At 43.7% G+C, this 230,686-nt stretch carries 189 protein-coding genes, 5 tRNA genes, 1 pseudogene and 1 riboswitch (1 of these 196 cut by a window edge); of the genes and pseudogenes, 80 read left to right on the top strand and 115 right to left on the bottom strand.

Annotated elements, in window-relative coordinates; translation table 11 throughout:
• The 34 genes from rplN to alr all read right to left on the bottom strand — a co-directional run.
• Positions 1–257, bottom strand: the 5' portion of a protein-coding gene (gene rplN / locus ACYUCY_RS16295; RefSeq protein WP_460227582.1) for a 50S ribosomal protein L14. The gene continues 112 nt to the left of window position 1, outside the view; only the first 257 of its 369 coding nucleotides appear in the window; the start codon lies at positions 255–257; its stop codon lies beyond the left edge, outside the window.
• A gap of 57 nt (positions 258–314) precedes the next feature.
• Positions 315–605 (bottom strand): 30S ribosomal protein S17, encoded by a 291-nt coding sequence (rpsQ, locus tag ACYUCY_RS16290; protein ID WP_460227581.1) that lies wholly within the window; start codon positions 603–605, stop codon positions 315–317.
• Positions 605–796 (bottom strand): 50S ribosomal protein L29, encoded by a 192-nt coding sequence (gene rpmC / locus ACYUCY_RS16285; protein WP_460227580.1) that lies wholly within the window; start codon positions 794–796, stop codon positions 605–607. The genes rpsQ and rpmC overlap by 1 nt, the downstream gene beginning before the upstream one ends.
• Positions 796–1,209 (bottom strand): 50S ribosomal protein L16, encoded by a 414-nt coding sequence (rplP, locus tag ACYUCY_RS16280; protein WP_460227579.1) that lies wholly within the window; start codon positions 1,207–1,209, stop codon positions 796–798. Before rplP ends, rpmC begins: the two co-directional genes overlap by 1 nt.
• A gap of 61 nt (positions 1,210–1,270) precedes the next feature.
• Entirely contained in the window at positions 1,271–1,954 is a 684-nt protein-coding gene (gene rpsC / locus ACYUCY_RS16275) for a 30S ribosomal protein S3 (RefSeq protein WP_460227578.1), read from the bottom strand.
• A gap of 13 nt (positions 1,955–1,967) precedes the next feature.
• On the bottom strand, positions 1,968–2,300 hold the full coding sequence (rplV, locus tag ACYUCY_RS16270; RefSeq protein ID WP_460227577.1) for a 50S ribosomal protein L22: 333 nt from the start codon (positions 2,298–2,300) through the stop codon (positions 1,968–1,970).
• 31 nt (positions 2,301–2,331) lie between these two features.
• The gene (rpsS, locus tag ACYUCY_RS16265) at positions 2,332–2,604 is read right to left on the bottom strand and encodes a 30S ribosomal protein S19 (RefSeq protein WP_460227576.1); all 273 of its coding nucleotides are present in this window, start codon (positions 2,602–2,604) and stop codon (positions 2,332–2,334) included.
• 65 nt (positions 2,605–2,669) lie between these two features.
• On the bottom strand, positions 2,670–3,497 hold the full coding sequence (rplB, locus tag ACYUCY_RS16260; RefSeq protein WP_460227575.1) for a 50S ribosomal protein L2: 828 nt from the start codon (positions 3,495–3,497) through the stop codon (positions 2,670–2,672).
• Between the two features lie 40 nt (positions 3,498–3,537).
• Positions 3,538–3,834 (bottom strand): 50S ribosomal protein L23, encoded by a 297-nt coding sequence (gene rplW / locus ACYUCY_RS16255; protein WP_460227574.1) that lies wholly within the window; start codon positions 3,832–3,834, stop codon positions 3,538–3,540.
• Positions 3,831–4,445, bottom strand: coding sequence for a 50S ribosomal protein L4 (rplD, locus tag ACYUCY_RS16250; RefSeq protein WP_460227573.1), 615 nt, complete (start codon positions 4,443–4,445; stop codon positions 3,831–3,833). Before rplD ends, rplW begins: the two co-directional genes overlap by 4 nt.
• A 19-nt stretch (positions 4,446–4,464) precedes the next feature.
• Complete coding sequence (gene rplC / locus ACYUCY_RS16245) at positions 4,465–5,112, bottom strand: 50S ribosomal protein L3 (RefSeq protein ID WP_460227572.1); 648 nt, start codon at positions 5,110–5,112, stop codon at positions 4,465–4,467.
• A gap of 127 nt (positions 5,113–5,239) precedes the next feature.
• Complete coding sequence (rpsJ, locus tag ACYUCY_RS16240) at positions 5,240–5,551, bottom strand: 30S ribosomal protein S10 (protein ID WP_460227571.1); 312 nt, start codon at positions 5,549–5,551, stop codon at positions 5,240–5,242.
• A 342-nt stretch (positions 5,552–5,893) separates the two neighbouring features.
• A complete protein-coding gene (gene tuf / locus ACYUCY_RS16235; RefSeq protein WP_460227559.1) occupies positions 5,894–7,087 on the bottom strand; it encodes an elongation factor Tu in 1,194 nt (397 codons plus the stop codon).
• Positions 7,088–7,144: 57 nt separating this feature from the next.
• Positions 7,145–9,253, bottom strand: a complete 2,109-nt coding sequence (gene fusA / locus ACYUCY_RS16230) for an elongation factor G (protein ID WP_460227570.1) — start codon at positions 9,251–9,253, stop codon at positions 7,145–7,147.
• A gap of 245 nt (positions 9,254–9,498) precedes the next feature.
• On the bottom strand, positions 9,499–9,969 hold the full coding sequence (gene rpsG / locus ACYUCY_RS16225) for a 30S ribosomal protein S7 (RefSeq protein WP_460227569.1): 471 nt from the start codon (positions 9,967–9,969) through the stop codon (positions 9,499–9,501).
• Between the two features lie 163 nt (positions 9,970–10,132).
• Complete coding sequence (rpsL, locus tag ACYUCY_RS16220; RefSeq protein WP_460227568.1) at positions 10,133–10,504, bottom strand: 30S ribosomal protein S12; 372 nt, start codon at positions 10,502–10,504, stop codon at positions 10,133–10,135.
• Between the two features lie 241 nt (positions 10,505–10,745).
• Positions 10,746–14,969 carry a DNA-directed RNA polymerase subunit beta' gene (rpoC, locus tag ACYUCY_RS16215; RefSeq protein ID WP_460227567.1) on the bottom strand — a complete coding sequence of 1,408 codons (4,224 nt, stop codon included), beginning with the start codon at positions 14,967–14,969 and terminating at the stop codon, positions 10,746–10,748.
• Between the two features lie 140 nt (positions 14,970–15,109).
• Positions 15,110–19,195 carry a DNA-directed RNA polymerase subunit beta gene (gene rpoB, locus ACYUCY_RS16210; RefSeq protein WP_460227566.1) on the bottom strand — a complete coding sequence of 1,362 codons (4,086 nt, stop codon included), beginning with the start codon at positions 19,193–19,195 and terminating at the stop codon, positions 15,110–15,112.
• 174 nt (positions 19,196–19,369) lie between these two features.
• On the bottom strand, positions 19,370–19,747 hold the full coding sequence (gene rplL / locus ACYUCY_RS16205; protein ID WP_460227565.1) for a 50S ribosomal protein L7/L12: 378 nt from the start codon (positions 19,745–19,747) through the stop codon (positions 19,370–19,372).
• A gap of 77 nt (positions 19,748–19,824) precedes the next feature.
• Complete coding sequence (rplJ, locus tag ACYUCY_RS16200; protein WP_460227564.1) at positions 19,825–20,358, bottom strand: 50S ribosomal protein L10; 534 nt, start codon at positions 20,356–20,358, stop codon at positions 19,825–19,827.
• Between the two features lie 417 nt (positions 20,359–20,775).
• Positions 20,776–21,471 (bottom strand): 50S ribosomal protein L1, encoded by a 696-nt coding sequence (gene rplA, locus ACYUCY_RS16195; protein WP_460227563.1) that lies wholly within the window; start codon positions 21,469–21,471, stop codon positions 20,776–20,778.
• A gap of 1 nt (position 21,472) precedes the next feature.
• A complete protein-coding gene (gene rplK / locus ACYUCY_RS16190; protein WP_460227562.1) occupies positions 21,473–21,904 on the bottom strand; it encodes a 50S ribosomal protein L11 in 432 nt (143 codons plus the stop codon).
• Positions 21,905–22,099: 195 nt separating this feature from the next.
• A complete protein-coding gene (nusG, locus tag ACYUCY_RS16185) occupies positions 22,100–22,633 on the bottom strand; it encodes a transcription termination/antitermination protein NusG (protein ID WP_460227561.1) in 534 nt (177 codons plus the stop codon).
• Between the two features lie 9 nt (positions 22,634–22,642).
• A complete protein-coding gene (gene secE, locus ACYUCY_RS16180; protein WP_460227560.1) occupies positions 22,643–23,011 on the bottom strand; it encodes a preprotein translocase subunit SecE in 369 nt (122 codons plus the stop codon).
• A gap of 68 nt (positions 23,012–23,079) precedes the next feature.
• Positions 23,080–23,155: transfer RNA gene (locus tag ACYUCY_RS16175), tRNA-Trp, on the bottom strand.
• 197 nt (positions 23,156–23,352) lie between these two features.
• Positions 23,353–24,546, bottom strand: coding sequence for an elongation factor Tu (gene tuf, locus ACYUCY_RS16170; protein ID WP_460227559.1), 1,194 nt, complete (start codon positions 24,544–24,546; stop codon positions 23,353–23,355).
• A gap of 118 nt (positions 24,547–24,664) precedes the next feature.
• Positions 24,665–24,740: transfer RNA gene (locus ACYUCY_RS16165), tRNA-Thr, on the bottom strand.
• Between the two features lie 80 nt (positions 24,741–24,820).
• Positions 24,821–24,894, bottom strand: a tRNA-Gly gene (locus ACYUCY_RS16160).
• A 323-nt stretch (positions 24,895–25,217) separates the two neighbouring features.
• Positions 25,218–25,301, bottom strand: a tRNA-Tyr gene (locus tag ACYUCY_RS16155).
• A 130-nt stretch (positions 25,302–25,431) separates the two neighbouring features.
• Positions 25,432–25,507 (bottom strand) — tRNA-Thr (locus tag ACYUCY_RS16150).
• A gap of 179 nt (positions 25,508–25,686) precedes the next feature.
• On the bottom strand, positions 25,687–26,388 hold the full coding sequence (locus ACYUCY_RS16145) for an SPOR domain-containing protein (RefSeq protein WP_460227558.1): 702 nt from the start codon (positions 26,386–26,388) through the stop codon (positions 25,687–25,689).
• Between the two features lie 65 nt (positions 26,389–26,453).
• Positions 26,454–27,221 carry a type III pantothenate kinase gene (locus ACYUCY_RS16140; protein ID WP_460227557.1) on the bottom strand — a complete coding sequence of 256 codons (768 nt, stop codon included), beginning with the start codon at positions 27,219–27,221 and terminating at the stop codon, positions 26,454–26,456.
• Complete coding sequence (birA, locus tag ACYUCY_RS16135; RefSeq protein WP_460227556.1) at positions 27,218–28,198, bottom strand: bifunctional biotin--[acetyl-CoA-carboxylase] ligase/biotin operon repressor BirA; 981 nt, start codon at positions 28,196–28,198, stop codon at positions 27,218–27,220. Before birA ends, ACYUCY_RS16140 begins: the two co-directional genes overlap by 4 nt.
• Positions 28,199–28,272: 74 nt before the next feature.
• Positions 28,273–29,562, bottom strand: coding sequence for an alanine racemase (gene alr, locus ACYUCY_RS16130; protein ID WP_460227555.1), 1,290 nt, complete (start codon positions 29,560–29,562; stop codon positions 28,273–28,275).
• A 466-nt stretch (positions 29,563–30,028) separates the two neighbouring features.
• Here alr and ACYUCY_RS16125 point away from each other — a divergent pair, with 466 nt between their 5' ends.
• The 4 genes from ACYUCY_RS16125 (at position 30,029) to ACYUCY_RS16110 (ending at position 33,814) form a co-directional block, all read left to right on the top strand.
• Positions 30,029–30,976: a dialkylrecorsinol condensing enzyme gene (locus ACYUCY_RS16125; RefSeq protein ID WP_460227554.1), complete on the top strand. Its 948-nt coding sequence runs from the start codon at positions 30,029–30,031 to the stop codon at positions 30,974–30,976.
• Positions 30,977–31,077: 101 nt separating this feature from the next.
• A complete protein-coding gene (locus tag ACYUCY_RS16120; RefSeq protein ID WP_460227553.1) occupies positions 31,078–32,229 on the top strand; it encodes a beta-ketoacyl-ACP synthase III in 1,152 nt (383 codons plus the stop codon).
• Between the two features lie 117 nt (positions 32,230–32,346).
• On the top strand, positions 32,347–32,760 hold the full coding sequence (locus ACYUCY_RS16115) for a hypothetical protein (protein WP_460227552.1): 414 nt from the start codon (positions 32,347–32,349) through the stop codon (positions 32,758–32,760).
• On the top strand, positions 32,753–33,814 hold the full coding sequence (locus ACYUCY_RS16110; RefSeq protein WP_460227551.1) for a BtrH N-terminal domain-containing protein: 1,062 nt from the start codon (positions 32,753–32,755) through the stop codon (positions 33,812–33,814). The genes ACYUCY_RS16115 and ACYUCY_RS16110 overlap by 8 nt, the downstream gene beginning before the upstream one ends.
• A gap of 25 nt (positions 33,815–33,839) precedes the next feature.
• Here ACYUCY_RS16110 and ACYUCY_RS16105 read toward each other — a convergent pair whose 3' ends face one another.
• The 6 genes from ACYUCY_RS16105 to ACYUCY_RS16080 all read right to left on the bottom strand — a co-directional run bounded on the left by ACYUCY_RS16105 (position 33,840) and on the right by ACYUCY_RS16080 (position 40,621).
• On the bottom strand, positions 33,840–34,748 hold the full coding sequence (locus ACYUCY_RS16105) for a beta-ketoacyl synthase chain length factor (RefSeq protein ID WP_460227550.1): 909 nt from the start codon (positions 34,746–34,748) through the stop codon (positions 33,840–33,842).
• Positions 34,749–34,782: 34 nt separating this feature from the next.
• Positions 34,783–35,967, bottom strand: a complete 1,185-nt coding sequence (locus tag ACYUCY_RS16100) for a beta-ketoacyl synthase N-terminal-like domain-containing protein (RefSeq protein ID WP_460227549.1) — start codon at positions 35,965–35,967, stop codon at positions 34,783–34,785.
• A gap of 2 nt (positions 35,968–35,969) precedes the next feature.
• Positions 35,970–36,290, bottom strand: coding sequence for an acyl carrier protein (locus tag ACYUCY_RS16095; RefSeq protein ID WP_460227548.1), 321 nt, complete (start codon positions 36,288–36,290; stop codon positions 35,970–35,972).
• A gap of 121 nt (positions 36,291–36,411) precedes the next feature.
• Positions 36,412–37,596 carry an ABC transporter permease gene (locus tag ACYUCY_RS16090; RefSeq protein ID WP_460227547.1) on the bottom strand — a complete coding sequence of 395 codons (1,185 nt, stop codon included), beginning with the start codon at positions 37,594–37,596 and terminating at the stop codon, positions 36,412–36,414.
• A 39-nt stretch (positions 37,597–37,635) separates the two neighbouring features.
• Positions 37,636–38,625 (bottom strand): ABC transporter ATP-binding protein, encoded by a 990-nt coding sequence (locus ACYUCY_RS16085; protein WP_460227546.1) that lies wholly within the window; start codon positions 38,623–38,625, stop codon positions 37,636–37,638.
• A gap of 124 nt (positions 38,626–38,749) precedes the next feature.
• The gene (locus tag ACYUCY_RS16080; protein WP_460227545.1) at positions 38,750–40,621 is read right to left on the bottom strand and encodes a DUF885 domain-containing protein; all 1,872 of its coding nucleotides are present in this window, start codon (positions 40,619–40,621) and stop codon (positions 38,750–38,752) included.
• A gap of 288 nt (positions 40,622–40,909) precedes the next feature.
• On the opposite strand from ACYUCY_RS16080, the gene ACYUCY_RS16075 reads away from it, so the two are divergent.
• On the top strand, positions 40,910–41,440 hold the full coding sequence (locus ACYUCY_RS16075) for a hypothetical protein (protein ID WP_460227544.1): 531 nt from the start codon (positions 40,910–40,912) through the stop codon (positions 41,438–41,440).
• A 27-nt stretch (positions 41,441–41,467) separates the two neighbouring features.
• Here ACYUCY_RS16075 and ACYUCY_RS16070 read toward each other — a convergent pair whose 3' ends face one another.
• The 14 genes from ACYUCY_RS16070 to ACYUCY_RS16005 all read right to left on the bottom strand — a co-directional run bounded on the left by ACYUCY_RS16070 (position 41,468) and on the right by ACYUCY_RS16005 (position 61,706).
• Positions 41,468–42,424, bottom strand: a complete 957-nt coding sequence (locus tag ACYUCY_RS16070) for a formylglycine-generating enzyme family protein (protein WP_460227543.1) — start codon at positions 42,422–42,424, stop codon at positions 41,468–41,470.
• A gap of 11 nt (positions 42,425–42,435) precedes the next feature.
• Positions 42,436–44,109 (bottom strand): hypothetical protein, encoded by a 1,674-nt coding sequence (locus tag ACYUCY_RS16065; protein ID WP_460227542.1) that lies wholly within the window; start codon positions 44,107–44,109, stop codon positions 42,436–42,438.
• Between the two features lie 362 nt (positions 44,110–44,471).
• On the bottom strand, positions 44,472–46,235 hold the full coding sequence (locus tag ACYUCY_RS16060) for a type VI secretion system Vgr family protein (protein ID WP_460227541.1): 1,764 nt from the start codon (positions 46,233–46,235) through the stop codon (positions 44,472–44,474).
• 384 nt (positions 46,236–46,619) lie between these two features.
• Positions 46,620–47,108, bottom strand: coding sequence for an Hcp family type VI secretion system effector (locus ACYUCY_RS16055; RefSeq protein WP_460227540.1), 489 nt, complete (start codon positions 47,106–47,108; stop codon positions 46,620–46,622).
• Between the two features lie 148 nt (positions 47,109–47,256).
• A complete protein-coding gene (gene tssH, locus ACYUCY_RS16050; RefSeq protein WP_460227539.1) occupies positions 47,257–49,992 on the bottom strand; it encodes a type VI secretion system ATPase TssH in 2,736 nt (911 codons plus the stop codon).
• A gap of 20 nt (positions 49,993–50,012) precedes the next feature.
• On the bottom strand, positions 50,013–51,182 hold the full coding sequence (gene tssG, locus ACYUCY_RS16045) for a type VI secretion system baseplate subunit TssG (protein WP_460227538.1): 1,170 nt from the start codon (positions 51,180–51,182) through the stop codon (positions 50,013–50,015).
• Positions 51,146–52,969 (bottom strand): type VI secretion system baseplate subunit TssF, encoded by a 1,824-nt coding sequence (gene tssF / locus ACYUCY_RS16040; RefSeq protein WP_460227537.1) that lies wholly within the window; start codon positions 52,967–52,969, stop codon positions 51,146–51,148. Before tssF ends, tssG begins: the two co-directional genes overlap by 37 nt.
• Positions 52,962–53,459, bottom strand: coding sequence for a type VI secretion system baseplate subunit TssE (gene tssE, locus ACYUCY_RS16035; RefSeq protein ID WP_460227536.1), 498 nt, complete (start codon positions 53,457–53,459; stop codon positions 52,962–52,964). Before tssE ends, tssF begins: the two co-directional genes overlap by 8 nt.
• Positions 53,460–53,464: 5 nt before the next feature.
• Positions 53,465–54,280: a type VI secretion system accessory protein TagJ gene (locus tag ACYUCY_RS16030; protein WP_460227535.1), complete on the bottom strand. Its 816-nt coding sequence runs from the start codon at positions 54,278–54,280 to the stop codon at positions 53,465–53,467.
• Positions 54,281–54,385: 105 nt separating this feature from the next.
• Complete coding sequence (tssC, locus tag ACYUCY_RS16025) at positions 54,386–55,990, bottom strand: type VI secretion system contractile sheath large subunit (RefSeq protein WP_460227636.1); 1,605 nt, start codon at positions 55,988–55,990, stop codon at positions 54,386–54,388.
• A gap of 364 nt (positions 55,991–56,354) precedes the next feature.
• The gene (gene tssC / locus ACYUCY_RS16020) at positions 56,355–57,827 is read right to left on the bottom strand and encodes a type VI secretion system contractile sheath large subunit (RefSeq protein ID WP_460227534.1); all 1,473 of its coding nucleotides are present in this window, start codon (positions 57,825–57,827) and stop codon (positions 56,355–56,357) included.
• Between the two features lie 2 nt (positions 57,828–57,829).
• Positions 57,830–58,333, bottom strand: a complete 504-nt coding sequence (gene tssB / locus ACYUCY_RS16015) for a type VI secretion system contractile sheath small subunit (RefSeq protein WP_460227533.1) — start codon at positions 58,331–58,333, stop codon at positions 57,830–57,832.
• A gap of 156 nt (positions 58,334–58,489) precedes the next feature.
• On the bottom strand, positions 58,490–59,608 hold the full coding sequence (tssA, locus tag ACYUCY_RS16010; RefSeq protein ID WP_460227532.1) for a type VI secretion system protein TssA: 1,119 nt from the start codon (positions 59,606–59,608) through the stop codon (positions 58,490–58,492).
• Between the two features lie 58 nt (positions 59,609–59,666).
• Positions 59,667–61,706 carry a serine/threonine-protein kinase gene (locus ACYUCY_RS16005; RefSeq protein ID WP_460227531.1) on the bottom strand — a complete coding sequence of 680 codons (2,040 nt, stop codon included), beginning with the start codon at positions 61,704–61,706 and terminating at the stop codon, positions 59,667–59,669.
• A 451-nt stretch (positions 61,707–62,157) separates the two neighbouring features.
• Between ACYUCY_RS16005 and tagH the strand changes: the two genes are divergently transcribed.
• From tagH to ACYUCY_RS15970, 7 genes are all read left to right on the top strand, one after another.
• Positions 62,158–63,435: a type VI secretion system-associated FHA domain protein TagH gene (gene tagH / locus ACYUCY_RS16000; protein ID WP_460227530.1), complete on the top strand. Its 1,278-nt coding sequence runs from the start codon at positions 62,158–62,160 to the stop codon at positions 63,433–63,435.
• The gene (tssJ, locus tag ACYUCY_RS15995) at positions 63,425–64,042 is read left to right on the top strand and encodes a type VI secretion system lipoprotein TssJ (protein ID WP_460227529.1); all 618 of its coding nucleotides are present in this window, start codon (positions 63,425–63,427) and stop codon (positions 64,040–64,042) included. Before tagH ends, tssJ begins: the two co-directional genes overlap by 11 nt.
• A 98-nt stretch (positions 64,043–64,140) precedes the next feature.
• Positions 64,141–65,478: a type VI secretion system baseplate subunit TssK gene (gene tssK, locus ACYUCY_RS15990; protein ID WP_460227528.1), complete on the top strand. Its 1,338-nt coding sequence runs from the start codon at positions 64,141–64,143 to the stop codon at positions 65,476–65,478.
• A gap of 143 nt (positions 65,479–65,621) precedes the next feature.
• Positions 65,622–67,034 (top strand): type VI secretion system protein TssL, long form, encoded by a 1,413-nt coding sequence (gene tssL / locus ACYUCY_RS15985; RefSeq protein ID WP_460227527.1) that lies wholly within the window; start codon positions 65,622–65,624, stop codon positions 67,032–67,034.
• A 50-nt stretch (positions 67,035–67,084) separates the two neighbouring features.
• Positions 67,085–70,645 (top strand): type VI secretion system membrane subunit TssM, encoded by a 3,561-nt coding sequence (gene tssM, locus ACYUCY_RS15980; protein WP_460227526.1) that lies wholly within the window; start codon positions 67,085–67,087, stop codon positions 70,643–70,645.
• Positions 70,646–70,653: 8 nt separating this feature from the next.
• Entirely contained in the window at positions 70,654–71,397 is a 744-nt protein-coding gene (gene tagF / locus ACYUCY_RS15975; RefSeq protein WP_460227525.1) for a type VI secretion system-associated protein TagF, read from the top strand.
• 68 nt (positions 71,398–71,465) lie between these two features.
• Entirely contained in the window at positions 71,466–72,194 is a 729-nt protein-coding gene (locus tag ACYUCY_RS15970) for a PP2C family protein-serine/threonine phosphatase (protein ID WP_460227524.1), read from the top strand.
• A gap of 53 nt (positions 72,195–72,247) precedes the next feature.
• Here the strand turns inward: ACYUCY_RS15970 and ACYUCY_RS15965 are convergent, their stop codons facing one another.
• The 3 genes from ACYUCY_RS15965 to ACYUCY_RS15955 all read right to left on the bottom strand — a co-directional run bounded on the left by ACYUCY_RS15965 (position 72,248) and on the right by ACYUCY_RS15955 (position 73,940).
• The gene (locus ACYUCY_RS15965; RefSeq protein WP_460227523.1) at positions 72,248–72,661 is read right to left on the bottom strand and encodes a group II truncated hemoglobin; all 414 of its coding nucleotides are present in this window, start codon (positions 72,659–72,661) and stop codon (positions 72,248–72,250) included.
• A gap of 115 nt (positions 72,662–72,776) precedes the next feature.
• A complete protein-coding gene (locus ACYUCY_RS15960) occupies positions 72,777–73,106 on the bottom strand; it encodes a hypothetical protein (protein WP_460227522.1) in 330 nt (109 codons plus the stop codon).
• A gap of 210 nt (positions 73,107–73,316) precedes the next feature.
• Complete coding sequence (locus ACYUCY_RS15955) at positions 73,317–73,940, bottom strand: DUF445 domain-containing protein (RefSeq protein ID WP_460227521.1); 624 nt, start codon at positions 73,938–73,940, stop codon at positions 73,317–73,319.
• Between the two features lie 175 nt (positions 73,941–74,115).
• A riboswitch (ZMP/ZTP riboswitch) is annotated at positions 74,116–74,249 on the top strand.
• 26 nt (positions 74,250–74,275) lie between these two features.
• On the opposite strand from ACYUCY_RS15955, the gene ACYUCY_RS15950 reads away from it, so the two are divergent.
• Entirely contained in the window at positions 74,276–75,550 is a 1,275-nt protein-coding gene (locus tag ACYUCY_RS15950) for a serine hydroxymethyltransferase (protein ID WP_460227520.1), read from the top strand.
• 248 nt (positions 75,551–75,798) lie between these two features.
• Here ACYUCY_RS15950 and ACYUCY_RS15945 read toward each other — a convergent pair whose 3' ends face one another.
• Together ACYUCY_RS15945 and ACYUCY_RS15940 are read right to left on the bottom strand one after the other, a co-directional pair.
• Positions 75,799–76,284: a hypothetical protein gene (locus ACYUCY_RS15945; RefSeq protein ID WP_460227519.1), complete on the bottom strand. Its 486-nt coding sequence runs from the start codon at positions 76,282–76,284 to the stop codon at positions 75,799–75,801.
• Between the two features lie 144 nt (positions 76,285–76,428).
• Positions 76,429–76,602 (bottom strand): hypothetical protein, encoded by a 174-nt coding sequence (locus tag ACYUCY_RS15940; protein WP_460227518.1) that lies wholly within the window; start codon positions 76,600–76,602, stop codon positions 76,429–76,431.
• Between the two features lie 127 nt (positions 76,603–76,729).
• Between ACYUCY_RS15940 and ACYUCY_RS15935 the strand changes: the two genes are divergently transcribed.
• Positions 76,730–80,614: a protein kinase domain-containing protein gene (locus ACYUCY_RS15935; RefSeq protein WP_460227517.1), complete on the top strand. Its 3,885-nt coding sequence runs from the start codon at positions 76,730–76,732 to the stop codon at positions 80,612–80,614.
• Between the two features lie 23 nt (positions 80,615–80,637).
• Positions 80,638–82,338, top strand: a complete 1,701-nt coding sequence (locus ACYUCY_RS15930) for a hypothetical protein (protein WP_460227516.1) — start codon at positions 80,638–80,640, stop codon at positions 82,336–82,338.
• Positions 82,339–82,387: 49 nt separating this feature from the next.
• On the opposite strand, the gene ACYUCY_RS15925 is transcribed toward ACYUCY_RS15930, so the two are convergent.
• Complete coding sequence (locus tag ACYUCY_RS15925; protein WP_460227515.1) at positions 82,388–82,957, bottom strand: ECF-type sigma factor; 570 nt, start codon at positions 82,955–82,957, stop codon at positions 82,388–82,390.
• 287 nt (positions 82,958–83,244) lie between these two features.
• Positions 83,245–84,123: a dienelactone hydrolase family protein gene (locus ACYUCY_RS15920; protein ID WP_460227514.1), complete on the bottom strand. Its 879-nt coding sequence runs from the start codon at positions 84,121–84,123 to the stop codon at positions 83,245–83,247.
• A 417-nt stretch (positions 84,124–84,540) separates the two neighbouring features.
• On the opposite strand from ACYUCY_RS15920, the gene ACYUCY_RS15915 reads away from it, so the two are divergent.
• Positions 84,541–84,939, top strand: a complete 399-nt coding sequence (locus tag ACYUCY_RS15915) for a hypothetical protein (RefSeq protein ID WP_460227513.1) — start codon at positions 84,541–84,543, stop codon at positions 84,937–84,939.
• A 16-nt stretch (positions 84,940–84,955) separates the two neighbouring features.
• On the opposite strand, the gene ACYUCY_RS15910 is transcribed toward ACYUCY_RS15915, so the two are convergent.
• Both ACYUCY_RS15910 and purL read right to left on the bottom strand, forming a co-directional pair.
• The gene (locus tag ACYUCY_RS15910) at positions 84,956–86,185 is read right to left on the bottom strand and encodes an AI-2E family transporter (protein WP_460227512.1); all 1,230 of its coding nucleotides are present in this window, start codon (positions 86,183–86,185) and stop codon (positions 84,956–84,958) included.
• Positions 86,186–86,272: 87 nt separating this feature from the next.
• On the bottom strand, positions 86,273–90,184 hold the full coding sequence (gene purL, locus ACYUCY_RS15905; RefSeq protein ID WP_460227511.1) for a phosphoribosylformylglycinamidine synthase: 3,912 nt from the start codon (positions 90,182–90,184) through the stop codon (positions 86,273–86,275).
• Between the two features lie 26 nt (positions 90,185–90,210).
• Between purL and ACYUCY_RS15900 the strand changes: the two genes are divergently transcribed.
• Both ACYUCY_RS15900 and mltF read left to right on the top strand, forming a co-directional pair.
• Positions 90,211–90,456: a hypothetical protein gene (locus tag ACYUCY_RS15900; RefSeq protein ID WP_460227510.1), complete on the top strand. Its 246-nt coding sequence runs from the start codon at positions 90,211–90,213 to the stop codon at positions 90,454–90,456.
• A 347-nt stretch (positions 90,457–90,803) separates the two neighbouring features.
• Positions 90,804–92,333: a membrane-bound lytic murein transglycosylase MltF gene (gene mltF, locus ACYUCY_RS15895; RefSeq protein ID WP_460227509.1), complete on the top strand. Its 1,530-nt coding sequence runs from the start codon at positions 90,804–90,806 to the stop codon at positions 92,331–92,333.
• A gap of 65 nt (positions 92,334–92,398) precedes the next feature.
• On the opposite strand, the gene tadA is transcribed toward mltF, so the two are convergent.
• Positions 92,399–92,920: a tRNA adenosine(34) deaminase TadA gene (gene tadA, locus ACYUCY_RS15890; protein ID WP_460227508.1), complete on the bottom strand. Its 522-nt coding sequence runs from the start codon at positions 92,918–92,920 to the stop codon at positions 92,399–92,401.
• 179 nt (positions 92,921–93,099) lie between these two features.
• Here tadA and ACYUCY_RS15885 point away from each other — a divergent pair, with 179 nt between their 5' ends.
• The 5 genes from ACYUCY_RS15885 to mobA all read left to right on the top strand — a co-directional run bounded on the left by ACYUCY_RS15885 (position 93,100) and on the right by mobA (position 97,994).
• Positions 93,100–93,420, top strand: coding sequence for a 2Fe-2S iron-sulfur cluster-binding protein (locus ACYUCY_RS15885; protein ID WP_460227507.1), 321 nt, complete (start codon positions 93,100–93,102; stop codon positions 93,418–93,420).
• Positions 93,421–93,624: 204 nt separating this feature from the next.
• Positions 93,625–94,065: a DUF3237 domain-containing protein gene (locus tag ACYUCY_RS15880; protein WP_460227506.1), complete on the top strand. Its 441-nt coding sequence runs from the start codon at positions 93,625–93,627 to the stop codon at positions 94,063–94,065.
• A gap of 482 nt (positions 94,066–94,547) precedes the next feature.
• Positions 94,548–95,984: an aldehyde dehydrogenase family protein gene (locus ACYUCY_RS15875; protein WP_460227505.1), complete on the top strand. Its 1,437-nt coding sequence runs from the start codon at positions 94,548–94,550 to the stop codon at positions 95,982–95,984.
• A 337-nt stretch (positions 95,985–96,321) separates the two neighbouring features.
• Positions 96,322–97,242, top strand: coding sequence for a hypothetical protein (locus ACYUCY_RS15870; RefSeq protein ID WP_460227504.1), 921 nt, complete (start codon positions 96,322–96,324; stop codon positions 97,240–97,242).
• A 113-nt stretch (positions 97,243–97,355) separates the two neighbouring features.
• A complete protein-coding gene (mobA, locus tag ACYUCY_RS15865; RefSeq protein WP_460227503.1) occupies positions 97,356–97,994 on the top strand; it encodes a molybdenum cofactor guanylyltransferase in 639 nt (212 codons plus the stop codon).
• Positions 97,995–98,012: 18 nt separating this feature from the next.
• Here the strand turns inward: mobA and ACYUCY_RS15860 are convergent, their stop codons facing one another.
• The 4 genes from ACYUCY_RS15860 to rsmI form a co-directional block, all read right to left on the bottom strand.
• On the bottom strand, positions 98,013–98,927 hold the full coding sequence (locus ACYUCY_RS15860; RefSeq protein ID WP_460227502.1) for a hypothetical protein: 915 nt from the start codon (positions 98,925–98,927) through the stop codon (positions 98,013–98,015).
• A gap of 36 nt (positions 98,928–98,963) precedes the next feature.
• Complete coding sequence (locus ACYUCY_RS15855) at positions 98,964–99,272, bottom strand: hypothetical protein (protein ID WP_460227501.1); 309 nt, start codon at positions 99,270–99,272, stop codon at positions 98,964–98,966.
• A 299-nt stretch (positions 99,273–99,571) separates the two neighbouring features.
• Positions 99,572–100,372 carry an SDR family NAD(P)-dependent oxidoreductase gene (locus ACYUCY_RS15850; RefSeq protein WP_460227500.1) on the bottom strand — a complete coding sequence of 267 codons (801 nt, stop codon included), beginning with the start codon at positions 100,370–100,372 and terminating at the stop codon, positions 99,572–99,574.
• 31 nt (positions 100,373–100,403) lie between these two features.
• On the bottom strand, positions 100,404–101,264 hold the full coding sequence (gene rsmI / locus ACYUCY_RS15845) for a 16S rRNA (cytidine(1402)-2'-O)-methyltransferase (protein ID WP_460227499.1): 861 nt from the start codon (positions 101,262–101,264) through the stop codon (positions 100,404–100,406).
• A 73-nt stretch (positions 101,265–101,337) separates the two neighbouring features.
• On the opposite strand from rsmI, the gene ACYUCY_RS15840 reads away from it, so the two are divergent.
• From ACYUCY_RS15840 to ACYUCY_RS15825, 4 genes are all read left to right on the top strand, one after another.
• Entirely contained in the window at positions 101,338–103,233 is a 1,896-nt protein-coding gene (locus ACYUCY_RS15840) for a penicillin-binding protein activator (RefSeq protein ID WP_460227498.1), read from the top strand.
• The gene (locus tag ACYUCY_RS15835) at positions 103,223–103,645 is read left to right on the top strand and encodes a YraN family protein (protein WP_460227497.1); all 423 of its coding nucleotides are present in this window, start codon (positions 103,223–103,225) and stop codon (positions 103,643–103,645) included. The genes ACYUCY_RS15840 and ACYUCY_RS15835 overlap by 11 nt, the downstream gene beginning before the upstream one ends.
• A 154-nt stretch (positions 103,646–103,799) precedes the next feature.
• Positions 103,800–104,393, top strand: coding sequence for an SIS domain-containing protein (locus ACYUCY_RS15830; protein ID WP_460227496.1), 594 nt, complete (start codon positions 103,800–103,802; stop codon positions 104,391–104,393).
• Complete coding sequence (locus ACYUCY_RS15825) at positions 104,390–104,965, top strand: BON domain-containing protein (protein WP_460227495.1); 576 nt, start codon at positions 104,390–104,392, stop codon at positions 104,963–104,965. Before ACYUCY_RS15830 ends, ACYUCY_RS15825 begins: the two co-directional genes overlap by 4 nt.
• A gap of 64 nt (positions 104,966–105,029) precedes the next feature.
• Here the strand turns inward: ACYUCY_RS15825 and eda are convergent, their stop codons facing one another.
• The 4 genes from eda to zwf all read right to left on the bottom strand — a co-directional run bounded on the left by eda (position 105,030) and on the right by zwf (position 109,776).
• On the bottom strand, positions 105,030–105,653 hold the full coding sequence (gene eda, locus ACYUCY_RS15820; protein ID WP_460227494.1) for a bifunctional 4-hydroxy-2-oxoglutarate aldolase/2-dehydro-3-deoxy-phosphogluconate aldolase: 624 nt from the start codon (positions 105,651–105,653) through the stop codon (positions 105,030–105,032).
• Between the two features lie 56 nt (positions 105,654–105,709).
• Positions 105,710–107,527: a phosphogluconate dehydratase gene (edd, locus tag ACYUCY_RS15815; protein ID WP_460227493.1), complete on the bottom strand. Its 1,818-nt coding sequence runs from the start codon at positions 107,525–107,527 to the stop codon at positions 105,710–105,712.
• Between the two features lie 77 nt (positions 107,528–107,604).
• Complete coding sequence (gene pgl / locus ACYUCY_RS15810) at positions 107,605–108,309, bottom strand: 6-phosphogluconolactonase (protein ID WP_460227492.1); 705 nt, start codon at positions 108,307–108,309, stop codon at positions 107,605–107,607.
• A 12-nt stretch (positions 108,310–108,321) separates the two neighbouring features.
• Positions 108,322–109,776, bottom strand: coding sequence for a glucose-6-phosphate dehydrogenase (gene zwf, locus ACYUCY_RS15805; RefSeq protein ID WP_460227491.1), 1,455 nt, complete (start codon positions 109,774–109,776; stop codon positions 108,322–108,324).
• A 292-nt stretch (positions 109,777–110,068) separates the two neighbouring features.
• On the opposite strand from zwf, the gene ppc reads away from it, so the two are divergent.
• The 3 genes from ppc to ACYUCY_RS15790 all read left to right on the top strand — a co-directional run bounded on the left by ppc (position 110,069) and on the right by ACYUCY_RS15790 (position 115,565).
• Positions 110,069–112,696, top strand: coding sequence for a phosphoenolpyruvate carboxylase (gene ppc, locus ACYUCY_RS15800; RefSeq protein WP_460227490.1), 2,628 nt, complete (start codon positions 110,069–110,071; stop codon positions 112,694–112,696).
• A gap of 199 nt (positions 112,697–112,895) precedes the next feature.
• Complete coding sequence (locus tag ACYUCY_RS15795) at positions 112,896–113,492, top strand: LemA family protein (RefSeq protein WP_460227489.1); 597 nt, start codon at positions 112,896–112,898, stop codon at positions 113,490–113,492.
• A gap of 93 nt (positions 113,493–113,585) precedes the next feature.
• Positions 113,586–115,565, top strand: a complete 1,980-nt coding sequence (locus ACYUCY_RS15790) for a M48 family metallopeptidase (RefSeq protein ID WP_460227488.1) — start codon at positions 113,586–113,588, stop codon at positions 115,563–115,565.
• A 341-nt stretch (positions 115,566–115,906) separates the two neighbouring features.
• Here the strand turns inward: ACYUCY_RS15790 and ACYUCY_RS15785 are convergent, their stop codons facing one another.
• The 7 genes from ACYUCY_RS15785 to zapE all read right to left on the bottom strand — a co-directional run bounded on the left by ACYUCY_RS15785 (position 115,907) and on the right by zapE (position 122,403).
• Complete coding sequence (locus ACYUCY_RS15785; protein ID WP_460227487.1) at positions 115,907–116,311, bottom strand: ClpXP protease specificity-enhancing factor; 405 nt, start codon at positions 116,309–116,311, stop codon at positions 115,907–115,909.
• A gap of 35 nt (positions 116,312–116,346) precedes the next feature.
• On the bottom strand, positions 116,347–116,982 hold the full coding sequence (locus ACYUCY_RS15780) for a glutathione S-transferase N-terminal domain-containing protein (RefSeq protein ID WP_460227486.1): 636 nt from the start codon (positions 116,980–116,982) through the stop codon (positions 116,347–116,349).
• A 264-nt stretch (positions 116,983–117,246) separates the two neighbouring features.
• On the bottom strand, positions 117,247–119,319 hold the full coding sequence (locus ACYUCY_RS15775; protein WP_460227485.1) for a ubiquinol-cytochrome c reductase: 2,073 nt from the start codon (positions 119,317–119,319) through the stop codon (positions 117,247–117,249).
• The gene (gene petA, locus ACYUCY_RS15770; RefSeq protein WP_460227484.1) at positions 119,316–119,918 is read right to left on the bottom strand and encodes a ubiquinol-cytochrome c reductase iron-sulfur subunit; all 603 of its coding nucleotides are present in this window, start codon (positions 119,916–119,918) and stop codon (positions 119,316–119,318) included. Before petA ends, ACYUCY_RS15775 begins: the two co-directional genes overlap by 4 nt.
• 341 nt (positions 119,919–120,259) lie before the next feature.
• A complete protein-coding gene (gene rpsI, locus ACYUCY_RS15765; RefSeq protein ID WP_460227483.1) occupies positions 120,260–120,649 on the bottom strand; it encodes a 30S ribosomal protein S9 in 390 nt (129 codons plus the stop codon).
• Between the two features lie 19 nt (positions 120,650–120,668).
• Positions 120,669–121,097 carry a 50S ribosomal protein L13 gene (rplM, locus tag ACYUCY_RS15760; protein WP_460227482.1) on the bottom strand — a complete coding sequence of 143 codons (429 nt, stop codon included), beginning with the start codon at positions 121,095–121,097 and terminating at the stop codon, positions 120,669–120,671.
• 175 nt (positions 121,098–121,272) lie between these two features.
• Positions 121,273–122,403 carry a cell division protein ZapE gene (gene zapE, locus ACYUCY_RS15755; protein WP_460227481.1) on the bottom strand — a complete coding sequence of 377 codons (1,131 nt, stop codon included), beginning with the start codon at positions 122,401–122,403 and terminating at the stop codon, positions 121,273–121,275.
• A gap of 301 nt (positions 122,404–122,704) precedes the next feature.
• Between zapE and ACYUCY_RS15750 the strand changes: the two genes are divergently transcribed.
• Both ACYUCY_RS15750 and ACYUCY_RS15745 read left to right on the top strand, forming a co-directional pair.
• The gene (locus tag ACYUCY_RS15750) at positions 122,705–123,193 is read left to right on the top strand and encodes a Z-ring associated ZapG family protein (RefSeq protein ID WP_460227480.1); all 489 of its coding nucleotides are present in this window, start codon (positions 122,705–122,707) and stop codon (positions 123,191–123,193) included.
• Positions 123,194–123,355: 162 nt separating this feature from the next.
• Positions 123,356–124,615 (top strand): S1C family serine protease, encoded by a 1,260-nt coding sequence (locus ACYUCY_RS15745; RefSeq protein ID WP_460227479.1) that lies wholly within the window; start codon positions 123,356–123,358, stop codon positions 124,613–124,615.
• Positions 124,616–124,920: 305 nt separating this feature from the next.
• On the opposite strand, the gene hisD is transcribed toward ACYUCY_RS15745, so the two are convergent.
• The 5 genes from hisD to ACYUCY_RS15720 form a co-directional block, all read right to left on the bottom strand.
• Entirely contained in the window at positions 124,921–126,231 is a 1,311-nt protein-coding gene (gene hisD, locus ACYUCY_RS15740; RefSeq protein ID WP_460227478.1) for a histidinol dehydrogenase, read from the bottom strand.
• Between the two features lie 46 nt (positions 126,232–126,277).
• Entirely contained in the window at positions 126,278–126,916 is a 639-nt protein-coding gene (hisG, locus tag ACYUCY_RS15735; RefSeq protein WP_460227477.1) for an ATP phosphoribosyltransferase, read from the bottom strand.
• Between the two features lie 6 nt (positions 126,917–126,922).
• Positions 126,923–128,185 carry a UDP-N-acetylglucosamine 1-carboxyvinyltransferase gene (murA, locus tag ACYUCY_RS15730; RefSeq protein ID WP_460227476.1) on the bottom strand — a complete coding sequence of 421 codons (1,263 nt, stop codon included), beginning with the start codon at positions 128,183–128,185 and terminating at the stop codon, positions 126,923–126,925.
• A 76-nt stretch (positions 128,186–128,261) separates the two neighbouring features.
• The gene (locus ACYUCY_RS15725; RefSeq protein ID WP_460227475.1) at positions 128,262–128,507 is read right to left on the bottom strand and encodes a BolA family protein; all 246 of its coding nucleotides are present in this window, start codon (positions 128,505–128,507) and stop codon (positions 128,262–128,264) included.
• Positions 128,508–128,701: 194 nt separating this feature from the next.
• Complete coding sequence (locus ACYUCY_RS15720) at positions 128,702–129,352, bottom strand: MlaC/ttg2D family ABC transporter substrate-binding protein (RefSeq protein ID WP_460227474.1); 651 nt, start codon at positions 129,350–129,352, stop codon at positions 128,702–128,704.
• A 606-nt stretch (positions 129,353–129,958) separates the two neighbouring features.
• Here ACYUCY_RS15720 and ACYUCY_RS15715 point away from each other — a divergent pair.
• From ACYUCY_RS15715 to yjgA, 12 genes are all read left to right on the top strand, one after another.
• Positions 129,959–130,927: a KpsF/GutQ family sugar-phosphate isomerase gene (locus ACYUCY_RS15715; RefSeq protein ID WP_460227473.1), complete on the top strand. Its 969-nt coding sequence runs from the start codon at positions 129,959–129,961 to the stop codon at positions 130,925–130,927.
• Between the two features lie 97 nt (positions 130,928–131,024).
• Positions 131,025–131,564, top strand: coding sequence for a KdsC family phosphatase (locus ACYUCY_RS15710; RefSeq protein WP_460227472.1), 540 nt, complete (start codon positions 131,025–131,027; stop codon positions 131,562–131,564).
• Positions 131,565–131,605: 41 nt separating this feature from the next.
• Entirely contained in the window at positions 131,606–132,196 is a 591-nt protein-coding gene (lptC, locus tag ACYUCY_RS15705; protein ID WP_460227471.1) for an LPS export ABC transporter periplasmic protein LptC, read from the top strand.
• Positions 132,180–132,743, top strand: coding sequence for a lipopolysaccharide transport periplasmic protein LptA (gene lptA / locus ACYUCY_RS15700; RefSeq protein WP_460227470.1), 564 nt, complete (start codon positions 132,180–132,182; stop codon positions 132,741–132,743). The genes lptC and lptA overlap by 17 nt, the downstream gene beginning before the upstream one ends.
• Positions 132,744–132,752: 9 nt before the next feature.
• Complete coding sequence (gene lptB / locus ACYUCY_RS15695; protein WP_460227469.1) at positions 132,753–133,478, top strand: LPS export ABC transporter ATP-binding protein; 726 nt, start codon at positions 132,753–132,755, stop codon at positions 133,476–133,478.
• Positions 133,479–133,917: 439 nt separating this feature from the next.
• Positions 133,918–135,435 (top strand): RNA polymerase factor sigma-54, encoded by a 1,518-nt coding sequence (locus tag ACYUCY_RS15690; RefSeq protein ID WP_460227468.1) that lies wholly within the window; start codon positions 133,918–133,920, stop codon positions 135,433–135,435.
• Positions 135,436–135,584: 149 nt separating this feature from the next.
• Entirely contained in the window at positions 135,585–135,875 is a 291-nt protein-coding gene (hpf, locus tag ACYUCY_RS15685) for a ribosome hibernation-promoting factor, HPF/YfiA family (RefSeq protein WP_460227467.1), read from the top strand.
• Positions 135,876–135,968: 93 nt separating this feature from the next.
• On the top strand, positions 135,969–136,427 hold the full coding sequence (locus ACYUCY_RS15680) for a PTS sugar transporter subunit IIA (protein ID WP_460227466.1): 459 nt from the start codon (positions 135,969–135,971) through the stop codon (positions 136,425–136,427).
• Positions 136,428–136,684: 257 nt separating this feature from the next.
• Positions 136,685–137,569 (top strand): RNase adapter RapZ, encoded by an 885-nt coding sequence (gene rapZ / locus ACYUCY_RS15675; protein ID WP_460227465.1) that lies wholly within the window; start codon positions 136,685–136,687, stop codon positions 137,567–137,569.
• Between the two features lie 68 nt (positions 137,570–137,637).
• Positions 137,638–137,907 (top strand): HPr family phosphocarrier protein, encoded by a 270-nt coding sequence (locus ACYUCY_RS15670; protein ID WP_460227464.1) that lies wholly within the window; start codon positions 137,638–137,640, stop codon positions 137,905–137,907.
• Between the two features lie 92 nt (positions 137,908–137,999).
• Complete coding sequence (gene mgtE, locus ACYUCY_RS15665; RefSeq protein ID WP_460227463.1) at positions 138,000–139,364, top strand: magnesium transporter; 1,365 nt, start codon at positions 138,000–138,002, stop codon at positions 139,362–139,364.
• 80 nt (positions 139,365–139,444) lie between these two features.
• Positions 139,445–139,996: a ribosome biogenesis factor YjgA gene (gene yjgA, locus ACYUCY_RS15660; RefSeq protein ID WP_460227462.1), complete on the top strand. Its 552-nt coding sequence runs from the start codon at positions 139,445–139,447 to the stop codon at positions 139,994–139,996.
• Between the two features lie 20 nt (positions 139,997–140,016).
• Here yjgA and ACYUCY_RS15655 read toward each other — a convergent pair whose 3' ends face one another.
• The 6 genes from ACYUCY_RS15655 to ACYUCY_RS15630 form a co-directional block, all read right to left on the bottom strand.
• On the bottom strand, positions 140,017–144,129 hold the full coding sequence (locus tag ACYUCY_RS15655) for a YhdP family protein (protein WP_460227461.1): 4,113 nt from the start codon (positions 144,127–144,129) through the stop codon (positions 140,017–140,019).
• A 113-nt stretch (positions 144,130–144,242) separates the two neighbouring features.
• Positions 144,243–145,766 (bottom strand): ribonuclease G, encoded by a 1,524-nt coding sequence (gene rng, locus ACYUCY_RS15650; protein ID WP_460227460.1) that lies wholly within the window; start codon positions 145,764–145,766, stop codon positions 144,243–144,245.
• A gap of 20 nt (positions 145,767–145,786) precedes the next feature.
• Positions 145,787–146,425 (bottom strand): Maf family protein, encoded by a 639-nt coding sequence (locus ACYUCY_RS15645; RefSeq protein WP_460227459.1) that lies wholly within the window; start codon positions 146,423–146,425, stop codon positions 145,787–145,789.
• 112 nt (positions 146,426–146,537) lie between these two features.
• Positions 146,538–147,032 carry a rod shape-determining protein MreD gene (gene mreD, locus ACYUCY_RS15640; protein WP_460227458.1) on the bottom strand — a complete coding sequence of 165 codons (495 nt, stop codon included), beginning with the start codon at positions 147,030–147,032 and terminating at the stop codon, positions 146,538–146,540.
• 92 nt (positions 147,033–147,124) lie between these two features.
• Positions 147,125–148,012: a rod shape-determining protein MreC gene (gene mreC / locus ACYUCY_RS15635; protein WP_460227635.1), complete on the bottom strand. Its 888-nt coding sequence runs from the start codon at positions 148,010–148,012 to the stop codon at positions 147,125–147,127.
• Positions 148,013–148,115: 103 nt separating this feature from the next.
• Positions 148,116–149,150, bottom strand: a complete 1,035-nt coding sequence (locus tag ACYUCY_RS15630) for a rod shape-determining protein (RefSeq protein WP_460227634.1) — start codon at positions 149,148–149,150, stop codon at positions 148,116–148,118.
• 365 nt (positions 149,151–149,515) lie between these two features.
• Here ACYUCY_RS15630 and gatC point away from each other — a divergent pair, with 365 nt between their 5' ends.
• From gatC to cysZ, 5 genes are all read left to right on the top strand, one after another.
• A complete protein-coding gene (gene gatC / locus ACYUCY_RS15625) occupies positions 149,516–149,797 on the top strand; it encodes an Asp-tRNA(Asn)/Glu-tRNA(Gln) amidotransferase subunit GatC (protein WP_460227457.1) in 282 nt (93 codons plus the stop codon).
• A 151-nt stretch (positions 149,798–149,948) separates the two neighbouring features.
• Positions 149,949–151,403, top strand: a complete 1,455-nt coding sequence (gene gatA / locus ACYUCY_RS15620; protein ID WP_460227456.1) for an Asp-tRNA(Asn)/Glu-tRNA(Gln) amidotransferase subunit GatA — start codon at positions 149,949–149,951, stop codon at positions 151,401–151,403.
• A gap of 9 nt (positions 151,404–151,412) precedes the next feature.
• Positions 151,413–152,861, top strand: coding sequence for an Asp-tRNA(Asn)/Glu-tRNA(Gln) amidotransferase subunit GatB (gatB, locus tag ACYUCY_RS15615; protein ID WP_460227455.1), 1,449 nt, complete (start codon positions 151,413–151,415; stop codon positions 152,859–152,861).
• Positions 152,862–152,931: 70 nt separating this feature from the next.
• Entirely contained in the window at positions 152,932–153,228 is a 297-nt protein-coding gene (locus ACYUCY_RS15610; protein WP_460227454.1) for a PA4642 family protein, read from the top strand.
• A 111-nt stretch (positions 153,229–153,339) separates the two neighbouring features.
• Positions 153,340–154,107 carry a sulfate transporter CysZ gene (gene cysZ / locus ACYUCY_RS15605; protein ID WP_460227453.1) on the top strand — a complete coding sequence of 256 codons (768 nt, stop codon included), beginning with the start codon at positions 153,340–153,342 and terminating at the stop codon, positions 154,105–154,107.
• A 31-nt stretch (positions 154,108–154,138) separates the two neighbouring features.
• Here cysZ and rhlB read toward each other — a convergent pair whose 3' ends face one another.
• Positions 154,139–155,836, bottom strand: a complete 1,698-nt coding sequence (rhlB, locus tag ACYUCY_RS15600) for an ATP-dependent RNA helicase RhlB (protein WP_460227452.1) — start codon at positions 155,834–155,836, stop codon at positions 154,139–154,141.
• Between the two features lie 608 nt (positions 155,837–156,444).
• On the opposite strand from rhlB, the gene ACYUCY_RS15595 reads away from it, so the two are divergent.
• The 3 genes from ACYUCY_RS15595 (at position 156,445) to ACYUCY_RS15585 (ending at position 161,628) form a co-directional block, all read left to right on the top strand.
• A complete protein-coding gene (locus ACYUCY_RS15595) occupies positions 156,445–158,334 on the top strand; it encodes an ATP-binding cassette domain-containing protein (protein WP_460227451.1) in 1,890 nt (629 codons plus the stop codon).
• A 215-nt stretch (positions 158,335–158,549) separates the two neighbouring features.
• Positions 158,550–159,593, top strand: coding sequence for a TAXI family TRAP transporter solute-binding subunit (locus ACYUCY_RS15590; protein WP_460227450.1), 1,044 nt, complete (start codon positions 158,550–158,552; stop codon positions 159,591–159,593).
• The gene (locus ACYUCY_RS15585) at positions 159,583–161,628 is read left to right on the top strand and encodes a TRAP transporter permease (protein WP_460227449.1); all 2,046 of its coding nucleotides are present in this window, start codon (positions 159,583–159,585) and stop codon (positions 161,626–161,628) included. The genes ACYUCY_RS15590 and ACYUCY_RS15585 overlap by 11 nt, the downstream gene beginning before the upstream one ends.
• Positions 161,629–161,639: 11 nt before the next feature.
• Here ACYUCY_RS15585 and ACYUCY_RS15580 read toward each other — a convergent pair whose 3' ends face one another.
• The 4 genes from ACYUCY_RS15580 to ACYUCY_RS15565 form a co-directional block, all read right to left on the bottom strand.
• Positions 161,640–163,232: a protein adenylyltransferase SelO gene (locus tag ACYUCY_RS15580; protein WP_460227448.1), complete on the bottom strand. Its 1,593-nt coding sequence runs from the start codon at positions 163,230–163,232 to the stop codon at positions 161,640–161,642.
• Between the two features lie 68 nt (positions 163,233–163,300).
• A complete protein-coding gene (locus tag ACYUCY_RS15575; RefSeq protein WP_460227447.1) occupies positions 163,301–165,163 on the bottom strand; it encodes an MDR family MFS transporter in 1,863 nt (620 codons plus the stop codon).
• 326 nt (positions 165,164–165,489) lie between these two features.
• Positions 165,490–166,185 carry an N-acetylmuramate alpha-1-phosphate uridylyltransferase MurU gene (gene murU, locus ACYUCY_RS15570; protein ID WP_460227446.1) on the bottom strand — a complete coding sequence of 232 codons (696 nt, stop codon included), beginning with the start codon at positions 166,183–166,185 and terminating at the stop codon, positions 165,490–165,492.
• Between the two features lie 36 nt (positions 166,186–166,221).
• A complete protein-coding gene (locus ACYUCY_RS15565; protein ID WP_460227445.1) occupies positions 166,222–167,280 on the bottom strand; it encodes an aminoglycoside phosphotransferase family protein in 1,059 nt (352 codons plus the stop codon).
• 280 nt (positions 167,281–167,560) lie between these two features.
• Here ACYUCY_RS15565 and ACYUCY_RS15560 point away from each other — a divergent pair, with 280 nt between their 5' ends.
• The 7 genes from ACYUCY_RS15560 (at position 167,561) to ACYUCY_RS15530 (ending at position 176,821) form a co-directional block, all read left to right on the top strand.
• On the top strand, positions 167,561–170,260 hold the full coding sequence (locus ACYUCY_RS15560) for an LPS-assembly protein LptD (RefSeq protein ID WP_460227444.1): 2,700 nt from the start codon (positions 167,561–167,563) through the stop codon (positions 170,258–170,260).
• Positions 170,261–170,300: 40 nt separating this feature from the next.
• Positions 170,301–171,623 (top strand): peptidylprolyl isomerase, encoded by a 1,323-nt coding sequence (locus tag ACYUCY_RS15555; protein WP_460227443.1) that lies wholly within the window; start codon positions 170,301–170,303, stop codon positions 171,621–171,623.
• Between the two features lie 87 nt (positions 171,624–171,710).
• On the top strand, positions 171,711–172,691 hold the full coding sequence (gene pdxA, locus ACYUCY_RS15550) for a 4-hydroxythreonine-4-phosphate dehydrogenase PdxA (protein ID WP_460227442.1): 981 nt from the start codon (positions 171,711–171,713) through the stop codon (positions 172,689–172,691).
• Positions 172,692–172,794: 103 nt separating this feature from the next.
• The gene (rsmA, locus tag ACYUCY_RS15545; protein ID WP_460227441.1) at positions 172,795–173,649 is read left to right on the top strand and encodes a 16S rRNA (adenine(1518)-N(6)/adenine(1519)-N(6))-dimethyltransferase RsmA; all 855 of its coding nucleotides are present in this window, start codon (positions 172,795–172,797) and stop codon (positions 173,647–173,649) included.
• Between the two features lie 111 nt (positions 173,650–173,760).
• The gene (gene apaG, locus ACYUCY_RS15540) at positions 173,761–174,135 is read left to right on the top strand and encodes a Co2+/Mg2+ efflux protein ApaG (RefSeq protein ID WP_460227440.1); all 375 of its coding nucleotides are present in this window, start codon (positions 173,761–173,763) and stop codon (positions 174,133–174,135) included.
• A 26-nt stretch (positions 174,136–174,161) separates the two neighbouring features.
• Positions 174,162–174,968 carry a symmetrical bis(5'-nucleosyl)-tetraphosphatase gene (locus tag ACYUCY_RS15535; RefSeq protein WP_460227439.1) on the top strand — a complete coding sequence of 269 codons (807 nt, stop codon included), beginning with the start codon at positions 174,162–174,164 and terminating at the stop codon, positions 174,966–174,968.
• Positions 174,969–175,414: 446 nt separating this feature from the next.
• A complete protein-coding gene (locus ACYUCY_RS15530) occupies positions 175,415–176,821 on the top strand; it encodes an MATE family efflux transporter (protein WP_460227438.1) in 1,407 nt (468 codons plus the stop codon).
• Positions 176,822–176,893: 72 nt separating this feature from the next.
• Here the strand turns inward: ACYUCY_RS15530 and galE are convergent, their stop codons facing one another.
• Complete coding sequence (gene galE / locus ACYUCY_RS15525) at positions 176,894–177,937, bottom strand: UDP-glucose 4-epimerase GalE (RefSeq protein WP_460227437.1); 1,044 nt, start codon at positions 177,935–177,937, stop codon at positions 176,894–176,896.
• Between the two features lie 477 nt (positions 177,938–178,414).
• On the opposite strand from galE, the gene ACYUCY_RS15520 reads away from it, so the two are divergent.
• The 8 genes from ACYUCY_RS15520 to ACYUCY_RS15485 all read left to right on the top strand — a co-directional run bounded on the left by ACYUCY_RS15520 (position 178,415) and on the right by ACYUCY_RS15485 (position 187,258).
• Positions 178,415–180,340: a PrkA family serine protein kinase gene (locus ACYUCY_RS15520; protein ID WP_460227436.1), complete on the top strand. Its 1,926-nt coding sequence runs from the start codon at positions 178,415–178,417 to the stop codon at positions 180,338–180,340.
• 73 nt (positions 180,341–180,413) lie between these two features.
• A complete protein-coding gene (locus ACYUCY_RS15515; protein ID WP_460227435.1) occupies positions 180,414–181,688 on the top strand; it encodes a YeaH/YhbH family protein in 1,275 nt (424 codons plus the stop codon).
• Entirely contained in the window at positions 181,685–183,205 is a 1,521-nt protein-coding gene (locus tag ACYUCY_RS15510) for a SpoVR family protein (RefSeq protein WP_460227434.1), read from the top strand. Before ACYUCY_RS15515 ends, ACYUCY_RS15510 begins: the two co-directional genes overlap by 4 nt.
• Before the next feature lie 182 nt (positions 183,206–183,387).
• Positions 183,388–184,635, top strand: coding sequence for a multifunctional CCA addition/repair protein (locus tag ACYUCY_RS15505; RefSeq protein ID WP_460227633.1), 1,248 nt, complete (start codon positions 183,388–183,390; stop codon positions 184,633–184,635).
• An 11-nt stretch (positions 184,636–184,646) separates the two neighbouring features.
• Entirely contained in the window at positions 184,647–185,426 is a 780-nt protein-coding gene (locus ACYUCY_RS15500; RefSeq protein WP_460227433.1) for a pteridine reductase, read from the top strand.
• Positions 185,427–185,479: 53 nt separating this feature from the next.
• Positions 185,480–186,295, top strand: a complete 816-nt coding sequence (locus ACYUCY_RS15495) for a class I SAM-dependent methyltransferase (RefSeq protein WP_460227432.1) — start codon at positions 185,480–185,482, stop codon at positions 186,293–186,295.
• Positions 186,296–186,463: 168 nt separating this feature from the next.
• On the top strand, positions 186,464–186,892 hold the full coding sequence (locus ACYUCY_RS15490; protein ID WP_460227431.1) for an Hsp20/alpha crystallin family protein: 429 nt from the start codon (positions 186,464–186,466) through the stop codon (positions 186,890–186,892).
• Between the two features lie 51 nt (positions 186,893–186,943).
• Positions 186,944–187,258 carry a TraR/DksA family transcriptional regulator gene (locus tag ACYUCY_RS15485; protein WP_460227430.1) on the top strand — a complete coding sequence of 105 codons (315 nt, stop codon included), beginning with the start codon at positions 186,944–186,946 and terminating at the stop codon, positions 187,256–187,258.
• A 33-nt stretch (positions 187,259–187,291) separates the two neighbouring features.
• Here ACYUCY_RS15485 and ACYUCY_RS15480 read toward each other — a convergent pair whose 3' ends face one another.
• The 11 genes from ACYUCY_RS15480 to ACYUCY_RS15430 form a co-directional block, all read right to left on the bottom strand.
• On the bottom strand, positions 187,292–188,065 hold the full coding sequence (locus ACYUCY_RS15480; protein WP_460227429.1) for a hypothetical protein: 774 nt from the start codon (positions 188,063–188,065) through the stop codon (positions 187,292–187,294).
• An 11-nt stretch (positions 188,066–188,076) separates the two neighbouring features.
• On the bottom strand, positions 188,077–188,844 hold the full coding sequence (locus tag ACYUCY_RS15475; protein WP_460227428.1) for a hypothetical protein: 768 nt from the start codon (positions 188,842–188,844) through the stop codon (positions 188,077–188,079).
• Positions 188,845–188,897: 53 nt separating this feature from the next.
• The gene (locus tag ACYUCY_RS15470) at positions 188,898–190,319 is read right to left on the bottom strand and encodes a DUF1302 family protein (protein WP_460227427.1); all 1,422 of its coding nucleotides are present in this window, start codon (positions 190,317–190,319) and stop codon (positions 188,898–188,900) included.
• An 18-nt stretch (positions 190,320–190,337) separates the two neighbouring features.
• Positions 190,338–191,261 (bottom strand): outer membrane lipoprotein-sorting protein, encoded by a 924-nt coding sequence (locus ACYUCY_RS15465; RefSeq protein ID WP_460227426.1) that lies wholly within the window; start codon positions 191,259–191,261, stop codon positions 190,338–190,340.
• Positions 191,258–193,987 (bottom strand): efflux RND transporter permease subunit, encoded by a 2,730-nt coding sequence (locus ACYUCY_RS15460; protein WP_460227425.1) that lies wholly within the window; start codon positions 193,985–193,987, stop codon positions 191,258–191,260. The genes ACYUCY_RS15465 and ACYUCY_RS15460 overlap by 4 nt, the downstream gene beginning before the upstream one ends.
• 166 nt (positions 193,988–194,153) lie before the next feature.
• Positions 194,154–195,308: a winged helix-turn-helix domain-containing protein gene (locus ACYUCY_RS15455; protein ID WP_460227424.1), complete on the bottom strand. Its 1,155-nt coding sequence runs from the start codon at positions 195,306–195,308 to the stop codon at positions 194,154–194,156.
• A gap of 88 nt (positions 195,309–195,396) precedes the next feature.
• A complete protein-coding gene (locus tag ACYUCY_RS15450; RefSeq protein ID WP_460227423.1) occupies positions 195,397–196,233 on the bottom strand; it encodes a 23S rRNA (adenine(2030)-N(6))-methyltransferase RlmJ in 837 nt (278 codons plus the stop codon).
• Positions 196,234–196,259: 26 nt separating this feature from the next.
• Complete coding sequence (locus ACYUCY_RS15445) at positions 196,260–201,833, bottom strand: AAA domain-containing protein (RefSeq protein ID WP_460227422.1); 5,574 nt, start codon at positions 201,831–201,833, stop codon at positions 196,260–196,262.
• A 5-nt stretch (positions 201,834–201,838) separates the two neighbouring features.
• Positions 201,839–203,089 (bottom strand): SprT-like domain-containing protein, encoded by a 1,251-nt coding sequence (locus ACYUCY_RS15440; protein WP_460227421.1) that lies wholly within the window; start codon positions 203,087–203,089, stop codon positions 201,839–201,841.
• 37 nt (positions 203,090–203,126) lie between these two features.
• Positions 203,127–204,962 carry a tetratricopeptide repeat protein gene (locus ACYUCY_RS15435; protein ID WP_460227420.1) on the bottom strand — a complete coding sequence of 612 codons (1,836 nt, stop codon included), beginning with the start codon at positions 204,960–204,962 and terminating at the stop codon, positions 203,127–203,129.
• 133 nt (positions 204,963–205,095) lie between these two features.
• Positions 205,096–205,563 (bottom strand): zinc ribbon-containing protein, encoded by a 468-nt coding sequence (locus tag ACYUCY_RS15430; protein WP_460227419.1) that lies wholly within the window; start codon positions 205,561–205,563, stop codon positions 205,096–205,098.
• Between the two features lie 191 nt (positions 205,564–205,754).
• Between ACYUCY_RS15430 and leuS the strand changes: the two genes are divergently transcribed.
• The 3 genes from leuS (at position 205,755) to holA (ending at position 210,082) form a co-directional block, all read left to right on the top strand.
• Complete coding sequence (leuS, locus tag ACYUCY_RS15425) at positions 205,755–208,358, top strand: leucine--tRNA ligase (RefSeq protein WP_460227418.1); 2,604 nt, start codon at positions 205,755–205,757, stop codon at positions 208,356–208,358.
• A gap of 81 nt (positions 208,359–208,439) precedes the next feature.
• Positions 208,440–208,967, top strand: a complete 528-nt coding sequence (locus tag ACYUCY_RS15420; protein WP_460227417.1) for an LPS-assembly lipoprotein LptE — start codon at positions 208,440–208,442, stop codon at positions 208,965–208,967.
• 68 nt (positions 208,968–209,035) lie between these two features.
• Positions 209,036–210,082, top strand: coding sequence for a DNA polymerase III subunit delta (gene holA, locus ACYUCY_RS15415; protein ID WP_460227416.1), 1,047 nt, complete (start codon positions 209,036–209,038; stop codon positions 210,080–210,082).
• 125 nt (positions 210,083–210,207) lie between these two features.
• On the opposite strand, the gene ACYUCY_RS15410 is transcribed toward holA, so the two are convergent.
• From ACYUCY_RS15410 to metF, 6 genes and pseudogenes are all read right to left on the bottom strand, one after another.
• Positions 210,208–212,487 carry a putative bifunctional diguanylate cyclase/phosphodiesterase gene (locus ACYUCY_RS15410; protein WP_460227415.1) on the bottom strand — a complete coding sequence of 760 codons (2,280 nt, stop codon included), beginning with the start codon at positions 212,485–212,487 and terminating at the stop codon, positions 210,208–210,210.
• Between the two features lie 767 nt (positions 212,488–213,254).
• Complete coding sequence (locus ACYUCY_RS15405; protein WP_460227414.1) at positions 213,255–214,028, bottom strand: ATP-binding protein; 774 nt, start codon at positions 214,026–214,028, stop codon at positions 213,255–213,257.
• A gap of 68 nt (positions 214,029–214,096) precedes the next feature.
• Positions 214,097–214,789 carry a fumarylacetoacetate hydrolase family protein gene (locus ACYUCY_RS15400; RefSeq protein ID WP_460227413.1) on the bottom strand — a complete coding sequence of 231 codons (693 nt, stop codon included), beginning with the start codon at positions 214,787–214,789 and terminating at the stop codon, positions 214,097–214,099.
• A 313-nt stretch (positions 214,790–215,102) separates the two neighbouring features.
• Entirely contained in the window at positions 215,103–215,636 is a 534-nt protein-coding gene (locus tag ACYUCY_RS15395) for a MarR family winged helix-turn-helix transcriptional regulator (RefSeq protein ID WP_460227412.1), read from the bottom strand.
• A 499-nt stretch (positions 215,637–216,135) separates the two neighbouring features.
• Positions 216,136–219,980: pseudogene (gene metH, locus ACYUCY_RS15390) on the bottom strand (methionine synthase).
• A 73-nt stretch (positions 219,981–220,053) separates the two neighbouring features.
• Entirely contained in the window at positions 220,054–220,947 is an 894-nt protein-coding gene (gene metF / locus ACYUCY_RS15385; protein ID WP_460227411.1) for a methylenetetrahydrofolate reductase [NAD(P)H], read from the bottom strand.
• A 252-nt stretch (positions 220,948–221,199) separates the two neighbouring features.
• Here metF and ACYUCY_RS15380 point away from each other — a divergent pair, with 252 nt between their 5' ends.
• Positions 221,200–221,661, top strand: coding sequence for a zinc ribbon domain-containing protein (locus ACYUCY_RS15380; protein ID WP_460227410.1), 462 nt, complete (start codon positions 221,200–221,202; stop codon positions 221,659–221,661).
• Here ACYUCY_RS15380 and ACYUCY_RS15375 read toward each other — a convergent pair.
• Together ACYUCY_RS15375 and ACYUCY_RS15370 are read right to left on the bottom strand one after the other, a co-directional pair.
• Entirely contained in the window at positions 221,658–222,242 is a 585-nt protein-coding gene (locus tag ACYUCY_RS15375) for a DUF2459 domain-containing protein (RefSeq protein WP_460227409.1), read from the bottom strand. The two genes, ACYUCY_RS15380 and ACYUCY_RS15375, sit on opposite strands and share 4 nt — an antisense overlap.
• A gap of 202 nt (positions 222,243–222,444) precedes the next feature.
• Positions 222,445–223,890 carry an exonuclease domain-containing protein gene (locus tag ACYUCY_RS15370; protein ID WP_460227408.1) on the bottom strand — a complete coding sequence of 482 codons (1,446 nt, stop codon included), beginning with the start codon at positions 223,888–223,890 and terminating at the stop codon, positions 222,445–222,447.
• A gap of 476 nt (positions 223,891–224,366) precedes the next feature.
• On the opposite strand from ACYUCY_RS15370, the gene ACYUCY_RS15365 reads away from it, so the two are divergent.
• From ACYUCY_RS15365 to ACYUCY_RS15325, 9 genes are all read left to right on the top strand, one after another.
• Positions 224,367–225,911, top strand: coding sequence for an acetolactate synthase large subunit (locus tag ACYUCY_RS15365; protein WP_460227407.1), 1,545 nt, complete (start codon positions 224,367–224,369; stop codon positions 225,909–225,911).
• A 459-nt stretch (positions 225,912–226,370) separates the two neighbouring features.
• The gene (locus tag ACYUCY_RS15360; RefSeq protein WP_460227406.1) at positions 226,371–226,733 is read left to right on the top strand and encodes a hypothetical protein; all 363 of its coding nucleotides are present in this window, start codon (positions 226,371–226,373) and stop codon (positions 226,731–226,733) included.
• A gap of 89 nt (positions 226,734–226,822) precedes the next feature.
• On the top strand, positions 226,823–227,131 hold the full coding sequence (locus ACYUCY_RS15355; protein ID WP_460227405.1) for a hypothetical protein: 309 nt from the start codon (positions 226,823–226,825) through the stop codon (positions 227,129–227,131).
• A 126-nt stretch (positions 227,132–227,257) separates the two neighbouring features.
• The gene (locus tag ACYUCY_RS15350) at positions 227,258–227,581 is read left to right on the top strand and encodes a hypothetical protein (protein WP_460227404.1); all 324 of its coding nucleotides are present in this window, start codon (positions 227,258–227,260) and stop codon (positions 227,579–227,581) included.
• 84 nt (positions 227,582–227,665) lie between these two features.
• Positions 227,666–228,232, top strand: a complete 567-nt coding sequence (locus ACYUCY_RS15345) for a hypothetical protein (protein ID WP_460227403.1) — start codon at positions 227,666–227,668, stop codon at positions 228,230–228,232.
• A 514-nt stretch (positions 228,233–228,746) separates the two neighbouring features.
• Positions 228,747–228,932: a hypothetical protein gene (locus ACYUCY_RS15340; RefSeq protein WP_460227402.1), complete on the top strand. Its 186-nt coding sequence runs from the start codon at positions 228,747–228,749 to the stop codon at positions 228,930–228,932.
• A gap of 588 nt (positions 228,933–229,520) precedes the next feature.
• Positions 229,521–229,718, top strand: coding sequence for a hypothetical protein (locus ACYUCY_RS15335; RefSeq protein WP_460227401.1), 198 nt, complete (start codon positions 229,521–229,523; stop codon positions 229,716–229,718).
• Positions 229,719–229,887: 169 nt separating this feature from the next.
• On the top strand, positions 229,888–230,076 hold the full coding sequence (locus tag ACYUCY_RS15330; RefSeq protein ID WP_460227400.1) for a hypothetical protein: 189 nt from the start codon (positions 229,888–229,890) through the stop codon (positions 230,074–230,076).
• A 122-nt stretch (positions 230,077–230,198) separates the two neighbouring features.
• Positions 230,199–230,609 (top strand): hypothetical protein, encoded by a 411-nt coding sequence (locus ACYUCY_RS15325; RefSeq protein ID WP_460227399.1) that lies wholly within the window; start codon positions 230,199–230,201, stop codon positions 230,607–230,609.
• The last annotated feature ends 77 nt before the right edge of the window (positions 230,610–230,686 follow it).

Raw genomic sequence — 230,686 nt, 5'->3', positions numbered from 1 at the left:
AGAACCGCCGCATTGTCATCAAACTTAATAAGTGAACCGTCCTGACGTCGAACACCTTTTTTGGTGCGAACAACTACGGCTTTCATGACTTGGCCTTTTTTAACTTTGCCGCGTGGAATCGCTTCCTTTACTGTCACTTTAATAACGTCACCAACTGATGCATACCGTCGATGTGAGCCACCTAAAACTTTGATACACATAACGCGACGCGCACCGCTATTATCTGCGACTTCTAAGTAACTTTCTGTTTGAATCATTGCCGCTCTCCAGTACTTCTATGCGCCGCTTTTAACTAAGTAAAAGCACGTAAACTTTTAAATTTCTGCCGCTTTCTCTTCGATCTTGACCATGCGCCAAGACTTTCTTTTAGAGATCGGTTTAGACTCTGCAATAGTGACCAAATCGCCACTCTTACAATCATTATTCTCATCGTGAGCTTGCAACTTTGAAGACTTACTCACGTATTTGCCATAAAGCGGGTGCTTAACACGTCGCTCAATTAAGACTGTAATCGTTTTATCCATTTTGTCACTAACAACTCTTCCAGTTAGCGTTCGCGCTTGCCCTTCTGTAGAGGACACTTCAGCAACAGGTGCATCAGTCATTAGTTACCTGCCTTCTCTCTTAATACAGTTTTGATTCGCGCAATATCTCGGCGAGTTTGTTTTACTAAATGCGGCTGATTCAGCTGACCTGTTTTACTTTGCAGGCGCAACTTGAATTGAGACTCTAACTGAGTAAGCAATTCCGCATCTAGCTCTTCAACCGTCTTTTCGCGCAGTTCAGTTGCTTTCATTACATCACCGACCGTTTTACGAATGTTGTGTTTAAAGGCAACTTAGCCGCTGCTAATGCAAAAGCTTCTCGTGCCAGCTCTTCGGAAACACCCTCTACCTCATAAAGGACTTTTCCGGGCTGAATCTGTGCAACCCAATATTCAACATTACCCTTACCTTTACCCTGACGAACTTCCAAGGGCTTGCTAGTAATCGGCTTATCAGGAAAAACACGAATCCAAATTTTACCGCCACGCTTTATATGACGAGTCATCGCTCGACGGGCAGCCTCAATTTGTCGCGCCGTCAATCTTCCTCGAGCGGTAGATTTTAAACCATACTCGCCGAAGCTAACTTTTGAACCGCGCAACGCCAGACCGCGATTGCGACCTTTCATTTGCTTGCGAAATTTTGTACGTTTTGGTTGTAGCATCTGCTATGCCTTTAACTAAACTGCTCTAACAATTGTTTAAATAATTCAAATCTACGAAAATTTATTCGGCAGATTTCTTTGTTTTCTTCTTGGGAGCTGCTTCAACTGGCTCAACACCGCCAATAACCTCTCCTTTGAAAATCCAAACTTTCACACCGATAATCCCGTAGGTTGTCGCTGCTTCCGCCGTTGAATAATCTATATCTGCTCGCAACGTATGTAGTGGAACACGTCCTTCGCGATACCATTCAGATCGAGCGATCTCTGCACCACCAAGACGGCCGCCTACCTGAATCTTGATACCTTCGGCGCCTTGTCTCATCGCATTTTGCACTGCGCGCTTCATGGCTCGTCGGAACATAATTCGACGTTCAAGCTGAGACGCAACACTTTGCGCAACCAAAGACGCATCCAAATCGGGCTTGCGAATTTCTTCGATGTTTACGTGTACTGGCACGCCCATCTGTTTGCTGACTTCGTTACGTAATTTCTCAACATCTTCGCCTTTCTTACCGATCACGATGCCGGGGCGGGCCGTGTGGATAGTCACGCGAGCTGTATTCGCTGGCCTCTCAATCTCAACACGACTAACAGACGCATGAGCCAATTTCTTCTGGATATATTCGCGTACTTTTAAATCGGTATAGAGTTTTTCAGCGTACTGATCGCCGTCTGCATACCATGTTGAGGTATGCTTTTTAACAATACCTAATCGAATACCCGTTGGATGAACTTTTTGACCCATAATGCCCGCTCTCTTAGTGGTCGGCTACTTTAACTGTAATGTGACAAGAACGTTTTAAGATTCGATCTGCACGCCCTTTTGCTCTTGGCCTAATACGCTTCATAGTGATGCCTTCATCAACAAAAATTGTTGATACTCTTAGCTCATCAACGTCAGCACCTTCATTGTGCTCTGCATTGGCAATGGCCGATTCCAACACTTTCTTAACTAATACCGCGCCTTTTTTAGGACTAAACGCCAGCACATCTAACGCTTCTTCAACGCTTTTTCCGCGAATTTGGTCTGCAACTAATCTGGCTTTTTGAGCCGAGAGTTGCGCCCCACGTAATTTTGCTGCCACTTCCATCTAATTCACCTCAAAGCTGCTGATTTAGCAACTACTTCGCTTTTTTATCTGCTACATGGCCGCGATAAGTTCTTGTCGCTGCGAACTCACCTAACTTATGGCCAACCATCTCTTCATTCACTAAAACTGGTACATGTTGACGGCCGTTATGGACAGCAATCGTCAAGCCAACCATTTCAGGCATAATCATCGAACGACGCGACCAAGTTTTAATCGGTCGACGATCGTTAGCCGCAGCTGCCGCCTCAACTTTTTTAAATAAGTGCTGGTCGATGAAAGGACCTTTCTTTAATGATCTTGGCACTATTCTTTCCTCTTAACGTAAACGCTCAACATATAAATCAAACGTTATGCATTTTCTTAACTGATTTATTTCTTACCGCGACGACGTACGATCATATTGCTTGTACGCTTATTCTTACGAGTCTTATAACCTTTAGTCGGCGTTCCCCATGGACTAACAGGGTGACGTCCACCAGATGTTTTACCTTCACCACCACCATGTGGATGGTCTACTGGGTTCATCGCAACACCACGCACTGTTGGTCGAACACCGCGCCAGCGAGTCGCGCCAGCCTTACCCAGTGAACGAAGACTATGCTCACTGTTAGACACTTCACCAATTGTCGCTCGACACTCGGCCAAAATTTTTCTCATTTCACCACTGCGTAATCGCAAGGTGACATAAATACTTTCTCTTGCTACTAACTGTGCTGAAGTGCCCGCTGACCGCGCTATTTGCGCGCCCTTTCCAGGCTTCATTTCCACACAATGAACAACACTACCTAAGGGTATATTGCGCATCGGCAAGGTGTTACCCACTTTAATCGGTGCATCTTCACCCGACTGAATTTGATCATCGGCTTTCAAGCTTTTTGGCGCAATGATGTAACGACGCTCGCCGTCCGCGTAACAAACCAACGCAATGTTTGCACTGCGATTGGGATCGTATTCTATGCGCTCGACTTTTGCCGGAATCCCATCCTTAAGTCTTTTAAAATCGATTACTCGGTAATGCTGCTTATGACCACCACCAATATGACGAGTAGTGATTCTTCCGGTGTTATTACGCCCACCAGACTTGGACTTCTTTTCCAACAATGGCGCATAGGGTGCACCCTTGTGCAAATCAGGCGATACGACACTTACAACAAACCGTCGTCCTGCTGATGTGGGTTTACGTTTTACAATTGCCATCGCAACAACACCTATAACTTAATTTACTTTTAGGAACCGATTACTCGATCGATTCAAAGTTTATATCGTGACCTTCAGCTAATCGCACATAGGCTTTTTTGGTATCGCTTTGCTTACCCAAACCATTTCGCGTTCGCTTGGTTTTACCTTTAGTGTTCAACACGCGAACACTTTCAACCGACACCTTAAATAGCTTTTCTATGGCTGCTTTAATCTCTTGCTTACAAGCCGTTTTTGTTACTTTAAAAACAACCTGGTTACCTTTCTCAGCTGCCATTGTTGCTTTTTCAGAAACTACCGGGCCGATAATAATTTTAAATAAGCGCTCTGCGTTCATGCCAAGGACTCCTCGATTTTTTTGAGGGCGGCAACAGTAACCATTACCTTATCAAAACGAACCAAACTTACCGGATCAATGCCTTGAACATCACGAACATCGACCTTATGCAAATTACGCGCAGCTAGATAAAGGTTTTCTGAAACCTCATCCATCAAAATCAGCACATCTGACAAATCAAACTGAGCCAACTTTTCTACCAAACCTTTGGTTTTTGGTGCGTCGATTTCGAAACCTTCAACAACCACTAAACGATCTAGACGGTTGAGCTCAGACAAAATGCAGCGCAATGCAGCGCGATACATTTTCTTATTAATTTTCTGAGAGTAATCGCGAGGCTTAGCAGCAAAAGTTACACCGCCGCTTCTCCATATAGGACTACGAATAGTTCCCGCTCTTGCTCTACCCGTGCCTTTTTGACGCCAAGGCTTTTTACCGCCACCTGACACCGCTGCACGATTTTTTTGAGCCTTAGTACCCTGCCTCTCACCCGCCATATACGCGGTGATAGCCTGATGAACTAAGTCTTCATTAAATTCTTTACCGAAAGCAACTTCTGAAACACTTACCGTGCCCTTTGGTCCTTTAGGTGTCGCTATATTTAATTCCATAGTCGATTCCCCTGGCTACCTAGGCTTTATTGCGCATTTTAACGGCTGGACGAACAATAACGTCACCACCAGGAGCACCTGGAACCGCGCCTTTAACCAGCAACAAATTTCTCTCAACATCAACACGTACAACTTCCAAACTCTGCGTTGTCACTTGTCGCGCGCCCATATGGCCCGCCATTTTCTTACCGCGAAACACTCGACCTGGAGTTTGGTTTTGTCCGATAGAACCCGGTGCGCGATGCGACAAAGAGTTACCGTGAGTCGCGTCTTGCATACTGAAGTTCCAACGTTTGATCACACCCGCAAAACCCTTACCTTTGGATTGGCCAGTGACATCAACAAGCTGACCAGCTTCAAAAGCTTCAACGGTTAGCTGATCACCTACTGCGAATGTTTCTTTTTGATCATCGTTGCGCAATTCCCAACTGCTAGCACCTGCCTCAGTATTTGCTTTCGCAAAATGTCCTGCTGCGGGCTTTACAACTCGAGATGCTCGGCGCGAACCGATAGTGACCTGAACAGCGTTATAACCGTCAGTTTCGGAATTTTTGACCTGGGTGACGCGATTGGGAGAAACCTCAATCACAGTAACAGGAGTGGAGACACCGTCGTCTGTAAATACGCGGGTCATGCCGCTTTTACGACCGACTATACCAATCGTCATTTTTATATAACCTCATAGTGTACGGGGCTGTCACCCGCTATGGCCGCCCATTTCAGAGCGTTACACAAATCCCAAATTTGATGTGCAAACTGGGAACTCAACTCGACTTACCGTTCGTGCAGTCGAACTACCCTAAACTAATCTGTACTTCCACACCGGCTGCAAGATCGAGCTTCATAAGCGCATCTACAGTCTTCTCAGTGGGCTCAACAATATCCATCATTCGCTTGTGAGTGCGAATCTCATACTGATCTCGTGCATCTTTATTTACATGCGGAGAAATCAATACAGTAAAACGTTCTTTACGAGTAGGTAACGGGATCGGTCCGCGAATCTGCGCACCTGTACGCTTTGCCGTTTCAACGATTTCCTCAGTAGACGCATCTATGAGTTTATGATCGAAGGCTTTTAGCCGAATCCGGATTCGTTGACTTGGCACTAGCTCAGTACTCCACTCTAATAACTGTTAATAATCACTAATTCTGCTCTTTCACCGGGAGGGCCGGTCGAAAGGAGGCGAGATTTTATAGAGGCACCCTATAGGTGTCAAGCGCCCTATGTACTTTATTTATCAGTATCTTGCCTGAATCTAGCGAGGGGAATCACCAGAACAAGGTACTTGCAGCTGCGAGGCTAAGCCATGAGCTCTCCGACTTAGCTTTATCTGGTCGACTTAGCTTTACTTAGCAAACCAGGTCGCCAGCTTAGTCATCAAACCTAACTACCAAATAAGGGAGCCTTAGCTCCCTTATTTGGTCGTTCTTTTATGAGTAAGTGGGTTTTACTCAATAATTTTAGATACCACGCCCGCACCAACAGTGCGTCCGCCTTCACGAATCGCGAAGCGTAAGCCTTCTTCCATCGCGATCGGAGCGATCAAGGTGACTGTCATTGGGACGTTATCACCTGGCATTACCATCTCGGTACCTTCAGGTAATTCACATGCGCCGGTTACATCCGTGGTTCGGAAGTAAAACTGTGGACGGTAGCCTTTAAAGAATGGTGTATGGCGACCACCTTCGTCTTTTGATAAGACGTAGATTTCCGCTTCAAACTTGGTATGTGGGCTGATTGAGCCAGGTGCACACAATACTTGGCCACGCTCAACGTCTTCTCGCTTAGTACCACGTAAAAGAACACCAACGTTCTCACCCGCACGACCTTCGTCGAGTAACTTGCGGAACATTTCAACACCGGTACAGGTGGTTTTGGTGCTGTCTTTAATACCGACGATTTCAATTTCATCACCGACATTCACAATACCGCGCTCGATACGACCGGTTACCACTGTTCCTCGCCCTGAGATTGAGAACACATCTTCAATCGGCATCAAGAACTGCTTGTCTGTTGCGCGCACTGGCTCAGGAATGTATTCGTCTAGCTTCTCAACCAAGGTCTTAACCGCAGTTGTACCCATGCCGTTGTCGTCTTTGCCTTCGAGAGCCATTAATGCAGAACCGGTAACGATGGGTGTGTCGTCACCTGGGAATTCGTATTTGTCGAGCAACTCTCGTACTTCCATCTCAACTAATTCTAATAATTCTGCGTCATCAACCATGTCTGCTTTGTTCAGGAACACAACGATGTAAGGAACACCAACCTGACGTGACAACAGGATGTGCTCACGGGTTTGAGGCATTGGGCCATCAGCCGCTGAACACACGAGGATTGCGCCATCCATCTGGGCCGCACCGGTAATCATGTTTTTCACATAATCAGCATGGCCTGGGCAGTCGACGTGCGCGTAGTGGCGAGTCGGTGAATCGTATTCAACGTGAGAGGTCGCAATGGTGATACCACGCTCTTTCTCTTCCGGTGCGTTATCGATACCGTCAAAGGCTACGGCTGAGCCGCCCCAGACTTCCGCACACACGCGCGTTAAGGCTGCTGTTAACGTTGTCTTACCATGGTCAACGTGTCCTATCGTGCCCACATTTACATGCGGCTTGTTACGTTCAAATTTCTCTTTTGCCACTGCCCTATTCCTCTATATGCCTTTAAATAAAAAAGATTCAAATAAAAATTATTACCACTAACCTCTACCGTTTTTGGCCATGATCTCTTCTGCAACATTACTTGGCGCTTCACCGTACTTACCAAACTCCATGGTAAAGGTTGCGCGACCTTGAGTTGCTGATCTTACATCAGTTGCGTAGCCAAACATTTCACCCAACGGCACTTCAGCAGTAACAATTTTCCCTGATGCACTGTCTTCCATACCCTGAATTAAACCGCGACGTCGATTCAAATCGCCAACCACATCGCCCATATTTTCTTCTGGAGTCACAACCTCAACAGACATTACGGGTTCCAATAAAACCGCACCACCTTCTTGAGCGAGTCTCTTAGTGGCCATGCTACCAGCGATTTTAAAAGCCATTTCCGATGAGTCAACATCATGGAATGAGCCGTCGTATAAGGTTGCCTTCAAACCTAACAATGGATAGCCAGCAAGAACACCATTTTGCATTTGCTCTTCAATGCCTTTTTGCACCGCTGGAATATATTCTTTTGGCACTACACCACCAACAATTTCATTGACGAACTCTAAACCTTCCGCCGATGCGTCTTCAGCAGGCTCGAACTTAATCCAAACATGGCCATACTGACCACGACCGCCGGACTGACGCACGAACTTACCTTCGATATTACAGGTGTTTCGGATCGCTTCACGATAAGCCACTTGGGGCTTACCGATATTGGCTTCAACGGCGAACTCTCGACGCATGCGATCAACGAGAACATCAAGGTGCAATTCACCCATACCGGAAATAATTGTTTGGCCAGTCTCTTCGTCAGTTTTAACTCTGAAAGAAGGATCTTCTTGGGCCAACTTACCCAAAGCGACACCCATTTTTTCTTGGTCCGCTTTAGTTTTTGGTTCAACTGCCACGGAAATAACTGGCTCAGGAAACTCCATTCTTTCCAAAGTGATAATTGCATCGTGAGAGCACAAGGTGTCGCCGGTCGTGACGTCTTTTAATCCGATTCCAGCGGCAATATCACCCGCCAATACTTCTTTAATTTCTTGGCGATCGTTCGAGTGCATCTGCACCATACGACCAACGCGCTCTTTCTTGCTTTTTACCGGGTTATAAACGGAATCACCCGATTGCAAAGTGCCGGAATAAACTCGGAAGAACGTTAGCGTTCCAACAAATGGATCTGTCGCAATCTTAAACGCAAGCGCAGAGAAAGGGGCCTTATCATCTGCAGGTCGAGCTTCAACCGTTTCACCATCTTCCAAGATACCTTCAATAGGCTTAACTTCAGTTGGAGAAGGTAAATACTCGACGACGGCGTCCAGCATTGCCTGGACACCTTTATTTTTAAATGCGGATCCACCCAAGACTGGAACAATCTCGTTCGCAATAGTACGTTTGCGAATCGCGGCTTTAATTTCCGCTTCAGAAAGCTCACTACCTTCGAGATATTTTTCCATGAGCTCGTCATTTGCTTCAGCAGCAGACTCAACTAAAAACTCACGCATCTCCGCACACTGAGCTTGCAAGTCATCCGGAATTTCACCGTACTCGAAGGTCATACCTTGGTCAGCTTCATTCCATAGAATTGCCTTCATTTTTATTAAATCGACAACGCCCTTAAACTCTTCCTCTGAACCAATTGCCATTTGCAAAGGAACAGCCGTTGCGCCCAATCGGGTTTTAAGCTGGCCAACAACTTTCATGAAATCGGCACCGGCACGATCCATCTTGTTGACGAAAACCATGCGCGGCACTTCGTATTTATTTGCCTGACGCCAAACTGTTTCGGTTTGCGGCTGAACACCAGAGGATCCACACAACACCACAACGGCGCCATCTAGAACACGTAAAGAGCGCTCAACTTCAATCGTGAAATCAACGTGGCCAGGAGTATCAATAATATTGACGCGATGCTCTTCAAACTGAGCATCCATTCCACGCCAAAAACAAGTTGTCGCCGCAGAAGTAATGGTGATACCACGCTCTTGTTCTTGCTCCATCCAGTCCATCGTCGCGGCACCATCGTGCACTTCACCGATCTTATGGGACAAACCAGTATAGAAAAGCACGCGCTCAGTAGTCGTGGTTTTACCCGCATCTACGTGTGCGCAAATACCAATGTTTCTATAGCGTGCGAGTGGAGTCTTGCGTGCCACTACTACGATCTCCGATGATTTGTAAAATTTGTTTGAACAATACTTTAAACGACTTCCAACGCTGATTGAAAACCTTAAGAATTCACGTTTTCAAAATCTGCCGCAAATATTTATTAGCGCAGACAGAACTAAGAGCGCGCTTTAATCTAAGAAGCTAATTCAGTCGATCGAAAAATTATTGTAAACAGCGCTATATGTTAAAAAGGCAGCGAAAACGCTGCCTTTAAAAAACGAACGAACTCGTTTTAGAATCGATAATGCGAGAACATCTTATTAGCTTCAGCCATGCGATGTACGTCTTCACGTTTTTTCACCGCACCACCTTTACCCTGAGCCGCATCAATCAACTCACCCGCCAATCGTGCAGGCATCGATTTCTCACCACGCCCTCGTGAATATTCAACTAACCAGCGCATACCGAGCGCTTGTCGACGTGCAGGTCGAACCTCAACTGGCACCTGATAGGTAGCACCACCAACACGGCGAGACTTAACCTCGACAATAGGTGCTACGTTTTCTAAGGCTTCATCAAATACTTCTAAGGGATCTTTATTGAGCTTGCTTTCAACTTGCTCAAGTGCTCCATAAACAATTTTCTCAGCGACAGATTTTTTACCGCTAACCATTACCATGTTCATGAATTTTGCGAGAGTGACATTACCAAATTTTGGATCAGGCAATATTTCTCGTTTGGCGACAACGCGTCTTCTTGGCATATCTCTTTCCTTTTCAGGGGGACCTAAGATTCAAATTAACTTCAAAACCACTGCACCCAACATCAGTGCAAAGTAGAAGCGCTTTGAACTTAGCCTTACTGTTAAAACTTACCCGCGGACGCGGGCAAGTGGGGCTATTAAAACTCTATTAAAAATTTTGTTCTTACTTAGGACGCTTAGTACCGTATTTAGAACGAGCTTGTTTACGATCACTCACTCCAGATGTATCTAAGCTACCGCGCACAGTGTGATACCGAACACCTGGCAAATCTTTAACACGACCGCCACGAATCAAAACAACACTATGCTCTTGCAGATTATGGCCTTCACCACCGATGTATGAAGTAACCTCATAACCATTGGTCAAACGAACACGACAGACTTTACGTAATGCTGAGTTTGGCTTCTTAGGCGTGGTTGTGTACACACGGGTACAAACACCACGTCTCTGGGGACAGGCCTGCAGCGCAGGAACGTCACTTTTTTGGACTTTGCGCTTACGCGGCTTACGCACCAATTGGTTAATTGTTGCCATTCACTCTTCTCCGAAGGCTGTATTAATATTCACTTTTCAGTAGCGCTTTGACTCACCTGTCACAAACTGTTGTCACAAACAAATACCATCGCGCATTTAACAATGCACCAAAAACAAGGACATTATTGAATTCACTAAGCCAGCTGGCAGATTTATCCAACTGACGAAAATAGGGACGCGCATTGTAATGAGGGCTCGAGCCCGCGTCAAGCAAAGCCCGAACCCTCATTTTGCGAAAAATCTAGCTTGCGCTAGATTTCAAAGCTTCCGTCAAGGCCGCTTCGACCTCTTCTGCACTCACACCTTCATTAACATTGATGTTCGCTTCGCGCTTGCGCTTGCGCTCGGCGTGATAAGTCAGACCGGTACCAGCAGGAATCAAACGTCCAACGACTACGTTCTCTTTCAATCCGCGCAGACCATCGACTTTTCCGGTCACTGCCGCTTCCGTTAGGACGCGAGTCGTTTCTTGGAAAGAAGCCGCCGAAATGAATGACTCCGTCGCGAGCGATGCCTTGGTAATGCCTAGCAAGAGACGCTCGAAACGCGCAGGCTGCTTATCTTCGGTTCGTAAATTTTCATTCTCTTCCAAAGCGCGAGAGAATTCGACTTGCTCACCTTTAACGAAGACAGATTCACCCATGCCAGTGATTTCAACTTTCCGCAACATTTGACGCAGAATGGTTTCAATGTGCTTATCATTGATCTTCACACCCTGCAGGCGGTAAACGTCTTGAATCTCGTTGCCGATATAGCGAGCCAAGGCTTCAACACCTTGTAAACGCAAGATATCGTGAGGATTACTCGGTCCATCAGAAACAACTTCACCTTTAACAACCTGCTCACCCTCAAACACGGTTAACTGGCGATGCTTAGGAATCAAGACTTCATAATGATCCGAACCATCCGGTAAAGGCTGACCATCATTCGGTGTAATCACCAAACGACGCTTACCTTTAGTTTCCTTACCGAAAGATACGGTACCAGTAATTTCTGCCAAGATTGAAGGCTCTTTAGGTTTACGCGCTTCAAACAGATCAGCAACCCGAGGCAAACCACCGGTAATATCACGAGTTTTTGAACTCTCTTGAGGAATACGTGCGATAACATCACCAATGCCAATTTCATCGCCATCGTTCAACATTAAAATTGCATTCGGTGGCATCAGGTAATGTGCGGGCACATTGGTATTTGCCAAATAAAGCTCGTTACCTTTCTCATCAACCAAGGTAATAGTTGGCTTCAAATCTTTACCCGCTGCAGGACGCTCAGCAGGATCAAGAACATCGATAGAGGAAAGACCCGTTAGCTCATCCGTTTGGCGGCGCACTGACAAACCTTCTTCAACACCAGAGAAAGCAACCTTACCTGCCACTTCAGTAACGATTGGGTGAGTATGTGGATCCCATTTCGCCACAACTGTACCGCCAGCAACTGTCGCCCCATCGTCTGCACTAATCACAGCACCGTATGGAATTTTATAGCGCTCGCGTTCACGACCCGATGCATCCGCAACGGCGATCTCACCAGAACGAGATACCGCCACTAGTTCGCCATCGGCGCGTCGAACCAATTTAACGTTATGGAAACGGATACTACCTTCTTGTTTAACCTGAACACTATCAACCGCAGAAGCTCTACTCGCAGCACCACCGATGTGGAAGGTACGCATGGTTAACTGAGTACCCGGCTCACCGATTGATTGTGCCGCGATAACACCGACAGCTTCACCAACATTTACTCGGTGACCACGAGCCAAGTCGCGACCATAACACTGTGAACAAATACCATAGCGGGTTTCACAGGAAATCGGCGAACGAACCATCACTTCGTCAATACTCATGCTTTCAATACGATCCACCCAAGCTTCATCGATCATAGTGCCAGCAGGCACTAGAATTTCATCAGTACCTGGGCGCAAAACATCGCGGGCAACAATTCGACCAAGAATACGATCACCCAAAGTTTCGATGATGTCACCACCTTCGATAACCGGCGCCATTGTTAGGCCTTCATCAGTGCCACAATCGTCCATGGTAACAACGAGATCTTGCGCAACGTCCACCAAACGACGAGTTAGGTAACCCGAGTTCGCTGTTTTCAATGCGGTATCCGCCAAACCTTTTCGAGCACCGTGAGTAGAAATAAAGTATTCGTTTACGTTCAAACCTTCACGGAAGTTTGCTGTAATGGGCGTTTCAATAATCGATCCATCTGGACGCGCCATCAAACCACGCATACCGGCAAGCTGACGAATCTGTGCTGGTGAACCACGAGCACCGGAATCAGCATACATAAATACCGAGTTGAACGATGCTTGCTTCTCTTCTTTGCCGTCGCGATTCACAACAGTTTCGCTACTAATGCCTTCCATCATCGACTTAGCAACAAGATCGTTAGCACGAGACCAAATATCAATTACCTTGTTATATTTTTCACCTTGAGTCACGAGACCGGAAGAGAACTGGCTTTCGATTTCTAATACTTCATCTTCAGCTTGTTCAATAATCGCGGCTTTTTCTTCAGGAATAATAAAATCATTAACGCCGATAGATGAACCGGATTTAGTAGAGAACTCATAACCGGTGTACATCAACTTATCAGCGAAAATAACAGTGTGCTTTAACCCAACAATTCGATAACAGGTATTAATAACTGTTGAAATTGCTTTTTTAACCATAGGGCGGTTAACAAGCTCAAAAGGCAAACCTCTAGGAACGATATCCCACAAAAGGATTCGTCCAACAGTCGAATCAACAAGACTTGTTGTCGCAACTTCTTCACCATCAGCACGCAAAGCATATTCAGTAACCCTTACTTTTACGCGCGCTTGGAGATGAACAATCTTGCCGTGATACGCGCGAGATACTTCAGCGACATCAGCAAACACCATGCCTTCGCCTTGAGCATTAACACGTTCACGAGTCATCCAATACAAGCCCAAGACCACGTCCTGGGATGGCACGATGATAGGCTCGCCACTCGCTGGCGATAAAATGTTGTTAGTCGACATCATCAGTGCACGTGCTTCTAACTGTGCTTCGATCGTTAATGGAACGTGAACCGCCATCTGATCACCATCGAAGTCGGCGTTGTAAGCCGCACACACGAGAGGATGTAGCTGAATCGCTTTACCTTCAATCAATACCGGCTCGAATGCCTGAATACCTAATCTATGCAGAGTTGGTGCGCGGTTTAATAACACCGGATGCTCGCGAATAACTTCGTCAAGAATATCCCAAACCACCGGCTCTTGGCGCTCAACCATTTTCTTGGCTGCTTTAATCGTCGTTGCTAAACCACGTAACTCGAGCTTACTAAAAATAAACGGCTTGAATAATTCCAACGCCATTTTTTTAGGTAAACCACATTGGTGCAAACGCAAAGTAGGACCAACAACAATTACCGAACGACCTGAATAATCAACGCGCTTACCTAACAAGTTCTGACGGAAACGACCTTGCTTACCTTTAATCATGTCAGCAAGTGATTTCAGTGGACGCTTGTTGGAACCGGTAATCGCGCGACCTCGTCGACCATTATCAAGTAAGGCATCGACAGATTCTTGCAGCATACGTTTTTCGTTGCGAACAATAATATCTGGCGCATTAAGGTCTAATAAACGCTTGAGACGATTGTTTCTGTTAATGACGCGACGATATAAATCATTCAAATCAGAGGTTGCAAACCGCCCTCCATCTAGAGGTACTAGCGGACGCAAATCTGGCGGCAATACCGGCAACACTTCCATCACCATCCACTCAGGCTTGTTTCCTGAATTATGGAAAGCTTCAAGTAACTTTAAACGCTTCGAAAGCTTTTTGATTTTTGTTTCAGAATTTGTCGCAGGGATTTCTTCACGCAGACGAGTAATTTCATTTTCAATATGAATGTCGCTCATCAAATCTTGAATTGCTTCTGCACCCATTTTCGCAGAAAACTCATCACCAAATTCTTCCATCGCTTGGAAGTATTGCTCATCGGTCAGCAACTGGCTTTTTTCTAGGGTCGTCATTCCCGGATCGGTAACAACATAAGATTCAAAATAAAGCACGCGCTCAATGCTACGCAAAGTCATATCAAGCAACAAACCAATTCGACTCGGCAGTGATTTTAAAAACCAGATATGAGCAACTGGGCTCGCAAGTTCGATATGCCCCATGCGATCGCGGCGAACTTTAGATAGCGTTACTTCAACGCCACATTTTTCACAAATAATACCGCGATGCTTCATGCGCTTATATTTACCGCACAAACATTCGTAATCCTTTACGGGACCAAAAATTTTCGCGCAGAACAAACCCTCGCGCTCAGGCTTAAAGGTTCGATAATTAATGGTCTCTGGTTTTTTAACTTCACCAAAGGACCAAGAGCGAACCATTTCTGGCGATGCCAAAGCGATTCGAATTGAATCAAACTCTTCAACTTGCCCTTGGGTTTTTAATAAATTCAGTAAGTCTTTCAAGGCCTTTCCTCCAGTGGATGCTTGCCGCCTTTTACAGCACAGCCCATTTGAGAACTTTCAATAAGGTGCTTCACTGCAACACAGTAAAGCACCCACATAACGATCATTTTAGTAATTACTTTTCGTGTAATTAGCCAAACTTATTTATCTTGTTCTAATTCCATATTGATACCGAGTGAGCGAATCTCTTTCACTAATACGTTGAAAGATTCCGGCATTCCCGGCTCCATACGGTGGTCGCCATCCACAATGTTTTTATACATTTTGGTTCGACCTGCAACGTCATCGGATTTGACGGTAAGCATTTCTTGTAAGGTATAAGCAGCACCATATGCTTCAAGTGCCCAGACCTCCATCTCTCCGAAACGCTGGCCACCAAACTGTGCTTTACCACCGAGAGGTTGTTGCGTAACAAGACTATAAGAACCCGTAGAACGCGCATGCATTTTGTCATCAACCAAGTGGTTGAGTTTAAGCATGTACATGTAGCCAACGGTAACGGGTCTTTCAAATTGATCACCGGTACGGCCATCAAAAAGGTAAGTCTGCCCGGTATCTGATAAATCAGCCAAGCGTAAAAGCGCTTTGATTTCAGTTTCTTTAGCGCCATCGAAAACAGGGGTAGCCATTGGCACGCCGCCACACAAATTTTTCGCTAACTCTAAAATTTCTTCATCATTTAAACCTTTTAAATCTTCCTTATCTTTGGTATCGCCGGTTTTGTTATAAATCTCTTCCAAGAAATCACGAATCTCTGCGATTTTTCTCTGCTCTTGAATCATCGCATTGATTTTAACGCCCAAACCTTTCGCCGCCATACCTAAGTGGGTTTCAAGGATTTGACCGACGTTCATTCGCGAAGGTACACCGAGTGGATTTAAAACGATATCAACAGGCTCGCCATTTTTATCATGAGGCATATCTTCAACCGGCATGATTACGGAGATTACACCTTTGTTTCCGTGTCGCCCCGCCATCTTATCGCCAGGCTGAATACGGCGCTTAATAGCGACGTAGACTTTTACGATCTTTAATACGCCAGGAGGAAGATCATCACCAGTAGTTAGCTTTTTCTTTTTGTCATCGAATTTCTCATCGAGAATTCTACGACGCTCAACTAACTGCTCAGACGCTCTATCCAATTGCTCATTCAGTGAATCGTCAGCCATACGTAATTTAAACCAGCTATCGCCGTCTAAACCTGCAAGGTCTTCTTCACTTAAAACTGCACCTTTCTTAAAGCCAGCACCACTATTAACTTTTTGGCCAACCAAAGTAGCGCGTAGACGTTCGAAGGTTGCCGTTTCAACAATACGATACTCTTCGTTAAGATCTTTGCGAACTTCATCCAGCTGAGCTTTTTCGATATCTAAAGAACGTTGATCTTTCTCTAAACCATCGCGAGTAAATACTTGAACGTCGATAACGGTACCTTTGGTAGCCGTTGGCACACGCAACGAAGTATCTTTTACATCAGATGCTTTTTCGCCAAAGATTGCACGTAGCAGTTTTTCTTCTGGTGTAAGCTGCGTTTCACCTTTAGGGGTTACCTTACCGACCAAAATATCACTTGGTCCCACTTCGGCGCCGATGTAAACCACGCCAGATTCATCTAGCTTAGATAAAGCACCCTCACCAACATTGGGAATATCAGCAGTAATTTCTTCGCTGCCTAATTTTGTATCACGTGCAATACAGGTTAATTCTTGAATGTGAATGGTAGTGAAACGATCTTCTTGAACCACACGCTCTGAAACTAAAATCGAATCTTCGAAGTTGTAACCATTCCAAGGCATAAATGCGATTCGCATATTCTGCCCAAGCGCCAATTCACCCATATCAACTGAAGGCCCGTCGGCAAGAATATCGCCGCGAGTAATGCGATCGCCTTTGCGAACAATTGATCGCTGATTAATACAGGTATTTTGGTTTGAACGTGTGTACTTGATGAGGTTATAAATATCAACGCCCGCATCACCGGTTGCAACTTCGTCATTGTTAACACGAACGACGATTCGACCCGCATCAACACTTTCAATCACACCGCCATTTTTAGCGACTACACAAACACCCGAATCCGCCGCAACAATACGCTCCATACCAGTTCCAACAACTGGCTTGTCAGCCTTTAACGTTGGCACAGCTTGACGTTGCATGTTCGATCCCATCAAAGCACGGTTAGCATCATCGTGCTCCAAGAATGGAATCAAGGAAGCAGCTACCGAAACCACCTGACGCGGAGAAACATCCATATATTGAACATCTTCCGGTGACTTCAAGGTAAATTCATTTTGATGACGCACTGAAACCAATTCTTCAGTTAACTTGCCATTTTTATCAAGTTCAGCTGAGGCCTGCGCAATTACGTAGTCCGCTTCGTTAATTGCGGAAAGGTAATCGATTTGATCGGTTACTTTACAATTTTCGATGCGTCGATAAGGGCTTTCTAGAAAACCGTAATCATTTGTTCGCGCATAAGTTGCCAAAGAATTGATCAAACCAATATTTGGCCCTTCAGGAGTTTCAATTGGGCAAACTCGGCCGTAATGGGTTGGATGCACATCGCGTACTTCAAAACCAGCACGCTCTCGTGTCAAACCACCAGGTCCTAAAGCAGAAACACGACGCTTGTGAGTAACTTCAGATAATGGATTATTTTGATCCATAAACTGAGACAACTGACTGGAGCCAAAAAACTCTTTAACAGCTGCAGCAACCGGTTTTGCGTTAATTAAATCTTGTGGCATCAAACCTTCAGATTCAGCCATCGACAAGCGCTCTTTTACAGCACGCTCAACTCGCACCAAACCAACACGGAAGGCGTTCTCAGCCATTTCTCCGACAGAGCGAACACGTCTATTACCAAGGTGATCGATATCATCAACAACACCGTTACCGTTGCGAATTTCTACTAAGGTCTTCAGAACCAGCACGATATCTTCACGGGACAAAGTACCTTCGCCTTCTTCCCCTTCAATGCCCAAGCGACGATTGAACTTCATGCGACCAACCGCTGACAAATCGTAGCGGACCGAAGAGAAGAATAAATTTTGGAAAAGCGCTTCTGCTGACTCTTTAGTTGGCGGCTCACCAGGTCGCATCATGCGGTAGATTTCCACCAAGGCTTCCAGCTCAGTTCTGGTTGGATCAGCACGCAAAGTATCGGAGATGAATGCACCGTGATCTAACTCATTGGTGTAGAGCGTTTCGAATTTTTCAATTTTGGCTTCAAGTAATTTCGCAATAACTTCTTCAGTAATTTCCGTATTACATTCAAACAATACTTCGCCTGAATCCGTATCAATAATATTCTTGGCCAATGCACGACCCAACAAATACTCATTAGATACTTCTAACTGAGTCATGTTGGCTTTTTCCATTTGAGAAACATGCCGTGCAGTGATGCGGCGTCCTTCTTCAACAATCACTTTGCCTTTTTTATCTTTAATATCAAAAGAAGCAACTTCACCGCGCAAACGCACTGGCTCTAAATCCAGAACGAAGGTGCCGTCTTTCTTAATGTGGCAAGCACTCGACTGGAAAAACATATCGAGAATTTCTTCAGCCTCGTATCCTAAAGCACGAAGCAAAATTGTTGCCGGCAATTTACGTCGTCGATCGATTCGTACAAATACAAGATCTTTTGGATCGAATTCGAAATCCAACCATGAACCACGGTAAGGAATTACACGTGCAGAATAAAGTAACTTACCTGATGAATGGGTCTTACCTTTATCGTGATCAAAGAATACACCGGGGGATCGATGCAACTGAGATACGATGACTCGCTCGGTTCCGTTAATAACGAAGGTTCCGTTGTCAGTCATCAATGGGATTTCGCCCATATAAACTTCTTGTTCTTTGATATCTTTAATCGCTTTATTTGACGATTCTTTATCGTAGATAATCAAACGAACTTTTACGCGTAAAGGCACCGCATAAGTGGCCCCGCGTAAGGTACATTCTTGGACATCAAATGCCGGCTTACCCATCACATAGCTAACGTATTCCAGCGCAGCGTTACCTGAGTAACTGACAATTGGAAAAACCGACTTAAAAGCGGCTTGCAAACCAATGTCGATCCGATTATCGGTCTCGAGTTTGGATTGCGTAAATTTTTGGTAGGAATCTAACTGAATCGCCAGCAGGTAAGGAACGTCCATGACGCCTTTCCACTTACCAAAATCCTTGCGGACACGTTTTTTCTCAGTATATGAGTAAGCCATTCGTATTCCCCAGCTTGTTCACGGAGTAGATAGAAACAAAAGTTGTTGTAGTGCAGTCATTGAACCCGCAACAACACCATACTTTTTCTTAGAAACAGAAAAAGGTCGACAGACAATTGCCCATCGACCTCGATATCTCAGCTAAAGGCGCAAGCGCCCTTCACGCGCAAGACCTTACTTCAACTCTACTGTAGCGCCAGCTTCTTCCAATTGTTTTTTGGCGTCTTCAGCTTCGTCTTTCGATGCACCTTCTTTAATTGGTGAAGGCGCGCCATCAACCAAGTCTTTCGCTTCTTTCAAGCCAAGACCAGTGATGCCACGAACAGCTTTAATGACATTTACTTTCTTGTCACCAACAGCAGTTAGCACAACATCGAACTCAGTTTGTTCTTCAGCGGCAGCGGCATCACCAGCGGCTGCTGGACCTGCTACAGCTACAGCAGCTGCTGCAGATACGCCAAACTTTTCTTCCATTGCTTCAACTAGTGCAACAACGTCCATCACTGACATTTCAGCGATGGCATTTAGGATGTCTTCTTTAGATAGAGCCATGACTCAGATCTCCAGATAATTAATTTAATTTACTTTAAAAAGAACAGTGTACTTTCCTAGATACCAATCTAAAAAATCTACGCTGCTTCTTCGCGTTTTTTGTCGCCGACTGCAGCAACCACTCGAGTAACTTTTGAAGGAACTTCGTTGAAAGTACGAACCAACTTAGTAACAGGTGCGATCATCACGCAAGCCAAACTCGCTAACGCTTGATCACGCGTTGGCAACTTAGCAAGGGCATCGATCTGTCCTGCATCTAATAACTTTCCTCCAACAGAAAGCGCTTTAACTTCAAATTTTTCGTTTTCTTTCGCGAAATCTTTGAATAATCTCGCCGCCGCACCTGGATCTTCCATTGAAAATCCAAAAATTGACGGTCCAACCAAGGCTTCCTTCACGCATTCAAACTCTGTACCCTCAACCGCACGTTTCGCAAGTGTGTTGCGAATTACGCGAAGAGCGACATTATTTTCACGCGCCAATTTTCTCAAAGCAGTCATCCCCGTAACACTAACACCGCGCGAATCTGCGATGACAAGTGAAAGGGCGCTACTGGCAGTCTCGTTAACTTGAGCAACAATTGCTTTTTTGTCTTCGAGTCTTAATGCCACGAGATTTCTCCTGGATTAAAAGAATACTTAAACCACTATTAACTAATTAAAAATTTGGTAACAAGTCAGCAGCATTCTTTAGTTTGAATTTTGTTATTCAGTGATGATTCACTTCAAACAAAACGTTTCCGGTGATCTAATTCAACAATGATGCTTAATAAATTTCGAAGTTGAAATCTACTATTAACAATATGCTGTATCGGGTTTCACCATCTGCGTAGGATGTTTCTATGCTGCTACGGTATTTCGTGGCGGCTTAGAATCGATTAAGGTACTCAATAACTAGCTAAAAACTTTTAGCTACCTAAAGAACTCCCTCCTACGGTCTTTGATAGCCCGCAAAGTTGCCTTTGCGAACCCCAAAGTTCTTTGTGCGAGAACTTAATTAAAAGTCTCGCGAATTACTTTTTAATACTATTAAATTTCGAGAGATGATTGATCGATCGTTACACCAGGACCCATCGTCGTACTTAACGCGATACGCTTTAAGTAAACGCCTTTAGCAGTCGCAGGTTTTGCTTTCTTCAAGTCACCTAATAGCGCTTCCAAATTTTGCTTGATGGCAGCCACTTCGAAAGAAATTTTTCCGATACCACCGTGAACAATGCCGCCTTTATCTGTGCGGTAACGCACCTGACCGGCTTTAGCGTTCGTCACTGCAGTTGCCACATCTGGCGTTACCGTACCCGTTTTAGGGTTAGGCATGAGACCGCGGGGACCAAGTACTTGTCCGAGTTGACCAACGACACGCATTGCTGCCGGCTCTGCGATTACGACGTCAAAGTCCATCGCGCCACCTTTAATGCTTTCCGCCAAGTCGTCCATACCTACCAACTCGGCACCAGCTTCTTTTGCTGCATCAGCATTTGCACCTTGCGCAAAAACAGCGACGCGAACATCTTTACCTGCACCACAGGGCAGTGTTGTTGCTCCACGAACACCTTGATCGGATTTTCGTGGATCGACACCTAAATTAATTGCAACTTCAACAGTTTCAGAAAACTTAGCCGTGGATAATTCTTTCAGTAAGGCTACCGCGTCGTCAAAAGCATATAATTTTGTACTATCAACTTTTTCCGCAAAGGCTTTTTTACGTTTGCTTAATTTAGCCATCTTACAAGCCCTCCACTTCGATGCCGGCACTTCTCGCACTACCTGCGATAGTACGTACAGCAGCATCCATATCAGCAGCTGTTAAGTCAGCTTGCTTAGTGGTAGCGATTTCTTCGAGCTGTGCGCGTGTCACTTTGCCTACTTTTTTAGTGTTCGGTGTTCCGCTTCCGCTTTTAATGCCTGCAGCTTTCTTTAGCAAGAAAGAAGCGGGAGGGGTTTTCATGGTGAATGTAAAACTACGGTCACTGTAAACGCTGATAACCACAGGAACTGGAGCACCGTCTTCCATGCTCTGGGTCTGTGCGTTAAACGCTTTACAGAATTCCATAATGTTCACACCGTGTTGACCCAATGCCGGACCAACGGGGGGACTTGGATTTGCTTTACCCGCTGCAACTTGCAGCTTGATATAAGCTTCAACTTTTTTGGCCATTAGATAGCTCCTGTAATGGGTGATAACGCCTCAAAGTGAACGTTGAACTCACTTGTCTCAGGCTCCCCTGTTGTGACATCAGCAAGACTTATAAAATCTCGCCTCTGTTGTTATCCCGCCAACCAATGAATCGTGGCGAGGTGATATAAATTTGTATCCGGTAATCTCTAATCAACGATTTTTAAAAGTCGGCGATTAAGATTTTTCTACCTGACCGAAATCAAGCTCTACCGGCGTGGAACGACCAAAAATAAGCACCGCAACACGCAACTTGTTCTTATCGTAGTTCACTTCTTCAACTACGCCATTAAAATCATTAAAGGGTCCATCGGTAACTCTAACCATTTCGCCTGGCTCGAAAATCGTTTTCGGCTTTGGCTTTTCAACAGAATCATCTACGCGCTGTAATATGGCTTGCGCCTCTTTTTCGGTAATTGGTGCTGGCTGATCCGCTGTACCACCAATAAAACCCATGACTCTAGGCGTATCTTTTACAAGATGCCAAGTATCTTCACCGAGCTCCATTTGTACGAGCACGTACCCTGGAAAAAACTTGCGCTCACTTTTGCGTTTTTGGCCACCGCGCATCTCAACAACTTCTTCAGTTGGCACCATAATATCGCCGAAGCTTTCTTGCATATTATGCATTTCAATGCGCTCTTTAAGAGCTGCAGCGACTTTCTTTTCGTAACCCGAATAAGCGTGTACAACGTACCAACGTTTAGCCATGGTTGAGCTTTACCCTAAAATTAGCGAGGCTATCCACCCCAAAAATGAATCTAAACCCCAAAGGATTACCGCCATAATCAAAACCACAATGGCGACGATGAGCGTAGTTTGATTTGTCTCTTGCGTGGTAGGCCATACAACTTTGCGAATTTCCACAAGAGACTCCTGAAGAAGATTCCAAAAAGCTGCACCTTTTGCTGTTTTAACAGCGACAAAACCTGCAACCAGCACTATGACCAATAATGCGGGAACTCTATAAGCTAAAGAAAAATCTGCGTAGACAGAATTGCCAACAATACCGCCCGCAACAAGCAATACCACAACTATCCATTTAACAAGATCGAACTGGGACTCTGCTGTTTCTATTTTTGCATTCATCGATTGAAGCCAACAATTAAAACTGATTTTAAAATGCAGAGAAGATAACTCTCTACCAACACTAAAAATGGCAGGCCAGGAGGGACTCGAACCCACAACAGCCGGTTTTGGAGACCGGTGCTCTACCAATTGAACTACTGGCCTACAAGCTTGCTTTTGGTCACCACCCACTTCGGCAGTTATTAACCTAAAAACCATTTACCCTGAAAACTGCTTACTCAAGAAGACTAACAATCCGAATAAGCTTTGCCACTTAAGCGCTGAACGCACAAACGCTCCCGATTAGGAGCGTTTATTTTTTACCCAAATTCTTGCCTTTTTAAACTCTTAAAAGGTAGAACTTACTCAATAATTTTAGATACCACGCCCGCACCAACAGTGCGTCCGCCTTCACGAATCGCGAAGCGTAAACCTTCTTCCATCGCGATCGGAGCGATCAAGGTGACTGTCATTGGAACGTTATCACCTGGCATTACCATTTCGGTACCTTCAGGTAATTCACATGCGCCGGTTACATCTGTGGTTCGGAAGTAAAACTGTGGACGATAGCCTTTAAAGAATGGCGTATGACGACCACCTTCGTCTTTTGATAAAACGTAGATTTCCGCTTCAAACTTGGTATGTGGGCTGATTGAGCCAGGTGCACACAATACTTGGCCACGCTCAACATCTTCTCGCTTAGTACCACGTAAAAGAACACCAACGTTCTCACCCGCACGACCTTCGTCGAGTAACTTGCGGAACATTTCAACACCGGTACAGGTGGTTTTGGTGCTGTCTTTAATACCGACGATTTCAATTTCATCACCGACATTCACAATACCGCGCTCGATACGACCGGTTACCACTGTTCCTCGCCCTGAGATTGAGAACACATCTTCAATCGGCATCAAGAACTGCTTGTCTGTTGCACGCACTGGCTCAGGAATGTATTCGTCTAGCTTCTCAACCAAGGTCTTAACCGCGGTCGTACCCATGCCGTTGTCGTCTTTGCCTTCGAGAGCCATTAATGCAGAACCGGTAACGATGGGTGTGTCGTCACCTGGGAATTCGTATTTGTCGAGTAACTCTCGTACTTCCATCTCAACTAATTCTAATAATTCTGCGTCATCAACCATGTCTGCTTTGTTCAGGAACACAACGATGTAAGGAACACCAACCTGACGTGACAACAGGATGTGCTCACGGGTTTGAGGCATTGGACCATCAGCCGCTGAACACACGAGGATTGCGCCATCCATCTGGGCCGCACCGGTAATCATGTTTTTCACATAATCAGCATGGCCTGGGCAGTCGACGTGCGCGTAGTGGCGAGTCGGTGAATCGTATTCAACGTGAGAGGTCGCAATGGTGATACCACGCTCTTTCTCTTCCGGTGCGTTATCGATACCGTCAAAGGCTACGGCTGAGCCGCCCCAGACTTCCGCACACACTCGCGTTAAGGCTGCTGTTAACGTTGTCTTACCATGGTCAACGTGTCCTATCGTGCCCACATTTACATGCGGCTTGTTACGTTCAAATTTCTCTTTTGCCATTGTGGATGTCTCCTCAACTAGGACTAGTTCAACCGAACCAGAATGTTATTAATTAAATAAAAAGTTAAAACTACAAATACAACACAACCGCGAGGGTCTCCCCTTGCGGTTTAAAAACTGGAGCTCATAACCGGATTTGAACCGGTGACCTCTTCCTTACCAAGGAAGTGCTCTACCGACTGAGCTATATGAGCAGATCAGACGACAAACGATCTTGAAGAGTGAGTTAGATGAATCCACCTAGACCTTAATCTTCGCCCTCTGCCCACTGTACTGGAGCGGGCAGCGGGAATCGAACCCGCATCATCAGCTTGGAAGGCTGAGGTTCTACCATTGAACCATGCCCGCGGAATCATTTTGCGCCATCTACTCAGCGCCATACCGCTTCTAAACTAAACCTGGTCTTTTGACCCTGAAAAATAGCTACGCTACCAAACAGATAAAAAAAACAGCAAATATTTCATCTAGGCGATCTTATCTTGGCCGCAAGTTTCTAGATGGTGCAGGGGTGGATTTATTCGCAGCAAAGCTGCTCACCCTCCGGGTCGTCGCGCTGTTGCGCTCCGATCTCCCCGCTGTGCGGGTAGTCGAACCTGGTTCTCATCCACCGGATAGAGATAGTCGCTCTTCTCTAACACTGCAGGCCGACTTACCTTTACCCTTTATGTTCTTGGTGCAGGGGGGTGGATTCGAACCACCGAAGCTTGCGCGTCAGATTTACAGTCTGATCCCTTTGGCCACTCGGGAACCCCTGCGAAAATAGCCGGACATTGTCCGCTTCGCCCCTTATGTTGTCAACCACCATCCCACAGGAAATAGTCTTTAAAATTCAACAGTTACGGCACAAAGATCACTTACAGAACACTCACAACGAATTAATTAAATTGGAGCTGGTGAGAGGAGTCGAACCCCCGACCGGCTGATTACAAGTCAGCTGCTCTACCAACTGAGCTACACCAGCTTTAATTCGTTCTATTTGAAGCGACTTACCACCTGATGGCATGGCTGCAACCAGTGATTTGAGCAAGAACCATTGTTTTAAAACAAACTTATTTGGCTGCTCACCGCATTCAATGTCAATTCCAATGGCGATAAAGACTTAGCGCACATTGCAACGGAGGGCGGATTCTAGAGAAAGTTTTACTGCGAAGCAACAGGCGGACAAAAATTTTGCCTTCGTTCAAGCCCCTCATCTGAAGAGAGCATCTGCGACCATGCTTCGGCGCCGATAATTTTGGCTTGTCCGGGCGGCAATACAACCCAATTTTCTTTATAGGAGCGGGTTATTTCTTGCAACTCAGCAGCGTATCCATTGGCCTTCATATCCTTTAGTCGTTGCTCCGCCAGCTTCTGCTGACTAAACATGCCAAAAGATATTCCATTCTCGAGCTCCCCCTTGAGAATGACATAACTATCAATTCCTTTGGCTTGTAATTCTCGCCACATATCATTGGCGGCTTTTCGCGCAGCCAACGGAGGCAAATACACCCAATAACCATTTTCCCCTGGGATTTCCAACTCTTGGATTGTAGGCTCTAACTCCAAAGCATCCAGCCTTTCGACGAAATAATCAGCACGCAGCATTTTTGGAAAAGGGCCAATGAAGGTGCACAATGCCTGCTCTTCTTCAGATACCTGTGGAGAAGCCTCCGCTGTAAGCGGAATTGGGCTTTGCCTGTCCGTACGATCCAGCTCTCTAAGCAATTTTATTGTTGGCGCATTACCGAGATCAGTAGCACGGTTCACCGGAGAAGATTCAGAGACACCCTTATTTGGCATAACTAGCTGCAAAGCCAAAACAAGGACATTTATCCCGACAAGACTCATTACAATCCAACGCATTCACATTTCCCAGCTATTATAAAATTTTGTCGAAACCCAGAGTTCCCACCCTGAGTAAATAGATTTTACGGCAAAGCTACTCTGAGACCATCTAAAACTAAAAAGGGATTATATTCACATTGCGCCTGAAATAACGGCGACAGTGCCTCACCATCGCCGCCAGTAAGCAGTAAAACCTTTTCTCCTCCGGCATCTTCGAGCTGCTTTAAAGCTTGCTCGACCACTCCCTTGATCATCAGAGGAAGGCCAACGTTCACCGCATCAATTGTATCGCGGCCAGGTTCGAGCTTTGACGGGATAGCAATGGCTTCTAACTTAACAGCATTCGTCCCGGAAAATAGTGCTTTTCTCATTAGCTCTATACCAGGCAAAATATAGCCCCCTAAGTGATGCCCGTTAGCGGCGAGAAGATCAACGGTAACTGCACTACCACAACTAACCACTACACAGCCTTTTTTGTGGCTTTGATAGGCAGCCAACAACGCCAACCACCGATCCACACCAAGACGTGTCTTGTCGCGATAGCCCTGTCTAACGCCCCCCCACTCTTCTCGAACCATCGCAATTTCGGGTGTGATTTGCCAACGACTCTCGCACAAGTTTAGTAGGGAATTGAGTCGATCGTCGCCGACAACACTGCCAATGCGAATACGATCAACATTTTCAAGCTCTTGAAAATCAGAATCGAAGTCGTAAGAATTTGCACCAAAACGAAGTGTCTCAAACTGTTGCACCGAATCCGTAGAATCTTTTTCATCAACAGCTATGCGAGACAAACGCCATTTTGCTCTCGAATTGCCTAAATCGAAATCGAGAATCAAGCGATCCCTCAACTGGGCCTCCTTAAACTCGCCTCACCGCCAAAGATCAATTGCTCACCCGATCGATTTTGTAAGCGCAGCGCACCAGAGTCAGTAACACCGCAAACTTTACCCACGGTGATTTGCTCGCCGGAGCGAATTTCGACTTCATTCTCCCGAAAATAATCGAGAGATTCCCAGGCTTCCCTTAGCGGCGCGAAACCCTTTTCATCGTAATCATCCAGCAATGGCAGTAAATTATTCAGCAAGCTAGATACCAGTTTATTTCTCGATACCCCGTCATTTATCGAAGACAGGCCCACCCATGCCTGATCAACTTCACTTGCCTCCTGCGACAACATGCCGACATTCAAACCAATACCGACGATAACTTTACAACGGCCTGCAGCATCGCCAGTCATTTCTAACAATACGCCTGCAAGTTTTTTCCCCTTCCAAAGCAAATCGTTTGGCCACTTAAGCTGCACTCCTTCAATACCGTTTTCTGAGAGCGCCTGAACAATCGCGACGCCAACAGCGAGACTCAGGCCTTCTAGTACCGCAGCACCGCCATCGTATTCCCAGACTATCGACAAGTAGATATTGCGCGCAAAAGGACTAATCCAACGTCGTCCATGGCGCCCTCGTCCTTCGGACTGATGCTCAGCTAAGCAAATATAGCCGTGAGAATCTCCTGAATTTGCGCGACTAATTGCGTGTGAATTAGTAGAGCCGATACTGCGATGTAAATCCAACTCCAGAACTAAGCTCGCGACTTCGTCCGACAGGTTACTTCGAATTTCATCGGCATCAAGTAGCTCTATGCCACACTCCAACTGGTAGCCTTTTCCTTTGACGATATTTAGAGACAAACCAATGTTCTCTAATTTTTTTAGCTGCTTCCATACTGCCGTGCGACTCACCCCCAAAATCTCCCCCAACTCTTCTCCGGAATGCACTTTGCCATCTGCCAATAAACGAATAATTGTCAAAACTGAATCTGCAACCATGCTAACTCCACCCAATATTTTTCTGCTCTGCTTATCACAGTAATTTTAATTGTTAAAATTGGCCTTTAAAGATCTCAATCACACCGAGAGAGATAACGCCGACTAAAGCGCCCGCCCAAACTGGTTAGAATTTCGTAAGGTATGGTCTGAGCATTTGCTGCTACTTCATCGATGGTAATCGCCGAATTCAACACGTCGATAAACAACGGTTCATTTGTTTCAGCAAGTCTATTCACAACCGAGCTGATATCAAAAACCGTCAAATCCATCGAGACGCGCCCCACCATAGGTACGCGCCGACCAAACATTTCTCCCTCACTAATATTCGACTGCGCTCTCAACAAGCCATCCGCATAGCCGCCATGGACAACCGCCAGAGTCGCGCCAGACTTGACTTTCGCTGTTGCTCCGTAGCCAACAAAACCATCTTCCTCAAGACATTTAATTTGGGCTACCGGCAATCGCAAGTGCACGACGGGTTTAAATTTGTTCGCTAATTTTATTTGTGGATTGCCGCCATAAATCGCTATGCCTGGTCTTACAAAATCAAAATGGTAGTCACTCCCCAATAAGATTCCTGCGGAATTTGCCAAGCATGCGGATAATTTTGGAGACCATTGTTTCGCAGATACCAAGAATTCTTTAAAACAAAGTAATTGTTGTGAATTCAAGGGATGCTCGACATCATCAGCACAGGCAAGATGACTGAACAACATTTGTGGATTTAGTGTTGCAGCAGAAACCTCGGAAAAAAGCCATTGTGTTTCAATCTTCGACAAGCCGAGTCGATTCATGCCGGTTTCAACTTGCACAACGCTAGGTAAATTCACATTGTCAGTGCGATTGGCAGTCACCCAAGCGAGCACGGAATCTTTAGTTGAAAGCACTGGAATATATTTTCTTTGCCGGCACTCACTGATTTCCAAATCGCCTAGACCGCCGAGAATATATAATGAAATCTCCTCAAAGAATGAAGCACTAAGACGAATTGCCTCATCTACATTAGCCACAAAGAAATGACGGCAACCTTCCTGATACAAGCGTTTAACGACTTGAAAATCACCTAGGCCATAAGCATTTGCTTTAACAACCGCACTGCAAACGGAGGGCGAAGCCAAATCTGCAAGCGTCCGCCAATTTGCAGCGAGCGCGTCTAAATCAATCTGAAGCTCTGCTTTGCTATTGAGGGTTAAAGTCACATCAACTCGCTTACAAATAAGTGAATAATTTATTATTGCGCCTGTAAAAGATTTATTTTTAACAGCAGCCTTCATCGTAATATTTAACGCATCGACTGTCCGGACAACTTCCAAACCTAATGCCAACAAGGGCGGATTATGCCCGATAAAACCACCAACTAACACCAATCAATTGCGAGCAGTTGAATCCTAGAAAACTCAGCGACCAAACTACTTTAAGACTAAATAAAATAATAAAACTGTTTATGCTCGGGCTCGTGATAAATCGCCTAAAAACCTCGCGGCCCAATTAGCCTGATATGATGGCTTAATCCACCAACATAATAAGTTTGGCAATACCAAATAAACCTTGCGACCAATTTGAGATCAGCGGTACCAGTCACAAGTAGGCCCAACAAGAGCTGGTGCCAACCTTACCACCTCGGACGACAGCATCGGCGTGCTCGCTATCTAGGCCGCGGAGCCACGAAACGAAGAGGAAGAAACCTCAAAAACACGACTGACCACCTCCAATGGCATTTAGTCTAGTCAAGCTGGAACCCCTCATGCTGGCTGTGGCATAATCGGCGGCCAACTTTGGGCGCTTGGCATCAATCACACTCGCAATGGATCTCGGGATTAGGCAAACACTTTGACGACCAATAAGAAACGCATACTCGTTATCGGCTACACGCAGTCTGGGCAGCTCGACCGGGTTATCAAATCGGTGAGCCAACCCCTTCTTGATAGCGATGCAATAGAATTGAGCTATTTAACATTGGAGCCGGCTAAGCCGTTTCCTTTTCCTTGGCCTTTTTTGTATTTCTTTAACACCTTCCCCGATTGCGTTTATGAAGAACCTATAGAATTAAAACCCCTTAATCTAGAAAGCTACGATTACGACCTCATCATTCTTGCTTACCAAGTCTGGTTCCTATCACCCTCTCTGCCAATCAGCACTTTCTTGAACTCGCCCGAAGCAGAAAAGATTTTCTCAGGTAAGCCCGTCATTACCTTAATTGGCTGCCGCAACATGTGGCTCATGGCACAGGAAAAAGTGAAAGAAAAATTAGCCAAGCTAAATGCAAGGCTAATAGACAATGTCGTACTGACAGATGAAGCTCACAATGCAGCCACCTTTATCGCCACACCTCTTTGGGTACTAACAGGCAACAAAGGGCCTTGGTTGGGCGGTTTGATTCCGAGGGCGGGAATTTCGGATAATGATATTTTGGCAGCCAAACGATTTGGCGACGCCATTGCCGCGAAACTCCCAAATACAGATTCTCCTTCTGAACCCATGCTAACGGGACTTGGCGCCGTCACTATTAATGAGCGAATGATCGCTTCAGAACGAGTCGCCCATCGAAGTTTCCGAATCTGGGGGAAATTACTCAGAGCAACAGGGGATAAAGAATCATTTTTAAGAAAGTGTGTACTCGTGATTTATATCATTTTCTTAGTGACATTGATTTTGACGGTTATGCCCGTGCTCGCCATACTAAAAAGAATTTTTACTCCGCTAACAAGAAAACACACAGCCAGCCAGAAAGCCTATTACGCCGGACCTTCCGGGGAGGCAAATTGTAATAATAGCTGACTCAATCCGTCCAATTGGCATTAGCCTTTGCGACAATTACTCGGCGTAAATAAAATAGTTTTAGTATCGATCAAAAATAAATTAAAGCGAAACAATAGATAATGGCAGATTCAAGCGTTTATATAACAAATATTAGTTCGTTCTTACCCAACGATCCTGTTGGCAACGACGAGATGGAAAGAATACTTGGGCAAGTGGGTAACCGACCTTCACGAGCACGCCGCTTAGTCTTACGCAGTAATGGTATTAAACAGCGCCATTATGCAATTGATCCGAAAACGCTAAAGCACAATTATACCAACGCGCAAATTACTGCCGAAGCAGTCAAGAAGATTGCTGATGACAATTTTTCATTAAACGAATTAGGCTGCCTAAGTTGCGGAACATCGATTGCAGATCAGCTAATGCCGAATCATGCAGCGATGGTACAAGGCGAATTAAACCTACCCACTTGTGAAGTCGTCGCCACAAGCGGCGTGTGTTTAGCCGGGATGTCTTCGTTGAAATATGCCTATATGTCCGTACTTAGCGGTGAACATAACAACGCGATTGCTACTGGATCCGAATTATCATCCGCGATGATGAAAGCCGATATGTTTAGTGCTGAATCTGAAGCACAAATTGAAACACTAGAAAAACAACCCGAAATCGCTTTTGAAAAAGATTTTTTACGTTGGATGTTATCCGATGGTGCCGGCGCCGTTTTATTGGAAAATAAACCAGCAAAAGATCGTTTATCGCTTCGGATTGACTGGTTACATTTGTACTCCTACGCAGGCGAAATGGAAACCTGCATGTATGCCGGTGCTGTAAAAAATGACGACGGCACGACAACCGGGTGGCAAATGTTCAGCAGCCAGGAAAGAGAAAATCAATCTGTGTTAGCGGTGAAGCAAGATGTCAAATTACTCAACCCAAACATCATGCATTATACCGTCGAGAAACCCGCTACCGACTTAGTTGAACGTTACCAACTAGTACCTGATCATTTTGATTATTTTATTCCTCACTACTCTTCAAAATATTTTGAATCAGAAGTGCAAGAATGTTTACAGCGCGCGGGCCTCGACATTCCGAAAGAACGTTGGTTTACAAATTTAAGTCAAAAAGGAAATACCGGTTCGGCATCAATTTATATTATGCTAGATGAACTCTACCATTCAAGGAAATTAAAAAGCGGCGAAACATTACTCTGCTATGTACCTGAAAGCGGTCGCTTTTCATCTGCCATGATGAAATTAACGGTGGTCTAAAAAAAGCAGTTTTTTAAATCTACACTGCTGAATATAAAACTGCTAAATATAAAAAAGAAAATAACTCGGAAATCCTTACTCAACAAAACTGCAAACTTCACTTGAAAGCAAAATACCATGAAAGAAGATGAAGTACCGCAAGACAATATTTCCACCTACGCCGGCCATCAAAAATTATTGTACGCTGTCGATAAAAACGGCTCCTACACTGGCGTGCAATCTACTGGCTGGCAAGTTGAAGGCGAAGCCACGCTCGATGCTATCGAACAAATTAATAAAGACCGCTTAGACGCTTGGCAGCGAGTCCAAGATGGCCAAAGCTCTTGCCTTGAATTCCACATGTATAATTGTCGAATGGACGTCGCTTTACTTGCGCAAACCAGTGGTTTTTTTCAGTGGCGTATTCGTCGACATTTCAAACCAAAAGTATTTCATGCACTTTCCGATAGCATTCTAAATCGTTATTGCGAAGCGCTTAATTTATCGAGAAAGCAATTACTCAGCACTCCGGACACACCTGACTTTGATTAACTCCGCAAATACTGCAACGAACCCAAGCGCTTCTTCTGCACCCGAATCCAATCCGCCCAACGCCCAGAGTTTTGCTCACATGCAATCTGCGCATTGTGAAAGCGGAGTGATGTCTTCGATGTTGACTCACTACGGTCTGCCGATGACTGAGCCGATGGCTTTTGGTCTTGCTAACGCATTAACTTTTGCCTATTTACCGATTATTAAATTATCGGGAATGCCTTTAATCGCCTACCGGATGCCACCAAAGTCAATCATCAAAGGCCTACAAAAACGCACGGGCTTAAAGATGAACTTTCAAACCTTCCGAAATCCGAAGGAAGGCATGGATAAATTGGATTCTATGCTAGATGCTGGAAAGCTTGTTGGTTTGCAAACATCAGTTTATTGGTTACCCTACTTTCCGCCGGAAATGCGCTTTCATTTTAATGCTCATAATATGTTGGTATTCGGTAAGCAAGGTGATGAATATGAAATCAGCGATCCGGTTTTTGAAACCACTGTACGCTGCGCCAAACAAGATTTAGAAAAAGCGCGCTTTGCAAAAGGCGCGATGGCCGCAAAAGGTCTCATGTACTACCCCGACCACGTCCCCGATGCTATCGATTATCAAACCGCAATTCCAAAAGCCATAAAATCAAATTATAAAATCATGGCCAAGGCGCCCATTCCCGTAATTGGCATTCGCGGCATTCGCAGACTTGGTAAAAATTTAATAAAACTCGAAGCGAATCCAAAAAAGCGAGAAAAATATTTGCCCCTGTATCTAGGTCATATCGTGCGAATGCAAGAGGAAATCGGCACCGGCGGTGCAGGTTTTCGCTTTATTTACGCGGCGTTTCTAAATCAAGCAGCGCAACATGTGCAGAAAGATTTATTACAGGAAGCATCAATTAAAATGACAGAGGCTGGCGATGAATGGAGACGTTTCGCATTATTCGCCAGCAAGATGTGCCGCGGCAGGATCCCAATGAACAGTAAAGAACTGAATGAGATTATTAATACTTGCGCAGATATGGAATTAGACGTCTGGAACCTACTGAAACGGATATAAAAAAGCGACGAATAATTCAGCGAACTTATTTTACTTCAATTTCAATTAGACTAAACCGCCCGGCAGGATCGCTATTTATATGAAAAAGCGTTCCGCATTCCTTCAACTCCAAGAACTGCATAATACCTGAAGCCGTTTGGCTATCGTAGTGAGGCAAAGTTTCGCGATAGTTTAGTACCTTGGCATCGTTCACTGTTTCAACGATAGTTTTTTTGTCCATCTCAAGGACATGCTGTCCGAACTCTACAAAAACAGACGTTTTTGAGCTAATTTCTGCTTCGAGAAAGATGAGTAAAGACCCCAGATCTGAAAAATTCTTCAGCCTTGTAATATCACCAAGGGAGCCTCCCAAAGGCTCTTTTTCTGCGGCCTTAGTTAACAATAACCAGTGACTCGCTTCACCGACCACCGTTTTAGAATCAATCTCGAGACGACGCCTGTGATCTGACAATGGTAAGGAGCAGCAATCTACGCTACCAACCAGTGCTGCCTGAATCTCTCCCGACTCCAAATCCAATTGCGCGGTTTTTAAGGCGGCTGCGATAGGATCAAATCGGTTTGTAATGAAATGACTTCGATCGTGCAAATCAAAGATTTTCGCCACATAAAAACTCGCGGCATTACTCACGGAATTAACAAAAGTTAAAGGGCTGGGTGGCTCTCTTCTTTTTACCAACTCATCTAACAAATCTACAGTGACGCCGGTATCACCTCGACAAGAACAAAAATAAACACCGGTATTTTTCGGTAATTTAATTTCACCCTTACAGCGACTGGAACCCAGTAATGCAAGTTGCGTCATTCTAGTTATTCGACGCATAACGATACCGCATTCTTCCTTCAGAACGCTTTTCAGGTCAGGAAGTTTTTGATCCTCTTCGACATCTACCGCTTGGCAATAATTGCCAAGCGCGATAATACTAAGTTTTGACATAGTTGCTTTCGTTTATTACAGATATCTTTAGAGGTTATTTGTTGCTAATTATCAGTGAAGTATTGTTTCCGCCAAAGCCAAAATAGTTAAGCACAAAATTACCTTCGTTAATTTCTTGCGGACTTTGAGAAAGAGAAAAATCAACACTACTAGACGTATCACCAGCCACTTGAGGCGTTCCGGGTATAAAACCTGCCATGACAGCACGGAAAAACAATATTAACTCAGATAAACCACAAGCGCCGAGTGTGTGACCAATATAGGGTTTTAATGCAGTACAAAGGGGTAGAGAATCAAACACCGTCAACATCCCTCGCGCTTCTGCCGCATCACCCGACAAGGTGGCGGTTCCATGACATTTTATCGCATCAATTTCTTCGACTGACAAATTCGCATTTGATAAAGCACGCTGAATCACTTCTGCGACAGCGTTACCGTCATCATTGGTAACCGACATACTGAAGGTGTCGCACAAGTTGGCTGCGCCAATCAAGTAAAACGGTTTTTTCTTCAATACAGTACTCGCAGTGTTATCTACTTGCGGTTGTGATGCTGGCTTACCAAGAACAAGAGCGGCGCAGCTTTCACCTAAGACCAATCCGTCACGCCTTTCATCGAAAGGTAGCATCTGCTTACTGCTTAATAACTGTAAGCCCTGAAAGCCGTATGTAGTCGATCTATTCGAAAACTCAACAGCAACAACAAGCGCATGGGTAATATCGCCCCGCTCAACCATTTTGTTTGCATACCACACAGCGTTGGCACTCGATGTACAGGCCGTGTTAAAGGTAAAATCAGGGCCGCGTATACCGAGTTCATCACGAATTCGCTCGGCTAGGTTTCCCATACCACACTCAGCCAAAGGAATACTGTCTTCGCTTTCTGCTAAATCTTTTTCGTAGCGCTCTTCTTCCAGCGCAACTTCAAAAGACGAAGAACCGACAAATAGACCTAACTCTTTTTGTTCTCGCTCATTTAATCCTGATTCATCCAGCGCTTGAGCGATTACAGAGGATAAAATTTCAAAAAATTTCTTTTGTTTATTTTCCGGCTCGCATTCTGCCATTAAAAAATAAGGGACAGGCTGTTTAATCACGCCTAAATCACATTTCACTAGGCTTGCGGTAGGCATAGGGGAACGCAGTTTTTCAACGCATTGTTCAACGTTGACTCCCAAACAGGTATGCAACCCAGAGCCTAAAAAAACTGGACGCGTCATGATTAAGGTTTCATATCGGAATTATCAGACAGGGTTTGGGAATCACCCAAATGTGTTTGATCTGCGGATGTCGCTGCGAGGATTGTTTCCGCTAGGCTGGTAACATTTCTCAACGCTTTGCGCGCTGCGGGTCCATTTTCAATACGAACCCCATATTGCTTTTGCACACACATAGAAATTTGCAGTGCATCTAATGAATCGAGATCTAAATCTCCACCACCAATGAGTTGCTCATCATCTGAAATATCGTTTACTTCGATGTCTTTATCGCATTCTTCAATAATCATTTTTTTTAAAGCGATTTTTAATTCTTCAATATCCATTTACCAATCCAGATTTCTCTCTAGTAATTTATTCTCAACGACATTTTAAAAAATAACATCCTACATTCTAAGTGGGAAAATCCAACAATTAGAGTAATGTCGGCGTTTTATTTAGATTTTATTATTTCTCCCGAGCCATTAGGATCGACGCTATAACCAATAAAACCGCACCGAATAAACTCAAGCCCAAGACCTTTGGCCAGACGAAATTCAAATCGCCGTTACGTAGAAAAACATCGAGAAAACCTTCCAAGCCCCAAGACATAGGAGAAAATGCTCCGATCTTCTGCATTACGGCTGGCATCATAAAACTGGGCACCATAATACCACCGATAGCGGCCAAGATAATATTTCCTGCGCCACCCAAAGTAGTCGCCTGCTCTGTCGTTCTCGCGGCAACCGCTATCAAAGCCCCGTAGCCCAAGGCCGCAATACTAACGGCAAAAGAAATAGCCACCAATGCAGAATAGGAGCGACCAAGAGCAAAGCTCTCCCCTCCAAGTAAAGGTACTATGTAAATACCCACCAAAATCATACAAACCACTTGTAGCTGCATAATAAAAAAATAAGGAACTAACTTCCCTACCACTAAAAATACAGAACTCACATTTATTGTCCGCAAACGCTTTAGGGTTCCAAACTCTCTTTCTTTAATTAATGTGTTTGAAAGTGGGACAACAACGAAAAACATCGCAAACACAAGCCAGGCAGGAACACTTTGCTGGACTGCACTCGGGGCAACATTGGAACCGCCCTCGTAGGCATAAGCGACATCCATTTTTACGGCAGCAATAGACTCAACGGATTCTTCCGCAGCAAAATCGCTATCTTCCATGTCGTCTAACATTTGTTGAACTTTTAAACCACGTAATGTTTCCTGTAGACCACTGACGAAAATACCTTCCAGTTGTTTATTTGTCGCTGGTGCGACGAGCAAACGAACGCCGACTGTATTTACATCTTCGCCATCATCCTCTAGCGCATCGATTGAGATAAGAAAAACTCCCTCATCGCGCTTAATTTTTTCCTCTAAGTCATCAAAACTGAGGTTTTGATCTTGTACCAAAAAGTCAAAGGCTTCCATTCTCGAAAGGTTTTCGATTAATAATGCCGAATCACTATTATTCGCCAAATCTTCGACAAGCACTTTTAGTTTTGCACCACTGTGCGCATCATAATTTCCTTGCATCGCCAAGGACATGATAATAATAAACACGACCGGCATTGCAAACATCAAGGCCAGACCGTGAATGTCGCGAATTAACAATTGGAATTCTTTACGTAGAACAGCGAGAAAACTAGTCAATTGGCTTTCCTTCGAGCAACACTATTTTAACGTGCATTATTATTCTCTTAATTCAGGTTTCGTGATCGACAAATAAATATCTTCCAATGGACTAAGTCCATATTGAATTTGACGAATCGACAAATCTGTTTGCTTTAGTGTATCAAGAAGATTTTTTATACTCGTATCAGTCGAGTTCAAATCAATTCGCAGGGTCAAGCCTTCGAGTTTGTATTTTCCCAGACTGTTCAAACTGGCTAGAGATTGTTGATCTGGATATTGAGCGAGCTGAACACTAACCAAGGTCTCGTTAAAATCTCCTAGCATCCCGGCTAAAGAGTTTTGCGCGACAACACGCCCTTGATCAATGATTGCTATATCGTCGCAAATTGCCTGAATCTCCTCCATGTAATGGGAGGTATAAATAATTGTCATGCCATTACTTTTCAAATCTTTAATCGCATCCAAAATAAATTTTCGCGATTGAGCATCGATTCCCACCGTGGGCTCATCCAAATAAAGGATTTCTGGCTCCCCGAGTAAACCGATCGCAAGATTTAAGCGTCGTTTTAAGCCACCCGAATAAGTATCTGCGTTTTTATGTAATACATTTTCCAAACTACATATGGCCACGGCGTTTCCTATACGCTGTTTTTTAACATCGCCTTTTAAACCGATCAGGCCCGCGAAAAAATTTAAATTATCTTGTCCAGACAAAGAGGGATAAAACGCGAAATCCTGCGGAACAATGGCGGAGATTTTTTTAATTTGTTTACCGTGATTGAGGGCAGTGCCGGCGATAACTACATCTCCACCTTGTGGAGGCAATATACCGGTTAAAATAGATAATAGTGTTGTTTTGCCAGCCCCATTGGGGCCCAACAAACCAAAACAACGGCCCTTGCCTATTTCGAGATCAATACTTTCCAGCGCTTTAGTTGCGTTGTTTTTATATTGGTAACTCAAACCACGAATCGCAATCATAGAATCTAAAATTCCATGATCACTAGGACTCGACGAGGGGCTTAATTCGTTGGTGACGTCAGGCATTAATTTATTAACTTGAACTAATTATTATGTTATTTCAGAACTTTCACGACTCTTCGTGCACTGCTTTCTTCGTGCCCTTCTTAAAGTAGCGCGACGAAAAATGACACATTATACATGCAATCGCTCATTGATTAGGCTTTTTCTTAAGCTCGAGCCAGCGTAGTACGCGAGCCTCCAATACTGGCAAAGGCAAAGCGCCACCGCCGAGGACAATATCGTGAAACTCGCCGATATCGAAGTCACCTGCCAATTCCACCTTGGCTCGTTGTCTTAATTCCTGAATTTTCAACATCCCAATTTTGTATGCCGTCGCCTGTCCCGGCCAGCTTAGATACCGTTGTATCTCTGATCTAATTGCTGATTCTGGTTGCGGAGAATTCTCCATGAAGTATTGAACCGCTTGCTCTTCAGTCCATTGCTTAGAATGAAGACCCGTATCAACGACCAAGCGAATGGCTCGCCATATTTCAGTTGAAAGGCGTCCGAAATCTGAATACGGATCTTCAAAAAAACCCATCTCCTTACCCAAGGCTTCCGAATACAGAGCCCAGCCTTCAACGAAGGCCGTATAGCCATACTGCGTGCGAAAACGAGGGATAGTCGTTAACTCCTGAGCGATGGAAATTTGCATGTGATGACCAGGATTCCCTTCATGATAGGCAATAACTTCCAATTGATATTTTGGCATCGCTCTCATATCCGAAAGATGAGCGTAAAAAACGCCCGGACGCGAGCCGTCCGGCGCACCGGAATTATAATGTTGCGCGGCACCATCTTGCTCTCGAAACGATTCAACCCGCTTTACCACCAAATCTGCTTTCGGTAACAAGCCAAAGAAATCCGGTAAGCGCTCATCCATATCATCAAGATATCGTGTTGCCAAACTCAAGTAAGCTTCCCGTCCTTGGTCCGTATTCGGCAGATAAAATTGTTCGTCTGTACGGAGATGCACAAAAAATTCTTGCAACGTTCCTTCGAATCCAACTCGGCTTTTTATTTCCTCCATTTCCTCTCGAATTCGCTTTACTTCCCGCAGACCGGTTTGATGAATTTCTTCCGCAGTGATTTCAAGAGTGGTCATTAAATTAAGCTGAGAACTATAATAATTTTCACCATCTGGCAAGGCCCAAACACCCTGCGCGAGCTCTCCTGCATTCTTACTATCTTCGACCAGCCAATTTTTAACATTCAAATAAGCTGGCTGTATATTCGTTAACAATTCATTCTTTGCGGCATTCAGCAAAGCAACAGATTCCTTTTCTGTAATGATTTCTTGTTCAACTAAAGCATTAACCTTTGCATCAAAATCAGACCACAATGGCGACATTGCATCAGTATTATCCTGATCGTTTCGGCTCGATTTAAAAGGAAAGCCCAGTAAAACACGGTCAATTTCGGCAATTGCAAAGTCATAATCGAAACGCGGCTGCCGAATATTTTCCTTCGCTGCTACCTGACTACGTGCCAAATATTGCGTTATCACCTTAGCCAATTGATTTAAACGAGAAATATAATCTTCCGCGTCTTGAAGGTTTTCGATTTTGTGAAAATTGATAAGGAAATTAGGAAGGCTCGACTGCGGGCCACCGCGACCTAGCAAATAAGCATGCCGGCGATAGATATAGCTTTTTTCAGCACGGTCTAAGGAGTATTTCCAAATATCGTAAGAGGTTTTGGCGTCTTCCGACAATAGCTCATAATCAAATTCTTGCTGCATCTTTGCAACGCTATTTCGGCGCCATTGCAATGATTTCTCTAAGGCCAATTCCGACTGATCATCCAATAGATCGTAGTCTTTTTTATCGCCCAAACGGGTTCGCCACTGCGGACTCTGATCCAATTCTTGCTCAAATTGTTGATTGAGCCACTGCGTTAAACGCTGACTTTCACTCTGCGAATCAACACCAAAATCTTCTGCAACTCTGGATTCTCTCTCGCAAGCGAGCAAAGAAAAAATTAAAAGTGATGCGATGAAATATTTTAGTTTCACACTCATTTTTTGTATCCCTGTTAACTCGATTCTCGATTTTATTGTAAATAATCTACTAATTAACCCATGGTATAAAATGGATATAAAAATCCCAACAGTCAAAGATCAAGCTGGGAATTTCTCATACTAGCAGATCACCTGGGCATCAGTTACACTGTTGAACTCGATTTTACTGACAAATCAATTATGGTTATACCTACATTGCTGTTAGCCAATAGTTGATGATCAGCTAACTTAAAGATCGTCTAGCTCAGACGAAAAACTATATTATTTAATAAAAATATTGGAGATTCCATGCTAGCTAGTCACTCGCATCCTGTTAACAATAATTACATTTTATATTCCGGTGCCCTACTAATTATTCTAGGTTTTATGATTGCAACTCCTACGTGGAGCCATAATAACCCACAGGGTCCGTGTAATGAGATTAAGGATGATGCTGAACGTTTAGCGTGTTTTGACCTTGGTCATCACAAGCAAGAAGCGGAAACCAAAACTGAAGCCATTGTATACAGACCGACCTTAGAAGGGCCTCCAACGCATGAAACACTTGTTGCAGCTTTCGGGCTAAAAGAAAAAGACTTAGCTATTCGCATTCCGACGGAATATCAACTCAAAAGAATAGAAAGCGTCATTGTAAAAACAGAAATCGCCGATGATGGAACACACGTGATTGAGCTTGAAAACGGACAAGTTTGGAAGGAAAACCAACCTGGCCGTGGCCGAATTAAAGCCAACCAAGGCGTCAAAATAAGCAAAAATGTAATGTCTTACCGATTGAACCCCGATACGGGACGTAGTGTCACCGTCAATCGAATTAAATAAGTCGTTTACATCCGAAACTAATTACAACTATTTATTTTTAAAATCGTTTAGTACTATTCGAAAGCCAATGTTGGGGCGTCGTTCTCCCGGCGCCACTCCGCCTCTCACTGCCGCCCTGATATTGTTTTGTCTATCGCTATACGAACCGCCTCGCATAACCCACAAGGCCGGGTTATTTAAATCTGTCTTATCAATGTCTGCACTGAAGGGGTAATCTAAAAATGGACTGCGGGTAAACTCCCATACGTTGCCACTCATATCCGAAAGCCCAAATGAACATTCAGAACAGTGACGACTCCCAACGACTTCTTTTCCACTACCGTTAAAATTTGCCTTAAGCTGGTCAAGCTCGTTACCCCAAGGATAAATATTTCCGGTAAGACCTCTCGCAGCTTTTTCCCATTGCGCTTCATTGGGTAAACTAAAATGCCAATCAGCATTAAGCATCTCTCGAATGTCCGCTGGGTACTCAACGTTATTGGGTAAAGTTTTTTCTAACCAGCGACAGTATGCCAAGGCGTCCGCCCAAGAAACATTACTCACCGGATAATCCCCCGGCTGGTCTAAAACTCCTTCAACTACTGGGTATCCGGTAGCGGCTACAAACTGAGCGTACTGCGCGACGGTTACTTCATACTGACTGATGTAATATTCGTTGAGATAAACGTCAGCCTGATTCTTATCCCTAGACCAACGTTCATTCGAATAGGCCATAAAATCGATACGCGGATCGCTCCCCATCACAAATCGACCTGAAGGTATTTTTACAAAGCCGAGCATGTAGTCCTTAGGAAGGTACAGGGCTTCTTTTCTAAACTTTGTTAAATCGACATCTGCGTATAATTTTTTTACTTGCGAGCCTCTTGTCTCTTGCTCTGCTAACTTCTGTTTTTGATAGCTCATCCAAAATGCCACCATCGTGGTAATCAATATCACCACTAACATCCCGCCAATATTTTTCTTCAGCGATTCTACAGAACTCATATCTTTGCTCATCAGCGTGAACTCACTTCTTGACCGCAAGCAAAACTCCAACCATGTTCGCATGCCTTTTGATAAAGTTCGTGTATAGATAAATCAAAGCGATTCCTCCCTCCCTCTCTCAACATCAACCTTAAATCCAATTCTCCAGGTTGTCCTCGCAGCGGATTAGAACTGTCGAGTAAATTTAAACACGCTGCTTGAAATCGCATTCCACATGACTTCGAAAAATAATCGTTCGCCAAACTCAAATCTTTTTCTACAACCTCTCCAACAGCAAAGTGATGCCCCAATTCATTACAAGCCCATGGCGAATTGTCGCCACAATAAGTCCTTTCGATCTGAATCATTTTTTTACAGGCTTGGGTATTCCCAGAGTTACAAGCCTGCTGCCAAAACGGAACACTATCACCACGATGTTTGCCGTCCGCGCCACCCACAAAAAACATCCAAGCAAAAAATATTATCCAAATACTCATAAATACGACATTTGTAGGCGACGAAGGCCCACGCCACGACTCGATATTTTTAATCAAACCCATTTTCACTAATAAAGGATTAAGATCAAAATTAGCACCTACTCCACTACGACGAACCCAGCGATCAATTAAGATGACGCTTACATTTAACAAAGGAACACATAGCAACTTATCGTAAAAAGTAGGGGCACCAAACAAACTTAACATACTGTATAACGCAAAAACCCCCAGGCCATAAAGCCCGCCAAATAACATTTTTCCCAAGACTGTTCTAGGCGATGTTGAGGGGTCAGTTATAAGAAGATGCAAACCAAGAAACACGGCGGCAGGTATTTCTGAATCAACAAAGTACGGGATGCCATTGAACCAAGAGTACAGTGCGCTTAAAGAAAACAGCATAATTGCCGCAGTCATCGCGATGAGTGTGATTGAGAAAAAATACATCACAACAAGACCGGTTAAAAATAAAACCGTATAGATATAAGGAGCGAGTGTTAGAGTCGAGGCAATCTGTTGTCCCCAAGTTAGATCCGTTGTACCCGTAATGATTAAAATCAGTGAAAACAAACCCAGCGCAAATGCGGAAGGATTAAATATGTGAACCCAATGCTTATCCCTTTGCCAACGGAAATATTCTTTACCCAGAAAGCCAATGGCAATCATCAAAAACTGAAGATAAAACCAGTCGTCTCTAAACCATAAAAACAAATTAATACTAAAAATAATTGGGAAAGGACCAAAACCCAAAACATAGCTTTCTCTACGTAACCAACAAAGCAACATATCAAAGCCATACGCAAAAATAAGCTGAGCTAGAATCAATAACCCATGATCATAAATGGGTTCCCAGTAGTAGCCCCAGTAGATAAATATTGTTAACTGTACCGATGCCTGAACGTAATGTTGCGGACGCAAAACTCGTTGAAATGTATAGCGACTTCCCGCAGTCAAGTTCTTTGCGAATAACGCAAGACTAAACAACCCTAATAACGAAGCAGCCCCCCAAAATGACCATATCAGTATGGAGTTGCTCTGAACACGCTGACTAAAAGATAAAGAAACAAGAATCAGTGACAACACCAGAGGCAATAACAGTGCTTCAAGGGCTGAATAAGACCTAGTAGGATCGAGCGTTTGACCTGACCCGACACCAGAAATGCCGGCTTTCCCGTCTAGTCGATTAACTGGGGTTTTAGTTTTTTTAATCACGGGGCTTTAATCTATAGTTTGTTTTTTTATTTATAAATCTGAAAGGAAGGTAGCAGAACGGATAATGGAGCCACAACGATTACCCTTGGACACATTTTGCGACGATCCCAATCCGAGGGATCATATACGATTTTTACAGTGAATTGGAATGGGGTAAGGATTTAAAGGAAGAGGCTGCACGAAGGAACAGACGCAAATAGAAACCAGACAGTGCATTTCAGAGAAACAAGCAGTTTAGCTCTTAGATAACTATGCAATTCGGGCTAGAAACAGAACCAAAGCTACAAGTAAGTAAAACGATGATATATATCGAAATTTGATGTTTTAGATTGAGTCACGTTACCTTCTAACAGAACCGGTTGCTAGTTTAATTCTATCTTGCCGCCATCAATATCGACTTTGCCAGATTTAATTACGATTTTACTGCCAGTCAGTTCAATCTCGCTGCCGCCGACTTTTATCGTAATCTTTTTACCTGCCTCGATTAACAATTCGTTTTTTACACTGTGTTTTTCGTTATTACCTATATTTTCTACTTTATTGTTCTTTACAGATAATGTTTGATCGTTGTTAACATCACGTTTTTCATCGTTTTTTATCAGGCTTTTTAGGTTTTTTTCCGCTTGCAAATATACTTCTTCGTTGCCTTTGCGGTCTTCAAAATAGAGTTCGTTATAATTATCCTTGCCGCCGTTTTTTGTCGACCGACTTCTTATCCCGGATCTTGTGCCCTTAAAATCAGCGTAAGGGGGCGTTTGCTCGGGATGGTATAAAGCACCTATCACAAAGGGCCGATCAGGATTTCCATTTTCAAAAGCAACTACGACTTCTTGACCAATACGTGGCGTAAAATGTACACCAAAAGAGGATCCCGTTAAATTTTGCATCACACGTAACCAACAGGTGGTATTTTCATCGAACTTACCCAGGCGATCCCAATGAAACTGCACCTTAATTCGACCATACTTATCGGTAAATATTTCTTCGCCCTTAGGCCCGGTAACTATCGCAGTTTGTAGATTACTGATTGTTGGTGTAACGCTATTTGGGTAAATTAGGTCGCCTTTTGGCAGCGCCTCAATCGTGCAATTTGTAATACCAGTTGTATCATTAACGATTAGATTAACTTGAGAAAATGTAAATGATTTTCCTTTATCTGCAAATTCGCCCCCCGTTGACAGCTCCACCTCGAAATGTGTGGCGACAGATAAATTTCTACAGTTTCCCGTTCCTACCGCTAACTTGCTACGCTCAACACCTTGCGTAGACCGTTTCGAAACTTCGGCACTTCCTTCGCCTTCGTCGTGATAACCCTCGGTAAAGAGATAAGATTCCACATCCATAACGCGAGGAACGGAAGCGACCTCTGAGGTTGCCTCACCGGTAACTTTTTGGTTTTTGCTCGGCGACATGTAGTTGTATGATCGTCGCTCGTATTTACCAGTCGCAAATTTCGCCGCACTCTGCCACTTGCTTAAGTGATCATGAGAAGCAGTTCCTGCTTGAAGCTTTACTTTTTTAGGTTTTAACGCTTTAAGCGATTTTGCTTCATCAACAATATGTAAACAGTGGCTGCCGTTTTCGTGAGAAAAATAAAACGCAAGGCCCTCGCGATGACAAATACGCCGAAAAAAGTCCAAGTCAGTTTCATTGTATTGCACCCAAAAACGTCGATCAGGATGGGAAGCGGTAAGTTCAAATTTGAAATTTGCTAGTTCTTTATAAGCGGAAAAAACATTTTTTATGACGTCTTTAACAGGCATGTCCTGAAAAATTCGGCAATCGCTACGTTTCGACAATAATAGCTCTAGCCAAGAAACCACCTTCATATGGTAAGTTGAGCGCTGCCCTGCTCTAGAACTTCCCTCAGCGACGAATTCTCTGACATAGCCGTTGAAATAACGAATACTTTCGTCTTCTTGCACAAGCCCGATCGTAACGTTCGTACCAACTAAATCGCTAGCGGTGAGTTCATGATGGGTTTCAGAAAATACGTTGACGACAATCGAAAAACCCTTCGACAAAGATTCAGTGCAATTGAAGCCGATGGGAATTAGGGCATCCTTGCCTAGTGTAGTATTGAGACGCAATAACCTGTGTTCTTGGGTGGCCTTTCCTTCCGACATGAAAACTCCTTAGTCTCATACTGTCGATGCTTGATATCAGTGCATCAAACTCCGTTCGCCAACTCTTGTTTCTATTTATATCCCATTACACTTGTATCCCATTCCACGGAAGATACAACGTTAATTAAATAACCATGCTTAATATCGATTAGATATCGCCAAAAAATAAGCTCTTCTAAGGTTAAAGAGGATAATGAATACAAAAAGCAGTTGAGAATACGAAAATTCTGAATTGACAATCTTTTTAACTTTGTCGATTTTATAAATTCGATTATTTGGAAATAAAATCGACCGTGTCGAGATAATCAGAATTATTCCGACATAAAAAAACGAGCAAAAATTAACCGACACCACCTTAAGCGGTACCGGTTAACCTAGCACTGATTAGCGTTTGTTATTGGTCGCTGTATCATAACCAACAGCAATAGCCGCTTCAGCGTTGCCATCTTCGTCGTAAGGAGTGTATTTCACTTCAACATCAACGAAACTAATTGTTAATGTTTCAGTTGGACGTGCCGTGTCTTGCCCAATCGCATTTACAGTGTAACTGCTGATTAAAGCATTCTTTAAAGTATATTCCATATAAACATCAGCACCGGTGCCTTTGCCGGTTTTTGTTAAATGGATCTTAACTTCTTTACCAGTACCGCAACATGATTCCAAAAATAGTTTTGGAGTTGCGCTATCCATTGCTCTAGTGATTTGTAAATCGCTAATAACAGCATTGGAAGATTCACGATCGCCCTGTGTTGAAGTAGAAGAGTTAATGTGGCGTCCTACTCCCCATGCTACTGCTTCAACGTCCATCCAAGCTTTGTGTCCGCTGTCCGACGATTCACCCTTGATTCCTTCATATTGCACAAAAATAGACATACTTTTTTCCTTTTCCTTTTTAGTTACAAATCAACTGGTTTTTAAAGACGTCTTAAAATTTTAAATCAAAGACTTCTGCATTGTATCTTAAAGAACTTGTAAAACTGTGTCACATTTCTTATTTTTTTGGCCTTATTTTTATTTTTTATTAACTAATTTCTGCAGTTTTTAATTTTTTTATTTTACGTTTTTTTTGTTTAGTATTTAGTTGGATATCAATCGTGCCATTGACATTTATGTCGACGTTTATTTGATCGAATTCTAGACCCTTAGCCAGCGCTGCTAACATTTTTTCGGCTAAATCTGGCAATAAAGTGTTATTAAGAAGCGCGGCAATTTGTCTCGCGCCAGTATCCGATTGCTGACACTGCTCAACAATATATGAAACTAACTTTTCAGAAAAACTAATCGGAATCTGGTAGTTATTTTGTATACGGCTTTGAATGGATTTCAGTTGCAACTCCGCGATTTTACCCAAGCACTCCTCGTTCAGAGGATAGTAAGGCACAATATTTATACGACCAAGAAAAGCTGGTTTGTATGTCTCTCGCAAAGTTGGCCCTATCGCGTCTAACAAGCCCTTGGGTGAAGGGCAAGTTTCTGGATCGACGCATAGTTGTTCAATTTGTTCACTCGCAGTATTACTCGTCATGATAATGACCGTGTTTTTAAAGTCGATGTCGCGACCTTCACCATCCCTAAGAATACCTTTATCAAAAACCTGGTAAAAAATATCTTGCACACCGGGATGAGCCTTTTCGATTTCATCTAGCAAAACCACACTATAAGGTTTTCTTCTCACTGCTTCGGTTAGAATTCCTCCTTCGCCATAACCCACATATCCAGGTGGAGAACCCATTAACAAAGAAACTTTATGTTCCTCTTTGAACTCCGACATATTAATAACCGTCATATTTTGTTCAGAGCCATAAAGCTGCTCAGCCAATGCTAACGCGGTTTCCGTCTTGCCCACCCCGCTTGGCCCCGCCAGCATAAACACACCTAAAGGTCGTTTCGGATCACTGAGCTTAGCTCGCGCGGTTTGCATCGCCTTCGCAATCACTTCCAATCCGTGCGACTGGCCAATTACACGCTCCTCCATAAAGTTTTTTAGCGAGAGCACACTATTAATTTCATCGCTTTGCATCCGACCAACAGGTATTCCTGTCCAGTCTGCTACGACCTCAGCAACAACTTGCGCGTCAACGCATTCATACATCAGCGGGGAATCCCCTTGCAACTCACCCATACTAGAGCGCGCTTTTTGAAGCTCTCGAATTAGAGATTTTTGTTTTTTGATCGCTTCCGACTGAGAAAGTAGTTTTTTGTCATCAGTACTTTTATTTTCGTCATTACTTCCAGCTGTTTTCTGTAAACCTTCTATTTCTTGGCGAATTTTTACGATTTGATCAATATATTCTCGTTCTGAATTCCATCGTAGTTGCAGATCCTGCCGCTTTGCTTCTATTGATGCTTTTTTCACTTCAAGCTGAACGATAGCATCATCATGATTGCGACCATTTTGTTTTTCAACATTTAAACGTTCTAACTCGAAACCTATGTTGTCCAATTGCCGCTCACAATTTTCTAGCGCCGCTGGTGTTGTACCCAAACTCAGATTAACGCGCGCACAAGCGGTGTCTAGCAAGCTAACGCATTTATCCGGCAGCTGACGTCCAGCAATATATCGATGCGACAGTGCGACGGCGCTGGAGATCGCCTCATCCAACACAACGATCCCGTGATGAGTCTCCAAGTTTGGTGTGACGCTTCTTAGCATAACAATCGCTTGTTCTTCACTGGGCTCCTCAACCTTGACGACCTGAAATCGTCGAGTTAACGCCGCATCGGTTTCAAAATACTTTTTGTATTCTGCCCAAGTTGTAGCCGCTATTGTTCGCAACTCTCCGCGTGCCAGGGCAGGCTTCAATAAATTTGCCGCATCGCCACTGCCACTTTGATTACCCGCGCCAATTAAAGTATGTGCTTCATCAATAAAAATTATGATAGGTTTTGCCGACTGCTGAACTTCTTTTATTACGTTCTTAAGTCGATTTTCAAATTCACCTTTTACACCGGCACCGGCCTGTAACAAGCCTAGATCAAGAGTATGTAACTCAACATTTTTAAGTATTTCTGGGACATCACCGCAAGCTAATCTTACCGCTAATCCTTCAACAACGGCCGTTTTACCTACGCCTGCTTCACCCGTTAAAATTGGATTGTTTTGTTTTCGCCGGCACAAGATATCGATCATTTGTCGAATTTCGTTGTCACGCCCAAGTACCTTGTCTATTGTTCCGCTGCGTGCTTGATCGGTAAGATTTATTGTAAATTGATCTAATGCTGGTGTTTTGGATGGGCTCTTGCCGGGTGCGCTTTCGGATTCGTGTTGATTGTCGTTCACACCGCTAGTACTCAATGGATTTGTCAGAAGTGATTCACACTGTTCCCGAATGTCGCCGGACTTCAATTTGTCAAACTGTTTTGAGACATTTAAGGTACGCAAGCGTAAGGAGTTATTATCAGCTAGAGCGAGAAGGATATGTATTGGACGAATTTTCAAACAAGCGTACTGCGTAGAAGCAATCATCCACGCTTCAAACAATAATCGAACGATATCTGGCGATATTTTTGGGAAGCCATCATTTCCCGTTTTTAGATTTTCTAGAGCTTGAAGAAGGTCATCAAGTAAAATTTCTTTCTTCACGTCGAAATGATTCAAAACAACTTGAACTTCTTGATGTTGATAATTCAGGGCTTCGAAGAGCCAATGTTCTAAATCGATTGAATAATGTGAGCGAGACGATGCCGTGGCAACTGATTTTTCAAACAATTCCCTACAATCACCAGACATATTTTTTATTAGTTGATCAAATTCCATATTACTTCCCTTAAATATTACTACTGTATGTTTCTAACTAGAGCAATTTTCCCAAGCAGATTTTTTGATGCTTTGCCACCCAGCCATAAATTCTGATTCAACTTTAAACCTCGCCCCAATTGTCTATCGTTCTCTCGACGATCGAAAACTGAGAAAATCAAATCTACACTCAGGTGAATTGGCACATAGCTACTGATTAATTTTTTTAGCTGCAAGAATTTTCCGCTTTTTGAGATAAGTTCCTGATACTCTGAATAACTCATCGCATCAATATGAACACTTATCTTAGATTGCATACTCCAGCTACGTCGTCCCAACAACACACCGTGTCCTAAACGATTATTTCGGCCAAAACCTTCGCTACCGATAACCGCTCTATCCGCATCCTGAATAAGCAGCCACTGTCCAACAAACGTTTTAACTTTTACCGACTTTTCTAGAAAATCGCTTAACATACTTTCGAGATTAGTCGCGGATTTATTCTTTCGAGAAAAGTGCCCCGAGTAATACAGCTGTGCTTCATGGCCTTGGTTCTGATGTTGCCCCGACAAACTTTGCACAACACCTGTAAATGGATCGTTTTCGCGTTTTCCTAGATACGCTTCGTATTGATAGCTGAAACGATACTTCGTCCAGCTTCGGTAAAACAATGAAATCAGACGGTGATTAAACAGATCAAGAAAATCGGCAAGATTCGTATCCCGTTTTCTATTTCTCTCCATTATCAGGCGCGTGTAGTGTTGTGGTAGAACGCCACTTGCCCCTGCAAGTCCCATAAAATTAACAATCACATCGTACCGATCAAGTTCAAGACGTTTGTTCGATCCCTGATATTTTTTCTTTCCCGACTCCTCTGTATGTACCCGAACTAAACGAGTCGAATCTTGTTCTTTAGAATGTCTAATCTGCGTCGTGGAATAACTTTCCTCTAGATCTTCGAAATATGCTCGCAAGGATTCAACAGGACTGCCGGGGAAGGATAAGCTGTTATTCCCTTTAAATCGCAATGATTCCTTTTTTGGCACTCCGTCATCGCCAAGTTCATTAAATTTTTCATCCCTTTCCAGAGCTTGATATTTAGCGATTCGTTCGATACGTCGAACAAGCTCAAAAAAATCGTCTAACTCTGTTGTGTTTTTGGCTTTAACCGTTCTCAAACGAGAATCTGTTTGCCGCTGCGTGGAGGCCATTCAATTGGTCTTCCTGATCGTTGTTTTATATGTACGCTTAATTGGGTAAAACTATTCATGGTGCAATACTGAGAAAAAAATTCGCTCAATAAAGCGCTAAAAAGATACAAACCACTACCACTGTAATAGTGTTCGTCAAACTCCAAAGTAATGTGTGTGCCTTGGCACATGGCGGAACGACCTTCGTGAATCAATTTGGCAGTAGTGATTTTTGTACTAAGTCCTACAATGCCCTCAATAATTGATTGCGACTCACGATTCTTTTGGAAATCATACAGCTGCAGTGTTTCTTTCAGCACCATCAAACCATCGTCCCCAGCAAAGTTTTGCAGCGACAATTGAGTCACTAACTGCCAACGTGTAAGGTCATCAAGCTGGGGCTGAATAGTGGAAGTCGGTGGTGTTAAACACTTAGCTCTCAGCCCAGCACCGCCAGAATAAAAATCTATATGGGGTTGGTCCGGGCCAAAAGGTAACTTATTTGGCATATCGCGGTTTGTACATACGACATCGGCGTTAATTACCCAATCGCTTTCTGGCGTCACTACTTGAAAGTTTTCGTCGACGAAAGAAATGTAGGTGTCCGTTCCGTGACTAACCATGCCGTTATACCACTGGCTGTTTTCCCTGCGTATGTGCCAGTAGATAACTTCTTCATCGGCACTTCGTTTATGCGAACCGTAGAAAGGCAGCAAGTTCATACGCTTTCCCTCGCCGTTACTCGCGTAAACTTTCTTGACGCTGTGAATATCCGCAAAAGGAATGACGACGCCGGAAATCCGCAATTTCTCTTCGACTCCGATCTCGGAAGCATCCATACCCTCACTGCGTTCCTCGAATAAGTTGACCATAGGACTACATCCTAAAGCCAGGGTGTCATCACCGACACCGTGAACAAGTTCTGCGTGAGTTTGGTCGAAATAGAAATAAATATTAAAACCCTCAGTAAACTCTTGCCAAATATCCTCTAGGCCATTTAGAGATATAAACAAAAACTTTTCGGGGAAAGCGAAGTACTCTGCAAGCAAACGGTGTGCCGTTGAAGTTCGCCCATCAAAGATCAATGCTGACTCATCATCTAAGCCACATGCCTGCAAGGCAGACGGCGGTAAAAATTTTGCATCCGGATCACCCGGATGCCTTGCAATAGAAATACCGCTGACGTTATGCAAAAGAAATTCATACAGCTTGAAAGAAATTTGAGGTTGGGCGTTAATGTAAAAACGCAAACTGGATCGGGAAACCTCATCCAAGGTAATCCCGTCGAAAGGATTTATTGAACATTTTAGTACCGCCTGATTAAGGTTCTTGCGATGTGTTGTGCTCGGTAAAGCAGGCGCCTTAACAGGATAATTTGCGAATTCAATATCGCTAAGTGTTATAGGGGTAACTTCCGTCTCATAGCTACTTCGGTAATAGCAACGGCCTAGATTCGGGACTTCCGTACTCAAACGGCGATTCCGTTCTACAACATTTGATTTCGGTACGCTCGGAATTGCGCGAAACTGCACTATACTCATCGAGGGCATTGGCGCGTGATAGTCAGGATAAATTAAACCCATCAACGCTTCTGTTAATTCGGGAAAGCTATCGTCAATCGTGTGGCGAATACGCGCAGTTAGAAATGCGAAAGATTCAATTAAGCGTGAGACATGAGGATCTTCGACTACCTCCTTATCTAATCTTAAACGTCCAGCAATTTTTGGATGCTGTTCTGCAAATTCCGCTCCTAGCTTTCTAACATAGGCTAACTCGCGGTTGTAATAAGATAAAAGTGCATCATCCATGTTGGAGCTCTCTTAATTTAACCGCGCGATCCAAGGTGTGCACCCTTGAATCAAATATCAGAGGTACAGGATTAGGCTCTACCATAAGCACCGCGGAGATTTTCAGATAAAGCGTTCGCTCATATTCTTCGCCTGCTGGGCTAATATCCACCCTTACTCGTTGTAATCGCGGCTCAAATTTTTTTATCGCTTGTTGCACCAAAGCTCTAAATCTTTCTCTGTGTTCTTCTGAACTATATTGAACTCGACTAAAATCCGGCAAGCCATAGTTCACCAAAGACTGTTCTAACTCATTAAGCTCATCAATATCGTTTTGTCTATAAATACGGGTATTAAGCAAATTTTCGAGATCACGGCGGATGTTCGCTTTGATTTCTTTTAATAGAATGCTAAACCCTTTTACTGAACTCAAACTTTGCTGAGGCTCGTCGTCAATCAGACGATCCAATAGAGACGGTAAAACAGGCTGATCAGTACGAATGCGCGCCATGGTTATTAAGCCGTTGCCCTTTCAACCAAAGCTTCGTTGGCAATCGAATCAATTTCCATAATAGTTTTCGCGTCGTCACCTACTAACCAAGTACGTAAGCCACGGCCACGGAATACGCCGTGCTCGTCTTGCCATTCGGTTTTTCTACCCAATTTTGTTGCATCATCATCGTCCGCGGAACCAGGATACAAGGCAGGGATAAAAACTTCGCCTTCCGTTCCGTTCGTCAACATGATGTTTGCTTTGCGCCATAATAAATCTATTGGCCGCTCTGGCTTGTAAAATTCCAACTCAATCACTTGGGAGAAATCAACCCAAAAATATTTACCATTGCTAGCTAACACTTCTAATATATTTGCATTTAAATCATCTAAATCACGCCAATCGGTTACCACTTGCCGATTAATTAACAAAGTATTGTGTGCGTTGTCGTTACTGGGAGTTTCTTCCACACCCAGATATTTACTAATGTCTTTTGGGGATTTTTCATGTACGGCCACCAACAAAGCTAAAGATTTTTCTATTGCAGACGTTGGGGTTTCAATCACTTCCGGAATACAAGCGCTTTCAAAAACATCTTTACGAATTTGTGCCGCAAGAATTATTTGCCTCCAGGTACTTGCAGTAAGTGCCGCTTTCGCGTCTAGGGTTACCATGGTATTTAATTGCTTGTCTGCGCGTTCGAAATCTCCTGCAAAACATAATAGCTCAACTAAAAATGCACGCTTAGCAGCATTATTCGGCTCATCACGAATCTCTTCTGCTATGGCTTCGATTGCGGCACTCAAGTTTCCTTCCAGATAATGGTCTGCTGCGTTCATCTTTCCTACCCTCTCATTTTCACAATTTTATTTTTAGTCTTTCAAATTAAACATATAGATGTTCAATTCACATTATTTTATCTCGCTATTCTTACTCGAAAATTACTATGCACTCGACGCACTAATAGTTCCCACCGCTAACTCTGTTACTAATTTAATACTGGAAACCAGTTGATCGAGTTGGAAATGCGGCTTCAAATGAATGACGCAAGTAAAATAACCTGGCTTGCCAGGTTGCTCGTGAACTTCAACTTTACTTTCCGCTAAAGGATATCGGGCTTTTAATACTGCCGAGGAGGAGTCGCTCGCCGTTGTGAATTGATTGAGCCAGTTTTGAAATACTCTCTGGCAATCTTCTTGCGTGATAAAACGACCGATTTTGTCGCGCCCTATAACCTTGATGTAATGGCCAAATCGAGATACACACATCATGTATTGAATCATTGCCGAAAGGCGTGCGTTGGTATTCGCAATATCAGAACTGTAATTCGGCGGCTCATGCATCGAACTATTACTGTAAAAGGTGCTCGTATCCGTACTGTTATAACTACAGAGTGGAATAAATCCAAGCTCACTCAATTCTCTTTCTAAAAAATCATCTATTTGAATATTTGTCGCCGGGCGAGTCGCGACAGTGTTAGCGCCCATATTGAAATTGGCGTACTCCAAATCTCTCACCACACCACCTTCGCCAAACTCGTGCACGCCACCGCGAATATCAGCAAACCATCCGGTGTTAGCAAATGCTCTCACCAAAACACTACCGAATGCATAACAGGAATTACCCCATAAATAATCTCGATCTGAATCGCTCGTTTTTTCTCGATAAACAAACTGCTCTAGACGTGTACCGTCCGGACAATAAGGTTGTCGCATTAGCATGTCTGGCAAAGTTAGACCTATAAATCGAGTGCTTTCATTTTTGCGAAGCGAACGCCACTTTAGATATTCTTGCTGGCTAAAAATGGCGTCTAGGTCCATTGGATAACCGAATTCACGTAAACTATCCAAACCAAATAACGAGCTATCAACTCCGGTGATAAAAGGACAGAGAGCGGCAGTAGCAACTTGTGATATTTCTTTCAATATATCGATGTCAGAAAGTGTCGCCCCTGGGCGGGCACGATGAGATATTTGATAATCGCCTAGTACAACCCCGAACGGTTCACCGCCGGGCATATCGAATTCATCGCTATAAATACGTTGGAAAATTTGGCTCTGATCAAATTCAATCGCACGTCCAACGTCTTTTCCTAACTCCTTCCAATTAGCATTCAGCATTTTTATCTTTATTGTTAATTCTTCGTCGTAATCGGCTTCCGTATCAACCAGATATTGCAAACCACGCCAAGACGCTTCCAATTGCTGCAAGCGAGGATGGTGAAGTATTTCGTCAATTTGGTTATTGATAATTTTATCAATATGAATAATAGCGAGTTGAACAATATAGAGAATGCGATCGTAAGAGCGATCATTGTCACGAAGAATAGAATTTTGCAGCCAACTTTCGACCTGATTGTTAAAATCAGATTTACCGGTATTGGCTGAGTTACCGTCTTGAGAAAAACAGTAGGAAAGCAAAGAACTAATATCGACATCCGCATTAAAGCGCAGCGTTTTTTGATGCGATAAAGAACCATCTTTCGTTGTCAGTCCTTGATCAAGATGTCGTGAAGCTAAACTACTCACCATACTGTCGACGTCAGTCATCCTCACGGTAAAAACTTAAAAACATCATGTTTCATCCATTTCCAACACTATTTCCGCTACTTCTGAACAGCACTTCGTTCGTGTTGGCTATTTTCGATATCTTGTCTCGAAATCGAATCCCACCTAATGGTTCCGTTATAGATGCGCTAGAGCGTGTGATTGCTGCAACCAAAACCTATATTTACAACGGGGTACAACTTAAGTTTTCAGTTCAAATATAAATTATTTTCTAAGCAGGATTAGATCATTGACAACACAAAATAATTTATTTTGAAAAAACTATTAATAAATAGATAAATAAAAATGCAGCACCAAATAGGTAAGTTGGTGCTGTCATTTTTAATTTGCAACTTTTGGCTTTAGATTAACCGCCAATTTCAGGAATACGAGCAACCATTCGCAATGATGTTGAAAGCTCTTCCATTTGCAACCATGGACGCAACCAAGCAACCGCATTGTATGAGCCAGGCTTTCCTGGCACAGGTTTAACTTCAACTTTAGCCTCACGCAATGGATACTGCGCACGCATGTCTTGGCCGCCTTCTTCGCTGGCATTAACATAGTTTGCGATCCAACGATTCAACCAATGTTGCATATCTTCGGCTTCCATAAAGCTGCCGATCTTGTCGCGGGCCATAACTTTTAGGTAATGAGCGATTCGAGAAGTTGCCATGATGTAAGGTAAGCGAGCAGAAATTGCAGCATTCGCCGTTGCTTCGGGACGATCATAAACTTGAGCTTTCTGGGCGGTTTGACCGCCAAAAAATACAGCATAGTCAGTGTGCTTATAATGCGACAAAGGCATAAAACCTAAACCACTCAACTCCGCTTCACGGCGATCGGTAATGGCGATTTCAGTAGGACACTGCATATCAATGTCGCCATCATCTGTCGTTGATAAATGCACGGGCAAGTCATCAACACGACCTCCACCTTCGGCTCCGCGAATTGCAGTACACCAGCCGTACTCGGCAAAAGCATGTGTTAATCTCGAACCCAAAACGTAGGCTGCGTTTGACCAACAATATTGATTATCAAGAGGCTTTTCGCCGCCAGATAATTCTTCGTAAGCAAATTCTTCAATCGGTTTGGTATCTTGCCCATAAGGTAAACGAGATAAAACACGTGGCATTGCCATCGCAACAAAACGAGAGTCTTCAGAATCACGGAAAGAACGCCATTTCACATATTCAGCCGAATCAAATATTTTGGCCAAGTCACGGGGTTTCGATAATTCAGACCAATCATCAAAACCAAATAAGCTGGGATCAGATGCCGTTAGAAATGGGCAAAAAGCAGCAGCAGCTACATTCGACATGTTGCTCAAAAACTCCATGTCATCAGGGTGATTGGTAAATTGGTAATCGCCGATCAATGCGCCGTAAGGCTCGCCGCCGGGAGTTCCAAACTCATTTTCGTATAGTTTCTTAAAGGTCTGGCTTTGATCGAACTCAACGGCTTTCGCCAAATCTTTCGCCACTTCTTTTTTGGAAGCATTCATCACTTTTAACTTTAATGAATTACTTGTTTCGGTATTCATTACCAAGTAATGCGCACCACGCCAAGTACCTTCCAAGCTTTGAAAGCTCTCTTGATGCATAACTTCACGTAACTGCTCACTAATTGCAGCATCTATCGCCTCAATTGCTTTGCGGAAAGTTACTGTTAAGTTTTTATTCCAAGTAACTGTGCCCTTCATGGCTTCTTCAGTTAAGGTTTTCAACAAAGCTTGCGCTTCTTCTGCGTCAGTTTGCTTAGTCGCTTGAACAGCTTGCTCTAACAAGCTTAGGGTTTGTACTTCGGCTTCTGGAGCCTGTTTTTCTGCAGCTTCACTCATGACTATTCCTCCTTCTCAGCGCCAACCGCGGTGGCCAGCTCGCTTAAATCTGCTTCATTATTTAAAACTCGTTCAAGAATACTTTCTAATTCATCAGAACGGTCTGCTTTGGTCGACAAGTCACGCAGTTTATTGCGTGTTTCTAACAAGGTTTTCAGTGGTGCGACTTGATTTACAATCGCTGCGGGTTCGAAATCTTCCATTGATTCAAATTTCAAGTTGACGGCGAACTCGCTGTCGTCATTCTTAAGCGTATTTTTTACTTTCAGATTTAAACCAGGCGTCATACTTTTCAAAACGTCATCAAAGTTATCACGATCTATCTGAACAAATCGTCGGTCTTTCAGAGGTTTTAACGCAACACTTGGGTCACCGGAGAAATCGCCCATAACGCCAACCACAAATGGAAGTTCTTTCTGCACCGAAGATCCTTCTGTTTCGACGTCGTAGCTAATGTGGACTCGAGGCTTTCGCACCCGATTAAGTTTCTTATGTATACTTTCCATACTGGTTTCCTTTCTGGCTATTTAGTTTGATAGTTAATTTTTAATTATTTATGAGCTTACTTCTATTTCTTATTTACATTTCACGATTTCATTTACGGTACTTCATCAAAAACAGATGTGGCATATATTTCACTCATAGCCCTCCTTTCTGCCAGCCTAACTTTCTGCACTTTCAGCAGAAATACCTGACAAATTTTGATATTTTTTTCTCGCTGACTCATCCGGGATTAACTCCTTAATAAGATCAGTCAAGGGTAAATTACTCCACCGAATTGCCTGCTCAACAGAATAAGAGATGGGAGAGTGTGGCTCTGTACGGCGAAAAAACGACGCGACGTCACGCAATAACTTCAAAGCATCTTCCCGATCTTCAATAATAAAACCCGCTGGAGAAATTTTATTGCCCGAAACATTTCCATTTTCTGATCCCTCCACTGTAGCCTCCTCGCCCTCAGGAATTATGGTTTTCAATCGATCGCCTGCTATGTATGTCAGCACTTGATTGCAACTCTGCAAGGCTTCCATGATTTTTCCGGTGGGCTGGGGATCTGATTCGCTATAAGAGTCCAGCGCTTTTTGGAACTTTTCGTACTCAGTAATAGCTAAAGCTATGCCTTCTTGCAGTGCGTGCAAAAACGGCGTGCTAGTTTCTTTCATCAGTTGATCGAGCTGGTCTCTCGACACATTGCCGCGCTTTATTCGCGCCTCACGCTTTTCAAGATCACCGATCCGCTCTAATTCAAATACCTGTTCACATTGCCAAGCTGCCAAGGGTCCAGGAAGACCACCTTCAGTTAGCGGTATTGATTTAATGGGTGCGATCAAAGCGCCTTCACCACCAAAACCATTTAACCCAACCAGTGGTGCTAGCTGAGTCGCTTTTCCATCTTCGTCCGGTAAGGGGTGAAGTTTTTCTGCGAATGTTTCAATAAGCTGTCTCGCTAAAGTAAATCCAACGGCCAAGCCGCGAAAACCAAAACAACGCGTTAATCCTTCTATGTACCAAGCGACAACTTCGATATCTTTACTTTCAGTTCTTAGAACTTCAGGTACTTTATCGAGGATTAATTTCCAGTCGGATTGGTTTATGTAAATCGTTTCGCCATTTGCTAGCGCAGAGCGTTCGTTATTTCTAGCGTGGCTACGAGCATCTCTCAACACCTGATAACTTGATTTTGGTGAAATATTTAGCCGTAAATCTTCACCAACACCTTCGCCGCTTTCCAGCGCTTGGGTTAAGCCAGATATATCCGCCAGCAAAGGACATTCACTCACTGTAATTTCTCACCTGAAATCGCTTTCTAAAACTAGCTTTCATTCTGGTATCCACTCCCTAACCAATATCGCCTAATAATCTTCGCAACCGACGAAGTGAACGATCATTTTTTTCGGCTTCATGAAATTTAATTTTTGCGTTAATTTTGCTTACCAATCTCTGCTTAGCTTGTTGAAGCAAAGATAATTCTTCGGGCAACGCAAAATTCTCTACTGCTTCAACCAATTTTTCTTTGGTTGCGACAATATCGTTATCCGACCAAACATCTTCGATTTGTTTTTCCAAGGATTTAAAAACCGGCGCAACAATATGCTCAAGGGCTTGTTGTGGATATTGGTCGGAAGTTGGTTGCTCTAGACCAATGTATTCAACTAAAGAATTTGCAGCGACGGGTATGGAGGGATCAATCGTTCGCCATTGACGAATAAATTGTCTATCGATGTCCTTCGAAAGCGCATTGGCAAATAAAAATAGTTTGTCTATTTGCTGAAAGTCCATAGCCACCATCGAGGCATTCAAACTTTGTTCATAGCGATCAACGACTTGCTCTTCTGGCTCGACAGACGCCGAAGCATTCAAGCGCGACAGCTTCACTGTCAACTCATTCAAAATTGCTGCGTGACCAAGGGAGAAATCCGTTTCGGCCCAAGTCTGGCGATACTCAACCGTAAGTGAGGTTCGCAATTGCTCTTGTTCTGTCTGGACGAACACTCTTGTGCCAGAAAGACTCGCTGAGTCTGGGTAATAAACCCTTGCAGCGTCGAGCAACGCTAACAATTCAGTAAAATCGGGATATTTGCCAAAATCATAATTCAAGGCCGATTGCACATGCGCGACTATGGGATCTACCACTTCTGCCCTTAATTCGCCTAGAGCACCAGCACGGAGCAAACTCGGTGAGCCATCTAAAAGTGACAAAGCTTTCACGCGCTCCAAGCCTGGCAAATTACGAATTTGTAAAATTTGTTCAGCCATTTCATGCTGCTGAATATTCGGGCTGTGAAAAAAACCAGACAAAAATCGCTGCTTGTTGAGACTTTCACCCACTAGCTGATAGGCGAACACCGCGCCTAAACTAAGCAAACCGAAAAATAATATATACGACCAAGAAAACCGCGCTCGACCAAAAGCCTTCATGAAGCGTTGAACCGATTGATAACGCTTCTCCTCATCGAGAGACAGCGCTTTTTTCAATGCACGCCATTGCCAAATATTGATTGCTTGAGGTTTTTTTAAGCGAATCACTTCCGCTTCGGAACTATTTGACGCTTGTCGCCGATAAGGGTGACGACCGCTGATTGTTTCGTAAACGATGCAAGCGAGAGAAAAAACATCATCACTAGGCTTCGCAGGCATATCGGCAATGGTTTGAGGGCTCGCGTATGCCAAAGTGTAACCATAAAATTTTGCATCATGATGAATAGTCGCAGAAGACTGAAGAGCGTCTAAAGTAGGTCGCGCCGTTGCAAAATCAATCACCTTCACATCGCCATGATCAGTCATCAAAATGTTACTGGGTTTTATATCGGAATGAATTACGCCTTGATCGTGAGCCGCCTGTAATGCTTCGGCAACCGAACGAATAATCGCCATCGCGTGGCGGAAGTTTAATTTTTTATCGGGAGACCGAGTGAGTAGCTCGGCCAAGGATTCACCACTGATTAACTCCATGGTGACGAAATTTATATCGCCATCTCGATGATAGTCATAAACTTTTATGATGTTTGGGTGGGCAAGATGGCGAGTCGTTAACGCTTCATAAAGCATCAATTGACTTCCGGCAACCTCACCATCAAGTTGTTTAACAACTTTTATTGCAATATGACTTTGCTCTTGATCTTCACCCAAGACTGCAACCATATCTCGTGCGCGGTAAATGAAACTCGTGCCACCTTGCGCAATAAGTCGCATCAACATGTAGCGACCCAATAGAACTGTACCGACTTCAAGCGGCGGTTCATTAGGGGCAAGTTGTTTGGTAACGGTTTGAGTTTCTGAAAACTGTGGGGAAGAAAATGACTTAGACGCGCCTAGCACTTTAACGTGAGAACTAGTTTGCGAATCATCTATGTTGGTGATTTTTTTAACAGCTTCCATATCTTCTGTTTAACGATTTCCATATCTACAGCATTGTTCGAACGCGGATTCTACGGAGATTAGTATCAACAAGAAAGCAAAAATACTAATTCCGTATGCAGTGGTCTAAATGTGTGCAATGCCAGCTCGCACAATAAACTCACGTACAGTTTTTAAACTTTTCTTACAAAATATTTTTCCAAATTTATTACTTTTTTCATTCAAGGTGTAAATTTTTGAGAAAAAATTATTCTTTTGCACCAAATTTGAAAATGTTCGGCATGCTAGCACGCGAAGTAATTTCGATTCTTTGAACCAAATCCCAAAAAAACAGTAACTATTTTTTCTCTAACAAGCTTCTTGCTAAGGCCGAAGTTGATGAGTTAAATTATCCTCCTTATTACCAATGCAGGCGAAAGAGTTGGCCAATGATTGGCCTAAGCGCTGTAAAGTAATAGCATGGAACATGGATATGAAGCTTGAATTAGTGTTTATAAATCTTCAGGAAGCCACTTCGGCTGAACCTCGGCGAAAATTTTTTGATCAGCAAGGCGGGAGTATAGGTCGCGATTCTAAATGCGACTTAGTCCTTGATTGTAATGAAAAAATTGTTTCTCGAGTGCACGCGAAAATCTTTTTTCAAGGTGAACAGTTTTCAATACAAGACTTGAGTTCTAATGGCGTTTTTATCAACACAAGTGAAGATCCTGTTGGTCAAAACCTGAGCTGCACCCTCAATCACGGTGATCTAATTCGTATTGGTAATTACACTTTACAAGCACTCACTGAAGAAGAACTTTTCTTTTCTAGCAAAAATAAAATTGCACTCGCCAAAAAAACCAGTGAAAAAGATATCTTAATGCCTCCGATTGACTCCGCAAGCAACGTGAGCGGTCACCTTCCTAAGATGCAAGTTGTTGATTCTTCTGAGAACGTTCGAGAAATAAACAAAAAACAAATTATTCCAGAAAAAACAAAAATAGGTTTCGGTACACCAGGAGATAGCTTTATTCCTCCCGTAGCCGCCATCCCAGAAAATTGGGATACGGACTTCAATCTCGGTACACCTTCGAAAACCCCTAGTGATATCAGCGAACGCGGCAACACACTGCGCTTCACCAATCATCAAACAAAATTAATTACACAGCTGCTAAAGGGCATGGGCGCCAATAAAGAAACGAGTGCCGAGCAGATCACGCCAGAAACCATGGAATTGATAGGTCGATCTTTGCGTATTGCTGTTAACGGCTTAATGATGACGCGGAAAGTTCTTCAGGCGGCAAAAAATGATTTATGTCTCGATGCTATGCCCGTCGACAGACAAAAAGATGCAGACCCACTAGGTCATATCGAAACAATAGACTCATTTATTAGCACACTGTTGGATCCGCATAATCGTGCGCAGAACAACATCGTAAACAACTTAGCAGAGAGCTATAAAGATATTATTGATGATCAAAAAGACATTAACTCTGGAATCCAATTCGCCATTGAAAACGTAATGAAAAGACTATCACCAAATGCAATAGAAGAGGCCCAGTTACGACAACAAACTATTGACAGCCGTGGGCAGCTATCGATCAAACAAATTAGCAACAAATTGTCACAAAACTCTAAGACCTGGAGCTATTACAAAGACAGCTGGGAACTACTTTGCAAAAAGATTTCTCTCGAAATCGGCAAGCAGTTTGAAGGAAAAATGTTAATGGCTCACGCAAAAAGAATGAAGAAAAAACGCAATGTTTCCTAGTTTGAAAAAAAATACTTATTTATCGATAACTTCTAGGTATTTTAAAGTATTTTCCACTTATTTTTCAGTCGGATTATTTCTCTTTTCTCTTTCATCTTGCGCTACTACCAGCAAAGTTTGGAAACCTTATGACCGATTAACCTTTCACGCCAGCGCACGACTAAATCCGGATGGTAATGACAAGCCTTCACCTATCCAGTTAAAAGTCTATGAATTGTCTTCAAGAACGACTTTTGACAATCAAGATTTCGACGGCCTTTTTAATAATGGCGAAACCTTACTGAGTGATGAATTACTCTCGAGCAAAATCCTGATTCTTCAACCCAAGGAAACATTAGAACATCAGATAGATTTGAAAAATAAGACTTCGTTCGTCGCAGTTTTAGCCGCTTATAGGAACATCGATACGGCACGTTGGAAACATATTTATGCCGTAAAACCTTATGGCCATTACAAACATGATATTAGTCTTGGCCCTAACGCCATTATTGACGGCAAAGTAATTGAAAAACAAGAGGATCAAAACTCAGCTTTGACCCCAGAAAAGATTCCAGATGAAGTACCAAATCACACCGGTAACCCTCGAAAAAGAGGGTTAATACAATAAAGGTTTCACGAACATTAATTGATTCATAAACATTCGACATGTTTTTGTCGAACTATTATTAAAAACAAAAGATAAAGAAGAAATAACGGAAAATAATCATGGTTAAGAACAACAAAGTTGCATGGATGGAAAGCCAATATCTTTATCCTCATCACTTTCAGCAACAAGAACGTTACATTGAATCAAGAATAGAACAGCGAGCCAGTGCGATTCGGCCTTATGTTTGGGGATTTTCAGATATTAAAATTGACGGTTCATTGTTAAGCGATGGCAGGGTTGCACTTAGCTCTGCAAAAGGAATCATGCCCGACGGCTGCCCTTTCGACTTACCAAACAGCGCGCCTTTACCAATTCCGGTTAAACTGTCTTCGCAAGTCAAAAACCAATTGGTTTTTTTGGTGCTACCGCTCTATCAACCTGGATCACGTTATATTGAAACTCAAACCCAAAATGACAGCATAGCTTGTTATCGCTTACAACAGATCGAAGTATTTGATTATTGCAGTGATAACAATAATGTCGAACAAGTTGAAAGTGCGACATTACAATTTCGATTAGCGCTGGAAAGCGAAGACTTGGGCGGTTTTTTTTGCTTACCGATTGCGAGAATTTTGGAAGTCACCCAGGAAGGCGCCATTATATTCGATAAAAAATATATCCCACCAAGTTTAAACGTCGACGCAAATCTACAATTAAGTAACTATTTGGCAGATACAATTGGCCTACTGCAACAACGAGGTGATGCTTTATCCCATCGCTTTATCGCATCAAATCAAGAGGGCGGCTCCTCAGCTATTGCCGATTTTATGTTGTTGCAATTAATTAATCGCTATGAACCGCGATTACAGCATTTGAAATCAGCACAATCTGTTCATCCCGAATTCTTATATTTTGAGTTACTCGGCTTAATGGGCGAACTCGCGACCTTTACCACAACCGGTAAAAGGCCGCTGGAAACAGAGAATTACGATCACGACGATTTATACAGATGTTTTCAGCCGCTAATGGATCATCTCGGTAGACACCTCAGTGCAGTGCTCGAACAAACTGCCGTGTCTCTTCCCGTTGAAGAACGTCAATACGGAATTCACGTATCACGAATTAACGATCGCAGCTTGATGACTCAAGCGCGCTTTGTGATTGCTATTAATGCGGACTTACCTACAGATCAATTGCGCAACCATTTACCCAGCCATATCAAAATTGGTTCAGTGGAAACCATCCGCGATTTGGTTAACAACCAATTGAGCGGCGTAACCCTGACCGCGCTTCCAGTTGCACCGAGAGAAATCCCTTATCACGCAGGTTATGTTTACTTCGAGCTAGATAGCCATAGCGAACAATGGCAGCAATTAAAAACGTCAGGTGGTTTTGCGTTTCACATCGCTGGTGAACTACCGCAACTCGCAATCGAGTTTTGGGCGATTCGTTCATAGTTTATTTTTAATTTTCGATTGATATTATTTTCCATCGATATTTACCAACTATTACTAGCTTTTTTTTAACAAAAACATATACGTAAGCATAAGAAAATATTTTCCCAAAAAGATTCGAAATTTGATTCTAGGATGAACTCGACATGGAATACGAAGACAACACCGTTATCAAGCCCCGTCCGGGCGGTCGAACATCCTCTCCTCGCGGAAATCCCGATAGCAACTCTGATCTGAGCGATCAAACTGTAATAAAACCAAGGCCTCGCCCAGGTGGCAACAAGACTTCCCCTCAAACGTTTAGCGATGGCGCTGACAACACCGTTATTAAACCTAGGAAAGCGCGTACGCTGAATATAATGCTTAATTTAAAAGCGCCAAATTCTGCCGAGGTACTTAAACAATCTCCGCTAATTGATGCCGCAAGTTCCTTGTTGTCATTAACACCTCAACTGCGTCAGCTTGACGGCAAAGTCGATATCTACTCTTTGCGTCAACACGTCACGCAGCTTATTAGCCGATTTCAACTGCAATTAAAAACCGTTATTGAAGACCTTGAGGTTCGCAGTAACGCTTCATATGTTGTGTGCTCGCTCATAGATGAAACCGTACTCAATACCCCATGGGGAGAAAATAGCGCATGGAGCCAAAAGCCTATGCTCAGTCAATTTCATCAAGAGACCTACGGTGGCGAAAAGGTCTATGCCATCCTCGACAATGCGATGTTGTCGCCAACACTTTACTACGAGCTAATAGAACTTATTTATCTGAGTTTGTCTTTGGGCTTTCTGGGTAAGCTACGCATCGACCCGCAAGGAGCGGTAAAAGCAGAACAGATTCGCAGCCGAATCTACGATGTACTCAATCAAAGTCGTGAACGTTATCAACGTGAGCTCTCTATTCACACAAAACCCGCAAATAGTTTAAAAAATCGCTTACACAGTTTCTTACCCTTGTGGCTCTTTGTCGCCACGCTGACTTTGGCGGCTTTTGGAATTTTTAATTATCTGTTAATTGATTTGAATAAGCGCTCCGATTTAAGCCGTGATCAATTAGTTAATTTAATTCCAGTCCAAGAAGAAACGAAATTACCTGAAAATCGCTCACGACAAGAAGCGATTACTTTACGACGCCTACTCAGCGATGAAATTGACCGCGGGATACTCAGCGTTGACGACTATCGGACCCACACCTCAATCGTTTTGCATTCCAATGAACTTTTTGATTCCGGCAGTACTGACATCGATCAAGCGTTTTTCCCAGTATTGGACAAAATCGCCAAAGCACTCGAAGCTATTCCCGGACGGATAATCGTTTCCGGCCATACCGACAACTTAGCCATTCGAACACCACGCTTCCCCTCTAACTGGCATCTTTCACTCGCCCGAGCGAGCGCCGTGGTTCGTTACATTGATGAGGCCGCCGCTTTGCAAGCAAGATTATTACCTGAAGGCAAAGGCGAGAGTTTACCCCTAGCAGATAACAGCACGGTGGAAGGTCGCGCTAAAAATCGCCGCGTAGTCATAGATATTTTTCACGAAAATAATAGTTTGCTGTAAGTACTTGAGCCACATCTGGCTGCAAGATAATTTGATAATTGGAGGAAGCGGTGAGAAGGTTTTTCACATTCATAAGCCAGGGATGGTTACTAGCATTGCTGGGGATAATTTTATTGTCTCTAATAATTTGGTTTATCGGGCCATTAATCGCCATAGCCGAATACAAACCTCTTGCTTCCGAGAATATTCGCCTTGCGACTATCTTCACCATATTTATTATCTGGGGATTAAATAATTTGAGGGTGAGAAACAAAAGTCAAAAAACGGAACAAGCCTTCGCAAAAAATCTGATGACGGAAGAAACGCAAGAAACGAAAGATTCGAAGAAGAATAAAAATGATCAGGCAAAAACTCAAGATGAAGAAGTGCTAGCAAAGCGACTAAACGATGCAATTAGGATGTTGCAAAGCTCCAAAGTCGGCAAAAAGGGAAAACTCTATACACTTCCTTGGTACATGATCATCGGTGTACCAGGATCAGGAAAAACCACAGCACTAAAAAACTCCGGCTTACATTTTCCATTACGCAGTAAGCTCGGTGACGAGCCTGTTCAGGGAGCTGGCGGCACTCGTTACTGTGATTGGTGGTTTACCGACGAGGCAATACTAATTGATACCGCCGGGCGCTATACCAGCCAAGATAATCCAAAAAAAGTTGAAACCCGTGCTTGGTTAGGGTTTTTAAGTTCACTGAAAAAAATGCGGACTAAACGACCGCTTAACGGCATTATTCTGACCATTAGCATGCAGGACGTGCTACAAAAAACTGCCACGCAAAAAGGGATTCAAACCACAGCTATTAAACAGCGCATTCAAGAGCTAAATAATCACCTTGGGATGGAACTACCGGTCTATGTAGTATTCACCAAAACCGACATGGTAGCGGGATTCAACAGCTTCTTCGCAGATTTAGAACAAGATGAACTGAAACAAGCTTGGGGTTTCACTTTTCCCGATACCCGCGCAGAAAAAACTAGCGATTTACTGGGCCGGTTCAATGAAGAATACGATATTCTTATGCAACGTATTAATAGCCGCGTTCTCAATCGACTTAACCATGAAAAAAACCAACAGCGTCGTACTCTAGCCTACGAATTTCCTCGACAAATGCATTCGCTGCGCAAACAACTGCATGAGTTTCTAACTAATATTTTTATACCCAATCAATTTGAAACCCCTTTTTTACTGCGCGGCGTGTATTTTGTTAGCAGCACACAAACCAATATGGCCTCACAATGGGTATCAGGGATTTTACCAACAGATCAATGCGCGCCTCCCGTCGACATTGTTAGCAAAGAACCAAAAACATTTTTTGTTAACAAGCTATTGAATGAAATTATTTTTCCAGAAGCGAATATGGCAACTGTCAACGCGAAAGCGAAACATCGTTACCAGTGGATTTATCGCGGTGCCTTGGCTATATCCACCTTCGCCTTCGCGGGTATGCTGGTAGCTTGGGAAAACAGCCGCCGTCTAAACAACAGCTATATTGAAAACTTAGATCAGCAAGTACAACAATATAGAAACGTTACCAACGATGGTTTAGAAAACGATCACGATTGGTTAACTCTTGCCGCCGGACTGAATGAGCTGAAAGGCTTAACCACCGGCTTTGACGAAGGCAGCAATCGTAAAACAATACAACAGGGTCTCGGTCTTTATCAAGGCGACAAACTCGGTTCACAGGCACAGCTTACTTATCTAAAATCACTCGAATCGTTTTTTATGAATGATTTAGGGGAGATGTTAAGCCGACAAATCAGTGCTGCCAAAAATGATGACGAACGTTTATATGAAGCACTAAAGTTTTATTTAATGCAGTATTATAGCGAAAAAATGGATCAGGAAACTTTCGTTACTTGGGTTAATGTTTTATGGGCGCGCCTTCTTCCCGGTGACAGTAATCAAGTTTTGCGTGAGCACTTAAACGTCCATCTAATCAATGCTCTCAATAATCAAGTGGCGCCCACTCCAATTGATCAACAACTTGTCGACAGAGCAAGAGAAATACTCATCCGCACTCCCCTCGAAGAGCGAGTATATCGGCATTTAAAGAATGATTATTTAAGTCAGAACAAGGATCAGTACAGCATTCAAGACGTATTAGGAAAAAAAGCCGAAGTCATTTTTTATCGTCCTAGCGGAAAACCCCTAAGCGAAGGCATTCCAACTTTATTTACTTACCAAGGATTCCACACCGGATTTAACGTTCAAAATAAAACCTTGGCCCAAGATCTTGCCAAAGAACAATGGATCTACGGCGATTCAGTTCTTGAGCCTCTGGGCGAAGAAGAAATAGAAAGAATTACCGAAAGTGTTAACGAGCAATACTTCAATGAGTACAATGCACGCTGGGAAACTCTAATTGAAGATCTACAAATAAAATCGTTTAGCACGGTGAATCGCGGCCAAGCCGTGTTGCGCTTGCTGGCAAGTTCCGATACGCCGCTAGTAAAAGTACTCGAGAGTATCCGTAAGAATACGGCATTAAGCGAAGCCCCTGCCGTCTCCGGCGCAACGACAGAACTCGCTAGCAATATTAATAGCCAGATAACCTCAAATAAAAAAGATCGCCTCGAACGCTTAGTACCTGAATCTCTCAGCATTAGCAGTATCCGTCTGCCTGGCCATGCGGTAACAGAAAACTTTGACGCTCTTAACACCTATATCAATCTCGATGACGGTTTACCGCTACAACAATTGCAACAATCACTCAAAGGCCTAAATGAATATTTTCAAACGCTAGCTTTTGCTGGCAACTTAAAGCAAGCAGCGTTCCAATCTAGTTTAGACTCCGAAGAAGGATCAAGCTCAACAACGACAGTACGCAGAGCGATAGCGGAATCTCCACGAGAAATTCAACAGTGGTTTAATTCTATTACCAGAGATACCAATCGCGTAACTGCAGCGGCCACACAAGGCCACATGAACAATGTTTGGCAAACCGATGTATTAAGTTTCTTTAACCAGGCTTTAAAAGACCGATACCCAATAAATCCAAAGTCAGACCGCGATATCAAACGCGCCGACTTCACAAAGTTTTTTGGCCCCGAAGGAATAATTCAAGAATACTTTCGCACCAATATCGAGCCCTTTGTCGACAGTAGCCAAACTCCATGGCGTTGGAAAAAAAATATTGGTTTAGCCGAAAGCTCATTACGATTCTTTGAACGAGCGCAACGAATTAATACGGCCTACTTTAGCGAATCCGCGACATCGCCAGAAGTTAATTTCTCACTCCGCCCTCACGCGCTCGATGGTGTAGTAATTGGTTTTCTGTTAGAAACCGGGGGTAATTCTCTCCGTTACAACAATGGCCCACCCACAACAACAAAACTTACATGGCCCGGTTCCGACGGGGAGCTTTCAAAAATCACCTTCACTCTAGCCAGTGGCGGCACACCGATTAGTGCAAGAGCAGAAGGTGAATGGAGCTGGTTTCGCCTTTTGGACAATCATGCCAAGCAAGAAAACCAAAATAATAGCGACGCAATAAAACTCACTTTTTACGTCAACAGCGTTAAAGCCGAATATGATTTGTTGCCGCAAAGCGCCTTCAACCCATTCGGCAATAAAGATCTTCAAAACCTTACGCTACCGGATCGCTTGTAAATATTCTTATGGACAAACAACCTGATTCAGAAAGCTGCGGCATGTTCGGAAAAATTCCACAGCAAGCAGATTTTATCAGTCACCATTTACCCACAGAATTTACCGAGTATTGGCACGGCTGGCTGCAGTCGTCACTGAGCGTCAGCAAAGAACAGCTCGGTGATACTTGGTTAGACTATTACCTTACCAGTCCCGTGTGGCGCTTCGCGATTATGCCTAACATAATTACTTCGCAAGCGATTAGCGGAGTACTCATGCCCAGCGTGGACGAAGTTGGACGCTATTTCCCTTTAAGTATCGCGCATATTGGTAACCACCAAGTATGGGCCGCAAACTTACATGGCGAAGAGTGGTACCAATCGCTAGAAAACGTTGCGCTGCATGCATTGAATGAAAACGTACCTTATTCAGATTTCGTTGGGCATTTTGAAGCCCTTGAACCAGCTCGATTCGAGGCCATGCCAAAATACCAAGCCTTGTCTTCTGTTCACAGCAATAATCGTAATCAAGCAATCATGAAACCCGAAAACTGCAGCGCAAATAATCTCGCTTTAAGTTTATTGGCAAACGCTTACAAACGGCTATTAGGAAATCATAGTTTGTGGTGGACCGAGGGTTCGGAACAGGTTGACCCCTGTCTTATTATCAGCGCAGATCTACCGGACGCGGGACAATTCGCAGCAATGTTAGACGGCGATTGGCAAAAATGGGGATGGTCCCAAGAATTGATTCTTAGCGACACAGAAAATTAAGAGCGATTTTGTAAGAATTATTTTCTACAGAATTTGAGTTGTAAAAATCAGGAAGATTACAAAACTGTATGCCAATAGTAACTGAAAATATTGAGACCAGTAGCCTAACTCATACCGGCACCATAAGAAAAAAAAATGAAGATGCCTTAGTCGCGATGCCCAAAGCCGGATTGTGGGCGGTAGCTGATGGTATGGGTGGACATGAGGCGGGGGATTATGCCAGCCAATGTATTATTGGCCACTTATACCAAGCCGGTTTAGCTTTCAACGGCATGAATCTAGTCAACAAAGTTCCCGATATTCTCAAAGCCGCTAATCTAGAAATATTCAATTACGCCAGACAACGAGATGAAGAAAGTATTGTTGGCAGCACCGTTACATTATTAATCATGGAAGGTGATAAATACCACTGCTTCTGGTCCGGCGACAGCCGCTGTTATTTGCTTCGTGAAAACATCATCAAACCCCTGACGCAAGACCACACTGAAGCCTACGAATTATTTGAACAAGGCCGAATAAGTGCCGATCAGATCGAAACCTGCCCAGAATCAAACGTGCTCACCCAAGCGATAGGTATCGATGAAATCCCTTACATCGACTATACCCAAGATTACATTTATGAAGATGACAGATTTTTATTGTGTACCGATGGAATAACAAAAGTGTTCTCTGATCAGAAAATACAGATGTTTTTACAAGAGAAGAATATCGACAAGATCAATCAAGGATTTTTAAATGAAGCCTTGGAAGCTGGAGCGCCAGATAACTTGAGCAGTATTATTATTGGCTTGCTGTAAGTGGCGAAGGCCTCTTACGAGACGCAGCGAATCTAAAAAATAAAGAGTATTCATTAGCTACTACATGCGACCCGAATACTTTCAGCGGGGACTCGCAACTGCTTGATCAAATAAATTTTGAATTCTTCTTCAAAAGGTTGTTCTTCTACCGCTTTTTGCATACATAAAATCCATGCCTCTGCTTCACTATGCCCAATAGGCAGATGTTTATGTGCGGCAGGAATATTGATGCCGCCAAAATTTTCCGAATATAGTTTTGGACCACCCAACCATCCAGACAAAAAATATGTAAGCTTTTTCCTTGATACATCGAGATCAGATTTATGCATAGCTCTAATCGTTCTAGCTTCGGGTAACGAATCCATATAATTATAGAATGAGTCAACAAGCTTAGTGAGACCAGCCAATCCACCAGCCGCATTATATGAACTATCCGCAACGCCATAAGAAGGGATCTTAGCAGGCATATATTTTTTCCAAGTTTATCGAAATACTATTTAGCTTCTGGCTTTACCAAAAAAGCAATAGGAATAGAAGATTAAGCCACCAAGTAAGCATATTCCAACGAAGATATAGCCGTCATTAATGTTTACTCCTATCTCTTCTTTGTCTAAATTTAAAAAATAATACAATAAAAACAGGCCAAAATAATGTGTTTATCATGTCATGTATGCTGTTTGACCAGCGCATATACCCTACTGATTTATAGTCATCGTATAGATCTACTGACTCCATACCCATAGCCAAAAGTAAGACTGGGATAAGACAAATAGGAGTGACCTTAGCTTTTTTCCACAAAATAATCGTTGCAACAAACACTGCAAGGCCAATATGAATGTGTATGGCGTCCTTAGACAAGCCAATAAAATCTACAATTTGTAATTTTAAACTTTGATACGTAGAAGTATTCATCACTTATTGTTTATAGGCCTACTGTTAAAAATAAATTAATGCGCAATATTTTTCGATCCAGATGAGCATTAGAAACAACTAAATAAATTTTTTGCTCGATCTTGCTGAGGAACATCTGCTTGAACCAGTAACCATGGCTACTTTATTCATAAGAATATTTCCAACCTTTAGAATTTACTAAGTTTATGGTCAATGCATACCTCTTAGCGGCTAACTAAACAAAAGTATAAAAGTTAACTGTAATGATCCAATTACAAATCCCAAAACTGCGCCGAGTATTTCTATAAATCGAAACTCTTTCGCTAAGATATCATAGAGAATTTTTTCTAAACGATCACTGGAGAAATTGCGGACTTTTTCTTCTACCAATTGTTGTACATCGAGTGATCCACTATCTGCTAAGGTTAATCTTTCGACGAGACTTGGCAACTGCTCCATCAACTCATCGGCGAAGGCAAGTTTTATTTTTGCTAAGGTTTGCGATCGCAGCAACAGCCTTGACACAACACCAACACGACGAAGTTTATCGCGAATAAACGTTTCGCTTTGTTGATTAATATACTCTTCGTATATTTCCCGACTGCGCTGATTGGTTAGTCGCAACACCAGGTCATCGGAAGACAATAAATCGTCGGCTACGATCTTACCTAGCTGAACCGCAATATCGGGTTGACGACGCGGCAAAATTCCCTGCACATCGAAAAACAAACATTTTATTGGTTTACGTGGATGGAATAACATTTTTATCGCAATGTAATTAGTTACCCAACCAATTAGAGCAGTAATCAAGGGGAGAGAATAAATAGCGACTGAAAACTGACTGAAATCGAGCAAAATCAATAACTTCCTAATGACTTAAAATTATTCTTATCTTATATCAAAATTTAAGCGAAGGTGTGACTCAAAGAAACTTTTAACAATTAACCACCGCAACTGAACATGCGCACGATACTGGTCATAAAATATTTAACGTCGTGCTTGCGAAAGTACAGCTACTCCGTTAACCTTTCCCGCGTTGTGTGACTGGCGAAAACTCTAGCATCAGAACCCTAGCGGTTTGAATATAGAGCGAGTGGTAAACCACTAGGGAGCACAACAATGTCAGTGATGACAGTTTTCTAGCCGATCGCCTGGGCATTTTCCTTTTAACTTAATTAAGGAGAGCGCCCATGAGCGATAACTCTTTTGTAGACTACTATTCCCTTTTAAAACAGAACGATCCCGCAATTTACTCCGCATTGATTGGCGAACAACAACGCCAACAAGATGGGATTGAATTGATCCCCGCTGAAAATTATACCTATCCCGAAGTGCTCGGTTTATTAGGGTCAGTTTTTACTAACAAGTACTCAGAAGGGTACCCCGGCCGACGCTATTACGGTGGTCAAGAATTTACCGATAACATTGAAGACATAGCGCGAGAGCGCGCCTGCAAGTTATTTCGCGCGGAGCATGCTAATGTCCAACCTTTGTCGGGATCACCGATGAATCAAGCGGTTTATCTCGCACTACTAGAACCCGGCGACACCATACTGGCGATGGAGCTATCCCACGGCGGACATTTAACCCACGGTGCGCCGGTATCTCATATGGGAAGATTGTTTGATTTTGTACGCTACAAAACTGATCCGAGTAGTGGTGAAATAGATTTCGATCATTTACGCAAACTGGCCTTAACGCGAAAACCAAAATTAATTCTTTGTGGTTATTCTTCTTACCCAAGAGATTTAGATTACCTAAAATTTAAAAATATCGCCGACGAATGTGGCGCTTTTACGATGGCAGACGTCAGCCACATTGGTGGCCTGGTCGCGGGCAATGTCATGAACAATCCCCTTGATGCCGGTTTCGATGTGATGACAACAACATCTCATAAATCCCTGCGCGGACCTCGTGGCGGGATTATTTTATCTAGTCAGGACTTGTCGAAAAAAATTGATGCTTCGGTATTTCCAGGATTACAAGGCGGCCCTCACATGAATCAAGTCGCCGCTACTGCATTTACTTTGTTGAAAGCCAGTGAACCTGCGTTTAAACGATATAGTCAGGACATACTCGACAATGCGCAGCAACTCGCTACGAGCTTAAGTGATGCGGGAGTAAGTTTAATTACCGGGGGGACTGAAAATCATCTATTGGTTGTAAATACTATCGATAGTTTCGGTATAGATGGCAATAAAGCCGAAGCGGTTCTGGATGCGGTGGGCATTACCACTAACAAACAAGTTATCCCTGACGATCCCCTTCCCCCCTTACGACCGAGTGGCATTCGAATCGGCACACCTGCCGCTACCACTCGCGGTATGAATAAAGCCGACATGAAAAAAATTGCCGCTTGGATGGTGGCAGCAATCAAAAATCGTGATAAGCCGGAACAATTGGAGACCATTGCGAGTCATGTTAAAAACCTCTGTCGCCAGTTCCCAATTCCGGGCTTGAAATAAATTAACATTCAAAAAAATGCCCACTCAATACTGAGTGGGCTAAAAGGGATTCTAAGGTGGAGTAAAACTTAACAATAAGAACATCCCTGTGCCCTTGTTGCTATCCATACATGCCGAAATTTTATCGCATCCATAATTCCTTGAACTTTATCGGCATTTAGTTAAATCAAATTTTTATTTTTACTCGGGAGTCTCTTAAACGAGGATCTCTTGAACGTAAGTCTCTTGAATAAGTAAAAATTTTTGCGCTAGCAATGTCCCATTGCTTCGCATAATCCAATCACCAACACACCCAAAGTCACGCCCGCGCCCGTCAGCATGGCGGTAATCGCGCCTGCCGATACACCCGTTAACGCAGCAATTACCGTCGCCAGACCCGCCATCGAATAACCGGACGCCGCTAGTACTGCTGGGATAGACATTCCACCCGACGCGATGACGGAAGCGCCTAAGGCAGCCACGAGTGCGCTGTATGTCAAAGTGGTACAAACCGAGCAACCAAAGCTACCGCCCAAAAGCTTCGATTTTTCATTGTGTTTTTCAACTTCTTCAGCGATATCACTTTTCAATTTCGATTCTTCCGCATCGCTTAAACGGTCTTGAAAACTTTTGGGTGCGAGCTCGAACACATCCTTACCTTTATTCTCTGGGCGCTTTAGCGCTTCAAACGCTTCGCGTATTTCTTGTCCGATTTGCTGTGCTTGACCTAATTGCTGATCCGATACGTCTGTCATAACATCCTCTCTTGTTACCGTTTATTTGTAAAAAGTACTCAGTTGTTAATTTATGCTGGTAACCTAGCGCTACCGCATCTCGCCGATAGATAAGTAAAATATCTAACTTCTAATCAACTAAGCGGCATCGAGAATGAAATCCCCTCAAAGAGTTTTAGAAAAACGAAAAAAATTACCTTTCCATATCTGAATGGCGTATTCACTACGGGAAATGCACGCGGGCAAAGCACGCTCCTTAGCTACCTTGGCTAGGCTCGAATCGGGTCGCCACGGTAAATCTTTGTCGGTTTCTTCGACACAATCTTCACTATGCGTCATTTAGGGATCAATCCCCTCATAGCGATCAAAAATAATTTTATTCCGCAATAAGGTATTCAAAACTATTGTAGTACGGCGCCAAATACGCATACTATCCAGCCAAACTACTAAATATAAATAGATCACCATGGAACAATTCAAACTCGTCGAGGAAATATTTTCCGAGGCCATAGAACAAAATCCAACTGCTCGATCGAGTTATGTCGAAAGTCGCTGTAATGGTGACAAACGACTACAACGGCAAGTGATGGCTCTATTGCACGCCGACGGGGACTCGGAAAATTTCTTGTCGCAGCTGTCTGAGCATTTATATCCACTGATTAATGAAGTTCCTCAGGAGCGCATTGAGCACTATCGTATGCTTGATCGACTGGGTGAAGGTGGTATGGGTGTTGTTTATAAAGCGTTTGACGAGAAGCTACAGCGTAATGTTGCGATTAAATTCTTATCGAGCTTACGCGCGAATAACGAGTCAGATAAACAACGTTTTATTAATGAGGCGATGGCGGCCGCACGTTTAAATCATGCCAATGTTTGCGAAGTATTTGAGATCGGGGAGACAGATGACGAACAATTATTTATCGTCACCGCATTCTGTGAAGGGAAAAATCTTGCCGAACTCATTCAAGACAAGTCCTTAACTATTGGCCAGCTTGTAACGATAATGCTTCAGCTCTGTGATGCCTTGTGCACCGCCCACAGCAAGGGGATTTATCATCGAGATTTAAAACCCGCTAATGTTATTGTCAGCGACAATATGCAAGCAAAACTCGTTGATTTTGGAATCGCCAAGATTTCTGGAAAGGATATTTCGCAAACGGGCCAAGTTATAGGTACCTTTTCTTATATGTCACCGGAGCAATTCAGTGGCTCAATGATTGATCAGCGCTCAGACATTTGGTCTTTAGGCGTTCTTTTGTTCGAATTGTTAAGCGGTCAACGTCCCTATGCTGGTGAAAATGCCGCTGAAATTATGTATCAAATTTTTAACGGTTCGGCCCGCCAGCTCGAAAGCAAAAACTTACCTCTGCACAATCGTTTTGACCAGATTATTGCTCGCTGCTTACAGTTGGATAAGCAGCGGCGTTTTCATAGCTGCGAATTATTGATGACTGAGTTGAACGCTATATTGCGCAGTCTTCATGATACAAATCAGTTTGACTACCGACCTAACTATCTAGAAAGTTCATCAAACGCCAAAGACATTACTAGCAAAACGTTTAGCGAATATCGCAAAATCATTGCAATGGGCATTCGACTAACGAAAGATCAGGAAGACATAATAGAAAAAATTAAGCGCGCAATTAAAAAATCTAATGGTGTTGTGAGTCATCAACGAGATAATTTACTCTTCGCTTATTTCGGTTATCCAAAATTGGGAGAAGGCGCCGCTGATAGCGCGATATCTTGCGCCCTAAAAATCGCCAGTATTAACGACAGTAATTACGAAGATATTATTGCTACCATCGCGGTACATAATGCTCCCGTCGTCATACATGATGATTTCAAAACCGGTAATCGTCAGTTGTCCGGCGACATACCCGGTAGCCTGGCGCCGCTACTTGACCTCCACCCCCCCTCTCCGATTGTTGTTAGCGCTTCAGCCAATAATCGTTTACGAAAATCCTTGAGTGAAGAAAATATTTGGCAAGAGAAAAAGTATCAAGACGAGTCTTTGTTTTTATTAGATAAACACTACAGTGAACATGAACTTGTCCAACGGCACATCCATTACCATTCTCGCTTGATGGGTAGATACCATGAATTGGGTTTACTCGAGTCGGCTTGGCGTGACACTTTGGAGGAAGAGCCCCGTGCGATTTTAATAACGGGTGATGCGGGGATTGGTAAAAGTCGGCTAGTGCATGAATTACAAAATTCTTTGAGCATGAAGTCGAAATATCAACTCTTAGAATGTGCCTGTGACCCCAATCATCAAGACACCGCTCTGTACCCAATTATCCAAGGATTTAAGTCCTTGGTCGTCAACCACGAAGAAAGCAGCGAGGGTATATCACACCAGAGTATTAAGGCATTTTTTAAAAAACTGGGCATCAACGATCAACAAACAACAAACACTTGGTCTTGGCTATTAGGGCTATCCGTAGAAAACCCTGATGACCTCGGACTTCAACAATCGCCTGAGTCTTTAAAAAATCAAAGTTACAAATCTGCTGAGCTACTGTTGAGAAAACTCTGTAGCACATCACCAATTTTATTTGTGTTCGAAGATTTACACTGGGCTGACGCTAGCACGCTTGAATGGCTCGACACACTTTTGTCATCGCCACTGCCTTCTGGGCTTATGTTAATACTCACCGGCAGACCTGAATTGTTTAATCGCTGGCGATCCTATAGCGTGCTCACTCAACTCTCATTGCGAAATTTAGGCAAGGTAGATTCAAAAGACCTTATTCACGATCTAAGCGGAACGACACAACTCGATGATGAAACAGAAGGTTTGATCTTAACCAAGACTGCTGGCAATCCCTTATTTATTGAAGAGTATGTGAAAATGCTACTCGGTAAGATGCGCGGTGGTAGTGCCGAATTAACGCACAGTGAAACGCCGGAGAGCCTTGAAGACATCTTGCATTCTCGACTCGATTATTTAGGCGGTTCCAAAATAGTCGCGCAAGCTGCCGCTGTTATAGGACGCACTTTCAAAGAAAACCTATTAATTGAATTGCTACCCGAATACAAAAACTCGGTATCGCAGGAATTAATCAAATTAACGGAATCCGACATTATCTTCCGATCCAACGATTCTGAATTCAGTTTTAAACACGCTTTAATCCGAGACGCCTTGTATAGCTCTCTCCCTCACGCTCAGCAAATCCCTCTACATCACACGCTAGCAACGGTGCTTAGCGATGCTACTACACAAGATAACGTGGAAAACGCTGAGCAAATCGCCACGAATTATTCTTTAGCGAAAGAATATTCTTCAGCGTGTACATGGTGGTTAAACGCCGCAAAAAATGCACAACGAAATTACGCCATCATCGAAACTATTCGTTTATGCAAGCGCGGTTTAGCCGACTTAGCATATATAGAGCACTCAGTTGATGTCGACCGACTTGAATTAGAATTTCACATGATACTCGGACCTGCTTATAGCGCGACAAATGGCTATGCCGACGAAGATGCGGGAAAATCTCACGCTCGCGCCTTGGAGTTAGGCAAAGAACTAGAGTGCGTCGAACTTACATTTCCGTCGATGGTAGGCTTGTGGGCGAATTATTGTGTGCGCGCGCGCCATCAACAGGCATTATCTCTGTGCAAAAAAATGTGTGATCTCGCTGAGCAAAGTAACTCGAATGATCTAAGAGTTGAGGCCCACATGACCTCGGGTACAACAGCAATGTTTATAGGTCAAATAGAACAAGCGAAAATAGATTTTGATACGGCGTTAAAACATTATTCGAGCTCAATGTCGCAAGCACATATTCGTATTTATGGCCAAGAACCAGCGGTTGTTATCTATAGCTTTTATGCCATCGTCGCAGAGGCGATGGGCAACCCAGATAAAGCACTGCAATTAAGTAACGACGCTGTAGAAATAGGGCGCAAAGCAAATCACCCCCTCTCTCTTTCGTTTGCTTTGGGATTTGCCGTACACATTCGTATTCGTCAGCAACAATTCGACATTGCAAAACAATTAATAGATGAAAACCGATTGCTCTGCGATGAACATGGTACTTTCGTATTTCAATTATTGGGTGCCGTTCAAGAAGGCATTCTGTTGCTCTCTCAAGGCTCAACTGGACAAGGAATCAACGCCTTGCATAAAAGTATTCTCGCTTACAAAGCGATGGGGACAGAAATATTTTTAGGTACCTGGTCTGGAATGCTCGCTTTGTCATATTTAAAGCTGGGGGAAATAGACAGCGCTAAACAACAACTTGAGGAAGGCTTACTTCAGGTTAAAAAAAGCGGTGAATACTCTAGCCAACCAATACTCGATGTTGCGGCGCAGCAGATAGAAAACCTTGCAAAGCAGAACAGATAATACTGAGAAAAAGGGCGAAAAAAATGAATACAAAATCGCAAATCGACGGCAACCTCGGCATTCACGGCCAAGAAAAGATGCGTGATGGCGGACCCAAGTGGTCTTACTTTCGTAAAGATGTCGTCGACTATGAAACAGAATTGTTATACGGCAGCAACGGGCCTTGGCCAACGCCATCTCCAGGGAGACCCTTATCTGAGTTTGCTGAAGTCTGCAACTTACCGCAAGCCGAACATAAAGATTGGAAAAAAAATGTTTCCCGTATGTATATGTGGATTATTGCAACGCGGTTTATCCCCGGTTTATGGTGGGCTTACGTAAAATCCAAAGGGCAATACGACAAATTCAATGATGAGCATTTCAATGCTCATATCACCAACGGCATGTACAGCAAATTTCTATGCGAACTAGATAAAGGTGATGCATCGTTATTTGAAGAAAGAATCCCTGAGATAAAAACCAAACCTGAGTTATATTTAAAAATGGATTTTAGCGGCATGGAATGGATTGTTCATAAAACTTATCCCGATACTTATGTTGCTCCCACGATCGCATTATTTAAAATTTTGCCCAATTCCAATGGCAACAATTACCCCGACTACCAAGCCGTTGCCATACACATTTATCAATGCGATGAGGAATTTAAAAAGATTGATGACACTGCCGACACGCTCGTTCCCGACTATGTTGATCCGCAGCTATCGAAGGAAGATAAAAATCGTTGGGAACTTGCGAAGTACTACGTGTTACAAGGCGCTGTACATCGCATCAATATGACGGAACATGGCTTGTTGCACTTTCCTCACGATGCGGTAAACGCTATTACCAAATCGATTTTGCCTACCCAGCACCCATTGTTTCGCTTGTTTCATCCGCACCTTCGCCTGTCCTTGGCAGTCAACAACGCCGTGTTAGAAGGAACCTATTCTTTATTGAGTCGAACCAACTGGGTTGTTTATTCGCCTTTTGCTGCAGAAGGAAAGTACACACGACGATTAATTCCAGACGGTTACGTGGGGCGGCCTGGAAAGCCCAATGCTTTTCCGGTTTACCGCTTTGATCCCGAACCAAAATATCCGAACACAAGTTACGGTGTTTATTTAGAAAAAAATTATAAGATTTTCTTAAAGTTCGTCACTTCAGTTATTAAAGAAACACTACCCGCGGAATATCTTAGCGATGACAACTCCGGGGTTCGTCGGAATTGGGAACTCATCGCTTTATGGGGGGAATCAATTGCTGAATGGGTTCCGGGGTTTCCTATGCGAGAAGACCTTCTCGAAGAAAACGCTGAAACTCAACGTGTTAGCTGCAATCGCGAGCTTTTAATCAAAACCGTTGCAAAAATGATTTGGACACTGTCCGTCGCCCACGCCGGTGACCATTTTGGTTTTGGACAAGCCGGACCCACTCGGAACGTATTTAGAATCCACGTTAAACCACCCTTAAAAGATGTCGTTGTTGAAGATAGTTTTTTTAAGAAATTGGTTAAACCCTGGGATTTATTTCAATCGTATTTAACTAATGAATTATTTTACAAACCGCACAATACCGTAGACCTGGTCGACGTCACTTACGATTTTAAAAATCACCCCAACGAATTAAAGATCCAAGGTTTTAGAGATTTATTGGTGAAAGAACTAAAAGAGTGCGATATTGAAGAGCATCAACGTGATGAGAAGTTACCGCCATTAGGAGATGTGTCGAGTAGTATTCAATACTAATGTTTTAAAAGCGCCCTGGCCTAAGGCATTACTATTTTTCTTCTGCACTTTATTTTTCTTCTGTAACGGGTTTCAACTCATTGTAGACCCAAGCTTTCGCAAAGCGTAGGTCGCGGTCAACAGTAGCCTCGGAGATGCCGAGGCTACTCGCAATCTCTGGATAGGTCATGCCGCCAAAGAAGTGCAATTCCAAAACGTCTGCTTTGCGCGAATCAATGCCTTTTAATTGAATCAAAGCGCCATCTAGGTCCAGTAGTTCTTGTTCCGTCTCTACTTGAGGAAGTTCGTTTAAATCGATTTGCGTTAACTGTAAATCGCCGCCGCGTTTTTTTCGCAAGCGGGAACGGGCTCGATCAATCAATAAGCGTCGCATTAAACGTGAGGCAACGGCAAAAAAATGGGCACGATCCTGCCAATCAACTTTTACATCAATTAAATCAATGAAAGCTTCGTGAACTAGTTCTGTTGCTTGAATGGTAGGGTTTCGCTCACCACCAATATGTTTCGCGCTTAGCCTACGCAAAGTTTGATAAATTATGGGGGTTAATTGTTGGAGGGCTTCATCATTCCCTGATCGCCACGACGACAATAACTGTGTAACAGGCGTTTGTGTATCCATCGATGATTCAGCTGAGAGCTCGTTGCTTGGCTATCCTTTCCTATTAATTTAATGGGCCCCAATTCCTTTCATTGCGACCAAGACTCCGCATATTACTGGTCTTAATCGATTGAAACAAGGCGACTTGCGACAGATTGAAATGTACTCAGAGTAAAATAATTTTTAAAACCCTAATATTTTATTTGGATTACAGACAGTTAGGGTAAACAGAGAGAGGAAGAACAAGAGGAAAAACTGCCCGCTGTGAATACTATCAGCGGACAGTTGAACGTACATTAAATGTGGATCTAAGCTAGGGAATTTTCAAACAATACTAACAAGCGACTCCAAGCTCGTTCAGCTTGTTCTTGATTGTAGACCCTAGAATCCGGCGGACACCACCCATGCATAGCACCTTCATACACTTCGATTTCAGCTTTCAAGCCAGCATCAGCAAATGATTTCTTGAGGGTGTTTTTTGCTTCGGGATCATTTTCGTCATCATTGACGGCTATGGCAATTAAGAACTGTGCTTTCATTTTCGGAATTAGAAGATGCGGACTACTGTCAGCATCCGTTGCTAAACCTCCGCCATGAAAGGTCGCACCTGCACCGATCCTATCAGGCACTGCGGCAGCCGTTCTCATTACGATAGGCCCGCCCATGCAATATCCTGTTGTACCAATTTTTTTGCTGGTATCTACGGAAGCTTGCGCATCTAGATAAGCAACAAATGCCTTAGCGTCAACTGCCTGAGTAGTTGGCGTCAAACTGCGGGCCATGGGCAGGACCTTGTTACGAATCTCTGGGTCTTGAAAGCTCGCGCCTTCAGGAACCACCGGTGCCTTTGCACCACGATAAAACGGGTTGACGACGAGTACAGAATACCCAGATTCCGCCAAACGTTTGCCCATCATTTTAAATGCCGGTCGTAAACCGATGATGTCTGGCCAGACAATAACAGCCGGATGCTTACCGCTAGCAGGGTGCACAAAATAGCAATCTGCCACGCCATCCGGCGTCGTTACATTGACCTCAGATTCTGTAACGGTCTGTGCATTCGCCACCTGCGGTAACAGTGCCGCCAAACTCGCTGCCGTTGCCAAACCGCCGAATTCACGTCGCGTAAATTTTCCTTGTTGAGCAAAATATTTTTCATTATCTTTTTCGGTTATTTCATCACACATAGAAGTCTCCAGGGTTAGTATTCAATGTTTATTGTTATCAATAGTATCGAGTGAATCAGATGTTCTAATAATTATTTTATAATGCGTATTCTTCGCTATCAGCCACCGCATTTCACAATTAGCCTTTTTGTAGGTACGGTCTACAAGCCTTGCAGCGCGAAAAGTATTCTGAGTAGCGACAATTCTATATCGCCTCACGCTAGAATTCATAGCCTTGAAATTGACTTAAAAAATATTTACCTTACGCTTGCCAGTTATGGCATTCGATCACAAAGTCTAGGCTCAGGATGAGACAACATGACAAATTAAAAGGTTTCTTGAAAACTGATATTTCATGTGAATTTATATCAAACAACGAGGTCAAACTCAGCTATCAAGTTGTCATTCAATGGCCTGAACGCGAATGGAAGATAGACTGTGAAATCGTTACCAAATAGTAAAAACTCACCAGGGCCAAAATTCTCGCGCCATCGAAAGAACGTTCGGCGAGCATTACTATGCAGCCTCTTACTCAGCGCTCCGATATTAGCCTCTGGGCCCAAGCCCGACATAGACTCTGCACTCGCAGCACAAGCGAAGGGCTTACTAGAAAAAATTATTGGTACTGATGCTGAGATCACTGTTAAAACAGAGGAAGAGGTGACCTGGAATAATGGCGCTATGGGTTGTCCGCAACCAGAGGGAGTGTATTCTCAGGCGTTGATTCCTGGTTATCGCATCATATTAATTGCCAATGACCGGGAATATGCTTTTCACGGCAGAAATAATGGCGAGCCCTTTTATTGTCAAACGCCGGAATCAACCAAAAAATATTAACTCAAGTGCTGCAAGATTATTTTTCTGAATCAGTTTCGCTAGCTCCGAGTTCTGAATTTTTTGGTTTTAAATCCTTCGATTCTATATCAGCGCAGTCCTGCGCTTCTTGATCATCACTCTCTTGTCGATCGTCAGTACGCTTTGAATCTTTTGAATCAGTCTCGCCTATTTTTAAATGCGATACACCTTCTGGATTAAACTCCAAAATAAACATGTTCCATAAAGCAAAAAATAACGCAGCTATTAATGGCCCTACTACAAAACCGTGAATCCCAACTAATGCTAAACCACCCAAAGTAGATAACAACACAATATAATCAGGTAATTTTGTGTCGCGTCCAACTAAAATGGGGCGCAAAATATTATCAACCATACCGATTACTAACACGCCGAATGCAATCAATGAGATGCCTTGGATGTAATCCCCTATAGCCAACAAATATATCGCGACCGGAGCCCAGATCAGTGCGGTTCCAACTGCAGGAATGAGTGATGCGATTGCCATAACCATGCCCCAGAGCAGCGCCGGCTGAACACCTAAAACCCAAAAGATCCCGCCACCTAAAGCTCCCTGAACCAAACCAACCACTAAGTTCCCTTTCACTGTCGCACGCGTCACTTCCGAAAATTTTGCCAGCAACAATGTCTCTCTTGCATCGTCTAAAGGAAAAGCAACTTTCATCCAAGCGACTATAGTTTTACCATCACGCAACATGAAAAACGCGAGGTATAGCATGAGACCAACACTCAGAAAAAAACCTAGCGTATTCTGACCAATGGAAAGGGATTGTTTCGCGATAAAATCTACCCCAAACGCGAGAAAACTATTTAGCTTTTCCTTAATATCATCTAAATCAAATCCGAACGATGCCGCCTTTTCTTGTGCGATAGGAAATGCGCTCGTGATTTTATCAAGATAATCACTAACGTTGATTTCACCTGATTCATATTTACGAAAAAGGTTGGTCGCCTCACCAATTACCGAACTTAAAATAAACACCACAGGTATAACGACAACGAGTATTGCAACAAGCAAGGTCACCAAACTGGAAATATTTTCTCGGCCTGGAAAAACGCCCAATAGTCTTTTTTTAATAGGGTGAAATAGAACGGCGAGAACGCAAGCCCAAAGCAATGGGGCGGCAAAAGGCAGCATGACCAACAAAAAAGCTAAAGAGGCCGCTGCCAACACCCAAACAAAAATATGTTTTTCTTCAATACTAAAATCAGACTTATTTTTTTCCATTGTTCTTATCCCTGTCTGTGCACAATAAATGTTAAGTCAACTGACGGTCTCTAATTATTAAACATGTAAGATAAAGATCGAAAATAATTAATCAATAGAATTTCGGACGCTCCTAAACATCTTCATCCAGGGACCATCTTCTAGCCATTCATCAGGATGCCAAGAATTATTAACTGCGCGAAATACACGTTCTGGATGCGGCATCATGATTGTCGCGCGTCCGTCCGCCGAACTAAGCCCGGTAATACCTTTTGGTGATCCATTTGGGTTGGCTGGGTATCGTTCGGTATTTTCAATCAAGTTATCGACATAGCGCATCGCGACCAACCCGCTTGTATCGCAGCGTTGTAAACTTTCTTCACTGGAAAACTCTGCACGCCCTTCCCCGTGCGCAACCGCTACTGGAAGATGGGAGCCCGCCATGGATGATAAAAACAAAGAGGGAGATTGTTGAATTTTTACCAAACTAAAACGCGATTCGAATTGCTCTGACTTATTTTTTACAAATCGAGGCCACAAATCTGCCCCTGGAATGAGTTCTTTTAAAGTCGACATCATCTGGCAACCATTACATACACCCAAGCTAAAACTGTCATCGCGATGAAAAAAATCTTGAAACTGCTCGCGCAACTTCTCGTTGAATAAGATAGTTTTTGCCCAGCCCTCTCCCGCTCCCAAAACATCACCATAGGAAAAACCACCGCAAGCAACCAGGCCAGTAACATCGTTTAAACTATAACGGCCACTCAACAAGTCACTCATATGAACGTCGATGGAAGAAAATCCAGCACGATCGAAACAGGCTGCCATCTCAACGTGACTGTTAACACCCTGTTCACGCAAAATAGCAACTTTGGGTTTTGTACCCTTACTAATATATGGCGCACTTTGATTTTCTGCTTCGTGAATATCGAAGTTTAACGAAACGCTTAAGCCTGGGTCATCAGCAACAATACTTTCAAATTCTTGCTGCGCTGATTCGGGGTTGTCTCGCAGGGACTGCATGCGATAGCTCGTTTCGCTCCACATTGTTTCCAGTTGTGGGCGACTATTCGCGTAGACAATTTGCTCCTTAAATTTAAACGTTAAACTTTGGTCGGCAATAACGGAACCAAGGGTATGAATATTTTTTACCAAACCAAAATCTGCAAAAATATTTTTAACACTCTGTAATTTTTCGTTTTCAACCTGCAAAACACAGCCGAGCTCTTCACTGAAGAGCGTCGCGAGCAGGTCGTCATTCGAAGTCGCGCCCTGTAGTAATGAATCCAGTTCGATATTGAAGCCACATCGACCCGCAAAAGCCATTTCAGCCACAGTTGTAAATAACCCGCCATCGGAGCGATCGTGATAAGCGATGACAGCGGCCTCGTTCAAACATTGTTGCATTGCGCTAAAAAAACTTTTTAGTTGTTCGGCATCTTCAAGGTCCGGCGTTGTTTCACCAAGTTGGTTATACACTAGCACCAGAATGGAGCCCCCCATTCGTTTGTTTGAGTTTGCCAAATCGACAAAAAGCAAACTTGTTTCACCACGATCCGCTCTCAATTGTGGAGTTAGCGTGCGTCTCACATCAACAACTGGCGCAAAAGCAGAAATAACCACCGACATCGGTGCCGTCACCGCTTTGTCTTCATCGCTTTCTGACTGCCAAGCAGTACGCATTGACATTGAATCTTTACCAACCGGAATAGTGATTCCTAATTGCGGACACAATTCCATACCGATTGCTTCAACAGTTCGATACAGTTTTTCATCTTCTCCGTCACAACCGGCGGCACACATCCAGTTTGCGGATAACTTAATATCGCTTAATTGAGCAATTGAAACGCCAGCAATATTGGTAATTGCCTCCCCAACAGCCATTCGACCTGAGGCCGGTGCGTTGAGTAAGGCTAAAGGCGTTCGCTCTCCCATCGCCATGGCTTCACCGTGATAAGAATCGTAAGCAACGGTTGTTACCGCTGCATCAGCAACCGGTACTTGCCACGGGCCTACCATTTGATCACGAACAACTTGGCCACCAACAAAACGATCACCGATGGTAATCAAAAACTTTTTACTCGCGACACTGGGATGTCGCAACACGCGCTCAACAGCGTCGGCAACAGAAATATCACTACCGGAAAATTCGCTAGACACTCCATAAGAGCGCCGAGCTTCACGATGCATTTTTGGTGGCTTGCCAAATAAAACTGACATCGGTAAATCAATCGGCGCGTTATTAAATTCTGAATCTTCAACGACGATTTGTTTTTCTTCAGTTGACTCGCCGATAACCGCATAGGGGCAACGTTCACGCTCACAAATCGATTGGAATTGCGCGAGGTCTTCATTTCTTACCGCTAAAACATAACGCTCTTGCGACTCGTTACACCAAATTTCCAAAGGACTCATTCCCGGTTCGTCGTTGGGCACTTTGCGTAACTGAAACTTGCCGCCGCAACCACCATCTTTTACTAACTCTGGAAATGCATTCGATAAACCACCAGCACCGACATCATGAATAAAAGCAATAGGATTTTGGTTGTCTAATTGCCAACACTGATCGATTACTTCTTGGCAGCGTCTTTCCATCTCTGGGTTCTGTCTTTGCACAGACGCGAAATCTAAATCTTCGGTCGATGAACCGGAAGCCATCGACGATGCCGCGCCACCACCCAAACCAATTAACATTGCTGGGCCACCCAAAACAATCAATTGAGTACCCGCCGCGAATTCTGGTTTGTCGACATGATCAGTTTTTATATTTCCGTAACCACCAGCCAACATGATGGGTTTGTGATAACCGCGACGTTCACCGTTAAAGGTTTCTTCGAAAGTACGGAAATATCCACAGATATTGGGACGACCAAATTCATTGTTAAAAGCAGCGCCACCGATCGGACCCTCTAACATAATATCGAGAGCGCTAACGATACGGTTAGGCTTGCCGTAATCCTGTTCCCAGGGTTGGTGAAAGTTTGGAATTTGTAAATTAGAAACTGTAAAACCGGTTAAGCCAACTTTTGGTTTCGAACCGCGCCCCACCGCACCTTCGTCACGAATCTCTCCACCTGCGCCGGTACCCGACCCAGAAAAGGGGGCTATTGCGGTTGGGTGATTATGGGTTTCCACTTTCATTAATAAGTGAATAGGTTCTTGCTGATAGCGATAGGTTTTAGTCTCCGGGTCTGGATAAAAACGCCCCGCGATATTACCCGTAACGACAGCGGCGTTATCCGCATAAGCAGACAAGACATTATCACCGCCCAAGACGTTGGTGTTTTTAATCATTTGGAACAGCGATTGGCTTTGCTCTTCGCCATCAATTGTCCAGCTGGCATTAAAAATTTTATGTCGGCAATGTTCGGAGTTTGCTTGCGCAAACATCATTAGTTCTACATCAATCGGGTTGCGGTTTAAGCCTTGATAACTTTCTAGCAAATAATCAATTTCATCATCAGCCAAGGCTAAGCCGAGAGAATTATTTGCATCAATCAAAGCCTGCTTACCTTGCTCAAGAATATTAATCGCAGATGCGGGGCTCGGTGCTTCGTTCTTAAATAGAACGCTGACTTGCTCACAATCGCTGTAGACGTTCTCGACCATTCGATCATGTAGCAACCCAGAAACATTAGCGATTGTTGTATCGCTGCCATAGACTGTGTATTGAATACCACGTTCAATCCTCGCGACATCGGTCAAACCAACATTGTGAGCAATGTCCGTCGCTTTCGAAGCCCAAGGTGATATTGTTCCCGCTCGAGGAACAACGACGAGCATGTCTTGAGATTGTGAATTTGCAGGTTGGGTTTGCGCTTGCTGTTGCGGTCCGTACTCTAATAATTTTTGCAAAATACTCAGCTGTTCAGCTGTTGGTTCACTACCGTGATAAAAAATAAAATGCACGTAGTTCGCGCTCAAACCTATTATCGATTTATCTAAGGCTTGTACGGATTGCAAAAGTTTTTGACAGCGAAATTCAGAAAGTGCTGGAGCGCCATGCAGGGTCAGCATAGGAATTGTTTACCTCAAGATTCGGGATGAGACTCAATAGCTGCCGACAGAAAACAACTGAAACTATCAGCAAGCCGTCAACGGACGCAATATCAATCGAGACAAAGAAATTGCCAGCAAGGGTGCTTCCGCAGGAGTCGGCATTGTACTGGATAGCAAGCTTGTTGCCAGTACAGGCTGAAGCATATTCCATGGTTTTATTGGAATTTTTTAGAACCACCCTCGGTGGTAGACAAGCTTATTGGGAACTTAATGTTTCAAGAAATGCCTGAAAGCGGCAATAAAAACCCTTATTTGCGGTATTTACGTACTATTTCATAGATAAATAACGAATATCGATGGATATAGTTTCCTTAATAGCTGAGCTCAGCTTATTGCACTAAGCCACTGAATTTACAGGTAAAAAATGTATAAAATACAGCCGAATTGCTCATGATTACTACAGTTAGGAAGTGAAAACAAGCTAGCCCATCAAACTATTAATCTTTAAAATTACGCAACTCAAAATGCGACGATCTCTTATGCAGCTTGATTCAATTTATATGATTGATGGCGTACTTGGCCAACTCAGAAAATTTGTCCACGAGCGAGAAAAATCCGCACTGGCAGGGAAGGCCAAATGAGGTATCCACAATTTTCATTTTTGACCACAGGTCGTATGAAGCTGTATAGCAATCGCTATCGCAACGCCCTGATCCTTAAGCGTTGCAAACTCGCCTTTTTCGCTTTTTTATTGCCCATTGCTTGTTTCTCTTTGGTTAGCAGCCGCCCTCCTACTCTGCTTGAAAAAATCCAAACACAAGGTTTCTTACCCGTCATTTCTCGCAATGGCCCGACGACTTACTACGAAGGTCCCCACGGTTTAACAGGGTTTGAATACAGCCTCGCTAAAGAATTTGCAAAAGAGCTCGGCGTTGACCTCGTGATTAACGAACAAAGCAATCTCGGTGTACTGATAGATTCCGTTGGCACGCCCGAAGGCCTGATCGCCACGTCCGGATTAACAATCACCGATATGCGCAAATCTAAAGTTCGATTTAGCCGCGGTTATCTTGATGTTACGCAGCAATTACTTTATCGCCATGGTAGCGAACAACCAAAATCAATCAACGACTTAGAAAGTGACGCAAACATTTTAGTGATTGCAAACAGCGCTCAATCTGAACGTTTACGTGAATTAAAAAACGAGTTTCCGAATCTGCGCTGGCGCGAACGCAACGATCTCGAAATGATTGATTTAATCGCAAAGGTTCACAGTGGCGAAATCGATTATGCAATCGTGAATTCAAACGCCTTCGAAATAAATAAAAGTACCTACCCCTACGCAAAAGTCGCCTTTGACGTATCTTCCGGCAGAGAGCTCGCTTGGGCATTTCCTAAGCAGTCAGATTCTAGCTTATATGATGCGGCGCAAGACTTTCTCACGCGAATGGAAGCAGACGGTGGTCTGCAAAAAATTCGTGATCGCTATTACGGCAATGTGGCGCAAGTTGATTTTGGTGGTGCATTATTATTCGCGGATAGGATTGAAAGCCGCTTACCCAAGTGGGAAGCTTTTTTACAAACCGCCGGTAAAGAAAACAATATCGATTGGCGCTTATTAGCGGCAATTAGTTACCAAGAGTCTCATTGGAATTGGAAAGCAAAATCAAAAACTGGCGTGCGTGGCTTGATGATGCTGACTCAGGCAACTGCGAAAGATTTAGGCATTAAAAACCGAATCGATCCAGAACAAAGTATTTCTGGCGGAGCTCGATATTTCAGAAGTATTTTTGATCGCATCCCCGATGGCGTTCAAGGCGCCGATAGGACGTGGATGGCGTTAGCCGCATACAATATCGGCATGGGACATTTGGAAGACGCTCGAATACTCACGGAAAAGCACGGTGGCGATCCGGATAAATGGATCGATGTGAAAAACCATTTACCCTTGTTAGCGCAACGTAAGTATTTTGAAAAAACCAAACACGGCTACGCTCGTGGCTGGGAACCCGTCGCTTACGTACAAAATATTCGTCAGTTTTATAATATTTTAAGCTGGCAGCACAGCACCAAAGAACGACGCTTCGCGTCCAATAATTCTGACGCCGAATTTAGAGCGGTTTCGTCTCCCGACAAAGAGAAAAAGAACAATTCGCTATCGCTCTAAGCCCTATTACTACAAACCCCATTACTACAAGCCCTATTCCCGCAAACCTTATCGGCAAAGTTAAATTAGGGTTTTGTTTTTTTCTTTTTATCCTGTCGTCGCCGACTAAAAAAATCTGACATTAATTGACCTGCCCGCTCGGCGCAAACGCCTACTTGATACGCCACACGATGATTAAACCATTCCGCGTCCAATAATTTAATTTGACTTACAACACACCCTGCTTTGGGTTCCGGTGTAGCGATGACCAAGCGCGCGATCCTGCTATGGATGATCGCACCAACGCACATTGAACAAGGTTCGACGGTCACATACATCGTGCAGTCGACCAAGCGGTAATTGCCGATTTTTTTTGCCGCATTTCGAATCGCAGATATTTCAGCGTGATGAGTAGGATCAACACAAGTAATTGGTTGATTCCAACCTTCACTCACTAGCTTGTTGTTAGCGTCAACAATCAAAGCGCCGACAGGAACCTCTCCTTGTCGTCCGGCTTTTTCGGCGAGTACCAAGGCTTTTTGCATCCAACTTACATCTCGCTCTCCTTGCTCGTTCGAGATGCAATCGTCTTTAGAATCCAAAGTCATTTGTAGTTCCATTTTCGTCTTTTGAATTTGCTAATCATTTCACAAACACCTATTATTGCGTGAATTTTTTTCAGCTTTATCATGAATTAATCTCAAGCGAAATTACCAATCTGGTTATCTTAACGGATTGTATTAAGCGCCGAATTTATAGAAAGCACAGTAGAAATTTAGAGGAGCTTATGCCACAAATTACTTACATTACTACCGATGGCGGACAGTATGACGTCGATGTACCCGAAGGCAATACCGTCATGGAAGGCGCTATCGATAATATGATAGACGGCATTTTGGCAGAATGCGGCGGATCCTGCACCTGCGCCACCTGCCATGTCTACGTTGATGATGCATGGGCAAACAAAGTGGGTGAACCTGGAGAGTTTGAAAAAGATTTACTGGAAATGGTTATCGATCCTTCTCCAAACAGCAGACTGTCTTGCCAAATAAAAGTGAGTAAAGAGCTTGATGGCCTTGTCGTAAAAATTCCTAAATCACAATTTTAAAGTTTGTCTATCTTACTGATTTTTTTTCGGGTAGCTAAATTTTAAAACACTCATTAAGAGAAACGGATAATAACAATGAATAAAAAATACCATTTACGCGCCCGATCAAACTCATCGAGAAAATGTTCCTTTTTATTGTTTGTTTGCTTAAGTAGTTTTTTATTCAGCTCACTTCTTTCCGCACAACCAGTATCGGACGCCTCCATGACAACGACCGAAGAAAATATCACTACTGAATTTGCTTTTGAGATCAAAGCTAAAATTGACGGGAGATTGATTAACGGTCCAGGTGTTGGTGGTACCCGCCAAGCAATTCCCATTACCGGCGGTACCGTGACAGGATCTAAGATCAACGGCACCGTTATTCCTGGCGGTGCAGATTATCAATTGATCCGCGACGACGGTGTTATCGAGATAAAAGCCATCTACATGGTAAAAACCGATGACGACGTAATCATTAATGTCGTCAATAGTGGCTTAGTCGGTTCCGCTACCAGCACTGGCAGGGTTGTGCGCGCAATACCTAAATTTACCGCGCCAACAGGCAAATATGACTGGCTCAACAAATCCTTGTTTGTCAGCTCTATTGCTGTCAATCCCAAAGAACCCGGTTTCGTGACCATTCGTGTTTATAAAATTTTGTAAGTCTATGCAGCGATGTTGACCGGGGCCTCTATACCCGAATTAACATTGCTGAGTGGAGATAAGTAATCCGAGAAAACACGCGCAATCAAGCTCATCCCACAATCTAGTTCGGTAAGTTAAGCTAAGCCAATTGACAAAACCCAGGCGCTACCGGTACCTTAGCCGGCTGAGATTTGTTGGGATTTTTGCTAAACCTGGAAGGCGCAACCAATCAGTCACGTTCATTTTTCACCTTTAAGGGCCTAATGTAACGAGTGATGACCTGAATAGTGTTACTTCTCAGTGCAACAATTACCATTCCTGAACTCAACACCTTATCGTAGCCTTTGAATTCAAGATTCCAAACCGAGTCATTTCAGGGACACCTATAAACCATTTTTGATGGCTGAGTGATATACGCGATCAATCGAAATTATCGACATCTTTTACTAAAGAATTAACTTATTTCTTTAATCTTTTCATACAACAATCTGGAGCACATCGTGAAACAAGCAACCCAGTTTTATATTAACGGCGAATGGGTCGACCCTATCGAGCCACGTCAAATTGAAGTCATCAATCCTGCCACTGAAGAAGCTGTTGCTGTCATTTCTATGGCCAGTGTGGCGGATGTTAACAATGCAGTAGCGGCGGCGAAGGCTGCCTTCCCAAGCTTTTCTCAAACGACTCGTGAAGAACGTTTAGCCTTGCTAACTAAGTTAGCGGAAGTTTATAAAGAGCGTTACAACGACATGGCGGAAGCCATCACCCTTGAAATGGGTGCACCCAATATGTTGTCACAAAAAGCGCAAGCAGCAACGGGCTTAGGTCATATCGCTACTGCTGCAGAAATCTTAAAGACCTATGAATTCGAAGAAGACCTAGGCACAACTCACGTCTTTAAAGAACCCATCGGTGTGTGTGGATTTATTACACCCTGGAATTGGCCGATCAACCAGATCATGTGTAAAGTCGCGCCAGCCCTTGCGACGGGTTGCACCATTGTTCTAAAACCCAGCCAAGTGGCACCTCTAGATGCCTATTTATTAGCAGAGATGATTGATGCTGCAGGTTATCCGCCAGGCGTTTTCAACTTGGTCAATGGTGCGGGTCCACAAGTGGGCGAATGGCTATCGACTCATGAAGACGTCGACATGGTCTCATTAACGGGCTCTACCTATGCGGGTACGCAGGTTGCGAAATATGCGGCTGATACAATCAAACGCGTTTCGCTTGAGCTTGGCGGTAAATCTGCAAACATCCTCTTAGACGATGCGGATTTGCAACGTGCGGTAAAAATCAGTGTGATGGGCTGCTTCGGCAACACAGGGCAATCCTGTAATGCACCAACTCGCTTATTAGTACCAGCAGACAAGCACGACGAAATTGTTGAATTGGCTAAAGCAGTGACTGAAAAAATTGTTGTCGGCGCGCCTGACGATCCTGCAACAACGATTGGACCTCAAGCGAACAAAAAGCAATGGACTACTGTGCAAAAACTTATTCAGCAAGCTATTGATGAAGGCAGTGAATGTGTCATTGGTGGTGTTGGAAAACCAGAAGGTCTTGATGTCGGCTTTTATAGCAAACCAACTATCTTTGCGAACGTAAAAAACAGTGACACAATCGCACAAGAAGAAGTATTTGGTCCCGTGTTATCAATCATCCCTTACAAAGATGAAGCAGACGCAATCGCGATCGCTAACGATAGCATTTATGGTTTATCTGGATATGTTCAATCTGGTGATCTAGATCGCGCCCGCCGGGTCGCTTCTAAAATGAGAACCGGTATGGTTCACATCAACGGTGCACCAACAGATATCAATGCGCCTTTCGGTGGTTACAAGCAATCAGGAAATGGTCGCGAATGGGGGGCTCATGGTTTTGACGAGTTCTTAGAAATCAAAGCCGTTATGGGGTACGACGTTAAACAGAAGTAATGTCATTTTTTTGGCTTTTGTTTACACAACAAAAAAACCGCAGCATAGTCTGCGGTTTTTTTGTCACCTAATTTTTATATATATTTTTTAATTTTATTATCAACGACAATCGCCGCCATTTGAAATTGAATATAAATTTTCGTATCTATAAACACGCCCTGTTATTATTACTTTCAGTCGCGAAATTTTTAACCCTCTCTCCTCAGCGTTATTAAAAAAACTTTTTTGTTAATTCTTTCACAAATTCTCGTTTTTTCTTGCCTCTCCGTCTATACCTTTAGATAAGACTAAATTATTAGCTTCTTATCACCTTATTTGCTAGAGCTATGGAAGGGCGATGACTGTATTAACGAGTAAATCTATTCGTCCAAGGGCTTTCTCTTACCTTATTGCCCTTGTGTTGTCTATCGCCTCAATGTCTACCATTGCAGACGGCTGTAAAAAAGAAATAAAACGTAAAAACATTATCGGTAATGCATTATTCACCACCCTGTTTCGGTCTATCAATGGCAAATTAAATAGTTGGGAAGATCTGCGAGAGAGCTTAACTTATGGTGCCGGAGCAGGTTATCTTTTTTACAAATCGCGAGAAATGATTGGTAACGGTGATGAAAGCCGAGGCCTGGCAACGGCTTATCTAGCTTCCAGTGTCACCGAGAACGTAACCTTAGGTCATCACCCTTTATCTCATCTTCGTTACGGCGTAGGCCCAATGGAAGTAAGATGGGCAACACCTTTCGCCCCCTACTCCGAAAATAAATTTAATTTTTCGATCAATGCTTTCGATGCTTTTGGTGCTCTCTCAGCGGCGGTGAGTGGAAAAGCGAAAGATTTTAAACTGAAAAATGGCATCCTAACGGCAACCGATAACAGTTTGGTTGGAGATGGCTTCCATGCCTTAGCGCGAGAAAAAACCGTTATTACTCGTCAGGGTAATCAAAGCGACCAAGGCTTATGGCATCACGAATTAATCCATACCACACAGTACATTCAGTTTAGTAGTTTCGGCTCAACCAACCTAAACATCTTGGGCTTAAATGATTCACTTTTACCGAATGACTTGCTTTCCAACAGCAGTAATACGATGAGTGTGCGAATTGAATGGTTTAATGCTTTGATCAACGCGATTGATCAAAATAGAGATTACGAAGATCGCTGGATGGAAATCGAAGCCGCAAAATTCGGCCAGGACTCGTCACCGCTTCATGACGACGATGGATCGTGTAGCGCGCAATTAAGTTTTCAATTCCAACTCTAATTTTATAAAACCACTCCCTCACAGGTACCCCCTCAGCAACACCAGCCTTGTTGCGATAAACCGTCATAGTCGCTAGCATTAGCGCTAAATTAATTTGAACTGGAAGTATCACAGTGAGCGACTCAATAGTTGGTGTAGTGATAGCAGGCGGTAAAGGCCTACGTATGGGTGGCTGCGAAAAAACCCTACTGAAAATAAATGACAAAGCCATCTTAAGCTACATCGCCGATACGGCATCTCCACAACTAGATAAATTTTTATTAAACAGTAATAGTGATCCCGACATTTTTTCAGACTTTCAGATCGATATTATTAGAGATAAACCCAATATCGCCGCGACCCCGCTCTTAGGAATTTATTCAACGCTGGACTGGCTAAATCAAAACAATATCACTTACGATTGGCTAATGAGCTTCCCGGGCGACTGCCCTTTTTTCCCAGAGGATATCGTCGCTCGTTTACGGGCGCAGTTACACGTCGAACCAAAGGCAGAAATCTGCAGCGTACTTCACAACCAACAAATCCAACCCTTATTTTCGTTGTGGTCACCAAGTATCGTCAAACCACTAAAAAAATATATTGAAGCAGGTAGCTACAGCATCCAAGGATTTATAAAATCCCGCCCACACTCAACGTTAAAATTAAGTGATAGCGAATTTAATGGGGGTAGTTCTGGTATTCAGAAAAAAAACTGGGAAAATTATTTTATTAACATCAATACTATTGAGGAATTGAAAAATGCGCAGAGCTAAAGTCTGCACCGTTTGCTATTAATTATTCAACATTGCATTCACACAGGCTCGCTCATTTTTACAAATATTGTTCGCATGCATTCGCCGCACAGGCTCTGGAACACTGTTATCGAATTCATTCCAGCCTTTTTCACGGCGCAAAGCAGCGAACTCTTCATAAAGTTTGCGCCCACGTCGTTTCGCCTGGTCAAGAAGCTCACTATTTTTTTCAATATTATATTTTTGAATCGTCCTAGCGATCTCCATTCCAGCATCACTTTCACCACGAGCGATCCGCACGTGGGCGTAAGCCAACCCTTCGATAAGCTCCTCGCGCAGCGTTTCATCATCACCAAGGAGCTTTGCTTCTTGAGCGTTTCTTAAATGCTGCGACCCCAATTGAAAAAGCTCAGGTATCGAACCAGCAACAACCGCCTGCCGACGTAAAAAATATACCGACGTATCAGAGTTAGAATTAATGCGTGCTTTTTTTATTAAAATATCTAAGGCCTTCAAGTCCCCTTGCTGGCCCATGTTAGCAAGTGTTTTGATATCATAAGCCTCGTAATCTGAAGCCAAAGGATCAGCCACTTCGACGAACTGCCCAGTTCTCTCTCGCCAATTTGAAACTAAGGCTGATTCCTCTGCTGTAAAAACACTGACACCACTACCACCACGGCGCACAATGTCATCTCGCATCGCCACCATTGCTGTCCACTGCTCAAAAACCCTATCCTCTTTTGAGTCAGACAAGTCATTTGAAGTTACATTCCGTTCTTCTCTCTGAATAGGAATATCTTGAAGCTGATCGTACTCACCAATTTCAACGGGTATAGCTAAGTCCTCATCACTGGCCGATACTCGAGCAGGGTACTCAATGGGGAATAAAAGAAACTTTGTCGATATCCCTACAATAGCCAGCATTACAATAAAAGACAGTGTTTTAAATTTCACAAATACACTCTCCGGGTTACGTGAAGTCTATTAGACTTAAACATTAGTTGGCGCTCTACAAGCCGCTTCCTCTAACTCATCGTCTTCAGGGTCGAATCCGTATTGCTCCAATATATTTTGATACAGGCTCTTACCTGGGTCGCCCATTATACTCAAAGTTACCTGTTGGCCCGAATTAAACGGGGCTAAAGCTGTGAGCGATATAACAAAACCAGCTGCCCTTTCATAACTCACTCTTCCACCAAACTGCTCTTGCGTAGCTTTCGCGATATCGCGATAAGCGGCCTGCGATCCTAAGCCATCGCTGGGGCCACACACCTCCCAAAAAACTAAGGTGAGTCGCAATAATGAGTTTAGCCAAACCTGATACGGGATCAGAACACGGTCCCAGCTCGCTATCAATGAGATCTACGTCCGCAAAAATATTCTTTTGATCTAAACTTTCTGTAATTCGAAAAACACTTGCTGTTCCGTGAACCTCGTTATTTCATTGAAACTTAAAAGGTCAGGATTATCTATTTTCTCCCCACAAAGCTTTGTCAACGTCAAGGATGATTCATGGGCAGGAAATTTTATTTTTTATTATCTCATCAAATTTTTATTGTTTTATAAACTGAAAAACCTTCAATTTATATATTTAAATTTTAACTTTTTTCATAAAACATTGAGGTCCTACCGCCATCCACAACCAAGTCATGTGAATTTACAAAACGCCCTTCGTCACTCGCGAGGTACAAGGCGCCATAGGCAATATCATTCGCCACTCCAGAACTAGGAAGTGGTGTGGCTTTGGCTAGATTCGACTCTAACTTTGCCATTTTTTCTGCGTTCTCTTTTTCACTTAAGGTATTCGCGCGTGCTGATCCGCCCCAAAAAATTGGCGTTGCGATAGCACCAGGAGAAATACAATTAACACGAATATTAAATTGGCCCAACTCGACACCAGCTAGTTTCGTGTAATGCGTAACACCCGCTTTCGCAGCCGAATAAATAGTCCCACCTTGGCCATAGCGAATTGCCGCTACACTTGCATTATTGATAATCGAACCGCCGCCATTATTTTTCAAATGCGGAATAGCGTGTTTCATGCCCAGCACAACACTGCCTAACAGTAATTGCATGCCGTATGTAAAATCGTCTTGAGTAACGGTGTCTAAACCGCCTTGAGTTGAACCACCTGCATTGTTAAACAAAATATCGAGTTTACCGAAATGCGAAACGGCAAAATCAATAACAGCCTTGATATCATCTTCAATCATGACATCAGCTCTTTTATAAACGACGTTATTGCCTAGTTGTTTTGCCAGCGCCTCTCCTTTTTCAACTGAACGTCCCGCAATAACCACCTTGCAGCCCTCTTTAGCAAATACCTCGGCAGTTGCTGCGCCAATACCACTGGTTCCACCGGTTATCACGGCTACTTTATTTTCTAAACGTAAAGTCATTGTTATCCTCTCTTTTACATTAAAAGTTCAGCTAGTCTTTATTATCAACACCCCATTGATAAAGGATTTTTTTATTAACGCCGGTTATTTCGGCAACAAGATTGGACGCTTGTTTAAGTGATAATTCTTTCAACAAAATTCTCATCATTCGTTCAATTTCAAGATCGATAACTTGCCTAACCGGGACATCGTATCCGTGCAGTAACAATACAATTTCGCCCTTGCATTGATTTGCATCGTTTTTAATAAATTCTAGAATCGAGCTTACGCTCCCTGCCTTAATGGTTTCGAAGGTCTTAGTGATTTCTCGGGCCATCACCAACTCTCTATCACCGCCAATTTCAGTCTGTAGATCTTCTAAGAACGCGATCAGCCGATGTGGAGCTTCATAAAATAATAAAGTGCGAGGTTCTTTTTTTAGTTCAGCAAAACGTTTACGCCGCTGCGTTGATTTAGCCGGGAGAAACCCTTCGAAAATAAACTTGTCTGAGGGTAGACCGGCTGCAGAAAGCGCAGCAACCATAGCGCTAGCACCAGGGATCGGTACGACGCGAATGTTGGCCTGGTGTGCAGCACGAACCAAACGATAGCCTGGATCAGACACTAAAGGCGTACCAGCGTCAGAAATTAACGCAATATTTTGCCCTGCGATGAGCTTGGCAATGAGCGATTCTGTGATTTGGGTTTCATTGTGATCATGGTAAGCGAGCATAGGCGTGGAAATGTGAAAAGCCTCCAGCAATGGCTTACTATGGCGCGTATCCTCAGCAGCGATCAGGTCTACCTGTTGTAGAGTTTCTACTGCTCGGGGTACCATATCGCCCCGATTACCAATAGGCGTCGCAACCACGTAAAGTACCGCGTTATGCCCTGTAACACCTTGATTTTTCATCAATATTTGCCAACGTTTTAACGTTTGGTGAAATGCCTAAACAGCATTGAATTGTTTGTACGAGAATTGCCGTATGTTGAGTATTTTTAGCGCCGATTACTGTCGATTAATTTGTTTTACACCTTATATGAGACTTATCGGCAGTATTGTTTTACTCAGCTTATTTTTATCTGCTTGTGAGACCTCGACTCAAGGTAGCGATGGCGATCAGCCCGTCGTAGACCGCGCTACTACCGAAAAAGTACGTGAACTCCTGTCACAGGCCCAGAGTAGTGATTCTCCCGAACGCGATGCCTTCTATCTCGAAGCGGCGCAAATTTTGGCAAGTTTGAACGAAGATGACTGGGCCAGAAACCTACTTGCATCAATCGATGCTGGAATTTTATTCAATGACGATTTTGTCGCCTATACCTTGCTATTCAGTCGATTAGCGCTCGACGATAACGCGTATTTCTTAGCGCAGCGCATTCTAACCAACCCGCGGATAGAACAACAGTGGGATGTTCTCCCAGTCGAGTTTGGGCAGATACTAAGACAAAGGCGTGCGGAGTTATTCGCGGTTTTAGGTGAATCAACTAATAGTGTCAGCGAACGTATTTCGTTAAATTCTCTTTTATTCAGTGATGAAGAACGGGCCGCAAACCAAGACGCCATATGGCAAAGCTTAAAGTCTATTCCTGACACAGAATTAAGGCGTCTCAGCGACGAGGAAACCGACCTTATCCTAAAAGGTTGGTATAGTCTGGCCGCCGCGAGCAAAAATGATGAAGCGGATATCGAACAACAACAAGCCAATATTGATCGCTGGACTTCAGAATGGCCGACTCATCCAGCCGCATTACACCTACCGAGTGATTTACAACTACTGAGACAGTTGGTAGCGGAACAACCAAGACAAGTTGCTTTGCTACTTCCCCTAAGTGGCGGTTTGGAACGATCAGGCAAGGCAGTACGTGATGGCTTTTTCGCAGCCTACTACCAAGCCAAGAAGCGCGGCAGCCAAACCCCCGAGATTCGTGTCTTCGATACTTATCAGCAAGACGTCAACACCATTTATGATTTAGCTGTCGCCGATGGCGCGGACATGGTAGTCGGTCCTTTGGTACCTAGCGCTGTTGATGAGCTGAGTTTCCGTCCTGATTTACCGGTGACGACACTCGCATTAAATTACACTGATCAACAATTTGGCTATCCGGAAAATTTATTCCAATACACCTTAGCTTTTGAAGACGAAGCTCGACAAGTTGCTGAACGGGCTTGGATTGAAGGCCATCGCTACGCAATGGTACTGATTCCGCAAACAGAAGTTGGCGAAAAACATGCGCTCGCCTTTGCGAAAAAATGGCAGGAACTGGGTGGCGTCATCGTTGCGCAAAGTTATTTTGCCGACCAAACCGATTATCCCGACGTTATTAAGGGCTCTTTACTCGTTGATGACAGCGAAGACCGCGCGCAACAACTGTCGCGCTTGTTTGGCACCCAAGTAGAATTTGAAGCCCGCCGCCGCCAGGATGTGGATTTTGTCTTTATGTATGCAGAACCAAAAGATGCAATTCAATTAAAACCGATGATGAATTTACAAAATGCCGGCGACATTCCTATTTATTCCACCAGTAAAATTTATTCTGGCGAAACCAACAGTCGAACAAATCGCGACTTAAACGGCATTCGTTTTAATACCATACCCTGGGTGTTTGATAACCAAAGCCCAGAAAAGACCGCCATCGCAAAATACGCCAACCCCAATGCAGACTACGGTAAATTGTACGCCCTGGGTGTCGACGCTTATCGACTTTACCCTCGTTTAAAACAATTAGAGCAAGTAGAAGGAACTCGTTTTTACGGCAGCACCGGCGCCCTGCGTCTTGCCCTCGACAGAAAAATTGCCAGGGAACAAATATGGGCGCAAATTGTTGACGGCGTAGCAATCCCATTGCCTTCGGTCGTTTCCGAAGTTTATGTGGAATAAAATTTTTGGCATAGCAACTGCGAATAAAAAAAATGGCGCCGCGATAGATCTCAATATTGGCGACAAAGGTGAGTTAGCAGCGCAAGCGTTTTTAGTTCGTCAAGGCCTAACATTACTGGAAAAAAATTACCGTTGTAAACGGGGCGAACTCGACTTGATCATGCAAGACCAAGAACATTGTGTATTTGTCGAAGTCCGCCTTAGAAAAAACTCCGCCTTTGGCAGCCCAGCGGAAACCGTTACTTACTCTAAACAACAAAAACTTATCGCTGCTGCACAACATTATCTGGCTGCGAAAGAATTGTCAGAAAAAGTCGTGTGTCGATTTGATGTTGTGAGTATTATTGGGGACTTGAATCGAAATAAAAATGAGTTAACTATTGATTGGCTCAGAAATGCATTTTCGGCATAGGCATGTCTTTAATTCGCGGTTCAATTAACTAAACGGCAACGCCAAACTGTATAACGTAAATTGTTCCGCATAGAATCCTTAAATAAAACTTACCAGCGCGAATTATTCTCCTAATTTCTCTCTTTGAAATTATTAACTTGATGTACTGATTATTATGCAACAAAGAATTATCGATACCATTCACCAAAGTATTGAAACCAAAATGCAGGCGGGGGAAGTACTTACTCCGCTTATAGCCGATGCAAGTCAGCTTATGGTGAATCGCTTGCTCGAGGGGAAAAAAATTCTCGTAGCTGGTAACGGCACCTCCGCCGCTCTAGGCCAAGTATTCGTTTCTAACTTGATGAATCGCTTAAGCCACGAACGTCCCAGCCTACCAGCGCTTAACATTGCCGCTGACGGAGCCTGCTTAACCGCTATTTCTGCCGATACGACATTTAATGATGTTTTTGCCAAACAGATCCGCGCGCTCGGCCAAGCCGGTGATTTATTATTGCTGCTCTCAAGTGATGGCAATGGCAATAACTTGGTACAAGCCGTGTCGGCGGCTCACGATCGAGAAATGACGGTAATTGCTTTAACCAGCACCCAGGTTGGTGAATTTTCTCGCCTACTGGATATCAACGATATGGAACTTCGCGTACCATCGCCATCTAATATCCATACGCACGAAGTTCATTTATTAACTATTTTTTGTCTTTGCGATTTAATCGATTTTCAGCTTTTTGGAGCACAGGAAACACTATGAAAAAAATTATCGCTTTATTGTCAGTGGCAACTATCTGCTTGCTCGCTAACGGATGTGCAAAAGTCGTTGGCGTCACTACCAGTGAACCGATCGATCTAGACCCAAATCGACGCACCTTTGGTACCGTAATAGATGACTCTCAATTGGAAACCATTGCGGCGGTCAATATTGACAAAACTCACCCCGACTTAAAATCTGCGCCGATCAGCGTGACGAGCTACAACCGGGTGATTTTATTAACTGGGCAGGTTAGAAATAACGAACTTCGAGACATGGCTTCGAAGGCTGTTTCAAACATGGAACAAGTGCGCCAAGTTCACAACGAACTCAGTATTCAAGCACCCATTTCATTTTTGGGTGACACCAACGATGCGTGGCTGACCACGAAGATCAAATCAAAATTCGCGTTTAACAAAGAAGTCCGCGCGAACCGAATGAAGGTCGTCACTGAGAACGGTGTTGTTTACTTGATGGGTTTAGTTCCGCGTTCAGAAGCTGAAAAAGCATCAGACATTGCAAGACGCACTTCTGGTGTGCAAAAAGTCGTTCTCGCAGTTGAATATACAGATTAATAAAACTTGCCACGAGATCTTTGGAAAAATGCCCGCCTCTTTATGAAGCTGGCATTTTTACTGTTTAAAGATAACCAGTGCACTTTTTTGCTAAAGCTTCAATATCATCCCAACGGGAAGCACGAATAAGATCTCCCGGTACCATCCAAGACCCGCCCACGCAAATTACATTTGGCAAATCAAGGTAAGACTGCAGGTTATGCAGGTTCACGCCACCGGTAGGACAAAACTTTACCCCCGCAAACGGTGACGCTAAAGATTTTAACAGCGGTATGCCACCGACAGCTTCCGCTGGAAACAATTTAAAATGCCGCAAACCTTTTTCCAAACCCTGTAAAATTTCCGAAGGCGTCGCAACGCCCGGTAAAAAATCGATATTATTAATTTTTGCACTATCTATTAATAAATCTGTCATTCCGGGACTTACTGCAAATCGAGCACCTGCTTTTGCGACAGCTTCCATATCTAAGGGGTTTACTATCGTTCCCGCTGCTACTGTAAAAGTCGGCAATGCTTCTACTACCGCCTGAATTGCGTCAACCGCAGCAGGTGTTCTTAAGGTAATTTCAACGCCTAGCAAACCGCCGGATTGCAGCGCTTGAGAAACCTTTATGGCTTCTTCCGCAGAATTTACTGTTAACACGGGTAAAATTCTCAAGCGCGTGAGCAAATCAGTGAAACTGTCCAATTGTCGCTTCCTCGATGATACTTATTTATGGGTATATGTGATTTGAAAATAATTACTTATCGCAATACGCTAGCGCCATCTTTTGCGTTGCCAACAAGTTCGCGAAAGCCCGCGAATAAATTCCTGCCTAAGGTGTCGTTACGTTGACGATACTCTGCACATTCTCTGGTTTGCCAAACTTGCGAATCAACTTCAACATTCAACATGCCTTTATCCGCGTCAAGCACGACTAGATCACCGTTTTTTAATTTAGCTATCGGGCCTCGATCTAAAGCCTCCGGCGATAAATGAATTGCCGACGGTACTTTCCCAGAAGCGCCTGACATTCTGCCGTCAGTTATTAAGGCAATTTTAAATCCGCGATCTTGTAACACGCCCAAATACGGCGTTAGCTGATGCAACTCAGGCATACCATTAGCCATCGGGCCTTGAAAACGTACCACAGCCACAAAGTCTTTATCCAATTTACCTTTTTCGAAATCAGCTTTAAGTTCTTCTTGGCTGTGAAAAATAATACAAGGCGCTGCTATTTTTCTGTGTTCTGGCTTGACGGCAGATATCTTAATCACGCTTTCACCCAAGTTGCCGCGCAACAGTCGTATACCACCTTCTTTATCAAAAGGATTTGTCGCACTTCTTAAAATGTCAGGGGATCCCGATTCATCAACTTTTTTTATGCGATTTACTATTGCATTACTAGCATCAGCTAGCTCTGGCTTAAATTCGCAATGCTCTAAGCCTTCCCCCATTAAACTTGTCACGTTTTCATTTAACAAACCGGCACTTCGTAATTCACGCATTAGAAATGCCATGCCACCGGCTTTCTGAAAATCATTTACGTCACCGTTCCCATTGGGATACACACGAACCAATAAAGGTGTAGATTTCGACAAGGTATCGAAATCCTGCCAAGTGATCTTTATTCCAGCCGCGCTGGCAATAGCAATTAAATGCAAGGTGTGATTTGTAGAACCTCCAGTCGCGAGCAAACCAACCAATGCATTGACGATGGATTCTTCAGTTATCACTTTAGTTAGCGGTGCAAAATTTTGGGAGGTGTCTGCCGCTTTTATTACTCGTTGCACAGTTTCTTTTGTCAGGGGATCTCGCAGGGGGTCATCTGGGTTGATAAACGAAGCGCCGGGAAGTTGCACGCCTAACATTTCGACGATAACTTGATTACTGTTTGCAGTACCATAAAAAGTACAGGTGCCAGGGGAATGGTAAGACGCCGATTCGGCTGCTAGCAATTGATCTTTATCTGCTTTACCTTCGGCGTATTTTTGTCTAACACTGGCTTTCTCTTGATTTGAAATTCCCGAAGGCATCGGCCCCGCCGCAATAAAACCCGCAGGCAAATGACCAAATTCCAAAGCGCCGATGAGCATACCTGGAACAATTTTATCGCACACCCCTAAACATAAAATCCCGTCGAATAAGTTATGACTCAAACTCATCGCCGTTGCCATCGCAATTAAATCACGACTAAATAAACTCATTTCCATGCCCGCTTGGCCTTGTGTCACACCATCACACATTGCCGGAACGCCACCAGCTATTTGCGCGGTGGAGCCCATTTCACGAGCGAAGCTTTTAATAAGCTCGGGATAACGACCAAAAGGTTGATGAGCTGACAACATATCGTTATAGGCCGTTATAATTCCCAAGTTTGCACTTTGCATTAAGCGAATACTTTGCTTATCGCTTTCACCGCAGGCGGCGAAACCGTGAGCCAAGTTTCCGCAAGATAAACGCTGCTTTGGTGGCGACTCGTTTCGAGTCCGTTGCATTCTCGCTAAATAACGTTGGCGAGTTGGCTGACTTCGACGACGAATTTTTTCAGTCACTGCTTCCACAGTGGAATTAAGGCCCATTACTCATCCCTCTCGAAAGAATTTAAAATTTTGATCAATGCGAAATTGCATTCAATATAAATACCCGAATCAACATATTAGTTAAGCTCGTCGGCGTAATAAATGAAGACGTTTTTTGAACCATGTAAAAATGCCCTGATAGGCAGCTCTTCAATTGGACCTAGCTTAATCGCGCTTTGCAGAACTGCCCACTTTTCTGAGCCAACAATATGCAGAAAAATTTTATTTGCCGCTGACAAGTAAGATAGCGTCAAGGTCATACGATCATGTGGCGCGCTTGGCGGTGTAATTGCACAACAATACATTTGATTGCCAAGATCTAATGCGTTTTTTAAGTTTGAGGCTGCGGGAAAAAAGGAAGCCGTGTGGCCATCGTTTCCCATGCCTAACACCACAACATCTAAAGGAAAGGGCAGCTTCTTTAACAGCTGGTCGATTTCTTTCTCCGCTTGGAACGGTGTTGCAGAATTTGTTTTCAACGGCAGGAATTTTGCTTTCTTTGCCAAATTTTGAATAAGAAATTCTTTGATCAGTACAGCATTCGAATCAGGGTGCGGTTCGTCAACCCAACGTTCATCAACCAAGGTGACGGTAATTTTATCCCAGGGCAACTCTTGCTTCGATAAACTACGCAGCAAAGCTTTTGGAGTTGAGCCTCCAGACAAAGCAAGCGTCGCTTCACCTTTGTTTTCTACTGCTTGCTTAAGTTGCGCCGCTATTTTTACTGCTAAAGAATCAGCAAGTTTATTGTTACTTTTGAATTCAACAATATCCCAAGTCATTTACAAGTAAACTCACTCATTCCAATTGCGACCATCTTTTGCGACTAAGGCAATACTCGCGGAAGGCCCCCAACTACCGGCGGTATAGGGTACGACCTTGGTGCTGTTTTTTTGCCAGCCATCAATAATCCCGTCTACCCACTCCCAGGCGGCCTCGACTTGATCAGCTCGCATAAACAAGGTTGAGTTTGAACGTATCACGTCATAGAGCAGACGTTCGTAAGCATCGGGGACTCGTCGATTCACAAAAGCCTCTGACAATGCAACATCTAACACGACCGGACGCAAGGGCATCGTATCGTCAAGACCGGGTACCTTATTCAGCAAATGTAAACGTATTCCTTCTTCTGGCTGCAAACGTATCACTAACTGATTGGGCATTCCGCCCGTCATTTTTTCACCAAAAATTGAGTGGGGAACTTCATTGAATTGAATAACGATTTCGGAGAAACGTTTTGGCATGCGTTTTCCGGTACGCAAATAAAACGGTACCCCCGCCCAGCGCCAATTGTTTATCTCTGCCTTTAACGCAACAAATGTTTCAGTATTTGTTTCTGCCTTTGCGCCTTCTTCATCACAATAACCTACCACCGGCTCTCCATTAACTGCGCCGGAAGTGTATAGGCCACGTACGGAGTTTTCATTTACTTCGCTATCGACCATCGGTTTTAAACTTTTTAATACCTTCAATTTTTCTTCGTGCACTGCGGTGGGATCTAATTTTGCAGGAGGTTCCATCGCGACCAAACACAACAATTGTAATAAATGGTTCTGTACCATATCCCGTAAAGCACCGGCTTCGTCATAAAACTCCCAACGCCCTTCCACACCGACGGTTTCTGCGACGGTAATTTGTACATGATCGATGTAATTGGTATTCCAAAGCGGTTCGAATAAGGCATTGGCAAAACGCATTGCTAACAAATTTTGGACAGTTTCTTTACCAAGATAATGATCGATTCGATAGACTTGCTCTTCATTAAATATTGAAGTGAGGCTGTTATTGATTTCGAGAAAGCTTTGACGGTTATCACCAAGCGGCTTTTCAACCACGATACGAGTATTGCTTCGCACCAAGCCAACTGCTTTAAGTGCTTCGCAAATTGGAGCAAAAATCGAAGGCGGGGTCGCCAGATAAACAATTAGATCTTTAGCGTCATCGTTAAATAGATTACGTTTTAACGCTTCGTACTGATCGGCGCAGGTAGCATCAACTGAAAAGTAATGAAGCCGGTCTGAAAAGCGCTGCCAAGTCTCTTCTTTTAACAACTCTGCGCCAACGCTGGGTGACAGGCGACGTTTTACTTTATCGCAAAACAACTCCCTATTCAGTTCAGTCCGAGCAATACCGACTATTTGGCATTCATTGTGCAAAGTATCCGCTAAATCCAAATGATAAAGTGCGGGATAAAGTTTCCGGTAGGCTAGATCCCCCTCGCCACCAATGATTAAAATGTCACACTTCATACTTTGCTCCGCAACTGTGCGCCTTATGCCCCAATCTTGTTCCGCGAAGTATCGCGGTTTAGCATGCTTACTGTCAAAGCTTGCAAGCGATTTGCTTTGTTTTTTGACATACCGAGATAAAACTTAATCAAAACAAGTTACTATGCCCATTTTATGTCTACAAATATTCGCTTTTTTGCTTATCATTTCCTACGGAATCAACCTTGAATTGAACAATCATGACGAAAGTAAGTAACGCGAAGCAATTATCATGCAAGTGTAGTAGATCTATTTTTTAAACCTGGAGAAGTTTATGCAAATCGATAACCACCAAGAATTAAAAGCCTGTGTCGATATGCTTGGCAGAATCCTTGGCGACACCATGTTGCATGCGGGGAGCAAATCCGTAGTTGACGAAATAGAACATATCCGCCTGCTAGCAAAAGCCTCTAGGGAAAGCGAACCAAGCAAGCGGGATGAGCTTTTTAGTTATCTGGAAGGCCTATCTCCGGAACGTTTGTTAATTATCGCGCGCGCCTTTAATCAATTTCTAAACCTAGCCAATATTTCAGAACAATTTTACAGCACACGCAGTATAGACAATCAGCAACTCAACATCCTCAGTTCAGTTTCAACACAAATCAACAACCTAGTCAAAAATGGTATTGATAAAAATTCCATCGCGGATGAACTTTCCAACTTACGAATTGATCTCGTGCTTACAGCTCACCCAACCGAGGTCACGCGAAGAACCCTAATCGAAAAACAATATCGAATTTATCGTAGCCTACAACAGCTAGAACTCTGTAAGAACGACCCCGAACGTATTAGTCGAATTCAAAATCGCTTGGCGCAACTCATTGCGCAGTGGTGGGATACCGACGAAATTCGCACCGAAAAACCCTCTCCTGTTGATGAAGCCGTGTGGGGCTTCGCTGTGATTGAGAACTCTTTGTGGGAAGCAGTACCGCGCTTCGTCAATCAATTGGAGTCTACTGCTAAAGAGTTATTGGGTCTTGATCTCCCCATTGAATATTCACCGGTTAAATTCACCTCTTGGATGGGCGGCGATAGAGATGGCAATCCTTTTGTTACGGCGAACGTTACTCGCGAGGTGATTCTCTTAGCACGCTGGAAAGCTGCGGATTTATTTTTAGAGGATATCAATCATTTAATTAGTGAACTCTCCATGACAACCTGCTCACCAGCTTTGCGAAAATTAGCAGGTGAAGGTCGTGAGCCCTATCGCATCGTCCTAAAGGATATTCGCAGCTTATTACTAAATACTTTGCAGTACACCGATGACTTATTAAAAGGCCACACACCGGATGAGTCGCCCATCTTAACCAGTGCCGAACAATTATGGGAACCGCTGTATATTTGCTTTAGCTCCCTCAACGATTCGGGCATGGAGATAATTGCCAACGGCGATCTAAAAAATGTATTGCGGCGAATAAAATGTTTTGGCGTGTATTTACTAGGTCTGGATATTCGCCAAGAGAGTAGTCGTCATAAGCAAGTTTTCGAGGAGCTCACTCAATATTTAGACATTGGCGACTATGGCCAATGGACAGAGGAGGAAAAAATTAATTTCCTACTCACCGAGTTAGATAGCAAGCGTCCACTGTTTCCCCATCGATGGCAACCCAGCGAAGCGGTCAGCGAAGTATTATCAACATTCTCGATGATCGCGGAACAACCAGAGGATGCATTAGGCGCTTACGTAATCTCTATGGCGAAAGCGCCTTCCGATGTACTCGCGGTCAGGTTGCTTCTCAATGAAGCAGGTTGTCGTTTCGAAATGCCTATCGCCCCTCTCTTCGAAACGTTGGATGATCTTAATAATTGCGCCGAGGTAATGAACAAGTTATTCAGCCTCGAACCCTATAAGCGGGCGATAAACAATCGACAAATGGTGATGATTGGCTATTCAGATTCGGCTAAAGATGCAGGGGTAATGGCAGCAGGTTGGGCACAATACGAGGCACAAGAGCAATTACTTTCGGTCTGTGAGAAGGAGGGTATCGAATTAACCTTATTTCATGGCCGAGGTGGAACGATTGGTAGAGGTGGGGCTCCTGCCCACGCAGCATTACTTTCTCAACCTCCGGGATCACTCAAAAATGGGCTACGAGTTACCGAACAAGGGGAAATGATTCGCTTTAAGCTTGGTGTTCCCGAAGCAGCCGTCACTAGTCTCGGCCTATACACCAGCGCCATGTTGGAATCTAATCTATTACCGCCTCCAACACCTAACCAAGACTGGCGAACATTGATGAGTAAAATCACCAAAACATCAGCGCAAGCTTATCGTGCGCTGGTTTTTCAGAACGAAGAATTTCTCCCCTACTTCCGTCAAGCAACACCCATTAACGAACTTTCAAAATTGCCCCTGGGTTCTCGACCAGCTAAACGAAAAAATGACGGCGGCGTAGAAAGTCTTCGCGCTATTCCTTGGATATTTGCCTGGTCGCAAAATCGTCTTATGATTCCCGCTTGGTTTGGCGCTGGCCTCGCACTTGAGCAAGCCATTAAAGAAGGACAAAAACAACAACTCGAAACCATGTGTCAACAATGGCCATTCTTTTCAACTCGCATCAGTATGTTAGAGATGGTTTATGCGAAAGCTGATTCTCAACTGGCACTGTATTATGAAAACCATTTAGTTGAAAAACGCTTAAAACCTCTAGGTGAAGAACTACAGACACAACTGAAAAAAGACATTGACGTCGTGCTATCTATCGCCAACGAACAAAGCTTATTGCAGGGCTTACCTTGGCTGAAAGAGTCGGTAATTTTAAGAAACACTTACACTGATCCGCTGAATTTATTACAAGTAGAGTTACTTAAACGCATCCGTAAATCAGACGATAGTGATGTCGAAAAGGCGCTAATGGTAACCATCGCAGGAATCGCAGCAGGAGTCCGCAACACCGGTTGACCTAGCGCTCCCAGCCGGTCAAGCGCGCCTAAATCACTCAGCAATCAACATACAACTTTACAGAGTTCGTGTTAAGATCCGACCTTCGTATCCTATATGGCGATGTAATACTGAGTGCAAAAAATGCGCGCATAAGTTCTGCGCAAATAGACCAATAAGCAAATTCGCCATATAAAGCAATAATTAGAGGGTTAAGTGTATGGGTATTTCGGCAATCATTTTTCTGGTAGTTATAGTCGCAATCATTTTCTTCATTGTTGCGATATACAACAATCTGGTAAAACTTAAAGCGCGTTATGAAAACGCCTTTTCTCAAATCGACGTACAACTCAAACGTCGCTACGATTTAATCCCTAATCTCATTGAAACCGCGAAAGGCTATATGGCCCACGAACGCGATACTTTAGAGGCGGTAATTAGCGCACGTAATGCAGCCGTTGCGGGTTTGAAGGCAGCCGCCGAAAACCCTGGTAGTAAAGCGGCCATGGAACAACTTGGTGGCGCAGAAAATATGTTATCGAGTGCGCTGGGCAAAATGAATATCGTTGTCGAAGCTTATCCAGATTTAAAAGCCAACCAAAACATGATGCAGTTATCTGAAGAGCTAACCACCACAGAAAACAAAGTGGCATTTTCTCGCCAGGCGTTTAACGACGCAGTGACCGCTTATAATATCTATCGTCAATCTTTCCCACCCGTATTTTTTGCCGGTTTATTTGGCCACCCAAGTGATGCAGAATTACTTGAGTTTGAAGATCGAGCAGAAATTCAAGCCGCGCCAAAAGTTTCTTTTTAATTTCCGCGCCTATTTAATTCCCGCGTCTGTAAAAAATGACGATACGATTCGAGATATCTTTCGGGTCGTATCGAGAGCCGGATTAAAACAACAATGAACTTTTTCGAACATCAAGAAACTGCTCGTCGCAATACCAAATGGTTAGTGGCTTTCATGCTCGCCGCGGTTTTGAGCTTGATCGCGATTACCGTACTTGCCGTTGTCTTCGCTCTTTACTTTTTCCAATTCCGCAGCGACACCGCCGTTAGCGCTTTCGATCAAAACCTAAGTTTTTTCACCGTCGCCACACAACAATTGAGCTGGGATATTATCGCCGCCATTGCATTAGGTGTAAGCAGTGTCGTCGCCATCGGCAGTATTTTCAAATTGATTCAACTGCGTGGTGGTGGCAGAACCATCGCCGAATCAATGGGAGGTCGCCTGTTGAGCTCAGACACTCGCGATGCCGACGAAAAAAAAATTCTTAATGTAGTAGAAGAAATGGCAGTAGCATCTGGAACGCCAGTGCCACCGGTTTATATTATTGATGAAAACGGCATAAATGCTTTTGCTGCGGGATTTAAACCACAAGATGCGGTCATTGGTATAACTCGTGGTTGCATTAAATTATTGAGTAGAGATGAGTTGCAAGGTGTAGTCGCCCACGAATTCAGTCACATCCTCCATGGCGATATGCGTCTCAACATTCGCCTCATCGGCGTGCTCCACGGCATATTAGTCATCGGTTTAATTGGTTATTTTATTATGCGTTCGATGGGTTATCGCGCATTAGCTGGGCGCCGTCGCGACAACAGTGGGCTGGCATTTCTCGCCTTGGGCGTAGCCTTTATTGTCATTGGTTACAGTGGTACTTTTTTCGGCAACATTATTAAGGCAGCGGTCAGTCGACAGCGAGAATATTTAGCGGATTCTTCCGCGGTGCAATTTACCCGAAATCCAGAAGGTATTAGCGGCGCCTTAAAAAAAATTGGCGGCTACTCAGCAGGATCTCTTTTACACGCAACCAACGCCACTGAATTTAGCCACATGTATTTTGGCCAGGGCGTCAAAGTCGCTTTCAGTGGATTAATGGCAACTCACCCCCCCCTGCAAGAGCGCATCAAAAGAATTGAACCACGATGGAACGGCCGCTTCACTCCAGTAAGCTTAGATAGCACTCAACATTCTCAGGATAGCAGCGCTTATGGTGCTGAAAATCAACACACAGAACAAGTAAGCGGATTTTCAAATGCTACTGAACTAACTCAAAGCTCAGAGCCAGCAAGTGTCGCCGCCATTGACTCCATTGGCAGCCCAAGCCCTGCCCATGTCGCCTATGCGCGCAACTTACTAGACGCATTGGACAAACAAATAAATGATTCTGCACGTGATCCATTTTCTGCCCGCGCACTCGTTTATTGTTTGTTGTTAGATAAAAAATCAGACGCTGTTAATCAACAGCAATGGCAGCAATTACGCGCGCAAGCCCATCCGGTGGTATTTAATCTAACGCAAAAACTTTATCTCCATGTCTTACGAATTGGCTCCTTATATTATTTGCCACTCATTGATTTATGCTTGCCCGCACTAAAAGAGCTTTCGGATTCTCAGTACACGATATTTAAACGTAATCTCGTTGCACTTATTCGCGCGGACAATAAAGTCGATATTTTTGAATGGTCGCTCTACCGTATTCTTATTCACAACTTGGAAGGTAAGCCCAGCTCCCGCAATCATTTAAAATTAACGGCCTTAAAACAAGAGTGCGAAACTGTTCTATCGATATTGGCGCACTCTGGAAACGAAAATGCTAGCGATGCAAACAAAGCGTTCTTGGCGGGAACAAAAGAATTAGGTTTTACCGATTTAAGATTGCAAGACACGAGCAAGCTAGAATTAAATGATATCGACAAAGCCTTGGACGCTCTGAATCATTTAAAGCCATTGCAAAAACCCACCCTGCTAAAAGCACTGGCGAGTGCTATCGCCGAAGATGATCAAGTCACGAGCAGCGAAGCCGAACTATTTCGGGCCATTGCTGATAGCCTAGACTGTCCCGTGCCACCACTACTGCCCAATCAAAAACTGAAATAGGCACTTCTAAAAATTGTCTTTTCGCGATAGCGGCATCGGCTCCGTGCTTTATTCCCGTAGATGGGCATGTACGCGAGCAATCCAGCTTGTCCATGCTCTCACGACCTGCATGCTCCAATAAGGTAACACTAATTTTTAAAAGCACACCAGAGTACTTTCCGTTTACAGGTTTCTAAGTTCACACGCATTATCTGCTAAACAAAAATACCGTGGAGAAATACCACGATTTTTTTACGATTTACCACTTAGAAAATCGAAACTTAATTTAAATCAGAGCGGTTTGAAGCTAGCAAGGAAAGATAGTGTTCTAAGGTAGGCAGGAAAACTAACAAGAAAAATAATTATTTTACAACGCGCAGGCTGGGTCGTTTGGTAGCGCCGTCGGTGCCATTACCGCTGGGCGTTGGCGGAGGATCGATATCTTTTTCAGCCTCTGCTTCAAATATCATTCCCTGTCCGTTTTCTCTGGCATAAATACCTAAAATTGAACGGCATGGGACATAGATATCGGTGGGAATACCGCCGAAGCGCGCATTAAAACTCACGCTTTCGTTCAGTACTTGGAGATTTTTAATGGCGGAGGGAGAAATATTGAGAACGATTTGCCCATCTTTATTAACAAAATCTTGCGGAACCGAGACATCTTTTCCGTGCGCATCGACTAACAGATACGGCGTTGTTTTATTGTCCACTATCCACTCATATAGCGCGCGAATCATATATGGGCGGCTGGATGACATCGACATAGAATTAACTCGTTAACAACTAATAAACAGGCTTGTTAAAAATCGCGCATTTCTTTTTCGTATTCAGTTAAGCTTTTGCGAAAACCTTCCCGACTGAACACACGCTCCATATATTCTTCTAGTGGCTTGGTTACTTTGTTACTGGGTAAACGAATATCGAAAGTTTCTAAGCGCCATAATATGGGAGCTAAACAACAATCGACCAATGTGAACTCTTCGCTCATAAAATAAGGCATTTCTTGAAAAATAGGAGCGATCGGCAACAAGCTATCGAGTAATTCACGGCGTGATTTATCTATTAGCTCTTTGTTTTTACTGTAAAGAATGTTGTTAACCAGGGGGCACCAGTCGCGTTCAATTCTATACATCCACAAACGACTTTGTGCACGAGCAACGGGATAAACCGGCAACAATGGCGGATGAGGAAAACGCTCATCTAAATATTCCATCATCACTTTCGATTCATACAACACCAACTCACGGTCAACTAACGTCGGCAATGAATTATACGGATTCAACTCGGAAAGCTCTTGAGGGATATTTTTCGGATCAACATCAACAACATCAACCGATACGCCTTTTTCCGCCAGCACGATACGCACTCGATGACTGTAGTGATCACGCCCATCGGAAAAATAGGTCATTGATGAACGCTTAGTGACAACACCCATTTAGGTCTTCCTCAAATTAATACCGTAACTATTTTATAGCTACTAAAAGTGATTTTGCGATTTCAAAAAAACCAGCGCCTTATGATCAGCTTTATGCGGTTTAAGTAGTAAATCGATATTTCGTTGTTCTTAATGTTGCTTTTAATTTCGCTGTTTTTAATTTCGGTATTTTTGTTTTTTTAAAAACAACAAAAGCGATCATCTAGAATCTCTCGATGATCGCTTGAGCGTTAATGTATTTTGACGTTATACAACTCAATATTATTAGTGAATATCTTTCCAATATTCTCGATCAAGCAATACGGCTACGACCAAAAACAAGGCGAGGAACAGCAAGACATACACACCGGTATGCTTACGTGCCGCAGCACCTGGCTCCGCCACATATTCGAGGTAGTTTACCAGATCGTAGATAGCTTTATCGAAATCTTCAGGACTCATGGTTCCTGCAAGTGAACCCGCCTGCAAGGTACCGCAGGCTTCAACTTCCTCATTTCCATTTCCATCGCGTAATGGATCACCATGGCTATCTAACTTAGGACCAGGTGCACACTCTAGAAGGCCTTGTAACTCAAGCATGGCATGAGGCATGGCAACTTTATCAAAAACGCGATTATTCACACCGGTAGCGCGGGAATCATCTCGATAAAAATTGCGAAGGTAGGTGTAAAGCCATTCAGGAGAGCGTAGACGCGTAACCAAAGTGAGATCGGGAGGAGTAGCACCAAACCACGCTTTCGCGCGATCTTCAGGCATAGAAATCGTCATCAAGTTGCCAACTTTGCCCGCTTCGAACTTTTCTAAATTCATCGGCACCATGGTGTCCACCATGATCTCATGGGGAACATTGAGATCATCAGCCACGCGCTCATAACGTGAGTACTTCAAAGAGTGACAACCCATGCAGTAGTTGTCGAACCACTTTGCGCCATTTTGCAGAGATGCTTTGTCTTCAAAGTCTGCGCTAAATTCATCGCAAGCAATGGTGCCACAGGCATGTGCTGATTCAGCACCCACGGCCTTAATCGGAACAATGACGAGTACCACGAACAGTGCAAACCCACCCAAAACCAAAGACTTCGGCAAGCCGGTCATGCGAACTCGCTCTGGCTCTGGCAAGGTTTTCTCGCGCGATGTCCAAAATGGCATGCCAATGAAGTAAGCAAAATAAATAAAGGTACAAAGCTGAGCTAGCAAGGTGCGAGCGTCCGTTGGGCCTTTCATCCCCAAGTAACCGAGGATCACAAAGGTGGATGCGAACACAATCATCGCTACGCGGCTAAAAGTACCCTTATATCGAATGGATTTTACTTTACTGCGATCCAACCAAGGCAGGACAAACATAATCGCAATAGCCGCCGCCATCACAACGAAGCCGAGGAATTTCGAATTCAAAGGACCAATATCAAAAGTAATCGCACGCAACATAGAATAGAAAGGCGTGAAATACCAAACCGGCGCAATGTGCTCTGGTGTTTTTAATCCATTTGCCGGCTCAAAGTTAGCGTACTCAATAAAGTAGCCACCCATCTCAGGCGTAAAGAAAATAACAAAGCAAAATGCAAACAAGAAGACAACTACACCCACTAAGTCATGCACAGGTAGGTAGTAGGGGAAGAAGGGAATACCATCTTTAGGAATGCCGTTCTCGTCTTTGTTCTTTTTAATTTCCACACCATCTGGGTTATTGGAACCCACTTCGTGCAAAGCAAGAATATGAAGAAAAACCAACATGATCAAAACGATCGGTAAGGCAACAACGTGAAGCGCAAAGAAGCGATTCAGGGTTGCACCAGAAATCAGGTAATCACCACGAATCCATTGCACCAAGTCTTCACCAACAACAGGAATCGCACCAAATAGATTAACGATCACTTGGGCGCCCCAATAAGACATATTGCCCCAAGGTAGGATATAACCCATGAAGGCTTCAGCCATCAGCGCAACATAAATCACCATGCCAAATATCCACAGCAACTCACGTGGCGCCTTATAAGAGCCATACATCAAACCACGGAACATATGCAGATAAACCACGATAAAAAACGCCGAAGCACCGGTGGAATGCATGTATCGTAAGATGTCGCCGAAGGGTACATCGCGCATGATGTATTCGACAGATTCAAAGGCACGCTCCGCAGTAGGAACGTAATTCATGGTTAACCAAACGCCAGTGATTAGCTGATTTACCAGGACTAATAAGGAGAGAACCCCAAACAAATACCAAAAATTAAAATTCTTTGGCGCGTAGTATTTCGCCATATGCGTATCCCATGCTCGCTGCACAGGTAGACGCTCATCGATCCATCCCCAGAAATTTAATAGCCAATTGCTCATGCGCTTGCCTCCCCAGGGTTAAGGCCGATAACCAATACGTTGTCACTTTCAAAATAGTACGGAGGCACTTCCATATTGTCGGGAGCGGGAACACTTTTAAATACACGTCCAGCCAAATCGAACTTAGAACCATGACAGGGACAGAAAAATCCGCCTAACCAATCTTCATCAGCAGCGGAGTTCCCTACTTCCCAATACTGAGGAACACAACCTAGGTGGGTGCAAATCGCTTTAAATACCATATATTCGGGCTTTTCCGAGCGATATTCATTCTTCGCGTAATCGGGCTGTTTACTCGTAGCCTTCTCTGAATCTGGATCGGCTACCAGGTCGTTCATTTTTACCAAATTATCGAGGGTCTGTTGTGAACGACGAACGATAAATACTGGGAAACCTCGCCACTCAACGGTAATCATTGAGTCTACTTCAAGACTACCGATATTAACTTTGACCGGTGCACCTGCCGCTTTGGCTCTAGCACTTGGGTTCCAAGATCCGATAAAAGGTACAGCTGCGCCCACAACACCAGCACCGCCGACAACGGAGGTGGTGACTGTTAAAAAGCGACGCCGTGTTGTGTTGATACCGTCATTACTCATGACGCTTCTCTCCCGTTACAGCGAATAAATAAGTGAAAGGTGACTTTGAAACTTTTAATAGATTGCCCATCATTGTCATTTGGCCAAAAAGCGGGTTAATTTACCGCCATAAGAAGATTTTGCAGGCCCCCAAAGAACATCCAAAAAAGCCGCGCCATAGTAAAGAAAATGGCTCTTTCTTACAAGGATAACCCTGCAATATCGGGGGCTTAAAGGCAATCTACCGGCACTTTATGAATCGGACAAAAAAAACGCCCAGCCTTTAATTTAGCCTGAGCGTTTTTAGTATAGACATCACAAACCAAAGCGCGGAGAAAAAACCACGCTTTGTACAAACAATTCTAACGCTTCGAGAACTGTGGACGCTTGCGCGCTTTGCGTAAACCCACTTTTTTACGTTCTACTTCACGTGCATCTCGAGTTACATAACCCGCCCCGCGTAGAGAGGGACGAAGACTCTCATCATAGTCGATCAAAGCACGGGTTAAACCGTGGCGAATCGCGCCTGCTTGACCAAAACTTCCACCACCTTTAACAGTGACTTTGATGTCGAACTTCTCAGTCATTTCAACTAATTCCAAAGGCTGACGGACAATCATCCGCGCTACCTGGCGACCAAAATAATCGTCTAAATTGGAACCATTAACCGTAATCGCCCCAGAACCCTGGGTGATGAATACGCGGGCTGTAGATGTTTTGCGGCGGCCCGTGCCGTAGTGTTGTTCTGCCATTATTTGCCTTTCCGGAATTCTATACTTGTAATTCTTGTGGCTGTTGTGCAGCGTGCGGATGCTCGCCACCAGGATAAACTTTCAACTTTTTGAACATAACGCGACCGAGTGGGCCTTTCGGCAACATGCCTCTTACCGCCTTCTCTATCGTTCGCTCCGGCGCCTTCTTGATAAGGTCAGCAAAGCTAATGCCTTTAATTCCACCAATGTAGCCAGTGTGGTGATAGTACATTTTATCTTTGGTTTTGTTGCCCGTTACGCGAACTTCTTTCGCATTAACAACAACAATGTAATCCCCGGTATCGACGTGTGGAGTGTACTCAGCTTTATGCTTACCACGAAGACGATGGGCGATTTCTGCCGCCATACGACCTAGGGTCTTGCCCGAAGCGTTGATGATGTACCAGTCTCGTTTGACGGATTCGGGTTTAGCGCTGATGGTTTTCATGATATTCCTGCCTTGACCATGGGGGCTTCCCACAAAAGAGCGCGAATACTACATAAGCAAAACGCGGTTTTCAAGAACTAAATCGATGATGAGGCACTTTGCCAGAGAGTAATCGAATTCCGCCCCATCTTTAGCCTACCCTGGATATAGCTTGGGGTTCGCCATTCAAGCCAAGTCAGGGTTTATGAGGCCGGGCGAGATACTCATGGCTTTGCATTTCCAACAGGCGACTCTGGGTGCGCTCGAACTCAAATTGCAACCTGCCTTCTTTGTAAAGTGATACCAACGGTGCCTCGGCCGACAACACTAGCTTCACGTTGCGATCATAGAATTCGTCCACCAAGCTTATAAAGCGTCGCGCTTGATCCCAATTTTTATCGGTAAAAACGGGAACGTCCGCGACCAGCACCGCATGATATTCCCGCGCTATTTCAATGTAATCATTTTGCGAGCGTGGGCCATCGCAAATCGCCAAAAATTCAAACCACACCACATCCTCCACCAAGCGCTTAGCCTTGATGATTCGCCCCTCTATTTCAAGATCAACGTCTGTCAGGTGCTCAGAACCTTCTGGACTAAGGCTATCGAAGCTCTCTTGAAGACTGACATTGGCTTGCTCATCAATCGGCGAATGATATAGCTCCGCTTGCTCAAGGGCTCGCAGACGATAATCGTTTGCGCTATCAACATGAACAACCGTGGTGTGCTGCTTTACTAAAGCGATCGCCGGCAGAAAGCGAGCCCGCTGCAAGCCATTCTTATACAGCTCATCTGGAACGATATTTGAAGTCGCCACCAAACAAACACGTCGCTTAAACAAGGCTTCAAAAAGCGTCCCTAGAATCATGGCGTCGGTAATGTCGGAAACAAAGAATTCATCGAAGCAGATAACCGAGGCTTCTTTACTCAAACGCTCCGCGACAATTTCTAAAGGGTCGGGCTGCCCTGCCAAGGATTTCAATTCTTGATGGACACGACGCATGAAGCGATGAAAATGAGCGCGCATTTTATTCTCAAAAGGCAAGCTTTCAAAAAAGGTATCCATCAGGTAGGTTTTGCCTCGCCCAACTCCCCCCCACAAGTACAAACCCTTTACCGGCGCTTGATCTTTTTTTAAAAGCTTTCCGATCAAAACATGCAATTGGCCTTGGCTCTGCTTTTTGGAACGGGATGCAATAAGCCTCTCGTAAAGTTTTTGTAGATGATCAACCACCACCGCTTGGGCGGCATCTTTCTGAAAGCCTTCTTTTTGCAAATCCGCTTGATAGCGTTCGAAAGGGCTGGGGGACTGAGCGTTAGTGGGCATAAGAACTGGGTATCGTAACGGTTGGTGCCACTTAGCGGGTACTTAAGGCTTCGCAAAGCCAAAGGCGGCAATATTAATTTTGGAGCGGCATTATGGGCCCCTAGGGGCGTTCTCGCAATTCGCCAAATGGATAACCAAACTCAACACTTAAATTTCACGGTCTAATTATCGCGATTATAGATTCTTAGAAGAATTGTAAATTCTGCAAAAGCACGCAAGTTGTTTCCAGAGAGTACGCGTATAATCTGAAACTTCAACCCAACCAGTAAGGTTTTGGGGCCTACCTACAAAAGGAGTCTTAGTGTTTACTCTACAATTTGTTATTGTCATCTCTGGGATCGCACTTCTCCTCGGTGCGGGTGTATGTTACTTCGCCCTCAACTTCTTCGGTAAACAGCAACAGCTGAATAAAAACTTAGAAGAAAAGTTACGCCAGGCTGAAAAGACCTACACTGACTATCAAACGGAGGTCACTGAACACTTCATTGAAACCTCTAAACGGGTGAATAATCTCACTAAGAATTACAAAGAAGTTCACGAGTACTTAGCGAGCAGTGCAATGAAGCTCGCCAACCCCAACTTGAGCCAAAATATTCTCGAAGAGGCCAATAGCAATTTGCCCGACCCCGGTTCGATTGTTGAGGGCCAAACAACAAACACCGCACAAGAAGACGGCTACGACGAGCAAACCAATGATGAGCGCCTCAGCGAAGACGATGAGGACTTGAGCAATGCCGAAGATGAAATTGAAGCCGAACTAAAGAATAGGGCATCAGACGACACCAAATAGTTGAGCTCGGTTTAAATCAATGCCGAAATAACGAATGGTTATGTCTACCCTTGCGACTCACGTCCAAAAACTTTAGGCAAATTACGATCAAATGACCCATAAGCGGCGTTTCTACGTATAATTTGCCAAACATTTAATAAACCGCATTGGAGCTAGCTCATCGTGTCTGAGGGACAACAGCCCAACACTAGAGAATCGACATCGGCTTCTCAGCTTAAGTCGCCACAGGCGAGCAATGGCGGATCCTTACCTAAATTGCTGAGCTATGTCGGCTGGCCAGCCGCTACGGGCCTGCTCCTCGCTATTATTGCTTTGCTGTTAATCCCACAAATTAATCCAGTCATAGAGCAAAACAGCAACACCCCACTAAACCTATCTAACGAAACCCGTGATCTTAGCCCCGAAATAGGCGAATGGTCTGGCCCAGTCTCGTACAAGGCTGCAGTGCGACGGGCAAAACCCGCCGTCGTGAGCATCTATCGCAACCAAGAAATTCGTCGGCCGTCCAAATGGCTACTTGAAGACCCCCTATTCCGCCAACTTTTTAATACCGCCGCACTTCAAGAACAACAACGCATGCTGGCGTTTTCAGGTTCAGGGGTGATTGTCAGCGACCAAGGCTATCTGCTCACCAACCTCCATGTTATCGACGGCGCTGAAAACATACTCGTCCAACTGAGCGATGGCCGCGAAGCCGTTGCCAACGTTCTCGGCGTTGACGAAAACACCGATCTCGCGGTGTTAAAAATTGAAATGGACAACCTCGCCAGCATTCCTATCGGCATGTCCGACAAAGCAGAGGATGGCGATGTAGTCCTAGCCATTGGCAACCCCTTCGGGGTCGGGCTCACTGTCACCCAAGGCATTATCAGTGCAACAAATCGCGTCGGTAAAACCCAAGCGGGAATTCAAAACTTTATTCAAACGGATGCGGCGATTAACCCAGGGAATTCTGGCGGCGCACTTGTCGATGCTTATGGAAACCTACTCGGCATCAACACCGCGGTACTGGGTGGTGGCCAGCAAGGAGAATCGATTGGAATTGGTTTTGCCACTCCCGTTGATACTGCAATTGAAGTACTCAACGAAATTGTAGAATTAGGCACTGTCGTTCGAGGCTGGCTGGGAATCGAGGCGCTGCCGTTAAACTCCCGTGATGCAAAACAATTAAATTTAAGTTTCACCACCGGAATGCGCGTCACTCATACGGTGGAAAATGGTCCAGCAGAAAAAGCAGGCATTCAAACTAACGATGTGATCACTCGCATTCGAGTTAACGACAATGTTTTTGATGATGAAAGTATTATTGTTTCGCTAGTCAGTAATGCCAAGCCTGGCGACATTATCGAGCTGGAAATATGGCGAAATGGCAAGCCGCAGATTCTTAACGCAATAATAGAACCCCGCCCAACCGCAAGTTGACTCCGCACAATTGGCGTATATTTTTGCGCTAGCTGCGTCGGCTCCGTGCTCAAACCTTCATTTACTTCGTGTAAACTCAGATTCATCGCTCTCGCACGTCCTGCGCTTCGCGACACTTGTGCTTCCTGCACATCGTGCGCGCGGCGCCTTCTTGCTAGCGTAAAAATCTCCTGCCTATTCAGAACTACTTAACTTCTGAGAAAAAATCAAAGTCAAACGAAAAATTGCCCCCCCCAACAAACGTAGGAGACTTCACTTCTTTAAAGAAATTACGAGATTTTATCTACTGTTTTGACAAAACTTTTTTATTTTTTTATTCGATACTCGGCTGAACGGGCATGGGCTTCGAGTGATTCGCTGCGTGCTAGAACGGAAGCTACTTCTCCTAAACGCGATGCAGCTTCGGGTGAACACTGAATAATTGAGGAGCGTTTTTGAAAATCATAAACACCTAAGGGTGAAGAGAACCTTGCAGTGCCCGAGGTGGGTAATACGTGATTGGGACCAGCGCAATAATCACCAAGTGCTTCAGCGGTGTAACGACCAAGAAAAATTGCACCAGCGTGTCTAATTTGAGGTAACAATTCTTCCGGATTTTCGACCGACAACTCCAGATGTTCCGGAGCAATACGGTTGACCAGCTCCATCGCTTCAGACACTGAAGATACTTTTATCAGCGCGCCACGGTTTTTCAAACTTTGCATAGTCATTGTTGAGCGCTGCAAATTGGGTAGTATTTTTTCTAAACTTTGCGTAACCGCCGATAAAAATTCTGCACTTTCAGAAATCAATATTGATTGTGCATTTTCATCATGTTCCGCCTGCGAACACAGATCCATTGCGATCCAATCCGGATCAGTTTTACCGTCGCAAACAATTAATATTTCCGAGGGCCCCGCAATCATATCAATCGCCACTTGACCAAAGACTTGTCGTTTAGCGTTGGCGACATAAACATTTCCGGGGCCAACAATTTTATCTACTTTCGGAATGGTTTCGGTTCCGTAAGCCATCGCCGCAATTGCTTGCGCGCCGCCAACGGCAAAAATAGTTTCAACACCGGCAATTGCTGCCGCTGCCAATACCATGTCATTAACGATGCCGTCGGGGGTGGGCACTACCATGACAACTTCATCAACGCCGGCAACTAATGCAGGTATCGCGTTCATTAACACCGAAGAAGGGTAACTGGCTTTGCCGCCTGGAACATACAAGCCCACTCGATCCATCGCGGTAATTTTTTGGCCCAAGATCGTGCCATCTGCTTCAGTGTATTGCCATGATTCAGCGAGTTGATGCTGGTGGTAATCTTTTACACGCTGAGCGGCAAGAGTTAAGGCATCTCTTTGCTCAGTGGAAATGGCTTCCAACGCTGCATTGAGTCGATCTTTGTTAAACAATAATTCGCTTAGGCTTGAAACACTGAGCCGATCAAAACGATTGGTATATTCAATAACCGCCGCATCACCGCGTTGACGAACATCATGAATAATTTCTTTTACCACCTGTTCGACATTACCTTCCTCAGCAGCAGGGAAAGATAACAAACGCGTTAGTGATTCTTCAAAAGCAGAATCAGTGGTATCTAAAAACTTAATGATTGAAGAAGTGTTCATAGGAGTTCAGGGACTTTTAGAAATGAAAACGAAAAATAAAAACAAACTACAGTACAGCAGCGAGCTGATCCAAAAGTTTTTGAATCGGCGTATGTTTCATTTTCATAGATGCTTTGTTAACAATGATGCGAGTACTAATATCAGCGATATGCTCTCGAGGTTCCAGACCATTCGCCTTCAAGGTATTCCCCGTATCTACGATGTCGACAATTTCGTCCGCCAAATTCATTAGCGGTGCCAATTCCATCGCACCATAAAGTTTTATGATGTCGGCCTGCCGACCTTGAGCGGCATAATATTGTTTGGCAGTTTTGACAAATTTTGTCGCCACTTTTATGCGCCGAGAATTTTCTCGAACGCCAGTACCGGAGGGCATTTTCAATCCCGCGGTCATTAAACGACAACGAGCAATACCTAGATCAAGGGGTTCATAAATTCCATTTCCACCGTGTTCCATTAAAGTATCTTTGCCAGCGACACCGACATCTGCAGCACCGAACTCTACGTAGGTGGGCACGTCGCTACCACGCAAAATAACCAGATTGATATGTTTTTGGTTGGTTTCAAAAATCAATTTGCGACTGCGTGAAATGTCTTCACTGGGCACTATCCCTGCCTTTTCCAAAATCGGCAAGGTTTCTGCGAGAATTCGCCCTTTAGTGAGCGCAATAACAAGTTTATTCATAGTTTTTTAATCGGGTACGCGTCGAATATTCGCGCCTAACAATTGGAGTTTTTCTTCAATACATTCGTAGCCACGATCGATATGATAAATTCGATCGACTATGGTTTCACCCTCCGCTACCAAACCAGCAATAACCAAGCTAGCAGATGCGCGAAGGTCGGTTGCCATTACGGGGGCGCCGTGTAACTTGTCAACGCCTTTCACGACTGCGGTATTTCCTTCAACGCTGATATCAGCACCCATTCGGTTTAATTCGTTAATTTGAATGAGACGATTTTCGAAAACCGTTTCAATCACCGTTCCGGTACCTTCTGCAATGGCATTCATCGCGGTGAATTGCGCCTGCATATCAGTTGGAAATGCAGGATAAGGTGCCGTTCTTATGTTCACCGCTTTCGGACGATTGCCGCGCATATTAAGCGAGATCCAATCAGGGCCGGTGTCAATTTCTGCGCCGCATTCCTCAAGCTTCAAGAGGACCGATTCGAGAATATCTGCGCGCGTATCTTTAACTTTGATTCGCCCACCGGAAGTCGCCGCTGCTGTCAGATAAGTTCCAGTTTCAATACGATCAGGCATGACAGCAAAATCACAGCCACGCAATCTGTCAACGCCTTGGATGGTAATAGTCGCCGTTCCAATTCCTTCGATCTGCGCGCCCATTTCTACCAAACATTCGGCCAAATCAACCACCTCGGGTTCTCGAGCAGCATTTTCGAGTACCGTTTTACCTTCTGCAAGAACAGCGGCCATCATCAAATTCTCAGTACCGCCAACAGTGACCGTATCCATAAATATGTGAGCGCCTTTCAATCGACCTTTCACACTAGCGCGGATATAACCACCTTCGACCAATATGGTTGCACCCATGGCTTCGAGTCCGCGTAAATGGATATCGACGGGGCGGCTACCGATGGCACAGCCACCGGGGAAGGACACATTGGCCGCGCCAAAGCGTGACAGCAACGGCCCCAGCACCAAGATGGAAGCACGCATCGTTTTAACTAAGTCATAGGGAGCAGAAAAATCGGTAATCGTAGTAGGGTCGATTTCTACTCTCATTTTTTCATGAATCGTGACACTGACACCCATACACCTAAGCAAAGCCAGCATCGTGGTAATGTCGTTGAGATGAGGAAGGTTACTAACATGCATCGGCCCATCAGCGAGCAAGGTGGCTGCAAGAATCGGCAGTCCTGAGTTTTTCGCGCCGGAAATGCGAATCTCACCATCGAGACGCGAACCACCCGTAATTATAAGTTTATCCATTAAAACTCCGAGACAAATGCGCCTAAGCTGCTGGCCGCATCGCTAACTGTAGTGTTGATTACGTTCTGCTAAAGAATTACGAGCTTTGTTGAGCTTGCCATTCGGCGGGCGTGTAGGTCTTCATATGCACTGCGTGTATTCGACCATCCGCGATTGCGGCATTCAATGCACCATACACGAGTTGCTGCTTTTTAAGTGTGTTAAGACCTTCAAACTGAGCGCTAATGACCACAACATTCACGTGACTGCCATCAACCTGCACGTCGGCTTTGCATTCGTCGATGTGATTTTCTAATAGCGCTTGAATATCTGCGGGTTCCACTGTGGACCTCGTTAACTTGTCTGTCGATTTGGGCGCGGTAGTGTACATCATCGCCGCTACACAGAACACCTCATACAAATATCGGCTAAATATAAATTACAACGATAGTACGCATAAAGCCGGAGCTTGGCACTCCGGCTTTATGAATTAATTAAAACAAGAACAATGCAATTGAAAAATCAAAGGACGCGAAATTAGACTGCCCATTCGTCGATAACTTTATCGATATTGTTTTCATTCTTTTTCATCGACATACCAAACTGCGTGTTTAACACGCGCCCAAAATCAACACCATTAAGATGCATATTGATAACCTTCCACTCACCAGCAGCATTTTTACCCATTGAGAACGCTAAACGATTAACACTATCTCCGCCTTTCGCAACCAAAACAACATTGGCTCGTCTTGCTTCAGGGTCAAAACCTTCCCCCGGTGGCGCTACAGTAATTTCATAATCTGCAAAACTTGCGAGACCTTTTGCATAAGTCGACACCAAACCTTGTTTAAATTTAGTCGCGAAGCGTTTCTTTTGTTCAGCAGAGGCAGCGCCAAAATGTTGTTTACCCATAACGCCGCGAGAGATGTAATTAAAATCAACGACGGGCTCAAGAACGCCTCTTACTGAAGAGATATACTTTTCTTCACCACCTTCTTTTTCTAATGCATCTTTACTGCGAATGACCATGACCAAATCATTTTTTACTTGTTCAGCGACTTGATGAGCCGACATTTCTTCAGCGGCATAACTCGTTGCCTGAAAAAGACCCAGCGAAACGATTAACAACACTTGAATTGTTGCAAGCCCTGTACTCTTTCTTGGCAACAACACAGAAAAATTAATCATTTTGTATCTCCTTTTTTTCAATCCGACTTTTTGATTTTAATAATTTGTTTAACGAATCGCCTTGACTTCCAGTTTGTACAAACTTTTTTTGCAATCCGCTATCTCTCTTTATCAATCCTTAATAATTCAGACCTGTAGTCCTAACCAGCAATTCAGACCAGCAATCATTCCGTCTTAGAGCCCCAATCCTGATCATAGTTTTGCCGGGGTCGCCTTAGAACTTAACAGTCACAAGAATTACAGCTCTTAGCCAATTGGCGGCAAATAGTATCGCGCGACTATAACACTCGCTTATCTTCTTCGAAACGTACAATTTATCATTTCAAAAAAATAGTCTTTAAAATCAGCAAGGTAGCCGACATATAAAAGAGGTTTGGTAAATAATTACACGCCTTTGGCTACCATTTTCCATAGCCAACATGAACGAAAGATGAATTCCTCCTTACCGCCCTGAGGGCGCCCTACGCGAACTGGGTGCCTCAGCAATGTTTTTCACACGGCTTGTTTTATATGGCTATAATCCACCCTCACGGCCTACTCACAGATACTCCCATAAGGATCTCGCAACGAGTAATATCCTTCAAATGCCGAACAAAAAGAGATGTAATGAATAAAGAACGCTTTATTGAAGTTGGACAACGCACGGTAGACATAGAACTCAAAGCAATCCAAGCGTTGCGCGGAAAAATAAATGATGAGTTTTTCGCCGCATGCCAATGCATTTTGAATTGCACCGGTCGCGTTATCGTTACTGGAATGGGCAAATCTCACCATATCGGCAGTAAGATAGCGGCCACCCTGGCCAGCACCGGCACCCCAGCATTTTTTGTGCACCCGGGAGAAGCCAGTCATGGCGATCTCGGCATGATCACAAAAAGCGATGTAGTCATTGCGATCTCTTATTCAGGCAGTTCCGCGGAAATAGTTACCTTACTGCCCTTACTCAAACGTATGGGCGTTCCGCTCATCAGCATGACCGGGAAACCTGAGTCAGCATTAGCGAAAACCGCCGATTTCGAACTTGATGTCAGTATCGATACCGAAGCCTGCCCTCTCGATCTTGCCCCCACGTCCAGCACTACTGCGGCCCTAGTAATGGGTGATGCGCTAGCAATCGCACTACTAGAAGCGCGCGGCTTCACCGCTGAAGATTTTGCCTTTTCGCATCCAGGTGGAGCACTCGGTCGCAAACTGTTAATCAAAGTTGAAGATTTAATGCACGCTGGCAGTGAAACACCTCAAGTCCATGAACAAGCCCTTCTACCAGAAGCCTTGGTGGTGATGACTGAAAAAGGTCTAGGGTTAACCACCGTTGTCGATGACAGGGACAATCTCGTTGGCATCTTCACGGACGGCGATTTGCGCCGCAATGTAGACAAAGGAATTGATATTAATACGGCAATAATTTGCGATGTCATGAATGCGAAGCCGAAAACCATTCACAAAGAAATGCTCGCCGCCGAGGCATTGGGTTTGATGGAAGAGAAAAAGATTACCGCTTTAGTTGTCGAAGAGAACGGCCATACTGTTGGCATAATCCATCTCCACGATATTCTGCGAGCTGGTGTAATTTAACGCGAAGATACAACAAATTAAAAAAGGTGCACTCTAAATGCACCTTTGTTTTATTTATTTTCATGGGCGTCTTGCGCTCTCGAGGAAACCAAAAAACATGTCGAATCAAGAAAACAATCAAGACTTAGCGGAACGCATTCAGAAAATAAAGCTCTTATTGCTTGATGTCGACGGAGTTCTTACCGACGGTAAATTGTATTTCAGCAGCGAAGGTGACGAATTTAAAGCGTTTAACACTCTCGACGGTCACGGGATTAAAATGCTTCAAGATAGCGGCGTTAAAGTTGGTATTGTGACGGGCAGAGAAAGCCTTCTCGTTAAAAAACGCGCGGGCGATTTAGGAATTAAGATACTTGTACAAGCAAGCAAAGATAAACGAGACTCCTTAAACACGATACGTAAAGAAGAAAACATCCAAAACGAAGAGATTGCATTTATGGGTGATGATTACCCAGACCTCGGCCCCATGTCTGACGTCGGCCTGGCTTTAACAGTCGCCAATGCACATAGAGCCGTTGCCGCACGCGCTCATTGGCAGAGCAAAAAAAATGGTGGCGAAGGTGCGGTGCGAGAAGCGTGCGACATGATCATGCAAGCACAGGGTAACTACGAAGCGGCATTACAAAAATATTTATAGTTAACATATCTAAGACCGTAAAAAATATCTAAGGTGAAACTGTGCCGCGTAAATGGCTCCCGCTAGTTATTATTATTTTCGCCCTCGCCGGAACGATTTTTTTGGCGAATCCACCGGACATCATCCTTCCCGATGTTGATGCCCCCTCTGGTGTCGCTAGCGCTCCTATTAGCTATTCTACGGAAGTGAAAATTTCTCAATACGATGACAACGGTGATATCGATTACAATTTCACCGCTAACAAGCTTACTCAATTTCAACCCGATCCGGAACGAGTATCCGAGCAAGACTACACTCAGATCGATTCACCACTATTCACGCTCCGACAAACTGATAAACCACCGCGTTTTATGGAGGCAAAAACGGGTTATGCCTCTGGCGCCAACTTAAAACAAATTTCTCTTCATGATGACGTTCGCGTTTGGCAGACCACCGACAACGAGAAATTGGAAGAGTTGAAAACCAGCGAACTGCTTGTCTATTTGGATCGGCACATGGCGACCAGCGATAAACTTGTTATGATGTCCTACCCTGGCTATACCGCCACTGGCGAGGGGTTAATTGCCGATTTCAATCTTGAACAATACCGTGTCCTTAAAAACGCAGAGACTTTTCATGATATTAGCCAATAAAACTGTAGCGTTAAGGTCAATTCAAAGCGCAATTTTCGTTTTGTTTTTACTCACCAGCGGGTTCAACTATAGCCAAAACACCTCGACGCAACAGGGAGCTCGATTAACGTCCTCTGGCGGTTTTGAATACGACAACAAAACTGGCGTGGTGATTTTTAAAGACGATGTCGTTTTCGAACAAGGCACATTGAAAATTACCGCCGATAAGGCAACCGTTAAGCGCAACGCTAAAAATGAAATTGAAAAAATAGTTGCCTTAGGTTCGCCGGCAACCTTTCAACAAAAACCCGGAGAAAACCAGCCCCTGATCATCGGCACTGGCGACGTCATTGAATATGAAATCGTCGATGGCATTGAAAAAGTATTTATCATCGGCGATGCTAATTTCAAACAAGACGGGTCGGAATCAAAATGCGATCGTTATGAGATTAACATTACCGCGCAAACATCCTCAGGCTCCAATAATTGCGAAGCAGTGTGGACAACAGCTGAACCCAAAATTCCAACACCAGCGGAGCCAGAATCTGACTCCGCTGACAGTCAATAAGATATTCCGATGCCTCAACTCACCGCGTCTAATCTAGCCAAACGATATAAAGGTCGTGAAGTTGTCGTCGACGTTTCGCTCAGCGTAAAAAGTGGCGAAGTGGTCGGCCTGCTGGGCCCGAACGGAGCCGGTAAAACCACCTGCTTTTACATGATAGCTGGGCTTATAAAACCGCTTCGCGGCAAGGTTTTTATCGATGATAAAGATATCACTCAATATGCCATGCATGATCGCGCCAAAGCAGGTATAGGCTATTTACCACAGGAAGCTTCGGTATTTAGAAAACTGAGTGTCGCAAACAATATTCTCGCGGTATTAGAAACACGTAAAGGGTTAAACCGAAAACAAAGAATTCACAAAAAAGATGAGCTGCTAAGAGAATTCAACATCACGCATTTGAAAAGAAATCTTGGCATGGCTCTTTCGGGAGGCGAACGCCGTCGTGTTGAAATCGCTCGAGCCCTCGCTGCTGATCCCGACTTTATTTTGCTTGATGAGCCTTTTGCAGGCGTCGATCCAATTTCAGTTTCCGATATCAAAAATATTATTGCTCACCTCAAGAACCGAGGTATCGGCGTATTGATAACTGATCACAATGTTAGAGAAACCCTTGATATCTGTGAACGCGCTTACATTGTGAGCGAAGGGCAAATAATTGAAGCGGGTAATGCCGAAGCTGTGCTCAATAACAGTACGGTTCAGAAGGTCTACCTGGGCGAAAACTTTCGTTTATAGAGCTTGCGGCCTACTTTTTTAGCTTGAATCAACACAGTTGCTGCTCATACCTTTATAGTTTTTTCTTATTTATCATAGACTTAATACAGCTCAATGCATGTTCAGAGCTGGGCATAAACATTGCTTGTCAAAATTGCCCCTTCCAGGTAGCCTGTCTACACTAAAGATTCAGTGCAAATAACACCGCTTTGTTTGGCTATCTTAATCGAAGGTGAAATATTCCAAGTTTGTCAGGATTTCAAATTGGAATATGTAAGGCCCTCGTCCATTCCTAGCCTCTCAAGCAAAACCCTTAATTAAACTCTTTAGATAACTAAAGTACACGTATCACCCAGAAGTAGAGTTGTTGGATGTCAAACCGAAGAACCAAACCTAGTACATCTCAAGCAAGGAAAGCACGCCTCCACCTGGCAGAATCGAAAAGTCGCCTGCTAATCTTATGAAACAATCGCTGCAACTAAAACTCGGCCATCAGCTCACGATGACCCCCCAACTGCAACAGGCCATTCGGCTGTTACAGTTATCGACTTTAGATCTACAGCAAGAAATTCAAGATGCCCTCGACTCCAATCCAATGCTGGAAATCGAAGAAAATGAGGGTAGCGAGCAAAACGAATCTCGCAACGAAAAAGACCGTAATAATAACGATCAAAATACCACGAATAGCGATGACTTCTCATCGGACAACAATCAACAGCAAGATACTTCGAGTACCGATCTAAACGATGCAAGCTGGGAAGAGAATCTCCCGAATGACTTGCCGGTTGACACCAGTTGGGACGATATTTACCAGCCTTCGAGCTCCACCCCCTCCTCGTCGATGCCGGATAATGATGATTTTGATTTCGACTCTCGCCGTACAGTCACAGAATCGCTTATTGATCACCTCACCTGGCAGCTCAACCTCACTCCCATGTCAGAGCGGGATAATTTTATTGCTCTAGCACTAATCGATGCAATAGAGCCCAGCGGCCTATTATCTACGACCGTTGCCGACATCTATTTGGGGCTACATGACACCCTTGAAGAGCTTGAAGAAGACGAAGTCGTCGCCGTTTTGCACCGCATCCAACAATTTGATCCTCCGGGAGTCGGTGGTCAGAATCTAAGCGAATGCCTCTTAATACAATTAAAACAACTATCACCAGACACAGAACACCTCTCAGCTGCAAAACTGGTGGTACAAGAATACTTAGAATTATTGGGGACTCGTGATTACAAACAGATCATGAGAAAGTCCAAGCTTAAAGAGCATGAACTACGTGATGCAATCCTTCTGATACAAAGTTTAAACCCAAGACCAGGCGACCTAATCAATGCGGGCGAAACTGAATACATTGTGCCCGATGTTTATGTCAGCAAAGAAGATGACCGATGGACAGTACGTCTAAACCCCGAAATTGCACCAAAAATTCGAATCAGTCCGGAATATTCATCGCTTATCAAACGCGCAGACTCCAGTAGTGACAACACCTTTTTACGAGACAACCTGCAAGAAGCACGCTGGTTTTTGAAAAGCCTACAGAGTCGAAACGAAACCTTATTAAAAGTAGCAACCTGTATCGTTGAGAAGCAGCGCGGATTTTTAGATTATGGTGCAGAAGCGATGAAACCCCTGGTACTACACGATGTCGCAGAAACGGTGGGCATGCATGAATCGACGATTTCTCGGGTGACTACGCAAAAGTATATGCATACCCCTCAGGGGATTTTCGAATTAAAATATTTTTTCTCAAGCCATGTGAGCACCGACACAGGCGGTGAATGTTCAAGTACGGCAATCCGCGCTATCATTAAAAAACTGGTTGCGGCGGAGAACCCTAAAAAACCTCTCAGTGACAGCAAAATTGCCGAGCTATTATCTGAACAAGGAATCCAAGTTGCGCGCCGCACCATTGCAAAATACCGTGAATCACTCTCAATCCCCGCATCTAATGAACGAAAAAGGCTTGTCTGATCTTTATCAAAGCAGAATGAAAAATTTTCTGATAGCCTGTGCCAAATGTGTTCTAAAAGCGATCCAAAAAGTGATCAAATTGCCCTTGTTTTTTATCAAAGTATTTTTCAACGGCTGATAGCAGCCTATCATCACCTAGGAGCCACTCTATGCAAATTAACACCAGCGGTCATCACCTAGATCTCACTCCCGCTATAAAGAACTATGTAGACACCAAGTTGCAAAAACTTGAACGACACCACGACCGAATCACCAACGTCAACGTTATCTTGTCCGTTGACAAGCTAGAACAAAAGGCAGAAGCAACCATTCACGCAAGCGGCAAGGAATTTTTTGCTAACGCTAATTCAGAAGACCTTTACGCAGCAATTGATTTGTTATCAGACAAACTGGATCGGCAACTTATTAAACATAAAGAAAAATTAAACAGTCATCGTTAATATTTTTACACTACAATCCCCTGAATCACTAACCACTTTTGAGCGACTTATAGTCGCTCTCAATTTAAATGCCCTACACTTATGCCTGCACCCATGGATATCAAATCTCTTCTTTCGCCGTCACGTACTCTATGTGGCTTATCCGAAGCGAGCAAAAAACGTGTCTTAGAACATGTCGCTAAAGTCATTGCTCAGGATTACCCCGCTCTCAATCCAGATGAACTTTTCCAGCAGTTGATATCAAGAGAGCGCTTAGGTTCAACAGGCATTGGCCAGGGGATCGCTATACCTCATTGCCGTATCTCCAACTGCCCCAACACCATTGCAGCACTAATAAAACTCGACAAACCGGTAGATTTTGGGTCTATTGACGATGCGCCTGTCGATATAGTTTTCGCGCTAGTCGTTCCCGACGAGGCCCACGAACAACACCTCCAAACACTCGCATCTTTGGCTGAAGTTTTTAAAATCAACGAAAATATTGAACACGTACGCAAGGCCAATACCGAACAAGAACTCTATGACACAGCAGTAAGCCTATTCGACAAATAGATAGCGGACTATAAATCAACCAAAGCGCTCAACCACCAAAAGTAAGCCCCCTAAGCAAAAACGAACAAAAAACCCGACTCTACCTTCGGGCTTTATGTTTTTTTCCTGTTACAAGCGACTATACCCACTAATCTCTACACTTCGGATTATTTAACAAGCTATACTTAGGCCAATTTGGGACTCAGCTCGTTTCATCGCTTCTACGTTTCGAACAAACGCCCCAACCACGCAACTCAAATACAGCCGTGAAAAATACAATGAGACTCGTCGTAATAAGTGGCCATTCCGGTTCCGGTAAAAGTACCGCCCTACATGTTCTTGAAGACGCAGGATTTTCTTGTGTCGATAATTTACCCGCTAGTTTATTGCCGCAACTCGTGCAGCACATCGAAACCGTCTCTTCAGCCGCAGGTAAAGAAAAATTTGCCATTAGTATTGACGCCCGAAATACTTGGCAAGACCTAAAAGACTTTCCAGAGATAATCCGCAACGCAAAAATACCGGGGCTAAAGTGCGAAGTTGTTTTTTTAGATGCACGCAATGCGGTTTTGATCCAACGATTCAGCGAGACACGGCGTAAACACCCGCTTAGCGATAGAGCAACAGATTTACAAGACGCCATCGAGATAGAACGTTCTCTGCTCGAACCAATCGCTGACATCGCCGATCTCGTCATTGATACCAGCAATTTAAATCTGCATGAATTGCGGGATTTAGTAAAAATTAGAGTCGCCGGAAAAGAAAGCCAAAGAATGTCGGTTTTATTTGAATCTTTCGGCTTTAAATATGGAGTGCCCGTTGACGCCGAGATGGTTTATGACGTTCGCTGCCTACCCAACCCTTATTGGAAACCACATTTACGCGCATTTAATGGCTTACAGCAGCCAGTGATTGATTTTTTGTCCGCCGAAGACGAAGTCAAAGAAATGTTAGACGATATGACACAGTATTTAACACGTTGGTTACCTCGTTTTGAAGCGAGTAATCGTAGCTATATCACCATTGGCGTTGGCTGCACAGGTGGTCAGCATCGATCAGTATTTTTATGCGATTCTTTGTACAAGCATTTTTCAAATTTGTACGAAAACGTTCAAGTGCGACATCGAGAATTAAAAGTGTCCAATTCTAGAACGAGCAAATAATTGTTCTGCATAAATTTCAAAAAACATTAATAAAGTTCAACTGAAAAGAAACCAACAAAGTTTTCACTATGCTTCAAAAACACCTAACAATCGCCAACAAACTTGGATTGCATGCGCGCGCTGCGGCAAAGCTAGCAAAAACCGCGGCGCGATTTGCTTGTGTGATTCAAGTAAGTAAAGAAAAATCTCAAGTCGATTGCAAAAGTGTGATGTCGCTTATGTTACTCGCTGCAGGAAAAGGAACCGTTTTAGAGTTTTCTTGCGACGGCGAAGATGAAGAGCTCGCTCTCGAAGCAATAGAATCGTTAATTACTAATTTATTTGACGAAGGCGAGTAAAAAAGTATGAAAAAATAACGATTCCTCGAATCAAATTCAACGATACGCTAAACTACGCGAATTATTCTATGGCCGCTCAATAAGTAATTCTTATGTCACAAACCGCCGAACAGCTTCACTCCCAAACCCAAGCACAACTGGGGCATATCCTAGAGGCTCTCGAAAGTGGCACACTCAAACCCATTGGTCGAATGTTAAATAGTTTACGGCCGGTTGAAATAGCTCATTTATTAGAGTCGTCCCCACCTAAATCGCGAATTGTTTTATGGCGACTTGTCGATAATGACTTGGAAGGTGAAGTCCTTCAAGAACTATCAGAAGAAAACCAAATCCATTTTCTAAAAGAAATGGATTCAGAACATGTTGCTCAAGTAACTGAAACTCTCGATGACGATGACGTAACCGACATTCTTCAACAATTACCAGATCAGGTAATTCAGCAAGTCTTAGCGGCGATGAGTGATCAAAACAGGGAGCGGGTCGAATCACTTTTATCTTATGCGGGAGATACGGCGGGCGGCCTAATGAGCACCGACGTTATTACCGTTCGCCCGAACCTCACGCTGGATGTTGTGTTGCGTTATCTACGCCGCCATGACGAACTGCCCGCTTCCACCGATAACATTATCGTCGTTAATCGAAATGATAAATATCGTGGCATTTTACCCATTCGCCGAATTTTAACTGCGGACCCAAACACAACGGTTCGTGAAATTATGCGAACTGATATTGAACCGGTAGCAGCCGACTTACCCGCTTCTGAAGTTGCGCGTTTATTCGAACACCACGATTGGGTTTCTTGTCCCGTTATTGATGAAAACAAAAAAGTGCTTGGCCGCATTACCATCGATGATGTCGTCGATGTTATTCGTGAAAATGCTGAGCATTCGTTGATGAGTATGGCGGGCTTGGATTCCGAAGGAGCGACGTTCGCACCGATTTTGAAAAGCGCACCGAGGCGTGCGATTTGGCTTGGCATAAACCTACTGACAGCTATTACAGCGTCTGCCGTAATTCAAATTTTCGATGACGTAATTGAGAAAGTTGTCGCACTTGCCGTGCTAATGCCCATTGTCGCCAGCATGAGTGGTGTTGCTGGTAATCAAACGCTGACAGTCATTATTCGCGGTATGACTCTAGGGCATATTGGGCGCAACAACATTAAATGGCTACTTTCTAGAGAGTTTATTGTGGGCGTAATGAACGGGTTACTTTGGGCACTAGTCATGGGCGCCTTGGTATCCATTTATTTCAACGACTTTACAATTGCACTTATTATTGCCCTTGCTATGACCATCAGCTTAACCACAGCGACCGTTTCCGGCACTCTTTTACCGTTATTATTAAAACGTCTAGATGTCGATCCAGCCCTTGCAGGCAGCGTATTGCTCACCACAATAACTGACGTGGTGGGCTTTTTATCCTTCCTCGGTCTGGCAGCACATTTTTACGCCTAACGACACTCTAGATTGAATAACTCTTTGACCCTATTCAAAGTTTCAACAGAAAACCTAAGCATTTACCTTAAATTTTTATTATGTCTAAAAGTAAAAAACACAAGAACAAAGAAATTCCTGAAACTGACGAAGATGAATTCATCAGCAGAAGCCAAATCAAGCGCGAGATGCAAGCGCTGCAAGCACTTGGCAAACAACTTACCGAGCTATCAAAACCTCATTTGTATTCCTTTGAATTGGATCCCGACTTACTACTAGCTATCGAAGACTATCAGCGGTTTACCAGCAATGAAGGGAAACGTCGACAAATGCAATACATCGGGAAGTTAATGCGTAACGTTGATGCCGAGGAAATTCGTATTAAGTTTGAAGGTTTAGATGCGGAGCAAAGAAGCCAAACGCGCGCTCATCATCTGGCGGAACAATGGCGCGATAAATTGTTGGGGGGCAATCAAGGCGATGTAACTGCATTTTTTGAAGAGTATCCCAACATAGAGGGGCAGACATTTCGCCAGCTAGTTCGCGGGGCATTATTAGAGAAAAAAAAGCAGGACGCCGACCAGAATAATAAAACCAATAAACAAACTCAACGCAGAGCCTTGTTTCGATTTATTCGTGAAGCGATTGAGTAAAGGTCTTGGTTTGCGCAGCTCTAGCGACTGGCGTCTTGAAAAGATTTTTCTTTTGCTTGCTTTAATGTTTTTGAGGCATCATCTTCAAACAAACGTTCGAACTTCGCCACTGGATCATTGAGCTTGCCTGTGACTTTGAAGCGAACACTGGCGACTCGATTCATCTGCTTAGCAAACACTTTACTAATCACCCAAACACCAGCAGCCGCAGGTAAATTTCCCGCCAACATCGCCAGCATCGTTAAATTATTTCCCACCGGTAGCGTCGCGACTACCACTGTATCCATTTCAAGTGTTTCCAAATCAACGGTCCCGGCCATTTGAAAACGGCTAGCCGTCGCTTCAACAACCATTGGAGTCGGTAATTGGATTTCACCATTATTAAAATTTATCTTGCCGTCAATGGAATCGAAGCTCATCCCATCTCCAGCTAGATCAGAAAAATCTAATCGGAGCCGACGGACCCAAGTATCAAAATTTAAAAAACTAAACAATTGTAGTAGCGCGCTGCTGGTGCCTTGCTCTCCCGTCCCTCGATAAAAATTTCCTTCACTGATATGTAAATCAATTTCTCCTTCCAGCAGATTTACCGCAACTGAAGTAGGCGTTCCGCGCCAAGAAATATCTGCATTAAATTGTGCTGCTTCACTCTCAAGCAATTTTGGCTGCCCCCATTGCTCGATAACATCACCCAGATCATTGCTAATAAATCGACCTGCAAATTGGCTCGTACTTTCACCCTCTTTTTTGTTCCAAACCAGCGTCGCACCTGCCGCTGATTTATTGCCAAGGATAGTCCCACCTCGCACCTCACCAATTATATGATCAACAACAACACCGCCATTTATCGGATGCATTTGAAAAGACCAGCTGCCGTAATTCTGATCCGCAATCGAAAATTCTTTTACCGTCACATTCATTTTCGGTAAGCTTTGCGGATCAATTTCCGAGAGAAAATCCTTTTGTTTTGGTTCATCTTGTAACAACGCGAGCAAGGGATTCTCATACTTTACTGTTTCAGCGGCTTCGATTTTTCTTTCTGGCAATCGCAGGTAATCCAAGCCCAAAACCCAAGATCTTTCTGTATCATCGAAAATCTGTAAATCGCCTTTTATTTCTTTGGCGTCCACCTTGAACCGCCAAGAGCGACTTTGTCTTTCCCCAGCCAATTTCGCTTCGTGCACGTCAAAATCATTAAAGCTAATCGTATCAATTGCCAAATCGAAGCGTGTACTAATTGACGTCAACGCAGAATTTACCGTAGACACCTGTGCAATATTGTTTAACCCTTCCTTTTCAATCTGAGACGAATCCCGTTCTAGTACCGATGACTGACTTCCAACATTACGATATCGCTGATAAATTTTTTGCCAGCTTTCCCATTCTATTTGCGCCAGCTGACCATTAATATCGAGAACAGAATCTTTCGGTAAAACTGCCTTCCCGCCTAAGGACACCGCACCACGTTGCAGCTTACTTTCTTGAATTTCAAATAAACCGTTAAGTGACGTTCCATATTGAATATCGTAAACAACCTCTTCGAGACCAACCGGCGCCGTTATTTTTAGGTTCTGCTTTACGTCCGCAGACTTGCCTAAAGGTTGTGGCAAATCCACCATCACACCTGCAAGCTCAGTCTCTATTGTTATTATTGGTGTAAAACCAACGCTTAACCCGTCGTCGTTACTGCGCTCATTCTGCGCATTAAAAGGAAGGGTTAAATTAGCGAAAAAATCGGTCTCGCCAGACAGGAATGATAACTCGGCAAGCCGAGTCCATTCCTGCACCGCACTCAACTTCGCCTTGCCTCGCACTGCTATTTCAATTGCAGTAACAACATCCAAATTATTACTTTTAGATACTCCTGAATCGATCGGCTCAAGTCTCGGTTTAATTTCAAGGTCAATTTTTTCTTGCCACAAACTTGCGGTAAGATTTTGAGACGTAATTCCCTCAACGTTGTCGTAACGTACCTGACCATCAATGTCATTCACTAGTAAATTGACATCGGTCATCTCGAGCATCGCGTTAGAAAGTGACAAGTCGACACGATGGCGAGCACCTGGCTCACTAAAGATGAGTGGGATATCGAGGTTTACCGCTGTATGTAAATCACCAGCAGAACGCCAACTATCAAATCGATCACCAATCACTTCACGAACGGGACTTTCAAGTAAAACTTTTAAACCATCGTCAACGGCTCCATCCGCGTCGCCGATAATTTTCAGCAGTTCACCTTCGCCATAAGGATTTTTCACGACGTACAATGACGCGGCGTTAATTTTGCTGTTAGAAAAATCTGCGCTTTCTATATTTACAAATACATTTGTATCGTCCAACCACAGTTGCCCTTTCGCATTTTCAGCTTTCGGCCAGTCTGGGTGATAATTTAAATCCGCTTGTTCTGCATCGATGAATAATTGGGTCACTGCATTCGGTGCAGAGCGCTTGGTGAGTCCGCCACGATAAACAAATCCCGCAGAATTCACTTTGCCCTGACCCAAACTAGAATCTAACCAATCCAGTAATGGTGTTGGCAAAATCACTGGAATAAATTTATCAGCATATCTCGCGTCAGAAGCCCTAATACCTGCTTGAACGACAAGTTCTTCTTGCTGACTGCCAAAATCGAAAGGAATAAAAAGCGAAAAATAACCGTTGATCTCGCCTTCTTCACCAACCACTGTCGAAAGACCACTGCGCACATTAACCGTGCCTTCGTCAAAATCAATCACCCAGCGAATTTGGCTTAGCGCCGAATCAAATGCCATCGGTTTGTCATAAACAGGATAAAACCAAGCACTCAAACCATCTTGAATATCGATTTCTGCAAAACCGCTGAAAGGGCTCGAATTAATGTAACCACTGACACCGGTAAACGCCGGCGAACCATTCCATGCGTCAACCGCGAGATTATCCATATTGGCAACAACGCTCACAGCATCCAATGCCGTCCCTTCTATATTCAACTGGAGGTTTTTCAATGAACCGCGAGGGTTCAAACTTTTTACAACATCTCGCAATTGCTCATTCAAAAAACCAACATCACTAAGTAAACCAGACCATCGTTGAAGATCGACCTCCTGAACTTGCACGGTAACCGGTTTCCCCAATCCATCAGAATACAATCCGATATCCATTAAGGGCGCTTTCTTATCGCCCCAACTAAAAGAAAGATCTCGAAACGAAACAGACCACCCGCCATTTTCTTCAAAGCGGGCTGCAAATCGAGTTTGAGTGGTTTCCGGGAAGGGAATGGTTTCAGAGAAATTCACCGGGAGTTCACCAACTTCAAATTGCCCGTGAGTAATGATTTCCATTCCTGGGTTTACATCAAACCAAGCTTCAAGATCTAGCTGATGCCCACGACGCCATTCTTCATCGGGTAATCCTGCCCACAACTCTCCCGGTAAAGCAGCAACCGCTTTATCTAATTCAAATTGATGTAATCGAAGGTGTCCCTTCGCGGAAAAATTATTTCGATCTCGGGGATCACCTCTTCCTTCAACAACGAAGGACATCACGTCTTGCGTTCGATCAATCGTTACTTCTGAACTTAGACGATGAAAAGATCCCGAATTCTCTAGTTTTAAATATGGAAGGTTAACTTGGCTTTGATGGCCAGTCCGAAACTCAAATTTAAATTGAATATCGCGAAATTCGATATGGCTACTGAGTAAGAAAAAATCCAAAGGATCATCAATTTCACTCGTGGAAGGTGTTGTTGATAAACCGACTAATGACCAGACGCCCTGCTCATCCTGGTGCAGATTCATATCAACTTGAACCAACTCCAGATTTCGTAACACCACACGCCAATTGAACAGGCTTCGCAACAAACTGATTCGCGCTATCGCATCACCGGCATATAAGATCTGGGCGCCATCTTGGTTAGTTAAGGTGATGCCTTTTAGCTGCAACTCTGGGCTTAAACCCTTCCATGTGCCAGTGAGGTTTTCGACATCTACCTGCACCCCCATAGCTTCGCCCACAACCTGGCTAAGCTCTTGTTTATATTGAGAAATTTTTGGAGTGAGCTCACGACCGACAACCACGACAACAGCCAAACTGATCAATAGGAAAGCAAAAAGCCCCCAAAATCGCTTGACGATGATTCGCGTAATTTTAAGCATTCAATACCGGTTCGTTGTTGGCGCCCTAAGCAAAACAAGAAGTGTTACTAACTCATCGATAAAGCTGTGTTTTTATCGATAGCGTAAAAATCGCTGCTTATAAGTCGCCCATTTTAAACAAGAATAATGTCGTACTGTTCTTGGTTGTATATGGTCTCAACCCGGAACTCAATGGCCCGCCCGACGAACGCTTCTAAATCAGCGACGCTAGTGGATTCCTCGTCTAAGAGGCAATCCACCACGGCTTGAGAGGCTAGAACCAGAAATTTCTCATTGTCATAGACACGCGCTTCGCGAAGAATCTCCCTGAAAACTTCATAGCAAACCGTTTGCGGGGTTTTCAATTCGCCGCGGCCAGCACAAACAGGGCAGGCTTCACACATTATTTGACCTAGCGACTCACGAGTCCGCTTTCGTGTCATCTCAATCAAACCCAATTCCGAGACGCCGGTAATAGATGTGCGAGCACGATCACCCTCCATTGCCTTTTCCAAGGTCCTAAGTACCTGTCTCTGGTGTTCAGGATCCATCATATCGATAAAATCGAGAATGATGATGCCGCCCAAGTTGCGTAAACGCAGCTGTCGTGAAATAACGCTGGCAGCTTCTAAATTAGTTTTAAAAATTGTTTCTTCAAGATTGCGATGGCCAACGAAAGCACCCGTATTAACATCGATAGTCACCATCGCCTCGGTTTGTTCAATAATGAGATAGCCACCTGATTTCAAGGTGACTTGGGTTTGTAGTGCTTTATCGAGTTCGTCTTCGACACCATTCAAATCGAACAAGGGTCTATCACCCGTGTAGTGTTCTAATTTTGGTGAAATCTCCGGGGAATATTTATCGGCGAAGGAACACATGCGCTGATAAGCTTCTGCGCTATCAACTCTTACTTTCTCGATACGGGGTTTGACTAAATCTCTTAGCGTTCGCATGTACAACGGCAAATCTTCATACACACATGCAGGCGCTTTTTCTTTTTTTATCGCTGCATCAATTGTTTGCCATAACTTAAACAAGAAAGGAATGTCGGATACGATTTCCTCTTCGCAGCAACCTTCAGCCAAGGTGCGAACAATAAACCCACCCACATTCGGCTTGGCCAATTTCTCGATGGCTTCTTCAATCAGGGTCCTTAATCGCAGACGTTCAGGCTCGTCTTCAATTTTTGCTGAAATGCCCACATGATTTGCGAAGGGCATAAACACTAAGTTTCGTGCCGAAACAGAAATTTGAGTCGTTAGTCGGGCACCTTTAGTACTAATAGGCTCTTTAATCACTTGCACTAAAAGAGATTGCCCCTCACGAACCAACTCGCGAATATCTTTCGTCGTTGTGGTTTCTTTGGAATCACCGTCCTTGGTATGGCTCTGTTTTGTATGTGTATTGTTAGTGCCGTTACTGCAAGGTTCGGTAGCGAAATCCGAGGCATGAATAAAACCCGCTCGTTCGAGACCAATATCAACAAAAGCCGCTTGCATACCCGGCAGCACTCGCACCACTTTGCCCTTATAAATGTTGCTCACCAAGCCCTTGTTTCTAATCCGCTCAATGTACACTTCCTGCACCAAACCATTTTCGACCAGCGCCACTCTTGTCTCTGAAGGCGAGACATTCATTAAAATTTCATCACTCATAAAGTGTTTCTCAACAGCGTTTAACTCGACAAGTTTTGTTGGTGTGCTTTCTGCCAAGTCGGAATTTTAAATTTGTTTAGCAGTGGCACTAAAGTTTCTATAGGAAGCCCAACAACTCCGCTATAACTACCATGGATTTTGGTAACAAAGATCGCGCCCAAGCCTTGGATTCCATAGCCTCCTGCTTTATCTAATGGTTCGCCGGAACGCCAATAATCAGCAATTTCTTGCTCATGAATCTCTTTAAAACTGACTTCGGTGATAGATACTGCGGTCTCGACACACTCTTGGCTTTGCAAAGAAACGGCCGACATCACTTGATGAGTAGTACCCGATAATTTATTTAACATTTCCGCAGCATGGCTTTGGTTGATTGGCTTGCCCAGAATTTCATCGTTAATCACAACAATCGTATCCGCACCCAAAACAGTAACATTCGGTGGAATCGAGCTCTTTAGAACTTGCGGTAGCGACTCCGCTTTCAACTGTTCCAAACCAGCTTTCGCCTTCAGCTCCGCCAATCGCGTCACGGTTTGAACCGGGTTTTCTCCCGATAGTAATGATTCATCGACACTGACCGACAGCAAGTCATATTTGACGCCAATTTGATCCAAGATTTCTCGGCGGCGAGGTGATTGAGAGGCTAGATAAAGAGACACATTATTCTTATGGAGTTGGTGGGTCTGAATTGATCCTCGGCTCTATTTCCAGCTGCCAAATCAATTCCGAGCCTAGGCTTATCAGATGAAAGGAAGAATGTAGCAGAAAAACTTAACGGCGTGCAGTGACGATACGCACCCTTAACCATTCCATAAGGATAAGAACGAAGGGCCAGATCAAAGCGCTGACCAAAGCGGGCACGAGGAAGATCAGCGAGGACGAGGTTACGCCAACCATGCTATGGGCCCAATTCCAAAACAATTGGTGAATCCCCACGAGAATAAATACCCACATCGACTGCTGCCACAAAGCATAACTACGGATTCGTTGATAAGACAACAAACAGACATAGGCTACTGCAACAAGCGCCAAAGCGTGCTGCCCCAAGACGGCGTGCTCCAGTAAATCCTGCCCGATACCAACAGTAAACGCAGTACCCACGCCCACCTGCTGCGGCAGTGCCATCACCCAATAAATCACTAATAAAGCAACGAATTGCGGCCGAAACCACCCCCAACCATCAGGCAAAGGTAAAACGCAGAGCAAAAAAGCCACTAAAAAGGAAAAGCCAACAATACTTAGATTATGTGTTTGCTGTAGATCCACTGACGTTCCTATTCGATCGTATATCGCTGACTTGAATGGCTTTTAACAATAGACCAAACCCAACTCGCAGTATCCCAGGGCCAAGATTTTCTTTAGTCCGTTTCGGGTAGAGCACTATCTGGTAGAGCACTATCTGGTAGAGCGCTATCGGGCAGAACACTAGAAGGTTCTTCACGACTAAATACTAGTAATGCAGGTCGACTCCGATTGAGTTGCGCAGCGGGTCGAGCAATCACGGTAGCGAAAGGCTGACCCGGATCATGAATCACAGATTCCACCGTCGCCACAGGATACCCAACAGGAAAACGCTGCCCCAACCCAGAACTGACCAATAAATCACCTTCACGGATATCAACAGTATTGGATACATGCCGCAGAGTAAGTGTATACAAATCTCCAACACCTTCAGCTACAGCTCTAACACCATTCCGATTGACCTGAACCGGTATTGCATGGCTCGAATCGGTGATCAATAAAACATCACTGGTATAGGGGTAGACTGCTACAACCTGCCCCATTAACCCGTCGGCATCGAGAAGTGGCTGGCCAACATAAACATCATGTTGGCTGCCTTTATTGATAACGATCTTGTGGGCAAGCGGGTCGGGAGATAAGCCAACGATATCCGCAACAACCACCCGCTCGCGAATGGTTTCACTCGAATTCATTAAACGCTGAAGCCGCACATTGTCAGCCAAAACGGAGGCCATTTTCTGGTTTTTAGCCTTGTGAATCAGTAGCTCATCCTTCAAGGCTTTGTTTTCTTCCAACAGATTTTGCCGGCTCCCCAAGCCATCTTCACCCCACTCACCGATGCGAGAAGGAAGGTCCGTCAGCCAATAAAAGGGAGTGCTCACAATATTGAGCTTGGCTCGAATGGGATCTAACCAAGAGGTATAAGAGTTTATCAACACGAGGAGCAACGCGATCAGTCCAAGAACGACTGCTCGAGATGCAAGAGAAGAGTTTTTGGCGAACAGCGGCTTAATGGGACATCCTCTTACTCACACAATCATGACTGCATAATGCAGTCATTGTGTAGCTAGCACTGCCAGTGGCAATAACCACAAAAAGTACTGCCACTTAAGATGAAAGAAAATCCATACTACGCTTATCCATGAGTTCTACCGCCCGGCCACCGCCTCGCGCGACACAGGTTAATGGATCTTCTGCCACTAAAACGGGTAAACCTGTCTCTTCGGTAAGTAAGCGGTCAATATCACGCAACAAGGCGCCACCTCCGGTGAGCACAATACCTGATTCGGCTATATCTGAAGCCAATTCAGGGGGAGTGCGCTCTAAGGCACTTTTTACTGCTTGAACAATACCCGTCAAGGCTTCTTGTAGGGCTTCTAGAATCTCATCGCTATTTAAGGTGAAGCTACGGGGCACACCTTCCGCTAGGTTACGGCCCCGAACATCAATTTCTCTCACTTCGCTGCCAGCATACGCACAGCCAATTTCTTGTTTAATGCGCTCAGCCGTGGCATCACCAATGACACTACCGTAGTTTCGGCGCACATAATTGACGATGGCTTCGTCGAAGCGATCACCACCAATACGAATAGAATCGGAATAAACCACACCATTGAGAGAGATAATCGCGATTTCGGTAGTTCCACCACCGATATCCACTACCATCGAACCATTGGCTTCCTCGACTTTTAATCCTGCGCCAATCGCGGCCGCCATAGGCTCTTCAATTAATCGTACTTCGCGAGCACCAGCGCCTAGCGCAGACTCTCGAATCGCCCGTTTTTCAACTTCTGTCGATAAACAAGGCACACAAACAAGCACTCTAGGGCTTGGTTGAAACCAGCTATTCTCATGAACCTTGCGAATAAAATGCTGAAGCATTTTCTCAGTAACTTGGAAATCGGCAATAACACCATCTTTTAAAGGGCGAATCGCCGTAATATTGCCTGGCGTACGACCCAGCATGCGTTTTGCCTCAATACCGACAGCTTCCACAATTTTTTGACCATTGTGATGGCGAATCGCAACGACCGAGGGTTCATCTAAAACGATTCCCCGCTCACGAACATAAATTAATGTGTTGGCGGTGCCAAGATCGATGGAAAGGTCATTCGAAAAAAGGCCACGAAGGCGTTTAGGCAACAACATGCAGGAGTTCTACCTTAGTTTTTATCAATTCTATTAGAAGTTATACTTCGCCTCTTCGAATGCTGTCGCTCGATATTTCAGAGCTTAAATTTCAAAACAGCCTTCGAAAAAACTAAATTATGAGCAATTGTAGTTCAATTCTTTCGTGCTAATGCTACGAGCATCTCGCCCCAGAACCTTTAGTCTCTAATCTATTGAGCAGCATTATGGTGGCGAAGTCATATTTGTGCAAATGCGGCGCACTGTATCAACGAGAGGGATGTAGGGCAAGGCGCAAATATGGTAACTTTAGCGCCCTTGATCACAGTTGCAGATCACAACAAGATCTGACTTTTAAAAATGTACTTTTGGAGAAATTGGTGGAGCGTTCAGAACTCGAAAAACTTGCAAATCTTGCCCGGATCAATGTTGGCGAATCGGTATTAGATGATGCCGCACAAAGCATCAGCGAAGTCTTGGCGCTGGTTGATCAATTACAAGCAATTAACACTGACGGCGTTGAGCCCATGGCTCATCCACAAGACGCCATTCAACAACTGCGCGCCGATGAAATAACAGAACCGAACCAAAGGGAAAAATTTCAAGCCATTGCTCCTCAGACCGAAGAAGGCCTTTACCTCGTTCCCAAAGTGATTGAATAGTTTGGGAGCAATCCGATATTTGAAATACGCCAAGTTAACAACGTAGCTCTGCGACCAAAAAAAATTTTGACAAACGAAGCGAAAAAATCGGCTAAGTCAGCAGAAGAGATAGCCAAGCCTTAATCCGTAAAACCCAGGACTCAAAATTACAATGCACAACCTCACTATCGCCGAGCTCATTGACGGCTTACGCGCGAAAACTTTTTCCAGTGTTGAACTGACCGAACATTTTTTAGCGCGAATTAAAAAATTTGATACCGAACTCAATAGTTTTATCACCGTTGCCGAATCCAGTGCCTTAGAATCCGCGCGTGCGGCAGACAAGAAATTGGTCTCTGGTGAAACTGTCAGCCCCTTGTGCGGAATCCCCATTGCCCACAAAGATATTTTTTGTACTGACGGCATCAAAACAACTTGCGGCTCAAAAATGTTAGGGAATTTTATTCCCCCTTACGATGCAACTGTGGTTGAAAATTTCAAGGCCGACGGTGTCGTCACACTGGGGAAAACTAACATGGATGAATTCGCAATGGGTTCGTCTAACGAGACCAGTTATTTTGGCGCCGTTAAAAACCCTTGGGATCAGCGTTGTGTTCCTGGCGGGTCTTCTGGCGGATCTGCTGCTGCAGTCGCGGCACGCTTAGCTCCAGGAGCAACCGCAACTGATACCGGTGGCTCGATTCGACAACCCGCTTCGCTTTGCGGGCTCACGGGACTAAAACCCACGTATGGAAGAGTCTCACGCTGGGGCATGATTGCCTTCGCATCAAGCTTAGATCAAGCCGGCACGTTAACGCAGACCGCAAAAGATTCGGCGATCATGTTACAAAGCATGGCCAGCTACGATCCGAAAGATTCCACCTGTATAAATAAAGAAGTCCCCGATTATTCAGCACAACTCGACAACAAAATCGACGGTTTAAAAATTGGCGTTCCGAGAGAATATTTCAGCGAAGGCCTTGATCCAGGAACGGCGAACGCTGTTAAAGCCGCCATTGACGAATTAACAAAACTCGGCGCAAAAATTGTCGACATATCCCTACCTCACTCACATTTAGCCGTGCCCACTTATTACGTTATTGCACCCGCTGAATGTTCCGCAAACTTGTCACGCTTCGACGGCGTGCGTTACGGCTACCGCTGTGAAAACCCTCAAGACTTAGAAGATCTTTATAGGCGTTCGCGTGGCGAAGGTTTTGGCGATGAAGTTAAACGTCGAATTTTAGTCGGCACTTACGCATTATCCGCAGGTTACTACAACGCCTACTATCGCAAGGCACAACAAATTCGCCGTCTAATAAAACAAGACTTCATGGAAGCATTTAAAGAGGTTGATGTGATCGTTGGACCCACTGCGCCTTCGGCTGCTTTTGAATTTGGCGCGAAGAAAGATCCCGTGGCAATGTATATGGAAGACATTTATACCATCGCGACCAATCTCGCTGGTCTACCTGCCCTTTCAACCCCTTGCGGTCTCGTCGACAACAAACCCGTGGGCTTACAAGTCATCGGCAACTTTTTTGCGGAAGCACAAATTTTGAACGTCGCGCATCAGTTTCAGCTTGCGACAGACCATCATCAACAAAAACCACAGAATATTGAGTGAGATAACTGAATGGAATGGGAAACTGTTATTGGTTTAGAAGTGCATGTACAACTTGCCACTAAATCAAAATTATTTTCAGGTTCAAGCATCGCATTCGGTGCGGAACCCAACACCCAGGCGAGCGCGATCGATCTCGCTTTGCCCGGCACTTTGCCCGTGGCGAATGCCGAAGCGTTTCGCTGTGCAAGTTTATTTGGCCTCGCGATCGGCGCGACAATAAATCAGCGTTCGGTTTTTGAACGTAAGAATTATTTTTATCCCGACTTACCCAAAGGCTACCAAACGACTCAGCTTGCCGAACCTATTGTCGGGGCCGGTGCGGTTAATGTTGTTCTTGCTGATGGCACCACCAAAACTGTGCGCATCCATCACGCCCACTTAGAAGAAGATGCCGGAAAAAGCTTACACGAAGATTTTCATGGCTCTTCGGGTATCGATTTAAATCGTGCCGGCACACCATTAATTGAGATTGTCAGCGAACCGGACATGCGCAACGCTGAAGAAGCGGTAGCTTTTGCAAAAAAATTGCACGGAATTGTTACCGCCTTAGAAATCTGCGATGGCGAAATGTCTCAGGGCTCAATGCGCTTCGATGTCAACATTTCTGTGCGCCCCAAAGGGCAAGAAAAATTGGGCACTCGCACCGAAACCAAAAACCTAAATTCATTTAAATTCATGGAAGAAGCAATAGCATTAGAAGTCGAACGGCAAATAGATGTTCTCGAAGACGGCGGCACTATTCGTCAAGAGACTAGACTCTACAACGGCGATACCAAAAAAGCCCGAGCGATGCGTTCCAAAGAGGAATCCAACGATTATCGTTACTTCCCTTGCCCAGATTTATTGCCCGTTGTACTGGATGACGCCTATATCGAAAATTTACGCAAACAAATGCCGGAACTGCCGGAAGAAAAATGCCAGCGTTTCATTAAAGAATATTCTTTGTCGGCTTATGACGCGGAATATTTATCAGCTGATCGCATAACCGCAAATTATTTCCAAACCGTGGCCGCGAAAACCGACGAAGCAAAAATTGCCGCCAACTGGATTATGGGTGAACTGGCTGCTCAACTAAATCAAGCAGACCTTTCCATCAACCAAAGCCCTGTCAGCGCCGAACAACTTGCTGGACTCATTCAACGAATCAGTGACGGCAGCATTAACAACAAAATAGCCAAACAAGTATTCGAAGCAATGTGGCAAGGCGAAGGCGATGCCGACACCATTATTGAAGCCAAAGGACTGAAACAAGTTTCCGACACCGGCGCCTTAGAACAAATGGTTGATGAGGTCATCGCAAACAACGCCAAACAAGTCGATAACTATCGGAACGCGGAGCCTGAGAAGCGTCCAAAAATGCTCGGCTTTTTCGTCGGGCAAATCATGAAGGCGTCCAAAGGCCAGGGCAACCCGAAAGTTATTAACGAGATTCTTTTGAAAAAGTTGGCGCAAGATTAAACGAGTTCAGCTTCCAAGCGCATCAAAACAGATCTTCAAACAAAGTAAAAATTATTAAGAGAAATCAACAATGGCATTAAAAAAAGACAAACAAAAAGTACTAGGTGAACACTTTGATGATGACCGAGTAAGAAGCTTTTTATTATACGAAGCCCCTGCTGGGGTTAACGCCGATTTTCACGTTCTGGAAAAAGCCTATCGTGGCATGATCCCAGAAAATTTCGCGACATTCGTCGGTTTTTTTGTCGAGGCGAAACGAGATATTAATGCGACCAATCCAGAAGGAAAGACCCTCCTCGAACTCATCAAAACTCACCGTCATGGCGAAGACTATATTGATGCAATGCTTTCTGCAGGTGCGAAGTAGGCAAAAAACTGATTTGCCAGCGTTATGATTTGTCAATATTTGAATTTTACTCTGGCTTTACATTCCGAATCTTATTAAATAGAGGCCTGCAAGCCATTCGGATATCAAGCAATGAAACGCATTACTCAATCAAAGGCCAATAAACACTCTAGACCTTATTCTCCTAAAGGAATATCCGTTTCGGGATTTGGCTACTTAGGCGAAGGTTTTCGATTACTTTTTCATCCTCACTTGCGCCTATTTGTCATCATCCCCATTCTCATCAACACGATTTTTTTATTTATTTTAACCAGCGTTTTGTTTTATCAATTCACGGCGACGATAAATTATATGATGGAATGGTTACCGCTTTGGCTGGAATTTTTAGCTTATATCATTGGCATCATTTGCGTGATACTGATTTTGTTATTTTATGGTTACAGCTTTAGCACCATTACTAATTTTCTCGCGGCGCCTTTTTATGGCGTACTTGCAGAAAAGGTTGAAGAATTAGCGACCGGTAAACGGGTTCAAGGTGAATCCTTAGTCACAATGATTCCGCGCACTATTCTCCGAGAACTACAAAAACTGTGGTATTTCGTTTGGCGAAGTGTGTTTATTTTTATTTTAACTTTCATCCCGCTCGTCGGCCCCGTCATTGGACTCGCATGGGTGGCATGGTCGATGAGTGTTCAGTATTGTGATTATGCGGCGGACAACCACCAAACGCCTTTCGATAAACTTCGTCATCAACTAAGCGGACAACTATGGGGAAGTTGGAGCTTTGGCGGAGGAGTCATGTTGGGAACGATGGTGCCGCTGCTCAATGTTTTTGTAATGCCAGCGGCTGTTATTGGCGGAAGTCTTTATTGGTTAGAAGAACTTCAGTATCGAAAATAAATTAACGCAAACCGACAAAATATTTTTAAATTTATCGACGATTCCTATTCGAGCTATTTCCACCACTACGACCACCTGATCGACCACCGCTATTTCTGTTACCAGAAGAACGTCGCCGTTTCGGCATTTCAACTTCCGGAGGCGCCGCCAATAAACTTTCCGGCGGTTGTGTACATTTTAAATCTTCACCAATTAATTCTTGAATTGGCATTAAACGAAAAGCGTCATCTTCGCAAGCAAAGCTAATTGACGTACCCAACTTGCCAGCTCTTCCAGTACGCCCAATTCGATGCACATAATCTTCTGGCTCTTCAGGCAAAGTGAAATTAACAACGTGAGAAATACCGTCAATGTGTATACCACGACCCGCTACATCAGTTGCCACGAGCACCTTTAGCTTTCTGGTTTTAAAACCATCTAAGGTTCGTACGCGTTGGTTCTGCGCAATCTCACCCGACAGTAAGCCCGCGGTAAAACCGTGGGCAACTAGGCGTTCATGAAGGTCTCGGCACTCATCTCGTCGATTCGAAAACACAATAAGGCTTTCGACATCCTCTTGTTTCAAAATATTGAAGAGCAAAGTAAATTTTTCATCGGTGGATGCAAGATAGACGTACTGCGTTACGGTATCCGTTGCAATACTTTCTGGTTCGATTTCAATCTGGACCGCGTTGTCAGTCCATTGCTCCACTAAATTCATCACGTCATCGCTAAAGGTCGCGGAGAATAATAAGGTTTGGCGATGAGATTTTTGTGGCGTTAATCGAACAACTCGACGAATTTGTGGAATAAAGCCCATATCGAGCATTCGGTCCGCCTCGTCAATGACCAACACTTCTATTTGATCAAGATGCACGTCTTTGTTACTGCAAAAATCTAATAGACGGCCCGGCGTCGCCACCAAAATATCAACTAAATTATCTTGCAAGCCACGTTGTTGTTTCTGATAGTCCATACCGCCAACAAGGGCCTGAACGTGTAAATCCGTGTACTCGGTTAAGGCTTTTGCGTCTTCGGCAATTTGCAAAACCAACTCGCGTGTTGGCGCAATTATTAGTGCTCGTGCTTCACCTGCGTAACGCTGATGCTCAACAGGATGCTTCATCAAGTCATCAATAATCGCTACTAAAAATGCTGCTGTCTTTCCCGTGCCAGTTTGCGCCTTACCGATAATATCTTCACCGTTTAAGGCGTGAGGTAAAGAACGGGCTTGAATCGGAGAACAATATTCAAAGCGTAAATTTGCAATTGCATGCATTAATTCGTTCGGCAAGCCAAAATCATGAAAGCGCGTTTTGCCTTCCACAGCTTCGACCGGAAATTGAGTTATATCCCAGGCTTGATGTTCCGCTTTTTTGTCGGAATTCGATTGGTGATTTTTTTTATTCTGATTAGCATTCTGACTCTGAGGCTTGCCACTTTGCGTAGAGCGCGTTTGAGAAGCCTTATTTTTGACATTCGGATTGCTGGAATTGTCTTCTTTGTCTTGGGATGAATTGTTGCGATTGGGTGATCGGCCTCGATTAGACGATCGATTGGAATTTCTATTTCGACCAGAACTCCGACTAGAATTCGCACCAGTGTTTTTTGATTGGGAGCGTCGAGTAGATGATTCTCCTTTACCTGAGTCTGTAGAAGATGAATCGGCGGTGGAATCATTTTTTTTCTGAGCGGCTACAGACTGCGCATCTTTACTGGGGGGGCGCTTCCCAAATAATCGAGTTAACAAAACAACATACCTTGCAAAACATTCTCCAGACGATGGTTCAAACCATGATTGACCGATATTCGTGATGATCAATATTAATGGCGGCGAGTATAGCACGCTGCCAATTCAAATTGAGCGATATTTATCCCATCCTGCCCCCAGGGCAATGACCGGGCTGAATGCTTGGCGTCCCAGGGCCACCGCGGCCTGTAAAGCTGAGAAGTGACTGATACTCCACCTGCTTCACAGGGGTCCGTCTCTTTGAGCTGAGACCGAGTTGTTCATGATCGGTTAAACGTCATTCTCAGCTGATTCGATTCCCTGTACAATTCGCGCCAATTAAGAGGTCAAAGCGCCCAATCGATTTATAGGCTATCTCTAAAATTTATCTGTTGCCGCGATCGCAGCGTCAGCTTCGTGTCCGAATCCTCATTTACGCCATGTAAACTGCGTTTCTCCGCACGCTGCTTCCTTGCTCTCACGAAATTTTTAAGATCGCTATACGCCTTCGTCTAGGAAAATGCATTGCTTACTAATTTTCCTAAGCGGCGAAGCTATTTGCATCGCCAACCATCACGATTTAATTGGTCTGCTACATCACAACCCAAACAAGGGAAGAGTTTAACCGAATGCCACTTCTACAATTAACCGACATCCATTTAGCTTACGGCAATCACGTTTTGTTTGAAGACATTCAGCTCACCGTAGATAAGGGCCAACGATTTGGACTCTTAGGCAGAAACGGCGCAGGAAAGTCGACATTTTTAAAATTATTAACCGGCGAAGTTCACCCCGATGGTGGCACACGCTGGGTACAACCTGGTGCCCGCCTCGCCTATTTAGATCAAGAGCTACCCACGGCGGATGACATTTCTATTTTCGATTTTGTCGCTCAAGGCTTAGGTGATCTTGGCCAATTACTAAAAGATTTTCACCATGTTTCTCAATCGGTTGAAAGCAGCGACTTAAAAAAGCTTGAACGTTTACAGCATGCGATTGAAGAGCGTGACGGTTGGAGTTTTCAACAGCGCATTGATACCACGCTAAATCATTTGGAACTTCCCGCTGACACCTTAATGAGCACTTTATCTGGCGGCTGGCGACGTCGCGCTGCATTAGCTCAAGCACTGGTTAGCGAGCCCGATATCTTATTGCTTGACGAGCCAACCAACCATCTCGATATTGAAACATTGGAGTGGCTAGAAAAACGGATCAACGAATTTCGCGGGGCGCTTGTTGTGATTACGCATGATCGCGAATTTTTACAAAAAACTGCCAATAACATTCTTGAACTTGATCGTGGACACATGAGGAATTGGGATGGCGACTATCAAGGTTTTCTCGCGTTCCGAGATCAACAGCTCGCTGCCGAAGAAAAATTTAATAGCGAATTTGATAAAAAATTAGCCCGCGAAGAAGTCTGGATTCGCCAGGGTATTAAAGCTCGGCGAACTCGCAACGAAGGTCGTGTTCGTGCGCTTAAAAAATTGCGTAATGAGCGCAGTGAGCGCCGCAATCAGGTTGGCAAAGCCAATATGCAAATTGAGCAAGCAAGCAGCTCAGGAAAAATTGTGGTCGAAGTTGAAAACATTACCAAACAATATGATGGCAAAACTGTTATTCCAACATTTTCCAGCAAAATCATGCGCGGTGATCGTATCGGCATTATCGGCCATAACGGTGCGGGAAAATCAACTTTATTAAAAATTCTTCTAGGCGAATTAGAGGCCGATAGCGGCAGTGTTAAATTGGGGTCAAAAATAGAAGTCGCTTACTTTGATCAACTACGAAGCCAATTAAATCTCGAAAAAACGGTTATCGATAATATTGCAGAAGGCAGAGAATTTATCACCATCAACGGTAAGTCTCGCCATGTCATTAGTTACCTACAGGATTTTTTGTTTACCCCCGACCGGACACGTCAACCGGTAAAATCACTTTCCGGCGGCGAACAAAATCGACTGATACTCGCCTATCTATTCAGCAAACCCGCCAATGTTTTGGTTTTGGATGAACCCACCAACGACCTTGATATGGAAACCTTGGAACTGCTGGAAGAAATCCTGCTCAATTTCGAGGGCACATTATTATTAGTCAGCCATGACCGTGCATTTATCGACAACGTTGTCACCAGCGTGATTGTTTTCGAGCAAGACGCGCAAGGCAAGGGCCAGCTGAACGAATATGTTGGCGGCTATCAAGATTGGTGGCAGCGGAAACAAGCGCAAGCACAATCGAAAGCCAATAAAACCAACGCTAGTAATACCGGCAAGGACAAAAATAAAGAAGAAAAAAAGCCGGTAAAAAAATTATCTTATAAATTACAGCGGGAACTTGAACAGCTGCCAATTGAGATCGATAAACTTGAGCAAGATCTCAAAACCATCGAAGCGAAAACCTTAGAAGAAGACTTTTACAGCAAAGAGCAATCACTCGTTAACAAGGTATTGGCGGATATGGCCGACATTCAAAGCAAGCTAGATGCACTGTATCTTCGTTGGGCTGAGATCGAAGAATAAACAACCATACAAAAGTTAACGCTTTTAGAGGGCAGATTGCGATTTTAGATGATTTATGATTCCATCTGTCCCTGCTTGTCGCTGCCAGTAAACGACTCACTCTGAGTTAAGTTAAATGGAACCGAGTGCTAGAACTAGTCACTTTTTATCGAAAAGCACCAGCAAAACAATAAACATAAAAATAATGTAATTTGATTTTATGGATAGGCACCCAAATGTTTCCCACCGAAATTAGACGCAGCTCAGTGCGTAAAGCCTTACGATTTTTTATTGTCACGCTTTTATCTGGCGTTTTACTCTCATGTACTGATGGGCTTTCTACTAACCGGCCTTACATACTCACAACCGCGACAACAGGCGGAACCTATTACCCGGTTGGGGTTGCTTTGGCGACCATTACTAAGTCTAAACTCGAACCTGTCGAAGGAATTTCTCTATCAGCTATTAGTTCAGCCGGATCATTAGAAAATATTAAACTGTTGCGAGACAACCAGGCACAGTTTGCTCTATTGCAGGGTGCTTTTGCCGCGTGGGCCTGGAAAGGTGAAGGGCCAATTAGCAAACCGCAAACCCACTTACGCAGTATTTGCGCGATGTGGCAAAACGTTGAGCATTTTATTTTAATCTCGGAACTGGTAAAAGAAGGAACAATTGCTGATTTAGGCGATCTTGATGGCGAGCGTTTCGTACTCGGTGCCAGAAACTCCGGAGCAGAAAGAACCGGTGCATTTATTCTTGATCAACTCGGCATTGATTATAAGAACAAATTCAATCTAGCTTACATGGGTTATGGCGCGTCAGCGGACGCGATTCAAGATGGCAACATTGTTGGCATGAATGTTCCCGCCGGCCCGCCAGTGAGTTCGCTAACTCGCGCATTTTCCAATCTCGGAAACGACTTGACCTTGCTGTCTTTCACGCGAGAACAGTTGGACAAAATAAACAGCAAATATGATTTGTGGGATTTTTACGACTTCCAACCTGATACCTACCCAGACCAAACAACTCTTGTGCGCTCAATCGCTTCACCCAATGTACTTGCGGTTCGCGCCGACGTCCCTGAAGAAGTCGTTTACCAGATAACAAAAACAATCTGGGAAAATCTCGCTTCTCTCCACGACATTCATGCCGCAACAAAAGATATGAAATTAGATGTGGCATTAAAGGGTATTGGTGCGCCGCTACACCCTGGCGCGATTCGTTATTTCAAAGAAAAAGGTTTAACCATTCCGGCAAAGTTGATTCCCGATGAACAATAATATTCTCAAATGGGGCGCATTTTTATTCGCCCTTTTTCATATCTATAACAATTTATTTCTTAGTATTTCCGGCTTATGGTTTTCCGCAATTCATTTCGGTGGTTTTGGCGTTCTCTGCGCTTTGAATTTCCACAAAGGCCCACATGCTGAATCGTCGGAACCTAAACCAAAATCGAATTTTCTCACCAAGCTCACCAGAATCTCCATCGCGCTACTTGCCGTCAGCATTCCGGTCTACATTATTTTGTTCGAGAATGCTTTATATGCCCGCGAAGCTGATTTTATTTTGTCGGACTATATTTTTTCAGGCATAGCGATCTTATTAGCAATTGAGTTTACTCGTCGATCAACCGGTTGGTTTATGCCGACGCTTATCGTACTGAGTGTTTTTTATATTTTGTTTTTAGGAAAATACATAGCAGGTATTTTCAGCTTCCCTGGGCTTAATCTAGAAACCGTGTTTCGTAGAATATTTTTCGATCCCGATGACGGAATGTTTGGACTGGTTGCAGGTATCTCCTCTTCCTACGTATTTATGTTTATTTTATTTGGTGCGTTCCTACTCCGATCCGGCGCGGGTGAATTCATTATAAAAATGTCGAATTGTTTGGCCGGCCGCTACACTGGTGGCGCAGGCCTTGTTAGCGTTGTTGGCTCTGGTTTAATGGGATCAGTATCCGGTTCGGCAGTAGCCAATACTGTGTCTGTCGGTGTAATTACAATTCCAATGATGAAAAAGTCGGGATTCACAGCGAGGTTTTCTGCCGGTGTAGTTGCCGCCGCATCAACCGGCGGGCAATTAATGCCTCCGGTAATGGGCGCGGGAGCGTTTGTCATGGCAAGTTACACGCAAATTCCTTACGTCACGATCATCGCGCTATCCACGCTACCGGCGATACTGTATTTTTTAACCGTCGGATTTTTTGTGCGAATCGAAGCTAAACGATTGGGAATAACGCCTGATCCCGCTGCTGTTACTGAAAAGTTTTCATCGATTTTAAAAGATGGCTGGCCGTTTATTTTGCCCCTGATTGTCCTAGTAGGTTTGTTGATCTACGGAAAAACACCCACAACTTCCGCTGCTTATTCAATCGTGGCTATCATTGTTTCTTCTTGGATTTCAAAATCACCGATGAACGCGAAAAGCTGTTTCGATGCCATAATCGACGCGGTCAAAACTATGGTGCCATTAGCCTTATTACTGGTTTCCGTCGGTATTGTTATTTGCGTGGTGGTCACCACCTCAGTGGGCAATGCTTTCGCAAACATGATTATGATCTGGGCGGATGGTAACTTATTTTTTGCTATTGCTCTTATCGCTGTCGCTTCGCTGGTACTCGGCATGGGTTTGCCCGTGGCGGCGTCATACATTGTACTGGCAACTTTATCCGCGCCCTTGTTGTTCGACTTAATTAGCCACGGGCAATTATTGATCGCCTTGCAGGGCGATAATTTACCGACCAGCGTCCAAGCCACCATTAATTTATTCGGTGGCGACCCGGTGGTTGCTTTACGCGAAATGCCATTGGAAATGAAACAAATAATTCGTCGCGAATTACTTGATCCTACTTTATTAACAGGGATGCTGCTCAGCGCTCACTTAATTATATTTTGGCTATCTCAAGACAGTAACGTAACGCCACCTGTTTGCCTCGCCGCGTTTGCCGCAGCCGGTGTTGCCGGTACAAAACCAATGGCGACCGGATTTACCGCGTGGAAAGTATCGAAAGGCTTGTACTTGGTTCCGCTTCTTTTTGCTTATTCGCCACTTATTACCGGCACTTGGCCGGAAAGAATTGAAGTGTTCATCTGGTCTTGTATGGGACTTTACGCAATGGCGGGGATTTTACAGTGGCACTTAGAAAGGGCCTTAAATTTTGTTACCGCACCATTATTATTACTAAGTGCATTTTTATTAATGTGGTCGCCCTTAGAGATTTATTACCATTTAGCAGGCGCCGCAATTTTGGCTGGAATAATTATTTGGCAAAACAAACTCGCGCCGAACGCGCGAGTTGTTCAAGTCGAAGATTAAAGATAGTTGGATTAAGAACTACACGACAACATCGAGCAGCCCGCGCGGTTGCGTGCCCAGTCAGGGCGCTTAATCGCGTATTTTTCGCAGCCGGGCTGTTCATCGTAAGGCTTTCGCAACACGTCTAGCAATTCATTCACTAAACTGTTATCGCCTTTCTCTGCTTCATCAATCGCCAATTGCGCGAGATAATTCCTCAGTACATATTTCGGATTTACGGAATTCATTAATGCTCGGCGCGTTTCATCATCACTTGATTCAGCGCGAAGCCTTGATTGATATCGGCGCAGCCACGTAGCGATTGTTTCTTTATTGTTATCGTTTAGTTGTTCGGTTTGATAATACGCGTCGAGTAGTGGCGCAATCACTTCGTCATCGTTATTGTTTGAGGCCTCGTCAATAGTCGATATGTTGGCGAGTTTGCGATAAAAAATAGTCATGTCCGTTTCCACGACTTTTAATACGCTTTGCAAGTCTTCGATTAAAGAATCATCGTCGTTGCGAACGCTTGTTAGGCCTAATTTTTCAAGCAACATCATGCGATTTTTCTGCGTGTAACTATCAGCAAAGTTTTGCAGACTTTCTTGTAGAGGTTCGGCTTCTTGAATAAGCGGATAGATCGCATTGGCTAACTGTAATAAATTCCACTGCGCGATCGGTGCTTGATTTCCGAAACGATAACGACGCCCTTGTGCATCTGTGGTATTCGGCGTCCAATCCGTATCGTAATTCTCTAACCAGCCATAGGGGCCGTAGTCAATCGTCAAGCCGTGAATCGACATATTGTCGGTATTCATAACGCCGTGAACAAAACCCACTCTCATCCAATGCGCAATCAACACGGCAGTGCTTTCACAGACTTCGTTAAACCAACGCAGGTAAGTGTCTGTATTTGGTTTTCCAAGATGGGGAAAGTGCGTCTCAATAGTGTAATCGACAAGTTGTTTGAGCAATTCTTTTTCATTACGCGCGGCAAGAATTTCGAAACTACCAAAGCGAATAAAAGACGGGGCTACTCGACATACCACCGCACCTGGCTCAAATGCAGCGCGGCCATCGTAAAACATATCACGTTCAACGTGTTCACCTGTGGTGACGAGACTTAGCGCGCGCGTGGTAGGCACTCCCAAATGAAACATGGCTTCGCTACACAAAAACTCACGCACTGAAGAACGCAACACGGCAAAACCATCGGCGTTGCGTGAATAAGGTGTCGGGCCCGCGCCTTTCAATTGCAAGGTCAGACGTTGCTGCGAGTCGGTGAGCACTTCACCTAAATTAATTGCACGACCATCGCCTAGTTGACCAGCCCAATTGCCAAACTGATGGCCGCCATAGCACATAGCGAAAGGCTCCATGCCCGGAAGCATTTCATTTCCCGAAAACACGCGTGCAAATTCTGGAGATTCTGGATCAATTTTTAGTTGTTGGGCCACTTCAGAAGAGTAGGCAACAGTTTGCGGCGCACGGACACGCTTAGGGTATGCCGCGGAATAACAAGCGCCGCTGACTTGGCGACAAAAATTACCCAGTTCAGGGTCGCCAGGTAAATGTCGAACAAAGGAATTGTCGAATTGTAGTTGTGAAAATAAAGGTGACGACATAGGACTCCGCTAAATTTTTCAGCGTATTTAAGCTAATTGTTGGCAGAGTCTACACCAAATCTACAAAGTTATTCTGTTCCGATGCTCTTTGCGTTTTCGACCTCGGTATCACCACTTTCATCGTCGCGCTTGTTGCTCGGTGATTGAGAATGCAAAGGAATCACCGGGATAAAACAACTCAATAAAAATCCGAGAATCAGAATCCCCAACGCCGTACTAAACATTCCGGTTATCGAATTCGAAAAGGCTACTTTAAAACCTCTCATCATCGTCTCAGTGGTGGTCGTCACTTGCTGATCTAACCCAGATTTGATCAGCGCGAGAGTGCTGTCTATTTGTTCGGCACTTTGTTTATCCGCATTTCGCAGCGATTGCTTTAACGGTTCAGGAACTAAAGCGTTGTCTAATACATTTTGTTTCGCTTTCGCATCACCATGAAATGCCTGGTCGATTTCAAGATAAGCCAACTCGAAACGTGACTGAATCTGTTCACGCACTTTATCTGGATTCATCGCGTCAGATTGTGCCTGACTTAAGTCCAACTGCTGCACACTCGCACCTGGTATCACGGGTAGTTGTCTCGGTAGTTCAATCGCTAAATTGTGCGTTAAAAAAGTCCCGAACAGCGCGATGCCAATAGTTGATCCAATTTGTCGAAAAAATTGCGTCGAACTTGTCGCAATACCAATTTGCGAAGGCGACACAGAACTTTGTACAACGAGACTGGTTAAACTTTGCGACGGCCCCAAACCCAGCCCGACTAAAGCCATTCGCCATGACAGATCAAGTGTCGAGGTGTCTGGCCCAATGCCAGTAAAAAAGTAGACGCCGACAATTAAAACGACGTTACCGCCGACAATATAACTTTTGTAGTGTCCATGACGAGATACCAAACGACCGCTCAAAATGCTACTGAACATCATTCCAAACATCAGCGGAAACATCGATACGCCGCTATTCGTTGCAGTAACACCCTGGACGATTTGCATATACAGCGGCATAAAAATAACAATGCCGAGAAACGCCATGCCGACAACGAAAGTGACCGAGTTGGTAATAATAAACGCAGGGATTTTAAATAGTGACAAAGGTAAAACCGGATTCGGAACTTTCAACTCCACCAGTACGAATAAAATGAGTCCGACAAAAGATCCAGCAAACAAAGAAAATATTTCAACTGAATCCCAAGCATATTGACGACCGCCCCAGGTTAAGGCTAATAGCAAAGGTACGAATGTAGCGACCAATAAAAATGCGCCGATGAAATCAATATAGCCGCCCTCTGCATGATTAAATCGCGGTGTTTTCGCAATGATCATAAATAAGGAAACCAGGCCGAGCGGGATATTGACGTAGAACACCCAACGCCACCCAGGAATTTCATATCCGAACCAAGTCACACTGGCATAGTCTGTTAAAAACCCACCGACAGCGGGACCAATAATACTGGCCACCGCAAACATTGCACCGAACAAACCCATGAATTTCGCACGTTCTCGCGGCGGATAAATATCAGCAATTATTGCGAAGGCACTGGTGAACAATGCAGCGCCACCGACACCTTTAACGGCGCGAAAAACAATAAGCTGATGGATACCGTCACCTAGTAGTGGCAATGTTCCAAATTCACCGCTCAATCCACAGAGCACGGAACCCAAAAGAAAAATAATAATCCCGATGATTAAAATATTTCGGCGACCATAAATATCACCGAGCTTTCCATAAATCGGCACCAGCACTGTGGACGTTAACATGTAAGCGGTTGATACCCAGGCATACAATTCCAAACCATTTAGGTCGGCAATAATTCGCGGCATCGCTGTGGAGATAATCGTCATATCCAAAGCGCCCAGTAAGAAAACTACTAGCAGAGCAATTAAGGTTATGCGCTTCTCACGATCAGTGATTACAGCTGGAGAGGTGACGGTCATTTTAAAAACTCGTGGTGAAGGAACTGACGGGAGGGAAAAAAATCCTCGACTTGATCCAAGAACTATACGGCGTAAAGTAATTTGAACGGCGTGAAGAATACTCCGCCGACTTTCACCAAGCAAGCTGATTAATGAACGGATGGTCAAAAAATAAATCTAAAGAAAACAAAGAGATAGAAAGGGGTTCGGAAATATAGATTTAAAAGTAGGTGAAATTTAATATCAATTTAAAAATTAATTTGGAGCGAAACTCTACGCATTCAGAATAAAGCTAGTTCAACAATTTTATTCTCGTCGATTCATTGTCGTGGACTAAGTGCCGTCGATTAAGTGCCGTTGAATAATTGCCGGCGATTGATCGCTTCCAATCGTTCTGGCGTACCTATGTCTTCCCACTCACCGTTATAGATTTCGCCACTTAATTGTTTCTCTTTCATTGCTTCGACAAACACTTCGAGCAAGGGGAATTTCTCGCGCTTTTTTTCGTAATCACGAATCAGTTTTGGGCTGAACAGTGAAATCCCACTAAAGGTAAAACTCTGAGTACCCTGCCCACTACGCAGGAATAATTTATTATCCGCATCCAAACAAAAATCTCCCTGAGGGTGTTGCTCTGGATTGGGTACCATCACTAAGTGACCCAAAGTATTTTTACCTAAGGATTTATTCACTAAGCTATCGAAAGAAAAATCTGTCCACACATCAGCATTCACCGCAACGAAACTTTCATCCCCCAACAAAGGCAAAGCATGAAGAATGGCACCGGCGGTTTCTAAAGGATAAGGCTCTTCTGAATATTGAATCGCCACACCGAATTGCTCTCCATCGCCCAAATAGTTTTTTATTGCATCGCCAAGGTAAGCAATATTTATAATCACATCACTAATATTCGCATCACGTAAACGCTTCAGGGTATGAACAATTAAAGGCTTGCCCCTGACTTCTAACATGGGCTTGGGTAAGCTTTGCGTTAGCTCACCCATTCTCTCGCCACGACCTGCTGCAAAAATCATTGCTTTCATATTTAGACGTTCTTTTTTAATCTTTTTAATAAATGTTTATGCAATCTGATTAAACTCACCGGGTGCATAGCCAGCTTTTTCATAATCCACATACCAGGTTTGCTGTTCAGCTAGAGGAATTAATTTTTCTTTAAACCAGAGATCGAAGGTTTTTAGTTCTGGGTAGGAATCAGCGATTTCTAAGGTATAACGCATCACCAAGGGTAAATCTTGTAGGTAAGCGGCTTTATTATCTCGCAGGTGTAAACGCGCAAAAATGCCTAAAACTTTAAGATGCCGCTGTAGGCCCATTAAATCGAACCAACGCAAGAATTGTTTCTGGCTAACATCTGCAATTATTCCAGACTGCCTTGCCATATCGGCATAGGCTAGTGCCCAACGCTCTACGGATTCTCGCGGCCAACGGATATAACAATCGCGTAACAAAGAAACTACATCGTAAGTCACCGGCCCCCACACTGCATCTTGAAAATCAATAACACCTGGCGGGCCTAATTCTCGGTGGATTAAATTTCTAGAATGATAATCGCGGTGAACAAAACACTGGTCTTGCTCTAAAGCAGAATCTATTAAAGTATCGAATGTGTGTTGAATTAATTTATCTTCTTCGTTACTCGTTTTATACGAGAGCAAATCACCTACAAACCATTGTGTAAACAATTCCATTTCTTGATTTAACTTTTCTCGGCTGTAGTCTTCTATTTCCACGGCACTTCGGGGAGATTGCTGAATACGTAATAGTGTTAGTAGGGCTTCACCATAAAGCGCTTCGACACTGCCTTCATTGAGATCGCTTAAATACAAACGTTCGCCGAGATTTTCGATGAGAGAAAAACCTTGCTCGAGATCAGTTGCGAAAACGCGAGGGGCATGAATGCCTTGGTCAAGAAGAAAATTGGCGAGCATCTGGAAATGCTCGATGTTTTCGTGGCCGGGCGCATTATATACGGCGAGCAATTCAGGATGACCCGCGATACTAAAGTAGCAACGCCCTCCAGCATCACCGGACAGCGGAGTTATTGTCAGTACTTCAGTGCTGTCTTCTACCACTTCCTGCAACCAATCTGATAACGCTTTGACAATCTCGCTATGCATACTTTTCGCTTTCCCTTCTATTTACAACGACGGCTCTGCGCGAAACCGCGGAATTCAACATCAATTAATGCCCGCTATACATGCCTTCGTGCTGGGCTGAACACTGGCTTTCGAGTAGAATTTGCAACTCGCTTCCCCGCGCGAACAAATAACTAGGGGGCGGCTAAAGAGGAAGATCTGCTGAACACGCCTACTCGCTAGATCCCTTCTACCTAAAATGGCCAAAAAATAACAGCCATAAAATAACAAATCGCCATAATATCAAGGACTTCAACACACTGTGAGCGTAATTCCTAAGACAACAACTGTTGAAGTTATCCTGAATTTACTCAAGCGCACGGAGAGTGAAGGCTCACCTATAGTAGCTCGCTTAAGACAAGTCCTAAGATGCCTTCCTGACCTGCCCCGACGGCTCGCGCATCCTACCTTATTCATCTCGATTATTCTGTTTTCTACTTCAGCACTCAGTCAAACTCATTTGGAGTGGCAGTGCCTGCCCAGTCAGGATGGAGAAACCTGGGATTGCCAAGAAGTCGAGGTTGCGGGAAGAGCACGCAACCTTCCAAGCTCACCCGGCGCGAAACAAGACAAAAGAACAGCTGAACAGAAACGCTTAGATTGGGTACCAGAAGAACAACTCACTGAAGAACAGAAACAAGCGCTGCCGACAGGCTGTTGTGGTGCTTACCTTGCGCCAAAACGGGAGGATGACGAGGCTGATCTTCCTCCGGAACAAGCCCCCACCCGCCTATTGAACTTCAACTCCATTGAAACTGATGCCAATGGAAATTCCAGTATTAGTGGCGGGGTAAAAATTATTAACGGCTCTCGCAGTATGGAAGCGGAGACGGTCGAGGCAGACAACACCGACAATACTGCAACAATTTCGGGAAATGTGGTAATCCGAGATGCTGGTATTTTATTTCGAGGTGACAAAGCAACGATCGATCGAAGCACTAATGACACAGTGATTGAAAATGGTGAATTTGTCGCTTATGAAACTCGCCTGCGCGGCTCTGCGGAAAAGATTGAATCCACCAAAGAACACTTTGTATTGGAGAACGGTGAGTTTACCCGCTGCGAACCGGGTAATGAACATTGGAAATTACACGGCAGCTCGATTGAGATTGACCACGAAACTGAACAAGGTGTCGGTCGCAACGTCGTCTTCGACATCGGTGGCGTACCGGTTTTTTACCTGCCCTATATGCAATTTCCAGCCGGCGGAAAGCGTCAATCTGGCTTTATGTTTCCCTCCATCACTTCTGATGACGTGACCATTCCCTATTATTTCAATTTGGCGCCCAACTACGATCTCACCCTCGCACCACGCTATCTGGCTGATGCCGGCACTATGTTAGAAATTGAAGCGCGCCACCTCAGCGAATCTTTTGAGACGTCGCTTAGCGGCTCATGGTTAGGTAATGGTGAAGATAAGATCAGTGACAACGAGCAAACCTCAATCGATAAAGGCTTATTAACACCCGCTGAAGCCACGCCTTTTGATGGCGAAGATCGTTGGTTGTTCGGTCTCCAGCAAGAAGGTGGTCGCGATGCCAATTGGTTTAGCAGAATAGACTTCACCCGCGTAAGTGACTTCGCCTACTTCAACCATATCGATACCATCAGTCTTGATGTGAATCGCAGCACTCATCTAAGTCGTTTCGGCGAGCTCGGTTACAACTTCAAGAACTGGCAAGTGGCGGCAAGGGCTCAGGAATACCAAACTATTATTCCTGACATTGAGGAACCCTATCGCCAAAAACCCCGGCTCGACGCCAATGGTCTATATAACTGGGGTAATGTTGAGTTGACCCTGAACAATCAATACACACAATTCGATCATCGCAACGAATTTTATGATCAAAATAATCCTGCGCCTGCTGACCCCTACATCATCGGCGACCGCCTGCGCACCGACTATCAATTGTCGTGGAACAAAGAATGGTTATGGGGCTTTATAAAACCTTCGCTGCTGTTAAAGAGCGTCAATTATCAACTAGATGACAAGAATTTGAATCTCGGTGTAGATGACAGCCCCGGCGTCACGGTTCCGCAAGCCTCCATCGATTTCGGCGTCTATTTTGAACGAGACGGTTCTTGGTTTGGCGACGGCTATTTGCAAACCTTCGAGCCGCAGATCTTTTATTTTTACAGCGAATTTAAAGACCAAAGTGATTTCTTTAATCTCACTCCCACAAATAGAAACATCGCATTCGACACCTCTGAGTTAACCTTCAGTTACAGCCAGTTGTTTCGCCATTCTCGCTTCGCAGGCAGTGATCGAATTGAAGATGCCAACCAAGTTTCCGTGGGCCTTACCACCCGCTTTCTGGGTGCGGAAAGCGGTGCAGAGCGCTTCCGGATGAGTCTTGGCCAAATCTATTATCGAGACGATCGACTAGTGAGCCTCGACGGTGCTCCCCTGCTGGAAACAAAATCTGAGATCGCTGGACAATTTTCCGCGCAAATGACAGACTCCTGGCGCTTTAACAGTGACATCTTGTACGACCGAGAACAAAGCAAAGTCAATAAAGGTAGTGTGGCATTAAGATATTTTGACGATCAGAGCCGTATTTTTAATATCGGTTATCGCTACACACGTATCCCCATTACCCAAATACCCGGAATGCCCCAGCCCAATATTGATGAAAGCCAAGGCGAGATCTCATTCGCCTGGCCAATCAGTAGCAACTGGAGTGTTATCGGACGCGGCTATTACGATTTCACCAAAGATCGGGAACTCGACTCGGTATTCGGCCTCGAATACACAAGCTGCTGCTACCGTCTGCGCTTAGTAGGCCAACGTTATCTCGATAACGACCTGGTCAATCGAATTGACGATGACGAACTAGAGTACGATCAAGGGATATTTTTTGAATTTCAATTGCGCGGTCTCGGCAGTATCGGCAATAAAATCAGTAACGCTCTGAGTGATGGAATTTTAAATTACGAGCGTAGAGAAGAAAATTTACAGTAAAACCTTACAGACTTTTAATCATTTAGATTGTGAATAGCCCATGAAAATTAAAACTGCATTATTAGCATCAATAGCTTTTTCGTTAACCTTATCAAACAGTGTCAGTGCTCAGACGATTACGCTTGACCGTATCGCTGCCGTGGTTGATGACGATGTTGTAATGGAAAGTGAATTAAATTCTCAGCTACGAACCATCACAGCTCGACTGCAAAACCAGGACGCCCAACAGCTGCCACCAGAAGATGTTCTTAAAGCACAAATTTTAGAGCATTTGGTTGTTCAGCAACTGCAGCTACAAATGGCAGCTCGCGCCGGCGCAACAGTTGACGACGCAGAAGTCAACGCCAGCTTGATCGAGATGCAGCAACGCAGCCAATTAAACGAAGAACAATTTATCGCGCAACTTAATGCACAAGGCACGAGCCTAGGTGAATTACGAGAAGACATTCGCCGAGAACTATTAATTACCAATGTCCAACGCGGTGTATTACTTAGACGAATCCAAATTACTGATCATGATGTCGATAGCTTTTTGAGTTCAAAAGAAGGTCAATTTTGGGAATCGCCTAATTATTTGTTGGGACATATTTTAATTCCTCTCAACACCAGCGCTAATGATGAGCAAGTTAAAGCAACTTTAGATAGAGCAAATGAATTACGCCGACAAATACTCGACGGTGCGGATTTTGGCCAAATAGCGACAACCTATTCCGCCGGACAAAACGCCTTACAAGGTGGCGATCTCGGTTGGCGACAAGCCGCTCAGTTGCCAGAATTATTTTCTGAACAGCTGAAAAATTTAGCCGTAGGCGGCGTGAGCGAACCTTTTCGCAGTGACGCTGGTTTTCATATGTTGAAAATTCGTGAACAACGTGGCGGCGAACAGCAACTCGTCGAACAAACTAAAGTTCGCCATATTATTCTTATTCCGTCTATTATTCTTAGCGAAGCAGAAGCCGAACAACAGCTCGCAGACATACGTGAGAAAATCCTCAACGGTGCAGATTTTGGCGAGTTAGCAAAAGAACACTCTAAAGACGGCTCCGCAATTAATGGCGGTGATTTAGGTTGGACGACCCCAGGAAATTTTTATCCTGAATTTGAAGTGGTCATGAATGCGACGCCAGTGGGCGAAATCAGTGAACCATTTAAAACTCGTGGTGGCCTACATATTTTGTGGATTGAAGATCGTCGCCAAGAAGATATGAGTGAAGAATTCAAACGTAATCAAGCGAGAAATTTGTTAATGAGCCGGCGCTTTGAAGAAGAGCTCCCAATTTGGTTACAAGAAATTCGCGATAATGCTTATGTCGACATTAAACTGGCTTCCCTTCGAGAAGCTGAAGAAGAAACGCAACAATAAACACATCCGAACTGGGTGCAGCAATGCGTAATTCGCTGCCCCCTTTTCTTACACTGCCCCTTTGCTTAAATTGTCACGCCAAACTCAATGACCCTTCGAATTGCAATCACCCCCGGTGAACCCGCTGGCATCGGCCCAGACCTACTAATACAACTTGCACAGCAAAGTCATCAGCATGAGTTCGTCGTCGTCGCTGACCCAGAGTTATTACTACAGCGTGCTCAACAACTTAAACTTCCTTTGACAGTCCGCGAGTTTAATTCAGACTTACCAGCAAAAGCATCATCGAAGAACGAACTTTGCGTTGCGCCCATTCAATTAAATGCGCCCTGTGAAGCGGGAAAGCTAAACCCCAAAAATGCAGCTTACGTATTAAAGACTATTGATCTTGCTATCGAACTTTGCCAGAAAAAAATCACACAGGCATTCGTTACCGCCCCAGTACATAAAGGCGTAATAAATGATGCTGGCATATCTTTTAGTGGCCACACAGAATACTTAGCTGAAAAAACCAAGACAAAAAAAGTCGTCATGATGCTAGCGACAAAAGGATTGCGTGTTGCTTTAGTTACAACTCATTTACCCTTGAGCGAGGTGCCGAAACAAATAACTAGAACAAACCTCAATGAAACCGTTCAAATTCTTAACGACTCGCTAAAAGAAAACTTCGCCATTGCTAAACCTCGCATTGTTGTCTGCGGTTTAAACCCTCACGCGGGTGAAGGCGGCCATTTGGGACGAGAGGAAATCGATATCATTGAGCCTTGCTTACAAACACTGCGTGAACAAGGCTTAGAATTACTAGGACCACTGCCTGCTGATACAGTCTTTACACCGAAAATTTTAAAAAATGCCGACGCGGTTCTTGCCATGTATCACGATCAGGGTTTACCAACCTTAAAATATAAAGGCTTTGGCAATGCAGTAAATATTACTCTTGGCCTGCCCATCATCCGAACTTCTGTTGACCACGGTACCGCTTTAGATCTTGCGGGCAAAGGTAACGCCGACCCAGGCAGCCTGCAGGTCGCATTACTTACCGCCATCGAAATGGCACATATACCTTGAGTTTCTTGTGTTAAATCTATTCTGATAAATTAATACAAGAGCCGCTCTCGAATTCCTGTACAATACTTCCACTCAAAAACCATTCGCAGCAAAAAGTATTCAAATGAGCTTTTCATCCAGCGCGTCGTCACCTAATCCACAACATCAGGCGAAAAAAAGATTTGGTCAAAATTTTTTGGTTGATACGGGCATTATCGATAAGATTATTAAATCTATCGCTGCGAAATCAACGCAACGTATTGTTGAAATTGGACCGGGTCAAGGTGCGTTAACGCTACCTCTTTTGGAAACTTGTGATCATCTAGATGTCGTTGAAGTCGATCGAGACCTGGTCGCGCGGCTTAGTAAACTGAAAGAAAAATATAACAACTTACACATCCACGAAGGCGATGCGCTTAAATTTAACTTTTCTCAGCTGGTCGATAAAGAAAACTCTCTGAGAGTTGTCGGCAATCTTCCTTACAACATCTCGACACCACTAATTTTTCACTTATTGGAAGCCGCCGTTCAGATTGAAGATATGCATTTCATGTTGCAAAAAGAAGTAGTCGATCGCATCGTCGCGCGTAAAGGCAGCAAACAATATGGAAGGTTGTCAGTAATTGTGCAATATTATTGCAAAACAGATTGTCTGTTCTTGGTACCACCAGAATGTTTTTCTCCGCGACCCAAAGTACAGTCAGCTATTGTCAGACTTGAACCCCATCGGAGTTTGCCATTTATTGCAAACGATATCGCTTTGTTAAAACAATTAGTTAATCGTTGCTTTCAGCAAAGGCGGAAAACCTTGCGTAATAGCTTACGAACATTATTGCCGCTCGAAGCGGTGACAACAATTGGCGAGCAGGAAGGAATAGACATCACTCTTAGGCCTGAAAATCTCGACGTAAAGGATTATGTCAAACTTGCTAACCTCCTAGATAGAGATTTCCGTGATCAACTTTTTAATTTAGAATAATAACCTTCAATTCAACCCGAAATGATCGTGTGCTAGATACCTTGATAAAATGAAAACGTTATACACACCTTCACTCATCCATTACTCACTTAGAATAAATTGCTCGACATTATGAAATCAGCCCCGATTGAAGTTACCGTCAAAACCACGTATATACCCGAGCAAAGCCGTCCCAAAGAGAATCGCTACGTCTACACTTACACCATTACGATTACGAACTGTGGTGATCAAGCGGCACAATTGATGAATCGGCATTGGATAATTTCAGATGCCAATGAAAAAATTCAAGAAGTGCAAGGTGAGGGAGTCGTCGGACAGCAACCCAGATTGGCACCTGGAGACAATTACACTTATACCAGCGGTGTTATTCTCGAAACGCAATTTGGCACCATGCGCGGAAGCTACGAAATGAAAACAGATTTAGGCGACCTTTTTGAGGCCGCCGTCCCGGCATTCGCTCTAGTCCCACCTCAAGCAATTCATTAGAACCCTAACCTACCTATAGAGAACCCATGGCGACATATGCAGTTGGCGACATTCAGGGATGTTTACCCGCATTAGAATGCTTATTAAAGAAAATTAGCTTTGACCCCCAAAAAGATAAACTTTGGGTTTGTGGTGATATTGTTAATCGTGGCCCCGATTCGCTTGGTACATTACGATTTTTATTTCAGATGCGAAATTCTGTAGTCGCAGTGCTGGGGAACCATGACATGCATCTGTTGGCGATCGCACACGGTTATAAAAAAATGGGCCGCAATGACAATATGCTAGCCATTTTAGATGCACCTGACCGACATGAACTATTCGCTTGGTTGCGCCATCGCCCTTTTGTCCACCATGATCCCGTACTCGCATTCACGATGGTCCATGCCGGCATCCCACCGATGTGGACAATTAAAAAAGCCTTAAAACGAAGCGCTGAAATTGAAGCGGTTCTGCAAAGCAATCAATTCGAAAATTATTTACGAAGTATGTATGGAAACACACCGGACCGCTGGGATAAATCGCTGAGCGGCACTAATCGCTGGCGGCTTATCACCAACTACTTTACGCGCATGCGTTTTTGTAATGAGATTGGGCGCTTAAACCTTGATTGCAAGCTGGGAAAAGATCAAGCTCCAAAAGGCTACAGCGCATGGTTTGACATAAAAGGTCGAGAAACGGAAAAAGATAATATTGTGTTTGGACACTGGGCGAGCATCGACGGAAAAACTGGGCACCCCCATGCTTTTGCCTTGGATACTGGCTGCGTCTGGGGACGTAAATTGTCGGCTATGCGCCTTGAAGACAAAGTCTGGTATTCCTGTGAGTGTTAGTCATTGCGATTGTTTCATGCAAAATCCTTCTTTTTACTGCCATTGATCCATTCACAAACATTTCTGCTAGACCTTAAAAAAACTTCATCTTATACTCCGCAACTCGTTTCCAATGGAGATTGCATAAGATGAATGTATCCAAACCCTTACAATCGTACTAGGTAGATGCTTAAAAGATTTAAACGCTTCGTCAAAAAATAATTTTTAACATTATAAAAATTATGAAGTTAATACCATCAGCTGCAGATGCTGATCGCACACCCTTATCGAACTTCCTGTTTAACTTTTCTAGCCGCCTTTTCTAGCTGAAACTTGTTTTAATGTTTCCAGCTTAGTGAACTCGCTCCCTACCTAGTATTTGTCCGAAACCCAAAATGTCGTAGTCAAGACTATCGATTGCCATTCGCTTAACCTCGTTAAGCACAACAAATACAATAGGTTAAAGCATGTTTTATAAAAAATTGGTTTCCGGGTATCGTCTTTTTTTCGATGCCGTAAAAGGAAGCGCATCAATAAATTACACCGAAGGCTCCATTAAAAAGGCTACTTTTCTCTTGGCCATTCCAATGATTTTGGAAATGGCGATGGAATCAATATTCGCCGTCGTCGACATATATTTTGTCTCCAAACTTGGCGATGCCGATGCCGTTGCGACAGTGGGGCTCACCGAAGCGGTGATCACTTTGTTATACGCTATCGCCATAGGTCTAAGCATGGGAACTACGGCTTTGGTCTCGCGACGTATCGGCGAAAAAAATCCGCAAGCAGCGGCTGATGCTGCCGGCCAAGCAATTTGGCTCGGAATTTTAGTCTCCGTTGTCGTCGCAACGATAGGGATTTTGTTCGCAGAAGACATTCTAGCGTTGATGAGTGCGGAAGAAGGCGTTATCACAGTTGGAAAAAACTACACCAGCATTATGCTTGGCGGCTGCTTTACGATTGTATTTTTGTTTTTAAACAATGGTATTTTTCGCGGTGCGGGCGACGCTAGTATTGCTATGTATTCATTGATGCTGGCCAACGCAATTAACATCATCCTCGACCCTTGCTTTATTTTTGGCCTCGGACCATTTCCAGAAATGGGGGTAACGGGCGCTGCAGTGGCGACCAATATTGGTCGTGGTGTTGGGGTCGCCTTTCAAGTTTATTTTTTGTGTAAGAATAATCGTAGAATTCAAATACGCTTGAAAAACCTTTACTTGCAACTCCCCTTGCTGATCAATTTAATCCGCGTGTCGTTGGGGGGAATTGGCCAGTTTCTCATCGCCACCGCAAGTTGGGTTATTTTAATGTCGATTGTTGCACAACATGGATCAAACGCGGTTGCGGGTTATACCTTGGCAATTCGCAGCGTAATGTTCTGCTTCCTCCCAGCCTGGGGGCTTAGTAATGCTGCCGCAACATTAGTGGGGCAAAACCTCGGTGCAAAACAAACCCAGCGCGCCGTAGACACCGTTTGGCAAGTTTGTAAATACAATGTTGCTTACATGTTAAGTGTCGCCTTTATATTTTTGTTTTTTCCCGTAACGATAATGTCGCTCTACAGCCCAGAACCAGAAGTCGCGAATTACGGCATTCAATGCTTGCGAATCATGAGTTTCGGCTTTGGCTTTTGGGCGGCAGGCATGGTTTTCATGCAGGCTTTTAACGGAGCCGGCGATACCATGACCCCCACCTGGATTAATTTTTTCTGTTTCTGGTGCACGCAAATCCCTCTTGCCTACTTACTAGCAAATACGCTTGAATATGGACCTTCAGGGGTTTTTATTGCAGTCACTTTTTCGGAAAGCTTGATTTGTATAATTGGCTTAGTGTTTTTTCTTAGGGGAAATTGGAAAAAGACTTCAGTCTAAAAACAATTTAAATTGACAAAAAAAGACCCCGTTGGCTAAACCAAGGGGGTCTTTTTAAAAACTAACGATGCACTAAGAATCGTAACCCTTCGGATTCTGCGACTGCCAGCGCCAGGCATCAGTCACCATGCGTGCCAAATCGAATTCCGCACGCCAACCTAAATCTTTCGCTGCCAGTGTAGGATCAGCAAAACATTCGGCAATGTCACCCGGCCGCCTTGGTCCGATCTGATATGCAACACTACGACCACTTGCCGCTTCAAACGCTTTAATAACCTCAAGAACGCTATAACCGGTTCCAGTACCTAGGTTGTAGGTATAACAAGCAGGCTTGCTATCGAGTAATTTTTGCAGGGCTTTGACATGGCCTTTCGCCAGGTCTACGACATGAATGTAGTCCCTAACGCCGGTTCCATCTCGGGTCCCATAATCATCGCCAAATACATTGAGGGTTTCTAATTTACCGATGGCAACTTGGGCGACATAAGGCAATAAGTTATTAGGTATGCCTTGCGGGTCTTCACCAATTTTACCGCTCTCATGAGCACCAATGGGGTTGAAATACCGAAGTAAAGTGATTGCCCAAGGATTGTTAGGAACACTGCATACATCGCTGAGAATCTCCTCAACGATGAGTTTGCTGCGCCCATACGGATTAGTTGTTGAGGTCGGGAACGTCTCATCGATGGGCACCGATGCTGGATCACCATATACGGTCGCAGAAGAACTAAATATTAGGCGATGGACGCCGAATTCCGCCATAACTTCCGCCAAAGCAACAGTGCCTTCAACATTGTTATGGTAATAGCGTAAGGGGATTTCACAGGACTCCCCCACCGCCTTCAATCCTGCGAAGTGAATAACCGCTGATATCTGGTGAGCCTGAAAGACTTCTCGTAACCCTGCTCTATCAGTGACGTCAACTTTATAAAAGGGCACTTTTTTGCCGCTAATTGACTCAACACGCTCCAAGGCCAATGGTTTGCTATTGCTCAAATTATCAACAATCACGAGTTCAAAACCTGCTTCCATCAGCTCGATACAGGTATGACTGCCGATATAACCGACACCCCCCGTCACTAGTATTTTCGACGTTGATAAATCTTCTGAATTCACTGTTTTTACTCGCCTCTAGCTAAGCCTCACCTCAAGAAATGGGTAAGGTCGTCAAAATAATTCGTTATTGTAAAGGAATTACTTGACCCTTTTTAACCCATCTATGCGCATTTTCGACCCACCGTCAGCTATAGAGCCAAATTTGAATAAAACTTTGAATACTATTCACTTTTTGCTGTCTATGAAAAATCCGGTTCTAATTAATTTACAAATCGAAAAACAAATTGGCCTGAATTTTGACTATTTTTCAAGGTAGCGAAGGAAGATTTACGAGCAATTAATTATTTGATATTTTTTTGACGTAATCATTGTGCCGAGTTCGGTTTTTGCAGCTATGCTTAAGCCATTGACAATCATCATTGAAGGGGACGAAAAAACCGATAAATAAAACAATAACAAATATTATCGCGATGAAAATGTGACCACTAATTTTGAATATAGCCAAACCCACTAATTGGTATTGAGAGAGGCAGGTTTATGAGCAACATTTTTAGCCACTACAAAGATCGCTACGAAACCACGCAACAGGAAGAGTTTTCCATTCAGGAATACTTAGAACTGTGTAAAAAAGATCCTGGTATCTACGCATCCGCAGCCGAACGCTTACTCATGGCTATAGGTGAACCAGAACTTATCGATACCTCAAGAGATTCCCGCCTCAGTCGAATTTTTTCAAATAAAGTAATCAAGCGTTACGCTGCATTTGAAGAATTTTATGGCATGGAAGAATGCATTGAAGAAATCGTCTCCTTTTTCAAGCACGCGGCACAGGGTTTGGAAGAAAAGAAACAAATTTTATATTTGCTTGGGCCTGTTGGCGGCGGTAAATCTTCGCTCGCAGAAAAACTAAAATCTTTAATGGAGAAACAACCCATTTACTGCATTAAAGGTTCTCCGGTTTTTGAATCGCCACTTGGCGTCTTCGATCCTGAGGAAGATGGTGCGATATTAGAAGAAGATTTCGGTATTCCCAGACGCTATATCAATCAAATAATGTCGCCTTGGGCAGTTAAACGCTTACATGAATACAACGGCGATATTTCACAATTTAAAGTCGTACGCATTTTCCCCTCGGTACTTGACCAGATCGCAATATCAAAAACCGAACCCGGTGATGAAAACAACCAAGATATTTCCTCTCTCGTTGGTAAAGTAGATATACGTAAACTTGAAGAATATCCACAGAATGACCCCGACGCTTATAGCTTTTCCGGTGGGCTTTGCCGCGCAAACCAAGGTTTGATGGAATTCGTGGAAATGTTTAAAGCCCCAATCAAAGTTTTGCATCCGTTATTAACCGCGACACAGGAAGGCAACTACAACTCTACAGAGGGACTTGGAGCAATTCCATTTGAAGGCGTTATCCTCGCGCACTCTAATGAATCAGAATGGCGGACTTTTAAAAACAACAAAAACAATGAAGCGTTTATCGATCGCGTTTATATCGTAAAAGTACCCTATTGTTTGCGGGTTTCCGAAGAAATAAAAATTTACGACAAATTGCTGCAAAATAGTTCACTAGCGCGAGCGCAATGTGCACCGGATACTTTAAAAATGCTATCTCAGTTCACCGTTCTTTCACGCATTAAAGAACCAGAAAACTCCAATCTTTTCTCGAAGATGCGTATCTACGATGGTGAAAACTTAAAAGATACCGATCCAAAAGCGAAATCATTGCAAGAATATAAAGACGCCGCTGGTGTAGATGAAGGTATGTCAGGGTTGTCCACCCGCTTTGCATTTAAAATTCTCTCCAAAGTATTTAATTTCGACCCAACGGAAGTTGCCGCAAATCCAGTGCATTTACTTTACGTGCTTGAACAACAGATTGAGCAAGAACAGTACGCGCCAGAAATACAGGAGAAGTATTTAACTTTTATCAAAGAACATCTAGCACCTCGCTATGTGGAATTTATTGGCAAAGAAATTCAAACAGCTTACTTAGAAAGCTACGCTGAGTATGGACAGAATATCTTCGATCGGTATGTCACGTATGCCGACTTTTGGATTCAAGATCAGGAATATCGCGATCCTGAAACCGGGGAGATTCTTAATCGCTCTTCGCTTAATGAAGAACTTGAGAAAATTGAAAAACCAGCAGGCATTAGTAATCCAAAAGACTTCCGTAACGAGATCGTTAATTTTGTATTAAGGGCACGAGCAAACAATAATGGAAAGAACCCAGTGTGGAACAGTTATGAAAAACTGCGTACCGTTATCGAGAAAAAGATGTTTTCGAATACCGAAGATTTGCTCCCAGTAATTTCTTTTAATGCCAAGGCATCTGCGAACGATCGTAAGAAACATCAAGACTTTGTCGACCGGATGGTTGAAAGAGGTTACACCGAGAAGCAAGTCCGTTTGTTATCCGAGTGGTATTTAAGGGTTAGAAAGTCGCAGTAGTACGCAAGGATAATTTATATCGTGATTTTCTACTGCAACCCTTAAGGTTTGTACAATGTTGTTAAGGTAAGCTATGAGCTATATTGTTGATCGACGACTGAATTCAAAAAACAAAAGCGCTGTAAATCGTCAGCGTTTTTTACGGCGTTACCGACAACACATCAAAAAGGCTGTCTCTGAAGCTGTCTCGAAACGCTCCATCACAGATATTGAAAATGGCGAGAAAATCAGCATCCCGACCAAGGATATAAGCGAGCCCGTATTTCAACACGGCCGCGGCGGTCGTTATTCCAACGTACTTCCTGGCAATAAAGAATTCGTTTCTGGTGATCGTATACCAAGGCCTCCCAGTGGTTCTGGAAGCGGTAGCGGTTCCGGCGCTAGCGATAGTGGCGAAGGTATGGACGATTTTGTTTTTCAGATTACTCAAGAAGAATTTCTAGACTTTATGTTCGAAGATCTAGAACTTCCTAACTTGGTGAAACGCCAGCTCGCCGGTGGCGATGAATTCAAGATGCGTCGCGCTGGCATTAGTAATGAAGGAAATCCCGGGAAAATTAATATTGTTCGCTCACTGAGAGCGGCAAACGCAAGGCGAATTGCACTATCGAGCGGTAAAAAACGCAAGCTCGCCGAACTCGAAAAAGAGCTCGCGTTACTTGAAGCTGTCAGTGATGACAAACGGGATCATTCAAAAATCGAAATGCTTCTCGCCGAAATCGCCAGCTTGAGAGGAAAGATATCTCGAGTTCCATGGCTCGATGATTTCGACATTAAATATAACCTTCATGTCAAAGAACCTGCACCGAGTTCCAAAGCCGTGATGTTTTGTTTGATGGATGTTTCTGGATCTATGAATCAATCCACGAAGGACATCGCCAAACGATTTTTTATTCTTCTCTATTTATTCTTGCAAAGAAATTATGAAACGACCGAAGTAGTATTTATCCGCCACCATACCAGTGCCAAGGAAGTTGATGAAGAAGAGTTTTTTTATTCAAGAGAAACCGGTGGAACGATAGTTTCCAGCGCGCTTAAGCTTACTAAAGAAATATTAGCCGAACGTTACCCTCTATCGGAATGGAATGTCTATTGCGCACAGGCCTCTGATGGCGATAACTGGAACGACGACTCTAGTATTTGCTACGACTTGTTAGTAAATGACATTATGCCGAAACTGCAATATTACTCTTACATAGAAATTACTCCGCGGGATCATCAAGCACTCTGGGAAGAATATGAGGGTGTGCAAGCAGCCTTCCCAGAATCGTTTGCGATGCAACATATAGTCGATGTCGGGGATATCTATCCAGTATTCCGAGAACTATTCCAGAAGAAATACGCATGAAAGAGTCCAACGAGAAAAACTATATTTCAACTAGCTCTGATTGGAATTTCGAACTTATTAATGAGTACGATAGAGAAATCGCTTGCCTCGCTGATGAATATCGCCTCGACACTTATCCCAATCAAATCGAAGTAATTAGCTCCGAACAGATGATGGACGCTTATGCTTCTGTTGGTATGCCTTTGGGTTACAGTCATTGGTCCTATGGAAAACAATTTCTTAATATTGAGAATTCCTATAATCGTGGGCAAATGGGTCTAGCCTATGAAATAGTCATTAACTCCAACCCCTGTATCGCTTACTTGATGGAAGAAAATACCATTACCATGCAAGCACTGGTGATCGCTCACGCATGCTATGGACACAATTCTTTTTTTAAAGGTAATTATTTATTTCGCACCTGGACTGATGCCGATTCAATTATTGATTATCTGCTATTTGCCAAAAATTATATTTCTGAATGCGAGCAACGCTATGGAATTGATCAAGTTGAATCCACAATAGACTCTTGTCACGCTCTAATGAATTACGGCGTTGACAGATACAAACGCCCCTCTCCTATTTCCGCCGCTCAAGAACGGGAAATGCAAAAAGAGAGAGAAGAATATTTACAAAAACAAGTGAACGATTTATGGCGAACGATTCCCGTCGATAGCGATAGCGCATCGCTACACAAGCAACAACGGTTTCCTTCCGAACCGCAAGAAAACTTGCTTTACTTTGTCGAGAAGAACGCGCCCTTACTTGAACCTTGGCAACGTGAGGTTGTGCGAATTGTTCGAAAAATTGCCCAATATTTTTATCCACAACGGCAAACCCAGGTGATGAATGAAGGCTGGGCAACTTTTTGGCACTACACCTTACTTAATACTTTATATGAACGCGGAAAAGTCACCGAAGGTTTCATGTTGGAGTTTTTACAATCTCACACCAGCGTGGTTTATCAGCCTCCCTACGATAGCCCTTACTATAGCGGCATAAACCCTTATGCCTTAGGCTTTGCGATGATGACTGATATTCGTCGTATTTGTGAATTTCCTACGGCGGAGGATAAGCACTGGTTTCCAGATATCGCCGGCAGCGGCTGGTTGAAGACTCTCGATTTCGCGATGCGTAACTTCAAGGACGAAAGTTTTATTTTACAATTTTTGTCTCCGAAAGTTATTCGAGACCTAAAGCTCTTTAGTGTTATTGATGATGACGAAGAAAAAGATATCGAAGTCAACGCAATTCACGATGACTCTGGCTACCAAAAAATTAGGGAGCAACTAGCAGGACAATATAATTTAGGAAATCGCGAGCCCAATATTCAAGTATTCAGCGTCGATATACGCGGGGATCGATCACTCACCCTTCATCACAATCAGTTCTCTCGTAAACCTCTTGGCAACTCAGCGAACGAGGTGTTAAAACATTTGCACCGCCTGTGGGGCTTTGATGTGCACCTACACTCGCTACAGGACGACGTCATCAGGCAAAGTTTTCATTGTCCCGATAGAGATCCTGAACAAGCATAGATAATTCCAAACTACGGTAGTTAGATCAACTGATGCAAGCGTAGTTTTTCTGGAATTCACTTTAAAATCTCCGTCACTGGTTTAGAACCGACGATCTAAGAAGCCTTTTAGTCTTAGCCTCGCCTCTCTATAATGCACCGTTTAACACCAACGTATCACTCAATGAAACATTCTTGAACGAAATGGAAATTTACTTAGTCGGCGGCGCTGTTCGTGACAAGCTTCTCAACTACCCTAGTATCGAAAACGATTGGGTGGTTGTCGGTGGCTCACCGAAGGAATTATTAGATCGGGGATTTCGCCAAGTAGGTTCTGATTTTCCAGTCTTTCTTCACCCCGAAACCAACGATGAATATGCCTTGGCGCGAACTGAACGAAAATCGGGCCATGGTTACGCCGGGTTTACTTTTCACGCCGCTCCGGACGTAAGCTTAGAAGAGGACTTGTGCCGGCGTGATCTAACCATCAATGCCATCGCAATGGATGACGCAGGAAACTTGGTTGACCCTTATGAAGGGGCGCAAGACATTCAAAACAAATTGCTTCGTCATGTATCACCCAGTTTTGCCGAAGATCCGGTCCGAATTTTGAGAGTCGCTCGCTTTGCTGCTCGCTATCACCACCTTGGTTTTACCGTAGCGGAACCAACCAAGGATCTGATGAAGTCTATGGTAGAAAACGGAGAAGTGGACCATCTCGTTTCTGAACGGGTTTGGAAAGAGATGTCGCGCGCATTGGCGGAAAAAAATCCTCAGGTGTTTTTCGAAGTATTACGAGAATGCGACGCGTTAAAACGACTCCTACCTGAAATCGATAATTTGTTTGGCATTCCACAACCTCCACAACATCACCCAGAAATTGACTGCGGCATTCATACACTGCTGGTACTACAGCAGGCAGCAATTCTCAGTGACAAAACTACCGTACGCTTCGCCAGCCTCGTTCATGATTTAGGAAAGGCGCTGACTCCCGAAGACGTATTACCTCGGCATATTGGACACGAATCTAAAAGCGGCAAGCTTATCAAGAATATGTGTAAGCGCTTAGCAATACCCAATGAGCATCGAGATTTAGCTTTGGGAGTCGCGGAATACCATACACATTGTCATCGCGTTCTGGAAATGACGCCAAAAAAAATATTAAAAACCTTGGACGCCTTAGATAGCTTTAGACGCCCGGAACGTTTTGAGGAATTTCTTTTGTGCTGCGAAGCTGACGCCAGAGGCAGGACAGGGCTTGAAAATAGAGAATATCCGCAAACCAAATTTTTTAAAAAAGCGTTTCAGCGTTGCTGTGCTATTTCCAGCAAAGATGTTGATAGCGACCGGTATCAAGGCAAAGCATTTGGCGAAGAATTACATCGATTACGAATCCACGCCTTACGAGATTTTAAAAACAGCTTCGATTCAACCTCAACCTCTTTCACATGATATGAATCACAATGAATAACGAAACCAACGAAAACACGCAATCTACCGAAGGTACTCGCAAAGTTGCCTTAGTAACCGGCGCTGCAAGACGCATCGGTGCTGAGATTACACAACACTTACATACAAATGGCTTTAACCTTGTCATTCATTACAATCGATCAGAATCAGATGCGAAGAAGCTCTGCAATCAACTTAATAGCATCCGAAAAAATTCAGCTATCACCATCTGTGCGGATCTTTGTAAAGTCGATACGCTCAAAGCACTGGCAGATGAAGCAAAGCAACACTGGTCTCGCCTCGACGTACTGGTTAACAATGCGTCGAGCTTTTATGCAACCCCGATTGGATCAATTACCGTCGATCACTGGCAAGATCTCATGGGTAGCAATCTGCAAGCGCCCTTGTTTTTAAGCCAAGCTTGCGCGGCTTATTTAGGGGAAACGCAAGGCTGCATAATAAACATTGCCGATATTCATGGTGAGCGGCCTCTTTCTGATCACCCAGTTTATTGCATCGCGAAGGCAGGCAATATCATGCTTACCAAATCACTTGCAAAAGATTTGGCACCCAAGGTTCGAGTTAACGGAATCTCGCCCGGTGCAATTTTATGGCCAGAAGATAGCGCAGAGTTAGAAAATGAAATCAAAGCATCTATTACAAAAAAGATAGCATTAAAAAAAATAGGTGAGCCTAGCGACATAGCCAGAACTATAAACTTTTTAGTCAGTGACGCGCCCTATATTACCGGGCAAATTATCGCTGTTGATGGTGGACGCAACTTGGTAAGTTAAACCGGCTTACAAACTTGTCACTTAATATAATTTAAAACCGACTTGGAATTCACTTGGAAAATTCAGTAAGTATAGGCGGCACGTCATCTATTGATGACGTCAACCAAACGACGATGAGCAGCCTCGAGGCGCAGGAAGTTTATTCACGCTGGCGCGGCTTAAAGCCTGCCGAACAAGTAGCCTTCGACCTAATTGCAGACAAAATCAGTGGCCAAGCTATATTGGATATTGGCGTTGGTGGTGGTCGAACAGTAGAAGCGCTTAACGAACTTAGCAAGGACTATATCGGCGTAGATTACTCTGCCGAAATGGTGGCGCTCTGCCAAAAACAATTTCCCTATATTGAATTTCGACATGTTGATGCGCGAGATTTATCTCAGTTTAAGGACAATTCGTTTTCTCTGGTCGTTTTCGCCTGTGAAGGAATTTGCATGGTAGACCACGAAGGTAGACTGAAAATTTTGAGAGAAGTAAGGCGGATACTTAAATCAACGGGATATTTTATATTCTCGACTTTCAACCAAGAATCGCATGCCCACGACAGGCCGTTTCTATTTCCAGAATTTGAACTCTCCCTCAACCCCGCAAAGCTTTTAGTTCGCGCTTTTCGTTTCTGCAAGCTCACGACAGTACGTTATCTTAATCGCCGTAGGTATAAGAAGCTAGATTTTCGAGGCGCCGAGTACTCCATCATCAATGATATTTTTCATAATTACTCGACGATGATCTACTACATTTCCTTGCAGCAACAATTGATGCAGCTCGAAAATATCGGCTTTGCGAAAAACCCCAAGGCGCTCGATTTAAAAGGACAAATTGTCACTAAAAGTACTCCTGACGACACCCTAACTTTTATCGTACAAAAATAATGCCTCCAAAGCCTTCCGGTATTTGATATAGATATTTTCTTGATCCAGATCAATTAATTTTATTTTTGTCTTCCCAGATAATTGAAATACGCAAACCTACCCCAAAGATAGTTACTGCAATATAAATCGGGCAATTCCCGCTTTCGACATTAATATTGGAGGTTTACTATGAATCTTGTCCCCCGTCAGTCACTGTTTGATATCGATTCAATTTTCGATAATTTCTGGTCGCCTTCCAGACGCGATATGGAATCTACCAGTAGTGCTTTCGCTCCTCGCGTTGATGTGCTTGATACAGCCGATCATATTGAAATTAGCGCCGAGTTGCCGGGCGTTAAAAAGGAAGATATTCATGTCACGTTGGATAATGGCATTCTAACCTTAAGCGCGGAAAGTCATCAGGAAAACAAAGAAGAAAAGGACGGAAAAATTGTTCGCCAAGAGCGGCGATACGGCAAATACAGCCGTAGCTTTGACCTGGGTGATAGCGTAAAAGAAAGTGATGTTAACGCTTCTTTTGAAGATGGAATCCTAAAGCTTAAGGCACCTAAAGCGACACGAAAAACCTCTGAAGCCCGTCGCATAAATATAGCCTAGAAAATTATTCACGAGACCAAAATTTGGTCTCGTGAACCTTGGAGATCAAAAATGAACGTTGATATTGCAAAAAATACTCTACTACTACTACAAGCGGAGCTACTCGAACGTATTGAAAAAATTGGAATCGACCTACGAAGAGAACACGATAAGTCCTCTACCGAACAGAGTATAGAAAGGGAAAATGAGGAAGTTCTTGTAGATCTAAACACCGAAGCCGAAAATGAGCTAAGTTTAATTAAACGTGCATTAACCAAGATAGAAAATGGGCGGTATGGTTTCTGCGAACAATGCGATCAACCCATAAATGAAGATCGTCTAAAAATTATTGCTTACGCTAAATTTTGTGAGAATTGTATGAGTTGATAATTAATCATTGAGGCCTCACTTAACATTAATTCAAGAAATAATGCCTCTACGTCTAAACGTATACAAAAGAATGAGCACGCCAAAAGCCGCTGCTATATGTTTGAGAGAATGCCCACTAATAAACCCAAGAAATGCGTCAACCTCACTATCAAACTGTTCAAGCAGTTTCGCAATAATATAAAACGCAAATAAATACCAATATCCTGATTTGTGGCTAAATTTAGACGGCAAAAAAACTAACATAATGGGAATAAGTAATAAGGGGAGGAATTGAACAAGGGCGTAAAACCTTAAATCTCCCCTACCTTGTAACTCTGTAAAATGCCAATACAGTACGCTGAGTCCACCACTTACGATGAGAGGCAGCAAAGAAAACCTTGCTAGTCGAATCGAAACTGTTTCCCCAACGACGACTGAAAATAATGACATGAAGGCAATTGTCATGGGCAACCTATCCCATACCAATGTTTGATTGTTGGGTAGCAAATGATAGTAGCCCGACCCAAACGCAACCAAGGTCACGCCAAGAAAAAATATCCCATATGCAGACTTAATTTCTGGCAATATTTTTAGATTGTTTAATACATAAAGCTGTATTAAACCGACAATACCTACCAATAAAAAAAGCGAATTAGAGACTACGTTCCAAAAGTTGCTGACATTCAGAATCGTTTCGCGATCTATAAATAAATGGTAATTGGGATCTTGTGGAACAGTCGGCACAAAAACACCTACCACGACGATAAACGCCACGACCAGTGCGATCAATCCGACAATAACTCGCGATTCTATAGGCTGTTTCATCTCACTTGCTTTTAGTCATTCAAGCGCCGAACAAATTGTTCTACATTAATAACGACGTCATCTTCACCTACACCGTCAAAAGGGTTCTCGAGATGATCTTGTATATTCGACAAACTCACTAACACTAAGGAAAACAACACCGGCATTACGTAAGTAAGATAAGGGGAATACTCTAATGCTTGAAATGCGAAATAAGGACCATAGAGCACTGGCAGAATAGAAATAAATATACCGCTAAACGCGCGCAGGGTTCGAGGCGTTCGGTACTGAAAAATGTGTTTTGCGTCTTCAAAAGCAAGGAACATTTTACTTAAATATTGATTGCAACGAGAAACCTCCCCGCTTGCCAAGCCATTCGCCCTTAGATCTTCCTTGATAAACCTAGAGATATCAGAGAATGCCTTATATACCGCTTCTTCATTGATTCGTGACTGTTCAATTTTTCCCGAAAATAACTCGCGACAGGCACTCATTAACTCGGCTAATAGATTCCTCGATTTTTCTTTCACCTGCGACGACGGATTTTCTAGCCAATCACGAGTAGCAAAAAATATCGCTCGGCCATGTGATTTGATTGCGCTGTATTTACTAAGCGCAACTTCTCGCCGCTTATAGGCTCCATTGATTGAAAACACGATGGGAAAAATTATCGCGGTTGCTATTAAAGTGAGTGGAAATTCCGCAGTTAATGAATAGCGAATACATAAATGTGTACTCGCTACCGCAAGCGCAGTAACAAATAAGGTTTTTAAATTTATTATAAGAAAAACACTCTTCATAATCTTCGACCTGTTTATTGCCTTCTAGAGAAAGTTAAATATTCTGTTGGTGATTAGAATGAAAAATTAACCGTAAATTCAACTCTCGTGTCATCGTCCAAAAATGCTGCTGAGCTATCTTCCTTCGTATCCGTCAGCACCAACTGAGAAAAAATCGACCAATTATCATTGACAACATAGTTAAGCCCCAAGCTAGCTAAAAGAAAACTACTGTCGAGCGCACTTTGCAAAGTCGCTGATGCAGAAAAATCGCCGGTGCTTGAGGTATTGCTGTAGCGGATTAAATAGCTCCCACTGACATCCTTGTCGATCAAGTCAAAACCAACGGGAAGCTCCTTGTCCTGGTTCAGAAAAGTTTCGGCAAGTACCGAAAAGCTAACCTGCTGTTCAGAAGAAATTCCATATTCAAACCCAAAAGATGTACCGATTTTATTTTTCTTGATTCTCGTCACAGGGACAAATGCGGAAGCGGGATTTACCGGTGCAATATCAGCTATCAAGCCATGACTGTAGGCAAAATCAAACTTTAATAATAATTTATCGATAGCCCGATTAGCGCTGAGTCCGATTAGCGCATAATCATTTTCTACGGCAACTCCTTCAATTGAGGATCCAAGGGGTGGTTCATAGCGCAATTGATTTTCATAAAGATAAGCCGCCATGATTGAAATATCACTAGCCGGCAAAGACCAGGAATAATTAAGTCCCGCTTCAAATAGGGCATCGTCTCGATCAAGATCGGTAAGTTTAAACGGAGGCTGAAAATAAAATGGGCTGCCGCGTTGTGGCGGAGGGTTGAACTCCGGATATAAATTCACGAAACTGCTTAGCTTACCGTGATTATTGGTATCACTGCTTTTAAAGTAATCCCACACAAGCATCCATTGATTTAAACGAGCGTCTTCAATATTAACGATACTCAAATCACGAATATCGCTTGTATTCAACACATCCAACACTGAATTCCCTTCGTTCTCTCCCCAAACTACAGTCTGCCTGCCAAATTTCATACTGTGTTGATCGAAACTACGTTGAATAAATAGTTCGTTGATACGATATTCAGTTTCAGTGTTGTTATCGTTAGCACGATATTCGTAATCTCTGCGGGCATAAAGTTTCGCGTGGCCATTACCTTGCAACAACCAACCTGGAGCAAAAGCGTTTTGATACTTAACTAAAAGGTTAAAACGATTGTTTTCAGTGCGAGGGTATTCGTAATCAACACCATTAAAAATATTTGCATTCTTATGCTTATTGACCTGGGTAATTGTTTGGTAACTCAACTTAAAAGTAAATTTTTCAAACCACGAATCCGTATCTTTGTCCGACGTTTGCCCCGCCTCTACAAACTCAACATCAAAAAGATTTTCATCTAACTCGAAATCAACAATATCTTCGTCTTGCGCGATCGACAAATCGGAAAAAGCCAATAGCAGAACGAGAATAGCAGGCCAAATTATAAAATCTATTTTCATCTAAACGAAAAACACCTGCTAGTTATCAATCTGACTTCTAAGCTTGGTTAATTCGGCCTCACGAAATGCTACGTCCGTTAATGTTCGCTGGGTGAGAAATTCATCGGGAATTTCTATATTGGTATTAATTTCTAAAGTAGCGATGTTCGACAAGCGGTTAGTTACTAAATTCATCATCGTAATTGATCTCGCGACCCAGACGTTATTCACCAATTCGATCTTTGAAGAAAGCATACGTTTAATTTCTTGTCCGTATTTGTCATACAGCTCCGTTCGTAGCGAAACGAAACGTTCCTTATCAACATACAATACCGTGCGGCCATAACGAGTTTTTTTAGCACGCTCTTCGTTGGGAACTGTTTCAATTTTCCACACCTCTCTTCCCGATGTCGTGGTTTCTTCTAACAGATTAATCTGATACTCATCTAGCTTTCCGTTGTCCATATCCTCGGTGGTAAATTCTGAACCGAAAAAAGAAGCGGGTTCAGAATCATCATCGGAATTACCACTTGCTATGCGCTTTACTGTGCCCAGAGCCGAAAGGTACAACCAAGTTTCATTGTCTTTGCTGGCATCATCGTAGCTGTAACTCAACATACCGATACCGCGTTCAGAAGCCGGCTCTAAAACGATGGCAATAGACTTAGTATCCTTGTTACGGGCCCCATAATTTATACCTACCGTTTCTAGAGACTTAATTCTAGGACGTTCCGCACAAGTTATTTTGTTATTTTTTATTCCAAACAGACAGCTCGACATTTGCATTTTGTTAAAAGCGGAATTCGTTGTTGAACGCTGATTTTCCTCAACGGTATCAAGAATCCCGCGAGCATCTTGCCCACTTGCCGTACTGACAAAAATACAACACACCAGCGCCACGCAAATGTGAGCTTTTATCAATAATTTTTTTTGTGTGTGGCTGACAAAATTTTTATAACTCATGCAGTCTCTCCTTTAAAATTAAATCGGCGCTCAACATTCTTCAAGCCGAAAGTGGGTTTAAAGATTAACAAAAGCGCGGGGAGCAAAAACAAATCACACAGTAATGCAACGAAAATAGCGATGGCACCAAAGAAACCGACCTTTGCCATCCCCAGATACTGAGAAAAGCTCATCAACCCAAAACCCAATCCTAAAACCATCGTAGTAAACATCACCGCTTGGCCGACGTCACGCAAAGTACTTTGCAAAGCTTTCGCCATATCTCCGCTTTTAATAAGCGCTACGCGATAGTGGATCATAAAATGTATCGTGTCATCAACAGCGATGCCAATGACTACCGGAGCGATGAGTAAAGTATCCGTATCCAAGGAGATATCCAGTAGACCGAGCAAACCAAAGGTTACCAAAGCAGGCAGTAGGTTTGGAATAATCGCAATCGCACCGGCCTGCAGAGATCCCAAGGTGAAAATTAACAGCACACTAATCACAGCTAGAGCCATGGCGAAACTGCGGTATTGAGAACTCGCAATCTCATCCAGTGCCCGCATCATTAACGCAATCGAGCCAGTTACCTGCACATCTAACTCAGGAAAGCGTTCGGCTTTTAAATCCGCAAATATGGCATCAATTTCCAAACTCAACTCGTCAAAAAATTGCTTGTATTGATAAGAGCCAGCGTTATAGGCATTAATGGTGATATGGGAGCGACTATAGTCATCTGACACGATGTTACGCCGATCCTCTGGATTAGCGCTGTTGAATAAATACAGTAGCTGAGAAATCATCGCTTGATCATCAGGAACCACATCAAATGCCTGATCATTATTATTCATTATTTTATTCGTATCTTTGACGATATTGACCAGAGAAAATGTTCGACTGACTTCATTAGGATATTTTTCTTCGACACGATTTTGAAAGCGCTCAATAGTTTGCAGGAGCTGCGGATTTAGTAAGCCATCAATCTCACCGGTATCAATCATAATCTCTATTGATTGAGCGCCTGCCATATTATTATCGACGGCATCGTAAGCAACGCGAATCTCACTATCCTCATAAAATAACTCCGACAAGTTGGAATCTATTTTTACTTTTGAAGTGCCGTAAGCGCAGAGAATAAAAATACTCGCAAAGCAAGCAACAATCACATAGGGATATCTCGCCGCGACCATTGGTACACGGGCCAAGATTGGCCTTTGCCAATTGATTACCACATAGGTCACTAGCGAGGCGACAACAATAAAAGAACCGATAGCCAAGCCAAGCGCCAAGAAGACTGACGAGATATAGAGGACGCCAATTATTGCCTTGTAACTCGATGGTAATGCCACCCACCACCCAGCAAACTTTTCGATACGGCCTTTGACATTCCGGGGTTTACCAGGGTGCCAAATATCTAAGAGCATCGGCAATAAAACGATAGTGAAGATAAATGCCATGCCGACGCCAGCGGCAGACATCAAAGCAAACACTCGTATTGGCAACAAACCCGAAAAAGATAAGGCCAATAAACCTGACATCGTGGTGACGCTAGTTACCAATAAAGCCAAGCCGGTTTTGCCATACGCTAAGGACAAGGCCTCGTGATGCTCAAGACCATTACGGCGATTTGAAAGGTATGCACTCATCACATGAACACAATCGGCAATACCCACTGCAAAAATTAACATTATCGCCAAGCTAATCATTTGCGAAATTTCTACGCCCATCCAAACCGTGCCGCCCCAAACCCACACCACACTAAATGCGATGGTTAAAATTGGCCACAAAACCGCGCTGAATGAACGGAATAAAATCCATAACAGCAAGGTGAATATCAGTACCATACCGACACCCAAGCCCATCATTTGCTGCTGCGTTCGCCAGCCATACTCCATTAATGGCGCATTGCCGACAGGGAAAAATTCAAATTGCTGATCATATTTCCCATACACCGCTCGCAGTTCAGAAAAGAAATCAACATAGGCCAACATATCCGCCTCAATGTAATCGATGTCCTGAACTGCAACGCTTTCATCAAACTCCAGAGTTAATTCTTCGCCCACGGCAAAATCAAAACTATCATCCAAAACAATATCATCGGAATCCACCGCAGCGACAAAATCGTCAGGCAGCTGAGCACCGAAATCGGTTTGGATCATCAATGCGGCGTATTCTCCATCAAGAGAATAAAAAGCGAGTTTGAAATCTTCTTGTGCCATCGCGCGTTCACGAATTAAACGCAGCGCTTCAGCGTCTTCAGGTAAATCTCTTTGCACCAATCGATCGGAACGTAAGGTATCGTCGTCCGTCGTTTGCACACGTATGCTGGCTAAAGATTGGACACGACGAATATGAGATAAATGTTGAAATTTTTCTTCGCTGGAAATCAATTGTGGATAATCTTGCGGGTTTAGCGATTCCCAGTTATTCAAATCATCCGTTAAGGCTTGGATCGCCTTTAAACTATCAGCAGAAAAAGCGTCGCCATCTTTGGCGCGATACACTAGAAATACCGAATCATCACTACCAAATTGATCACGAAAACTATTGAGAGCCAAAATGGCAGGATCGTCCTGATGGAGAAAGCCCTCCATACTCATGTCCATGCTAGTGCGCTGAAAAATTCCAACTAACATGAAGGCACTACCCACCAACAAGACGAGTAGCACGACCCATTTGGATTTGAGTATTTTATTGGGAGTTCGAGCGAAGAATTCACTGACAGCGATTAATACATTTTCCATAACTTCAGCCTTTGGACAGATCATCGTGGAATGGGGGATTTACCCGACTGGGAATAGTAGCCTAATCTGAAAACAATTGCCTCGGATGGCTATTTTTTACCCAAAAAGTTTGAAGGCTCTGGCTTTTAGTCCTACAACCGAAGACTCCCCAAAAGTGTTTCCGTCTTTAATTAAGTTTAGCCAATATCTCTTTGCTAAATTTGCTTGGACTTACTTTAGTAAGCTGGACTGTATTGCAATTGTTAAACCTAACAAACTTTTTAATTTCTCGAATTAAAGTGTCAAGCAATGCGGCACTAAGTTTCGCCGATGGTTCAATGTGGAGTTGTATGAGTTCCAATGTTTGGCGGTCCCTATGCGCTTTACAGTCAACTCGCCCTACAAAAGAATCGCCGTATAGGATTGGCAAACAAAAATAGCCAAATTGACGCTTATCTACTGGGGTATAGCATTCTATTCGGTAGTCAAAATCAAATAGGTACTCAAGCCTGTCGCGGTGAATAATCGCGTTATCAAACGGAGAAAGTATACGTACTTTTTTTGGTGGCGCAGAGAAACTAAGCTCCATCAAATTGGCTTGAAGATAAATTAAAGGCATCCCTTCAATTTCGAGTTCGACTATTTCCTTTTCTTCAATTTTTCTATTGAGCACTTCGGTGATCAACTTTTTCAATAGCGCGCCTTTACGCAGATGGGCTATTTGTTTGATCGTGGTAAAACCATGGGCTTTAAGCGATGCATCAACCAAATACTCTGCGAATTCCAAGAGTGTGGGTTCAGTAGTATCTAAACCAGAAGGAAGTACGCGCTCTCTGAGATCATAAATTTTCTCCATGCCGACACGCTTTGAGATCATCAAATCGCCTTGCATATACAATTTTTCCAAGGCTTTCTTGCTTGGTTTCCAATTCCACCAACTACCTTTATTCTTTTTCTCTGATTCAAAATCTCGCCCCTTTAGCGGACCTTCCTTGGTTATTCGCTCGAGCACATGGTGCATAACCTTTGGATCAACATCTTTATACCAAGGCGACTCTCCGCGACGTATTCCGTTCATACGTGGTAGTGCAAAACGATAATCTTGCATCGGTAAATACGCGGCAGCATGGAACCAATACTCAAATGCCTCGCCCCGCTCAACAGCATCATCGAGAAAGGCTTTTTTATAGTTGGGAATTCTGTTCCAAAGCGTGTGGTGATGTGCCCTCTCCACCACTGATAGTGTGTCAATCTGTACATAAGCCAGCTGCTGCAGCACTTGACTCACACCCAAGTAAGAGGAGGTATAAGTCTGTTTTTTTAACAGGCCTTGTTGTAACAATGCGATTCGTCGAAGTGACTTAAGTTCGATGGATATTTCCTCAAATCAAATTAGCTCAAGTGATTCAATTTTTTTGGTTATATCAGGTTTATTCGCCAACCAAAACGTCAGATTTATAATACCCGGTTTTTTCCTGACCTAGATCTTCAGCAAATTTAGGAAGAATGCTTTGCATGGTTTTCATTAATGTCCAAGGCGGGTTTATCACGATGACCCCAGCCGCCGTCATTCCCCCTCTCTCCCGGTCTTCCGTAATACCCAATTCAAACCGTTGGATATTTTTAATACCGCTTGACTTAATTTTTCGTTCCAAGCTGTCGATTCGTTTACGATCAACAACCGGATACCACAGGGCATAAATTCCTGTAGAGAATTTTTTATAGGCACTTGCTAAAAATTCAATGGCTACTTGATAGTCTGATTTAATCTCGTAAGATGGATCAATAAGCACCAGGCCACGACGTGATAGCGGGGGTAGTAAGGCTAACGCACCTTTAAATCCATCGCTTTGACTGAGCCTAACTCTCTTATTCTTAAGCGTATTGTTTTTCAATAAAACAAAATCGCTCGAGTGTAACTCAAATAACCAACTTCGATCTTGAGAGCGCAAAAAATTCATAGCAATAACAGGCGAACCGGGATAACGTTTTTTGCTAGATGATTTATTCACATCACAGACAATGTCGAAATATTTATCTAACTCAGGAAATCTGCTCGGTTCAATTTTGGTGAATCCGCTTTCGTGCTCTTGCAATTTCTGAGCATGCTCCGATTCCAAGTCATAGAGCCCTGCACCGGCATGTGTATCGATATAATCGAACCCTGCTTCTTTCTTAATGAGATGCTTCAATATTTCGATCAACACACTGTGTTTAACAACATCGGCGAAATTGCCTGCGTGGTAAGAATGACGATAGCTTAGCAAGGAATATCTTCTCTCAGAGGCTTGATTTAGCCTGGTTTCTCGTTTGGTTTAACATAACCTTTTTTTAATTTTGTCGCGATCAGTCTTTTCATTTCTCTTTTTGCTTCTTGTTCAGAGGCAAAGCTTTTCGAATTATTCTGTGGCTTGTTACCTATTCGACCGTACTGCACCAAAACATCTTTACCAACAACCTGGATTTGCCAAAACTTGCTGCTTGCCCCGCCTACAAACTCATAACGTTCATACGCCGAATCGCTCGCGTTAACTTCACTGCGTTGCTTAGTCTTTGCCTTGTCTTTATCGTCAATGCTTTCTTCAACAATCTGCTTTCTATCATCAACTTGTTCTACTCGATTCACCGTAGTTGTTTCTAGTTCAATAGCTTGATCGGAGCGTTGTCTTGAATCTATATTTATCGCTAACAGATCAAATTTATCTTTTTCCACTGCATCAAGGTCTAGACCTTGGAGCATATCGGTGTCATTGTTTTCTTTACCGCTAAGTTGTCCGACTATTTTTTCTAAAATTCGTTCAGGTCGCTCGAACCAATCCTTGCTATATACGGTCGCAATCTTCCAGCCAAAGCTATTTAAAATGCTAGGTTTTTGGCAATATTGTTCGAGCACGTCCTTATTCCGATAGTGTTCCGCTTTATCAATTAAAACCCCCAACGCATAGCGTTTACCGCCTTTGTCTTTTACTGCCAAATCGCACTTAAAGTGAGATTGCCCGATTGCAATATCGGTTTCATAACCCAAATCTTCAATCGCCGACTTTAACTGTATGACAACAGGATTCTTTTGGATCTCAACTTCCTCTTGCTCATAACTCGACATGCTGTCTAAAACCAAATTCGCCTCGGGTAATCTGGAGTCAGAAATATATTTTGCATAGGCGAGAAACTTTTTAAAATAATTTGCACCTTCGTTGTAATCGTTTTTAATTTCATTGGGCATTATCGAAGTCACAATAACCATATGTTGTTTTGCTCTGGAGAAGATAACATTGAGTCGCTTTTCACCGCCACGCCGATTTATAGGCCCAAAATTCATCAACATTTTGCCTTTTTCGTTATAGCCGTAACAAACGCTCATAATAATAATATCGCGCTCATCACCTTGAACATTCTCCAGATTTTTCACAAAAAGACCGTTAAATTGATCTTCATCCTCTCGTTGATACTCCTGTTCCAACAGCGCTTCAAAATCCGAATCGCTATTTGCCAGGCGATCCAGAGCCGATTCAATTTCAGATTGCTGCTCCATCGAGAAAGCCACAATGCCAATACTCTTGCCAGTATTTTTCCTGAGTAACATCGCAACAATATTTGCGATATAGATCGCTTCGTCCTTATTTTTTCGCTTCTCGTATAAGGCGTTTTCTAAGTAATGGAAGCTGATACTTCGCCCAAGTACTGACTCAGGCTCAACATCATTCTCAACATCAACAATAGGTTCCAGTGCCTCGCTTTCAGATTGATGGATCAAACTGTCCGGAATTGTGAGTAAACCGCGCTGATAAAAAGCGGCATTACTGAAACTTATTAAGCTTTCTCGTCGACTACGGTAATGCCAACCCAACATCACTGATGTCAATTTTCGCGCGCTCTGGTTGAGCAAACTGTCTGCATCCATGCTCATACCAATTGTTTCTTCAGCTTCCTCCTCATCTTCATCTTGGTTTGAATTGGAACTAAAAAAGGTTGTCGGTGGCATTTGCATCTCGTCACCCACGACAATTGTCTGCTTGGTTCTAAATAATGCTGGCACGCCTTCTTCCACCGTTATCTGACTCGCCTCATCGTAAATAACGACATCAAACAACGAGGCGTCGATGGGTAAAATATCTGACACACTCAATGGGCTCATTAACCACACCGGCTTAATGGAGGAGATTAAGGCATTTGCTTCGCTCGAAGCGAGTTCACGAATTGACTTATAACGCATAGATTTGCCAAATTCATTTTCGAGAATTTTTCGCGCTGTGTTATAGGTTTTTTTCTGTACTTTTTCCTCAGCGGTCAATTGTGCAGCAACAGATTCTGTAATCCTCATTTTATTAAGAAATTGTTCACGAATTTTTGCGCGAAGAGCGCCGACATTACTATCGTAGTATTTCCCCAGTAGCGCGTTGACTCTTGAGATACTAAGGCTTAAGCCATCTTCATCCATATCTGCAAACCGTCTTTCTTTGACATAGAGGTCGCTTAAAGACTTATAAGCCAAATTAAAATCGAAATCTTCCATCAGCCAAGGTTTACTATAAACACAATGCGCGAGTTCACTACTAAGCCCGGATACCTTTTCTATATAGGGCAAAAATGCTGACAGGGAACCCACAGCCTTTCTTCCCTGATGTAGCTTTTCATCCAATTCGGACAGATTTAGTTCTTCCACACCGCCAAACAATGAACGCGCTTTCTGGAATAAAAGGCCAAAACTTTCTCTAAAAGACAATAATGAATCAACTTGAGAATCGCTGGCGACTAACCATCCAATGGTCGAAGCGCTAAGTAAATTTTGCCATTTAATAATACTGCTGAACTCTAACTCAAAATTTTTAATCCCATATTCCTCCTTAGCGAGAAGCTTTAGGTCATCAATCTGCCTATCTAAATCATACTCAGCGACCAAATTATCTAATACCGACATCACTCCAGGACGTATGGTGTGCGCATTAAAGTCGTAAGCTTGATAGATCTGCTTTTTTAATCGGTAATAACTTGGACTAAAGAAGCGGAAAACACTTTTTTCATACTGCCGCCACTGCCTCAGTGCTTCCCTTGCTTCATCAACACTAGGTTTCGAACGCCAATTTTTATTCTTTTCTATAAAAGGCTTTTTATTAGCAACAATTTTTTCGATATTTTTATTTAACTTGAGGAGAGTCTTAGACGCCTCCGAGCTTTTATCGAAGACAGTAATTTTTTTGGAAATGACCAGGCCTTGTATTTGTGCCAAAAAATCGAAAGCGTACTTCCATTTCTCAAGCGATATGGGTATCAACTCTTTGCCTTGCCCCACCTTGAAATCGGGTGTACCAAGCTGAGAAGGAAGCTCAATAGCCTCGTTGTCTATCAACTCACTGAACGCGTCTAACAAATTCGTAGTTGTTTCTATTAACTCAGCAACGTCGGATTTACCTTTGTCTGAAGATACCAAGACCTGATCAAGCTGTACAAAAGGATAATCACATAGCTGCGGGCGAAAATCGTTCGACACCAATAATTGCTGCCACTCAAACAACCATTCTTTATTTGACTTCCATTCAGCATAATCGGGTAGTTCGAGTAGTAGCTTCGACGATGGTAGCGACTGAGTTTTTGTCTTGCGGTGTAATACGGTGAATAATTCCAGCGGAGTAACTTCGCCATTCTTCATCGTATTATGAAAATAATTTAATTTTTCTAATTCGAGTGTAATCGCCTGGATAACCTCGTTACGCTGCTTTTGAACAAGCGAACCATCGATTCTGTTGGCGATAAAATCCTCATAGGATTGTTTTAGGTTGAGGATAAATTCTTTTTTATCGGCTTGGGAATCATGTATTAGACAACAGAGTTCGTCGAGCTGGCGATTTTTCATCCTATGATAAACAACATCCAGCGCGGCGCGCTTTTCACATACAAACAGTATCTTTTTATCTCTGGCGATGTAATCAGCAATCAAATTCGTAATTGTTTGTGACTTTCCGGTTCCTGGTGGCCCCTGAATAATATAGCTTCGACCCGTACGTGCAATTTGTACCGCGCTAGTTTGAGTTGGATCTGAGGAAATAATGGGATAGCTACTTGTCAATTCGATGGCATTGGTCGCTTCAGAACTCAATTGTTTAGGTTTTTCACTAAACAAAGAATCAAACACATCATCGTCAGTACTCAAATTAATAATGTCGTTATAATCGCGAACCAAGCTCATCTTTCGATAATTAAAATTACCAAGAGTAATGTTGCAGGTATCAATTTCCCAAATTAAGGGGTTGATCTCTCCCTCGTTGTCGCTGGTATAAAACGTCCTCGCTTTTTCATCAACTGCGTTCAAGTCAGGCTGTAAATCTTCGTTGATGATATATTCCAGCGCGCTGTTTCTTTCCCTAATTCGACTATCGAATATTTGAATTCCCAGTGGCTGGAACTCTTCCGATCGATACGAATAGGAAAATGATCGCAAATCTAGACCTCGACTTCGATTCGCGAGCTTCTTGTTCTTTAGGTTGAAGCTTTTTTTGGCAATACTATGGATAAGCTGGATTCTTGGTTTTTTACGCCAATCCAAACGGATTCCGGAATTCCCCTTTGCGATCTGAGTTTCAATTGAAGCCACTAGCTCTTCAATACTCGAATTATCTAAATCAACGAAATCCGGAAGCGAAATATCGTACAGCTCTTTTAAATAATTACTCAGAATCGGGTTGATTTCAGCTTCCGTTTCTGGAAACTCGAGAAAATACTGGTCCTCTACTCCTTTTTTCTTGACGATCTCGGCAGGCAAAAGCAGCAATGGAGAGCTGATCCTTTCTTCGCGATTTTCTTTAAAGTTATACCAATGAATAAACGCAATTACAGTTCTAAGCTGACTGAAACCGTATTCATTTTTACTTTTTCTAGCTTCCAAACGAATTTTATTCAGCGTTGGAGAGGCGAACTTATTTTCTTGAAAATCAATATAACTATTCAACAGTAACTTGCTGTTTTTGACGATTTTCTTTTCTAAATTTTCATTCCAGAAGATTAAATCACTCTCTCGGACGTTGTTATGATCAAGTAGCAATGGCACGGAACCAACGGTTAGATTCAAAAAATTGGAACGATCTGAAAAATACAACAATTTGTTACGTCGACTTATATCAAATAGACGATTTTTCAGTTTTGATAAGATCCAGTTTGCGCGACCAGAAACATCCTGAGACCTAAAGCCTTCCGTTTGACTTAGGTCTACATAATTTTCCGGATTATATTCGCGGTAGTTTTTTAATTTAGTAATGACCTCGCTCAGATTTGCACTTCGATCTTCTTGATAAAGCTCAGTCATTTCAAAAATGATGCTTAATATCGTTGGGTGTAATTTCTTATTAAGAAAATATAGCTTTTTCCTGTTTTCTACAAACAGTGCGAGATCTTCATGCTTACGAAAATCCAAGCCAAATGCCAAGCTAGCAAGGTATTGCCCCAAAACAAACACATCAGTTAAGGGATTGTAGTGGCCGCATTCATAATCCCAACTTTTATAATTTAGAATATAGGTAGGCGATTCAATCGTATCTTCGTCAGTTCGAATGCTCGAATTCTGATATTCAATACTGTGGTTATCGAGATTATTGGTCTGCTTTACATTACCGCTGACTTCCATTGCGGATCTCTGTACCGGTTTTTTAAATAAGGGCTGGGAAGGAACACAAGGGGCTTTGCCCTCGGTCAGCAAGTGCAACTCGTTATCTTGAACTAAAATCTGTTCAGATGAGGTGATTAAAGCGACTTGATTTTCTTCATGCAAGGCGCAGATCGATTCTAACAGAGGCAAGGCTAAAGCAATAAAATCAGGTGATTTTAAACTTCCGTAATCCGTTATTTTTTCGAGCAATGAAAAAAAGCTAGCGGGCATAATAATTAATCATCGTATAAACTATTGGCTTGATTTTCTTTCGTTAATTGCAATTCGTTCATCACTCGATCTTGCATAAGCTTAAAGTCACGAACACTTAACTTTAACTCTTTGCGAATTACCTTCTCATACAAATCTTTAATCCCAAGCAGCTCAGAGAGCTCAAGGGTATAACCCATCGGCGCACCTTCCATATCTTTATCGGCCATAGAGAAGTCCAACAATACGTAGGCTATATAACTTTTCACTGAAAACCTGGCACTTTCTAATATTTTTGCCAAATCTGCTACAGCAATTCCTTTAACGTCTCGGTAAAAATCGGAGAAGTATTGTTTCGACAAGCTTGTTATCGCCGAGCTATTCATCCAGTCCGGCACCAATAAAAGTTGTAACAAATGCCGAGTGTGCTTTTGCATATCTACTTGTTCGAAGATATCGAGTTGATTGAGATCCAATTCGCCCTCGATTAACTTTTTAATATTCGAGATATAATCCAGTGGGTTGTCTTGGTATTGCTTAAGCGCTAAGCAGCGAATATATGATTCGGGATGACTATTATTCTGTGTGGATGTTGAATCTGATCTGACAATCTCTTTCGCCTGGGCGAGGTAACTTTCGGCGTTAACTTGACTAAGCCCAGTGTTTAGCTTAACCAGCATTTGCACAACCGTTCTAAAATCCTTGCAAACCTTAAGAGAACCGATATCACAGAACAATTCCATGTAAAGCTGAAATATTCTCGCCGTTTCTATAATTGCATCTTCGCTACGGCTATCATTCGCCAAAGCTAAAACAATCCTTTGTGTAATCTCGAATTCCTCGTCATCCACCTTATAGAATAAATAATGGCTTAATTCGTGGGCTAACAGCGCTTTTAATTCGTCGTCCGATAGCAACGAAAGTAAATTTCCCGACAGAACGATGTGGGCTTCCTTTTCAATAATAGAAATGCCTGCATTGAGTTGGACACTATTATTTTCTTGATACAAGGTTACCTCTGCGTCAATCGCCAAGATTGCGCGAGCTTCGTCGATAAGTAAATAAAGTTTCTCGTGAGATTCTCTATCGAGCCGGTAGGTGTTTTTTAACAAGTTCGATCTAAATTCTTCGATCTGCTGATTTTTATTATCGTCTTCTGCAAACCAATCCCAGGTTTTCTTTTTATTCTTAAAATGATCGCGGAGCTTCTTGTGGTACTCAAAGGGCACCAACTGGTGTTGAATAAAGCTAGATTGATCTTGACTAATTGTGTCCATAATAACTCTGATCTATTTCTCTCAAACCAAACTTACACTATTGAGTCAGCTTTTCGATTAGCGCTTTGGTCTCTTCTGAAGGATAAAAGCTGTCCATTTTTCTCAAGATTGAAACGACGCGCGCGATATCTTTCAACTCAAAATAGATGGCGTATTGGAACTTATACCAAGTTTCACTGGCTCTTCCGTCGGATATCTCTTTCATTTCTACAGCAGTGCTAACGTAGGTAGAAGCCTGGGCTGGATAATCAGCCATAAAATATGCCTGGCCTAATGTAAACACCACCTCGGGGCTTGGGTTTGCAACCCTGGGAAGATAAAAGTTTAAAACCTTTACTGCTTCGTCATAGTTTTCCACCGCCAAATATAATTGTGCCAAGGAGTAAGCCACGTTCAACGCATTTGATCTTGGAATGCTCAATGTTCTCACATACTTCTCATATTCCAGTATCGCTTGCGGATAATTCTCGAGCTGCACATAAAATGATCCAAGTACTTGCGACAGCTGCGCTTTTTCAAATTCATTCCATTTACTAGTATCAACGTTTTGCAGAAAACTAATGCCGCCAGCGATATCTCCCGCTTCTGTATCCAGGACTCCCGAGATATCCATGCTTTGAGCCAAAACTTTATTGGCGCGCACTGAAATAGATCCACTTCGTCCATTTGCTGTACCGGAAATCTGCGGGTTATCTCGAACAAGTTTTTCACAAACTTGTTTTTCTTGCTTCATGTGAGAAGGGATGCAATCAGCAAATATACAAGCGGCGCGATAACTAGCACAACCTTGCTGAACTTTTCCATTGGCGATTTGAATTTGCCCCATAACTAATTGAGCATATTGATAGCTCGGATCAAGATTAATAGCTTTCTGAGCGTCTTTAATTGCTTTTTTTATTTTATTATCTTTTAAATAACATTCAGCACGACGGGTATAAGCCAGTTCATTGTCTGGCTCATTTTTAATGACTTTCGAATAGTCTTCAATGGCGCTCTTACAGTTACCTAACATAACGTTTGTGAGTGCTCGAAAATAGTGGGCATCGATGTTTTTAGAATCTAACTGTGCAGCCTGATCAAAATCCTTCAACGCTTTATCAAATTGCCGCATTTCAAAGTATGTTTGACCCCGTTGTAAATGAGCAAAAATGTAGCCTGGTTGCATTTCAATAGCACGAGTCGCGTCAGCAATCGCTTGATCGCTGTCACCCAACTCACGATAAGCATCACTTCTCATTACAAACATTTCAGCCTGTGGGTCAATATCGATCGCCCGGTTGTATAACGATATTGCTTGCTCGTATCTTTTTAGCTTCGAAAAACTAATTCCCTCCGCAATATAGTTGTCGGTATTCTCAATACTTTGGGTTTGAATTGCTGGTAGAACGATATCAAGCGGAAGATTAGGTAACAGCTCGTAGAGAAGATTGATATTCGCTTGTGTTAGTGCACCATCAAAAAAACTCCAACGTTTTTTATTTTCCGACAACACCCCAACGACAAACCCGCTTAGGATATGTTTATTCATTGAGGTTTTTAAAATTGTTGTCGTCGGCAAAAAAGCAACGACATAGGGGTCGGCCGCAACGACTATTTCAGGCTCACTTACAGACACACTTTCAATCGAATAACCAGGCCTTTGATACTGGGAAAGCATCCGTTCCGATTGCTGAACGACATTCTCGTTGCCGCCAGCCAACTCCAACGCTGGTGTAAATATTTGCGCTACTAAAGCTTCTATATCACCGTCTTGTAATGCTTGCTGCATGCGCTCGGCCCCTTGCTGCAAATCAGAAAGCTGGCGTGGCGAGAGTTCAAGCGCTTGCACTGCGGAAGTACACAGGATCAATATTAGAGAAACGAATAACCTCAAAATTCAATTACTCCTTACATTTTTATGTTTTCAGAATTTAGATTGAATCCGATTTTGACGATAATTAGAGCGGCTTATTTTTGTATCTGATTTTTAGCCATTAACTTCACATTTTATTTTGATAAAACACGCTTTATTTTTCGCGCACCTCATATAACTCACATCCACAACCCGTACAGGCTTCAATTTCTTTGGTGCCTTCAATTAATCGCAACTTACCACAATGTGCGCAAACCAATTCCGCATCTGTTACCAACTCACCGACCATAATTCTTGGTTGGTCGGAGTTAAGATATTGATTGAGCTTTGCCCAATCCAGGCGCGCGGGATCTGCGGCTGAAAGTAGCCAATCGGTGGCGAATTCTTCAAGCATATGGGCCTCACCTTTGAGCCCTTCCCAAAATTCGTGTGCACCATGGACGTCATCTTTAAGGTATTCCTTGAGTAGGTCGGTTTTACGGCGGGCAAATTCTTCGACTTCCAATTCGAGATCCACCAAATCTTCGACCTCTTCTAAGAAGCTATCACGAAGGTTTTCAAGGGGATTCTGATCATCTTCCTTATTCGCTGCTTTATCCGTTTTGGTGTCACGCTCATTCATAAAGGAATCCTGATTATTTAAGGGTTTAGAGGGCTTAATCAGGGACTCTGGCCACCGACAAAACCGCGAGAGATGAGTATAATGGCGAACTTTTAATTTTATTAGTCGGAATTGCCTGAAAACACGATTTCGAGCACTTTTTATCGTTTCATTCGCTGAAAATCAGCATCCAAATAAGGTCCCTATTGAGAATGGAAGAGCTTTACCACCCCGCCAGTATTGATGCCGAAGCCCAAGAGTACTGGCAGACCAACAGATCCTTCGAGGTCACCGAAGATCCAAACAAGGAAAAATTCTATTGTTTGGCTATGTTCCCCTACCCTAGCGGTCGCCTGCATATGGGTCACGTGCGCAACTACACCATTACTGACGTGATATCGCGCTACCAACGAATGCTGGGCAAAAATGTACTGCACCCTATGGGCTGGGATGCATTTGGCTTGCCTGCGGAAAATGCGGCGATTCAAAATCAAACCGCTCCTGCGGCTTGGACCTACTCCAATACCGACTACATGCGTAAGCAATTAAAGGATTTGGGCTTTGGCTTGGATTGGAGCCGAGAACTTGCAACGTGTAAACCGGATTATTATCGCTGGGAGCAATGGTTTTTCACACGCCTTTACGAAAAAGGTCTTGCCTATAAAAAAGTCGCGGCGGTGAACTGGTGCCCTAACGATCAAACCGTACTTGCCAACGAACAAGTGGTTGATGGTTGCTGCTGGCGCTGCAACAACAAAGTTGAAAGGAAAGAAATTCCTCAGTGGTTTATTAAAATTACTGACTATGCCGATGAGTTGCTAGCGAGCTTGGATGATTTGCCCGAATGGCCGGAACAAGTCAAAACCATGCAACGCAATTGGATAGGTAAAAGTCGCGGCGTCGATATGACATTCCAGTTGGCGAACGCCATCGAGGATATCAGCGACATCGATATTTACACAACGCGTCCAGACACTTTAATGGGCGTGACATATATGTGTGTCGCCGCAGAACATCGCCTCGCACAAAAAGCGGCGGCGAATAAACCTGAATTAAAAACTTTTATTGATGACTGTAAAATACAGTCTGTTGCAGAAGCTGATATGGCCGCAATGGAAAAGAAAGGTATCGATACCGGACTTTTCGCTTTGCACCCAATTACCGGCGCACAAGTTCCGATTTGGATCGCTAACTATGTACTCATGGATTATGGCTCTGGTGCGGTAATGGCCGTACCCGCTCACGACCAGCGGGATTGGGAATTTGCAACAAAATATAAATTGCCCATCGTACAAGTGATCAAACCAAATCAGAAAAATGTTACAGCTGATATCACCAAAGAAGCCTTTGTAGAAAAAGGCACACTCATTAATTCTGGCGAGTTCGATAATTTAAGTTCTAAAAAAGCTTTCGACGCAATCGCTAAAAAACTTTATGACGCCGGCTGTGGAAAAACCACAACAAATTATCGTTTGCGCGATTGGGGAGTATCTCGACAACGTTACTGGGGTTCGCCTATCCCAATGCTGTATTTAAAAGAAGGTCAAGAAATTCCTGTACCCCATGATCGCTTGCCCGTGCTTTTACCTGAAGACGTTGTCATGGATGGCGTGCAGTCGCCTATCAAGAAAGATCCACTGTGGCGTAAAACAGAGATTAACGGCCAAGAAGCCGAACGCGAAACCGACACCTTTGATACCTTCATGGAATCATCTTGGTATTACGCACGATTTACTTGTGCAAACTTTGAAGGCGGCATGCTTGACAAAAAAGCCGCTGATTATTGGCTCCCCGCTGATCAATATGTCGGTGGCATTGAGCACGCGATCTTACATCTGCTTTACGCGCGCTTCTTTCATAAATTGATGCGTGACGAGGGTTTGTTGAGTTGTGACGAACCTTTTAAACGTCTGCTTTGTCAGGGCATGGTACTCGCCAATTCGTTTTATAAAATAAATGATAATGGCAATAAAGAATGGATCTCACCAAGCGAAGTGGCATTTGAGAAGGATGACAAAGGCAAGGTGATCAGCGCTACCCGTATCAGCAATGGTGAAACATTGGAAATTGGCGGCGTCATAAAAATGTCGAAGTCAAAAAATAACGGCATTGATCCGCAAGACATTGTGTCCCAGTACGGTGCGGATACCGTGCGCCTTTACACCATGTTCACATCGCCTCCCGATCAATCTTTAGAATGGACCGACAGTGCAGTAGAAGGTAGCTTCCGTTTTCTTAAAAAATTATGGAAAGCTATTTATAGCCATCTTCAGGCAGGCGACCCTGGCGAGTTAAATGTAGCTAAGCTCGACAAACAGCAAAAAGATTTACGTCGTAAAACTCACGAGACTATTGCAAAAGTCAGTGATGATTTTGGTCGCCGCCAAACTTTCAATACCGCGATCGCCGCAGTAATGGAACTCATGAACGAAGTAAATAAATTAGCAGACCGCTCTACTCCAGAAAATTTGGCAGTAGAACGTGAAGCTATTAACGCGGCAGTACTGCTGCTCGCGCCCATCGTTCCTCACGTCTGCCATAAATTTTGGCATTATTTGGGTCATGACGGCGATATCATCGATGCACGTTGGCCATCCGTTGATGACTCCGCTTTAGAACGCTCCGAAATTGAAGTTGTTGCGCAGGTAAACGGCAAAGTTCGCGCAAAACTATTAGTCGCCGCCGATATCGACAAAGCAGCTTTGGAAACCACTGCTTTAGCGGACGAACGCGTTCAAAAGTTTATTGGCGATATGACTGTGGTCAAAGTGATCGTGGTACCAGGGAAGTTAGTGAATATCGTGGTGAAGCCGTAGAGTATTGCGCTAGAGTTAACAACCAAGGTTTCTCGACGGTATCTACATTGAAGAAAAACTCTAATAAAAAGTTGAATAAAAATGTTTAAACAAAAACATCTACACATTATTACTCTTCTGGTATTAACGCTAGCCATTACCGCTTGCGGCTGGCGATTGCGCGGCACGCTGACATTGCCGGAGGGTTTGGAGAGCATCCAAATTGTTGATAATGCCAATTCAAGTTTTCTATCAAAGCAGCTCACTCAACTGCTCGTGGCCAATGGCGTGGCCCTCGTTGATGCAAATCCAGATATGTTTATTGTTCTTATCGAAGAAAGAGAAGATAAACGAATCATAGCTGTCGGAAGTAATACCCTGGCCTCTGAATACGAACTATCTTCTGAAGCACGCTACTTCATTAATGATGCCGAAGGCAAAATGCTAGCACCGGAAAGCACCGTCTCTGTCGTGCGTTCTTATGAATTCAACGAAAATGATGTCGTGAGTAAAGCCGAAGAAGAGCGCATTATTCAACAAGAAATGCGCAGAGAGCTTGCTCAACAAATTATTCGTCGCTTACGATTTGTCAGCATAACGCCAGAAGATGAAAAAACTACCAATCCCTAGTTTTAAACTTTAGTCATTAATGTTTTATAAACTGAACACGAATTTGTTTCCAAACCTTGAGATGAAATGTGGCAAAAATCCGCGTTGAACAACTCGCTAAAGAATTAAAATCAACATTAGCTCCGATTTATGTTGTCAGCGGCGACGAGCATCTAGTTGTCCAAGAATGTTGCGATGATATTCGGGCGGCCGCAAAAGCGGCTGGCTATACCGATCGAGAACTTTATCACGCCGACAACAATTTCGACTGGAGCCAACTAACCTACTCCTCGCAAAGCCTGTCTTTGTTTTCCAATCAAAAGCTTATCGAAGTCCGCCTGACCGGCAAATTGTCTGATAAGGGCAGGAAAGAGTTGGTCGCCTATTCAGAGTCTCCTCCAAACGATGCAATTTTACTGCTTGTCGCTCCGAAATTTGATCGCAACGTGCAGAATGCAAAATGGTTCAAAGCACTAGAGTCCGCCAGCGCTTACCTGCAAATCTGGCCAGTCAATGGCGCACAATTGCCCCGCTGGATTAATACTCGTGCAAAAAAGTTGGGCTTGCAGATAGATAACGAAGCATTAGATATTTTGGTATCTCGTGTCGAAGGTAATTTACTCGCAGCCGCTCAAGAATTAGAAAAACTCGCGCTCATCAGTGAAGATAACCGAATCAGCGCTAAGTTAATGTCGCACGCCGCCACCGACAGTGCGCGTTACGATGTCTACAGCCTCATTGATAAAGCACTACACGGCGATGCGCGTAGTGCGGTAAAAAACTTATCGGGCCTAAAAAGTGACGGAACAGATATTCTGGCAATTTTATGGGCCTTAACCAGAGAAATCCGCACGCTGATTCAGTTACAGGAAGCAATAGATTCAGGGAAAAATTTCGCCTCTGCTGCTCGCCAATCTGGCATCTGGGATTCTCGCCAAAGCCTAATTAAAGGCGCCTTGAGCCGCCTAAGACTCAAACAACTCCATACTTTGTTACGCAAAGCGTCTCAAGTCGATAAGTCTGCAAAAGGCATGCACGGCGCAGACCCCTGGGAAGGCTGCCTAGAAATCGTATTGAATTTGGCGGGAGTTAATGCGCTCAATCCACTGAGTGAAAAAATTGCTTTGCGGAATTGACTCGAAGAAATAGGAAGAAACACTGAGAAATAGTAGGAAACACGAAAAGAAAAAAACTAAAAGGGTTACCCGACTAAAGAACGAGAATTGCAGCTTGAAAGTATTTTAGTTGCGGCAATGAAAATCTAAAATGGCAATTCTAGTTCGACATCTTTACTTCTAAACGATGCGGTTCCCGCATTAAAAAACCGATCCAATTTCTCCGCCGGCACGGGCTGCGCATATAAGAAACCTTGCGCATGATCACAACCACGCTTACGCAGCCAACTCGCTTGCTGCTCATTTTCAACACCTTCCGCTACCACATTCAACATCATGTTGTGGGCTAAGCCGATAATTGATTTGGCGATTGAGGCATCGTTCTGATCAATATGAATATCATGAATAAAGCTGCGATCGATTTTCAGCTTATGAATTGGGAATCGTTTTAGATAGGACAGTGAAGAATAACCGGTACCAAAATCGTCTATCGCCAAAGTTAAACCCATTTGATTGAGTTGGGTCAACATACTAACCGTTTCACCAGCATGCTCCATTGCGGAGGTTTCGGTAATTTCCAACTCAAAATATTTGGCAGGCAATTCAATCTCTTCAAGAATAGTACGAAAGCGATCGGCGAAGTTGCTCTGACGCAATTGCCGAGGCGACAAATTTATCGCTATTTTCCCGACGTATTTCCCAGCCGCCAACCAACGTTTTTGCTGCGCACCCGCTTTACGCAATAGCCATTCGCCTAGGGGCACGATAAGGCCGGTTTCCTCCGCAAGTGGAATAAAGTGCGAAGGTGAAATTAAACCGCGTTGTGGATGCTGCCAGCGAACCAAAGCTTCAACCCCCACTAAGGACCCCGTTTGCAAATCGACTTGTGGTTGATAGTAGAGCCGTAACTGGTCTTCTTCTATGGCTGCTCTTAAATCTTTTTCCAGCACCATGAATTTCACCGCTGAAGAATCCATCCCCTCGGTAAAATACAAATAATTATTTTTGCCACTTTCCTTTGCTTTGTGCAGCGCAATATCAGCGCGCTTAAGCAGTTCATCGGCGGCACCGCCATCCTGAGGGTAAACACTAATGCCGATACTCGATGACGTTTGGATTTTCTGGCCATCTAGTTCAATCGGGTCAGCGAAACGCGCAAGTAATTTATCGGCCACCTGCCTTGCATCACCGACACTGTTAATGTTCTCCAAGATAACAATGAATTCATCACTGCCAAGCCTCGCAACGGTGTCCATTTCTCGTAAGCCACCAACGACTTTAGTCGCGATGATCTTTAGTAATTGGTCCCCTGCATCACGCCCTAAAGTATCGTTGATACTCTTAAAGCGATCGACATCAATAATCATCAAGCCCAATTTACTGCGATTGCGATGCGCCCGAGACAAGCCGTGATTAAGACGATCATAAAATAAGGACCGGTTCGGCAACCCTGTTAAGGCGTCATGAAATGCCATGAAATTGATGCGCGATTGCTGCTCGCGTACTGCGTCTTCGGCCAACTTTCTTTCTGTAATATCGGTACAGATACTACACACACTAAAAATTTGCTTGTCTGAATCGCGCAAAGGAAATTTGAGCATCAAATAAGTATGTAAAGTGCCGTCTTTATGTCTAACTTCTAATTCGGTTTCGATGATCTGCGCAGATTTACCATCGCCTTCTTCACAATCCCAAATTGTTTGCGCGACTTCCATGGGGTAGACGTCGAAGAATTCATTGCTGAACTTATCGGTTTCATCCACTTCCGCAAGCACCTTGTAATGTTCGCTTGCCAACATGACATTACCATTCAGGTCTTTGATAGAAATTAATGCTGGGGAATGGTTAAGAATCGCGTTCAAATAAAGGTCACTAGCCCATAGCGCTTGCTCGGCTTTATTATATTCATCACCTTTCAATTCATAACGGCGTACTTCAAGTACGTGGCGCATCATAAAACCGCTAAACATCCATACCGGCTCAAGGCGTTGCACGGCATCTTCTAGATCATCCAGAGAAGTTTGCGACTCCAAATAAAAAACCGCCAACACTTTGCCGTGTTCGAGTATGGGATAGATATAGATTGCCCGGGTTCCCTGTTTGCAATCATTAGTCATGATTGTCGAGGCGTAACCCATTTCCTGGCATTCGGGTTGGCCGCTGGCAATACTATTTAAAATATTGTTGTGGGGGATACTGCGAAGCTTAGTGAAATTAACTCGGGGAAGAACAATACTTTCTTGGCTTTGCGCAATTGCTTCGATACGCACCTGATCATCCTGGGGGACACAAAGAACTGCTCGTGAAATGGCGGGGTCAACTATGACTAAGCGAGATAAACGCTCAACAACCTTACTGTGATCTAGGTCGGTGAAAAGCTGATAGAATTTTCTAATCAACTCAGCCGCAGCCAAATTATTCTGCATATCTAATCAATACCACACCAGTGACAAACTCGCTGGGATTCTAGTTCTTATCTAGCTGCTAGATTGTCGCTAACGCCTATCTTGTTTCAGCCTAAGCTTCAACGCCAACAGACTATTACCTAATAAACTAAAATAGTAACTAGCAAGTAATTAGAATTATTAGCTGCATCCTTTCAAACGTTTCGTATGTCCTTATCGATCTAAGGTTCCCGATCTAACGAATTCTCAACCCAACGACATATTATCTAACTATTACCTACGAACGACGGCTTACAAACCGTTACCTACGATCTCTTACTAAAGAACCAAAAGCCCAACGCACCCAAACTTTACGTGTCGATCAGCTCGGATCACTTATAACCAAAAATTTCACAATAACGAAGATCACTCAAGTAAGCGGTCACGAGTATCGTGTACCGGACTATTAATCCACGTTTTTCTAAATTGGGCATCCAAGCAATCTACAAGCTCAACAAGAACTCGTACTTTTCTCGTAGTATGGACGTACGAAAAAACTATTGGGTTAAAAATACTTTTTTGAATGCAGGGTAAATAATCTCGTTAAATTCAGCTGCTCTTGATTTATTGATGCGATCCTTCGACCTTTTATACAGCTAAAACGATTTTATTTGGATTTTACCCAGCATGACCCCCGTTTGGCGCCCAATATTACCTTAATGTAAGGCCCACAGCCAACACTTCTATGAACTCAATTTAAAAAAAGTTTGAAATAAACCAGCGGGAAAAATACTAGTAAAACTGAGTTGCTACTCACTATTCACTTGATCGTTATGACTTAAATAAAATTGCTTTGCAGTTCGGCCGGTGTGACTGGCCCGCACTAAAGCAAATTGTCGAGCGCTTTCGTGAAGCGCAGCGCGATCTCCACTGTAGTCGGGGAAATAACTATCGACCAAGTTGAAATACTCCTGCCAATTAATGGGATAAAATGATAGCCACAAACCAAAACGATCCGCCAGCGATAGCTTCTCCTCTACGGTATCACCGTAATGCAATTCCTTATTGACAATTTTCGTTACCGCATTGTCGGAATTCATCTCGGGTAATAAATGCCGCCGATTTGAAGTCGCATAGATTATTACGTTGCTCGGAGGCAATTCGATCGAACCTTCCAAGATACTTTTTAAATGTTTGTAACCACTTTCTCCTTCAGAGAAGGATAAATCATCACAGAAAATAATGAAGCGCTGCGGAAATTCTCGGATATCATCGACGATCTCGGCCAGATCAATTAAGTCATCTTTATCGATCTCGATAACCCTCAAACCTTGAGCAAAATATTCGTTGAGCAAAGCCTTTATTAAACTAGACTTTCCTGTTCCTCTAGAGCCCCACAATAAGGCGTTGTTAGCCGTTTTCCCCGTTAAGAATCGATTCGTATTTTCCAGCAACTTATGTTTTTGCTGATCAATCCCAATCAGTTGATCCAACGTTATAGTGTCCAAGTGAAGCGCCGCTCGCAGATGTCCCCTTCTGGGGCGCCAAATTGCTGCAGCAGTTTTATTCCAATCTATACTCACAAATCACCTACTCATTTATTCACTTATTTTCAGCATTACACGAATAGCTTGCTAAACGCTTGAAGTCACTAGGAACCGACCAATTCATTCGTCAACAATTCAAGGCCATCAACATAAGCTTCGACTTTGTCCCCGATATTCAACTTTCCCACACCGGCAGGAGTTCCGGTATAAATTAAATCACCGGGCATCAGGGTAAACAGCGTGGACAACTCGACAATAATTTCCGATACCGACCATATTAAATCGCTAACATTTCCTTGTTGTCGCACTTCGCCATTAACCTTGAGCCATATCTCAGCGTTCTTCACGTGTCCAAATTTTGTTACCGGAAAAATAGCTGATATCGGCGCAGAGTCATCGAAGCCTTTCGCTGTATCCCAAGGTCGCCCTTCTTTACGAGCCTCTGCTTGCAGGTCTCGGCGCGTTAAATCGTTGCCAACAGCGTAACCAAAAACAAAACTATTAGCGTCTTCGAGAGGAATATCTTTTCCCTGTTTCCCAATGGCAACCACCAGCTCGACTTCATGATGTAAGTTTTGCGTTCTCGCTGGAAAAGGAATGCGGGTATTATTCGCGACCACCGCATCTGCAGGTTTAGAAAAAAAGAATGGGGGCTCTCGACTTGGATCACTACCCATTTCTTTTGCATGTTCGGCATAATTTCGGCCGACACAATAAATTCGGTGGACGGGGAATCGCTCGTCACTCTCTTTAATAGCTACCGAGGGCTGGGATACCGAAACAAGATCGCTCTTCATCATCATCTCTTTATGTACAACTAACTGATCGACTAGCTAGCGATGATTACATAAATAAATAATGATTACATCTCATCGCTGAAACGATCTTGGCTTCAGGAAAAATAGCGCCGACACGGAAAAACCCTTCCGAGACCATGAACGAGAAGGGATCTAGAGTCACAGTGGAGTAGTCTATCGATATGGTAATAGTGAAGAAAAATAATCGGGATAAGAAGGTAGGGTGTGAATTGCCAAATAAATTGATAGCGAAAAACGTTGAGGGCTCTGTAGAATTAAAGAGCCCTCAATATAAGTAACTAAGAATAACGAACTAAGAACCTTCGGCCAACTTTAGCAATAGACGCAGAAGCGTATTTCGTTCTATCTCACTCCAGTTTTTAGTTAGGTCTTTTTCATGCTCAAGTAATTTGGGCATCATATCATCTAAAAATTCTTCGCCTGTATTGGTAAGGTGCAATGCATAGGCACGGCGATCTGATGGATGCTTGCGCCGGTCAACGAAATTTCTTTTTTCAAAACGATCGACAATTTCACCAAGAGTCGATCGCTCAATACCGTTCGCTTTCGCCAACGCGGTTTGGCTTATTCCTTGGTTATGTTTTATTTTGATCAACACTCCCAATTGGCTTGGCGTTATATTGCTATCTTCGAACCACCGCGCGAAATTATTATACAAGCGCAGCTGCGCGCGACGCATATGATAACCAATCAAGTGATCGAGAACACCGAGATTAAAAGTAGATTTTTTTCGGAAATCTGGATCAGTTAATAATTCTGTTTTGATCTTGGAATCAACTGTAGCTTCGATTTGAGGCTCAATTATTTGGACGTTCAAATTAGACATAGTTCCACATCCCATGTTGGTAAATTTAATGTGTTTCGGATTGCGTCGAATACATGAGAAGCAATAAATAGTCCGACATTCAAATTATTTTTAAGCGTTCTTTTTATTAGCGAAAGCTTTTAGAGCAATGAAGCCAGTATTTCGACTTATAACTGGAATGGGTATCGAATAAGAAAAATCTGACCAGACCGAAGCAGGCAAAGATTCTAATCTACGAGGGGAACATTCGCACTACTTTGGCAAGGCAAATAATCGAACGTTATAACGCAAAAAAGCGAATGATAAGATAGTTGTTATTCGTGAAATTCAGTTTATGTTTTGAAAACAGAGACTTGTGCCGCCTCACGCAAAGATAAGACGGCTAATGTTAGCAGGTAACACACGAGTTAGAGAAGAAAACTAAGTTTAAGCGTTTCCCAATTTTTTTTGATTAAGCAAAAGGAAGGTATCTCTACCCTCCTCCACTTTAGGAAACTTAAATAGTTACTATGAAATATGACTAATAATCTAGATTTGGACCCAGCCAACGCTCAGCTTTTTCCATATCCCAACCTTTACGTTCTGCGTAGCTTTCCACTTGATCTTTAGTAATCTTTCCCAAACCAAAATACTGCGATTCGGGATGCGAAAAATACAAACCACTTACCGCTGCGCCGGGCCACATTGCAAAATTTTCCGTTAGTTTTATACCCGTGTTATTTTCTACATCCAATAATTTAAATAACAATTCCTTTTCAGTATGATCAGGCTGCGATGGATAACCTGGTGCGGGTCGAATTCCTTGATATTTTTCTGAGATTAAATCATCAGTACTGTAAGCCTCTTGCGGCGAATACGCCCAATAGTGTTTTCTCACTTCTTCATGCAGTTGTTCCGCGAAGGCTTCTGCGAATCGGTCTGCCAACGCTTTTACCATAATTTTATTGTAATCGTCGTTCTGCTTTTCATAGAATTCCGCTTTTTCATCCTCACCAAAACCAGTGGAAACGGCGAAGCCACCAATATAATCTTTTAACCCAGATTCCACTGGCGCAACAAAGTCCGATAATGCAAAATTGGGCTTTCCTTGTGGACGAACTGCCTGCTGTCGCAAAGTATAAAAAGTATCAACGACTTCTTTACGTTCGTCATTTTTATAAACAAGAATATCATCGCCTTGACTATTCGCGGGCCAAAAACCAATAACGCCCTTTGCGCTTATCCACTTTTCCGCCACCATCTTTTTCAGCATAACTTGCGCATCGTCGAACAATGATCTTGCCGTTTTACCTTTTTCGGCGTCGTTAAAAATACGCGGGTAACGTCCAGCTATTCCCCAGGTAGCGAAGAAAGGTGTCCAATCGATCTTTTCCGCCAAGATCGCGAGATCGAAATCTGTAAAAACTTTTACACCCATCAAGCTCGGCTTCGGGGGAACATATGCCGACCAATCGAATTTCGCCGCATTCGCTCTTGCCTGATCTAAGCTCAGGATTTTTCGTTTACCTTTATTTCGCGCATGCTCGTCAGCTAAGTCAACATACTTGCCTTTGATCTCATCTTTATATTGTTGAGAAACATCAGACAATAACTTTGATACCACGCCCACAGCACGGCTAGCGTCGCGTACATAAATCGCTTGATCATTTGTGTAATGTGCATTTATTTTCACAGCGGTATGAATTTGACTGGTTGTTGCCCCACCAATCAATAACGGAATGTGAAAATCTTGACGCTGCATTTCTTTCGCCACATGCACCATTTCGTCTAGGCTTGGCGTAATCAAACCTGAAAGGCCGATCACATCGGCATTTTCTTGTTTCGCAACTTCAAGGATTTTTTGTGCTGGCACCATTACGCCGAGATCAATCACTTCGTAGTTATTACACTGCAAAACCACACCAACAATATTTTTACCAATATCATGTACGTCGCCTTTAACTGTCGCCATGATTATTTTGCCCGCGGCCTTATCATCTTGCGTACCCAAGAGCCGTTTCTCTTCTTCCATAAAAGGCATTAAGTGCGCGACGGCCTGTTTCATGACCCGTGCGGACTTAACCACTTGTGGTAAAAACATTTTTCCATCGCCAAATAAATCGCCGACAACATTCATGCCGTTCATCAATGGCCCTTCAATTACGTGCAAGGGCCGGTCTGCTTGCTGCCGCGCTTCCTCAGTGTCCTCAACAATAAATTGATCAATACCATGAACTAAACCATGAGTGATGCGCTCTTGCACCGGCGCCTCGCGCCAAGACAGGTCTTGCTTGTTAACACTCTCAGTGCCCTGTGAACGGTAAGCTTCCGCGGCCTCTAATAAACGATCGGTAGCATCTTCGCGGCGATTTTGAATAACGTCTTCAACCAATTCGCGAAGATCGGGCTTGATATCATCGTAAACCAGTAAGGCACCGGCATTGACGATTCCCATATCCATACCGGCTTTTATCGCATGAAATAAAAATACCGAATGCATCGCCTCGCGCACGTAGTTATTACCACGAAATGAAAATGACAAGTTAGAAACGCCGCCAGAGATATGTGCGTGAGGCAAATTTTCTTTGATACGACGCGTCGCATTAATAAAATCCAAGGCATAGTTATTGTGTTCAGCAATACCCGTCGCGACCGCAAAAACATTGGGGTCGAAAATAATATCTTCTGGAGGGAAATTAATTTTGTCTGTTAGCAGCTTATAAGCGCGCTGACATATTTCGAATTTTCGATCTTCAGTATCAGCTTGTCCGGTTTCATCGAAGGCCATCACCACAGCCGCAGCGCCGTAGTCACGAATTAACTGGGCCTGACTTAGAAAAATTTCTTCACCTTCTTTCAGTGAGATTGAATTGACAATACACTTTCCCTGTACGCATTTAAGGCCCGCTTCAATAACGTGCCACTTCGAAGAATCAATCATGATCGGCACACGTGAGATATCAGGCTCTGCCGCCATCAGGTTTAGGAAAGTGACCATCGCCTGCTCACTATCCAACATGCCTTCATCCATGTTGACGTCAATTATCTGCGCACCGTTTTCCACCTGCTGACGAGCAACATCAATTGCCGTCGTATAATCGTCCGCTTCAATCAGCTTTCGAAACCGCGCCGAACCAGTAACATTGGTCCGCTCGCCGACATTAATAAAATTTTGCGCAGCATTTGATGCAGCTATTTCGTTCTGTTCAGAATTTGTCATCACAAGTCTCGTGAATGTTTTTATAAAAATGAGTATTTAACGATAGGCTATCTAGTAAAGAAATATTTTGTTAAAAAGAACGACTAAAGTCGCTCTTTTTAAAACTACCCGTAAACAAACGGCTCTAGTCCGGACAACCTCGTTTTAACGGGCACCGCTTGGATTTTTCTTGGTGCGTATGGCGCAACGGCGTCTGCGATGGCTTTAATATGCGCAGGTGTTGAACCACAACATCCGCCCACCATATTAATGAGACCATGCTTCGCCCAGTCCTCTAACAACTCGGCCATCTCTTCCGGCGTTTGATCGTAATCACCCATTTCATTCGGCAAACCAGCATTAGGATAAACACTTACAAAGGTTTCTGAGATGGGATCGATAGCTTGAACTGCAGGGCGTAATTGTTCAGCACCGAAGGAACAATTAAAACCGATGGCAAGCGGATCTAAATGTCGCAGCGAATACCAAAATGCTTCTGGAGTCTGCCCCGAAAGGTTTCTGCCAGAAAAATCGGTAATGGTTCCAGAAATCATGATCGGCAAAGTAATGCCCGTCTCTCTAAAAACTTTTTTGGCAGCAAAGCCCGCGGCTTTCGCATTTAAGGTATCGAAAATTGTTTCGATTAAAATAATGTCGACATCGCCTTCAATCAAACCACGAATCTGTTCACCATAGGCTTCAACCAACTCATCAAAAGTTACCGCTCGAAATCCAGGATTATTCACGTCGGGTGAAATCGACGCGGTTCTGTTCGTTGGGCCGACCGAGCCAGCGACAAAACGTGGCTTATCCGGTGTTTTTGCGGTCCATTTATCGGCGACGGCACGTGCTAATTTAGCACCCTCAACATTGAGCTCATAAGCGAGGGATTCCATTCCGTAATCAGCCATGGCTATTGTGGTACTACTAAAAGTATCGGTTTCGATAATGTCAGAACCGGCGGCAAGGTACTGATCATTAATCTCAGTAATAATATCTGGGCGGGTCAAGATCAATAGGTCGTTATTGCCTTTTAAGTCACTCGGCCAATCAGCAAAACGTTCACCACGATAGTCTTCTTCCGTCAGATTATATGTTTGCACCATTGTGCCCTTCGCGCCATCTAGAATTAAAATTCTTTCTTCTACAACTTTATTTAACGCCGCGATGCGTTGCTCTCTGTTCATAAATTTACTCTTCGAATTTTCTAAGGCGTTTCACAACCTAGCTTAACTTTAAAATTTTTTAACTGGCTATTTTTTATTTTCCGGAGCGCATACCCAAGATATGGCAAATAGCGTAAACCAAGTCGGCGCGATTCATCGTATAAAAATGAAAATTTGTCACTCCATTGTCGAGCAGCTCCATCACTTGCTCAACGGCAACAGCCGCGGCAACCAAACGATGAGTATCGGGATCTTCTTCAAGACCCTCAAAGCGTTGGGTTAACCATTCGGGGACATCAGTACCTGTCGCGGCAGCAAACTTTGATATTTGTTGAATATTGGGGATAGGAACAATACCCGGCGTGATAGGAATATCGATTCCTTTCGCATGGACCCTATCAAGATAACGAAAGTAGTGATCATTATCGAAGAAGAATTGTGTAATCGCGCGCGTCGCCCCTGCATCAACTTTTGCTTTTAACATATCGATGTCGGCTTCAGTGGTTGGGCTGTCAGGATGCTTCTCTGGATACGCCGATACCGAGATTTCAAAGTCGCCTATCTTTTTAATGCCCTCGATTAACTCAACGCTTGTTGCGTACCCTCCAGGAAAAGGTTCGTATTTTGCGCCAGCACCTGCCGGTGGATCACCGCGTAATGCGACGATGTGACGCACCCCTGCATCCCAATAATCTTGAATTACTTCGTCTACTTGCTCTTTGGTCGCGCCGACACAGGTTAAATGTGCTGCTGGCTTTAATTTTGTTTCTTGCACAATTCGCGAGACCGTCGCGTGCGTACGTTCGCGAGTCGAACCACCCGCGCCATAGGTTACCGAAACAAAAGTAGGATCTAATGGCGCGAGCCGACGGATTGAATTCCACAAAGATTCTTCCATCTTTTCTGTTTTGGGTGGAAAAAATTCAAATGAAACCGTGAGGTCGCTTGCGAGAACCGAGCGACTTTTCCGGCTGGTTAAATCCGTCATGATCCTTACTCCAATAACTTTTAATTATCTTGCTGAGGCACTATTTTTGAAACTGAGCTTGCCTGAAATATATTGTGGGCAACAATTGCGATGGGATTTATCCCAACAACAAAACCAAGTAACAACTTAATGGGATTTAGCCCAAGCGCGGAGAATACAGTAATAGTGATTTTTTTCAATCCTAATCCAGCCTAGTGGAGATCAACAACTCCCGAAGGGAGCGAAAAATCCATTTCAAACTCAGGCAAAAGAATGGATGAGCACACGGTATTTTCAAGTTATTATTCGCTAATCGGCTTTCGTAATACAAACAGCAACAAACAAATAAAGAGGGATGTGATGAGCAACGATAATTTTCCACCTGAATTCTATCAAGCTAATATCGCCGCCGAATCAGCACGAAAGAAAGCATCCAGCGATTCCGGGTCCGCTTCTACAGATGCGCTTAATAAAATTGATGAACTGAGCAAGCAACTTAAGCAACTGAGCTTATTATCGGAATCAATGTGGCTGTTACTTCAAAAAACCAGTGGACTCAAACCAGAGCAATTACAACTGGCTTTAACAAAAGTTCAGGAGAATAGAGAGCAGCGCAGTCAAGCTAGAGTTAAATGTCCTAAATGCGCGCAAAGTATTTCAGCGAAAGCCAACAAGTGTATTTATTGTGGCGCCGAGACCCGCGCGACCTTACAAAAAAATCCCTTCGAGATTTAAATTTGTCGCATTACCCAACCCGCAAAAAAACTTGCTAGATAGTGAACATCTAAACCGGAACGCTTAAGCGTTTTCGCCGTCCAGTTGTTGCAATTTTTGAACATGTGATAAATACCACGCGCTTTGTAGTACTGAAACCCATTGTCTTCAACCCGGACCAATTGCGGTTTTGATTCTTTATCCAACTTAAAGGAACCTTCGATAAAGGCCATCAATTTTTCAAGCGCTATTGCTTCAGTGTCAATTTCTTTTACTTCGCTATGCTCGGACTCAACCTTATCCAACATCGATACCTCAACAACCGACAAAGAAGGCAGAGCTAAAGCTTTAAATGCTTTAAATGCTTTAAAGAGATTCTTCTTAGTAGACCCGTAATAATCTCGATCCCCCCATCCAAACCTGACGAAGGGTTTATCGTCCAGTATCGCTTCCAACTGAGGCGCAGCTTCCACCACGAGAATTCGAGGGATAATTATCGCCGTGTGGTAACTTTCTCGCTCCACCCAAATTGTTTCAGCTTGTGACTGCATACACCCGCCCACCAATAAACCCAGTATCCCAATCAAATTTTTAATTTTCATAAGCTAGCCTCTATTCCCTCAAAATTCAAATTGTTTCTTTTCCCAGATCCGCCTCACACGATCAAGGCGTTCACTTAGGCGGGCATTAAGAACAATTGGCTCAGGGAAGTGAAATCAAACCGAAATAGAAGCATTCATCAGAACACTTAGTAGCAAGGAATAATACTTCGAAAGCGAATGATGCTATTGGCACCCCAGGCCTCTACATCTGCTGGGTGACAATACTCAGATTGCTGCTTGGAGAAACGAGAAACTTCGACAGAATTTTATAAGTGTCGTACTCAAAACTTAGTTTTTTGAGCTCAGCGTTATTTGCGTATTCGGACTGCAGTGCTTTCATTTCTGCAAGCGAGCTAGCGCTAGCTAGGTGACACCACTGATAAATTAAATGGAATTGATCACAACTTTTTTTATCTTCAACATCATTTTGCACATTTTCTTTTACTATTACCGAGCCTTGATGTGGCCAAAGCTCCAGCTTCCACGCGTCGAGCGCTGATCTTACGCGAGCATTGTATTTTTCTGTACTTTCTTTATTCGCACAAGGCCCCAAACATTTATGTAATTGGTGCGCGAAACAAGGGCCGCTGCGCGATTTTTCCAATCCGGTAAAACGATGGCATAAGGCGTAGTCATCAACAATCTTTCGCAATGTTTCTGTGGCCATTTTTTTTGATCGAAAAATCCCGACTATACTCGGCAACTTTTCCAGTGAAATTATTTTGCTACTCTTTACCGCCACGTTGAGATAACCCAGTTTGTTCTCTGAAAACTCAAAATACCAAGGCGACTGAGTTTTACGAAGCTGGCGATTGTAAATTGGCCGCAACTCTTTTATGAGTTTAGCTTCCATCAATTGCGCACCGAAATCTCCTGCACAAATACGGCTTTCAATACGTCTTATTTGAACTGACATTTCCAGCTCTTTATCACTAAGGTGATCATTAGTGAAATGAGATTTAACTCGATCACGGATATTTACCGACTTCCCGACATATAAGAGCGTATCTTTCTCGTCATAAAATAAATAAACACCGGCATTGATTGGCAGGCCATCAACTTCAGTTTGGTTAATATGGGGAGGAAGGCTGGCGGTTTTTAGTTGCAATTGCAGAATTTTTTGTAGACTTTCCACGCCAAATATTTTCGTCCACTTACTCACTAATTGTACCAACAAATCTGCATCACCCATCGCGCGGTGACGAGCCTCTACGAATAATCCGTGGACGTGAATTAAATTGTCGAGACTGTGTTTACCGAGTTCCGGCATTAATGCACGAGATAACTTCACCGTACACAACACTTTAGTTCGGTAATCGAAACCTAAACGCCGAAATTCATTCTTTAAAAAACTATGATCAAAACGCGCATTATGCGCCACCAAGGTTTTATCTAAGAGTCGCGACAACAAATCTTCCGCGATATCTGCAAACACCGGCGCGTCCGCCACCATCGCATCGTCAATGCCGGTGAGGTTGGTAATAAATTGTGAAATAGGTACTTCTGGATTAACAAGCGTTTGGTATTGATCAATCACCTCGCCATCGAAAACTTCGATTAGCGCAACTTCAGTAATACGATCCGCCGATGCCTTACCGCCGGTCGTTTCGAGGTCGAGGAAAATAAAGTGGCCTTTTGGAAATTGCATAATCTAGTCGACTAAAAGTTTTTGAATCCACTGTAGTTATTTTCTAGAAGCCTCCTGCTGGCTTCGTAGCGGGTCATCATTACCATTGGCGGCACGTATACAAGCGGCACTGGATACGAATACTAATCTTTGGTAAACCGACAATATTCGATTTTTAAAATGCCCATGAAGAATCAACCGTAAACGCAATATACATTGCACCCGAACACTGTACAAGCAACCAGCTCCCGGCGCCGCTAACCATTCTTAACGGGTCGCCAGGCCTTTACACACCAGCCACCCTCCTTGCCGCCTGCCAAGGGGTACCCTATAGACTCGCAACCATGCTTCATCTGGCTTAAAATGCCTGCCCTATTTTATTAATGAATTGATCTAATCAATTGAACTAAGTTATCGCCAACGCAGGTTGGTAGTACATCACCCCACGCTACCGAGTGATCAGCACTCAAGTAAGGCAGCGGCTACGAGGATTCAGAATGAATGGTGCAGAAAGTCTTATCCAAACCCTATTAAAAGCCGGTGTCGATACCTGTTTCACCAACCCTGGCACTTCAGAAATGCATTTCGTTCATGCCATTGGCAGCGAACCGAAAATGCGTTCCATATTGGGTTTATTTGAAGGCGTATGTTCTGGTGCAGCCGATGGCTATGCCCGCATGACCGGCAAGCCCGCCGCCACCTTATTGCATCTCGGACCTGGTCTCGCCAATGCCACTGCGAATATCCATAACGCACGCCGCGCGCACTCCCCCATGGTAAATATTATTGGTGACCATGCGACCTACCACCTTCAATACGATGCACCTTTAAAATCTGATGTTACCGGTCTCGGCAATGCTTTTGGTGATTGGTTAAAGTCGAGCGCAACCGCGGATGAACTCGCAAAAGACGGCGCAGAAGCCGTTCAATTTGCTTCACAAGCCCACGGCAAAATAGCCAATTTAATTGTTCCCGCGGATTGCGCCTGGAATGAAACCACAGTACAAGCCGATCCATTACCGGCATTAAGCACACCAAAAGTCTCTGCGGATCGTATCGATAATATTGCGAAAATTTTAAAAGCGAAAAAAAATACCATCATCGTCATCGGCGGCCAAGCCAATGACGAAAAAGCCACACTACTACTTGATAAAATTTCACAAGCGACAGGCGCAACCGTTTTACACGAATGTTTTAATGCAAGAACTCAACGCGGCGCTGGTCGAGTTAAGTTTGAACGTGTTGCCTACTTCGTTGAAATGGCACAAATGCAATTTAAAGATTGCGATCAAATTATTACCGTCGGTGCAACATCTCCCGTCGCCTTCTTTGCCTATCCCAATCGCCCCAGCACGCCAGCACCCGAAGGTTGCCCCTCCGACGTGTTAGCCGAAGATTCAGAAGATGTATACGCGGCACTGGAAGATTTAGTCGATGCACTTAATGCACAAAAATACGCCCCGCGCTTACAAGAATTAGTGCGGCCAGATTTAATGACCGGCGCACTCAACATTAAAAGTGTTGGTTTCGCACTCGGCAACATACTCCCAGAAAATGTAATCATTGTTGATGAAGCCGCGACTTCCGGTGCACCAGCTACAGGTTTAACTGAAGGCATCCCCGCTCACGACTGGTTGCAATTAACGGGCGGTAGTATTGGCTTCGGTTTACCCGTCGCAACCGGTGCAGCCGTTGCCTGTCCGGATAGAAAAGTTGTTTGCCTACACGGTGACGGCGGCGCGATGTACACCATCCAATCCTTGTGGACGCAAGTACGAGAAAATTTAGATATCGTTAACGTTATTTTCGCCAATCGAAAATATCAAATTCTGCAAGTTGAATTAATGCGCGTGGGTGCCAATGACCCCAATCAAAAAACTTTGGACATGTTGGATATTTCAAATCCCGATTTAAATTTTAAGAAAATTGCCGAAGGCATGGGCATGAGCGCCACGCAAGCAACAACTGCAGAAGAGTTTAACGAACAACTAAAAAATGCTGTCGCCAACAAAGGGCCGCAGTTAATTGAAGTGATTTTGTAAAACTCTTTTTGATTGATAAGTTGATCTTCAACAGGATATAAATTTTTAATTTTTTAAATTTATATCCTGTTTTCTGTTTTTCCTTCTCCTCTCTTTATCTAAAACCATCTATTCGACGCTGTCGTCAAAATCATCTTAAAGTAAACACGAGCCCACTAATCTCGCCTAAATGTGTAAAGGTTTCCCAAAAATCTCACCTTTTTCAGCCGCTCCATTCCGAGTATTACAGTTTTTCTCTCTAACTTATTGAATACCAACGATTAAAAAATAATTGCCGAATTCCACATATCCAAAATATGTTGATAAGTTTCTTGTTTTCTCAAAAATAAAATCCAAAAAATAACAAGTAACCTTTTGATATCGTTGCAATTTATTGCAAATAAGAAAATTACTTGAGCAGAAATACTCACCATGTAAATATAAGAACCTTTCAAATGATTAAAACTGTTAGGTGAGTCTATGAAATCTATCTTAGTTGTATTCTTAACCGTGTTCATTTCAATCTCAGTATGTGGTCAAGAGTTAACTTGCAAAACTGAGGTAGAGAAAGAGGCGGATGACTTATCCATGTCAGAGAAAGATTTTAGTTTTAATAGCTACAACTTATCGTTGGAGTTTTTAGAGCAGTTTCCGAAACTATTCCTGGAATCAAAAAACATAGAGCAATTTGCTCGCAGCTCAGAGACATGGATCAGCTATTTAAATTCATTAAAAATTATTAAGGGTTACCACCTTAAGCAGAAAGCTTTAATTACTCCATCTAAAGAAAACACTGAGAATTTCTGTAATTTTTTAAAAGCAGAAGGCACGTATGCAGACTAAATCACCTAACAAACAAAGGCACAATCGCCCGCAAAAAACGCGGGCTGGACTCGCTGTCGCTCGCCTGTGCTTTGGGCGTTAGGCATATTGTGAAATCATTTGTGGTATTAATTCCAATGCTTTTAATTGCTGGTTGTGTCAGCCAACCGAAAGTATGTGAACTAGCCCCAGTTGAAGATGGCTGGCAATATCTAGACGAAAAACCCAAAGATATTAGCTACAAAATATCGGCTGGTAACTCTCGAGTAGTGTATTGGTTTAAAAAACGAAGCGGCCTAGTAATAGCATGTGAACGTTCCGTAACTGAGCCAGGTTGTGGAGAAGTAGCAACGCTGTTTTCTCGTAACAATGGTAACTGGGAATCAACTGTCCCAGAAGTTATCGTATGTGGTGGGTAATGCCTAACAAAGCAATCATATCGCCGCTAAAAAGCGCGGCTGGGACCTCCGTAAATTTTGGCCTTGAAAAGCAGGCCAAAATTCACTCCGGCCCCATATTGCGGCGTTAAATATATGGGAAGAACAGTGGATAAACCAACAAGATATTTCAAGTTAGGGGTAAAAGGGATAGCTGTCACCTTAATTTTAGGAATTATCTTATCTGTGGGATTTGAATTCGGGATGATCGAGGAGGAAGGATTTCTACTCTACGTAATTGCTATCCCAGCAAATGTAGGCCTATTTTTATTTTTCGGTATAGGATTCTATTTGTGGCTGCATTACTTCGAAGAAGTCAGAAAAACTTATAATTCAGTTGTAACACTAATCTATTTTGGCTCAACGTGTTTTGGCGGCTACTGGGCTCATTTCAAACTAAAAAATAATAGTTATGTGCCAAAAAACATTTAACAAAGCCATCAAAAACCGGCCGCAAAAGGCGCGGCCTAGGACGCTCCTGACGTCGCGCCTTTTATGGTGGCGTTAGGAGCACAAGTGTACGAAGTAGACGGCGAAAAATATGAAATTGAAGTCGCTGGATTAGTTGGAATCTTAGATGAAGACTATGGTATTCGTTGGGCCATGGATTTATATGCCAAAAAGAAACAAACAACTAAAGATTTTGGGGGCGCCTACTTCCAGCCAAAATTGAGCTTTACCAATTTAATAAACGCTGATGAATACGATAGAGGTCTAAAGTATCTGCATTGGCATAAGGCTGAATCTTACGATAGAGATATAGACGATTGGATAGGTGATTTCTACATTTTTGATGCACATCACTTTAATGCTTCCATTAAACTTCAGAGAAAACAGGCTGACTCATTTTTGCTTAAAATGGAAGGTCAAGTAAATTTAGTTTGGGAAAACGTGGAAGAGGTTAATTACAAAAATTTTACAATTGAAGTGTTGGTCCCATTTTATGGGTTCAAATGTCCAGATCACGACAGAGAAGAAGCAAAATCGGAGTTGGAGAAGCATTTCGACATGGATGATTTCTTTTGGCTAGAAGAAGATAACAAATATTTTAGTGACCAAATGTTTAGTACCGTTGGGCCTTAGCTCGAAAATGGCTCCTAACAATGCCAGCAACCTGAAACAGCAAGCAATGGCCTTGAAAATCAGGCCATTAAAGCGCTAGCTGTTCAGGTTCTGGCGGCGTTACGTGTATAAAAAATTATAATTTAGTGTCGCCGCAAAAATAAAAGTGCATTCTTTAAGTTACAAAAGATGCTAGAGAATACGGTAGTAACCCAAAAACTATCGCAGGGTAGATAAACCACGGAGCAAGGTTATAATTTTCATTCTATAAGCATCGTGGCTTGCGGCTCTATAAAATTCAACGCAAGTGCTTTTGCAGCAATAAATTTCTAAACAGTAACTTGCCAAATTAAAATAATCACGGTAGTTTCAGTTTCTTTGTATTTATGTATCGTCGCCAACGGTGTACTAAATGAAACGCAAACTAAAAACACGTAACAAGGCGGTGTTGTATGCCGCTAAACGCGGCGGGACGCTCCTGGCGTCGCGCCCCAAACCTTGGCGTTATGTGTGTGCAAATAAGATTGGAGCATAAATGAATATACCCTTAGATAAATGGTCTGGTGCTGAAGCCACGAAAGAACTGCATGAGTCAATAAGTCAATTTAATGAAGCTAGCGGTAAGCAAACTAAGCAAATGCTAGTACTTACATATGTTATTACTGCTTTAACATTTGTAATGCTAATTGGCCTTGGAATCCAAATCTATTTAGCATTGTAATAAATTTCGGCGCACTATTTTTATAAATTTAAGGTGTGGTAACTATTAACTTAGTGATTAGCGTAAAAATCACGGCAACTTATCATGACAGTCAAAACACATAACAAAGCAATCGTTCGGACTTTTATAAGCTCCGGCTTCGCCTCCACTTATAAAATCCGCACATCGCGGCGTTACGTGTCTAAAAAATAATAATGTAGTGTCACCGCAAAAAATAAATGTGCATTCTCTAAGTTACAAAAGATGCTAGAGATCACGGTGGCAAACCGAGCAATATCGCAGGGGACAAGAAGCCACGGAGCAAGGTTATAATTTTCATTCTATAAGCATCGTGGCTTGCGGCTCAGTAAAGTTCATCGCAAGTACTTTTGCAGCAATAACGTTCTAATCGGAAACTTGCTAAATTAAAACAATCGCGGTAGTTTCAGTTTCTATGTATTTATGTATCGTCGCCAACGGTGTACTTAATGAAACGCAAACTAAAAACACGTAACAAGGCGGTGTTGTATGCCGCTAAACGCGGCGGGACGCTCCTGGCGTCGCGCCCCAAACCTTGGCGTTAAGCATAATTTAAGTAAGGAGAGAAATATGAGTGATCAACTAACGGCACATAAACAAGCTCTTTCAGCTTTGGTTTCCGAATTAAAAGAGGCTGGGGTGAATATTGATTCAATAAAAGAGAAAACAGTAGCAGGAATCATGGGTAATAAAGAATATGTGTGGGTTACAAATACCACTATTAAAACTGAGGCGGTGGATGCTATTAATGAAGCATTTGGTCAATAATTTTATATAAAGCTACTGTGAAGTGTTGCGGTATCTTTAGTGTGCCTAACGGTGGTAATACTAACCAATGCTTAACAAAGCCATCAAAAACCAGCCGCAAAAGGCGCGGCTTAGGACGCTCCTGACGTCGCGCCTTTTATGGCGGCGTTATTGGTAAAAGGAGAAGAGCATGGAAAATAAGGTGAAGACGTTTCTAGTAATTGGCTTGGTCTTTCTTGCAAATGCAATAGTCTTCCTGTGCTTAGATATCGGTTTGAGCAACACACATTTTCAAGGTTTATGGTCTAGTTTGTTTGCTATTGGTTTTTCGCTAGTGGTTATTTCATTAGTGCTAAAAAAATCTTTTTCTAATACTTAATCTAGCAGCCAATATGTGCCACTTACAATTTACCAATAACAAGGCGTGGTTGTCGCCTTCGGCTGGGACTGCTGCGCTTACGCTCCGCAGCCCCAACACTTGGCGTTAAGCATACAGTCAGCATGGAAAGAGTATTTCAGCATTACGAGGGCGAGATAGAAGAATTGATTGGGGTTCAAATATCCAACTTTAAATATCTCACTAATTTGGATGACAGCGATATTGTATTGCTGTGGTTTCTTGATGCGGAATCAAAAAGTTGGTACCGCCTTTTTGTTGATGGAGCTTATTGCGGTCTCGATAAATATGAAACAGACAACTCCGGAGAGGATATTGATGATGGCGTTGTTCTGGTTGACGATTCGCACTGGTTTAAAGATAAAATTATAAAACAAGCATCCGTTGCGCATACCAAGGAACCAGATAGGTATATAGTACTTAAACTAAACTTTGGCGCATCATTTTTGGAGTTGGTTTGTGCATCTGAAGATGGAGAGTGTTCGCTAAAATATGTACCTTCAAAAAATGCTTAACAAAGCCAGCAACCCGAAACAGCAAGTAATGGCCTTGAAAAGCAGGCCATTAAAACGCTTGCTGTTCGGGTTCTGGC

It is taken from the genome of Aurantivibrio infirmus (assembly GCF_054767315.1).
Note: the sequence above shows the minus strand (reverse complement) of the source record. Positions and strands in the feature narration are given on the sequence as shown.

Bases quoted from the DNA above. Each gene is read 5' to 3' on its own strand.
- rpsQ (WP_460227581.1), bottom strand. From the start codon at position 605: ATGACTGATGCACCTGTTGCTGAAGTGTCCTCTACAGAAGGGCAAGCG.
- rpmC (WP_460227580.1), bottom strand. From the start codon at position 796: ATGAAAGCAACTGAACTGCGCGAAAAGACGGTTGAAGAGCTAGATGCG.
- rplP (WP_460227579.1), bottom strand. From the start codon at position 1,209: ATGCTACAACCAAAACGTACAAAATTTCGCAAGCAAATGAAAGGTCGC.
- rpsC (WP_460227578.1), bottom strand. From the start codon at position 1,954: ATGGGTCAAAAAGTTCATCCAACGGGTATTCGATTAGGTATTGTTAAA.
- rplV (WP_460227577.1), bottom strand. From the start codon at position 2,300: ATGGAAGTGGCAGCAAAATTACGTGGGGCGCAACTCTCGGCTCAAAAA.
- rplB (WP_460227575.1), bottom strand. From the start codon at position 3,497: ATGGCAATTGTAAAACGTAAACCCACATCAGCAGGACGACGGTTTGTT.
- rplW (WP_460227574.1), bottom strand. From the start codon at position 3,834: ATGAACGCAGAGCGCTTATTTAAAATTATTATCGGCCCGGTAGTTTCT.
- rplD (WP_460227573.1), bottom strand. From the start codon at position 4,445: ATGGAATTAAATATAGCGACACCTAAAGGACCAAAGGGCACGGTAAGT.
- rplC (WP_460227572.1), bottom strand. From the start codon at position 5,112: ATGACGATTGGTATAGTCGGTCGTAAAAGCGGCATGACCCGCGTATTT.
- rpsG (WP_460227569.1), bottom strand. From the start codon at position 9,969: ATGCCAAGAAGACGCGTTGTCGCCAAACGAGAAATATTGCCTGATCCA.
- rpsL (WP_460227568.1), bottom strand. From the start codon at position 10,504: ATGGCAACAATTAACCAATTGGTGCGTAAGCCGCGTAAGCGCAAAGTC.
- rpoB (WP_460227566.1), bottom strand. From the start codon at position 19,195: ATGGCTTACTCATATACTGAGAAAAAACGTGTCCGCAAGGATTTTGGT.
- rplL (WP_460227565.1), bottom strand. From the start codon at position 19,747: ATGGCTCTATCTAAAGAAGACATCCTAAATGCCATCGCTGAAATGTCA.
- rplA (WP_460227563.1), bottom strand. From the start codon at position 21,471: ATGGCTAAATTAAGCAAACGTAAAAAAGCCTTTGCGGAAAAAGTTGAT.
- rplK (WP_460227562.1), bottom strand. From the start codon at position 21,904: ATGGCCAAAAAAGTTGAAGCTTATATCAAGCTGCAAGTTGCAGCGGGT.
- nusG (WP_460227561.1), bottom strand. From the start codon at position 22,633: ATGGCTAAACGTTGGTACGTTGTACACGCTTATTCGGGTTACGAAAAG.
- secE (WP_460227560.1), bottom strand. From the start codon at position 23,011: ATGAATGCAAAAATAGAAACAGCAGAGTCCCAGTTCGATCTTGTTAAA.
- tuf (WP_460227559.1), bottom strand. From the start codon at position 24,546: ATGGCAAAAGAGAAATTTGAACGTAACAAGCCGCATGTAAATGTGGGC.
- ACYUCY_RS16145 (WP_460227558.1), bottom strand. From the start codon at position 26,388: ATGCGTTGGATTGTAATGAGTCTTGTCGGGATAAATGTCCTTGTTTTG.
- birA (WP_460227556.1), bottom strand. From the start codon at position 28,198: ATGGTTGCAGATTCAGTTTTGACAATTATTCGTTTATTGGCAGATGGC.
- ACYUCY_RS16120 (WP_460227553.1), top strand. From the start codon at position 31,078: ATGGCAGATTCAAGCGTTTATATAACAAATATTAGTTCGTTCTTACCC.
- ACYUCY_RS16115 (WP_460227552.1), top strand. From the start codon at position 32,347: ATGAAAGAAGATGAAGTACCGCAAGACAATATTTCCACCTACGCCGGC.
- ACYUCY_RS16105 (WP_460227550.1), bottom strand. From the start codon at position 34,748: ATGTCAAAACTTAGTATTATCGCGCTTGGCAATTATTGCCAAGCGGTA.
- ACYUCY_RS16100 (WP_460227549.1), bottom strand. From the start codon at position 35,967: ATGACGCGTCCAGTTTTTTTAGGCTCTGGGTTGCATACCTGTTTGGGA.
- ACYUCY_RS16095 (WP_460227548.1), bottom strand. From the start codon at position 36,290: ATGGATATTGAAGAATTAAAAATCGCTTTAAAAAAAATGATTATTGAA.
- ACYUCY_RS16085 (WP_460227546.1), bottom strand. From the start codon at position 38,625: ATGCCTGACGTCACCAACGAATTAAGCCCCTCGTCGAGTCCTAGTGAT.
- ACYUCY_RS16080 (WP_460227545.1), bottom strand. From the start codon at position 40,621: ATGAGTGTGAAACTAAAATATTTCATCGCATCACTTTTAATTTTTTCT.
- ACYUCY_RS16075 (WP_460227544.1), top strand. From the start codon at position 40,910: ATGCTAGCTAGTCACTCGCATCCTGTTAACAATAATTACATTTTATAT.
- ACYUCY_RS16070 (WP_460227543.1), bottom strand. From the start codon at position 42,424: ATGAGTTCTGTAGAATCGCTGAAGAAAAATATTGGCGGGATGTTAGTG.
- ACYUCY_RS16060 (WP_460227541.1), bottom strand. From the start codon at position 46,235: ATGTCGGAAGGAAAGGCCACCCAAGAACACAGGTTATTGCGTCTCAAT.
- ACYUCY_RS16055 (WP_460227540.1), bottom strand. From the start codon at position 47,108: ATGTCTATTTTTGTGCAATATGAAGGAATCAAGGGTGAATCGTCGGAC.
- tssH (WP_460227539.1), bottom strand. From the start codon at position 49,992: ATGGAATTTGATCAACTAATAAAAAATATGTCTGGTGATTGTAGGGAA.
- tssG (WP_460227538.1), bottom strand. From the start codon at position 51,182: ATGGCCTCCACGCAGCGGCAAACAGATTCTCGTTTGAGAACGGTTAAA.
- tssF (WP_460227537.1), bottom strand. From the start codon at position 52,969: ATGGATGATGCACTTTTATCTTATTACAACCGCGAGTTAGCCTATGTT.
- tssE (WP_460227536.1), bottom strand. From the start codon at position 53,459: ATGGCGCGCATTCGTACTGATCAGCCTGTTTTACCGTCTCTATTGGAT.
- ACYUCY_RS16030 (WP_460227535.1), bottom strand. From the start codon at position 54,280: ATGAACGCAGCAGACCATTATCTGGAAGGAAACTTGAGTGCCGCAATC.
- tssC (WP_460227636.1), bottom strand. From the start codon at position 55,990: ATGACTGACGTCGACAGTATGGTGAGTAGTTTAGCTTCACGACATCTT.
- tssC (WP_460227534.1), bottom strand. From the start codon at position 57,827: ATGAGTGAAGCTGCAGAAAAACAGGCTCCAGAAGCCGAAGTACAAACC.
- tssB (WP_460227533.1), bottom strand. From the start codon at position 58,333: ATGGAAAGTATACATAAGAAACTTAATCGGGTGCGAAAGCCTCGAGTC.
- ACYUCY_RS16005 (WP_460227531.1), bottom strand. From the start codon at position 61,706: ATGGAAGCTGTTAAAAAAATCACCAACATAGATGATTCGCAAACTAGT.
- tagH (WP_460227530.1), top strand. From the start codon at position 62,158: ATGAAGCTTGAATTAGTGTTTATAAATCTTCAGGAAGCCACTTCGGCT.
- tssJ (WP_460227529.1), top strand. From the start codon at position 63,425: ATGTTTCCTAGTTTGAAAAAAAATACTTATTTATCGATAACTTCTAGG.
- tssK (WP_460227528.1), top strand. From the start codon at position 64,141: ATGGTTAAGAACAACAAAGTTGCATGGATGGAAAGCCAATATCTTTAT.
- tssL (WP_460227527.1), top strand. From the start codon at position 65,622: ATGGAATACGAAGACAACACCGTTATCAAGCCCCGTCCGGGCGGTCGA.
- tagF (WP_460227525.1), top strand. From the start codon at position 70,654: ATGGACAAACAACCTGATTCAGAAAGCTGCGGCATGTTCGGAAAAATT.
- ACYUCY_RS15970 (WP_460227524.1), top strand. From the start codon at position 71,466: ATGCCAATAGTAACTGAAAATATTGAGACCAGTAGCCTAACTCATACC.
- ACYUCY_RS15965 (WP_460227523.1), bottom strand. From the start codon at position 72,661: ATGCCTGCTAAGATCCCTTCTTATGGCGTTGCGGATAGTTCATATAAT.
- ACYUCY_RS15960 (WP_460227522.1), bottom strand. From the start codon at position 73,106: ATGAATACTTCTACGTATCAAAGTTTAAAATTACAAATTGTAGATTTT.
- ACYUCY_RS15950 (WP_460227520.1), top strand. From the start codon at position 74,276: ATGAGCGATAACTCTTTTGTAGACTACTATTCCCTTTTAAAACAGAAC.
- ACYUCY_RS15945 (WP_460227519.1), bottom strand. From the start codon at position 76,284: ATGACAGACGTATCGGATCAGCAATTAGGTCAAGCACAGCAAATCGGA.
- ACYUCY_RS15940 (WP_460227518.1), bottom strand. From the start codon at position 76,602: ATGACGCATAGTGAAGATTGTGTCGAAGAAACCGACAAAGATTTACCG.
- ACYUCY_RS15935 (WP_460227517.1), top strand. From the start codon at position 76,730: ATGGAACAATTCAAACTCGTCGAGGAAATATTTTCCGAGGCCATAGAA.
- ACYUCY_RS15930 (WP_460227516.1), top strand. From the start codon at position 80,638: ATGAATACAAAATCGCAAATCGACGGCAACCTCGGCATTCACGGCCAA.
- ACYUCY_RS15925 (WP_460227515.1), bottom strand. From the start codon at position 82,957: ATGGATACACAAACGCCTGTTACACAGTTATTGTCGTCGTGGCGATCA.
- ACYUCY_RS15920 (WP_460227514.1), bottom strand. From the start codon at position 84,123: ATGTGTGATGAAATAACCGAAAAAGATAATGAAAAATATTTTGCTCAA.
- ACYUCY_RS15910 (WP_460227512.1), bottom strand. From the start codon at position 86,185: ATGGAAAAAAATAAGTCTGATTTTAGTATTGAAGAAAAACATATTTTT.
- purL (WP_460227511.1), bottom strand. From the start codon at position 90,184: ATGCTGACCCTGCATGGCGCTCCAGCACTTTCTGAATTTCGCTGTCAA.
- ACYUCY_RS15900 (WP_460227510.1), top strand. From the start codon at position 90,211: ATGAGACTCAATAGCTGCCGACAGAAAACAACTGAAACTATCAGCAAG.
- mltF (WP_460227509.1), top strand. From the start codon at position 90,804: ATGAGGTATCCACAATTTTCATTTTTGACCACAGGTCGTATGAAGCTG.
- tadA (WP_460227508.1), bottom strand. From the start codon at position 92,920: ATGACTTTGGATTCTAAAGACGATTGCATCTCGAACGAGCAAGGAGAG.
- ACYUCY_RS15885 (WP_460227507.1), top strand. From the start codon at position 93,100: ATGCCACAAATTACTTACATTACTACCGATGGCGGACAGTATGACGTC.
- ACYUCY_RS15880 (WP_460227506.1), top strand. From the start codon at position 93,625: ATGACAACGACCGAAGAAAATATCACTACTGAATTTGCTTTTGAGATC.
- ACYUCY_RS15870 (WP_460227504.1), top strand. From the start codon at position 96,322: ATGACTGTATTAACGAGTAAATCTATTCGTCCAAGGGCTTTCTCTTAC.
- ACYUCY_RS15850 (WP_460227500.1), bottom strand. From the start codon at position 100,372: ATGACTTTACGTTTAGAAAATAAAGTAGCCGTGATAACCGGTGGAACC.
- rsmI (WP_460227499.1), bottom strand. From the start codon at position 101,264: ATGAAAAATCAAGGTGTTACAGGGCATAACGCGGTACTTTACGTGGTT.
- ACYUCY_RS15840 (WP_460227498.1), top strand. From the start codon at position 101,338: ATGTTGAGTATTTTTAGCGCCGATTACTGTCGATTAATTTGTTTTACA.
- ACYUCY_RS15835 (WP_460227497.1), top strand. From the start codon at position 103,223: ATGTGGAATAAAATTTTTGGCATAGCAACTGCGAATAAAAAAAATGGC.
- ACYUCY_RS15830 (WP_460227496.1), top strand. From the start codon at position 103,800: ATGCAACAAAGAATTATCGATACCATTCACCAAAGTATTGAAACCAAA.
- ACYUCY_RS15825 (WP_460227495.1), top strand. From the start codon at position 104,390: ATGAAAAAAATTATCGCTTTATTGTCAGTGGCAACTATCTGCTTGCTC.
- edd (WP_460227493.1), bottom strand. From the start codon at position 107,527: ATGGGCCTTAATTCCACTGTGGAAGCAGTGACTGAAAAAATTCGTCGT.
- pgl (WP_460227492.1), bottom strand. From the start codon at position 108,309: ATGACTTGGGATATTGTTGAATTCAAAAGTAACAATAAACTTGCTGAT.
- zwf (WP_460227491.1), bottom strand. From the start codon at position 109,776: ATGAAGTGTGACATTTTAATCATTGGTGGCGAGGGGGATCTAGCCTAC.
- ppc (WP_460227490.1), top strand. From the start codon at position 110,069: ATGCAAATCGATAACCACCAAGAATTAAAAGCCTGTGTCGATATGCTT.
- ACYUCY_RS15795 (WP_460227489.1), top strand. From the start codon at position 112,896: ATGGGTATTTCGGCAATCATTTTTCTGGTAGTTATAGTCGCAATCATT.
- ACYUCY_RS15790 (WP_460227488.1), top strand. From the start codon at position 113,586: ATGAACTTTTTCGAACATCAAGAAACTGCTCGTCGCAATACCAAATGG.
- ACYUCY_RS15785 (WP_460227487.1), bottom strand. From the start codon at position 116,311: ATGTCGATGTCATCCAGCCGCCCATATATGATTCGCGCGCTATATGAG.
- ACYUCY_RS15780 (WP_460227486.1), bottom strand. From the start codon at position 116,982: ATGGGTGTTGTCACTAAGCGTTCATCAATGACCTATTTTTCCGATGGG.
- ACYUCY_RS15775 (WP_460227485.1), bottom strand. From the start codon at position 119,319: ATGAGCAATTGGCTATTAAATTTCTGGGGATGGATCGATGAGCGTCTA.
- petA (WP_460227484.1), bottom strand. From the start codon at position 119,918: ATGAGTAATGACGGTATCAACACAACACGGCGTCGCTTTTTAACAGTC.
- rpsI (WP_460227483.1), bottom strand. From the start codon at position 120,649: ATGGCAGAACAACACTACGGCACGGGCCGCCGCAAAACATCTACAGCC.
- rplM (WP_460227482.1), bottom strand. From the start codon at position 121,097: ATGAAAACCATCAGCGCTAAACCCGAATCCGTCAAACGAGACTGGTAC.
- zapE (WP_460227481.1), bottom strand. From the start codon at position 122,403: ATGCCCACTAACGCTCAGTCCCCCAGCCCTTTCGAACGCTATCAAGCG.
- hisD (WP_460227478.1), bottom strand. From the start codon at position 126,231: ATGAACACTTCTTCAATCATTAAGTTTTTAGATACCACTGATTCTGCT.
- hisG (WP_460227477.1), bottom strand. From the start codon at position 126,916: ATGAATAAACTTGTTATTGCGCTCACTAAAGGGCGAATTCTCGCAGAA.
- murA (WP_460227476.1), bottom strand. From the start codon at position 128,185: ATGGATAAACTTATAATTACGGGTGGTTCGCGTCTCGATGGTGAGATT.
- ACYUCY_RS15720 (WP_460227474.1), bottom strand. From the start codon at position 129,352: ATGATTAATTTTTCTGTGTTGTTGCCAAGAAAGAGTACAGGGCTTGCA.
- ACYUCY_RS15715 (WP_460227473.1), top strand. From the start codon at position 129,959: ATGAATAAAGAACGCTTTATTGAAGTTGGACAACGCACGGTAGACATA.
- ACYUCY_RS15710 (WP_460227472.1), top strand. From the start codon at position 131,025: ATGTCGAATCAAGAAAACAATCAAGACTTAGCGGAACGCATTCAGAAA.
- lptA (WP_460227470.1), top strand. From the start codon at position 132,180: ATGATATTAGCCAATAAAACTGTAGCGTTAAGGTCAATTCAAAGCGCA.
- lptB (WP_460227469.1), top strand. From the start codon at position 132,753: ATGCCTCAACTCACCGCGTCTAATCTAGCCAAACGATATAAAGGTCGT.
- ACYUCY_RS15690 (WP_460227468.1), top strand. From the start codon at position 133,918: ATGAAACAATCGCTGCAACTAAAACTCGGCCATCAGCTCACGATGACC.
- hpf (WP_460227467.1), top strand. From the start codon at position 135,585: ATGCAAATTAACACCAGCGGTCATCACCTAGATCTCACTCCCGCTATA.
- ACYUCY_RS15680 (WP_460227466.1), top strand. From the start codon at position 135,969: ATGGATATCAAATCTCTTCTTTCGCCGTCACGTACTCTATGTGGCTTA.
- rapZ (WP_460227465.1), top strand. From the start codon at position 136,685: ATGAGACTCGTCGTAATAAGTGGCCATTCCGGTTCCGGTAAAAGTACC.
- ACYUCY_RS15670 (WP_460227464.1), top strand. From the start codon at position 137,638: ATGCTTCAAAAACACCTAACAATCGCCAACAAACTTGGATTGCATGCG.
- mgtE (WP_460227463.1), top strand. From the start codon at position 138,000: ATGTCACAAACCGCCGAACAGCTTCACTCCCAAACCCAAGCACAACTG.
- yjgA (WP_460227462.1), top strand. From the start codon at position 139,445: ATGTCTAAAAGTAAAAAACACAAGAACAAAGAAATTCCTGAAACTGAC.
- ACYUCY_RS15655 (WP_460227461.1), bottom strand. From the start codon at position 144,129: ATGCTTAAAATTACGCGAATCATCGTCAAGCGATTTTGGGGGCTTTTT.
- rng (WP_460227460.1), bottom strand. From the start codon at position 145,766: ATGAGTGATGAAATTTTAATGAATGTCTCGCCTTCAGAGACAAGAGTG.
- gatA (WP_460227456.1), top strand. From the start codon at position 149,949: ATGCACAACCTCACTATCGCCGAGCTCATTGACGGCTTACGCGCGAAA.
- gatB (WP_460227455.1), top strand. From the start codon at position 151,413: ATGGAATGGGAAACTGTTATTGGTTTAGAAGTGCATGTACAACTTGCC.
- ACYUCY_RS15610 (WP_460227454.1), top strand. From the start codon at position 152,932: ATGGCATTAAAAAAAGACAAACAAAAAGTACTAGGTGAACACTTTGAT.
- cysZ (WP_460227453.1), top strand. From the start codon at position 153,340: ATGAAACGCATTACTCAATCAAAGGCCAATAAACACTCTAGACCTTAT.
- ACYUCY_RS15595 (WP_460227451.1), top strand. From the start codon at position 156,445: ATGCCACTTCTACAATTAACCGACATCCATTTAGCTTACGGCAATCAC.
- ACYUCY_RS15590 (WP_460227450.1), top strand. From the start codon at position 158,550: ATGTTTCCCACCGAAATTAGACGCAGCTCAGTGCGTAAAGCCTTACGA.
- ACYUCY_RS15585 (WP_460227449.1), top strand. From the start codon at position 159,583: ATGAACAATAATATTCTCAAATGGGGCGCATTTTTATTCGCCCTTTTT.
- ACYUCY_RS15580 (WP_460227448.1), bottom strand. From the start codon at position 163,232: ATGTCGTCACCTTTATTTTCACAACTACAATTCGACAATTCCTTTGTT.
- ACYUCY_RS15575 (WP_460227447.1), bottom strand. From the start codon at position 165,163: ATGACCGTCACCTCTCCAGCTGTAATCACTGATCGTGAGAAGCGCATA.
- murU (WP_460227446.1), bottom strand. From the start codon at position 166,185: ATGAAAGCAATGATTTTTGCAGCAGGTCGTGGCGAGAGAATGGGTGAG.
- ACYUCY_RS15565 (WP_460227445.1), bottom strand. From the start codon at position 167,280: ATGCATAGCGAGATTGTCAAAGCGTTATCAGATTGGTTGCAGGAAGTG.
- ACYUCY_RS15555 (WP_460227443.1), top strand. From the start codon at position 170,301: ATGAAAATTAAAACTGCATTATTAGCATCAATAGCTTTTTCGTTAACC.
- pdxA (WP_460227442.1), top strand. From the start codon at position 171,711: ATGACCCTTCGAATTGCAATCACCCCCGGTGAACCCGCTGGCATCGGC.
- rsmA (WP_460227441.1), top strand. From the start codon at position 172,795: ATGAGCTTTTCATCCAGCGCGTCGTCACCTAATCCACAACATCAGGCG.
- apaG (WP_460227440.1), top strand. From the start codon at position 173,761: ATGAAATCAGCCCCGATTGAAGTTACCGTCAAAACCACGTATATACCC.
- ACYUCY_RS15535 (WP_460227439.1), top strand. From the start codon at position 174,162: ATGGCGACATATGCAGTTGGCGACATTCAGGGATGTTTACCCGCATTA.
- ACYUCY_RS15530 (WP_460227438.1), top strand. From the start codon at position 175,415: ATGTTTTATAAAAAATTGGTTTCCGGGTATCGTCTTTTTTTCGATGCC.
- ACYUCY_RS15520 (WP_460227436.1), top strand. From the start codon at position 178,415: ATGAGCAACATTTTTAGCCACTACAAAGATCGCTACGAAACCACGCAA.
- ACYUCY_RS15515 (WP_460227435.1), top strand. From the start codon at position 180,414: ATGAGCTATATTGTTGATCGACGACTGAATTCAAAAAACAAAAGCGCT.
- ACYUCY_RS15510 (WP_460227434.1), top strand. From the start codon at position 181,685: ATGAAAGAGTCCAACGAGAAAAACTATATTTCAACTAGCTCTGATTGG.
- ACYUCY_RS15505 (WP_460227633.1), top strand. From the start codon at position 183,388: ATGGAAATTTACTTAGTCGGCGGCGCTGTTCGTGACAAGCTTCTCAAC.
- ACYUCY_RS15500 (WP_460227433.1), top strand. From the start codon at position 184,647: ATGAATAACGAAACCAACGAAAACACGCAATCTACCGAAGGTACTCGC.
- ACYUCY_RS15490 (WP_460227431.1), top strand. From the start codon at position 186,464: ATGAATCTTGTCCCCCGTCAGTCACTGTTTGATATCGATTCAATTTTC.
- ACYUCY_RS15485 (WP_460227430.1), top strand. From the start codon at position 186,944: ATGAACGTTGATATTGCAAAAAATACTCTACTACTACTACAAGCGGAG.
- ACYUCY_RS15480 (WP_460227429.1), bottom strand. From the start codon at position 188,065: ATGAAACAGCCTATAGAATCGCGAGTTATTGTCGGATTGATCGCACTG.
- ACYUCY_RS15475 (WP_460227428.1), bottom strand. From the start codon at position 188,844: ATGAAGAGTGTTTTTCTTATAATAAATTTAAAAACCTTATTTGTTACT.
- ACYUCY_RS15470 (WP_460227427.1), bottom strand. From the start codon at position 190,319: ATGAAAATAGATTTTATAATTTGGCCTGCTATTCTCGTTCTGCTATTG.
- ACYUCY_RS15465 (WP_460227426.1), bottom strand. From the start codon at position 191,261: ATGAGTTATAAAAATTTTGTCAGCCACACACAAAAAAAATTATTGATA.
- ACYUCY_RS15460 (WP_460227425.1), bottom strand. From the start codon at position 193,987: ATGGAAAATGTATTAATCGCTGTCAGTGAATTCTTCGCTCGAACTCCC.
- ACYUCY_RS15445 (WP_460227422.1), bottom strand. From the start codon at position 201,833: ATGCCCGCTAGCTTTTTTTCATTGCTCGAAAAAATAACGGATTACGGA.
- ACYUCY_RS15440 (WP_460227421.1), bottom strand. From the start codon at position 203,089: ATGGACACAATTAGTCAAGATCAATCTAGCTTTATTCAACACCAGTTG.
- ACYUCY_RS15430 (WP_460227419.1), bottom strand. From the start codon at position 205,563: ATGAATGAGCGTGACACCAAAACGGATAAAGCAGCGAATAAGGAAGAT.
- leuS (WP_460227418.1), top strand. From the start codon at position 205,755: ATGGAAGAGCTTTACCACCCCGCCAGTATTGATGCCGAAGCCCAAGAG.
- ACYUCY_RS15420 (WP_460227417.1), top strand. From the start codon at position 208,440: ATGTTTAAACAAAAACATCTACACATTATTACTCTTCTGGTATTAACG.
- ACYUCY_RS15410 (WP_460227415.1), bottom strand. From the start codon at position 212,487: ATGCAGAATAATTTGGCTGCGGCTGAGTTGATTAGAAAATTCTATCAG.
- ACYUCY_RS15400 (WP_460227413.1), bottom strand. From the start codon at position 214,789: ATGAAGAGCGATCTTGTTTCGGTATCCCAGCCCTCGGTAGCTATTAAA.
- ACYUCY_RS15395 (WP_460227412.1), bottom strand. From the start codon at position 215,636: ATGTCTAATTTGAACGTCCAAATAATTGAGCCTCAAATCGAAGCTACA.
- metF (WP_460227411.1), bottom strand. From the start codon at position 220,947: ATGACGGATTTAACCAGCCGGAAAAGTCGCTCGGTTCTCGCAAGCGAC.
- ACYUCY_RS15380 (WP_460227410.1), top strand. From the start codon at position 221,200: ATGGATGAGCACACGGTATTTTCAAGTTATTATTCGCTAATCGGCTTT.
- ACYUCY_RS15375 (WP_460227409.1), bottom strand. From the start codon at position 222,242: ATGAAAATTAAAAATTTGATTGGGATACTGGGTTTATTGGTGGGCGGG.
- ACYUCY_RS15370 (WP_460227408.1), bottom strand. From the start codon at position 223,890: ATGCAATTTCCAAAAGGCCACTTTATTTTCCTCGACCTCGAAACGACC.
- ACYUCY_RS15365 (WP_460227407.1), top strand. From the start codon at position 224,367: ATGAATGGTGCAGAAAGTCTTATCCAAACCCTATTAAAAGCCGGTGTC.
- ACYUCY_RS15360 (WP_460227406.1), top strand. From the start codon at position 226,371: ATGAAATCTATCTTAGTTGTATTCTTAACCGTGTTCATTTCAATCTCA.
- ACYUCY_RS15340 (WP_460227402.1), top strand. From the start codon at position 228,747: ATGAATATACCCTTAGATAAATGGTCTGGTGCTGAAGCCACGAAAGAA.
- ACYUCY_RS15335 (WP_460227401.1), top strand. From the start codon at position 229,521: ATGAGTGATCAACTAACGGCACATAAACAAGCTCTTTCAGCTTTGGTT.
- ACYUCY_RS15330 (WP_460227400.1), top strand. From the start codon at position 229,888: ATGGAAAATAAGGTGAAGACGTTTCTAGTAATTGGCTTGGTCTTTCTT.
- ACYUCY_RS15325 (WP_460227399.1), top strand. From the start codon at position 230,199: ATGGAAAGAGTATTTCAGCATTACGAGGGCGAGATAGAAGAATTGATT.